The sequence below is a fragment of the Methyloprofundus sp. genome, from assembly GCF_965251085.1.
Taxonomy (GTDB): Bacteria; Pseudomonadota; Gammaproteobacteria; order Methylococcales; family Methylomonadaceae; genus Methyloprofundus.
The window spans coordinates 1,672,471-1,903,156 of record NZ_OZ252594.1 but is presented as its reverse complement, the minus strand read 5'-3'; the positions used below and the strand labels follow the sequence as shown (position 1 = coordinate 1,903,156).

Here is a 230,686-nt window from a genome sequence, read left to right as displayed (position 1 = left end):
GCAAGGGTGTTATTAAGTTGATTCACTCCCTGCTAAAGTTTGACCCGACGAAGATATTGCGTGCACTCAAAGTACGGCCGGCATTCAGTTGCAAATATTGTGGCGGGGCGATGGTTGTTGGGCGTCGGCAAATACCCAGGGTGGAAATAATGTTTCAGCCTTTGCCAACTTAACAATTGGAATCACTAGCGCTTATGTAAATTTAAACACTTCGACCCAGGCTATCAGCGGATTAAATGCTGAGGGAGTTGCTTGGGCTAAAATCGGAGATTAAGGCAGAATTTTGCTCCGATACTTGGACTTTGAGAGTTGACTGCAATGGACAACGCTCAAAGTTCAGTTAAACAGGTAAAAACAGAGGTTCGATTCATCAATCGGGCTGATCAACAAAAAGCTATTTTCATAGAGCGGATTTAACAGACTTTCTACTATCATTACCGGGCTTGTCCAACAAACGGTTCAGATTGTGGCTCGCTTCGCGATCACAATCTAACCTTGTTCGTTAGAATCTTAAATATACCACAATCTTAAAAACTGATACATTTCTTTTTTTTTAAATGATGACCTTTTTTATTTTAAAAATAAGGTCTTTGAATTTCCTTTTTTTTATGGAAATTAAGTTTCGGTTGATACAGAACTTGACAGAAACCACTGTGTTTATGCTTTAATCTTTATTGAACGCTTTTTTTCTACACGATTTCTCAGGCTTTAAAAAACGCTACCTTATATTGGTGAGAATTAAGTAGCGGTCATCGTAAAACTTAACAAAAACTACTGAACTTTTTTAAAATGTATAAAGGGGCAATTTTTGTTTTTTTCAACGCTCGAAAACAAGGTATTAATTTTTAATTTACGCCTCTATTTTTGTTCCATGAAATTCTAACGCTCAAATCACTTGCCATTTAAAGGGGCGTTTTTTTTGCGAATAGCAAAAAAAGTGACGCTTTAAATGGTCAAGTGGATTTTTTTGTTGGACGAAGCCGCTATCGCGGAGAAAAACAGCGCATCCCTTAAATTTAAAGTGTAACCTCATTGCCTGTTATATGCATAACAGGTAACTTGTAAGCTCATCCAACTAACAATAATGAGGTTACACTGTTATGACACCATCGATAGAGCTTAAATTCAACCATTATTATATCCAGCACTGTAAGCATTTAAAGCTTAAGGGACTGCAACCCAAAACCATTGACGCTTATTCACGCGCTATTCGCCGTATCGGGGAACACTTTCAGGGGCATCTGGATAACTTAACGCAAGATCAACTGGTGGATTATTTTCATGCTCTTTTAAGCCGCCTTTCCTGGAGTGCCGTGAAACTAGATCTCTATGGTCTCAAGTTTTTCTATACACATGTGCTACAAAAGCCGTGGGTTGATGTGCTAATGATTAAACCACCACGATGTACGCGTATACCCGATATTGTCACTGTGGTTGAAGCACAACAACTGTTTATGTCGACCCGTAATCTAAGCTATCGAGTTTTTTATTTTACGATTTACAGTCTAGGTTTACGTTTGGGCGAGGGCTTAAGCCTGAAAGTAGGTGATATTGATGCGACACGCATGCGGGTACATATTCGCAATGCCAAAGGCAATAAGGATCGGCTTGTGCCTTTGCCTGTGAATACCTTGAAGGTGTTGCGTAAGTTTTGGGCTGTGCATAAAAATCCAGTGCTGGTATTTCCCAACCGTGCCCGGGGTCTAAAAGGTGCACATCTTGCTGAATCCCCCCTTGATCGCGGTGGCATCCAGAAGACAATCCGTCTTGTGACGCAAGAAATGGGACTAAAAAAAAGATTTCCTGCCACTCGCTGCGCCACAGTTACGCCACTCACCTGTTAGAAGCCGGGGTTGATTTAGTTGAGTTGCAGAAGATTCTGGGCCATACCAGTTTAGTAACCACGGCTCGCTATACGCATTTGACCGATATTACCGATGAGAATGCAGAGCTGCACATTAATCAGTTAGTCAATGACTTTTCTATTCACTGGGGGCAGATTTCATGATAACCCTAGCTGCAGTGATTGATCAATTTCAGTCTGACTTTTTAAGCGAGTATCAATCTCGTTTACGCTCCAATCAGATCAGTGCATTACATGCCATGAAGAGCTGTCGGACACAGCTGAGTCCTGTGATGCAGGTTAACTGTGCAGACTGTGACTATCAAACCTTTGTGCCTCATTCCTGTGGCCAGCGTAACTGCCCGCATTGTCAACATCATGAGAGTCAACAATGGATTGAACGACAGGTACAAAAACAAGTCCCTGCTGATTATTTTATGAATACCTTTACCTTACCTGCGCAGTTAAGGTCGTTAGCCAGGCAGCATCCGCGGTTACTTTACAGTATGATGTTTGACTGTGCCTGGGCGACTTTACAGAGTTTTAGTAAAAATGATAAGCAGTTGCAAGGCGATGCCGGGGCGATTGCTGTCTTACATACACACTCACGCGAATTAAATTATCATCCGCATATTCATGTCATTATGCCTGCGGCAATCGTGGATAAAATCAAGAAGCTCTGGCGCACTAAGGAAGGCAAATACCTGTTTCATCATAAAGCACTAGCAAAAGTATTTCGTGCAAAGATGCTAGCGCGTATGAACGAAGAAAAGTTGCCATTTCCCACAGCTATTCCGGAAAAATGGGTGGTCGATTGTAAGTTTGTCGGTGCAGGCGATAAAGCATTGATATATCTGGGTCGATACCTGTATCGTGGTGTGATTCGTGAACAGGATATCTTATCCTGCCAAAATGGCAAAGTAACCTACCGTTATCAAGACAGCAAAACCAAACGCTATCAAACCAAAACGGTATCGGGGGCTAAATTTCTGTGGCTGGTGCTGCAACATGTTTTGCCTAAAGGCTTTCGTCGTGCGCGCAATTATGGCTTTTTACATCCGAATAGCAAGGGTGTTATTAAGTTGATTCACTCCCTGCTAAAGTTTGACCCGACGAAGATATTGCGTGCACTCAAAGTACGGCCGGCATTCAGTTGCAAATGTTGTGGCGGGGCGATGGTTGTTGGGCGTCGGCAAATACCCAGGGTGGAAATAATGTTTCAGCCTTTGCCAACTTAACAATTGGAATCACTAGCGCTTATGTAAATTTAAACACTTCGACCCAGGCTATCAGCGGATTAAATGCTGAGGGAGTTGCTTGGGCTAAAATCGGAGATTAAGGCAGAATTTTGCTCCGATACTTGGACTTTGAGAGTTGACTGCAATGGACAACGCTCAAAGTTCAGTTAAACAGGTAAAAACAGAGGTTCGATTCATCAGTCGGGCTGATCAACAAAAAGCTATTTTCATAGAGCGCATTAAATGAATTCCTACTATCGTGCCGGGCTTGTCCAACAAACGGTTCAGATTGTGGCTCGCTTCGCGATCACAATCTAACCTTATTCGTTATGTTTTTCTTACCTTCTCGTGTGTCGTTTAACTGCTACTAACGTTTGCCATATTAAGCTTGCAAAAATTATATAGAATACGAGACTAACAAACTCCATTCCAGCTTTAAGTATCTTACTAAAGGGAGAAATATTTTTAGACACGTTATTTACGAAGCTAGATATTTTTTCCAGAGCACCATTAATGCTTGGATGTATTTCATATAAAATATTATTTTCGTATCCTAATATCAAGAGATAGTAAATAATTGATGTTGCAATCATATAAAATATTGGCCAGATATAGCTTTGCCCATAATTTGATATTTTTTCATTCAAAAAAAGTATCAACTTTTCTTGAGTTTTATTTGTGCCTTTAAGTTCTTCTTTGTACTTTTTCATTTCATAAGCAAAATACTTATTAGCTTCGATATAGTTATGAATTTTATCAAATGAACTTTTTATAATCCTGAATGTTTCTCTATTAGAGTACTTTTCGTTAATATTAGCGTTCAAGAAGTTTGGTGATTCTTTTAAGTTTATATTTTCAATATCTAGCCCACTATAAAAATTTGTGTTCCTGAAATTGACAAAGCTAAGAAATGTAGCATATGTAAATTTAGCTATATATTCATTTTCAGAATCACCACTTTCACCAAAAGAGCATTTTTCAAATCCGACAAAATCATCGAATATACTTTTCTTTATATTGAACTTTCCAAACTTCGTTTCAAACATGTCAACAACTTTAAAATAATTTGTATTGAAAATTTCAAAATCTGAAACAGTAATTATTCAGACCCCTTAACAATTGGTAGCTTAGGAACCGCAACACCTACCCGCTGATTGTGAATAACGGCCGCTAAATATATCCATGGGGATTGCTGCCTTTTTCTACAGGTTTCGATGACACTAATCAAAATAGCAAACACACATGAACCTTCTTCAGTTCGTGTTCCATAGCTGATTCGCCTTAATATAACCCAGTGCCGTAAGGCACGTTCTGCTTCGTTATTGGTTAAGGGTAAATGAGGGAATTCGAGTACCCGAAAGATAGCCTCCCAATCATTGAGCATTTCTGTTGCTAGCGCATGGGTCTTTGTGTGTGTTGATGCTTTCATTTGTTCACACAGTTGCCGATAGGCTATCAATTGCGTTTGGTAAATTTCCGTCAGTGGCGAGTTTGGAGGGTGGTGCCGTGCTTCACGAATTGCTGTCATAAGCATGTTCATTAATTTGAGTGTTTGTTCTCCAAATAGCTGAGAGTCTTTATTTAAGCCCTCTTTTAAGCCTTTTGCCTTACGAATCAGGTGAGCCCAGCAACGAGCTCGATTAAGGTATTTTCGATAAACCTGGTAACCATCACTCATTAGCCAGCCGCAATATGCTTGACCCAGGATGTTTTCAATCAGTTCTGATGACCGAGTTGAAATCCAGTAGGCTGTGACGGTATCTGTACTAAAAACCCATAGCCATAAAAAAGTGGTGAGTTCCATCCAGGAAGTTTCATCAACATGAAGTAGATTACTTTCTACGACTTCCTTTACTAATTCAGCTTCTATAGGCATTGCTGCTGCGCCGCTTTCATGTAATGTATTGTTAATCGTGCCAACACTAATCTGTAACCCTAGCCAATCACATAAAAACTCTTGGACACGTTCTCGTGAAAGCCGCATGCGATAAGTAAGGCATATAATTAATGCTGCAAGCCCCGGACCTACCAATCTCCATTGGCTACAGTTTATATCCTGCAAGGTGCCATCGGAATTGGAACGATGCGGTTCTTTTATTGTAATATGTCCACAGTGACAGGTGACTTCATAATAGCTATGCTTGGTATTCGTTAGCCTCAGGCCTGGATTTTTCTCATCAGACCATACGATATCAATGGTTTCAAAAGCCGTGTATGCTTTTTTGAAATGGTCATTTAATGGTTGATGGCAGCATTCACATATTTCAGGAAAATGTTCCTGATAGTCTGTGATCACTATTTTTTGTTGTCGCCCAAAACCCTTGGCTCCAAGTTGCTTCCCTGGTTTTCGTTGTTCTTCTGTTTCATTTTTCGGGGACTGTCTGGATGTTTTATTGGGCTTTTCAGTAGGAGATGACTCTTTTTTATCTGAAGTCGCTTCTTGTTCCTCTTCGGAATCATTACTGGAATCTTTTTGAGTGTCCCTTTCCCATGGTGCTTCACTGCTTGGAGGCCGAGAACTATTATGGGAATTCTGGCTTAACCGTTCACGAGCTTCCTTTAAATCTGTAAGCAATCTTATTGAAAGACGACGTAACTCTTCTTCTGATAAATTTAGAAGCTCTTCTTCGTCAAGTTGGCTTAGATCCTGATTACTTAATTGCATGGCCTACATAATACTTCTTGGTATCATAAAGTTACAAGCCTTTTTTAAATTAGTTGTCAAGTTTGTCGGTAGGGGTCTGAATATTTACTCTGAAACAACGTTTTGCTTAAACTCAAATTTTGATTCAAAAACAGTATCTTCCAGAAAAAATAATTTAATATTGCACCGATTAAGAATAAATTTATCTTTTAATATACAATCTATCAAATGGAACGACTCAATATTTAAGTCTATATCATCAGTATTGTTGAAAATTGGAGACTTAAATTCAACATTTCCGAATTCTATGCTCTTTTTAAAATCACAGTCATTAAATAGCTGGCTATCTATTACATATTTCCCATCGTTTTCGGAATATGAGCTAACCTCTTTATGAAAAATACAGTTCTGGTACAGCACTCCATTAACATTCGTTAGAACCGGTGCATTAAAAACACTCCAACTCTCATGAAATATGCAATCTTGAAAAAAGAACTCAGGATCACTTGATTCAATGTAACTTGTAAAAAAATGGCAGTTATCAAAGTGTATTTGTTTTAATTTATTTAATATTTTTGCGTAATTTATTGTTGATTGTATATCTGGTTTTGGAAATGCAATTTCAGAGAAATGGCAAAAGTCGTTGCCATCTATAGAATTATTGGCAACATAGTCTTCTAACGAATTGTAAAAGTCGGTTCGTATATTAAAAAAGTCTAACCCATTTTTAGAGCAGTGAAGTATGCATTCATCATAGCCGTCATGAACATCTAGATTACACTCATTAATACTACAAATGCCCATTATAATCCTCAGTGGAGTTTATTTTCTTTTAAACATAACGAATAAGGTTAGATTGTGATCGCGAAGCGAGCCACAATCTGAACCGTTTGTTGGACAAGCCCGGCACGATAGTAGGAATTCATTTAATGCGCTCTATGAAAATAGCTTTTTGTTGATCAGCCCGACTGATGAATCGAACCTCTGTTTTTACCTGTTTAACTGAACTTTGAGCGTTGTCCATTGCAGTCAACTCTCAAAGTCCAAGTATCGGAGCAAAATTCTGCCTTAATCTCCGATTTTAGCCCAAGCAACTCCCTCAGCATTTAATCCGCTGATAGCCTGGGTCGAAGTGTTTAAATTTACATAAGCGCTAGTGATTCCAATTGTTAAGTTGGCAAAGGCTGAAACATTATTTCCACCCTGGGTATTTGCCGACGCCCAACAACCATCGCCCCGCCACAACATTTGCAACTGAATGCCGGCCGTACTTTGAGTGCACGCAATATCTTCGTCGGGTCAAACTTTAGCAGGGAGTGAATCAACTTAATAACACCCTTGCTATTCGGATGTAAAAAGCCATAATTGCGCGCACGACGAAAGCCTTTAGGCAAAACATGTTGCAGCACCAGCCACAGAAATTTAGCCCCCGATACCGTTTTGGTTTGATAGCGTTTGGTTTTGCTGTCTTGATAACGGTAGGTTACTTTGCCATTTTGGCAGGATAAGATATCCTGTTCACGAATCACACCACGATACAGGTATCGACCCAGATATATCAATGCTTTATCGCCTGCACCGACAAACTTACAATCGACCACCCATTTTTCCGGAATAGCTGTGGGAAATGGCAACTTTTCTTCGTTCATACGCGCTAGCATCTTTGCACGAAATACTTTTGCTAGTGCTTTATGATGAAACAGGTATTTGCCTTCCTTAGTGCGCCAGAGCTTCTTGATTTTATCCACGATTGCCGCAGGCATAATGACATGAATATGCGGATGATAATTTAATTCGCGTGAGTGTGTATGTAAGACAGCAATCGCCCCGGCATCGCCTTGCAACTGCTTATCATTTTTACTAAAACTCTGTAAAGTCGCCCAGGCACAGTCAAACATCATACTGTAAAGTAACCGCGGATGCTGCCTGGCTAACGACCTTAACTGCGCAGGTAAGGTAAAGGTATTCATAAAATAATCAGCAGGGACTTGTTTTTGTACCTGTCGTTCAATCCATTGTTGACTCTCATGATGTTGACAATGCGGGCAGTTACGCTGGCCACAGGAATGAGGCACAAAGGTTTGATAGTCACAGTCTGCACAGTTAACCTGCATCACAGGACTCAGCTGTGTCCGACAGCTCTTCATGGCATGTAATGCACTGATCTGATTGGAGCGTAAACGAGATTGATACTCGCTTAAAAAGTCAGACTGAAATTGATCAATCACTGCAGCTAGGGTTATCATGAAATCTGCCCCCAGTGAATAGAAAAGTCATTGACTAACTGATTAATGTGCAGCTCTGCATTCTCATCGGTAATATCGGTCAAATGCGTATAGCGAGCCGTGGTTACTAAACTGGTATGGCCCAGAATCTTCTGCAACTCAACTAAATCAACCCCGGCTTCTAACAGGTGAGTGGCGTAACTGTGGCGCAGCGAGTGGCAGGAAATCTTTTTTTTAGTCCCATTTCTTGCGTCACAAGACGGATTGTCTTCTGGATGCCACCGCGATCAAGGGGGGATTCAGCAAGATGTGCACCTTTTAGACCCCGGGCACGGTTGGGAAATACCAGCACTGGATTTTTATGCACAGCCCAAAACTTACGCAACACCTTCAAGGTATTCACAGGCAAAGGCACAAGCCGATCCTTATTGCCTTTGGCATTGCGAATATGTACCCGCATGCGTGTCGCATCAATATCACCTACTTTCAGGCTTAAGCCCTCGCCCAAACGTAAACCTAGACTGTAAATCGTAAAATAAAAAACTCGATAGCTTAGATTACGGGTCGACATAAACAGTTGTTGTGCTTCAACCACAGTGACAATATCGGGTATACGCGTACATCGTGGTGGTTTAATCATTAGCACATCAACCCACGGCTTTTGTAGCACATGTGTATAGAAAAACTTGAGACCATAGAGATCTAGTTTCACGGCACTCCAGGAAAGGCGGCTTAAAAGAGCATGAAAATAATCCACCAGTTGATCTTGCGTTAAGTTATCCAGATGCCCCTGAAAGTGTTCCCCGATACGGCGAATAGCGCGTGAATAAGCGTCAATGGTTTTGGGTTGCAGTCCCTTAAGCTTTAAATGCTTACAGTGCTGGATATAATAATGGTTGAATTTAAGCTCTATCGATGGTGTCATAACAGTGTAACCTCATTATTGTTAGTTGGATGAGCTTACAAGTTACCTGTTATGCATATAACAGGCAATGAGGTTACACTTTAAATTTAAGGGATGCGCTGTTTTTCTCCGCGATAGCGGCTTCGTCCAACGAATAAGGTTAGATTGTGATCGCGAAGCGAGCCACAATCTGAACCGTTTGTTGGACAAGCCCGGCACGATAGTAGGAATTCATTTAATGCGCTCTATGAAAATAGCTTTTTGTTGATCAGCCCGACTGATGAATCGAACCTCTGTTTTTACCTGTTTAACTGAACTTTGAGCGTTGTCCATTGCAGTCAACTCTCAAAGTCCAAGTATCGGAGCAAAATTCTGCCTTAATCTCCGATTTTAGCCCAAGCAACTCCCTCAGCATTTAATCCGCTGATAGCCTGGGTCGAAGTGTTTAAATTTACATAAGCGCTAGTGATTCCAATTGTTAAGTTGGCAAAGGCTGAAACATTATTTCCACCCTGGGTATTTGCCGACGCCCAACAACCATCGCCCCGCCACAACATTTGCAACTGAATGCCGGCCGTACTTTGAGTGCACGCAATATCTTCGTCGGGTCAAACTTTAGCAGGGAGTGAATCAACTTAATAACACCCTTGCTATTCGGATGTAAAAAGCCATAATTGCGCGCACGACGAAAGCCTTTAGGCAAAACATGTTGCAGCACCAGCCACAGAAATTTAGCCCCCGATACCGTTTTGGTTTGATAGCGTTTGGTTTTGCTGTCTTGATAACGGTAGGTTACTTTGCCATTTTGGCAGGATAAGATATCCTGTTCACGAATCACACCACGATACAGGTATCGACCCAGATATATCAATGCTTTATCGCCTGCACCGACAAACTTACAATCGACCACCCATTTTTCCGGAATAGCTGTGGGAAATGGCAACTTTTCTTCGTTCATACGCGCTAGCATCTTTGCACGAAATACTTTTGCTAGTGCTTTATGATGAAACAGGTATTTGCCTTCCTTAGTGCGCCAGAGCTTCTTGATTTTATCCACGATTGCCGCAGGCATAATGACATGAATATGCGGATGATAATTTAATTCGCGTGAGTGTGTATGTAAGACAGCAATCGCCCCGGCATCGCCTTGCAACTGCTTATCATTTTTACTAAAACTCTGTAAAGTCGCCCAGGCACAGTCAAACATCATACTGTAAAGTAACCGCGGATGCTGCCTGGCTAACGACCTTAACTGCGCAGGTAAGGTAAAGGTATTCATAAAATAATCAGCAGGGACTTGTTTTTGTACCTGTCGTTCAATCCATTGTTGACTCTCATGATGTTGACAATGCGGGCAGTTACGCTGGCCACAGGAATGAGGCACAAAGGTTTGATAGTCACAGTCTGCACAGTTAACCTGCATCACAGGACTCAGCTGTGTCCGACAGCTCTTCATGGCATGTAATGCACTGATCTGATTGGAGCGTAAACGAGATTGATACTCGCTTAAAAAGTCAGACTGAAATTGATCAATCACTGCAGCTAGGGTTATCATGAAATCTGCCCCCAGTGAATAGAAAAGTCATTGACTAACTGATTAATGTGCAGCTCTGCATTCTCATCGGTAATATCGGTCAAATGCGTATAGCGAGCCGTGGTTACTAAACTGGTATGGCCCAGAATCTTCTGCAACTCAACTAAATCAACCCCGGCTTCTAACAGGTGAGTGGCGTAACTGTGGCGCAGCGAGTGGCAGGAAATCTTTTTTTTAGTCCCATTTCTTGCGTCACAAGACGGATTGTCTTCTGGATGCCACCGCGATCAAGGGGGGATTCAGCAAGATGTGCACCTTTTAGACCCCGGGCACGGTTGGGAAATACCAGCACTGGATTTTTATGCACAGCCCAAAACTTACGCAACACCTTCAAGGTATTCACAGGCAAAGGCACAAGCCGATCCTTATTGCCTTTGGCATTGCGAATATGTACCCGCATGCGTGTCGCATCAATATCACCTACTTTCAGGCTTAAGCCCTCGCCCAAACGTAAACCTAGACTGTAAATCGTAAAATAAAAAACTCGATAGCTTAGATTACGGGTCGACATAAACAGTTGTTGTGCTTCAACCACAGTGACAATATCGGGTATACGCGTACATCGTGGTGGTTTAATCATTAGCACATCAACCCACGGCTTTTGTAGCACATGTGTATAGAAAAACTTGAGACCATAGAGATCTAGTTTCACGGCACTCCAGGAAAGGCGGCTTAAAAGAGCATGAAAATAATCCACCAGTTGATCTTGCGTTAAGTTATCCAGATGCCCCTGAAAGTGTTCCCCGATACGGCGAATAGCGCGTGAATAAGCGTCAATGGTTTTGGGTTGCAGTCCCTTAAGCTTTAAATGCTTACAGTGCTGGATATAATAATGGTTGAATTTAAGCTCTATCGATGGTGTCATAACAGTGTAACCTCATTATTGTTAGTTGGATGAGCTTACAAGTTACCTGTTATGCATATAACAGGCAATGAGGTTACACTTTAAATTTAAGGGATGCGCTGTTTTTCTCCGCGATAGCGGCTTCGTCCAACAAAAAAATCCAGCGGACAGTTTAAAGGGGCGCTGATTTAGGCGTTAAAGGTTCCAATTCATCATAGGTATCTCTTTTGTATGCTACTGATTATTGAAGTAATAAAAACTATTATAAGACAGTAGGTAAGAACAAGTGCTAAAAAATTATGAATGAATATAAACATGAGTTATTTGATGTGGAAAAAATCAACAGTCTTGAATTATTAAAAGATTGTGGAGCTTATTTACCTCTTAAGAGTTATATTGAAAAAAAAATTGGTTTTAAATTAGGTGTAAAAGGCTGGAAAGATTTATACGAAAAAATCAGATTAATAAAAAGTGTTTTTAATAAAAAAAAATATCTTATTGATAATGCTTTATCAAAAGAAGAGCTATCTTCTTCCAGGAGTGAACTTAAAAATATTTTAAATTTAAATATTTCTGCGAGAAACAAAGAAGACTTAAATAAAAAAATTGATTCATTAATGTCATTTTTCATAAAATCAAAGTTAAGTGCTTATGAAAAATATGAAAAAAATAAAAGAAATAATTTTATAAGTAGCTCTAAACTGGAAGGAATTCTCATTAACCCAGAATCAGGAAATAAGTCATTAGATCAAATTCTTAATAAATATAGAGAAAATATTGATGGATAAATATGATTCTGTAAATGATCGTTACTGCTATTTAGGAACTTCCGTATTAAAGAATAAATTAAATATCAAAGATGAAAATAAGCTTGAAAATGCTGAGCGTGAAATAACAAATTTAACAATAGATAATGTGAAATACCAATCACCACCATATGATTTAGGTTATTTGCAAAGCATACACTCTACATTGTTTTCAGATCTTTACGATTGGGCGGGATGCATAAGAGATGTAAACATATCAAAAGGAGGTACAACATTTTGTATATTTACGAGGATTGTTCCCGAAGTCGATAAATTGTTTTTACAATTAACTAGGGATAAATGGCTGATAGGACTTTCAAAATCTGAATTATGTAAAAAATTAGCTGAATACTATTGTGAATTTAACATGATACACCCTTTTAGAGAAGGAAATGGTCGTGTTCAGCGTGTGTTTTTTGAGCACTTAGCATTATCAACTGACTATGAATTAGAGTGGTCTGATGTAACTTTAAATGAGTGGATAGGAGCAAATATTGATGGAGTTAATGTTAACTATGAGCCCATGGAAGCTATATTCATTAGGATTCTAAGTTAGTTGCAAATACTTTTAATAAGCTTCATACTAATTGGGTGGGCGATCAAAGGTATGTCACGGTCAGAACCGGATCCGGGCAAACCGGCCGTCCGAGAGCGTAGGGGCTAATGGAAACGTGAGTGATAATCAGATTGTTTGAATGACACGAGTAGTAGCGTGCGACGAGTCGTACCCAAAAGACGATCTTCTTTTGTTTAGTGTAACAAGGCATTTCTATGGCTTATCTAGTTAGAATTGGCAACTCCCAGGGAATTAGAATTCCTAAGTCATTTATCGAGCAAGCTGATCTTGAAGGAAAAGAACTTAAATTTGAAGTGGTTAATGGAGGGCTTTTTATTGCTCCTGTAAATGAACCTAGAAAGGGGTGGGCAGAATCAATCAACAAAGTATTAGTAACTCATGGATAAGAAGAGCTTAATAGTGAATGGCTGAATTTTGAATTAGTCGATAATGATGAATTAAAATGGTAATTTTAAAAGGTCTCGGGGTCTTGCAGTATAGCAAAACTGCACTTATGGCAAGACTGCTCACTTGCGTTGGGTTGATGCAGTTCCAGCCCAACTTTTTCGCATAGATGTTGGGTTACGAAAAGATGCAACCCAAGCTATGGGTTAGCTTAAATTTCCGATGCTAATTTTTCCGCATAGCCGGTATAACTGCGTGGTGTTAACTTAATAAGGCTCTGTTTAGCTTCATCAGGAATATCCAGTTTTTCAATAAACGCCTGCATATCAGCTGCTGTAATTCGTTGCCCACGGGTGAGTTCTTTTAATTTCTCGTAGGGCTTTTCGATGCCATAGCGGCGCATCACTGTTTGTACCGGCTCAGCTAATACTTCCCAGTTAGCATCCAGATCAGCTTCGATGATATCGGTGTTAATTTCTAATTTGGATATACCTTTTAAAGTTGATTGTATTGCAATGCTGGTATGTGCAACGCCCACACCTATATTACGCAAGACAGTAGAATCAGTTAGATCACGTTGCCAGCGAGAGACAGGCAGCTTTTCTGCTAGATGATGAAACAATGCATTTGCCAAGCCGATATTACCCTCTGAATTTTCAAAATCAATCGGGTTTACTTTATGTGGCATAGTCGATGAACCGATTTCACCGGCAATAGTTTTTTGCTTAAAAAAGCCTTGAGAAATATAGCCCCAGATATCGCGATCAAAGTCTAATAGAATAGTATTAAAACGTGATAAGGATTGGAAAAATTCAGCTATATAATCATGCGGCTCAATCTGTATGGTGTAGGCATTCCAGAATAAACCCAGTGATTGGACAAAGTCTTTTGAGAATGCCTCCCAGTCTATTTCCGGGTAGGCTACGGCATGGGCATTATAATTCCCCACTGCGCCATTGATTTTGCCTAATATTTCTACCGCTTCAAACTGGTCTTTCTGGCGCAACATGCGTGCGACGACATTAGCAAATTCTTTACCTGCTGTTGTAGGGCTGGCCGATTGACCATGCGTACGTGACAGCATCGGCTGAGCAGCATTCTCATGAGCCAGGTTTCTCAGTGCCTCGATACAATCAGTAATTTGCGGCAGAATGGCGGCACGGCCTTCTTTTAGCATTAAGGCATAAGAAAGGTTATTAATATCCTCCGAAGTACAAGCAAAGTGAATAAACTCACTTACCGCATTTAATTCGCTATTATCCGCGATTTTTTCTTTTAAAAAATACTCAACTGCTTTGACATCATGATTGGTAGTGCTTTCAATATCTTTAACCCGCTGGGCATCTGCTTCAGAAAATTCGCTAACAATACGATTAAGTTCTAGATTTGCAGATTCACTAAAAACAGGTACTTCAGTGATTTGATCATGTTGAGCCAAGGCTTGTAACCAGCGAACTTCGACCTGAACACGTAAACGAATTAATCCATATTCGCTGAAAATAGGGCGTAATGCTTCGACTTTACTGGCATAGCGTCCATCGATTGGGGAAATAGCGGTAAGGGAGAAATTCGTCATGTGTTTTTATTAGCAAGTAGAGAGCAGAATAGTGTTGAACATTTTAACAAAAGATAGTTTATGCCGGTGCAAAAATACACTTATTTTTGTAACCATTATTAAAGTAGCAACCCGCAGGTTTTACTTATGCAGCATTTCATTTTTTAGTAAGACATGTAATTTACTGGAAATAATTTCATCTTCATGTAACTCTTTTAAGGTATCCGCCTGAGTAATATGTAACTGGGCTATAGCAGATTGTTCATTCATATCATCCACTAGGTCTCTATTAGATTGAATTTCATTTTCCATTTGCTGAACGGTGTTTTTCTTTAAGCTCTGATAAATGTTAATAACATTTTGTATGGCTTGTGCATCGTCAAAAATTTCGACCAGGGGAGAGTTTTCCATCACTTCTAATTCATCCAGTACCTTGTTGATCAATTTGTATTGGGTATGATAATAAAGATAAAGTTCATGGCTTTCATTTTTACTGGAAGGTATAAAGAAAATACGCCGTAGAAAACCCATCAGCTTAGATAGACTTTTATAAGAACTCAAGTAAGTATTGAGCGATTTTAATTTAGGGCGATCTTGTTGAACCTTCTCTGTTTGAGTGTCTAAAATTAGCAGATTCTTTTTATAGATACTTTCATTAATTTCATCGCGTCTGAATAGCTCTTTTAATTCACCTTTTTGTATCGCCAGGGTATAAATTCGCAACATGTTTTCACCGATATGGCTAAGGCCTTGGGTCTGATCCTCGCATTGCTGGCAAACTTTTTGATATAGGGCTTGATATTCCGTGTTTAGGGCATTGTATTGCGCTTCACTTATATCACGATTGTCGAACAGTTCTTTGCTTTTAGCGCATAAGGTCTGATAAATAAGCGCTTTGCTTTTAAAATAACTCATTTGTTCATGCGGCAACAAGGCATCAATTTTTAACCAGCGAATGACTTTGCCTATGGTGGTTGCTTTGAATAATAAGGTGAAATAAATACTACCTATGGTGATAGCAATAATAAATTCTTTGATCGAGTACTCATAATGCCAGTCAGGCAGAGTCAGTTCATCGGGTATTAAAAGAACCATAATGACCGCAATTGAGCCGCGCAAACTACCCCAGGAAAGTAAATGCTGCCAGTTTAAGGGGATACTTTCTTCTGAGGTAAGCTGGTTAGCAATGCCAATAGAAGTGTAGATAGAAAATGCTCTGGCGATGACCACCACAAAGATCATGGTGATGATAGGTAGAATGGCGATATCCAGAGAGATAGAAAGACTGGTAAATAATAAGCCCATCAACATAAATACCAGAGAGTTGGAAATAAAGGCGAAATAGCCCCAGAATTTTTCCATATATTGTTCTATGTCGGGAGACATTTTATAACGCCCGAAATTGCCCATTACTAGCGAAGAAACCAGGGTGGCAATAATTGAAGAAAAATGAATAGGGTGGCCGTAAATTACTAATTTTTCGGAAAGTAGCTCTGCGATTAGAAAGGTGAAGTGTGCGACTAATAATGTCAGTGTGATTTCCAGGTGTTCATTACCCTTAACCCATTCTATCAATTTGGAAAACAAGAGCCCCATAAACAAACCAAATAAGCCACCGCCCAGGATCATGGTGCTGAATGAGAACACGCCTTGTAACACTGTGGCACTGCCGTGATAACCGTGTAACATGATTTCCAGCATCACCAGAAAAATGGCAAAAGCCGTACCATCGTTAAACAGGCTCTCGCCTTCAAATATCAAGGTCAGGCGATGCGGTGCACCATACTCTTTAAATAAGGAAAGCACGGCAACGGGGTCGGTCGCAGAAATAATGGCACCAAATAACAAGGTGACTAATAGCGGTATTTCGAAGCCTAAAAGAGAAAATGCCCATTGCCCGACAAAGCCAATAAACAAGGTTGAAATTAGCAAGCCGAGGATAGCTAAAATGCTAATGGTATATTTATTTTCCTTTATATTGCGAATCTTGATGTTATAGGCAGACTCAAAAATCAGGATCGGCAGAAAAACAAAAAATAGTAGTTCCGGGGTTAACTGGAAACTGGTGATAAACGAAAAAAAATCGATTTTGGACAGGGGGACTAGCAGTGAACCGCCTATAACCAGAAGCACTGTATAAGGAAGACGTGTTTTCAGCGAAATGATATTAATACCCAGAGCAAATAGCATCAGGGTAAAAACTGATAAATAAACGTCGAGTGTCATGCCTGCTCCTTTAAGCTAAAAATCAGTTGCTCACGGTTTCTAGCGTAAGCGATTGATCCCACAATATTTCTATGAAATACCCTATTAAACATCGGTGAAGATAAGATTTTTGAAAGCACTCTGTAACCAATATCTTGCACTATAAATCAACGTTCAACCGATTTTTCCAGGTTTAAGTAACCGTGAATGATCCGAAACTATAAGTGGGTTTGTTACTATACCGCTAATTATACACTTAGCGAGGTAGGCAGAAGAGGAGTTTTACTTTGTATGGGATTCTTTTATAAAACAAACTGATAATACGCCCGGCGGTCATGCTGGAAGTCTGTCCGAGAATAGAAAGTCTACTGCGGAAAAGCTGATTTTGGCCAGATTTTCCTCGCTACTGCTGCTATTTCCGGATAGCACTCCTAGTGTTGTAATAGCATGCAGATCTATATGGCTCGTTTCTTAGTCCTGATTCTTGTCACCAGTAGTGTCTGACCAATCATGACGTATTTTTTTGAAATTTTTGCGCCAACCTTCAAGGTCGCCATAGTCAACAAACATAAGTGTGCGTTCATGGGCATCCAGACGACGTTGCGCATGTTTTATGGGACACCAGTATTGTTCAGTGCGGGCAATAACTTCGCGTGTATAGGCAATAAGACCATTACCATAGCCACAATAAACACAATTTAATGATTCAATTGCGTTTAGATAAGGTAGGCGATGGCGATCAATAACGATATGCTCGGATCGGTTTACCAGGGGAATACCGTAAATGCGAAAGCAAATATGTTGATAAATACTAATCCATATATCCAACAAAAATAGAGGACCAATTAGACTGTAGATGATAGGTGAGGAAAGTATATGCGCAATAGGTGCTTTACGCAGATAGCTCCATAAGCCAGTGCGTTGCTGGCGTTGCAAACGACGAACATTGCGTTCAAAAATCACTTTGCCACGGCGTAGACTATAATGAAAACGCTCACGCCTATCTTTTAACAGGCGTTCGATTTCGGTTTCAAGTTCTTGTTGGGTAACCCGCAGGCGTACTAGAATTTCGTCTAATGTGCTTCTAACCATAGCTTGCTCCAATAAATTAACGGGCATGATAGCGACAACAACTATGGATTACGGACATGTAGGCAGAATCAGAGAACCTAACAAATGGATGACTGAACTGTGGGTGTGTAACAGAGTCTGGCCAATTTTCGATAGCACTTTATTTAGCCTACGGTTCAATGTCAGCGGGTAGTTTGCTTGTCACTAAGAAATTCGCATTGACTTTCTTATTGACTTTCTTATTGACTTTCTTATTGACTTTCTTATTGACTTTCTTATTGACTTTCTTATTGACTTGATTTGCAAAAAGTCTGGAAACTTTGCAAATTCGACCATAGTTTTTGATAGCCATTAAACCACAAACAATAGTATCAGGGTATTTTTTACCTTACTTTAATTGACCATAAAAGAATTTTAAGAGCAAAGATTAAAATCTTTTTGGTTAAAAATAAACATAGCGTTTTTAAATCATATTTTTGACCAATGATTCTAAAATAAACTATGATGAATTTAATTTGCGATTAGTCTTAAATCTAGACAAATCAGTTGAGCGCGAATTTATAGTGCAAGATATTGAATTAATATAACTCTTTAAAAAATATTTAGCTTCACCCATAACTTAAGCGGATATTTTTTGGAAGTGCGGTGGAATCAATAACTTGTACTAGCAGCCGTGAGCAACTGATTTTTCTAGGATAAAACTTATTAACTCTCTCAAGCTAGAAATTACTTATGGCCAGACCTAAGGCATTTAACCGGGAAGAAGTTCTGGATAAGGCGGTAGCCGTGTTTTGGGCAACAGGTTACGAAGCGACCTCCATACAAGACCTTGTTAATGGTATGGGCATTCAGCGCGGTAGTCTATATGCCACTTTCGGTAGTAAGCAAAAGCTTTTTCTACAATCTCTTGACCGTTATGGCAAGGTGGTGGTCAAGCAGTTTCTGGATATACTGGAGAGCAAGGTTTCAGGCGTGGAAGCTATTGAATTGTTTTTCGCGCAATTAGTTGAACATCTATTAACTGCTGGGCCTTTGCGTAGCTGCTTAGTGACTAATTCAGCTATAGAGGGAGGTATAAGGGACGAAGAGACTAAGCAGAAAGTTTTACATTTACTGAATGCACTGGGAAATGGGTTTTATCAAGCCTTACAAAAAGCTCAAACGAATGGTGAAATATCCACTGAGTTGGATTTAAAACAGCTTGCCAGTTTTTTAACTAGCAGTATGCAAGGTTTGCTAGTGATGGGTAAAGTTTGTTCACAACGGTCTGTACTTGAAGATATTAATAAAGTGACCTTATCTATAATTAAATAATAAAATAACAAGTAATCATTGGAGCTCGCCCCGTGTTAAGCATTGTTTACGACGTTTTTTTAGACTACGCACTTAAGACGAGACACTCGAAGGGGAGTAGGCTTTAGCCTACATGTGTAGTGTAAGAATTATATAGGTAGGCTAAAGCCTACTCCCCTGTTATGTACTGTTTATAACAGGTTTTTTTTCCTAACAATGAACATTCGTTCTACTGGAGTTAATGAAAATGATTTATGCCGCACCAAATACAACAGATAGTAAAGTCGACTTTAAACCACGTTATGGTAATTTTATCGGCGGAGAATGGGTGGCTCCCGTTCAAGGTCAGTATTTTGAAAATAAAAGCCCGGTTAACGGCCAGGTGTTTTGTGAGATTCCGCGTTCTACAGCAGATGATATTGAACTGGCACTCGATGCGGCGCATCAGGCTAAAGATGCCTGGGGGAAAACATCAGTAACTGCAAGATCGAATATCTTATTGAAGATTGCAGATCGTATTGATGCCAATCTGGAAAAACTGGCAGTCGCTGACACCTGGGATAATGGTAAAGCGATAAGAGAAACTCTGGCAGCTGATGTTCCCTTATGTGCAGATCACTTTCGGTATTATGCGGGTTGTATGCGCGCCCAGGAAGGTTCTATTGGTGAAATCGATGAAAACACCGTGGCTTATCATTTTCATGAACCACTGGGCGTTGTTGGGCAAATTATTCCGTGGAACTTTCCTTTATTGATGGCTTGCTGGAAATTAGCACCTGCCCTGGTAACAGGAAACTGCATCGTGATGAAGCCGGCTGAACAAACACCTGCCTCTATTTTGATCTTAATGGAGGTCATTGGCGACTTACTACCTGCAGGCGTACTTAATATTGTTAATGGTTTTGGTGCTGAAGCAGGACAGGCTTTAGCAACTAGCAAACGTATTGCCAAAATTGCCTTTACCGGATCGACACCGGTAGGCGAGCATATTTTAAAATGTGCTGCGGAAAATATTATTCCGTCTACCGTTGAACTGGGTGGCAAATCACCGAATATCTTTTTCGCTGATGTATTAGACCAAGAGGATGAATTTGTCAGTAAATGCATAGAGGGCGCGGTACTCGCTTTTTTTAATCAGGGCGAAGTCTGTACTTGTCCATCAAGATTGTTAGTTCAGGAATCGATCTATGATGCCTTTATAGAAAAAGTGATCGCACGGGCAGAGAAAATTAAACGTGGTAGTCCACTCGATACTGAAACCATGGTTGGTGCGCAGGCATCTAAAGAACAGTTCGACAAGATATTACGTTATGTCGAGATTGGCAAACAGGAAGGCGCTAAACTGCTGATGGGTGGAAAGATGGCGACACTTGGAGGCGCGCTGGATGAAGGTTACTATATCCAACCGACGGTGATGCAAGGGCATAATAAGATGCGTATCTTTCAGGAAGAAATTTTTGGTCCCTTTATCTCAGTGACAACCTTTAAAGATGAAGCAGAAGCGCTGGCTATTGCTAATGATACCGAGTTTGGTTTAGGTGCCGGCCTATGGACGCGGGATATGAATCGTGCCTATCGTATGGGGCGTAGTATTCAGGCGGGGCGTGTATGGACAAATTGTTATCATCATTATCCGGCACATGCTGCATTTGGCGGCTATAAAAAATCAGGTATCGGTAGAGAAACACATAAGATGATGCTGGATCATTATCAGCAAACTAAGAATATGCTGGTCAGTTATGATATTAACCCTTTAGGTTTTTTCTAAGTTTATTCAGCTAAGGAACGTGCACGAAATTACTTAAAACTAGCTGGTCTTTTTATCCGTCTTCTGCGTTGTAGAAACTGTTACGTAGCAGGCTATGTGCCTGTTTCTACGTCCCCGTATCAAGCACGGGGCAGGCTTTAAATACGAATAAAAACTCTGTCCCAGATGCTCAACTTATTCCGTGCGCGTTCCAAAGGTGGCTTTTAAAGTCGCCTTTTTTGTGTTTAAAATATATTCTGTGTTCCATTGTATGGCGCAGAGCTTTATCGCATGTATTCCCTTGCGGAGCAGGGGGGACAAGGAATTACACCACGCAGACTGTGGAACAGAGGAATTATTAAATGTCCAATCATCAAACCTACGCCAGCGAAAGTTACCCTGTTAAAACTAATATCGCTAAAAATGCACATATTGATAATGACCAATACCTGGCTTTATATAAGCAATCAATTGAGCAACCTGAAGTCTTTTGGGCAGAGCAAGCGGAGCATTTTTTAGATTGGCATAAGCCCTGGGATAAGGTGATGGACTATGATTATCCGCAGGGAAAAATTAGCTGGTTCGAGGGAGGGCAACTGAATGTCAGTGTTAATTGTCTGGATAGACACCTGGCTACTCGCGGAGATCAGGTCGCTTTGATCTGGGAAGGTGATGATCCGGCAAATGATGCAAAGATGACTTACCGGGAATTGCATATGGAAGTGTGTCAGTTTGCCAATGTGTTAAAGGCGCAAGGTGTGAAAAAAGGAGATCGGGTGTGCATATATTTACCGATGTTGATTCAGGCCGCTGCAGTCATTTTAGCTTGTACCCGTATAGGTGCAGTGCATTCTATCGTTTTTGGTGGGTTTTCTGCGGAGGCACTTAAAGACCGGATTAACAACGCTGATTGTACGATTGTAATCTGCGCTGATGAAGGTTATCGCGGTGGTAAAATTACGCCTATTAAAGCAGTCGTGGATGCAGCACTTGAAGCTTGCCCGGGTGTGCATAGTGTGGTGGTCATTAAAAACACAGGTAATGCCGTTGCGTGGCAGGAAACGAGGGATATCTGGTATCATCAGGCTATGGCAGAAGCTGCTCCGGAATGCGAGCCGGAATGGATGGATGCAGAAGATCCTTTATTTATATTATATACCTCTGGTTCTACGGGTAAGCCCAAAGGTTTAGTGCATACCACAGGTGGTTACTTGTTATATGCTGCGATCACACATAAATACATCTTCGATTATCAGGAAGGTGAAATTTATTGGTGTACCGCTGATATCGGCTGGATCACCGGGCATACTTATATGATCTACGGGCCTTTATGCAATGGCGCGACGACTTTATTATTTGAAGGCGTACCGACTTATCCTGATGCTAGTCGATTCTGGCAAGTGGTGGATAAGCATCAGGTGAATATTTTCTATACGGCTCCTACCGCTTTAAGAGCTTTAATGGCAGTAGGTAATCAATATTTAGAGAATACGCAACGTAGTAGTTTGCGTATTTTGGGTTCAGTCGGCGAGCCTATTAACCCTGAGGCCTGGGAGTGGTATTACCAGCTTGTAGGTAAGGAAAACTGTCCGATAGTCGATACCTGGTGGCAGACCGAGACGGGAGGCATTTTGATTACCCCTTTACCAGGTGCTACTGAATTATTACCCAGTTCTGCAACGCGCCCATTTTTTGGAGTAAAGCCCGCTATTTTAAGTACTGAAGGGCAGGTAGTTGAGGATGGTTCTGAAGGTGTCTTGGTGTTAGAGCGCCCTTGGCCTGGGCAAGCACGTAGTATTTATGGCGATCACCAACGCTTTATCGATACCTATTTTAAAAATTATCCTGGCTACTACTTTACCGGTGATGGCGCACGATGCGATGAGCAGGGCTATTACTGGATAACCGGTCGGGTCGATGATGTGATTAATGTATCGGGCCATCGAATGGGAACAGCGGAAGTTGAAAGTGCGCTGGATGAACATCCCTTAGTTGCAGAGTCGGCTGTTGTAGGTTATCCGCATGATATTAAAGGGCAGGGCATTTATGCCTATGTCACACTACATGTTGGAATTGAAGGGACTGAAGAATTAAACAAAGAGTTAGTTAAATTGGTTCGTGCCTGCATTGGCCCTATTGCGACCCCAGATATTATCCAATGGTCTGCACAGTTACCTAAAACCCGCTCAGGAAAAATCATGCGGCGTATTTTACGCAAAGTCGCAGCTAACGAGATTGATACTTTAGGCGATACTTCGACTCTGGCAGACCCTAGTGTTGTAGAAAGTATCATTGAAAATCGTTTTAATCGATAGGCACCTGCAAATAGCTTACAAGCCTATGTGTAAATGATCAAAAACCTGCTCAAGGGCAATATAATATTATTGCTGGTTTATGTTATTGGCGGATTAATAACACTTAATTTATCCATCGCACCCAGTGGTGTATCGCCTATGTGGGTACCTGCAGGGATAGCTTCTGGAGCAGTATTAATCTGGGGGTATCGGTTACTGCCTGCGGTATTTGCGGGTAGTTTTCTGGTAGCGCAATACCTACTCGGGCTAAACGATAAAATTGCACTATTTATTTGTCTTGCTATCGGTTTGCAAGCCGTATTGCAATCATGGCTGGTCAGATTTTTATTAATCAAGTTTAAAATCTGGCCAACCCGTTTACTGCATGATAAGGATATTGTTTGTTTCTTTCTTGTCGCGGGTCTAGTTGCAACGTTTTTCCCGGCTGCTTTTATTGTTAGTGTTGACTTAGTTACGGGCGTGCTTAATCTGGCTAACTGGCTAGATTCTTTGATTATCTGGTGGGTAGGCAATGCTCTAGGCGTTATATTATTTACGCCTATTGTTTTAACTTTATTCGCACTTCCTTGAATTGCATGGCATCGACGCCAGGTAAGTGTAGGCTTACCTATGTTAGTCCTATTTCTATTATTCCTAGGCGCATTAAATATTACGAAAACGATAGAGCAGCAATATAAAAAGAGGGTGTTTTATTCAAATGTCAGTATGGGACATACTTTTGTTACAAGCGAGATAGACTTACATAGGACTTTATTAAAATCTACGCGAGCTTATTTTCAAAACAGTTATTATGTCACACCCACTGAGTTTACGGGTTATCTTAAAGATTTCACCAATAGTGGCTTTAATGATGTTTATTTTGTTAGCTGGATTGAGTACGTCAGTGATCAGGATCGCGATGTTTTTGAAACCCGTTATGCTAATCCAATCATTGATTTTGATATAGTAAATAAGCGTTTAATCACGGCTCCTCAGCGACCTTATTATTATGTTAGCAAGTATTTACATGCGCCTAATATTACGGATAAAAAAGTAATAGATACTCTAGGCATAGTAAAAGGAATTGATATTTGCTTTGCCAAACGGCATCAGAAATTATGTCTGTATATGCAAAATACCAGGCAGCCAGTGGTTATTCCTACTCTATCTAAAGAAGTAGTAACGAGTGTCAATGATCTTTTTTTGGTCTTATTGCCGGTGTTTTCAGAGACTAATCATATGATAGGTGTTGTAGCACATGCTTATAAGTTTAAGAATTTTTTTAATGTTTTATTAAGTTCGGAAACCAGGCATTGGCTGGAATTAGAGATTAGCGACATTACTGATAGTGGAGCACACCGTTTGCTCTTTACAACCCAGCCTAAGCCTAGCGGCCTAGAAATTGTAAAAAGTGAACAACTGTTCGAAAAAAAATGGGTCACCATAGGTGATAGGCAATGGCAATTCACTTACCGGCCTTCTGCCTACCTACAAGAACACTACACGCCTATGGTATTTTACTGGGTAATTATAGGTGCTTTCTTTATTCTCAGTGTCATCGGTGCTTTTTTACTCAGTATTAGTGGGCGGGAGCAATGTATTCGTCAGGAAGTTGATGACAAAACCCGAGAAATCAGTGAAAAAGCGCTATTATTAGAAAAAAGTGAAGCTAAATATAGGCAGTTAGTTGAAGGCGTGCAAGATGATTATTTGATTTATTCACGTAATGTAGATGGCCAATTAACCTATATAAGTCCCTCGGTTGAGACGGTATTGGGTTACAAACCTGAAGAATTTATCAGCAATTTTTCCAGTTACCTACCTAATAATGAACTTAATCTTTTAGCCAGAGAATATACAATTAAGTCTATTCAAGGTGAAACAGTCCCTCCATATGAGCTAGAAATCATCGATAAGAAAGGTGATTTACATACTTTTCGTATTACCAAATCAGCCACTATTGATCAACAAGGGAAAATTATAGGGATTGAAGGAATCGCTCAAGATATAACACAGTTGAAAGTATCGCATATGCAACTGGAGAAATTATCTTTGGCGGTTACTCATAGCTCAAATGCAGTTTTGATCAGTGATATTAATGGCACAATTGAATATGTGAATCCTAAATTTAGTGCTATTACCGGATTAGCTTTGCAGGATATAAAAGTCAAGTGGCCAGAAGTCGTCAGTTCACCAATGACTTTTGCTGAGACCTATCAGGAAATATGGAAAAGCTTAAGAGCGGGGCAGGAATGGCGCGGTGATTTACAGAACCGGAAAATGAATGGAGATTTGTACTGGGCGCGTGAACATATTTCTCCAATGCTTGATGCTGATGGTAGCATTTCTCACTTTGTGGTTATGCAGGAGGATATCACTGAATCCAGACGTTTACTCAAAGAAATCGAATACCAGGCCAGCCATGATATGTTAACTGGGCTTATTAATAGACGTGAGTTTGAAACTCGCTTAACCAGGTTGATTCATTCAGTGAGGAAGGATAAGGCTGAACATGCCTTGTGTTTCCTTGATCTGGACCAGTTTAAGGTTGTCAATGATACCTGTGGCCATGTCGCTGGTGATGAGCTGTTACGCCAGGTGAGTAGTGTCATGCAGGGGAATATCCACGCTGGGGAAACTTTAGCGCGTCTCGGGGGCGATGAGTTTGTTATTTTAATGCAGCATTGTGGCATAGAACAGGCACGAAACTCCGCCAATAAAATTATTCAGGCATTAGACAATTTTCGCTTTCAATGGGATGGAGGCGCTTTTAAAATTGGTGTGAGTATCGGGTTAATTCTAATAGATGAAAACTCCCCAGATAGGCATAAAGTATTACGCCAGGTAGATAGCGCCTGTTATGCAGCTAAAGATGCGGGACGTAATCGTGTTGAGGTGTATAGCGAGAACAGTGAAAGCCTGCAGCAACGTAAAGGTGAGATTAAATGGAGTAGTGAGGTCAGTATGGCTCTGGATAATGACAGGTTCCTACTCTTTGTACAGGCAATCGAGTCAACCCGAAATGCAGGGGAAATTTATACTTATGAAGTACTGGTGCGTATGCAACTTCTGGATGGTTCAATTATCCCACCCAATGAGTTTTTACCCGCAGCAGAACGTTATAATTCAGCGACTCGAATTGATCGCTGGGTCGTCAGTGCCACACTAAGCTGGTTTAGTCGGCATGTAAACAAATTACAGCATATACGTTCAATTGCGATCAATTTATCGGGACAGTCTTTGGGAGACGAGTATATGCTTAGGTATATTGTGCGCCAAATTGAAAAAAGTAAGTTTCCTACCCATAAAATCAAGTTTGAAATCACCGAAACGGCAGCTATTGCTAATTTGCACCAGGCCACTCTATTTATAGCGACTTTAAGCAAATTTGGTTGCCGGTTTGTACTTGATGATTTTGGTAGTGGCTTATCCTCATTTGCCTATCTTAAAAATTTACAATTTGATGAACTGAAGATAGATGGTATGTTTGTGAAAGATATTCTGCAAGATCCGCTAGACTTTGAAATGGTAAAATCAATCAATCAGATTGGTCATGTCATGGGTCTGAAAACCATAGCTGAATACGTAGAAAACCAGAAGACCCTAGATAAATTAAAAGAAATAGGGGTGGATTATGTGCAGGGTTACCATATTGGTAAACCTGAGCCGATAGCAAGCCTGCTGGACATTAAAACCTGACTTATTATGCACTATCACGGAATAACAAAAAAAATTGTCGAACGCCCGCTGCTAGGAAGAAATGCCGGAATTTCAGAAAAAAATGTGCTGCTCAAACGCATTTATCTAGCGCGTAATATAAAATCAGATACAGACCTGCAACGCGGGCTGGCACAACTGCCTTCACCCTGGTTATTAACCGGGATGGAAACAATGGTGCGGTACTTAATCCACGCTGTTGAACAACAAAAGAAAATTGTTATCGTTGCGGATTTTGACGCAGATGGCGCAACCAGTTGTACCGTAGCAATAAAGGGCTTGCAGTTATTAGGCGCGGCGCATGTTGATTTTATTGTGCCCAATCGCTTTGAGTATGGCTATGGACTCACGCCTGAAATTGTAGAGCTGGTCATAGCAAAGCAGGCGGATGTGCTGGTAACCGTAGACAATGGGATTTCTAGTTTGGCAGGAGTTGAGGTCGCCAAACAGGCTGGCATGCAAGTGCTGGTTACGGATCATCATTTGCCTGGAGAGCAGTTGCCGGATGCAGATGCAATTGTAAACCCCAACCTGCCGGATGATGAATTTCCTAGTCGTGCTTTGGCAGGGGTGGGGGTGATGTTTTATGTGTTGATGGCAATGCGCAGTCGTATGCGTGAGCAGGGCTGGTTTATTACACGTAGTATTGCGGAGCCTAATCTGGCACAGTTATTGGACCTGGTTGCTTTAGGTACTGTCGCTGACGTTGTGGCTTTAGATCAGGTGAACCGCATTCTGGTTCATCAAGGTTTATTGCGCATACGTTCTGGTAAAGGCCATGTGGGGATTAAAGCATTAGTTGAAATCTCAGGGCGAAACTTGCAGAGTTTAGGATCTACTGATTTAGGCTTTGCCATAGGCCCAAGGTTGAACGCAGCCGGGCGCATGGATGATATGAGCGTAGGTATTCAATGTCTATTAACGGATGACATGACGCTGGCCAAAAATCTTGCGCAGCAAATGGATGAATTAAACCTTGACCGGCGCGAAGTTGAAGGACAAATGAAGCAGGAGGCAATGCGCTTATTAAAGGATATGAATGCTTTGGACGAGCAGCATTTAACGGCAGGTGTTTGTCTGTACAATGAAGACTGGCATCAGGGAGTGATCGGCATTCTGGCATCGCGCATTAAAGATCGCTTAAATCGTCCAGTCATTGCTTTTGCCAATACTGGCGAGGGTGAAATAAAAGGCTCAGCCCGCTCTATTCCAGGTGTACATGTAAGAGATGTACTCAGTGATATTGCCGTTGCGCACCCTAAAATTTTACAAAAGTTTGGCGGACATGCGATGGCAGCAGGCTTAAGTATTAAACTGCATGACTACCCCGCTTTTATGCTGGCGTTTGATAAAGCAGTTCAACAGCGACTGGTCGATGTCGATTTAGATCAAAAAGTCTATACTGATGGGCAGCTTACAGAAGCCGAAATGAACATAGGCTTTTGTGAACTGTTAAAAGGCGCAGGCCCTTGGGGGCAGGAATTTCCCGAGCCCATATTTCATGGCATATTTGATGTGGTTCAATCGCGGATTGTAGGCCAGCAACATCTGAAACTAGTGCTACGTCAGCCGGGCAGTGAAGTATTAATTGATGCTATCGCCTTTTTTGTTGAACGCCCTGAATACTGGCTAGGCATACGTCAGGTCAATATTGCCTATAAATTAGACATCAATGAGTACAAAGGTCAGCGCAGTATTCAGTTTATTATTGACTATATCGAAAAGCTGGCTTAAAAATTAAGCTGTAAAACTACTCTATGCTGACAGTTAATATTACGTGTAAAACTGAGGAACCTCACACTGTATCTATTGCTGTTATCTTATCTGACCTCGTTTTCTGTAAGTGGCGTATGTAAAATAAACAAAAGTTGCTCAGTGAGCTGATTAGAACCCTACGTATTATCTATTCAAACTCCGTTAGCTTTAATTGAAAGTTTATTCAGTTAGAGTTTTTTAATTTCTAATTCTTTTACCGCTAAGCTAATAACATTTTATGTTGAAAGCTGAATAAGATTATTTCGATCGAGGCTGACCTTTTCCATTTCTCTAATTGTTTATATATGGGAATCTGAATGAAAAATCTAGCAGAATCACTCTTGGTAAGGTCAGTCAATACCAATGAGTGATTATTTGCTTTTTGCACCCAGGTTTCCCATCAACTACAAGCGCAACAGATTGTTCTAGGTTCAGCCAATTTCTTTCAAATACTGACTATCCCCTACGACTTACGACGGCGAGTAAAACTAAGACCTGCAAGGCCAAGTCCTAATAAAGACAAAGCCGCTGGTGCTGGAACCGTTGCATCCTTAACTGTCAGGGCATCAATGTAAAATTGATTTCCATCAGTCTGCGTTCTAAAGAAGAATGTATCGCTAACTAATTCGCTGTTTAGATCCAGAGCTCCCCAAATACTACCGTTATCAAGACTGATTTCGATATCAGGAAAATGAATGTCATGATCTGCGTCTCTGAAAGTAGTCTGTCCAAAATTAATTGCAACTGATTCAAGAAAAGTTATTTTAAGAATTTCACCTATTGTGACGTTATCATCATCGCCTGGGTCGCATTGGTTAGAGCCTTGTAGGCCTTGACTACAAACTCCTAAGCCAGCTCCTTTGCCACTACTCTTCGCATCAAGATAAGCCCACGCTGCCCCAGTAGTAGTAGCACCCATTGCCCTTAGCGTTATGCCATCTTTCGTCCAATCAAAATAGTCAAATGCACTCTCACTTGGATTTCCCATAGCAAAAGACGTACCATTAGCTAATTGGCCACTTATCTCACCAATTCCTGTATCCGTCAATTCTTCAAAATCGAAAATTGTCGCATTGGCTTGAAATGCCAATCCTAATGAAGCCATCAATGTGGCGTATTTAATAATTTGTTTCATCATTACCTTCCTCAATAAAAAATATCGCTTAACAAAGTTAAGAGGGTTTAAAAAGTGTATCAAGCATAATTAAATCAGCTCAAATAGCTATCTGCATAAATCATGCCATACTTAATTTATGCCCTAATATACTGTTATACAAGACGTTTTTTATAGCTCACCCTATTGTAAAATTATATTGTAAAACTTACTGACATATCAGCTGTACATGCATTATTCCTGAATATTAATTCGCTTATATAATTTACTAGAGTTTTGTGGGGAAAAAATTGAGAAAATAACTGATGAAATCCTTAGAAATGCGCTATATAAGATAAACATTTGACTTAGAACGATATTAAATAATTAAACGACTCAGGCGAAATATCTTTAATTATCTGGGGCTACACGAGCACTAATACATCGCGCACTATGAATGTAATTCGCTGTTTTATAATGTAATTTTATTGTCTCACCGATTGGTAATAATTAATGTGTAAAATTTACTGACACATCCGCTGTGCATGCACTATTCCAGAATGTTAATCCGCTCATATAATTTACTAGGGTTTTGTGGTGAAGAAATTTTGAGAAAATTACTGCTGAGGCCTTTAAAAATGCGCTATATAAGATAAATAATTGACTTAGAACGATATTAAATAGTAAAACGACTCAGGCGACATATTTTTAAATATCTGAGGCTACACAAGCACTAATACATCGCGTGCTATGAATGTAGTGTGACTGGCATGATAGTCAGCTAGTTGGTGAAAGTCCAGCCTTTGCCCTGTGAGAAGGGAAGAAGTAGGCGAAAGCAAGGGTGTCCAAAGAAACTCTCCATAGCTACCCAACAGGGAACCACGGTTATAGAGAGCCAATGCGGAATCTGAAGGAAGCTCTAGCCAAATCAATCACCTAAGCGAAAGTGAACCTTTGTAAGGCGGCAATCAGGGGGTAAGGTGTCTGCAACCACCAAAGCCCGACATTCTCACCGTAACGGGTTGTCGTATTGAAGGTAGGTAGATTGAGAAACGGGTGACTATCTTACCCAGTGAGGAGCCGTCGGATTTGGGTCGGAGTAACTGCGACTCTTTAAGCCCTAAGCGCTGCAGCAATGTAGTCGTTATGGACCGAGGGTTTTCAGATGAAGCCATAGTAATCGTAAAGTTCGGTGCCGATGAATTCATGGTGACATGGATGAGGGCAAAACATCGAATCAGCAACAGGGTGTTAGAGGTGAAGGGCGGAACACGTAAGCGGTCACGGCCGTTGATTATAGACTGGTGGTATGACATCTGCCTGAAAGGAGCAACTCACTATTCACAACGTATACTGTGAACGAATGGATTGTGCGAGATGCATGAAAGACCACTGCAAACGAAAGAGTAAAATGAACCAAAGAGACCTATTTGAAGAGGAACCAAGACTTTTCGAAAACCTATGCTCAACATTGTACTTGACTATAGGATTTGAACAGGTAAAGAAGAACAAAGGCAAGCCTGGAATAGACGGGATAAGCATAGTGGACTTTGAAGCCAGTTTAGACGAAGAGCTAAGCCAGCTGCAACAGGAACTGACAGACTGGACTTACAAACCCTCGCCCGTACGTCGAGTAGAAATACCTAAGCCGCAAGGCCAGGGAGTACGACTACTTGGCATACCGACGGTACGAGATCGAGTGGTACAAGCAACCATGAAACTACTACTAAACCCTATTTTTGAGCGGGATTTTTCACAGCATAGTTACGGCTTTATCTCAGGACGAAGTCAGCACCAAGCCGTGCAAATGGCTCAACATATAATAAAAAGTGGTAAGCCCTATGTGGTAGATATTGATTTATCGAAGTTTTTCGATCGAATCCACCACGACCGGTTAATAGCCCGAATGGGAGAGAAAGTATCGGATAAACGGATACTTCGTCTCGTAGGGATCATGTTGCGAAGCGGTGTCATGATAAAGGGTGTCGTTACCTCAAGCGAAGAAGGGGCGGTACAAGGAAGTCCACTAAGCCCTTTACTGAGCAACATAGTTCTGGATGAACTGGATCAGGAATTGGAAAAACGCGGACTTGAGTTTTGTCGATTCGCAGACGACTGTAACATCTTTGTCAAATCGCAAAAAGCGGCAGATAGAGTCATGGAAAAAGTCAGCCAATTTATCGAAAAGAAGCTAAAACTGAAAGTGAATCGGGATAAAAGCCAAGTGGCCAAATCCGAGAAGGTCAAGTTTTTGGGATTTACCGTGGTAGGCGGGATGATTGCGATTGCGCATAAAGCCCTGCAAGCCGCCATGGATAAAGTCAAAGAACTGACCCCAAGAGGCACTCATCAGACTCTGGAAACAACACTAGACGAGATCAATCAATGGTACGTGGGTTGGTCAAACTACTACAGTTTGACCTATTACCCCGCGCAACTAAAGAAAATTGAAGCGCATATAAGGCGACGATTACGATCAAGGATAGTGGATCAACAAAAGAGGAAAAAGCACCTGTATCGAAAACTGATCAAACGAGGAGTACCGCGAAAACAAGCAGGGAATGCCGTATTCTCAAACAACAAACGGTGGGTGTTATCAAATGCGCGAGCAGTGACGAAAGCCTATCCGAATAGTTGGTTTATAAAAGAGAAAGGGCAGGAAATACGATCTGACCGAAGGGTGAAGCATTGGTTTGAGGTTTCTCAATGGATAAGTCTTGCGTGAGGAGCCGTGTACGGACCCGTACGCACGGTGCTGTGGGCAGACGGAGGCTGCGGCCTCCTCTGACCCGATATTCGCTGTTTTATAATGTAATTTTATTGTCTCACCGATTGGTAATAATTAATTTGTAAAATTTACTGACACATTAGATGTGTATGCATTAATTCTGGATGTTAATGTGCTTTTAAAAGTAACTAGTTTCGGGAAGAAGTTTTGAGGAAATAACAGATGAGGCCCATAAAAATATGCAGTATAAAATTAACTATTGACTGAGAACGATATTACATTACAAGCCTATTCATGTGATATGTTTTTAAAAGTCTGAAGCTACATGAGCACTAATATATCGTGTATTTCTTTTTGACGAGGAAAAGCAGATAATAAACGGAAACAATACGCTTAGGCTCGATCGATAAGCCTTAAGATAGATTTTGTGGCTTTATGTCACAAGAATGATGGGTATTTCAACTCTTTGTATTGCCCGTGACCAAAAGAACTAAAACAAGGGCAGGGTAGGTAAATTCCCCTGCCGTTATTCAATTACATTTTTTTAGCGTACGCAACGTGAGCCAGAGTTAACCGCTGATTCGACAATCTTGCCAGGCTCGCTAGTATTTTCAGTTTGTACAAAACCATCACTAGTCGCCATAAACTGACAGGCTGGATTTATATAATTAAGTTGTACACCCATTTGATCGGCATGAATAATCATCTCTGACATTTCCTTGCTGGTGGGAGCACGCCAATCCGTGTAACCGGCAAATTCAAGCATCTCACAATGCTCAACAACATCACCAGTTGCAGTAGCGGCAGCATTTGCATTAATATGGCAGCCATGTGAGCCATTTACCCATGAGTAATTAGCGATATGATCCGTTAGTACTTCGTCCATGCCGATCATTTCAGAGCTAAAGCGTGATCTTGATTCCGCACCTAGTAAGGTGAAAGTGCTGCTATTAAGATCCAGTTGCATACGCACATTTTCAAATAAATTACCGCCAGAAACAACTCTAGGGACAGTTAACACACTATCAGTGAAATCAGCGTCATTTTCAGCGCTGACGACAAGAGTGGGCAGCGCGAGAGCTACGATAGATAGGGCAATTAGTTTTTTAGTAAGCATTTAGATTCCTTTAAATTTTTGTTTGTCATAACAGACTCGATATCGATGAACCTGATTAGTACAGGTGATGCTATTATTTCAAGGAAACTATAAGCTGTATGTAACATGAGTCACAATGGAACCTTACATAAGAAAACTATTTGATGTGATTAATTCTACTAGGATCGATTATTTCAATTTCCCCTCTACCCAGTTTAATTAATCCTTCACGCTCAAACTCTTTGAGTAAGCGGCTAATGACCTCGCGCGAACTAGCTAACTCTTCCGCAAGCACCTGGTGAGTGATGCGTATTTTGGAAGATTTGCTTGAATGCTCTATCAACCAGTTAGCCAATCGCACATCTAAATTACGAAAGGCGAGGGCATCAACAAGGCTAATAAGCTCAGACATGCGTTGTGAAAGCAGCGAAAAAATATATTGCTGCCAATCAGTTTCGCTTTTTAACCAGTCTATCATTTGCGCTGTAGGAATTGCCAGGCCCTGAACGTCTTGTTCAACTTCGGCAATGGCAGGAAAAGTTTGCGTATTTAGAATGCAGGCAGCTGTCAGAATACAGCTTTCTCCCTCACCTACATGATACAGCGTGATTGCACGCCCATCATCACCTGGGCGATAGACTCGCACTTGCCCTTTTTGAAGAATAATAAGGTGTTCGCATTGGTCGCCTAAGCCATAGATAATTGTACCCGCCGGTGCTGATACCTTAGTTACTTCAGATTGTTTAAGTACAAACTCAACGGGTGCTTGAGGGAAGTTTTTCATTTGTTATCCAGTAGGGGTCATTTTGCTTGACTTCAATGTCAGTGTAGCACCAGTATACTATTAGACGAATAACTCGGAATATAATACTAACAATGAGGCTATGGCTACTCCTTTGCATGCTCAAAAATCTGCTTTGCTTTGGTATCAGCTCCTGAATTGAGAGGGCTAGAATATGAGTGCATCCAACTTACTATATCTTGCCATACGGTCGCTGCCTGTAGGTCACGTAATAACAGATGATAACCCTGTTCATAAATTGCAATGGTGTATTGATTAGGCGTCGCTTTATTTAAATTATTTAGAAATTGATAGGTGGCCTGCTTGGGAATGACTTCATCTTTTTCACCATAAAGCAGAATAGTATTGACTGAAAGGGATTCTGCACTGTTATAGGCTTGATCCATTAAATTAACCAAACCATAAATAGTTTCCACACGGGTTTCTTTAATGACCAAAGGGTCGCGGGATAACTCCTTTAACACTTCGATATTATCTGACGGCATGATTCCCACGCTTTCACCGGTTAAAGTCATCCACGGAGTTGTATGCGAGACGGTTGATAAAAGCATATTTTGATACCAGGGCATGGTTTGCCTAGCCCAGACAGCAGGTGCGCATAAAATAATACCGTCTACAGCCTGATGATTAGCTTCTACCATGGCTGTAATCACGATAGCACCGCCCATACTGACACCTAAGACATAAACTGGAACACCTCCATGTTTTAGCTTTATCAGCTCTATAAAGTTATTTAAATCAGCGCTGTAAGTTTTAGTGCCCGCCCATAAACCACGATGGGAGCTGCCACCAAAGCCACGTTGATCGTATGCGTATGAGATAGTGTTATTGAGGCTGAAGTAGTTTCCAGCTTGTGCAAAAAAATGACTGTATTCATTGAAGCCGTGTAGGGCAATAATAACAGCATTGATTTCATCTTGAGCGGGTGGCTGCCAAATTTTTAAGGGTAATAGTGCACCATCGCGGGTGATATATAAATTATCGACTAATTGTGCCGCAGTGACAGCAGAGCCAGCTGGATAAAACTTGGGAGTACAGCCTAGTATATTTGCAAGCAATAGCACCAATACCAGTCGTTGAGGAATAAGAGTAGGTTTCACAGCGCAATTATGTCGTTTAATTCCTTACCAGATTTCCCATAACTCTCAGCTATAATTCGTCATTCCTGCATGCTTCTAGCAGGAATCTAGTGGGTGAAGCATAGATTCCCGATAAAAGACTTCGGGAATGACGAGTTTGTTAACATGCTGATTATTCATGTTTTATTTTACTATGGCTGAGAGTCATACGTAATCAAAAATCCTTATAAGCAAGCAAACTAAAAATAATCTACTAGTAAAGTTTTAAATGCAAGTTTTACTTCAAAACTGTTTCTTGGCAATACATACTTCCATGTCCACGAATTTATGGGCCGGTTTTAGCCGATAGCTGTGTTGCAGAAATCACTACTTGGCCAGCTAAGTACCTGCGTACATTTAACAATTCTGTAGGATGGGTAGATCGTAGCATCGGTTTTTTAGGTGCGCAGAGAAACCCATCAATCCCACGTAAAATGATGGGTTTCTCTTCGAGCTCTTACGAGTCGCAAAAAGACGCTCTACCCATCCTACGTAAAATCTTAACTCAAAAATGTTAAATAATGATGCCTCCATACTTATGTGCCAGCTTCAGCGCCCCCGTATCAAGTACGGGGCAGGCTTTGCTATAGACAAAAATCAGCTCACTAGACAACCACATCCGTGAGACCGTGCGAAGTATAACTGAAACAGCTTCAGATAACTGTTTCAGTACTTATTTATAGTCACAGAAAATAACGAGCAATCAATCTTATTTACACCAATACCCGTTCAATCCCACCTTTTGACGCTTGCTTAATATAGCTCTGCATCCAGTCTTCTCCTAAAATATTTTTAGCGATTTCTACCACAATATAATCTACTTCCAATTGATCCACTTCACCTTCAAAGCGTTGCAGGCCCTGTACGCAGGATGGGCATGACGTCAGCATTTTAATTGGGCCATCATTTCCAGCAGCACGAAGCGTAGCGGCATCATCTTGCAATTCTTCTGCTTTACGGTAGCGTACGCCGGTAGAAATATCGGGGCGGGCTACGGCTAAAGTACCCGATTCACCACAGCAGCGATCAGATTTATGTACGTCAGTACCCATTAATTCATTCACCGTTTTCATCGGATCTTGCTGTTTTAATGGGGTATGACAAGGATCATGATACATATACTGGTTACCACTGAGGCCTTCCAGTTTGACACCTTTTTCCAGTAGGTATTCATGAATGTCGAGCAGGCGGCAACCGGGGAAGATCTTGTCGAATTCATAATCCTCTAATTGATCCAGACAGGTTCCGCAACTGACTAAAACGGTCTTGATATCCAGGTAATTCAAAGTATTTGCCATACGATGAAACAAGATACGATTATCGGTGGTAATTTGATCTGCTTTCTCGAAATCGCCTCCAGCACGTTGCGGAAAACCACAACATAAGTAGCCGGGAGGCAGTACGGTTTGTACGCCTATTTCATATAGCATCGCCTGCGTGGCTAATCCAACTTGAGAGAACAAACGTTCAGAACCACAACCGGGAAAATAAAATACCGCTTCGGAATTAGTGCGGGTCTTTTGTGGATCGCGAATAATCGGCACGATGTCATTACTTTCAATACCTAATAATGCCCTTGCGGTTTTGTTCGGCAGCTTGCCTGGCATTTTACGATTGGTGAAATGTACGACATATTCTTTCATGTTTGGCTTACCAACCGATGCAGGCGGTTGTTTAATCTGTGATTTCCCCCAGGGCCGGATCAAGAAATTACCTATGCGCTGTCCTTTATATGCCCATTCGATCAGCACTTTGCGCATTAATTTAACGCTATTTGGATGACCCGTAGATAAGAAAGCTATGGCTGCCTTTTTTACCGGATTAAAGCTCTGCTTACCCATTTTACGTAATAAATTACGCATATTCATCGATACATCGCCAAAATCGATATCCACTGGGCACGGGCTTTCGCATTTGTGACAGACCGTGCAATGGTCAGCAACATCCTCAAATTCTTCCCAATGACTGATGGCAATGCCACGACGGGTTTGCTCTTCGTACAGAAATGCTTCTATCAGTAGCGAGGTTGCAAGAATTTTATTCCTCGGTGAATACAATAAATTAGCGCGGGGCACGTGCGTAGAGCATACTGGTTTACATTTACCACAACGCAGGCAGTCTTTAATTGAATCCGAAATAGCACCGATTTCACTCTGCTGCATAATCAGTGACTCATAGCCCATTAAACTAAAAGAAGTCGTGTAGGCGGCGCGAAGATCAGCACCTGGCATAAGTTTGCCTTTATTAAAACGACCCTCTGGGTCTACCTCTTGTTTATAGTTATGAAAATTGGCGAGTTCTTCTTTTGTGAGAAACTCATATTTGGTAATACCTATACCATGTTCACCAGAGATTACGCCGCCCAGAGAACGGGCAAGTACCATGATACGAGCAACTGCAGCATTGGCCTCCTGGAGCATTTCATAATGATCGGAATTAACGGGTAAATTAGTATGTACATTGCCATCGCCTGCATGCATATGCAAAGCGACAAACACACGACCGCGCAATATATCTTTATGGGTCATTTCCAGTCGGTCGATAATCAGCTTAAAATTATCGCCTTCAAATATCTCTTTTAACTCCAGCAATAATTCCTGCTTCCAGGAAACGCGTATTGAATGATCCTGAAGGCGATGAAATAACGTCGGTTGTTCGGCACGATTGGTGAATTCATCCGCTTTAATAGCATATTTTGCAAAGGCGTTTTCTGCTTCAGCTAATGGAGTATCCAGGTTATCATACAACCACTGCCAGCGTACGCGTACCTGTTCGACAGTCTGCAGCGCAAGTTCATGTCGATCGCCAATCAATTCGACCTTATTAGCCTCATCTTCATAGTGACGTAAGGGCAGTTCGCCTTGCAGAAATTCGCTAAGTGCAGTACATAAGCGTATTTTGTTACGCAATGATAATTCGATATTAATACGCTCGATACCATCACAGTAATCGCCCATGCGAGGGAGCGGAATAACGACATCTTCATTAATTTTGAAAGCATTGGTATGCTTTGCGATAGCAGCAGTACGCGAGCGATCCAGCCAGAAAGTCTTGCGCGCTTCGGGACTCACCGCAATAAAGCCTTCTGCACCCCGCGCATTACACAGGCGTACAACTTCGGAAACGGCTAAAGCGACCTGATTTTCATCATCGCCGACTATATCGCCAATTAAAATCATTTTCGGACGGCCTAGATGCTTGGCTTTACTGGCATAACCTACGGCTTTGATATATCGATCATCCAGATGCTCAAGCCCGGCTAACATCACTCTCGATTCACCTTTTTTGGGTAAGGCCATGAGGTAGTCACGAATTTCTACGATGGCAGGAATAGCTTCTCGAACCTGTCCATAAAACTCCAGGCAGATAGTCCGCGCATGTGCAGGCATTTTATGCAGAATCCAGCGCGCTGAGGTGATAATACCATCGCAGCCTTCTTTTTGTATGCCAGGTAAGCCGCCGAGAAATTTATCGGTAACATCTTTACCTAATTCACCTTTACGAAATTGAGAGCCGGGAATAATCAGTGGTTCTTCAGAAAGTAATTTTTTACCGCTGGCATCGAAACGCTTGAGTGTAAAATGCACCTGATCCTGGTCATGAATTTTTCCTAGGTTGTGCTTGAAACGTTCTACTTCTAGCCAGTTGCCATCAGGCGTTACCATGCGCCAGGAAACCAGGTTATCTAAAGCTGTTCCCCATAAAACTGCTTTTTTTCCACCCGCATTCATCGCAACATTTCCGCCTATGCAAGAAGCATCGGCAGAGGTAGGGTCACAGGCAAAAACTAGGCCTGCATTATCCGCAACATCCATAACTCGACGAGTGACGACGCCAGCACCGGTATAAACCGTAGCATAAGTTTGCTCTATGCCAGCTAATTCACTAGCGTGATCGACCTGACCGATTTGCATCAGTTTTTCAGTGTTAATCACTGCAGAAAATGGAGTTAAGGGCACTGCTCCACCAGTATAACCCGTACCGCCACCACGCGGAATAATGGTCAAACCTAGCTTGATACAATCTCTAACTAGTTGACCCACCTCATCTTCATTACGGGGATAAAGTACTACAAAAGGGTATTCAACACGCCAGTCAGTGGCATCGGTTACGTGCGAGACGCGGGCAAAACCATCGAAGCAGATATTATCTTTGCGCGTATGTTTAGATAACAGCGCCAGGGATTTGCTGCGCATTTTTTCTGTATCTTTGAAGTGAGCTTCAAAGGCATTGACCGCTTGATGCGCTGCGGCTATTAATTTTGCCACGCGTTTAGCCCTGTCTGCTCCTTCCGCCTCATACTCGGAATGGCGTTTTTCCATCTGTGACAGTCTATGGCGTAACGCTTCTAGTAAAGATTTGCGGCGCTTGCGGTTATCTAGAAGGTCGTCTTCAAGGTACGGATTACGTTGTACTGCCCATATATCGCCGAGTACTTCAAATAGCATTTGCGCGGAACGCCCAGTGACACGTTCACCACGCAGTGAATCCATCACCTGCCAGCCATCCTCGCCTAACAGACGAATGACAATTTCCCGGTCAGAAAAAGAGGTGTAGTTATAAGGGATTTCGCGTAATCTCACTGGCGATGGTGAGGTAGGTACTAGGGGGGATGATGTATCCACAGTCATGCTAAATAATGGGGTGCTTAAAAAAACTTATTTTAGCATTTTCAAGGTAAGCGCTCAATAGTCAGCGTACTTCACGGCAACTCAGATTAATGCCAAACTATCCCCATTGTTAAATACCACGGGGAATTTTAAATGGCAGCGTTAGAAAAAATACAGGCAAAGACTTTCTGGCCTATTCACATAGAGCACTGGCAGGCATCAGGCCAATCACAGGTAGCTTATTGTCGACAGCATGATTTATGTCCGCAAAAGTTAGGCTACTGGAAACGTAAATCGACTGTAAAGCCGACTACTTCCCCTACAGGGTTTACACGTATTCGGGTTGACGGGGATCGTTCATCTGCGCCAGTCCCAGGATTATCTTTGCAATTTAATGATGGTATTCGGTTGGAAGGTATTACGCAGGATACTATGCCGTGTATTCAACCACTGCTTGAGCTGTTGCGATGACGGTTGTTATGCGTCCCTCTCTGTCTTTGACAGAAGTGTATCTGTATCGGCAGCCCATTGATTTTCGTAAGTCACATCGGGGCTTATCGGCGATTGTTGAATGTGAGTTAGGGCATAATCCTTTTGAGGGGGCTCTCTATGCCTTTACGAATAAACGGCGGAATAAGATTAAATGCCTGTTTTGGGAAGATAATGGTTTTGTCCTTTATTACAAGTCATTGGTAGAAGAAACATTTAAGTGGCCTAAGGGTGAGGAAGAGACATTAACCTTAACAGGCCAGCCGTTAAACTGGCTGCTGGATGGCTTTGATATTAGCGCGATGAAAGGTCATAAAAAACTTCAATATGAGTCTGTTTTTTAGCTGTTTTTGTGTTCATTATTGCCACTATAAATGCTATAATAAAGCCATGATTTTAGCCGATATTTCAAGTATAAAACAACAAGATAAAGCCGGTTCTTTGCTGTCGGAGAGTGTTGCTTTGTTGCTTGAAAAAGAAGAGGCTATTGATGAACTGACGCGTGTGATTGAAGTTAAGTCTGGGGTGATTTCCGAACAGAAAAAACGCATCCTTATTCTGGAAGAGGTACTACGCTTATCTAAAATAAAACGCTTTGGATCATCCAGTGAACAATCTCATCAATCCTCTTTGTTTGATGAAGCAGAGAATGAAGCGGATAGCGATGAGGAGCTAGACCTGGAGGCTGATGAAGCACCTGAGGACGAAAAACAAACAAGTTCTACTGGCACCAAGAAAAAGCCGGGACGCAAACCCTTCTCAGATAAGTTACCTCGCGAGCAAATTTTTATTTATTTAACCGATGAAGAAAAAGAAGGTGCTATTGATACTTTCTTTACTAAAGTGAAAGAAGAGCTGGATATTATTCCTGCTAAAGTACGTGTTCTTGAATACATGCAGGAAAAAGCGGTCTTTATCAAACAGATTGAAGGCGAAAAACAACGCCAGGTTAAAGCCGCACAAATGCCCAGACACCCTATTGCCAGAGCAATGGGAAGCATCAGTTTAATGTGCTTTGTTATTATCGCCAAGTATGCTGACGGCTTACCTTTATATCGGCAAGAAGGCATCTTGTCTCGTTATGGGGGTGACATCTCCAGAGCGACATTAGCAAACTGGATGATCGCACTGGCTAAACAACTTCAGCCCCTGATTAACCTGATGCGAGAGCATCAACACACAGGGGCAGTCATACTCGCTGATGAAACGCGGGTTCAGGTATTAAAAGAACCGGGGCGGCCAGCGACCTCAGATAAATATATGTGGGTGACGCTTGGCGGGCCACCGGGTGAAAAAAGCATCCTGTTTGAATACGATCCCTCTCGTAGTGGAGACGTCCCCATGCGCCTGCTTGACGGCTTTAGTGGCTATCTGCAAACCGATGGCTATGCGGGGTACAATGCCGTGTGCCAAAAAAACAGCATCACCCAGCTGGGGTGCTGGGATCATGCGCGTCGTTATTTTAAAGATGCCCAGAATGCACAGCCTAAACGCAAAAAGGGACAAAATAACAAACCCTCAAAAGCAGGTAAAGCGCTGAGCCTGATCAATAAACTGTATGTCATTGAGCGAGAAATTAAAGACCTGTCAGTGGATGAAAAATATCAGCAGCGCCAGGAGAAGAGCATTCCTGTATTGAACCAGCTCAAAGCCTATCTGGAAGAAAACCAGCATAAAGTACCTAAAGATAGCCTGACAGGAAAGGCAATGACTTACCTGAGTAACCAGTGGGAAAAACTCAATGTGTATTGCACCCATGGTGAACTCAATATTAGCAACATCCTGGCAGAAAATGCGATTCGCCCGTTTGTGATAGGGCGCAAAGCCTGGTTATTTTCTGATACCCCTGCAGGTGCTCGTGCCAGTGCAATACATTACAGCCTGATAGAAACAGCTAAAGCAAATGGGCTGGAGCCTTATGCATATCTTAAGCAGGTTCTCACTGCTTTACCTTATGCTGATACGGTTGATAAAGTGGAGGCTTTGTTGCCCTGGAATATTAAAAAATCAGATACGCCTGAATAGGGCAAGTACGTGCTTCGTTGAGCGCTTACTTTTCAAGAGTCAGCCGTAAACATTCAATACCTTGAATTACGCTGGATAACAGCATTTTTTAGTTGCATTATAACAATAGTGTTTAAAGGGCTTTAATGCAAAGATTAGAATGCCAATGTTCAGGTTATTGATTTGTTATGTTTTTGAATTATTATTTTTCAATCAAATTTTTCATCGCCCGTGGGTTCAATATGTGAAGTTTGATTCATCTTCTGGCGAAATTTTGATAATTCAAAGTACATTCTTTGCCGTGCTCGGCTTTGGTTGCCTAAGGGTCTATGTTCAGCTAGGCAGTGCCACGGGTTCATTTTTAAGCGTTTAGTAAATTCTATTAAAGCCTTGGATTCAAACTGCTGTCGAGGAATATGTACTGTAGCTACGGGTATAAAGGGGGAGGTCCATCGTACTGAAGCATTTTCTATAGGCATTTTGTGAGCATCTGTTTGTAATTGAATCATCAGGTCAAACTCGACGTCTTTTTCGTTTAAGGTATTTACCATATTGTCTCTTAAATAATTGTAGGGAACATGACCAAATGGAAGCCCTGGAATTTTTTTATAGACTTCTGTTCTAGGTACAAATGAATACATCATTGCCTGCCCCTCACCTAACAAATAAGGCACACAACTCCAATAACGCTGGCCTAATGGGTTAGACATAAGTTCATTCCAAAGGCTTTGCATTGCTACATCAAGAAGGTGAGTATCTTTTGGGTTAAGAAAATAATAGAGTGACATGTCTAGCAGACTCCAATATTGTAGTTTTGCATTTTCACGGGTATTTGGAGTAACAAAGGTAGGCGTGGTGACGGTAATAAAATCCTGAGTATATTTTTCTTCTGGCATAAGTTTTTTTCCCGGTACTCCCATAAGCTTAACGGACATACTCATAAAGCCTACATCTTCAATATCTGCAGGAACATTGGGCCCAGGTCCAGCATAACGTACATAAGCTGGGTAAGTTTTAGCCTCGGCAAACACCCCAACGCGGCAATGTTCCGGGATATCATCTCTAATAGTTACCGTGGCATGTAAAACGCCATGCGTTTTACTATTTCCTCCTCGCTCGTAACCTCCAGGTTTGAACCGCCCGCGCATTTGATCGGCCATTTGGTCGATAATTTTATCGAGGCTTTCTTGTTCATCAGCGTCAATTTTTTCTTCAGCAATTTTCAAACCTTCATCTTTACGTTGAATATTGATTAATAACTGAATAACCCAGGCAACGGGTTCACGAAATAAGTAGTTCCAAGCGCTGCGAAACCAGGGTTCTAATCTGCGTTCAAAATGCATCAACTGCAGAAGAAAGCTGTGTAACCACATTAATATTTTATGCTTAATATTCATAACTGATCACTCCGGAACATCGGTTAAAGTGGTTAGGTATTGCAAAGCTCTCAAACCAGGCATAAAAAAATATCCGCCACCCCGCACAGTCACAAATTGTGGAAGTTGACAGGTTTTATGTTGCGGACCAGCGGCTTGAGGCTGGTGAAATTGATTGCTCGCTTCGCCATCAAGTAATTTATGTCGGTTTCCTAATATAGGGTCACTTTGTTGTTGCAAGCCAGAAAATTTACTATTGTCATTCCATGCGTTCTGAACAAATTCAAACTGCCTGGAAATGTTGCCGGCAAGGCAAATAAACTGTAAACCGCGATCTGCATTTTTTTCCTTAGAAACGATGGCTTGTTCAGGTGATAACATAGTTCCATACGCACGGCCACGCCTGAGTAATCGATGGTAACGTGTTGAAGTCACTAAATCGTCTTCGGGTTTTAGGCCAAAACCTAGTTTTCTTTTAAGTCGACTTATAAGCCCGGGTGGGCCAGCTGATAAATCACCCGTGCGCGGGTTTGAGCGACGAATATGTGCGCTAATGGGACATTGATTACCTACTGGGTCCTGATCATAGTTAAAATTGTTATCCTTGTTCTCAATACCAGGAATATTTTGACCAAGCTCAGTAATCAAAGGTGTGCCTTTATCATCTAATTGTCTACCCACCATGGCAGCAGCAAGTTGTTCCCGGTTATCACCCGCTTGTTCTTGCATAAAACGCCAAAAACCCTGAACATCCTGGCTTAGCTGGCGACAGATAAGGTAGGATCCATTGCGGCCCAAATCCTTTAAACCGGGCTTATCTTCAGCATCTGGTAAAATACAGGCCTGTGGATCTACGCCCACATTGATAAGGGGTCTGTCGGTGTAATAACCGTATTCATTTTTATAACCTAAAACGACTTCCCCTTTGGCAAGTAAATTTGAATACCGGTCACGAGTATGAATTTCTGTACTTTGTTGATTATCCCAGTCAATTTTAGGCTGGCTGATACCATCTGAAAATCCAAAAGGTTCTTTGTCTAAGATATTGGAGGTAGGTAATTCGCTTATTATCTGAAAAGCATTTGAAAAATGTTCGCCTTGTACTTCTTGTTTCCAGCTTGCAAAATTATTTCCCCTGCCATACATCATTAATATAATACCTAAATCCTGCAAGCATTATACATAATAATCCACAAAACTCCTTATTAAACAATGATATAATATCATTTTCCTGATTTCACTATCTCATTGTTTTAATGAAGCCCTCTAAAGTATCAAAATCCTCATCTCACGTAAGAAACCGTACCCGAACGGTAAAAATGACATCTACAGCACATGGATTGACAAGCCAGGCGGGACTGATTCCCGTCGTGAAATATTTAGACAGGATAGGTTTTGAAAAAACCGTAAAACAAAGCGTTCCACATCGGCGGGGTGAAAATGCAGACCATCACTTATCTGATGTGGTTCTATTGACGTTGGTTGGCATGATGGGGGGAGCAACATCAATGGCAAAGGTGACGACCGTATGGGCAGATAGCGTACTGCGCAAAGTAGCTGGCTGGATAAAGATTCCTGTTGAAACCACAATTTTACGGATCTTTAAAGAAGTAAGTGATAGGCAGATAAGCCAGTTTGAAACGCTCACGCATACTTTGCGTGGTCAACACTGGCGGCGATTGCTTCGTTCCGGAAAATCGAAAACTGGCATACAATCCGTCCAGTGGGTCGATGTCGATTCAACTGTGGACACCGTTTGTGGTCGACAAGAAGGAAGTGCCAAAGGCTTCAACCCCAAAAAGAAAGGTGCCCGTTCATACCATCCACAACTCGCTTTTCTAGCGGAAACAAAAGAAATTTTACAAGCCTGGTTCCGGACAGGCAATGCCTTTACAAGCAATGGTGTTGTAGAATTTACCAAACAGTTACTTGCACACTTGCCCAATCGGATGCGCATTATTTTTCGCGGTGACAGTGGTTATTTTGTCGGTGATTTGCTTGAATTTCTCGATACCAGAGGGCATGGGTATCTAATAAAGGTTAAACTTAAGAATTTGAACGCATTGCTGGCCAAACAGGCCTGGACAGCCATACAAGGCCGACCCGGTTGGGAGCAGAGCGAGTTTCAATATCGTTGTGGTGGCTGGTCTCGCTCTCGTCAGTTTGTCGCGGTCAGGATAAAGCAACCTAAACAAGTGACAGGACCTCAGTCCGAGCTTTGGGATACGGCAGAATATGACTATTTTTGTTATGTAACAACTGAACCTCTATCGCCTTGGCAAACACATAAGAAGTATGGTGAACGAGCGACGTGCGAAACATGGATTGAAGAAGCAAAATCACAAATGGGTTTAGGTAAAATCAGAACGAATCAATTTCTGGCTAATGCCGCATTATTTCATTGCGCCGTTCTTGCCTACAATACCGTGCGCTGGATGGCTCAATTGAGTGGCAACAAAACGTTGTGCCAATGGGAGCCGGATACACTTCGTACTTATCTGATTCGGGTGGCTGGAAAATTACTCACAGGCAATAATCAGCTGAGAGTCAGAACACCTGCAGATCCGCTCTATCCACAGGAATGGGATGATTGGGTTAAGGTGGGGTTACTCGCTTAACATTAACCGAAGTTAAGTCACTTTGATTAAAAGGTCATGGCACGTTGGCAGGGTGTTTATTGCCTTGGGCTCGGGGGATATCCATACGATACAAAAAATTTCCTCTATTTATGATTTAAATCTGGATATTTTGATCGGTTGGACAAAGAGGGCTGGCAAAGCGGCAGTAAAAACCTAATAACCACTTAGCTAGACAGGTTAATGAGAGTCAAAATATGGGCTTGCAGGATTTAGGTAATATGTGGTATTTTTTTAATATCTCCCCCCCAGTCCCATAGTTCTGGTGAATTATTAGCGATATCTCCTAGTCGGCGCGAGCGGCTTTCATCGCCAGACATTCCAGTAATAAACTCATCAGAAAAACCGTCTATATATAATTCATTTAACTCAAGGGTACGCAAACCTTCGACAGAAAAGGCTATTTGTAATGCGCATTCGTGTTGGTAACTGGTTGCATTCGTAAAGGGTGCTGATTGTATCCATAGTCTGGCGGCTTTGACTTCTGTTATATTCAGAAGCAAAAAGCAAGTTTCTTCTAATTCACCATGCCCACAACGGACTAAGCCTTGTAAATCGTCAAATTCAAAATCTTTTACTGATCTCATCGCTATTCTCCTACCTAAATCAGACTAAGCCATTTGCGTATTTCCGCATCACTAGACTGACGAATTTCCACTCCACGTCTAATGCGACTGTTCCGGGCTAAATCAGTAGCGGTTAAATCCGGATAAGCTTTATACCAGACTTCACTAGGAAGCTGATGTCGTCTTTGCGTGTATTTAAAGGGTTGCTCTCGTGCAGCTCCCTGATTAATAAGCCAGTTTGTATTGGGGTAGCCTACGCTATTGCTGAAACTTAGGTTTAATCCCCAGCCTACCTTGTTTATAAAATCATCCATATAGCTTTCATGACTACCGTCATAATTACTCGCAAAAAATATGCGCTGATCATTATCTAAAAAGACCCAGCGAGCAAAATGAATTGTTTTTATTCGGGCAAGAAATCCACGGTTAAAGATATGTCGTGTTAAATAACTCAGCAAAAATAGAATAAACTTAAAAGTAAGTAAACGAAACTTTCCAGGTTTGACATCACCAAGCACGTTAAATTGATTACTAATATAATGGTCTTCCTGGATTGATAGTCGCTTAATATGCTCCCGGCTCGGCCTGATAAAAAGTTCTGGGTCAGATCGTTCCAACATGCGTAATCGAATTAAATAAAAAGGTGCAAAAATAACAGCTACAGGAGTTAAAGCTATCAATAACAGTGGTATTGATAGCATATGTAAGTAATTCTTGATTTTCCATTGCAGGCTTGAAGGCTGTGCAGGTGTTAATACGAGTCTATCCGCATGCTTTTCAAATTCAATATGAGACAATAACTGCTGGCGTAATGCACGTGGGTTTTCACGGTCATTCTTATCAACAATTTGTTGCAGGTAATTCGCAAGGCATTTATGCAAATTTTCTTCTTCATGTATTTGCTTAACGGTCCTGCCTATCCAATTTATGTAATTAGCCGCAGGTTCTATATTATGCGACTTCATCCACTGCATCAGATCAGTTTGCTGATCATACTCTTCACAATGTGAAAAAATTTTACTTAAACCTTCACCTGCTTGTTTGATTAGCTCGGTGAAAAATTCTAGCCTATCCCCGTCAAAATCACCAATAAAAGCTAATTGAGGGTGCCACGGACGGGGTGTTACGCCGAATTCTTTAATATCGGCAATGGTATTTAATTCCAGAATGGTGAAGCGAGCAACATGTAATTGCTTAAATTGTGCGAAGGGAAGCAGACTATTATAAGGATCAGCATGTCCTGCAAATTGATTCATCTCTGCTAAAAGATCACGCAAGGGCAAGAGTTGATCATTACGAATGGGCGCAACAATCATAAATGTTGATTGAAGTATCATAATATTTGTCTGTTATCGGTTTAACGTTGCACTGGCTAGTAAAAAAACTTACAAAAATACATCACCCCTTTTCAGGTCGCTTGACTACGGTTAAATTAAAAAAAGTGCCATAACCGCTAGCGTCAAAGTAGCGTATCTTATTCTAAAGGTTGCTGAACCAATGCAAAGTCTAAAACGCGAGTGTTTTTCCACCATACTTTTCCAAGGTAAATACCTGGTTCTATTTCGCGTATTTCATCACGTATGACTTTTGCAAAAAATGAAGTTTTAGAATAATCAATGATGATGGTGTTTTTATCATCCATCCAGCTTTTATCATAATAAACCTTGGCAATAATAAAGGTCAGGCTGAAAGGGGTCACTTTATTGACCAGTACGCCAGCCTTACCATCTGCTGCAAACAGATCGAAAACTTTTCCTTGCCAGGCAAAGAGGCGGGCAAATAGGGCTAAGGCTTTGGAATATATGGAGCCAGCAAGAATTGCTGTGCCACGGGTATCCCCAGTGGGTATATTTCCAGCTTCTGCGTTGTTATAAATTTCGTCAAGCTCCTCACGAGACTTGCTTAACCAGGACTTTACCGTATCGTGCATAATATATTCTCCTTATTTTCTTAATTTAGCTGCATGGACATAAACTAGTTGCCGCACCGCGTTCATCCTACCTACTGGTTCATGTTCAGGTAGACTTTGCCATGGATTAAAATTACATCCTTCACATTCTGATAGTGCTTCAGCAGTATCAAAATTCTGCTTTTCTATAGTGATTGTTGCTACTACTTGAAAAGGGGAAATAGCTTCATCCCAAATAGTAGAAGCATCCTCAATAGGCATTTTTTGTGGGTCGGTTTGTACTTGCACTGCAAAATTAAAACGCGCAGAATCTTGTAGTAAATGAGCTTTAATAGCGGAACGTAGTTGGTTCTCACCTGGCTCTACAATTTGCGTGGTTTTATAGGTGGAGCAGGGTATGACAGAATATTTTACAATCTGATCGCCTAAACGAAATGGAACCGTACTCCAGTAACGTACGTCTAGCGGACTAAGGTGCTTTTTACGTGCTTTAATGACAATTCCCAATGATTTAAGGTGTGAATCAAAGGGGTTGATAAAAAAACCAATTTTTTTATCTTTTTGCCGTGCTTGTATAAACTTTAGGAAGTCTTCAGGAGTCGCGACAAAAAGGGCAGGGTAACTGTTTAAAATGAAATCCTGTAATCCGTTCTCTCCCCAAACTGCGCTCCCTTGTACCGATGATAATTGAATAGAGAGTCCTCGAATATCCTTTTTACTGTCATCCTGTTGAGTGGCGTTGGCAAATCTTAATTTAGCTGGGTAACTTGCAGCAGTGGCAAAGACTCCTTTTTTAAGTTCTTCTGGTATATCAGCATGAACCCTGAATTGCGCCTTTAAACAGCCTACAGTTTTTGCCTGATTAAATCTAGGAACAAAATTGTCTTTTGTTTCGGCGCTAGAGATTGCCTCGATAGCAGCATCCATATCTGCAATTAACTGGCTTATTGGTATTTCATGTTGCATGCATTTCTACCTTTATCCGTTAATCCTAGATAAATCAGTTGAGCGTGAATTTATAGTGCAAGATATTGAATTCATTTAATACTTTCAAAAAATATTGGCTTCACCTGTAGGTTAAGCGGGTATTTTTTTGGAAGTGCTGTGGAATCAATAGTTTGCGCTAGAAAACGTGAGCAACTGATTTTTCTAGGTAAATTGTTTATTCACTAAAACTTTCATCTGTGATGGCACTTGGTTTAGGTTTCCATTGCAATGAATAATATTCCCCTTTATCTCTAGCCCAGGGGTCAAACACATTCATTACCCCAGCTAATTGCTCAGAAAGTTCAGGCATGGTGCGTAGTAAAATTCTTTTTAATGGAGATACCTCTACCTCATGACCATTGTATAATTCAGCTTCCATTTGTTTGCCATCAGGGCCGTTATTCAATACCCAGTCGACACCTAGATAGGAATAAAATTCGGGGCGAAAACTAGAGGTAAAAAAACGGTCACTAAATAAACGTCGAGAAGCATTGAGAATAAAGACATGAAATTGTGTTTCAGAAATAGCAAAGCCGTGGGGCCGAGTATATTCAGATAACCATCCAACGAATAAGGTTAGATTGTGATCGCGAAGCGAGCCACAATCTGAACCGTTTGTTGGACAAGCCCGGCACGATAGTAGGAATTCATTTAATGCGCTCTATGAAAATAGCTTTTTGTTGATCAGCCCGACTGATGAATCGAACCTCTGTTTTTACCTGTTTAACTGAACTTTGAGCGTTGTCCATTGCAGTCAACTCTCAAAGTCCAAGTATCGGAGCAAAATTCTGCCTTAATCTCCGATTTTAGCCCAAGCAACTCCCTCAGCATTTAATCCGCTGATAGCCTGGGTCGAAGTGTTTAAATTTACATAAGCGCTAGTGATTCCAATTGTTAAGTTGGCAAAGGCTGAAACATTATTTCCACCCTGGGTATTTGCCGACGCCCAACAACCATCGCCCCGCCACAACATTTGCAACTGAATGCCGGCCGTACTTTGAGTGCACGCAATATCTTCGTCGGGTCAAACTTTAGCAGGGAGTGAATCAACTTAATAACACCCTTGCTATTCGGATGTAAAAAGCCATAATTGCGCGCACGACGAAAGCCTTTAGGCAAAACATGTTGCAGCACCAGCCACAGAAATTTAGCCCCCGATACCGTTTTGGTTTGATAGCGTTTGGTTTTGCTGTCTTGATAACGGTAGGTTACTTTGCCATTTTGGCAGGATAAGATATCCTGTTCACGAATCACACCACGATACAGGTATCGACCCAGATATATCAATGCTTTATCGCCTGCACCGACAAACTTACAATCGACCACCCATTTTTCCGGAATAGCTGTGGGAAATGGCAACTTTTCTTCGTTCATACGCGCTAGCATCTTTGCACGAAATACTTTTGCTAGTGCTTTATGATGAAACAGGTATTTGCCTTCCTTAGTGCGCCAGAGCTTCTTGATTTTATCCACGATTGCCGCAGGCATAATGACATGAATATGCGGATGATAATTTAATTCGCGTGAGTGTGTATGTAAGACAGCAATCGCCCCGGCATCGCCTTGCAACTGCTTATCATTTTTACTAAAACTCTGTAAAGTCGCCCAGGCACAGTCAAACATCATACTGTAAAGTAACCGCGGATGCTGCCTGGCTAACGACCTTAACTGCGCAGGTAAGGTAAAGGTATTCATAAAATAATCAGCAGGGACTTGTTTTTGTACCTGTCGTTCAATCCATTGTTGACTCTCATGATGTTGACAATGCGGGCAGTTACGCTGGCCACAGGAATGAGGCACAAAGGTTTGATAGTCACAGTCTGCACAGTTAACCTGCATCACAGGACTCAGCTGTGTCCGACAGCTCTTCATGGCATGTAATGCACTGATCTGATTGGAGCGTAAACGAGATTGATACTCGCTTAAAAAGTCAGACTGAAATTGATCAATCACTGCAGCTAGGGTTATCATGAAATCTGCCCCCAGTGAATAGAAAAGTCATTGACTAACTGATTAATGTGCAGCTCTGCATTCTCATCGGTAATATCGGTCAAATGCGTATAGCGAGCCGTGGTTACTAAACTGGTATGGCCCAGAATCTTCTGCAACTCAACTAAATCAACCCCGGCTTCTAACAGGTGAGTGGCGTAACTGTGGCGCAGCGAGTGGCAGGAAATCTTTTTTTTAGTCCCATTTCTTGCGTCACAAGACGGATTGTCTTCTGGATGCCACCGCGATCAAGGGGGGATTCAGCAAGATGTGCACCTTTTAGACCCCGGGCACGGTTGGGAAATACCAGCACTGGATTTTTATGCACAGCCCAAAACTTACGCAACACCTTCAAGGTATTCACAGGCAAAGGCACAAGCCGATCCTTATTGCCTTTGGCATTGCGAATATGTACCCGCATGCGTGTCGCATCAATATCACCTACTTTCAGGCTTAAGCCCTCGCCCAAACGTAAACCTAGACTGTAAATCGTAAAATAAAAAACTCGATAGCTTAGATTACGGGTCGACATAAACAGTTGTTGTGCTTCAACCACAGTGACAATATCGGGTATACGCGTACATCGTGGTGGTTTAATCATTAGCACATCAACCCACGGCTTTTGTAGCACATGTGTATAGAAAAACTTGAGACCATAGAGATCTAGTTTCACGGCACTCCAGGAAAGGCGGCTTAAAAGAGCATGAAAATAATCCACCAGTTGATCTTGCGTTAAGTTATCCAGATGCCCCTGAAAGTGTTCCCCGATACGGCGAATAGCGCGTGAATAAGCGTCAATGGTTTTGGGTTGCAGTCCCTTAAGCTTTAAATGCTTACAGTGCTGGATATAATAATGGTTGAATTTAAGCTCTATCGATGGTGTCATAACAGTGTAACCTCATTATTGTTAGTTGGATGAGCTTACAAGTTACCTGTTATGCATATAACAGGCAATGAGGTTACACTTTAAATTTAAGGGATGCGCTGTTTTTCTCCGCGATAGCGGCTTCGTCCAACAACAGTATCTACATCTTCAACATTGTCAACCATACTACCATCGGGGTGACCTAAGCAGTCATTTATTGCTGAGCCATCTGCATTTAATTGTGCACTGGTAATAACTTTACTCGCATCACAACGGTGTTGACCATACACCTCACGAAGTAGCTTAACCAAGCGTTGTTGCTCTTCTTGTTCAGCACTGTCCTGCGCTATGCGTTTATCCATGAAATCATCAAAACTTGTCAATTGTGTAAGACCATATTGGCGTCTAAACTCATTAAAACGTGGAACACCTCTCTCCCTGTCACGAATCAAATCTAGAGCGGCTATATCAATTTGGTCTGGAGCTCCTGGAATATGGGATAAATCCAGATTCTGGAAGAATTGTGCATGATTTTGTAAAGTTAATGCACCTAACCTTTGCCTACCCATACTTAGAGCCCAGTTACCCAATCCTCCCTCAGTCATTGCATCAGTTGCTTTAGCACGAAACGTACTAATAATAGGGATTTTAGTACTGATTTGATTAGGGTTTTTTAATTCACGAAAATCTAACAAATCGGGTAAAAGTGGATGTAATCGATAAACAGTCGTAAATTCTTCAGGGAAATTAAAAGGTGAACCAAAGTGGTTGACTCCACCATTGACATGCTCTGGATTCGATAAATCCCAAATATCTGTTTCATCGGGAAAATAGCCTAATATACCTGGGTGGTCTGCGTAACGCTTGCTACCTAAACCAAAAATACCTGCACCTGATGCAAATACCGAGTAAATTTGATTAGCTTTTTTAGTATCACCCGAACTTTCTAATTGGTTGACGACCACTTTTTGCAGAATATTACTGACCGGATCATCTTTTTCCAAAAGACCATTCCAATTAGCATTCATACCCAAAAACATAGGTTCATCATATAAAAGCTGGGTTGTCCATTCTATGGTATGTATTTTGGCCATTTCTGCTGTAATAACTAATCGGGCAATCTGAAATAGTTCTTCGTCCGTGACCTGATCATAGCGAATGATTTGTTTGGGTTTAACTGGGTTACGTAATCCTGAGTCAGCGGATGGGGTATCGGCTGTTATCGTTCTAAATTTATCGACAAACAGGTTATGCTCGCGAATAAATAAATTATGGTAAAAGCTTAAACCTATAGTCCAGGCATCTCCAAAAGCGGCTGCCTCCTGTCCTTCCCATGCTGGATTAATAGGATCATCACTGGTAAAAACGGGTAAATATCCAAATTTTTCCCCGGCTCCGGTATGATGACCACGAGGGCGCATTAATAACTTTGCTGTATCGTTGGGGTCACGTTTTACGCGTTGAATGGATAATTCATCAAAACCATAAATTTGTGATCCATCCCACCATGCAGTCACCGTATTTTCGGTAGTTCGATGTGCACGTGATTGGTATTTTTTATTCTGGTGATCAAACACAGGTGCGGGTTCACTTTGAGCAATAAACGCTTTACCTACTTTATCATTTGGCCTGCAACCTAGATCTGCAACCTGCTCAGCTGTTAATGCCTGTTCTTTGTTATTTACTTTTTGCGATGTACAGCCCACTGACATGCTGGTTCCGGAGTTATTTCCCTCACGTAGGTGATAAAACCAGTCATGGGTCATAAATTGAATCCAGTAAGCTGCGAGTACATTAAAAAAGGGGGCTTTCTTATAATCACAATGGGAATTTTTTTCATCATCTAGCAAGCCTTTACCCTGGTTGCAGGCACTTGGTTTACTCTGCTGTCGGGTGAACAATTTACGTGAAATAACTTGAGGGTCAGGTTTCAATAAACTTAACCTATCCCCATGGCGATTACGCGCTAGTTGGTTTAAACCTAAGTCAGGAAAAGTATCTTCAAATTTTATATTTCGTGCAAATAACTGATTTGTAGAGCCCATTGCAGGGTTATATATGTCATTACAAATCCCGGTTAAAGTACGGTGACGAATGAGTTCACCCTTACAAAGCTGTGATCCGGTAATACTCGTTACTTGTTGAAAGTCTGCGTGAGTTTCAGGCAATTGCATGGCATCCCATTGCTTAATGAGTGCGCCACTTTTGCCATTTTCACCTTTTACATAAAGTTCATAAGTACTATTGTCAAAAAGGTTAAACTTGATTAATTCCATACGCTGGTATTCCAAATCTAACAAGACTCCATCTACTCCGCGTCCATTTGGTTTTAAATGTTTACCCAGCTCTGTAATTGCTTTGTGGCCATCTGCTTTCGAACTAGCATCACCAGCCCCCCAATAGTTAGACCAATCAAGCCAGACACTGTCGCGGTTGTCCATTGCTTTTTGGCCACCACGACAATTTGCTACATCTTCAGTAACCTTACCTAAAAAACGTTCTGTCTGATTATCCGCAAGAGGAGGAAGTCCATGAGCAGAAACTCTGATACATGCGTGATCTGCTTTATCTAGTTCCTTTTGATTGTTTGAAAAAAGATTACATGATATTAAACCTGATACGATCAGAACAAGGCATGGCAGCTTGAAATAACCCTTCATTTTTTATTCTCCAAGAACTAATTCAGATAATTTGTTTTGAGCATACCTTTTAATAGGTAACTTGTCTTGACCCAAATGGGTCAAAATTATGCTGATTTTTATTTTTTTTCTGGTAATTATGTCTAACAAACAAACTATGCTTCACTTTAACAAGTGATAAGTAATTTTATTGATGTATTCACGAAATTAATAAATAGTATAAACTTTGCTGTAACTACTCAGACGTGCTGAGTAGTTACAGCAAAATAAACACAAGGATGGGCAACGGGCTTCATCCGTGCCCATCAACGAAAACATGATGGGCACGTCGTACCTCCTTTGCCCATCCTTGTTCTATCATGGTATTTTTTATCAAATACCTGCTTCTCTGGTGCCTGGCTGGAAATATACAATCTACTTTTGTAACGACTCAGATACGCTGAGTAGTTACACTTTGTTTCCAGGTGCCTAAGTTCTATGTATAAGTTAATATTAATTTCTAAACGCTAAGGAAACGCTCTAAAGGATATAAGCATGGCAAAAAAAAGAATTTTAATTGTGGGTGGTGTTGCAGGAGGTGCAACCTGTGGTGCCAGAATACGCAGGTTAAATGAAGACTGCGAGATCGTGATTTTTGAAATGGGCTCCTATGTGTCCTTCGCGAATTGTGGCTTACCTTATTTTATTGGTGATGTCATCGTCGAAGAAGAGAAGTTACTGGTTGCGACACCGGCCTTATTTGAAAACCGCTTTAATATTCGAGTTTGTACGGATACTCAGGTGATGTCGATAGACAGAGAAAATCAGAGCATTAGTGTCTGTGATTTAAAATCTGGCGAGCAACGTGTTGAACATTATGATGCATTGGTCCTATCTACCGGCTCACAATCGGTTTGGCCAGATATTCAAGGCCTGGATTTACCTGGTGTGCATGTGTTAAGAACCATCCCAGACAGTCGTCAGATTAAGGCCCAGTTAGAAAATATTCATCGTGCAGTAGTGATGGGGGCTGGGTATTTAGGCTTGGAGTTAGCTGAAAATCTGCATAAGAGAGATGTGCAAGTAACCGTTTTGCAATCTTCAGATCATGTTATGCCCAGTCTGGATAAGGAAATGGCAGCTTATGTAACGAATCATTTGCAAAAAAATGGTCTTAACATAAAATTAAATTGTAAAGCGACTGCCATTAAACAAAATGCTGATCATTCTTTGCAGGTTTCAATGGATTCGGGCGAGTCACTAAACGTTGATGCGGTGATGATCTCTATTGGTGTTAAGCCGCGTACTGAACTAGCAATACAGGCAGGTTTGGAGTTAGGTAAGCATGGCGGCATACGAGTGAATGAATACCTGCAAACCAATGATCCTAATATCTGGGCGGTAGGTGATGTCGTTGAAGTAAAGAATGTAATTACCAATGAATGGCAGTTATTCCCGTTGGCTGGGCCTGCCAACAAACAGGGACGGCTAGCAGCTACCGATATCGTTAGAAAAAAAATTCACACTATTCCATCCATTCCTTACCGTGGTGTTCAGGGAACTACTGTCTGCGGCCTGTTTGGTTTGACGGTTGCAACGACCGGTGTGAATGAGAAAACCCTGCAACAGTTCCCGGATATAGAGTATGAAAAAGTCTACCTACACCCTAGTAACCATGTGGGCTATTATCCTGGGGCCAAGCCTATTCATATTAAAATGCTCTATGATGCGCGCAACGGCAAGATTCTAGGCGCTCAGGCGCTGGGTGAATCTGGAGTGGCCAGGCGTATTGATGTGCTTGCTTCTTTTATCCAGATGGGCGGTACCGTGTATGACTTAGAAGAAGCTGAGTTATGTTATGCACCGCAATTCGGAGCAACTAAAGACCCGGTTAATCTCGCAGGAATGATTGCGGCAAATCATTTGCGCGGTAATCATCCGCTGGCTAAATGGGAAGATCTGGCCGATACCCATACGCAAGTCACCGATGATCAGGATGATGTAGATCAAATGCTCGCCTTTATTATGGATGATCCCTATTCACAGGCACAAATTGTCGATGTGCGCACGATTGCCGAATTTGAGCGTAAACATATTCCACATGCTGTCAATATTCCTCTGGATTCCTTACGAGACCGGCTGGATGAATTGTCACAGGAGCGTGAAATCTGGGTAGTTTGTGGTGTTGGGCAGCGAGCATATAACGCTACCCGTATTCTTCAGCAACATGGCTTTAGGGTACGTAATCTATCGGGTGGTATGCAAACTTATGCAAATTATGAAGAATAGCGGTACACTGTCATTAATCCTCGTATAAAGAGTAGGGAATATGCCTTCAGCTCAAGAATTTAGCCACTTTAAAGTTGTTCATCAGTTACGACGACGCATAAGAATTACGGTACCCTGTTTGTATCGGGATAAGGAGCGCGCGACTATTTTGCAGATTCTGCTGTTAAAAAGAGCTGCGATTGAAGAGGTACGTTGTGTCTGGCAAATTAATTCTCTGACTATTCACTTCGATCCTGAACAGTTTCCTCGTGAAAATCTGCTTAAACTTCTGGACTCTGTGTTAGCTAATTTTGCTAAAAAACCGCATGCCAGCATTAGCCAGTTCTCAACTCAACAACACCGAGATGGGCCTAAGCAAGATATTGTATTTGGTATAGGAGGGATGAGCTGTGCTTCTTGTGCCTTGTTTCTGGAAATGGTGCTTTGCAGAAATCTCAATATTCAACATGCCAGCATTAATTACATTTCCGAAACCGGGAATGTGAGTGGTTATTTGGCTAAAGAAGAAATATTTAAAATTGTTGAGGACAATGGTTATCAGGCGTATTCAATCGATACTCTAGCAGAACGTAGATTATTACTGGAGTTTGGTCATAATCATTTACTCATCACTAAAAAACGATTGAAAGTCATTGCTCTCCTGGAGCTACCGATTATGCTTGCCAGTCTGTTTTTTAAAACCAGTAAACGGATGCGCTTATTACAGGCATTGTTCAGTTTCCCCGTAGTCTTTTTAGGCGGAGGAGGCGAAATATTTAAGAAGGCATGGATTCAGGCAAAGCAGGGTACCTTGAATATGGATACTCTGGTTGCCATCGGTGCCGGCTCAGCCTATGTCGTGAGTATCCCCTCTTTATTTGATGTACGCAGGCATGCTTATTTTGAAGCGGCGACAGCGATTATTGCTTTCGTCCAGGTGGGGCGCTATCTGGAAGAGCTGGCTAAGAGCAAAATGGTGCATGATGTTGAAGAGCTGGTTAATTTACAGCCGCAAAATGCAACCTTATTAACAGGTAAAAATGAAAACATTATTAGTATAGACAAAATAGCTATTGATGATGTGCTGTTAATCCGCCCCGGAGAGCGAGTTCCGGTCGATGGTATTGTACTAAGCGGGCTTTCCAGTGTCGATGAGTCTATGGTTACTGGCTCCAATACGCCTTGCATTAAAGAACAAGGACATAAATTGTTTGATGGCAGTATTAATGGCAGTGGTGTCTTGCATTTGCAGGCGACAGCAATAGGTAAAGATACGGTGCTTGCAGGGCTGGTGCATATGATCGACCAGACACAAAGCTCGAAATTACAGATTCAGAAAACGGTGGATATTATGTCTTCGCGTTTAACCCCTGCCATTATGTTTTTATCGGTTGTTACCTTCGGTGGCTGGATAGCCAAAGGTGAAGTTATTGCTCATGCGTTTGCTAATGCTATTTCTGTACTGTTGATTTCCTGCCCGTGTGCTTTAGGTCTGGCGACGCCTGCTGCGACCAGTGTAAGTTCTGGTCAAGCGGCCAGGCGCAGAATTTATATCCGCAATGGTAATGCCCTGGAGCAGATGGCGGTGATAGATACAATTATTCTTGATAAAACCGGCACGCTGACTGAAGGCCATGCAAAAGTCTCAGACTATCTGAATATTTGTGATTTACAAGATGATTATGTATTGCAGTTAGCTGCATCTGTGGAATTTAATTCAGAGCATTTATTAGCCAAGGCAGTCGTTGAATATGCAAGAAGCAGAGATTTGTCATTGTTTCCTGCGACTAAATTTCATTCTATTCCGGATCAAGGCGTACGCGCGGAGGTCAATGGGCATAGTATTATGCTGGGTAATGCAAGCTGGTTGCAACAACAAGATATTGATATTACGGTTATGCAAGACACCGCTGTCAACTGGGCAGAACAGGGGAAAACTCTAGTTTATCTGGTTGTTGATAATAATATCGCAGCGCTTATTGCGTTGACGGATGAAATTAGAAAGGGAACCCGAGAGCTCATTAGGGATTTACATAACCGGGGCATAGAAACGCAAATGCTTACTGGGGATACTAAAGCGTCGGCACAAGTCATTGCGGATCTTGCAGGTATAGATACTGTTGTTGCCAATGCTAGTCCGGCTAGAAAAATTCAGTTAATTCGCGATTTGCAAACCCGGGGCAGGGTTGTTGCCATGGTGGGTGATGGGATTAATGATGCACCTGCACTGGCAGCTGCTAATGTCAGCCTGGTCGTGGGTAATGCTGTCGGAATAGCAATTGAAACCGCTGATTATATACTGGTAGATAGCGATATAAGTAAAGTAGCCGAGGTGCTGGATATCAGCCAGCAAACATTAAAAGTAGTTAAGCAAAATCTATTCTGGGCCTTTGGCTATAATGCAATCGCAATTCCAATCGCTATGGCGGGTAAATTAAATCCGATGATTTCATCCGCAGCAATGGCATTAAGCTCGGTATCGGTGATAGCTAATTCGCTGCGATTAAATAAATAACAATATTATAATAAACCAGACAATACAGGATAGCCGATAAACCAAAAACTGGTAATGAGGTCATTAGCATGATTATTAAAAGCCCTTCTCCTGCAATTGAAATTCCCAATATTTCCTGGCCGGAATATTTTCTTGCGCGTATTGAACCCTACCATAAGGAGATAGCATTAATAGACGGTGATAGTGGCAGACAGATTAACTACGATGAATTAAAGAAAAATATCCGCTCAGTGGCGGCTGCGTTACAGCAAAAAGGCTATAAAAAAGGCGATGTATTTGCGATTTATGCGCCAAATATAATCGAATATATTTATGTTTTCCAGTCGGTTATGCTGATAGGTGGCGTTATTACCACAGCAAATCCACTCTATACTGCAGGTGAATTAGAGCACCAGTTGCAGCATTCTAAAGCCATTTGTTTATTGACGACATCTGACTTGTTAGAGAAGGTCGGCCCAATGCTGAAAGCAACGTTAGTTAAGGATATTTTTGTTTTTAATCATGGCGATGCTGCGAACTCATTTGACCTTTTAATGCAGGATAATAACGCTACCGAGTTGCAGTCGGTTAGTATTGATCCACTTAATGATATTGCTATATTACCTTATTCCAGCGGTACGACAGGTTTACCTAAAGGGGTTATGCTAAGGGAGATGGAAAGAAATAATCATCCAAACGAAGTAAGCTTGTGTCTCAATAATTTATAATAATGAATTCTGAATTTATTCTCACACTAGGCAGATAAGCTTGTTGATATTAACAGATAGCATTATAGGTTGGATTATAAATACAGCCCATCGTTTAAAAGGCTCGGTACGTCGTATATTCATGGCTGAAACGGTGGAGCTACTAGGCTCAGGTGGTGCAAGTATTGCTGAAGAAAAACTAGGATGGAATAGAGGCACTATCCGAAAAGGACAATATGAACTTGAAACTCAGCCCATAGAAGATAATTTTTCAGCGAGAGGGCGTAATAAAAGTGAAGAGCATTTTCCTCATCTACTTGATGACATAAAAAAAATTGCTGAACCGGAGTGTCAAACGGATCCCTCTTTTAATTCCTGTCGATTATATACCCGGCTAACGGCTAAAGAAGTTAGAAAACGTTTACTGGAGATTGATTATTACGATGAAAAAACATTACCTTGCTCAAAAACTATCAATACAAAATTAAATGACCTGAGTTACCATCCAAAAAAGGTACAAAAAACAAAGCCTCATAAGAAAATCAAGGAAACGGATGCAATTTTTGAACAAGTTCATTCAGTCAATGGAATGGCAGATATCAACCCAAAAGAGATTCGTATATCAATTGATGCCAAAGCAAGAATGAATATAGGAAATTTTTCACGGGGAGGACGAAATCGGGTTTTAACAAAAGCAGAGGATCATGATTTAGATGTTAAGGAAAAGTTAACTCCTTTTGGTTTTTATCTGCCTGAACATGATGATTTTTTCCTTTTCTTTACAGCAGGCTATGCCAGCAGTGATTTCATCGTTGACCGATTGGAAGAAATTTGGCCAGAAATTCAAGAAAAATATGGAGTAGATATTCTGACAATTAACGCTGACAATGGTATGGAGAACAGTAGCTCCAGAACTCAGTTTATAAAAAGGCTTGTGGAGTTTGCTGAAAAAAGCAACATAAAGATAAAACTGGCCTACTACCCTCCTTATCATAGTAAATATAACCCAATTGAACGAGTATGGGGAGCCTATGAAAATCATATTAGTGGCGACATAATGGATACAGTTGAAACAACTTTAAAATTTGCCGAAAGTATGACCTACAATGGCAAAGCACCTCTTGTTAAATTAACAGAAAAAATATATGAAACAGGAGTAAAGGTAGGTAAAAAAGCAATGAAGACGTATTATCAGTTTGTTGACCGAATGCCATCGTTGGAGAAATGGTTTTTGACCATTTCTCCTGGTTGTTCTGGATGATTATTTCTTTCCATCTCCCTAAGTCACCGCAATCTGGTTGCACATAATATTCAGATTGAAGCACAGCAAGATGTCTCGTGTCCAGGTACTGAAGATGGCATCATCGCTGTGCTGCCTTTTTTCCATATTTTCGGCATAACCACCAACATGAATCTTGGGCTAAGTAATGGTGCTAGTTTGATTATAGTGGATGGTTTTAAGCCGGAACAATTCCTCGGATTAATTGAGCAGCACCAGATAACCACAGCGTTTCTGGTGCCTCCGATCATTCTTTTTCTAGCCGAACATCCTCTCGTCAGTAACTACGATTTAAGTTCACTGCAATATATAATGTCTGGAGCTGCACCGATAGGGGGTGCACAGCTTCAGGCTGTCACTAAACGTATCAAGTGTACTGTGCATCAAGGTTATGGATTAACAGAAACCAGCCCTGTAGTGATTAAAGAACCCGACTTATTAACAAGCACTAAACCGGGAACTGTCGGGGTGCTAATGCCTAACACTGAAGCCATGATTATAGATACAGAAACGGGCCAGCCCCTTGGATTTAACCAGACCGGTGAACTATTACTGCGAGGCCCGCAAGTGATGATGGGCTACTTGAATAACCCCGAAGCGACAGCTGCAGCCATTAATTCAGAGGGTTGGCTATATACTGGAGATATCGCCAGTGTAGATGAAGAGGGTTATTTTTATATTGTAGACCGCCTAAAAGAACTGATTAAATGTAAAAGCTACCAGGTTGCTCCTGCTGAACTGGAAGCTCTGTTATTAACTCATCCGGCGATTATTGATGTCGCAGTGGTACCCAAAGCAGATAAACAATCGGGTGAAGTTCCCAAGGCATTTATTGTGTTAAAACAAGAAATATCAGCAACTGAAATTATGGCCTGGGTGGCGGAAAAAGTGGCTGCATATAAGCAGATAAAAGAAATTGAATTTATAGATCAGATTCCTAAATCGCCGTCTGGTAAAATACTCAGGCGGGTTTTGCGAGATCGCTAGGTAAATATTCAGTGATACCTCGGTTGTAGGGCGTGGCTTTAGCCCGCAGATATCGCAAATAAGCAGGCTAAAGCCACGCTCTATACTTTCAATCGAGTCTGGTCGAGTAGACGGGTTCTTCCGACAAGCTAGTCAATGAGTCGATAATACTTTTATTGTACACTTCGCTGCACGCAGCTACTGTGTGATTTCTAACCATTGCTAATTCTCATCAGTTGTTACCACGCCCCTCTCAGAACCGTGCTGGCGCTATTTACGCACACGGCTCCTCGACAACACGCTTTACCTTGAAATAGATAATAAATTCACCGTAATTCGTGGATTCGGTAATGGGTACAATTTGAGAAGTTTAGTAAACTTTTCCCATGTGTAGCAACCCCGTTTTCCACGACGATTTAACCATTTATACAACGTTTTAGTGACCCAATAGGCAAAGCTTTGCAGACTTTTACTATTATCGGTCACACCGTAATAGGCAAAATGTCCGCGCAATTTTGCCGCCGTCGTTTTTATGATTTGTTTGGTAGGCAGCGTTCTGCTTGCCTTTAACCATTCTTTATATCCAACAATCTTGGCGGTAAATCGTTTGCTAACCGTTTTCCTTTTCATCCGATAACGCTTGCCATCACAACTACGTGAGTTGTAGTGCGTGAACCCTAGAAAATCAAACGTGGCGGGTCTTTCGCCACTGGCTTTTGCTTTTGATTGAGCAAATTTTCCAAATTTAAATAGTTTGGTTTTCTCGGGCGCAACTTCAAGGTTAAATTGCTTTAGCCGTGTTTCCATGGCTTCCTTGAAATGCTTGGCTTCGGCTTCTATTTGAAAACAGACAACGTAGTCATCCGCATAGCGAATGAGCCTTGCATAGCCTTTGCATTTACTCTTTATACACTATTCAAACCATAGGTCTAACGTGTAGTGTAGGTAAATGTTGGCTAGCAGTGGTGAAATGACCCCACCTTGCGGTGTGCCTGTTTCACTGGCTTTGTGTTGCCCATCTTCTTGTATCCCTGCTTTTAGAAACCGTTGGATGAGTCTAAGTATCCGTTTGTCCGCTATTCGATGACTGATAAAGCGTATCAGTTGCTCTTGGTCTACATTATCAAAGAAGCCTTTTATATCGGCTTCAACTATATAATGAACGGGCTGGCCTTCGACTGTTTGGCTTAATGCACGTAACGCGTCATGACAACTTCTTAGGGGTCTAAACCCATAGGAGTCGTTAACAAAATCTTGCTCATAGATTGCTTGCAGAATTTTGACTAAGCCAGCCTGTACCAATTTATCTTCTAGCGTCGGAATACCCAGCGGCCGTTTCCGTTGACTGCCTGCTTTGGGGATGTAAATCCTTAACCATCTTTCGATTTCAGTGACAACAACTTATTTAAAAACAATTAGATACGCACAATCTGGCCTTGGTGTTGGCACTACAGATTTTTTTATTTTGAATTAAAGCTAAATCAATGTTTTTTTAACACCTCCTGGCTGCGCTGAAATTTCCAGTGCTTTATAAATAACGGATTGTCGCGGCTCTGCATTCGTCGCTTTCCTTAGATGAATGGTTTTTCCATCTTCCCGCCGTAAAATAACGGTAATGCGTTGCTGGTTTTCCATTGTCCGCCGAATCGTCTGCCAGCTATCATTAATATGTTCAGCTTTGAGTTGATAACGAAGCGTCTGGACGAGATGATAGGCAATGAGAGTGATAAAGATATGCCCATTAACCCGTTCTTCTTTTCGATGGTAGATAGGGCGTAGCCCGAGTTCACTTTTCAGACTGCGAAAAACACTTTCTAGATCGGTTAGCATGGTGTAGGTGCGCCAGAGCGTTTCTTCATTCCAGTCGGTCAGGTTGGTGCGTAAGCAATAGACACCGGGGTGGGTTGCCTGCGAGTTGGCTTTTTCCACACGCTTCCAGCTGATTGAGTTGGCCTTGTCTCCTTCATCATCAGGTACGACCGTTACTTCATAGTGCTGTGCTGCACGCGCGTATTTTTCCTTTATGCGTCCCAGCCGTTCTAACACTTTTGTATAATTTTTTGTGGTTCCTTTTTTGCTCAATCCAGCATGCAGGCTGTTGAGTGCGGTTTCATATTTTTCTGAAAAACTATCCTGCATGGCTTGTTCTTTCTTTTCCCTGAGTTGCGAGTGACAGTACAGTTCAATTTCTCCGGTCTCTTCTACAGTCACTTTTTGAACTTTTACGCGTTGCCCCGGAATATCTTTGATCAGAGTTGCCTTTTCTTCATCGAAATCCCGCTTGCGTTTGCGTGAGACAACAATATCAGACATCTTGATTCGCTATCCTGAAAGAAATCCATTAAAACTTAAACTAGGCAATATAATTAAAGGGTTAGGGAATTATTGTCAAATGATTGATATTTTCAGCTAAAGAAATGAAAATGGTACTCATTTAGGTTAAACTAAGCCCTCATATCATACGAGGTATTCAATTAATGCAGCAACTCATGCTCCCAATAATTCCTCAGGGTACGACTATTATAAATGGTCAGGTCAGTGTTGATAACCGAAATGATGAGTGGTTTTATTTCCTCGGCGGTATCCCGATCTATTCTCACCAGGCTGACAATAAGAGATTATTTAGACTTCACACCTCTCAACTCATCAATACCGGTTCCTGTCGTTCAATCGATATTATTACAACCTTTGGTGTCTCTAAAAGTAGTGTTATGCGCTCATTAAGGCAACTACGAGAAAAAGGGGCTGATTCGTTTTTTGAACCTCGCCCGACTCGCAAGGGAGGACCACTCTTTACGCTTGAGGTTTTGCAGCAAGCTCAGGAATATCTGGATCAAGGTATGACGCCTAACGAATAAGGTTAGATTGTGATCGCGAAGCGAGCCACAATCTGAACCGTTTGTTGGACAAGCCCGGCACGATAGTAGGAATTCATTTAATGCGCTCTATGAAAATAGCTTTTTGTTGATCAGCCCGACTGATGAATCGAACCTCTGTTTTTACCTGTTTAACTGAACTTTGAGCGTTGTCCATTGCAGTCAACTCTCAAAGTCCAAGTATCGGAGCAAAATTCTGCCTTAATCTCCGATTTTAGCCCAAGCAACTCCCTCAGCATTTAATCCGCTGATAGCCTGGGTCGAAGTGTTTAAATTTACATAAGCGCTAGTGATTCCAATTGTTAAGTTGGCAAAGGCTGAAACATTATTTCCACCCTGGGTATTTGCCGACGCCCAACAACCATCGCCCCGCCACAACATTTGCAACTGAATGCCGGCCGTACTTTGAGTGCACGCAATATCTTCGTCGGGTCAAACTTTAGCAGGGAGTGAATCAACTTAATAACACCCTTGCTATTCGGATGTAAAAAGCCATAATTGCGCGCACGACGAAAGCCTTTAGGCAAAACATGTTGCAGCACCAGCCACAGAAATTTAGCCCCCGATACCGTTTTGGTTTGATAGCGTTTGGTTTTGCTGTCTTGATAACGGTAGGTTACTTTGCCATTTTGGCAGGATAAGATATCCTGTTCACGAATCACACCACGATACAGGTATCGACCCAGATATATCAATGCTTTATCGCCTGCACCGACAAACTTACAATCGACCACCCATTTTTCCGGAATAGCTGTGGGAAATGGCAACTTTTCTTCGTTCATACGCGCTAGCATCTTTGCACGAAATACTTTTGCTAGTGCTTTATGATGAAACAGGTATTTGCCTTCCTTAGTGCGCCAGAGCTTCTTGATTTTATCCACGATTGCCGCAGGCATAATGACATGAATATGCGGATGATAATTTAATTCGCGTGAGTGTGTATGTAAGACAGCAATCGCCCCGGCATCGCCTTGCAACTGCTTATCATTTTTACTAAAACTCTGTAAAGTCGCCCAGGCACAGTCAAACATCATACTGTAAAGTAACCGCGGATGCTGCCTGGCTAACGACCTTAACTGCGCAGGTAAGGTAAAGGTATTCATAAAATAATCAGCAGGGACTTGTTTTTGTACCTGTCGTTCAATCCATTGTTGACTCTCATGATGTTGACAATGCGGGCAGTTACGCTGGCCACAGGAATGAGGCACAAAGGTTTGATAGTCACAGTCTGCACAGTTAACCTGCATCACAGGACTCAGCTGTGTCCGACAGCTCTTCATGGCATGTAATGCACTGATCTGATTGGAGCGTAAACGAGATTGATACTCGCTTAAAAAGTCAGACTGAAATTGATCAATCACTGCAGCTAGGGTTATCATGAAATCTGCCCCCAGTGAATAGAAAAGTCATTGACTAACTGATTAATGTGCAGCTCTGCATTCTCATCGGTAATATCGGTCAAATGCGTATAGCGAGCCGTGGTTACTAAACTGGTATGGCCCAGAATCTTCTGCAACTCAACTAAATCAACCCCGGCTTCTAACAGGTGAGTGGCGTAACTGTGGCGCAGCGAGTGGCAGGAAATCTTTTTTTTAGTCCCATTTCTTGCGTCACAAGACGGATTGTCTTCTGGATGCCACCGCGATCAAGGGGGGATTCAGCAAGATGTGCACCTTTTAGACCCCGGGCACGGTTGGGAAATACCAGCACTGGATTTTTATGCACAGCCCAAAACTTACGCAACACCTTCAAGGTATTCACAGGCAAAGGCACAAGCCGATCCTTATTGCCTTTGGCATTGCGAATATGTACCCGCATGCGTGTCGCATCAATATCACCTACTTTCAGGCTTAAGCCCTCGCCCAAACGTAAACCTAGACTGTAAATCGTAAAATAAAAAACTCGATAGCTTAGATTACGGGTCGACATAAACAGTTGTTGTGCTTCAACCACAGTGACAATATCGGGTATACGCGTACATCGTGGTGGTTTAATCATTAGCACATCAACCCACGGCTTTTGTAGCACATGTGTATAGAAAAACTTGAGACCATAGAGATCTAGTTTCACGGCACTCCAGGAAAGGCGGCTTAAAAGAGCATGAAAATAATCCACCAGTTGATCTTGCGTTAAGTTATCCAGATGCCCCTGAAAGTGTTCCCCGATACGGCGAATAGCGCGTGAATAAGCGTCAATGGTTTTGGGTTGCAGTCCCTTAAGCTTTAAATGCTTACAGTGCTGGATATAATAATGGTTGAATTTAAGCTCTATCGATGGTGTCATAACAGTGTAACCTCATTATTGTTAGTTGGATGAGCTTACAAGTTACCTGTTATGCATATAACAGGCAATGAGGTTACACTTTAAATTTAAGGGATGCGCTGTTTTTCTCCGCGATAGCGGCTTCGTCCAACGAAGCCGCTAAAGAATTAGGCATCCGGGCAGATACCTTTCGCAAGGCGATCAGTGATGGACGTTTAAAAAAAAGTCTGCCGCATCAATAGACCCCAATGATGGCAGTACCAAATCAGCCCGTGATATTATAGATGCCAATGCAGCCGATGTGCTTGGTACGGCCTGCACTCGAGTAGAAGAGCGAATCCAGGCTGCTTTGGGTGAGCAGGAAAAGGGAGCCTCAATCGAATTCGAATCCTGTTTAGATGTTCCTAAAGGCGGTGTGTTATGTGCATTGCCCGCGTTACTTGGCAATGGCTTATTAAATGACATTGAGCGCCACCTGGGCAAACTGACAGGTTACTATCAAACCTTTCATATTCTATTGCTACTCGCCTTTATGGGGCTATGTCGCATCAAAAATGCCGAACAACTTCGCGAGCATGCACCGGGTGAATTCGGAAAACTACTTGGCCTGGATCGGGCTCCCGAAGTGCGTTGTTTAAGATCCAAAGTAAAAGGACTGGCTGAACCAAAATCAGTCGAAAGCTGGGCGGCCGACCTCAGTCGACAATGGATGGAAAATGAACCAGAGGCAGCAGGAACACTCTACATAGATGGTCATGTCCGTGTCTATCATGGACACTTGACTAAACTTCCCAAACGGCATGTTTCACGCGAAAAACTCTGCTTACGGGGTATCACCGACTACTGGGTTAATGATGGTACGGGGCGTCCCTTCTTTGTCGTTGAAAAAACGGTGGATCCGGGCTTACTAAAAACGCTGGAAGAAGATATCGTCCCCCGATTACTCAAAGACATTCCGAATCAACCGAGTGCACAAGCATTACAGCAAAACAAACAAGCCTGTCGTTTTATCCTGGTGTTTGATAGAGAAGGCTATAGCCCCGCATTCTTTAGAAAGATCAGACATCTTGATTCAGACGAAACTAATTTGAGACCATTTCCTAATTTTTTGCGGATGAAGTCAGCTCATAAATTAAGCGCAGATCGGTTCCTGGATAATTGAGTTCCGTTTGATTGAGTTGTTCAAATAACTTTTCTATTGCTTTATTACTTGCAGGTCGGGAAGTACTATGCACACGTATCCGAAGTTGTTTTTTTACTTCATCGGGTAATATATCTGCTTCTGTCACAAACAGCGTTTGTAATAGTTGCCTTGCCATCGGAAAATCGATTGTCGGTGAGGTTAGCAGAGCGGCCATTGCTGTTTCTGCCCGATAAGCGATCATGTTGACAGTATCTATCAGCCGCTTTTTCCCTGGCAGAAGCTGTTCGAACTTATCTTCGTCTCTCAACTCTTGCCAGGTAATGTGTTTGGGCGTTTGGCTTAGTTTTTCCTTGATGGTTTTTAGTTCATTTTCATAATGCTCTATTTCTTCGAGTAATTCTGCTCGTTTTCTTTCCCATTTCTTGTATTTCACATCTTCCGTTTCATCTTTTTTAATCACCGGATGAAGTTCCATCGCTGCAAATCGAGATAGACGGTAATTGAGTTTGGATTGTATCGAATTACGCTGTCCTTCCTGTTGGCGCCTATCAGGGTTGACCACCTTTTGGGTATCGGATAGTGGCTCTATTCCATACTCCTGTAGCATATCTAGCCCATAGTGGTGCTTCATATATCTAAAAAAGTTCTCTTGGCACCACCGGCTAAACATTCGCCCAGAAACAGCCGTCAACTCTAGTTCATAGGCTGTGGTAATAATACTGGTTTGGTGACCAGAATCAGTCAACTTGCGCACTTCTCTCATCCACATCGCCTGTTTTTTGGTTCCAACCAGACTGCCTCGTTCGGCGAGTTTCATGATGACTTTTTCACCACTCGGTAGGGTGATCTCCTGACTGGAAAAATTGTCCAGTGGCCAATTTTCGGTGGGAAATTTATGATAGGTCATGCAAGCGACACGATGCTTGTCCCACATCTTTCTAAAGAATGCGGGGCTATAGCCTTCTCTATCAAACACCAGGATAAAACGACAGGCTTGTTTGTTTTGCTGTAATGCTTGTGCACTCGGTTGATTCGGAATGTCTTTGAGTAATCGGGGGACGATATCTTCTTCCAGCGTTTTTAGTAAGCCCGGATCCACCGTTTTTTCAACGACAAAGAAGGGACGCCCCGTACCATCATTAACCCAGTAGTCGGTGATACCCCGTAAGCAGAGTTTTTCGCGTGAAACATGCCGTTTGGGAAGTTTAGTCAAGTGTCCATGATAGACACGGACATGACCATCTATGTAGAGTGTTCCTGCTGCCTCTGGTTCATTTTCCATCCATTGTCGACTGAGGTCGGCCGCCCAGCTTTCAACTGATTCTGGATCAGACAGTCCTTTTACTTTGGTTCTTAAACAGCGCACTTCGGGAACCCGATCCAGGCCAAGTAGTTTGCCGAATTCACCCGGTGCATGCTCGCGAAGTTGTTCGGCATTTTTGATGCGACATAGTCCCATAAAGGCGAGTAGCAATAGGATATGAAAGGTTTGATAATAACCTGTCAGTTTGCCAAGGTGGTGCTCAATGTCATTTAATAAGCCATTGCTAAGTAACGCGGGCAATGCACATAACACACCGCCTTTAGGAACATCTAAACAGGATTCGAATTCGATTGAGGCTCCCTTTTCCTGCTCACCCAAAGCCGCCTGGATTCGCTCTTCTACTCGAGTGCAGGCCGTACCGAGTGACTCGGCTGCACTGGCATCAATAATATCACGGGCTGATTTGGTACTGCCATCATTGGGGTCTATTGATACGGCAGACTTTTTTTTAAACGTCCATCACTGATCGCCTTGCGAAAGGTATCTGCCCGGATGCCTAATTCTTTAGCGGCTTCGTTAGGCGTCATACCTTGATCCAGATATTCCTGAGCTTGCTGCAAAACCTCAAGCGTAAAGAGTGGTCCTCCCTTGCGAGTCGGGCGAGGTTCAAAAAACGAATCAGCCCCTTTTTCTCGTAGTTGCCTTAATGAGCGCATAACACTACTTTTAGAGACACCAAAGGTTGTAATAATATCGATTGAACGACAGGAGCCGGTATTGATGAGTTGAGAGGTGTGAAGTCTAAATAATCTCTTATTGTCAGCCTGGTGAGAATAGATCGGGATACCGCCGAGGAAATAAAACCACTCATCATTTCGGTTATCAACACTGACCTGACCATTTATAATAGTCGTACCCTGAGGAATTATTGGGAGCATGAGTTGCTGCATTAATTGAATACCTCGTATGATATGAGGGCTTAGTTTAACCTAAATGAGTACCGTTTTCATTTCTTTAGCTGAAAATATCAATCATTTGACAATAATTCCCTAACCCTTTAATTATATTGCCTAGTTTAAGTTTTAATGGATTTCTTTCAGGATAGCGAATCAAGATGTCTGAAGATGTGGGACAAGCATCGTGTCGCTTGCATGACCTATCATAAATTTCCCACCGAAAATTGGCCACTGGACAATTTTTCCAGTCAGGAGATCACCCTACCGAGTGGTGAAAAAGTCATCATGAAACTCGCCGAACGAGGCAGTCTGGTTGGAACTGGAAAACAGGCGATGTGGATGAGAGAAGTGCGCAAGTTGACTGATTCTGGTCACCAAACCAGTATTATTACCACAGCCTATGAACTAGAATTGACGGCTGTTTCTGGGCGAATGTTTAGCCGGTGGTGCCAAGAGAACTTTTTTAGATATATGAAGCACCACTATGGGCTAGACATGCTACAGGAGTATGGAATAGAGCCACTATCCGATACCCAAAAGGTGGTCAACCCTGATAGGCGCCAACAGGAAGGACAGCGTAATTCGATACAATCCAAACTCAATTACCGTCTATCTCGATTTGCAGCGATGGAACTTCATCCGGTGATTAAAAAAGATGAAACGGAAGATGTGAAATACAAGAAATGGGAAAGAAAACGAGCAGAATTACTCGAAGAAATAGAGCATTATGAAAATGAACTAAAAACCATCAAGGAACAACTAAGCCAAACGCCCAAACACATTACCTGGCAAGAGTTGAGAGACGAAGATAAGTTCGAACAGCTTCTGCCAGGGAAAAAGCGGCTGATAGATACTGTCAACATGATCGCTTATCGGGCAGAAACAGCAATGGCCGCTCTGCTAACCTCACCGACAATCGACTTTCCGATGGCAAGGCAACTATTACAAACGCTGTTTGTGACAGAAGCAGATATATTACCCGATAAAGTAAAAAAACAACTTCGGATACGTGTGCATAGTACTTCCCGACCTGCAAGTAATAAAGCAATAGAAAAGTTATTTGAACAACTCAATCAAACGGAACTCAACTATCCAGGAACCGATCTGCGCTTAATTTATGAGCTGACTTCATCCGCAAAAAATTAGGAAATGGTCTCAAATTAGTTTCGTCTGAATCAAGATGTCTGAATATAGTGAAAGCCATGCTCAATGAGATACTGGATGTTTTCTTCACTGGCAATGCCTGCATCAAGTATCACAGTGGATCCTGTTCGCCCTTCCAGTCCTTCAAGTATGGTTTGCAGGGTTTGTGGTTCACTTGCATTACCTGGGAAGATCTGGCTTTTACGTGGAAAGCCACTGCCATCAAGCACCAGCCCTAATGTAACCAGGGGACAGTCACTGCGCTTTTCCTTGGAGCGGCCTCTTTGGGCGGCTGGGTTTGTTTTGGCTTCGCCTTCAAAGAAGGTATTTGTCAGATCATAAAGCGTGATAGTTTCACTGAAGCTGAACAGATCCCGTTCTTGCTGATATAAATGGGTTTCAATGGCTTCCCGGTGTTTCCATAATTGGTCGGATACCTGATACAGACGATCCAGCCCCATGTCTTCGAAGTCATAGTCGATTAACTCACCGAGGCCGCTGGTTGTCTGCAGCCAGCCGTGTGTGGCTAATTCACTTGCAGGACAGGCCATGCGAGCAATGATAGTACCGAGGGAGGCGGCAAGCTGGTGCTGGTTAAATCCCAGAGATTTCAATTTATCATCCAGGGTTAACTGCCTTACAGCGTGCAACGCTATTTGCTCGACTCCCACACGGCGCGGTCGTACAAGCTCTAAACTGCCGATATCAACGGTCTCAAAGTGAACGCTATCGTCAAGGGTTGTACTTCGGGATGTGATGATTTGAGTGGCGTAATATTGTGCCCGTGTTTCGAGTGATTCCTCTAGGTCAATAGTGAGCCAGTCAGTCTGTGCTGTCAGTAATTGATCAATACGACTTGATAATGACTTCCACTGGGACTTGGGCACATCGAAGAAACGACCCAGATTAAGCAGGGTACGTTGCTTGACCTTGCCATCAATTCGCTCGGACTCAACTAGCCGAAACGTTTTGTAGGTCTCGCCAGTTGCCTTGGTTCGGGTCGTTGTGCATCGGATATACATACTTGAATTTTTCCATAAAAATCAAGTGAATGCAACTATTTTTGTTATGTTATGGCACTACGCTTTGCTTGGAAATGCAAATGTTTGTAATGATTAGGTTTTTATTTTTTTATCCTATGAAAATAGACCTGTTGTGGTTTTTGAGCGAAAAACGACTGAACATGGGTTAAGACAGGCTGTGGTTTATACGCCATTTTATGTAGTCGCTCGACTAGATTGTCTAGGTTTGCGTCTAAATGAATAGCGTATTGATCTTTGGTGATATTATCTATGCCTGACGCGGCTTTTCCTTTGAGCTGCGTAAAGCATTCCAGCAGTAACTCTTTATTCATCAGGTGATATAAGCTGGTGAATTGACAGTCCTTGTCTGTGCTGGCTTTCTCAGGCTTCGTTGCAGTTTTGTTGGCACGCTTTCTACATTACTGTGCATGATACATGTGTCCCTGCTCCGCTGTTGTTGTCGTGATGGCCTTTTCTCCAGATGCATTACACACTTTCATCGGTACTATGCCACCATCCGACTTCCTGAACCGCTTCGGTTGTTCTTGTTTTATTATCACTTGTTCAACCTACTCTCTTCTTTGAAAGACGACTCAGGATCTCCCGAGTTGCCGATTATTCCCAATGTCCAACATGCCATGCTTTACAACCCCGAAGCAGTTCTATGATACTTGTCATGCGCGTCATAGAATAGGGACGTCCAGAAAGGGTACTCTGTCGTCCTGCTTACGTAAAACCATTTCGAGGCTAAATCACTTCAACTTGCGCTTACGGCCTGCTGGCTTGCGCCCATCGTGCTTGACGTTTGGAGTTACCTCCGCCTGCCCGATGTTTACTATCTGGTGGTTGACCTACCTTGCCAGAGCGGGACTTTCACCTGCTGGAATTATCGACCTTGCTCGGCCGCACACCCTTTTGGTTTTTTTCCTGTTTTTTAGACCCTGTAAACAGGTGCTATAATCAGCTCTTATTAGTCACTTATTCAAGGATCCACTCATGCAAATTAAGTTCTCTGAAGATGTTATCTCTCTTTCAGAACTCAAAGTTAACCCTGGAAAAATCGTGAATCGTGCGAAAAATTCTCATCGTCCCATTCTCCTTACTAGTAGAGGAAAAGGCATTGCCGTAGTACAAGGGCTTGATGAGTATGAGGCAAACGAAGAGAATCGTGAGTTTATGAAAGCCGTCACTCAGGGGTTAATCGAGATTAAGGAAGGCAACGAACTAGAGCTAGGTGAGGTTAAAAAAAAGCTGGGAATATACTGAGTGAAAATCTTCATTTCCGATTCTGCTTTCAGTGACATTGAAAGTATAAAAGAGTATTACAAGGAAGAAGGTGTTTCTTATATTGGTGAACAATATGTAGTTTCAATTATTGATCATATCCAGACTTTAAGCGATAACCCAGACATTGGAAGAAAAGTTCCAGAGTTTGACGAAATAAAAATAAAAGAACTTATTCATCCGCCATTTCGAATTATTTATTTGAGGGAGAAAAACTCAGTTCATATTATTAGAGTGTGGCGCAGTGAGAGATTACTTGTACTGCCAGAAGGAAAAATATAGTCATAGCATCCAGCGAAAATGTTGACCTTCTGTTTCACTCTTAATTCGCAATTCGGGACCCTATTTTTCGTTGAGTTTGTGGCGACACATATTTCAGGAAATAATTGGGTATATAATTATACCATCAACAATGATAGCCTTTCTGCAGATATCGAAGAGTTTTCTATCTTCTTTGATTATAATCTATATGAAAATCTTATAGTGGCTTTAACACCTACTAACTGGGATTCATTAGTTATCCAACCAGATTTAGGTTTACCTGATGATGGGCTCTATGATGTTCTAGCCCTGCCTATTACCCATAAATCATGACACACAATATCACCCGCCTTCCAGCAGCAAGAACCCTGCACACAAAAGCTGCAAAGCTGCGTACCCTCGCCACATGATTTGATGACCGGGCGGGGGATCTTTTTTCCGCCCCAGATGTCCTCCAATTCTTGCTACCAATTGTACAGCTTCACCTAGTAACAAAGGGGGTTTTAATCTTTTTTTTTGCGTAGGCGTGCAGGGTACGCAATTCAACATCAGAAAATAATATTTCAGCAGGAAGCTCAGGCGTTTCTCTACCCAGAAGCGTCATGAGCATGATCCGCCAGGCGATAACCAGATTGATACCAATCGCCCGACGCAACCGCTCAGCCGTTTCATGAGCAAGATCGTCAATTTTACAGCCTGATTTTAGCACACGATGCCAGTCTTCAATTCGCCAGCGCAACGTATACCAACGCAAACACTTTTCAATGTCCTTTGCGGATTCAATTTTAATCGTTGTCAGTAAAAACCACTCGACGGCCTTTGTGCCTTGAGGCGGGTTTTCTTCTAGCGCATGGATAAGCTGTATTTCAACCGGCTCTTTGTCATGATAATAGCTGGGAGCAGGGAGTTGTATGGCTAAGTGACGCAATGCCAGTTCTGCCCGCCTTCCTGGTCTTGCTGCTTTGGCTTTTTGCTTGCTTTTTTTAGGCCGGGCACTTTGCTGGGGAACATTGACGCTAACTCGACTTTGTACTCTGGTTTCACGAATGGCTGCGAACAGCTTGAAGGGGGATTCATTAATATTACGGTCGTGCTGAGCACGAATAAGCAGTTCAACACAGGGATTTTTTCTTTGTTCATCAAACAATTCAAAAAAATCAGCTTCCCGGTCACAGACATTAATCAGTTGTGTTTGCGGCATGGTGGCCGCTAATTCAACCAGGTCACGGTGGTGCTCTATCCAGACAAAGGTCTTTTTTTCTTCAATCGGTATTTTTGATGGTTTACGTTTGTCATCGGGCAATCGGGGGTGCGGAGCAATACACTGTGCTTTTAGGACGCCCAATGGCAATCCGTTTGGCGCAATGGCGAAGCTTGAGTGTAAAGTCAGTCCTTTGGTTTTTGCACCGGTCTGGTTGGCTTTCAACTCCCCTAAACCACTGCATTTATCCAGGTTTGTGTAGTTGAGTTCACTGCCATCTTGCAGGCATAGCACCGTTTTTTGCCCCATCATCCGTCGCGCTGTCCGTTCGCGGTGAGGTTGCAAGATATTTTCCAGATTAACGGCTGAGCCTTCTGGCTGGTCAATCATGCGATAGTAGGCCTTGGTGGCGGGCCAGTCACCTTCAACTGTCCCTGAGAAGGCACTGCCAGGGTTCTGGGCTTTTGCATGAGCGACGTTGACGAGTCTTTTGCTTAATCGTTTATCACCCAGTGGCGCACCGCCAAATTCATGTTCGGCCCATTGCGCAGCATCCAGTCCTTCACTGATAGTCAGTGCGCCCAGACCTGCATTGGCTGATAATCCCAATTGTTTCCTGAAAGAGGTGTCGAGTGGGTACATATAAATCGTTTTTTGACTTAATGTCGAGTCATTATGCCGGTCCTGGCGTCCCCGCCCTTTGGTTTTTCCGATGGCCAACCAGTTTGAAGCCTTATAGCAGGTGCCCGAATAGTGCTCGGTATCAACAAAGCTTTCAATGAGCAAGGGTGAGTATCCATACTGCCGGTTAAAATCTTTTGCTATCGTTGCCATGCTCATGCCTAGTACTTTCGATGCCAGGTTTTTGCAGTTGACACTGGGACGGATCAAAAAACGACTCATCCCGACGATCATATGGAGCTGTGCTTGATGCTCTTCTTGATTCCAGCCTATCCATTGATCGCGGGCGGATAATTGCAAAGCCGGCGCGGCATACCCAATCCCTCCTAACCAGCCATGCTCGGAACGAATCAGGTAGCGCATTTGCCTGCCCACCAATATTGCTGCTTTCAGGTAGTGTTCTGTAAGCATCAGTTCATTCCAGGTTCGCATCTGATCTGCCTCTTGTACTAGTACCAATTCAAGCGCTGCAATGTGCCTGACTTCATCGGGTACATCAACAGGATGTGGTACGGAGTCCGTTAAACGGCGGGGTGATTTTGTGCCCGTTTTGTGTTGCACCCTGGGTAGCTCAAAATGCCCCGATGATTCTAGATCACGGAGTGCTTTCAGGCAGCCACTGGTTTGCATTTCCCCACGTGCATCGTGAAATTCAAAGTGTGTACAGACTTGTTTGGCTAAATCGCTTCTATGTGCAACCCCCCCCTTGCCTTCCAGTAATTGTTTGATGTATTCTATATTGCTTGATAAGGAGAGTGTTCGTTTGATTTGGTTTTGTTTATTCATGCCTTATAGCATGCAATAATTATTCTTGATTGTCCAGCTGTAATTTATGGGTAATAGGCAGTTCTAGCCCTCAGTTCTGGTATTCCCCCAGGTAGCATATTAGCTGGTTTTTCAATTACATTTGATTATTTAGGAACAGGGACACCTGGAAGTCAAGTTTTTGATATTATTAACCCTGATACATTTGTAACTGTCGATAATGGTGTAACAAGAAATCAGGTTGTCATCCAACAGATTCCAACATTATCGCAATGGGCAATAATGCTCTTATCAAGTTTAATAGGGTTATTAGCAATAGCTAATAACCCTAAATTTAGTATAAATTTTTATAAACAACTATAAAACGAAAAAATAAAAATAGAGTTATAAATATGAATAGATTTGGGGCTGTCCTAGATAACTGAGAAAGGTTATCACTATGGGCATGAGAAAAAGTAGATTAAGCACATATAAATTAAGATTGATTGAACATTTTGTGTCTGGACCAACCGCGTGCGAAGCAGCAAAGCCAATTAATATGAACAAGACAACGGCTGTTTATTATTTCCATTGTTTACGCGAGATTATTGTACCCTATTGCGCTTGAGGCAGAAAACGATGCTATGACTTCCAGGGGAGTTTAAAGTCGATGAAAGCTATTTTGGTGGCTCCCATAAAGGCAAGCGCGGACGAGGTGCGGCAGATAAAGTTCCCGTATTCGGAATCCTCAAACGTGGAGGTAACGTTTACACACAGATTACTCCATATGCCAAGAGCAAGACACTAATGCCGATCTTACGATAAAATCAAGCATAATCATATCAACGGAATCGAGAACTTTTGTAACTCTTGAATAACAAATTTGTAAGCAACTGATTTTGTTATTCTCAGACATCTTGATTCGCTATCCTGAAAGAAATCCATTAAAACTTAAACTAGGCAATATAATTAAAGGGTTAGGGAATTATTGTCAAATGATTGATATTTTCAGCTAAAGAAATGAAAATGGTACTCATTTAGGTTAAACTAAGCCCTCATATCATACGAGGTATTCAATTAATGCAGCAACTCATGCTCCCAATAATTCCTCAGGGTACGACTATTATAAATGGTCAGGTCAGTGTTGATAACCGAAATGATGAGTGGTTTTATTTCCTCGGCGGTATCCCGATCTATTCTCACCAGGGACAATAAGAGATTATTTAGACTTCACACCTCTCAACTCACCAATACCGGTTCCTGTCGTTCAATCGATATTATTACAACCTTTGGTGTCTCTAAAAGTAGTGTTATGCGCTCATTAAGGCAACTACGAGAAAAAGGGGCTGATTCGTTTTTTGAACCTCGCCCGACTCGCAAGGGAGGACCACTCTTTACGCTTGAGGTTTTGCAGCAAGCTCAGGAATATCTGGATCAAGGTATGACGCCTAACGAAGCCGCTAAAGAATTAGGCATCCGGGCAGATACCTTTCGCAAGGCGATCAGTGATGGACGTTTAAAAAAAAGTCTGCCGCATCAATAGACCCCAATGATGGCAGTACCAAATCAGCCCGTGATATTATAGATGCCAATGCAGCCGATGTGCTTGGTACGGCCTGCACTCGAGTAGAAGAGCGAATCCAGGCTGCTTTGGGTGAGCAGGAAAAGGGAGCCTCAATCGAATTCGAATCCTGTTTAGATGTTCCTAAAGGCGGTGTGTTATGTGCATTGCCCGCGTTACTTGGCAATGGCTTATTAAATGACATTGAGCGCCACCTGGGCAAACTGACAGGTTATTATCAAACCTTTCATATCCTATTGCTACTCGCCTTTATGGGACTATGTCGCATCAAAAATGCCGAACAACTTCGCGAGCATGCACCGGGTGAATTCGGAAAACTACTTGGCCTGGATCGGGCTCCCGAAGTGCGTTGTTTAAGATCCAAAGTAAAAGGACTGGCTGAACCAAAATCAGTCGAAAGCTGGGCGGCCAACCTCTGTCGGCAATGGATGGAAAGTGAGCCAGAAGCTGCAGGAACACTCTACATAGATGGTCATGTCCGTGTCTACCATGGACACTTGACAAAACTTTCCAAACGACATGTTTCACGCGAAAAACTCTGCTTACGGGGTATCACCGACTACTGGGTTAATGATGGTACGGGGCGTCCCTTCTTTGTCGTTGAAAAAACGGTGGATCCGGGCTTACTAAAAACGCTGGAAGAAGATATCGTCCCCCGATTACTCAAAGACATTCCGAATCAACCGAGTGCACAAGCATTACAGCAAAACAAACAAGCCTGTCGTTTTATCCTGGTGTTTGATAGAGAAGGCTATAGCCCCGCATTCTTTAGAAAGATGTGGAACAAGCATCGTGTCGCTTGCATGACCTATCATAAATTTCCCACCGAAAATTGGCCACTGGACAATTTTTCCGGCCAGGAGATCACCCTACCGAGTGGTGAAAAAGTCATCATGAAACTCGCCGAACGAGGCAGTCTGGTTGGAACCAAAAAACAGGCGATGTGGATGAGAGAAGTGCGCAAGTTGACTGATTCTGGTCACCAAACCAGTATTATTACCACAGCCTATGAACTAGAATTGACGGCTGTTTCTGGGCGAATGTTTAGCCGGTGGTGCCAAGAGAACTTTTTTAGATATATGAAGCACCACTATCGGATAGACATGCTACAGGAGTATGGAATAGAGCCACTATCCGATACCCAAAAGGTGGTCAACCCTGATAGGCGCCAACAGGAAGGACAGCGTAATTCGATACAATCCAAACTCAATTACCGTCTATCTCGATTTGCAGCGATGGAACTTCATCCGGTGATTAAAAAAGATGAAACGGAAGATGTGAAATACAAGAAATGGGAAAGAAAACGAGCAGAATTACTCGAAGAAATAGAGCATTATGAAAATGAACTAAAAACCATCAAGGAAAAACTAAGCCAAACGCCCAAACACATTACCTGGCAAGAGTTGAGAGACGAAGATAAGTTCGAACAGCTTCTGCCAGGGAAAAAGCGGCTGATAGATACTGTCAACATGATCGCTTATCGGGCAGAAACAGCAATGGCCGCTCTGCTAACCTCACCGACAATCGACTTTCCGATGGCAAGGCAACTATTACAAACGCTGTTTGTGACAGAAGCAGATATATTACCCGATGAAGTAAAAAAACAACTTCGGATACGTGTGCATAGTACTTCCCGACCTGCAAGTAATAAAGCAATAGAAAAGTTATTTGAACAACTCAATCAAACGGAACTCAATTATCCAGGAACCGATCTGCGCTTAATTTATGAGCTGACTTCATCCGCAAAAAATTAGGAAATGGTCTCAAATTAGTTTCGTCTGAATCAAGATGTCTGATCCTAGTTTTTCTTCAGCAATACTTGCACCACCTGAGCCTAGTAGCTCCACCGTTTCAGCCATGAATATACGACGTACCGAGCCTTTTAAACGATGGGCTGTATTTATATATAACCTAAATCCTGCAAGCATTATACATAATAATCCACAAAACTCCTTATTAAACAATGATATAATATCATTTTCCTGATTTCACTATCTCATTGTTTTAATGAAGCCCTCTAAAGTATCAAAATCCTCATCTCACGTAAGAAACCGTACCCGAACGGTAAAAATGACATCTACAGCACATGGATTGACAAGCCAGGCGGGACTGATTCCCGTCGTGAAATATTTAGACAGGATAGGTTTTGAAAAAACCGTAAAACAAAGCGTTCCACATCGGCGGGGTGAAAATGCAGACCATCACTTATCTGATGTGGTTCTATTGACGTTGGTTGGCATGATGGGGGGAGCAACATCAATGGCAAAGGTGACGACCGTATGGGCAGATAGCGTACTGCGCAAAGTAGCTGGCTGGATAAAGATTCCTGTTGAAACCACAATTTTACGGATCTTTAAAGAAGTAAGTGATAGGCAGATAAGCCAGTTTGAAACGCTCACGCATACTTTGCGTGGTCAACACTGGCGGCGATTGCTTCGTTCCGGAAAATCGAAAACTGGCATACAATCCGTCCAGTGGGTCGATGTCGATTCAACTGTGGACACCGTTTGTGGTCGACAAGAAGGAAGTGCCAAAGGCTTCAACCCCAAAAAGAAAGGTGCCCGTTCATACCATCCACAACTCGCTTTTCTAGCGGAAACAAAAGAAATTTTACAAGCCTGGTTCCGGACAGGCAATGCCTTTACAAGCAATGGTGTTGTAGAATTTACCAAACAGTTACTTGCACACTTGCCCAATCGGATGCGCATTATTTTTCGCGGTGACAGTGGTTATTTTGTCGGTGATTTGCTTGAATTTCTCGATACCAGAGGGCATGGGTATCTAATAAAGGTTAAACTTAAGAATTTGAACGCATTGCTGGCCAAACAGGCCTGGACAGCCATACAAGGCCGACCCGGTTGGGAGCAGAGCGAGTTTCAATATCGTTGTGGTGGCTGGTCTCGCTCTCGTCAGTTTGTCGCGGTCAGGATAAAGCAACCTAAACAAGTGACAGGACCTCAGTCCGAGCTTTGGGATACGGCAGAATATGACTATTTTTGTTATGTAACAACTGAACCTCTATCGCCTTGGCAAACACATAAGAAGTATGGTGAACGAGCGACGTGCGAAACATGGATTGAAGAAGCAAAATCACAAATGGGTTTAGGTAAGGGAGATGGAAAGAAATAATCATCCAAACGAAGTAAGCTTGTGTCTCAATAATTTATAATAATGAATTCTGAATTTATTCTCACACTAGGCAGATAAGCTTGTTGATATTAACAGATAGCATTATAGGTTGGATTATAAATACAGCCCATCGTTTAAAAGGCTCGGTACGTCGTATATTCATGGCTGAAACGGTGGAGCTACTAGGCTCAGGTGGTGCAAGTATTGCTGAAGAAAAACTAGGATGGAATAGAGGCACTATCCGAAAAGGACAATATGAACTTGAAACTCAGCCCATAGAAGATAATTTTTCAGCGAGAGGGCGTAATAAAAGTGAAGAGCATTTTCCTCATCTACTTGATGACATAAAAAAAATTGCTGAACCGGAGTGTCAAACGGATCCCTCTTTTAATTCCTGTCGATTATATACCCGGCTAACGGCTAAAGAAGTTAGAAAACGTTTACTGGAGATTGATTATTACGATGAAAAAACATTACCTTGCTCAAAAACTATCAATACAAAATTAAATGACCTGAGTTACCATCCAAAAAAGGTACAAAAAACAAAGCCTCATAAGAAAATCAAGGAAACGGATGCAATTTTTGAACAAGTTCATTCAGTCAATGGAATGGCAGATATCAACCCAAAAGAGATTCGTATATCAATTGATGCCAAAGCAAGAATGAATATAGGAAATTTTTCACGGGGAGGACGAAATCGGGTTTTAACAAAAGCAGAGGATCATGATTTAGATGTTAAGGAAAAGTTAACTCCTTTTGGTTTTTATCTGCCTGAACATGATGATTTTTTCCTTTTCTTTACAGCAGGCTATGCCAGCAGTGATTTCATCGTTGACCGATTGGAAGAAATTTGGCCAGAAATTCAAGAAAAATATGGAGTAGATATTCTGACAATTAACGCTGACAATGGTATGGAGAACAGTAGCTCCAGAACTCAGTTTATAAAAAGGCTTGTGGAGTTTGCTGAAAAAAGCAACATAAAGATAAAACTGGCCTACTACCCTCCTTATCATAGTAAATATAACCCAATTGAACGAGTATGGGGAGCCTATGAAAATCATATTAGTGGCGACATAATGGATACAGTTGAAACAACTTTAAAATTTGCCAAAAGTATGACCTACAATGGCAAAGCACCTATTGTTAAATTAACAGAAAAAATATATGAAACAGGAGTAAAGGTAGGTAAAAAAGCAATGAAGACGTATTATCAGTTTGTTGACCGAATGCCATCGTTGGAGAAATGGTTTTTGACCATTTCTCCTGGTTGTTCTGGATGATTATTTCTTTCCATCTCCCTAAAATCAGAACGAATCAATTTCTGGCTAATGCCGCATTATTTCATTGCGCCGTTCTTGCCTACAATACCGTGCGCTGGATGGCTCAATTGAGTGGCAACAAAACGTTGTGCCAATGGGAGCCGGATACACTTCGTACTTATCTGATTCGGGTGGCTGGAAAATTACTCACAGGCAATAATCAGCTGAGAGTCAGAACACCTGCAGATCCGCTCTATCCACAGGAATGGGATGATTGGGTTAAGGTGGGGTTACTCGCTTAACATTAACCGAAGTTAAGTCACTTTGATTAAAAGGTCATGGCACGTTGGCAGGGTGTTTATTGCCTTGGGCTCGGGGGATATCCATACGATACAAAAAATTTCCTCTATTTATGATTTAAATCTGGATATTTTGATCGGTTGGACAAAGAGGGCTGGCAAAGCGGCAGTAAAAACCTAATAACCACTTAGCTAGACAGGTTAATGAGAGTCAAAATATGGGCTTGCAGGATTTAGGTATAATGCTATCTGTTAATATCAACAAGCTTATCTGCCTAGTGTGAGAATAAATTCAGAATTCAATATTATAAATTATTGAGACACAAGCTTACTTCGTTTGGATGATTATTTCTTTCCATCTCCCTTAAGCTTATGAGTTTTAATCACTTTATTATTTTTGTATTTAAGTGAATGACATTGCCCACAGCACCCAGCATGCGGGTCCGCACTGGGCGATTACCAAAAGTGCCGGACCGTAGTCAGACCAAATAATATTAACCAAACCCTTAATATTGATTGTGGATTACACTTATCCATCAACGCGCCTGTTAACTCTTAAGGCTGCCGGTCGGTCGCCCTTCCGCCCTTCCGCCCTTGCCCTCGGCTAGTACTTTTTAAAGTTGCCAATTATGGCAACTTCCCAGATAATGTACAGGGGACTTACACCCCATAAAATCATGCCCATGCTGGGCACACACACACACACAAAATCCAGCTGACCGTTGGCAGCGCAGCTCGTTTTCAAAGGTCATTTTTTGTCAAAGTTCAGTGAGTTGTCAGAGTTCATCAAAAATCTGCCAACGTCAGCTGATTTGGGCGTTAGTTGCGACACGAAGTTGCATAAATATATGTTGTAAATCACTTTTTTTTAAGTGAGGCGCAACCTGGAGTTCTGCCTCCAGTATCCTACCAGGCCATGCGACACGGATGTGGTGTGAAGCGTCTGGGACAATGAAACTCGTATAAGAGGAACCGTGAGGGGAATCGTAACTGCCAGTGCTAAGGCGGACGGGAGCTAGGATGGAATGATAGGGTGAATGTAATGTGAACTGTCGTCTTGAAGTCCCGTTAACAAAAGAGCAGCCAAAAGCACTGATAGGCTGTAACCAACAGGTGGGTAGTCAGTGGAACTGTTATAACGTCGGTTTCACGCAGATAATGCACTACTGGGATACAGGCAGCACCTAAGTCGTTCGTTAAGATATTTATGTGGAACGTGGCAATGTCGTATCGTCCTCCAGCAATGGAGAAAGCTGCCCGCAAGGGGTGCTGATGGCCATGCGTCGATGAGAGAATGGAAAAAGCGAAGGCGATTATGTAATGTAGTTGATACGGATTCAAGATTTGTCCGACACGAAAGTGTGCGCACGTCCATTTGGTGCTTCGTTGCGAGAGAGTTTAGAGAACCGGTTTTAAGAAGGAAACGCAAATGACGGCCTTTGGCTGGTGCACCTTCTGGCATAGCAATATGTATTATCGGCTGTAGATACGTATCGCAAAGGTTGGCTATTAAATTTGTTCAACAGACATTGTTTTTGGTAGTAAAGTTAGTGATGGAAAATACATCATTTTACACTAAATAAAATGAGTTTACTGTTGAATAATAAGGCAGCTGGGTCAGTTTATTCTGGCTTTTGAAGGGCTTGAGCCGTATGCTGGGAAACTCGCAAGTACGGTTCTTAGGGGGCAAAGGGTCGCGAGACCCTGAGCTACCCGGTGCAAGTGAAGTTTAGTGGTAATGATATAATGTGCCTTTAATTCAACTAAAGTTAATTTGACAAAATTATGCCCTCAATTTCAGCATTCTATGGAATCATAATTTATATGTATTTCATGGATAATAAGCAACACAATCTTCCACATATTCACGTTAAATATTCTGGAGATGAAGTTGTAGTGTCAATACCAGATGGAAATGTTCTTGATGGAAAAATCCCTTCTACGAAGATGAAGTTACTTCAAGCATGGATAGAAATACATAAAGAAGAGTTAATGGCTGATTGGGAATTAGCTGTATCAGGTGAACAACCTTATAAAATTGACCCCTTGAAATAGAAAAATGAACCCAAGAGTAAAGCAAGTATCAGCCTTAAATAACTATAAATTGTCCCTTGTATTTACCAATGGGGAAAGAGGTATTTATGATTGTTCCAGTTTATTAGAGTTTGGTGTATTTAAGGAGTTAAAAAACTCAAATTACTTTAGTCAGGTCAAAACCTTTGATGGAACAGTTGTGTGGCCACATGAACAGGATATTTGTCCTGATACATTATATTTAGAATCACTTAGAGAAAATGCCTAAGGAACGCGCATGAAATAACTTGAGCAAGTTCATGCGTAAATTTAATTATAAAATCATTGTAACGTTGGTTAAAAAAATAAGTTTTGTTTAAAATTAACGAATGATTATAGCTTATGCAAAAGAGATAGAAGAGCGGATGCAAGAATTTTACAGTCGTCTGCCAGAGAAAAATAGACGCTTATATGCAGGCATTGAAGCTTTAAAGCTTGCTTTTGGTGGGGTTACTTATATTGCTAAACTTTTTAATTGTTCACGCAATACTGTTCAATTTGGAATTGAAGCACTTCAGGTGGAAGAAACGATTGACCAAAATCGCAGTAGACGTAAGGGAGGCGGTCGAAAGGCAACCCTTGAAAAACAGCCTGATATTAATGAGGTTTTTCTACTTTTGCTTACAGAGCATACAGCAGGTAATCCAATGGATGAAATGCAAAAATGGACAAATTTAACGCGAGCTAATATTAGCGATTTATTAGCTAAAAAAGGTTTTAAAGCCAGTCGTAATATTGTTAGACAATTATTGAAAAAGAATGAGTATGTAAAACGGAAGCCTTTAAAAAATAAGGCTGGAGGAGGACATGTGGATCGTAATGCCCAATTTGAACGTATTACCGAATTAAAAGAAAAATATAGTGTTGCTGGGAATCCAGTGATTAGCGTAGACACTAAGAAAAAGGAACAAATAGGGAATTTATCTCGTGAAGGTAAGATTTATACCACTGAGACTGTTGAAGTTTTTGATCATGATTTCCCGTCATTGGCGGAGGGGGTTGCCGTACCGCATACCGTTTATGATCAAACACGCAATGAGGCATACGTCACTATAGGGACAAGTCGAGACACCAGTGAATTTGCTTGTGATTCGCTTCGCCATTGGTGGTACAACTATGGAATACATTACTACTCGCAGGCCACTTCTATTTTAATGTTGATGGATGGAGGTGGCAGTAATTCATCTCGACACTATATTTTTAAACAGGATTTACAAGTTTTGGCAGATGAAATTGGGATTAATATACGCGTTGCTCATTATCCTCCCTACACATCCAAATGGAATCCTGTTGAGCACAAAGCCTTTCCTCATATTACTCGGGCAATGCAAGGTGTTGTTTTAACAAGTCACCAGTTAACAAAAGAATTGATAGAAACGGCAACAACAAAGTCTGGTTTAAAAGTTTTTGCCTCAATTTTAAATAGAGTTTATGAAACGGGCAGAAAGGTTATGGCCGAGTTTAAAGATTCCATGAGAATTGTTTTTGATGAACATCTTAGGCTATGGAATTATGTTGCTGTTCCTGAAAAGCAATTTTAGAAGTTGCTCAAGTTATTTCGTGCACGTTCCTAACCCATCTTCGTGACTTATACAGTCAATTCCCCATTATTTCAATGAGTTAAATTTTTCAATCGGTCTCAGTTGGCACTACAGATTTCATATCAACGGTCGTTTTAATTTTTCCTATCGGGTCGGGGTTAATATTCAAAGCAGTATAGATTTGTTTTTGTCTGGTTTCTGCTTTGCTTGTGGTTCGCAAGTGAATGATTGTATCGTTATCAGTGGGTAAGGTAATGGTCAAACGTTGCTGGGTCGACATAATGTTGCGAATGCTTTCCCAGCTTAGGGAGATGGAAAGAAATAATCATCCAAACGAAGTAAGCTTGTGTCTCAATAATTTATAATAATGAATTCTGAATTTATTCTCACACTAGGCAGATAAGCTTGTTGATATTAACAGATAGCATTATAGGTTGGATTATAAATACAGCCCATCGTTTAAAAGGCTCGGTACGTCGTATATTCATGGCTGAAACGGTGGAGCTACTAGGCTCAGGTGGTGCAAGTATTGCTGAAGAAAAACTAGGATGGAATAGAGGCACTATCCGAAAAGGACAATATGAACTTGAAACTCAGCCCATAGAAGATAATTTTTCAGCGAGAGGGCGTAATAAAAGTGAAGAGCATTTTCCTCATCTACTTGATGACATAAAAAAAATTGCTGAACCGGAGTGTCAAACGGATCCCTCTTTTAATTCCTGTCGATTATATACCCGGCTAACGGCTAAAGAAGTTAGAAAACGTTTACTGGAGATTGATTATTACGATGAAAAAACATTACCTTGCTCAAAAACTATCAATACAAAATTAAATGACCTGAGTTACCATCCAAAAAAGGTACAAAAAACAAAGCCTCATAAGAAAATCAAGGAAACGGATGCAATTTTTGAACAAGTTCATTCAGTCAATGGAATGGCAGATATCAACCCAAAAGAGATTCGTATATCAATTGATGCCAAAGCAAGAATGAATATAGGAAATTTTTCACGGGGAGGACGAAATCGGGTTTTAACAAAAGCAGAGGATCATGATTTAGATGTTAAGGAAAAGTTAACTCCTTTTGGTTTTTATCTGCCTGAACATGATGATTTTTTCCTTTTCTTTACAGCAGGCTATGCCAGCAGTGATTTCATCGTTGACCGATTGGAAGAAATTTGGCCAGAAATTCAAGAAAAATATGGAGTAGATATTCTGACAATTAACGCTGACAATGGTATGGAGAACAGTAGCTCCAGAACTCAGTTTATAAAAAGGCTTGTGGAGTTTGCTGAAAAAAGCAACATAAAGATAAAACTGGCCTACTACCCTCCTTATCATAGTAAATATAACCCAATTGAACGAGTATGGGGAGCCTATGAAAATCATATTAGTGGCGACATAATGGATACAGTTGAAACAACTTTAAAATTTGCCAAAAGTATGACCTACAATGGCAAAGCACCTATTGTTAAATTAACAGAAAAAATATATGAAACAGGAGTAAAGGTAGGTAAAAAAGCAATGAAGACGTATTATCAGTTTGTTGACCGAATGCCATCGTTGGAGAAATGGTTTTTGACCATTTCTCCTGGTTGTTCTGGATGATTATTTCTTTCCATCTCCCTTAGATGAATGCCCTGCAGTTTAAGCTGATAACGCAGTGTATGTACCAAGTGGTAAGCTAATAATGTAATGAATAGCTGTCCGGTAACCCGGTCTTCTTTTTGGTGGTAGACAGGGCGCAAACCCAGTTCGGTTTTCAGGCTTCTAAAGGTCGCTTCAATCTCTGTGAGCATGGTATAGGTCGTCCATAACTGTTCTTCCGACCAGTCAGGGATATTTGTTCTTAGGCAGTACACACCACAGTGTTGATCTTTCTGGTCACTTTCAGGTTTACGTTTCCATTCGATACTGGTGGCTTTGTTTTTTTTGTCATCCGCCATGACGTTGATGGTGTAGTCAGCAGCAACGCGGCTATGTTTTTCACGTAGCCGGCCGATACGTTCCAGTATTTTGTCGTATTTTTTAAGGGTGCCTTTTTTGCTCAGGCCCGTGTGCAGTTTTTCCAGGGCTTCTTCCAGACGAACATGAAAGCGGTTACGGATACCTTGTTCTTTTTTTGCCTTTTGTTCTGAGTGACAATAGAGTCGGGTTTCCCTGGTTTCTGGATCAACTTCACGATACACAACGACATTACTGTCCGGGGTATCCCTGACTGTTACCGGGCTTTCCTGGTCTCTTGGGTTTTTTACGTGCTGTTCTCGACTGACGACGAGATAATGATAATCTTGTTCGATTAACCAGGCAACATTGTCGGCACTGGCAATGCCGGCATCCATGATAACCACCGGCTTTATTTGATGAAAGGGATCCTTGTCTCGCAGTCCCTCAAGCATGAGCTTCAGAGTCGCGGGCTCACTGGCATTGCCGGGAAAAACCTGACTACTCAATGGGAAACCGTCACCATCCAAAATCAGCCCCAGGGTCACTAGTGGACAGTCTGTGCGTTTCTCTTTGGAGCGACCGAATTGCGCTTTCGGGTTTTGGGTACATTGGCCTTCAAAATAAGTATTGGTCAGATCGTACAATACAATCTTGCGGTTTAAATTGAATAAAGTCTGCTCGCGGTTAGCCAGAAATGATTCAAGAGTTGCCTGGTGTTTGAGTAACTTGTCACTGACCGTATATAATCGTGTCAGGCTTGTATTGCCGTAGTCATGATCCAGCAGCTCACCCAGCCCCGTTCGATTTTGCAACCAATCATGTGTTTTCAATTCACTGCCGGGTGAAACTATACGTCCGATGATACTGCCCAGTGCTGTCACCGTATCGATTTTATTAAAGCCCAGTGCTGTGAGTTTCTCATCTAGCTGCAATTGCTGTGCAGCATGCAGTGCCAAGGTTTCCACGCCTATACTGCGGGCATTAATGGCTTCGACATGGTTAATATCAACAGAATGATAATCCCGTTCTGAGCTTTGTGAGTCTAGTGGTTGTGACAGTTTTGCAGTCATCAGTGCGCTATAGCGTTGAGCCGTTGCTTCCAGCAGTTGATTTAAATCATCAGCTAAATGGAATAGCTCTTCCTGATGGGGTTCCGAACCTTGTTGTAATTGTTCAATTCTGGCCGTTAGCAGGGGCCAATACTTTTTCTCGATAGTAAAGTCCGCACCTATATTGAGCAATGTGCGTTGCTTGACTTGTTTCCCTATACGAAAAGACTCAACAATGCGGTAAGTGAAATAAGCGGAGCCGTCTTCCAGACTCTTTGTTTTGGTTCTTCGAATATACATGCCACTAGCATCAAGGAAAAACCAGGAAAAATCAATAGGCAGAGCAAACTAAAATGGCACTACAGGAGCCTCAAAAAAAACACCTTTGATTTTAAAGGAGCTTTTTTGATGAAAATTTTATGCGAACGATAAATCAATAACTTGGAAAGATAAAAGTGACGAAGATGGGCTAAGAGGGATAGAAAGGGGTTTCTATCCCCTCCCTCCCACATCACCAATGTCATTCGTTTAAGAAACACTCCTATTCGTTTAAGAAGCAGGTAAGCCTCAACCCAACCCACATTCTTATGTTAAAAAATCACGCGCTATTTCTCCACATATTCCATTGCTGTGCAGGCTGTTTCGATTCTCTTGCGTAATGACGACCCTTTCTTTTCTTGTGATAGTAACGTGAAATTGAACAAACCAGATCAGTCATCACCTGATTGATGTAAAGACTGGGTGCATACAAAATCTCTTCAAGATGTCGCGCTACGGTGGTTAATGTATTTTTAAAGTTTACCTGAAGGGTTTGCTCTGTCTCTGATTCTTCGTCGACAGGAAGATTCAGCAAACTCGCCAGTAAATGCTCAGAGGCACTCGCGCAGAGTCGGCTCATAGTGATCAACACAAAGTGAGCGAATAGTTCTTGTTTGACTGTGCGCTCACTGCGCCCATGAAAATCTGAAATGGTTTAATAAAGCAGGACACTTCTAAAGACAGATTTATAATGTCCATTAGAGGTGAATATGAGTAAGCAAACTAAACCAAAAAGACCTAAATATAATCTTGAATTTAAACAAGATGCAGCCAAATTAGTTATTGACAAAGGGTATACCCACCAACAAGCTGCAGACAGCTTAGGCGTATCCTTAAGTGCGATTGGACGTTGGGTTAGAGCAGAACGAGGACCAACAATCGAAACAAAATCAACACCGAGCTTATCTGGTCAGTCCGAATTAGTCAGGTTACGTAGGGAAGTTGAGCAATTGCGTATGGAGCGCGAAATATTAAAAAAGGCAGCGGTCTTCTTTGCGAACGAAGTCGAGTAAAGTATGTTTTTATTCGAGAGCAACAGAAGACCTACTCTGTTACGGCGTTATGTCGAGTTATGAGGGTCAGTACCAATGTCATTAAGTTAGTAAATATTCGACCAACACATACTACCTAGAATCAGCGAGTTAGGTGGCTTCTAAACTGACGACACAGCGGATAAAGCCATAAGTCTTTGATGGGTACGCTTTGTTTACCAGCAGGTCCCAACTTGCCGCGCCCTTTGGTTTTACCTACGTAGATCCAGTTGGCGGCTTTGTAACAAGTCCCTGCAAATCGCTCGGTATCAACAAAAGTTTCCAGTAACACCGGACGGATGCCATAACGCTCTTCCCATTGTGTAGGAAGGCGACGAGCTATCATGGATAAAATAGTGGAAGCAAGATTTTTGGATTTCACCCAGGGCATAATCAGAAAACGGGCATTGTTCACGACTAACGGCAGGTTTTTTTGCCGCTGTTCGTGGCTCCAGCCAATAAACTGATCACGTGGTGCCGTTTGCCAGGCGGCCGCACTAAAACCGAGCGCTGCAATAATTTGCTCGTCGAGGATGACGAAGTAGCGAAGCTGTGCGCCGGGTAGCGGCTTGTGCCCCAGGTAGTTGGTAGCGATGTATGTACTCATTCCATAGTCGTGAATGATCACGGGTGATGACTGGACAAAGCTGGATGGCCGCAAGTTCATGAACAGGCCGGAGGATCGCTGGTTGCGGGTCCGTCTGTTCAGTAAAGTTGAGTTTCTGTCGCGGGGGTGGTTTGCGCCGTGGTGGCGGCAGAGCGATAAGTCCATCTTCTGCCATGCGCAGCATGGCAACACGGCATGACATATCCTTGAGCCCCCCATCAGGCTTGTACCAATCAAGCATCCTGCAGGTCAGGCGCGAAAGTTCGGCACGCGTGCGCCCAGCATCCTCGGCAATCAATTTCCGCATCTGTTCCAGTTCCTGCTCGCTAAAGTTTCGTCCACAATACCGTGTCATGGTGATTGGGGCTGTTCTGACTCGAGTGGAGTCGCAGTCAGTTCAGGCAAGGGTTTGCTCAACTGCTGTTTGCGCGACTCGCTCATCATCCAGGGAATAAACGGGCGGATGTCTGAGGGAGGCTGCCCACCATTATTCGCACAGGCATCTAGATAGTCGTGAAGCCAGTGATGTGGGTTCAATCCCCATAACAGGATTGTCTGAAACAGTGAAAACATCATGGCTGCCAGTCTGGCACTCCATTGACTCCCTGAACCATAATAGTTTTTACGCCCCATACCGGGATTACGCATACGCCGCTCGGCGATATTGTTGTCCATGGGCACCTGGGGATTAGCCACAAATACCATCAATCCTTTCCAGTGGTTATTCAGGCTGTTTAGGATCTTGCATTGAATGCGCTCTAGGTTTTTGTTCTCTTTCTCCGCTTCCAGTAAATGCGCGTAGCGCTCTTTCATCTTTTGGCTTGCCTGTGCAAGGGCTTGATGGTGTTGCTTGAAGTCTTGATTCTGGGTTTCCAGGCTTTTTGTTTCGTCCCACTCTTTCAGGCGTTGCTTGTTAAGATGATAGAGTTCGGCAATGAGTTCGACCCAATCAAGCATCCATGCTTCAAGTTTCGGATAGCTTCTGGCGGCATCCAGAAAGTCACGGCGGACATGTGCCCAGCAGAAAGCCAGTATGATCTGTGGAATTTCCCGTGCCAGCCGAATGTAACCTTTATAACGATCACAGACCACAATGACCTGTTCCAGGTGTTTATCCAGTCCGGAAAAATACTTGATGGGTATATCACCACTACGGCTAGGTGCCAGTATGTAATAGACTACCGAACGGGACTGAGTGACCCACAACCACCAGCGGTAGCCCGTTTTTCCCTCTATGATTTCAAACACTTTCCAGCCGGTTTCATCATTATGGAATAGATCTTCGGTGAGTTGTTTTTTAACCAGTTCATTGACGAGCGGTTCGAATAGCGGAGCTATCTTCTGTAATCCACCCGTGAGTGTGCCAGGGGCAATGCATAGACCTCGATGTGTGTAATCTGTACACAAATTATTGAGTGCTCGTGAGAACAGAAACTTGTTAAGCAGAACTTCTCTCCATACCGAGATGCCAATACCACTTTTGGGGATAAGACGTGGTGCAGGAGGAGCTGTAATCAATCCGGTGACTCCCTCGCATTGACAGCCCTGAACAGTCACCTTTCGTTTGACACGACGAATATAGCTGTTAACCTTTATTTCAACAATATTTGAATCCTCTGTCTGTGACAGAAGCTTGTAGGGTTTTGTACAAACTAGGCACAACGTGTTTTCAGCAGCAATGTCATGCTCTTCTTCAATAATCGGCAAATCAGGACGGGGAGTGCGCCCGTGTCCCTTGCTACCTTTTTGCTGGCCACGAGGCCGAGGTGTATCAGTATGATTATGTCTTCCAGAACTATTTCTCTTGGCAACGCCTTTTTCAGTTTTTTTGCCAAATAGGCGTTGTTTCAAGTCTCGAATGCGTGCCTGTGCAGATTCAAGCTCTAGCTTAAGATCTTCATTTTTCTGTTTGACCTGGTGATACTGTCCTTTCCAATAGTTTGCATCCCATTTAAGCTGTATATACTCTGCTTGTGTCAGTTCAATGACAATTTGAGCAAAGGGAGACTTTGTGATTTCTCCTGTCTCTATGCGTTGCGGACACGCTGCTGAATGTTGGGAGGCACTTTCCATGAACACCTTTATACAGGGTTTTGGATGATGTGTCCCGTACTCTTTTTATTTATTGCTGTATAGATGGGTTAGTCGAATATTTACTTAAGTTAAGCCGTAATTCATTGATTTACTTAGCTCTCTTATAGTTGCAAAAATGTAATTTGTTTTTCATTTTTGATTTCGATCTATTATAGCTCCTCCCTGGCCTGATAGGCTCAATAGTACAAGCCATATAATCAACAATAGCTTCCAATCTGCTTTTTAGATAATGGCCAGACATGAGGAGCAGCTCCAATACCGTATTCTTCATCTTGGAAACCGCTTGTGCGAAATTAACTTGGTAATTGAGTTTTCGATGAGCGGTTGTTTTATCTACCTGCGTTTGAGCCACATTAGCCGCCATGGATACTAGGTTGGTTGTCAGTACCTTCGCATAGAAATCTTGTTTCACTGATAACGCTGACTTCCCCGAAAAATTCTCTATCTCAACCCATTGTTTTAAACGTTTATAGTTTTCTTCAATGCCCCATCTTAAGTGATACAGCTGCTTAAATTCACTCGATGGATAAACCTGTTTGTCCATCAGGTTTGTTATTAACACTTCAATCTCGCCGGTATTCAGCTCTACTCGTATCAGGCGAAGTTTAAGCGGTGAAGTAGACAATCCTTTTTCTCGACATTGCTTGAGCGAGCGATCACCGGGTTCGAGCATGACGACAGCCTCTGCTTTTCGACTATCAGCGAAGGCTTTAAAGACAAGACTCTGCTTGACTTTGGCTCGCATACAAAAGGACAGTTTTTTTGTCTGATACAAACTATATAGCCAGAATGCATTGTAGCCTCTATCAAGCAGGGATAGATCGTGGGGCAAAGCGGATTCCAGATGGGCTGCTGCACAGTCTCGTTCTGAGGCATGAACAGGATTGATGCTGGAATCAATACTGATATGATTAAGGACATCGTAGTAGACCGAGGCGAGGGCTAATGAACAGTCCTTTTGACTTTCTCTGCCAGTATGAACACCAATCGTTTTAATAATATCTGGTTCATTAGGCAATCTAAGTTTTGAGCCATCAATAGCGCATAGCCGAAAGCCTTTCCAGGTTTCCCCCTATGTCAACATACCTGTCGCCTGTAAAAATTAATATTAGGAGACAGAAATGGCCATATATAGCCAAGAATTTAAAGTACAATCTGTAGAAAAAGCATTATCCAAACGTGACGAACAAACGCTTCACGATATTGCCGATAATTTACATATTGGTTATTCAACACTTCAAAGATGGATCCGATTAGCCAAGGAAAATAAACTAGAAAATCCTGAAACAAATATGTCAACTGAAAAAAGCCCACAGAGCTGGACTAAAGCACAACGTCTTGAGGCTGTAATGGACTGTCACGGCCTGAACGATGAGCATCTTAGCTCTTACTGCCGAGAAAATGGAATTTACCCGCATCATGTTCAGGAATGGAAATCAGATTTTTTATCAGAACATCAAGCATCTAATTCTACCTCCAGGCAGGAACAAAAAAAACTCAAACAAGAAAATAAACGACTACAGAAAGAGCTCAATCGTAAGGACAGAGCTCTCTCTGAAACGGCGGCTTTACTGGTGTTATCAAAAAAGTGCCAAGCGATCTGGGGGGAAACGGAGGTCGATTAATCTCCTACCCAGATCGCAAACAATACTGTGCACTCGTTAATGAGGCGGTACAAAATGGAGCAAGACAACAGCTGGCTTGCGAGCTTGTTGGCATTACTGCCCGTACTTATCAACGATGGAATCAGGGTGAGAAATTATCAGAAGACCAAAGAATTTATAATGATACCCCTGCACACAACAAGCTATCAGAGGCCGTTACGCAAGAAATATTAAAGGTCATTAACCTGCCAGAATATAGCACGTTAACCCCTTATCAAATAGTACCTACTTTATTAGATTCAGGTCACTATATTGCATCAGAATCAACATTTTACCGAGTAATGAAGGCGCATAATCTACTTAAACACAGAGGTAAAGGGACAGCAGCTCAGCGCAAGAAACCCCGGTCACTAAAAGCGACTGCAGCCAATGAAATCTATTCATGGGATATTACCTATTTATTAAGCCCGGTAAAGGGACAGTACTATTATTTGTATATGGTGATGGATATTTATAGCCGAAAAATAGTTGGCTGGCAGGCTCATGATTGTGAATCAAGTTCTCATGCTGCTGATTTAATAGAAGATATTGTCTACCGAGAAAAAATAGATAAAAACCAGTTGGTAATTCATTCCGACAATGGAAGCCCGATGAAAGGTGCAACGTTAAGAGCAAAAATGATAGATCTGGAAATCAGTCCATCGTACAGCAGGCCACGTGTTAGTAATGATAACCCCTATTCGGAGTCTCTATTTAAAACGGTCAAATACCATTACACCTTTCCAGAAGCCCCCTTTGTCAACCTACACGAAGCAAGGCACTGGGTGGAACAGTTTGTAGATTGGTATAACAATGAGCATCAACACAGTACGATTAAATATGTAACACCTAATCAACGCCATAAGGGCTTAGATAGTGCAATTCTAGAGAAGAGAAAGAGTGTTATCGAGCAAGCGAAGGAATGTCATCCTGAGCGCTGGAATGGGCGTAACACAAGGAATTTAGACCCTATAAAAACTGTTTTTCTGAATCCTGATAAGGATGAAATCAGCTCGGCAGAAAACGAATTACAGTTGAAAAATATCGCTTAAGTTAACAGTAAAGCAATCGGCGACATAAGCCGCCCATTACCCTTGACAGTCATCGGCTCCTCAGCCTGTACTGTAAGAATATTATATCATTACCCTTGCTTAAATACCTTGGGGGTTTGGGGGCAAAGCCCCCATGAACTTGCGTAGCAAGTTTTATATCACAAAAATGCGACAGGTTGGTTGACATATAGCGGTTTTGAGTGCTGGGTGGTCAGTATAATAGTCATTAACCACTTGGTGGTTTAAGTCAATGAATGCGGTATGAGATAAATTCTTTCGAGCTTGTGTCAGAGCTGATTTTGTAACGACTTGTGTTGGTGCAGGGTTTGAATGGATGACGGCAAAGAAATTATCAAGTTCTTGTTGATAAGAGCCTTTTGTTAGATTCAAAAAATACGTTAGAAGCACTGAAAATGGAAGCTTGCGCGTTCGGTTAAAACTATTTTCTGTCAGACGGTGTTTGGCTTTGAACAAGTCACAGGAAATAGTTTTGCTGATTAGTTTATAAGCATTCTCTAATAATGAGGTTTTGATTCATTTTATCGACTTATGTTTTTTTATTGAACTGGTGTATATTATAGCATATTCAATGACTTGCGCTTAACTTAATGACATTGGGGTCAGTACCAGTGCTTTTTATGCGTGGAATCGGCAACCTGAAATGACAGATAAAGCCAGGAAAAGAGAGGCGTTTGATATCAGAGTACGCGATATTTTTGAGGACAATAGAATTGTTATGGATCACGCCGCATCTCTAACGAATTGAAAAAATTAGGCATTAATGCGGGGCGTTATAAAGTCAGACAAGCAATGGCACGGCTAGGTCTGGAAGTACGTTACCCTAAGAAATTTAAAGTGACAACTGACAGTGATCATAATGATTCAATTTCTCCTAATACGCTGAATCGTGAATTTGAAGTAACTGAACCTAATAAAGTCTGAGCAACTGATATAACTTATGTATGGACACTTGATGGCTGGCTCTATGTCGCGGTTGTCATAGATTTATTTTCTCGGCAAGTTGTGGGGTGGGCGGTTGATGATCATATGCGTACATCATTATGTGTCAGAGCACTACAAATGGCTTTTTGGAGAAAAAAACCAGCACCCGGTGTACTCCATCACTCGGATAGAGGCAGTCAGTATGCAAGCTACGAGTATCGTCAACACCTGGATATCATGCACATGTAGCAGAGTATGAGTCGAAAAGGCAACTGTTGGGACAATGCACCAACAGAACGTTTTTTCCGCAGTCTTAAGCATGAGGCGTTAAATTACGAAAACTTTAGAACCAAAGAAGCAGCAAAGCTAAGTATCATTGATTATTTAGCTTTTTATAACGGCAAGCGGACACACTCTAAATTAGGCTATAAATTGCCTTTAGAATTTGAGCGTGAGTTCCACAAGAAACCGGTCTAAGAATGTGTTCTGTTTTACTTGACCATTACAATACTGGTGGTTGGTTAAACCTTATGAAACTAATAAAATAGCTTCTCCAGACAAGGACTTTCACCTTGCAAGAAATGACAAGCTTCGCTTGCCGCACCGGGAATGACGAGTTTTGTAACATGCTGATTATTTATGTTTTATTTACTATGGCTGAGAGTCATACGTACTCAGGTATTCTTTTCTACCATACGTATTAGCCCATATAAATTGAGTTTGTTCGTATATTACACAAACGAATGGATGCCGCTACACAGTTTACAACCTTATAAAGCCAAAACATCCCAAAATATCGGAGCCTTTGGTTTATGATTATGATTCCTTGCAAAGCAATATTTTAAAACCGTTAAACTGAATTATCACCATGCGCAAACGTATTAAAAAATACTTATTAATTTTTTTAGGGCTATTGTCTGTAGCACTTGGAATTATTGGCGCTGTGTTACCTATCTTGCCGACTACGCCGTTTTTACTTCTGGCTCTAGCCTGCTTTGCTAACAGTTCGCCACGCTTTCATCAGCAACTTTTGAATAATCGCTGGTTTGGCGCTTCCTTACAGCAATGGGAGCAAAGCCGAAGCATTACCCGTAGCGCCAAAATTAAGGCGATGCTTATGATTGTACTCACCTTTGCTATTTCAATCGGAGTTCTGCAAGGGAGGTTGCATCTGCAATTGGGTTTGTTAACGCTAGGCTGTATTTTGCTGGTTTTTATGTGGCGACTTAAAGAAGCGCAGTCTGTTGTCGTGCGTAGTAATGACTAAGCGTTATTTATAGGTTAAGGCTCTAACTCTGCAACAACTTTACACACCGCACCAATCAACATATTTAATGCTTCAGTTGAGATGATAAATGGCGGCATTAGGTAAATTAGTTTGTTAAACGGCCGTACCCAGACCCCGGCCTCTACAAATTTAGGCTGTAAGGTTTTTAAATCTACGGGCTGATGCAGTTCAATAACACCGATAGCACCCAGAACCCGCACATCTTTTACATGCGAGTATTGCTGGCAAACTTGCAGCTCAGTGGTTAACATTCTCTCTATATTGCTTACTGTTGCCTGCCAGGGTGAATCCAGTAATAGTTTTAAACTGGCTAAGGCTGTGGCACAGGCTAGCGGGTTGGCCATAAATGTCGGGCCATGCATAAATAACCCTGGTTCGCCATCGCGTATAGCATCAGCAATTTCCTGTGTTGCCAAGGTGGCCGCTAGAGTCATATAACCCCCGGTTAAGGCTTTACCTACGCAAAGTATGTCCGGAGCTATATTGGCATGCTCACAGGCAAATAGTTTGCCTGTACGGCCAAATCCGGTTGCAATTTCATCCAGAATTAACAGGACATTATATTTGCTACACAGTGCGCGTACTTGTTTTAGGTATTCGGGGGAGTAAAACCGCATGCCGCCTGCGCCTTGAACGATAGGTTCCAGAATAACGGCTGCAATCTGCGTATGATTTGCTTTTAACTGATTTTCTAGAGGTGCTATATCTTCAACTGTGCACGGCTGGTTAAAGGTACAGTTAGGTGCTTCGGCAAAAAGCTGCTTAGTCAGGGTATTGCTAAATAAGCTATGCATACCATTATCCGGATCGCTAACTGACATGGCACCGAAAGTATCGCCGTGATAGCCGTTACGTATGGTGAGTAGCTTCTGTTTGTTGGGCTGTTGTTTGGCATGCCAGTATTGGATTGCCATTTTCATGGCAACTTCAACGGCAACTGAACCGGAGTCGGCGAAAAAAACTGTTTGTAAAGGTTCTGGGGTGATTTTAACTAATTGCAGCGCCAGGTCTACTGCAGGCTGGTGTGTTAAGCCGCCAAACATAATATGTGCCATATCATGTAACTGCGCTGCAATGGCTTGATTTAATACGGGATGGTTATAACCATGTATAGCGCTCCACCATGAAGACATGCCATCAATCAAGACACGCCCATCCATTAGCGTGATATGCGCACCCTGTGCTGATTTTACCGGGTATATAGGGGTGTCGGCTTGTATTGCACTATAGGGATGCCAAACATGTCGCTGGTCTTGCTCTAAGAGGGTATTCTGTGATTGCACGGATTAAAGTTTTCAGCGGATAAAAGAGGCTAGAGTCTGAGAGCAACACCAACGGGTTTACTATACTTCGGGCGTTGATGGATGCAGGTTTTGTAACGCGTCGATTTTTGTTGAGAGCAGAGCCTGCCCCGTACTTGATACGGGGGGCGCTGAAACAGGCGCTTAGCTGGTTACGCAATTGTTTCAGTAACGCAGCTATCAGGAAAATCGGCCGCTAGAAAACCGCAACCGTGGCCGTGCGAAGTATATGTTGTGTGGGTTAAGTTATACACAGGTTTTAACTGCTTTGCTCTACCCACCGAGCAGATAATTTAACCCATTTGTTTTTCGCGGATTTCATCCAGAGTCTTACAATCGATACATTGATCAGCTGTCGGTCGTGCTTCTAAACGACGTACACCGATTTCGATACCACATGAATCGCAGTAGCCGTATTCATCTGCATCAATCATGGACAGCGCATCATTAATTTTTTTTAATAGTTTCCTTTCTCTATCCCGTGTCCTTAACTCCAGGCTGAACTCTGATTCTTGTGAAGCGCGATCATTGGGATCAGGATAGTTAGCAGCATCGTCGCGCATATGGTCTACGGTGCGATCCACTTCGCGCATTAATTCGCTTTTCCAGTTGTTTAAAACTGCTCTAAAATGCTCTTTTTGCGTTTCATTCATATATTCTTCGCCATCAGTTTCTTGGTATGGCGTAAAATTGAAAGGCGTACTTTCAGCTATCGTGCTGTTAGTCATCCACTAACTCCAGATTTATTTTAAAAACTGCGCATTTTTATCAGGATAATAGGAATTAAGCAAGATAAATTGCTATTATTTGTCGTCTATATTTATGTTGAATGAGGATTTTATGCAGGTAGCAAGCAGGATGGAGGCAATTACGCCTTTTTATGTCATGGAGTTATTAGCCAGAGCAAAGCAGCTAGAAGCACAAGGACGTAATATTGTGCATATGGAAATCGGTGAGCCTGACTTTGCTACACCTAAACCAATTGTTGATGCCGGCATCGCTTATATCAAGGCAGGTCATGTAAAGTACACGCCGGCTGCTGGTTTGCCCGAACTAAGACAGAAAATTGCAGATTATTATTGGCAACAATACCAGGTTAAAGTGCCGATTCAGCGTATTTTTATCACTCCAGGCGCATCAGGCGCATTCCTGCTTGCTCTGGGTGTTAGCATAAACCCGGGTGATGAGGTTTTATTAGCTGACCCTTGTTACCCCTGTAATCAGAACTTTATGCATTTATTTGCTGCAAAAGTTAAACATGTGCCTGTTTATGCCGATACGGCGTACCAATTATCAGCAGAATTATTGCAACAACATTGGCAGGAGCACACTCGGGGTACAATGATTGCCTCGCCGTCTAATCCTACGGGTACAATTATAGACGCGGCTGAATTAGAAAAATGTATAAACTACATCAATGCTCAAGAGGGTTTGCTTTTTTCTGATGAAATTTACCATGGTCTGGAATATGAACCGGGTACTGCCAGTGCCTTAGAATTTAGTGACCAGGTATTCGTGATAAATAGCTTTTCCAAATATTTTGGTATGACTGGTTGGCGGGCAGGGTGGTTGATTGTGCCGGAGGACTATATCCAGGCAACTGAAAAACTGGCACAAAATATTTTTATTTCCACCTCAAGTCATTCACAATATGCGGCTTTGGCAGCTTTTGATCCGCAAACACTTGAAGAGCTGGAAATGAGACGCCAGGACTTTGCTTTAAAAAGAGATTATTTGTATGCGCAATTATTGCGTCTGGGATTTAAAATTCCGGTAAAGCCCGCAGGTGCGTTTTATATTTATGCCGACTGCAGTAAGTTTAGCGGTGATAGCCAGTTATTTGCACAGCAACTATTAGAAACTGAAGGGCTGGCCGTTACTCCGGGTAAAGATTTTGGTTATAATGAAAGTGATAAGTACCTGCGCTTTGCATATACTGGTACCATGGCAAGCCTCGCAGAGGCTATGGTACGCCTTGAGCGCTTTATAACACACCAGTAAACAGGTTAATAATGGCAATTACACAAGTTTCCCCGAAAAACTTACAGCAGCAGTTACAGGAAGATCCCCAGGCATATTTTTTATTAGATGTACGCGAGCCTTTTGAATATCAGATAGCAAGCCTGGAGGATAGTGTACTCATTCCGATGAATCAGATTCCCGCACGCCTGGATGAACTGGATAAAGAGCAGGCAATTGTGGTGATTTGTCATCATGGCATGCGTAGTGAAAATGTTGCTTATTTTCTCGATCAGCAAGGGTATAACAAGGTTTTCAACCTAACCGGGGGTATTGATGCCTGGGCGCGATCATGTGACTCTGAGATGGCCTTGTATTAAGGAGCTCGCACGGAATAAGTTGAGCATCTGGCACAGAATTTTCCTTCGCATTAAAAGCCTGCCCCGTGCTTGATACGGGGATGTAGAAATAGGCGCATAGCCTGCTATGCTCCTATTGCTACAGCACGGATGGCTAACAAAAATACTGCCCAAATATTGGTCACTTATTTTTTCCAGGCGCCTAAGCGTACAAGTGCAAAGAAGCCTTATTTTTTCTATTGATGGTAATACAGCCTATAATACGCCAGCATAAATACTTAATGCAGCGTAACCATGTGCAAACAGAACAAGACCTAGTTAAAAAATGAATATTAAAGATTATATGACGGGCTTAGGCCAACAGGCCAAAGTGGCGGGTAGGGAGCTTAGCCGAGCTGATGCAGGTAAGAAAAATGCGGCATTAATCGCGATAGCTGAACAGCTTGCCAGTCAGACAGAAAATCTGACAGCAGAAAACGCCAACGATTTACTGGCAGGAAAAGAAAAAGGCCTGGATGCTGCGCTGTTAGATAGACTGGAATTAACCCCTGCTAGAATTCAGGCGATGATAGACGGTTTGCAGGAAGTTGCCGCATTGCCTGACCCGATAGGTGCCATCACAGATATGAATTATCGCCCTAGCGGCATTCAGGTGGGGCAAATGCGTGTGCCTCTCGGTGTGATTGGGATTATCTATGAGTCGCGCCCTAATGTGACGGTAGATGCCGCCGCATTATGTTTAAAGTCTGGTAATGCCTGTATTTTGCGCGGAGGCTCTGAATCGATTCACTCCAATAAGGCCATTGCAAAGTGTATTGCACAGGGGTTACAGACAGCGGGTTTGCCTGTTGCTGCAGTGCAGGTAGTAGAAACGACGGATAGAGCTGCGGTAGGTGAGTTGATTACTTTGTCTGAATATGTGGATGTGATTGTGCCACGCGGAGGAAAAAACCTAATTGCACGTATTTCTAATGAGGCCACAATCCCGGTTATCAAACATCTGGATGGTATCTGTCATGTGTATATCGACGCGCAGGCTGATTATGCAAAAGCAATTGATATCGCTGTGAATTCAAAAACGCATCGTTATGGCGTGTGTAATGCAATGGAAACCTTGCTGATAGCTGAACCGATTGCTACGCAGGTCTTACCTGAATTAGCCAAAAAATATAAAGCAGTTGGGGTTGAATTGCGAGGTTGTTTAAAAACCTGCTCTATCGTTCCGGATTGTATACGTGCAACTGAAGAAGACTGGGCAACAGAATATTTAGCGCCGGTATTATCGATTAAAATAGTTGCCGACATAGACGAGGCAATGGCGCATATCAATGATTTTAGTTCGAGGCATACTGAATCTATTATTACTGAGAACTATACCTTGGCGCGCCGTTTTTTGCGTGAGGTAGATTCTAGTTCGGTGATGGTCAATGCTTCGACACGTTTTGCCGATGGCTTTGAATACGGGCTGGGCGCAGAAATCGGGATCAGCACCGATAAGCTGCATGCAAGAGGGCCCGTAGGCTTAGAAGGATTAACCAGTTTGAAATATGTGGTGCTGGGAGATGGGCATATCCGCGAGTAAATGATCGGAATATATGGCGGTACTTTTAATCCTGTGCATTATGGGCATTTGCGTACGGCACTGGAAGTCGGCGAAATATTTGCACTGCAAGAGTTACGTTTTTTACCTTGCGCGCAACCTGTGCACCGAGCTAAACCAGAAGTTAGTGCTATAGATCGGTTGCAAATGCTGCAACTGGCTATTCAGGATTATCCTCAATTTAGTTGTGATACACGTGAGCTGGAGCGAGCTGGCCCGTCCTATATGGTTGATACACTGACTAGTATACGTGGCGAAATTGCCGATACAGCGTTGAGTTTATTTATCGGTACAGATGCATTTAATCACCTTACACGTTGGCATTGCTGGCAGGAATTGTTCGAGTATGCGCATATTATTGTTATGACTCGGCCCGGCCATAAGCCAGATACACTGATTGATTTTTACACAGATAGGCTAGTTGACGATAGACATTCGTTAAAATCCTGTCCTAGTGGTAAAATCTTTTTCCAGCAAGTGACGCAATTAGAAATTTCAGCCTCGTTTATACGTAAAAACTTTGCGGGGCAAACAAGCAATAGTTTTTTATTGCCCGAACCCGTCATTGAATATATACAGGCAAGGCGCTTATATAGCTGAAGAGAACTGATATGAATAGATTTACGCTGAGTAGATCTATATTGAATAGATTTGAACTGAATAGAGTTAACTAGGAAAAAATGAATGCAAGTAGATGAATTATTAGCCATTGTTACGAATGAGCTAGATGAAAGAAAAGCTGAGAATATCAGCACTATTGATGTAATAGGTAAAACCAGTTTTACGGATTATATGGTTATCGCAACCGGAACCTCTGAACGGCATATTAAAGCCTTATGTAACTATGTTGCAGTTGCGTTAAAAGCGAAAGGTGTAATTCCCAGAGGAACAGAAGGGGCGCAAGGCTCTGAATGGGTGCTAATGGATTTAGGTGATGTTATTTTGCATGTTATGACAGCACAAACACGCGAGTTTTATCAATTGGAAAAGCTCTGGAGTGTTGAGAACCTGCATGATGATGAGTTGAGTTATGATGAGTAAATATCTGCTAGCTCTACTATTGTCTCTCTTTGTGAGTCTAACTGTCTCAGCAACAGAGATGCCGGATATTCAAGAAGGCTTATGGGAAGTGAGTTCTGTGGCGAGCATCGTAGGTATGCCTATGCAAATGCCCGCAATGACTATAGAGCAATGCTTTACTAAAGCAAGCATGAACCCAGAAAATATATTGCAGCAAAACAATTGTAAGATGAATAAAATGGATGTTCAGAATAATCTAGCAAGTTGGAGTATGAGCTGTGAACAAGATGGCATGACCATGCAAGGTTCAGGCAATATTCAATACCAGAAAAAACAGTTTTCAGGCACCTTCGATATGGTCATGTCGGGTGCGCCAGAAGGTGTCATGAGTATGCAAACTAAATTAACGGGGCGTTATATAGGCGATTGTCCTTAATCAGCCGTTATTAAGGTTTGCAACGATAGTGTTTGGTTTTAGGTCCCTTAGGAACGCGCACGGAATAAGTTGAGCATCTGGCGCAGGATTTTTATTCGTATTCAAGACGTAGAAACAGGCGCATAGCCAGCTACGTAACAGTTTCTACAACGCAGAAGACGGATAAAAAGACCAGCCAGTTGCTTAAGTTATTTTGTGCGTGTTCCTTAGCCCGCTTTATTAGTTTTGGCGGGCTAAAGCCACGCCTACAAATTTTAAAATTTTTCGAGAGTTCTTATGATTCTAGGTAGTATCGTAGCGTTAGTCACCCCCATGTTTGATAACGGCGATGTGGACAATGATAGCCTAAAAAAGTTAGTAGAATTTCATATAGAGCAAGGTACAGATGCTATCGTGGCTATGGGCACCACGGGTGAATCCGCTACTTTAGATGAATCTGAACATATGGGTGTGGTCAAAGCCACCGTTGATTATGTCGGCGGGCGAATTCCGGTAATTGCCGGAACGGGTGCGAATTCAACCAGTGAAGCCATCGCTTTAACCAAAGCAGCAAAACAGCTGGGCGCAGATGCCTGTTTATTGGTAACGCCTTATTATAATAAACCGACTCAGGAAGGCTTATATCTGCATTTTAAAGCGATTGCCGAAGCGGTTGATATCCCACAGATTTTATATAATGTTCCGGGCAGAACAGCTTGTGATATGTTGCCTGAAACTATAGGCCGACTGGCAAAAATTGAGCGCATAATAGGCGTTAAAGAAGCAACAGGTGATATATCACGCGTGCCTGTCATTCGTGAATTATGCGGCGATGATTTTGCCTTGTATACCGGTGATGATGCAACGAGTTGTGAGTTTTGTTTGTTAGGAGGCAATGGCACCATCACTGTTTCCGGTAATGTTGCTCCGCGACTGGTGCATGAAATGATTACAGCAGCCATTAATGGCGATCGTGAAACGGCAACCAGCATTGATGCAAATTTAAGGGGTTTACACACACAATTGTTTATCCAGTCTAATCCTATTCCCGTTAAGTGGGCGATTGCAGAATTGGGCTTAATGCCTAAAGGCATACGCTTACCCTTAACCTGGCTGACTGAAGATTGTTTTGACAAAGTACGTTCGGCTATGAAACAAGCACAAGTCCTTTAATTCCGGTATAAAAATTCGCATGAAACCGATCAAACTTATTATATTATTTGCTTTTATTTCTGTCACTGCTTGTACCCAGTTTTTTCCTGATAAAGAAAAGGATTATGTACTCAGCACTGAAGTTCCACCACTGCAAATTCCACCGGGCATGGAGGCTGAAAAGCTGGAAGCAGCATCTGAAGAAGTTATCGTCCCACTGACTTTGAGTAAAACCATTGAATATATAGATCAGGGTGAAAATAATACTTATGTCCGTATTAACTCCCCTTATGCCCATGTGTGGCGTTTAGTAGGCAAAGCGCTTACCGAACGGGCAATTGAAATTACTGATAAAAATCGTTCTCTGGCTGTCTATTACGTGCAATATGATCCTGAAATACAGGTGGTTACTGATGGCACATTCTGGGATGAATTTGTTTTTTTCTTCGGTGGTGATGCTAATCAGGAAATCCCTTATCAGGTGTTTTTAACAGAAACAGAACTAGGCACCGATGTTTTTGTGCGTGATCAATTAGGCAACAAACTTTCTCAAGGCGATGGCATTAAACTATTAAATTTAATATTTGAAACCATTAAAGAGGATTTTGATAACTAATTCCCTACTACTTGTTTTAATATCAAAGTAGTAGCCAAATGGAAAAGGGTTGTGGGAAAAATAGATAAACTATTGCAAGTTGTTTTTGCTGGAACCTCGGACGCAAGTATTGCATTTAAGTCACTTTGTGCTCTTCTTAAGCGAATGGAATTCGAAGAAAGAATAAAAGGAGATCATCATATCTTCACAAGAAAAGATATTGAAGAGATTATCAATTTGCAGCCTGTCGGGTCAAAGGCAAAACCATATCAGGTAAAACAAATTAGACGGCTTTTTATTAAACACCAGCTAGGGACTAAAAATGTCAAATAAATATGAAATGATTATTTATTGGAGCGAAGAAGATAAGGCTTTCTTAGTGGAAATACCCGAATTATCAGGGTGTATGGCAGATGGGCTTACCTATCTAGAAGCAGTAGCTAATGCTGAAATAGTTATTCAGGAATGGATAAATACAGCAAAGGAATTAGGTCGTACTATTCCTGTTCCAAAAGGGCGATTAATGTACGCCTAGAACCCAGTTTGAAAAGTGACTTTCTGTTCTTGTTCTTATGTAGTTTCCTTAGTTTAGAGCACAGACTGTTTCACTGTTAATAATCCCAATACGAATTTATTACTTACCCTATCTTCTATGCTTACTATCCCTGGCAGTTCCGCATTATCAACCTTTAGAATCCAAAAATTATTGGCTGATTTACAAGCAATAGAGCCTGCTATCAATAATATTTCAGCGTCTTATGTGCATTTTGCCGATGTGGACAATGAACTCAGTGCCGAAGATGACAAAATTTTACGTCAGATACTAGCTTATGGTTCCACAGCAGAGAGCTCAGAGCAAAAAGGCAACCTGACTTACTGGATGGTGCCGCGATCTGGAACGATTTCCCCGTGGTCTAGTAAAGCAACAGAAATCGCTCAGCGTTGTGGGCTAAATATTAATCGCCTAGAACGTGGTACAGAATTCACACTGAATAGTAGTGCCAAGATTAATGCGGATAAGTTGCAAGCGATACATGCTTTATTACATGACCGGATGATGCAAACTGTGGTGGATTCTATTGCAGAACTTGATCTCTTTGCACATCATCAACCTCAGCCCATAAGCACTGTCGCAATTATAGAGCAAGGGCATGATGCTTTAGTGCAAGCAAATAGTGTCTTAGGACTGGCTTTGTCGGATGATGAAATTGATTATTTGGTTGATAGCTTTAAGGCCTTAGGGCGCAACCCCAGTGATGTAGAATTAATGATGTTTGCTCAGGCAAATTCAGAGCATTGTCGGCATAAGATCTTTAATGCCAGCTGGACTATTGATGGTACTGATCAGGCGAAATCATTATTTAGCATGATTCGTAATACCGCTGAGAAAAATCCCGAAGGTATTTTATCTGCTTATAGCGATAATGCTTCGGTAGCGGAGGGCTCGACCGCCGATGTTTTTATTCGCAACCCGCAGACGGGTGAATATTCATACACGCAAGAAGCAGCACACTTATTAATGAAGGTGGAAACCCACAACCACCCAACTGCCATTTCACCATACCCCGGTGCAGCAACTGGTTCAGGGGGTGAAATTCGTGATGAAGGTGCAACCGGCCGAGGCTCAGCAACCAAAGCAGGACTGACGGGATTTACTGTCTCGCATTTAAAAATTCCTGGCTTTGTTCAGCCGTGGGAAACTGATTATGGCAAGCCTGAGCGCATAGCGTCTGCACTGGATATTATGCTCAATGGGCCACTTGGCGGTGCAGCGTTTAATAATGAATTTGGCCGGCCCAATATTGCCGGTTATTTCCGTAGCTTTGAACAAGTGGTCGAAGGTAGCACAGGCGATAAATTGCGCGGTTATCATAAACCGATCATGATTGCTGGCGGCATGGGAAATATACGCCCTATGCTGGTAGATAAGCATAAGATTCCTGCGGGTTCGCTGATTATTATATTAGGCGGCCCGGCAATGTTAATCGGTTTGGGCGGTAGCGCGGCTTCATCACAAGCCTCAGGCGAAAGTGCGGCCGAGTTGGATTTTGCCTCTGTGCAACGCGAAAACCCAGAAATGGAACGTCGCTGTCAGGAAGTAATTAATCACTGTAATGCATTAGGTGAAGAGACTCCGGTCGTATCAATTCATGATATTGGTGCGGGTGGATTATCCAATGCAGTGCCTGAGATTATTCATGATTGTGAACAAGGTGGACGCTTTGAATTACGCAAAGTAAATAGCGACGATAAAGGCATGTCACCGATGCAAATCTGGTGTAATGAAGCGCAAGAACGTTATGTGGTTGCGATAAAACCTGAATCGTTAGACTTATTTGAATTCTTCTGCGCGCGCGAGCATTGTTTGTATTCGGTCATTGGCAAAGCCACCGATGCAGAGCATTTAACATTAACTGATGAGCTGTTTGGCAATAAGCCAGTTGATTTACCTATGTCTGTATTATTTGGTAAATCTCCAAAACTACATCGTGATGTGACGCATCTTGAAACAGAGCATAAAGCTCTCGATTTCAAAGGCCTGGATATCAAAGAGGCGGTAAAACGTGTGTTAAGTTTTCCTGCCGTTGCTGATAAAAGTTTTTTAATTCATATCGGTGATCGATCGGTAACTGGATTGGTAGCTCGCGATCAAATGGTAGGCCCCTGGCAAATACCCGTAGCAGATGTTGCAGTAACAGCGTCGGGTTTTCATGCGCTAACGGGTGAAGCAATGGCAATGGGTGAACGTACACCTCTTGCGGTTGTTAATGCGCCGGCATCGGGACGTATGGCCATTGCAGAGTCCTTGACGAATTTAGCGGCTGCGCAAATCGAATCTCTTAAGCATATCAAAATTTCTGCTAACTGGATGGCTGCGGCCGGGAGTCCCGGCGAAGATGCTGCGCTATATGACACTGTAAAAACCGTAGGTATGGAAATCTGCCCTGAACTAGGCATTGCCATCCCCGTGGGTAAAGATTCGCTATCCATGAAAACCGTGTGGAATGAAGCGGGGCGTGAGACGACCATGACCTCGCCACTATCGTTAATTATTACTGCTTTTGCACCGGTAACTGATATTACTAACACCCTAACGCCTGAATTAAAAAATGCAGATAGTGTGTTAGTGCTGATTGATTTAGGCCAAGGGAAAAATCGCCTGGGTGGATCGGTATTAGCTCAGGTAACGGGGCAAATGGGTAATGAAGTCACTGATCTGGATGACACTGATTTATTTAAAGCTTTCTTTAATAGCATTCAAACCCTGAATGCTGATGCTAAGCTATTAGCTTATCATGATCGTTCCGATGGTGGATTGCTTACAACCGTTGCAGAAATGATTTTTGCCGGACGTAAAGGCGCAGAGCTAGAACTAGATCGTTTGGGTGAAGATGTATTAGCGACCTTGTTTAATGAAGAACTGGGTGCTGTGGTTCAGGTTAAGCAAAGCGACTGTGATGCTGTATTAGATGTTTTTGAAGCGGCTGGTCTTTCTGAGTGCACGCATCTAATTGGCTGGGTAACAGAGGAGTCACAGCAACTTAATATCAGCTATGCGGGTGAGCTTGTCTATACTACCAGCCGCGCTGAATTGCAACAATGCTGGTCAGAAGTAAGTTATCGTATGCAAGCCCTGCGTGATAATCCTAGCTGCGCTAAGCAGCAATTTGATCGTATTAGTGATGATAAGGACCCGGGTTTAACAGCTCACTTAAGCTTTGATATTAATGACAATATCGCTATGCCATTTTCTTCGGTACGGCCGCGAGTAGCTATTTTAAGAGAGCAGGGCGTAAATGGTCATGTCGAAATGGCCGCCGCGTTTGATAAGGCAGGTTTTACCAGTATCGATGTACATATGACCGATATTATCAGCGGCAGAGTCAGCCTTAAAGACTTTGTTGGCCTGGTCGCTTGCGGTGGTTTTTCCTTTGGAGATGTGCTGGGTGCCGGTGGGGGTTGGGCTAAGTCTATCTTATTTAATGAACGCGCCAGAAATGAATTTTCCGCATTCTTCCAGCGTAGCGATACCTTCGGCTTAGGCGTTTGTAATGGCTGCCAGATGTTATCCGGTTTAAAAGAATTAATACCCGGCGCAGAACACTGGCCAAAATTTATGCGTAATCATTCAGAACAATTTGAAGCACGTGTGGCAATGGTCAAAGTTCAGGAGTCACCTTCTATATTGCTTAAAGGTATGGCAGGTTCAAGTATTCCCGTTGTGATTGCACACGGGGAAGGGCGAGCGGATTTTTCCGCGAATGATCAGCAGCAGGCTTTGGTAGCGCTGAATTATGTGGATAATTATGGCGAATATACTGAAGATTTCCCCATGAACCCCAACGGCTCACCCGAAGGCATAACAGGCTTAACCACAAAGGATGGCCGTTTTACCATTATGATGCCGCATCCAGAGCGTTGCTTTAGAGCTCTGCAGAATTCATGGCAGCCTAGTAACTGGAAAGAAGATGGGGCCTGGTTACGTATGTTTAGAAATGCACGTGTTTGGGTTGGATAAATCTATATTTTTAAATGAAAACTTTAACTCTTATGAGGCTTCTCAACTACCAAGGTTAATCGTATGATTAAGATACGGCTTGTGTTAAAATCGGATTTGGCATATAGCCGTTAGTACATAATTGTTATGTGTCTTTAATTATTATAACTACAACGAGGTCAACATTTATGAATACATTAAAAAGCACTATGATCGCCTTCTTAATAGCCTTTTCTTTAGGTTCTTTTTCATCAGTTGCATTTGCGCTGCAAAAAAATGACGCCGGGCTCCAGCAAATTAATACCAATATTGATGCTGCGATTCAGCAAATAGATGCTAATGATTATCCTGCTGCGATGGAATCTATTAAACAAGCGAAAAGAGGAAAAAAAATGTTGAATAGTGAGCAAAATGCTCCAAAAATAGGTAGACTTTCCGCTCACTTTACATCAGCTAAGAAACATTTAAAAAAGTCAGAACCAGAAGCGGCTAAGGCAGAATTAGAAAAAGCAAAACATGGGTATAACTCACTTAAGTTATAATTCTTAATACTTAGCATTATTAAGCACTCATGAGTTGATTAGCTTTGGGTGCTTGCTATTAATATTACCCATCACTTGCTTAAGTTTCGATTTTTTCCAAAAAAAACTACAATAAGTAATAGAAGCGGGATCTTTAGTCCCGCCATTTCCATGCGGGACTAAAGATCCCGCTTCCAGGTTGACTAAGTTATTTCATGCACATTCCTAAGTCCGCTTTAGGTTAAACGTGCACATAAATACTGTTAGACGTGTTTCATAGACCCCTTGTTTTATTAAAAAATGAAAAAAGATAAAGAACAAATTGTGCAGGCTAAATCAGCAAACGGTCAAATGGCAGGTGAGGAAATTGTACAAATAGTTCAAAATCAGATAAAAGATAACAATCCACCTGAAACCAGCGAAACATTAGAAAGATTAATTAAAAAGGGTGAAACAAGAGAAAATGCAATGAGGTATATTGCAAGTGTTTTATCTATAGAAATATTTGGGGCACTTAAACATCAAGAGCCATACAATAATAAAAGATATTTAAAAAACCTAAAAGCGCTCCCTGAATTGCCAGATGAGTTAATCTAATAAAAAAATTTAACAAGCTGATAAATCCAATCACAAAAAGCATGTCGGCTTATTGCGAACGTTAAGGTGATAAACACTATTGAAAATATGCTTAATTTTTGTTAGCTCAGTCAAAAATTCTAAGGATTTAATAGATGAAACTATTAAACTATAATTATTAGGCGAGAAACTCAAAGCGGACATGCATATCATGTGCTGGGATATCAAGGTTTAAATTGGGCAAAAGTTGGAATACCAGTCGATTCAGAATACTTAGAATTTCTCGTATATTTAAAGAGGAAAATTCAAGGTGCAGTTAGACTGTGTTCTGAAGATAAAAAGCTTAGAAGTCTCTTGAAGTCTCTTGAAGAGCATTAAAGAAGCAATACTGCGGCTAGCTGTTAATCAATGATTGATACAAAGTGAATATGGGTAAGTCGAAATTATATCTTGATGTATGTACACTGTGTCGTCCTTTTGATGATCAGTATAGAATGCGTGTTCGACTAGAAACTGATAGCTATTTTTTAATTATGCAGGCAATTCGAGATGGAAGTTATGAGTTGCATTATTCTAAAGTTCATGAAAAAGAAATAGCAGCAATTAATGATATACTGGAAAGAACTGAGATTATAGAGACAATTTACCAAAATGGTAAACGATGTAGTGGCAATTTTCAGGCTATCAGAAAACGTGCTGATGAATTAGTTAATGCTGGTTTAGGAGTAGCAGATGCGGCGCATGTGGCTTTTGCTGAAGAAAATGCCGATTATTTTATCAGTTGTGATGATCGACTTATTAAACGTTCAAAAAGAGAAAAAGTAGATGTTATGGTATTAACACCTGTTGAATTTTGTGCGCAGGAGAATTTGGAATGAATGAACATATTATGATGAATGAAGAGCAATTAATAGAAAAAGCTGTTCAGGTATTAATGCGGGAATTTGGTCCGGTTGAAGCAACTCGTTTTTTATCTATGCCGCAGCGTAAACGTAAAGATTCATTAAAGCGTCATCAGACTTGGCAAAATGGACTGGATAAAGAATCATTTTTTAATGATGTTTTTAGTGATTGATTTGATGATTGAAAAAAGACCCCAGATTAAAAATTTCAAGTGGAGTATATAATTTCCAAGCTCTAGTATGCTGATTGAATTAAATACTGGCACGCTGAATTATAAGTTTGAGATATAGCGATTCAACATAACTATAAAATTCATCCGATAAAGACAGGTGACTTTGGTGTTAAGGTGATAAACACTATTGAAAATATGCTTAAATTTTGATAGCTCAGTCAAATCTATCTTTCCCATGGCTACACATTAAAAGAAACCGGGTTGTCTCTACTTTTTCGAAAGCTCATTTTGGGCTCCCAAGCCCACAACGTGGCAGAAGCTTAACGGGACTGATTAAAATCAGCGATTCCCTGTTTCGCCCTGCGTTTGTCATAACAAATCCTGAACGGTTTTTTATATATTGAACACAATTTATTACTATAGCTGCTATATATATATAGCAAATAGTTTTTGAGACAAAGAAATGACTGAGGACACAAATAAATTCTATGACCAGGAAATAACGACAGATATTGAATACTTGTTTAGCAAGGCTTCCTCCCTTAATGACAAAATAAACTCATTAAAAAGTAATGATGATTCGCTTTGGAATATCATTGCTAAAAAGTTAAAAGTTGATTGGACTTATAATTCAAATAGCATGGAAGGAAGCACCCTTACTTTAGGCGAAACATTTTTTTTTATCAGTGAAGGTTTAACGGTTGAAGGGAAGCCATTTAAAGATTTTCTTGATGCTAAAAACCATGTTGAAGCGATTGATTATCTTTATGAACTCGTCAGTAATAAGCGGGATATTAATGAATATGTATTAAAAGAAATCAATGCTTTGTTACTATCAGGAGTTACCTATACCGTTGCACAAAATAGTCAAGGTGAGAAAGTCAAAAAAAGACTGACATCAGGTGAGTATAAACAGCAGTCCAATCACGTTTTACAGGCTGATGGAACAATCCATTGGTATGTTGACCCAATGAATGTAAAAGATCAGATGGAAGATCTTATTACTTGGATTAATGACAAAAAAAATACGTTACATCCTCTTTATATAGCCGCAGTAGCTCATTATAACCTAGTTCGTATTCACGCTTTTGATGATGGCAATGGCAGGGGAGCTAGAATATTGATGAACCTTATTTTATTAAAAAATGGCTTTTTCCCTGTTGTCGTTAGAAATGATAAGAAAAGGATGTATCTTGATGCCTTATCTAAAGCTGATAACGGCGATTTAATACCTTTCATTCGCTTTATTAGCACTGAGCTCATAGAGACTTATGAAAAGGTTATTAATGACTTAACATCAGAAAAATAAAGACTTTGAATTTATGATTCTTTTGCAACAGTGAGGGGGATTTGCTATTAATTACGAATTTGAATTCAAATTTATGCGAGCAGGCCGGGTAATTCTGATGAAGCCTGCTCTGTAGGTTAAGTCTTAAAGTTTGTATAAAACGCTGTTTTCTTTATCCCGGGGATCGCGCTTCTTTTTTATATTCTGTTGTTCACGTTCCCGGGCATATTTGGCAATCATATCGTCCCAGTTAGCATATTGCTGGTATTCTTTAAAACCTTCGGCCTTGCGTGTTTCAAAAACTTCTTTACCCACTTCAATTAATTCGTCGGGTGATTTACCGCCGACGATATCAAGAAATTCAGAATTATTTCTATAGGCAGTACGTAATGCCCAGAAAGATAGTTCAAAGGCAATTCTTTTTTCCTGAGGTAAGCGTCCTTTTATTCTTTTGACTGAATCCAGGGCTGTTTTAAAACTACGTCCGTTTATCTCTCCGCCACTACTACAACCGGTAGATAATAAAATGCTAAAAGAAATAAAGATAATTGAAAATATGCGCATACTAAAATGTCCTCGTTAAGTATTATTTATTTTTATTTTAAATATTTGACTATAATACATTGTCCGTCTGGATTTGCCTTGAAACTAAAAATGATTGCTCACTGTTTCTAACTCAAGTGCTTGACTTCATCGTCGCTGAAAATACGTGCTTAACTAAGGTTAAGCGCGAACTTTAAACGATTATGGAACCAAACTTGTGCTACAGGCCTCTTTTCAACTGATTTGCCTTAGTTGAATCGCTAGACTTTAACATAGTATTTAACTATGTAATTATATACATAAGCCAATATCAATGCTGGAATTTATTACAAATTTGAAACAGCGCTACCAGATTATTCAATCCGGGTTAGCTGAAGAAAGTACACAATGGACTACCTTTCAAACAAGTATTGAGCAATTAATTCTGGTTGAATCTTTTGTGCATAAAATTTACCTGGTAGAACAAGGGAGCTTACCCGTGAATATTGCGGTGATGGGGCCAACGCAATCGGGTAAAAGCACCGTTGTTAATTTACTGTTAAACCAGGATGCTGCAGGTGTTAGCCCATTAGCGGGTTATACCGTTCATCCACAGGGTTTTGCAGTGAATTTACAGGTCAGTGATCTGGACTATATTGAGCAATATTTTTCAACCTTCAGAGAAGTTCAGCAATCATCTCTGGATCCTGAGCAATATGCCAGTTATTCGCTAAACCCTATCGCAACCACTACCCTTCCCGACTGTATGCTTTGGGATACGCCTGATTTTGACTCAATTGATGCACAAAGGTATCGAGAGGGCGTTTTAAAGTCACTGGCGCTTGCTGATGTTTTAGTGCTGGTGGTGAGTAAAGAAAAGTACGCGGATCAGTTAGTTTGGGACACTCTGGCCTTGATTGAACCTTTGAATCAACCTCTAGTGGTGGTTATTAATAAGCTGGTAGCTGACTCTCAAACGCTGGTAGTCGATTCCTTTAAAGAGCGTTGGCAGCAGATTCGGCAAGACAAAATTCCCAGCATAATGCCTATCTTATTTAGCAAAGACGAAGTGCCGGAAGAGCGTCAAACTGAACTCATTAACTTATTGCAACGCACTATGCGTCAGGTGAAGCGAAAAAAAAATGAGGCGGCTGCGAATAATTATATTAAGCATTATTGGCAGTCCTGGTTAGCACCGGTCAGATCTGAGTTAGAAGCACAAACGACCTGGCAGATTCTGATTGATCAGGCTATTAAAGAAGCCATTATTGAATATCAACGAGATTACCTCGATCATCCGCAACATTACGATACCTTTCAAAATGCTTTGGCAAAACTGCTTACCTTGCTGGAAGTTCCCGGCTTGGCAAATGTTATCGCACAAAGTAGAAAAATATTAGCCTGGCCTTTGCGTAAGGTTTTTGCGTTAGGCAAGAAAAAATACGACCAGGTTTATCCAAAAACCCAGGAAACCGTTGTCTTGCAGCAAATTTCCGAGCATGTATTCTTGCAGTTGGGAGATAAGGTGTTAGATCAGATTGACCAGACTCAGGCTAATAACAAATGGTGGAAAGCAATAAATAGCCAGCTAAGACAGGAAAAAACTCCTATTTTGCATCATTTTGCAGAAAGCACAGAGACTTATCATCAAGGCTTTAAGCAGCAAATAGAAAATACCGCGCAGGGCTTATATCATCAACTAGAAGAGCATCCCGCACTATTAAATGGATTGCGCGCGACCCGCGTTACTGCAGATGCTGCAATGTTAGCATTAGCTGTACAGGCAGGAGGTATTGGTTTGCATGATTTGCTGATTGCCCCCGCTATGTTGTCAGTGACTTCCTATTTAGCCGAAAGTGCCATAGGTGGCTATCTGCAACGTGCCGAAACTGAATTGAAGCAGCAACAATTGAACGCGGTAAAGCATCAACTGTTTACTCTAGTATTACAACAGGAACTACAAGACTTGCCAGAAAAAATGATGCATAACACTTATTTTAATATTTCTTCTAGTCAGCTTGCTGAAGCAGAAACACAATTGGAACAAAAGCGGCATGGATTACGAATACTCTGATTTGGTCGTTCAGGCTAAGCACTGGGCACAAAAAGTTGTAGATAGCTCCTGGGCATCAACTACAGCATTAAACCCGGTACTGGAATATGATGCACGTACACCCGATAGCTTGTTTACTGATGCTAGCTCAAGGCCATTAATTGTTGCTTTTCTGGGCGGCACTGGCGTAGGGAAAAGCACCTTATTAAATCGTCTGGCGGGTAAGCAGGTCGCATTGACAGGCGTCGTTAGACCTACGTCCAGAGAAGTGACTTTATTTCATCATAGCAGTGTGAAGATTGCGCATTTACCTGATCGTTTACCGCTGGAAAAAATCAAGATTGCGCAGCACTCGGAAGAAAATAACAAGCATATTATCTGGGTAGATATGCCTGACTTTGACAGTACCGAACAAAGTAATCAGCAACTAGTCTTAGAGTGGCTACCGCATATCGATGTTCTAATCTATGTAGTCAGCCCTGAACGCTATCGTGATAGTAAAGCCTGGCAGATTCTAAAAGCCGAGGGCGGCAGACATGCCTGGATTTTTGTCTTGAATCAATCGGACCGGGGGCAGGCCGGACAATACGAAGACTTTGTTAAACAGTTGGGCACAGCTGGTTTTGATAATCCCCTGGTTTATCAAACCTGCTGTGCAATGGATGCAGCAACAACCCCGCTAGATGAATTTGTTGCCTTGGAGACAAGTTTACAGGATCTGGCAACTGAAAATACTATTCAACAACTGGAATTAAGAGGTCAACAGGTACGCAAGCAAGAATTAAGCAAAGTATTACAGTCTTCTGTAGAGCTTTTGGGTGCTGATAATGTTAGCGAGGAATTAATTGCCTTCTGGCATAAGCAGGGACGTGAGTTACAACGACTTTTAGTCGAAGCGACTGTTTTGCCTCAACAGCAGATGGCGGCTTATTATGCTCAACATAGTGGCGACCTGGCACATAAACAGGATGAACCCTACCTGCACCAGCGCTTATGGGATAAATGGGCGCAAACACGTTTTGATGATGCGCTAGATGCTTTAGTTTTACAGGCTGATCTACTTAAAATTCCGGTGATGCCACTCAAGCAACAGTTACTGCCTGTACGTGCTAATGCTGAAAAAGTAATAGAAGAAAAAACGCTGTTATCGGTACGTAAAGCACTGATAAAACCAGGCAATGTTTTACAGCGCTCGATAATAAAAATAGCGCAAATCGCAGAAGTAGTGTTACCTATTGCTGCGATGGGCTGGGTCGGTTATCAGGTTTTTATTGAGTTTTATGAAAGCAGTCTGGAAGAAGTCCCGCATTATGTAGGGACAGACTTTGCGATAAATAGCATTATGCTAATTGCTATCGCCTGGTTATTTCCGTATTTCCTGCAGAAAAAACTCCAGCCTTCCATAGAAAAAGCGGCTTTAAAAGGTTTGAATCGAGGCTTTATTAGCGCATTACAAACTCTGGAATTAGCTGTGTTGCAAGAGATTAAAGATAATGCTCAAAGTCAGCAAGCATTACGCCAGCAAGCTGAAGCAATCATCCAGCAGTGTCATCAAAGTAGCAGTCAAGTAATTGAGGTGCCAGAGAATAGTTCACTGGAAAGAATGTTGTTGTGATTTTTATCTGAGTTTTAAATTCAACTTACCAAGCAAGTTACAATAAGATAATATAGATGTCACTTTTTAATAATCAATAGAAATAGTCGCACACTACATGGGTATCCAGGATAATTTTGAACAAATCCCGCTAAAAGACTTTACCGAAAAGGCCTACCTGGATTATTCCATGTACGTTATTTTAGATCGTGCATTACCGCATATAGGCGATGGCCTCAAACCTGTGCAACGACGCATCGTATATGCCATGTCGGAGTTAGGACTGAGTGCGATATCTAAGCATAAAAAATCTGCGCGTACGGTCGGGGATGTCTTGGGGAAATATCACCCACACGGCGATTCTGCTTGTTATGAAGCCATGGTGTTAATGGCGCAACCTTTTTCATATCGTTATCCGCTGGTTGATGGACAAGGCAACTGGGGTTCACCTGATGATCCCAAATCCTTTGCCGCAATGCGCTATACCGAATCGCGCTTAACCGCTTATGCGCAAACTTTGCTCAGTGAATTAGGGCAGGGGACGGTGGATTGGCTGGATAATTTTGATGGCACTTTAAAAGAACCTGCAATTTTGCCGGATCGATTACCCAATATCCTGCTCAATGGCACGATGGGAATTGCTGTGGGGATGGCGACCGATATTCCACCGCACAATCTTCGCGAAGTGGCGAATGCCTGTGTGCATTTACTCGATGAACCCAAAGCGAGTCTGGAAGATTTGTTTAAATTTATTCAAGGCCCGGATTATCCCACCGATGCTGAAATCATCAGTAGCCGCGAAGATATTCAGAAAATATATATCTCTGGTAATGGCTCTGTTCGCATGCGTGCCAAGTATGAGCTGGAAGAGCATAATATTATTATTACCGCCTTGCCGCATCAGGTGTCTGGCGCTAAATTACTGGAGCAGATAGCTGCACAGATGCAGGCAAAGAAATTGCCGATGATCGAAGATTTACGCGATGAATCTGATCATGAAAATCCCACACGATTAGTAGTGATGCCTAAATCCAAACGTGCGGATGTCGAAGGCATTATGTCGCATTTATTTGCCACGACTGACCTGGAAAGAAGCTACCGTGTCAATCTGAATATGATTGGCTTAAATGGTAAGCCTAAAGTAAAAGGGCTGCATGAGATCCTAACGGAATGGTTAACCTTTCGCACCGAAACCGTGCGCAGACGATTGCAACATCGTCTGGATAAAGTTTTAGCCCGCCTGCATATTTTAGAGGGCTTATTAATAGCGTTTTTAAATATTGATGAAGTGATTGCGATTATCCGCAGTGAGGATAAACCCAAACCTGTGTTAATGGAACGCTTTCGCATTAGTGATACCCAGGCTGAAGCTATTCTGGAATTAAAATTACGCCATCTAGCCAAGCTGGAGGAAATGGCGATTATTGGTGAGCAGGCTGAGCTGGAAAAAGAGCGTGCTTATTTACAAAAAATTCTAGGTTCAGCACGTTTATTAAATCGTTTAATCAAAAAAGAAATCTTGCTGGATGCCGATAAATATGGTGATGAGCGACGCTCATTTATAGTCGAGAGAGGAGCAGCTCAGGCTTTAAACGCGACGGCATTAATTGCTAATGAGCCGGTGACTATTGTGTTATCACAAAAGGGCTGGATACGTGCAGCTAAAGGACATGATGTTGATGCGCATGCACTCAATTATCGTTCGGGCGATGCTTTTCTGGGCTCAGTGTTGGGCCGCACCACACAACCTGTATTTGTGCTAGATACATCCGGGCGCGTTTATACGACAACGACCCATGATTTGCCTTCCGCTCGTAGCCAGGGTGAGCCGTTAACCGGCCGCTTAAAACCTTCAGCCGGATCCTTGTTCACCCACCTCTGGGCTGGGCATGAGGATGACTGGATATTGATGGTAAGCGATATGGGGTACGGATTTCGCGTGCAATTAAAAGACTGGGTTTCAAAAAACAAGGCAGGTAAGGCCGTAGTTACCTTGGCATCAGGGGTTGCTTTGCTAACACCTGTTAAAATTCCGCAAAGTGATGACCTGATCGCGGTAGTGACTTTACAAGGCCGACTTTTAATTTTCCCTGCTGCAGCATTGCCTTCGCTTACAAAAGGAAAAGGGAATAAGTTGGTGCAAGTTAACCCTGCTGATTTCGCAACGGGTAGTGATAAAGTGGTTGCTGTCACTGTGATTGCTGAAAATGCTAATTTAAAACTAATTTCAGGCAAACGCACCCTAACCTTAAAACCTGCCGATCTGGAAAACTATCTAGGTGTCAGAGCAAAACGCGGGCATGGTTTACCCCGAGGTTTTCAGCGTGTCGATCAAATAATGAGTGCAGAATAGTCAATGGCTGAAAGAAAAAAACCTCAGAAACCTGCTAAGCCTAGAAAACCCAGACAGTCTGCAAAAACGGCAAAGAGGAAATCCAGAGCTAAACAAAAGCCAACGATGCGGCACAAAGTATGGCAATGGATAAAAATGCCCTTGCTTAAATTTTCTGCGTTTTTTGTTTTTGTGTTTATCTGCTATCTGGGATATCTGGATTATACCGTCAGGGAGCAATTCGAAGGCAAACGCTGGGCAATTCCTGCGCGTGTTTATGCTAGCCCGGTTGAGGTCTATTCGGGTTCAAAAATGAGTGCGCAACAATTATTAACCCTGCTAAAAAAGCTACACTACCGCTCTGATAGCAAGCTTTCTTCCCAGGCGACTTATTATAAAAAAGCACAAACTATCAGCCTAAAGACCCGTCAGTTTGTGTTCTGGGATAAAACTCAGGATGTGCAATATATACGCATCACGTTTGCTGCGGACGAAGTACGCTCGATCAAAGAGATGGAAACTGGCAATGAACTTGCCATTGTGCGCCTGGATCCTGTACAGATTGGGAGTTTCTATCCTGCGCATAAAGAAGATAGAGTGTTAGTTAAACTGGACGAGGTACCTAAATTCTTGATTCAAGGCCTACTGGCAACCGAAGACCGGGATTTTTATCAACATGGCGGTATTTCCTTTAAAGGTATTGCCCGCGCGATGTGGATGAACTTGCGCGCCGGAAAGTTGGTGCAGGGGGGAAGTACGATTACCCAGCAGTTAGTTAAAAACTTTTATTTAACGCCTGAGCGCAGTCTGGTGCGTAAAATTAATGAGGCTTTAATGGCGGTTATTCTGGAATATCGCTTTAGTAAAGGTGAGATTCTGGAAGCTTATTTAAATGAAGTCTACTTAGGCCAGGATGGCGCACATGCGATACACGGCTTTGGCCTGGCTAGTGAATTTTACTTTTCCAGACCCCTAAATAAACTCCCTTTAGATCAGGTAACTGCTTTAATTGCCCTGGTGCGCGGCCCCAGCTATTATGACCTGCGTAAAAAACCAGAACGTGCTTTAAAGCGCCGCAACCTGGTACTGGATGAAATGCTCGCGCATGGAGATATTACCGACAAGCAAGCGCAACAGGCCATGCAAAAGCCTATCAACGTTGTAGCCTATGCTCACCGACCGGCGAATCGTTACCCTTCCTTTATTGATCTGGTTAAACGCCAGTTAACCCAGGAATATAATGAACAGGATTTAACCTCAGAAGGCTTGAGTGTTTTTACCACGCTGGATAGCAAGGTACAGGATGCACTGGATTTCAGTATAGAGCATAAGCTCGTTGAAATTGAGCGGCGCAAGCAGTCAAACAAGCTAGAAGCCGCCGCCATTGTTACCCGTAGAGATACCGGGGAAATTGTCGCGTTGGCAGGTGGCAGAGATAGTCAGGGGGTGGGTTTCAACAGAGCCTTGAATGCCGTACGCCCGATTGGATCTTTGATTAAGCCGCTGGTGTATTTAACTGCGCTGGAATATCCCGACAAATACACCTTGATTACTCCGATAAGCGATACGCATATAGAAGTTAAGGCTGAAAAAGGTAAGCTATGGAAGCCTAAAAATTACGCTCGTAAAGAGCATGGTGAAGTCCCTTTGCATAGGGCTTTAGCGCAGTCATATAACCTGGCAACAGTGCGTTTAGGCATGGATATCGGGGTAGGGCGTATTGCTAAAACGCTGCGCGAAACCGGTGTTTCGCGCCCGATCAATTTATTTCCTTCTATGCTGCTGGGTTCATTAACATTGACTCCGTTTGAAGTGACGCAAATGTATCAAACTTTAGCGGGCGATGGATTTGCCATGCCGTTACGCTCCATTAGTGCGGTATTATCTCAGGATGGCACCGTACTCCAGCGTTACCCTTATGCACTGCGGCAGAAACTGGATCCAGCCGCAACGTATTTAACCAATACTGTGTTACAGGAAGTCATGCGTGAAGGAACGGGGAAATCAGCGTATAAAGTATTGCCTAAAAACCTAGTGCTTGCCGGTAAGACTGGGACGACAAACGACCTGAAAGATAGTTGGTTTGCAGGTTATAGTGGGGATTACCTGGCCGTATTCTGGGTCGGACGGGATGATAATAAATCCACTGGAGTCACCGGTGCGAGTGGTTCATTAAAGCTGTGGACCGAGTTAATGCGTCAAGTGGCAACACAATCAGTGATATTATCCAGGCCTGACTCGGTTATTTCGGTCTGGATAGACAAAAACTCAGGGCTTAAAGCCAATGAATTATGTCCTGATATTATTGCCTATCCCTTTATACGTGGCTCCGAGCCTAGTGAAAACGCTGAATGCATAGGTACATCAATGAATAAAGTAAAAACCTGGTTTAACGATTTTAAAGAGGAAAATTTTTAATGCGAAATATAATAGCTATCTCCCTACTGCTACTGTCAGCTTTTGTTAATGCTGATACAACTCCAGTAGAAAAACTGCAAGCCTTTATAGCTCGGGCAAAAAACCTGCAAGCGGATTTCACCCAGACATCCCTGGATGAAGCCGGCAAAGCTATGCAAACTAGCCAGGGAGAATTTTATTTGCAACAACCGGGTAAATTTCGCTGGAATTATATACAGCCCTATGCCCAGCAAATCGTTTCTAAAGATGGCAAAGTCTGGTTTTATGATGCAGACCTGGAACAGCTCATTATTAAGAAGATTGATGACTCGATTGGTGATACGCCTGCTTTATTACTGAGTGGCAGTGTGGATTTAAATGAAACATATACGATAAGCCTGGAAAGTGAAGAGGGCAATATCTTATGGTTAAAATTAACGCCTAAAAATACCGATAGTAGCTTTAAATATATTTTGGTCGGCTTAAAAGGCGATATGCTTTACGGAATGGAATTAAGTGATAATTTTGGCCAGCTAACACAAATTATTTTTTCCAATATCACTATACCTAAGTCATTAGCCCCTGATACATTTGAGTTTATTGCCCCTGAAGGTACGGATGTTTTTGAGGGTTAATTGGACTTCAATACATCGCCATGAAGTTGCTTTAGGTTTTATATATGGGTAGTGATTTAACAAAACCTTTAGCGGATCTAATGCGCCCGGATTCATTAGCTGATTTTGCGGGGCAAAAGCATCTTTTGCAGCCTGGTAAGCCATTATATGAAGCGATCAATTCAGGTCGCTTGCATTCGATGATTTTCTGGGGCCCACCTGGGACAGGTAAGACAACTCTGGCAAGGATGATAGCCAGACATTCTAATGCAGAGTTTATGCCGATTTCAGCAGTATTGGCCGGGGTTAAAGATATCCGCGCTGCAGTCGCCGCTGCAAAACAGATACAACAACTTGAGCAGCGGCAGACAATCCTGTTTGTCGATGAAGTTCACCGCTTTAACAAAGCACAGCAAGATGCATTTTTACCTCATGTAGAAGATGGTACGGTTTTCTTTTTAGGCGCAACCACTGAAAATCCCTCCTTTGCCTTGAATAACGCCTTGCTATCCAGAGCGCGAGTCTATGTCCTTAATGCACTGACTGATGAAGATTTACGCAGTGTTATTGATAAGGTGCTTAACGATAAAGACAAAGGCTATGCTGATTTAGGCATGAGTATGTCGGATAGCTTAAAACAGCAATTTTCCATTGCAGCTGATGGCGATGCGCGGCGTCTGTTAAATCTTATCGAGATTGCGGTTGAATTAGCTCAGGCTAGTCAGCTTAGCGAAATTACCGAGGATATTGCTAAAGAAGTGCTTGTTGGCGGAGTACGCCGTTTTGACAATCAAGGTGAAGAGTTTTATAACCAGATTTCAGCCCTTCATAAGTCAGTACGTGGCAGCTCGCCAGATGCGGCTTTATACTGGTTTTGTCGTATGCTGGATGGTGGTTGTGATCCCTTATATCTGGCTAGACGGATTGTGCGTATTGCCTCTGAAGATATCGGCAATGCTGATCCCAGAGCTTTGCAGATATGCATTAATGCCTGGGAAACGCAGCAAAGATTAGGCAGTCCCGAAGGTGAGCTGGCCTTAGCTCAGGCTTTGGTTTACATGGCCTGCGCACCTAAGAGCAATGCTGTTTATATGGCCTATAATAGTGCCATGCGCGCGGCTAAAGAGAGTGGTAGCTTGCCTGTGCCTAACCATTTGCGTAATGCACCGACTAAATTAATGAAAGATCTAGATTATGGTAAGGAATACCGATATGCCCATAATGAGCCGGAAGCCTATGCGGCAGGTGAGCATTATTTTCCGGATAACTTACAGGAAATGCAATTTTATCAACCAGTTTCTCGTGGTCTGGAAATTAAAATTGCAGAAAAATTAAAACATTTGCGAGAATTAGATAAAATAGCTAATAATAACTAAAGAAAGTGTGTAAATACTCTGCGCGGTCACGACTACGGATTTCTAGCGACTGAGTTTTGCCGATAGCTACGTTACTGAAACCGTTACGTAGCCAGCTATGCGCCAGTTTCAGCGCCTTGCTATCGACAAAAATCAGCTCACTATATTTTCCGCATCCGTGACCGGGCAGAGTATAACAGAACTTAAGCTCCTGTTATCAAAGCACTCTACTTATAAAAACTAAAAAAAACATCAGCCATGGATTTAAATTTTCTAGATTTCGAACAACCCATTGCAGAATTAGAAGCAAAAATTGCTGAACTGCGCCGTGTAGAAGCTGATAATGATATTGACATTTCCTCAGCGCTGGATGATCTGGAAGCAAAAAGCCAGACATTAACCGAAGAAATTTTCAAAGAATTAAGTGACTGGCAGATCTCGAAACTATCTAGGCACCCAGGTAGACCCTATACTCTGGATTATATTGAGCATATGTTTACTGATTTTCATGAATTACATGGTGATCGCACATACGCTGACGATAAGGCAATCATTTGTGGCCTAGCAAAATTAAACGGCTTGGCAGTCGTTGTTATCGGTCATCAAAAAGGCCGGGATACCAAAGAAAAAATTCTGCGCAACTTTGGTATGCCTCGCCCTGAGGGATATCGTAAAGCCCTGCGTGTAATGAAACTGGCAGAACGTTTTCATCTGCCTATTATCTGCCTTATTGATACACCAGGAGCTTACCCTGGAATTGGTGCTGAAGAACGCGGCCAAAGCGAAGCGATCGCACGTAATTTATTTGAAATGTCAAAGCTTGAAACGCCTATTATCTGCACAGTCATTGGTGAAGGTGGTTCCGGTGGCGCATTAGCGATTGGCGTTGGCGATCGCTTAATTATGTTGGAATACAGTACTTATTCTGTTATTTCTCCTGAAGGTTGTGCTTCAATTTTATGGAAAAGCGCGGATAAAGCAAAACTTGCCGCCGAAGCGATGGGAATTACTTCTGATAGGGTGAGAGAGCAGGGGCTATTAGATGAAGTGGTGAGAGAGCCGATAGGTGGAGCGCATAGAGACTTTGCAACCACTGCAGAAAATTTAAAAGAAACGCTGTTTCGTCATGTCAAAGACTTACGTCATGAGAAAATTGATAGCTTACTGGAAAAACGCTACCAGCGTATTATGGACTTTGGTACTTATATCGAAGATGTAAAATAACAAGCGAACACAGCTTCTTAGGTATGCCATGCAAGGCGTAAGTACCCAGGCATACTGTTTAACTATCTCTGGATGTGCAACTCACTGCTCAATTGATTAATTCTCAGCTTGCTCTCTATCACTCAGCCCATACTATTTTTATAGGTTATAGCGGAGGTATAGATTCTCATGTTTTATTACATTTACTCGCGAGTACCCCTGAGCTAAAACCAAAGCTTTGTGCCGTGTATATACATCATGGCATACAAGCTTCTGCAGACGACTGGGCGCTACATTGCCAGAAGATTGCCAGCACGCTCTCAGTAAAATTCCAGGTTGTTAAAGTAAATGCCCAGGCCTTCGCAGGGCAAAGCCCGGAAGAAGCCGCACGTAATGCACGTTATCAAGCGTTTAAAAATCTGCTAGCTAAAGACGATGTATTGCTATTTGCCCAGCATCGTCATGATCAATTAGAGACTGTATTATTGCAAATGTTTAGAGGGGCTGGATTAAAAGGTCTGTCTGGGATGCCTTTCGATACCAGCTTTGCCGCTGGAAGGTTACTCAGGCCCTTACTGGATATTAATCAGCAGGCAATTGAGCATTACGCGCAACAACATAAATTGCAGTGGATTGAAGACCCCAGCAATCAAGAGAGGCAGTTTGACCGAAATTACCTGCGGCATGAAATTATTCCCTTACTGGAAAAACGCTGGCCGAGTTTGGATAAAACCGTTGCGCGTGTAGCAGAACACTGCGCTGATGCGCAATCAGTATTATCTTCCAGTGCGCACGAAAAAATGCAGTTGTTATACGATGGACAAAAAAACAGCCTATCAATTTCAGGATTGCTAGAAAATAATCACTTAAATCAACAGTGGATAATACGCGAGTGGCTGCATCATCTCGGCGCGCGTATGCCAACGCAGAAAGTTTTGGTCGCCATTATGCAGGATATTTTACCAGCCCAGTCTGGAGCAAACCCTATTGTTGAGCATGATGGCTATACAATTCAGCGCTATCGGGACGCTTTATATCTAGTTGCTACGAATGAAAAACCAGATCTGGCGCAGGTGTTTACATGGCCGGCAAATGCGGATTCACTAGTGTTAACTAATAATGGGGTATTGCAGCTTAAAGAGGCTAAACAAGGTATCGCTAAACAGTTTTGGCAACACGCTGATATTCTAGTTAAATACCGTCAAGGGGGAGAGAAAATTAGCTTACCCCAGCGCACAGGACGACATAGTTTAAAAAAAATATATCAAGAAGCAGGGATTGCACCCTGGATGCGCGACTCAATTCCTCTGATTTATATTGCAGGTAAGCTTGCTGTTGTTGCTAACGTTTGTATTAGCGCTGATTTTTATGTGGAAAATACACGCTGCGTAACTCACATCTGGCAACAAGAAAATGACATTCCTATTGCGTATTAAGAATTAAATCATTAAAGGCAATGACGAAAAGCTTAATGTCGATTAAAATAGTGGGTTAATCCTAGAAAAATCAGTTGAGCGCGAATTTATAGTGCAAGATATTGAATTAATATAATACTTTCAAAAAATGTTAGCTTCACATAGGTCAAGCGGACATTTTTTGGAAGTGCGGTGCAATCAAGAGCTTGTGCTAGAAAACGTGAGCAACTGATTTTTCTAGGTTAATTGAACTAAAGGGTTTATTGCTTATACTCCGGCAGTGACGGTTGCGGATTTTATAACGAGTCGATTTTTGTTGAGAGCAGAAACGCAGTTATCGACAAAAAACGGCCGCTAGAAAACTGCAACCGTGGCCGTGCGAGGTATCATTGTATAGTTGGTTAAATCCGAACTAGGCAAGCTTGATTGCAATAAATCAAACTAGAGTCAATATCATTCAATCTTAATTTATTCGTTATTTACCATATCTATATTTAGTCGATGACAAAATTTATATTTATTACAGGTGGCGTAGTTTCTTCTCTTGGGAAAGGAATTGCAGCCTCTTCTTTAGCGGCTATTTTAGAATCGCGTGGTTTAAAAGTCACCATGACTAAACTAGATCCTTACATTAATGTGGATCCTGGGACTATGAGCCCGTTTCAACATGGTGAAGTCTTTGTCACTCAGGATGGTGCTGAAACTGACCTGGATTTAGGGCACTACGAACGTTTTTTAAAAACCCGTTTAACCAAGAAAAATAACTTCACTACAGGTCAGGTCTATGAAAGCGTTTTACGTAAAGAACGTAAAGGTGAATACTTAGGCGCGACCGTACAGGTTATCCCACATATCACTAATGAAATTAAACGCCGCATCTATGCTAGCGCTGAAGGGATGGAAGTCGCGATCATTGAAGTGGGCGGTACGGTGGGTGATATTGAATCCCTGCCATTTTTGGAAACTATTCGACAGATTGGTATCGAACTGGGACGTGACCGCGCGCTGTTTATTCACCTGACTTTAGTGCCTTATATTAAGACGGCCGGTGAAATCAAAACTAAGCCTACGCAGCACTCGGTGAAAGAGTTACGTACTATTGGTATACAGCCGGATATTTTAATTTGTCGTTCTGAAAGACGTATTCCTGCAGCCGAACGGCGAAAGATTGCTTTATTTACCAATGTGAATGAAAAAGCGGTTATTTCTGCCATTGATGCAGATACGATTTATCGCATACCCTTGTTATTAAATGAACAAGGTATGGATGATATTGTGGTGGACCAATTACGCCTGGATGTACCTGCTGCTGATCTTTCCGAGTGGAAGGCCGTCGTTGAGAGTGTGACTCATCCGCATGACACTGTCACCATAGCTATCGTAGGTAAATATGTAGGCCATAGTGATGCTTATAAGTCTTTAACTGAAGCCTTGACTCATGCCGGTATATCAACCCGTATGACGGTTAAAATCAAATACGTAGATTCGGAAATTATTGAACATGATGGGGTTGCACCCTTAAATGATGTAGACGCTATTTTAGTTCCTGGCGGTTTTGGTGAGCGGGGAGTTGAAGGAAAAGTCTCAACAGTTCGCTATGCCAGAGAAAATAAAATTCCTTATTTAGGTATTTGCCTGGGTATGCAGTCTGCTGTTATTGAGTTTGCGCGTAATGTTGTGGGTCTCGAAGGGGCGCATAGTACTGAATTTTTACCTAATAGTCCACACCCGGTTATCGGTTTAATTACTGAGTGGCAAGACCATGAAGGACAGACGGAAATCCGAGATGAAAATTCTGATCTGGGTGGCACTATGCGTTTAGGCGCACAAAAATGTCGACTACTACCTGATTCAAAAGTATTCGATATGTACCAAAAAGATGTGATTACCGAGCGTCACCGTCACCGCTATGAGTTTAATAATAATTATCTGGAAGCACTTGAAACGGCAGGATTGCGCTTTTCAGGTAAGTCTATGGATGGCCGCCTGGTTGAAGTTGTAGAAGTCGTTGATCATCCGTGGTTCATTGCCTGCCAATTTCACCCAGAATTTACCTCAACACCTAGAAAAGGCCATCCGTTATTTTCAGGGTTTGTTGAGGCAGCAGCAAAACATAAACAGGATAACAAACAATGAAATTATGTGATTTTGAAGTCGGATTAGATCAGCCTTTTTTTCTAATCGCCGGAACATGTGTTATTGAAAGTGAGCAAATGGCACTGGATACCGCTGGCACGCTAAAAGAAATCTGCGCTGAATTAAACATTCCCTTTGTTTATAAGTCCTCATTTGACAAAGCAAACCGTTCTTCGCATAAAACTTATCGTGGCCCAGGCGTAGAAAAGGGCTTAAAAGTGCTGCAAAAAGTCCAGCAGCAAATAGGCGTGCCGGTATTGACGGATGTGCATGAAGATACGCCATTAGCAGAAGTTGCAAGTGTGGTGGATATTATGCAGACACCCGCTTTCTTATGCCGGCAGACCAATTTTATTCAGGCAGTTGCGGAGCAGGGTAAACCCGTAAATATCAAAAAAGGCCAATTTTCTGCGCCTTGGGATATGATTCACGTGGTAGAGAAAGCAAAAACCACCGGAAATCAGCAAATTATGGTTTGCGAACGAGGCGCATCTTTTGGTTATAACAACCTGGTCTCTGATATGCGTGGACTTGCTGAAATGCGCAACACAGATTGTCCAATAGTCTATGATGCAACGCATTCAGTTCAGCTACCCGGTGGGCAGGGAACTTGTTCAGGCGGTCAACGTCAGCATGTATCTGTTTTAGCTAGAGCAGCCATGGCAGCAGGGATTTCTGGTTTATTTATGGAAACCCACCCGAACCCTGACGAAGCGCTAAGCGATGGACCTAACTCATGGCCGTTGCATCGCATGAAGGAATTGTTAACAACCTTAATTGCAATTGATCAGGCTGTTAAAGCTAATCCATTAATAGAAAATACCTTATAAGCAGCGGTTTTGTTTTGCTTGAATATTAATGACAGGCAATACTGAGACGGCGCAATCAGCATTATAACGCTACAAAAATCTTTAAATAAAGGGAAAAACAATGGCTAAAATAGTCGACATTAAAGCAAGAGAAATACTGGATTCACGTGGAAACCCGACGATCGAGGCAGATGTTACGTTAGCTTCGGGAGTCGTTGGAAGCGCAATGGTTCCCTCTGGCGCATCAACCGGAGAGCGTGAAGCAATTGAATTACGTGATGGTGATAAATCACGTTATCTAGGTAAAGGTGTTTTAAAAGCAGTTGAATTTGTTAATACCGAAATTCGTGCGGCAATTGTAGGCCTGGATGCAGCAGATCAATCTGCGCTAGATCAGGCAATGATAGACTTAGATGGTAGCAAGAATAAAGGTCGTATCGGTGCTAACGCTATATTAGGTGTTTCATTAGCAGCCGCCCATGCTTCTGCTTTAGACGCGGGTGTACCGTTATACCGCTACCTGAATAACAGTGGTGAATTCATTATGCCAGTACCGATGATGAATATCATCAATGGTGGTTCACATGCAGATAACAGTGTCGATTTACAGGAATTCATGATTTTACCTGTAGGCGCGCCTACTTTCCGTGAAGCAATCCGTTACGGCGCTGAAGTTTTCCATAATCTGGCTAAAGTATTAAAAGCTAAAGGCCTAGCGACGACAGTCGGTGATGAAGGGGGCTTTGCACCTAACCTATCGTCTAATGAAGAAGCGATTGAAGTGATTTTAGAGGCCATTGTTAATGCGGGTTATAAACCGGGCGTTGATATCTTTTTAGGAATGGATGCAGCTGCATCTGAGTTTTATAAAGATGGCAACTACGAACTAACGTCAGAAGGAAAAACACTATCAGCTGGCGAAATGACTGATCTGTTCGCTGATTGGGTAGAAAAATATCCGATTATTTCTATCGAAGATGGTCTATATGAAAATGACTGGGCAGGCTGGAAAGAACTTACTAACAGACTGGGTAGCAAAATTCAGTTAGTTGGTGATGATTTATTTGTAACCGACCCTGCCACTTTAAAAGACGGTATAGAGAAAGGTGTTGCTAACTCCATTTTAATTAAAGTAAACCAGATCGGTACTTTAACTGAAACTCTGGAAGCCATTAACACAGCTCATGCTGCGGGTTATACTGCTGTCGTTTCGCATCGTTCGGGTGAAACTGAAGATACTACGATTGCTGATTTATGTGTTGCCATGGGTACAGGGCAAATTAAAACAGGTTCATTAAGCCGTTCTGATCGTGTTGCAAAATATAACCGTTTAATGAAAATTGAAGAAGAACTAGGTGCAGAAGCAAAATATGCTGGACGTAGCGCTTTTAAAAAGTTGTCGTAAATAATTAGCATTTTCCAGAATGGGCAGGCTTTGCCCATTCTGGATTTGTTTTATCTGACAGGTGACTTATTAAACTTCTTATAGCCTTGCTGGTTATCTTGATTGCGCTACTACAATATCGCTTGTGGTATGGTGATGGCAGTTTTAAGCAAACTGAGAAATATCAGCAGCAACTGGATCAATTGCAATTTCAATTTGCCATCAAACAGCAACGTAATAAGGCGCTTGAAGCCGAAGTTCGGGATTTACGTAAGGGTAAAGAAGCGATAGAAGAAACAGCGCGTCATGATCTAGGTTTAATCAAACAAGATGAAACCTTTTTTCAAGTCATACAGTAGTCACGTAAGTTAAATAAGTTAGTATGAGCGAACCTAATAAATACTGGGCCATTGTGCCGGCTGCAGGCGTAGGTAAACGCATGCAGGCTGATCGCCCTAAACAGTACCTGGCATTAAATAATCAAACTGTTTTAGAACAAACACTATCGCGTTTATTAGCCGTACAGAAAATAACTGCTGTCGTGGTAGCCATTTCTAAAGAAGACCCTTTTTGGCCAGAGCTGGAAATTTCCAAAAATCCAAGAATTTTGACCGCAGCCGGTGGTAAAGAAAGGGCAGATTCAGTGTTATCTGCGTTAAATTCTATTGCTGACAAAGCTGACGATAATGACTGGGTACTGGTCCATGATGCGGCCCGTCCCTGTATTACCAAAGAGGATGTTGAAACATTAATCAGTGAACTGCGGGATCATGCGGTAGGTGGAATATTAGCATTGGCTACTCATGATACTTTAAAATCTGTTAATGAACAGTTGGCAATCACTGATACAGTAGATAGAAGCTTAATTTGGCGTGCCTTAACCCCGCAGATGTTTCGCTATAGTGCGCTTAAGCATGCATTGCAGGAAGCAGCAGATAAAGGCTGGATCATGACTGATGATGCCAGCGCCATGGAATTGCAGGGTCAACAGCCTAAAATTATCGCAGGACGTTCGGATAACTTAAAAATTACCCGTCCCGAAGATTTAGCATTAGCACAATTTTTTCTGGAGCAACAATGATACGAGTCGGACAAGGGTATGATGTACATCGGTTTGTCGATCAAGGCGATGTGATTTTAGGCGGTGTTAAAATAGCTTACGAGCAAGGGCTGGAAGCGCATTCCGATGGTGATGTAGTCTTGCATGCATTAAGTGATGCATTGCTGGGAGCTGCCGCTTTAGGCGATATAGGCAAACACTTCCCTGATACTGATCCTGAATTCAAAGGGGCTGATAGTCGAGTACTACTGCGTTTTGTTTATGATATTGTGCAAAAAAAGGGTTATAGCTTAGTCAATGCCGATATAACTATTATTGCCCAGGCTCCAAAAATGGCGCCGCATATCGTTGCCATGTGTACTAATATTGCGGACGATTTATCAGTTGCTATAGACTGCATTAATGTTAAAGCCACAACCACTGAGAAACTCGGCTTTGAAGGGCGCAAAGAAGGCATAGCCGTACAAGCGATTGTGCTAGTTTCCAAATAAAATTTCTCGTAGGGCGTGGCTTTAGCCCGCCTTTATTTGATAGGTATTATTCGCGGGCTAAAGCCACGCCCTACAGATAGCTAAAAACTAATTTTGAATGACACCAACTCCCTACCTGACTGGGCATACGCTTATGGCGGTGCTAAAGGTCAAGGTACTATTCGTAATACCCCCGACGATTTTATCGTCAATGAGATTCAATCTTTTGAACTTTCTGGTACAGGCGAACACGCGTTTGTCTGCATAGAAAAATGTTCTGAAAATACCGATTATGTTGCTAGATTACTGGCCCGATTTGCCGGAGTTCGGCAAAGAGATGTCAGTTATGCAGGTTTAAAAGACCGCCACGCTCGCACTCGCCAATGGTTTAGCGTCTGGCTACCCGGCAAACCTGATCCAGATTGGCAAGCCTTCAATTCAGAAACAATCAGGGTATTAAAGGCGGCACGCCATAGTAAGAAACTAAAACGTGGCTCATTGGCCGGCAACCAATTTATCATCCGTGTGCGCGACTGGACCGGCGACAAAGCTATTCTGGAACAGCAACTACAAGTGATTAAAACACAGGGCGTGCCCAATTATTTTGGTGAGCAGCGCTTTGGCCGTGAAGGTGCCAATATAGCAAAAGCCATCAGCTTATTTTCAGGCGAAAAAGTTTCCCGTAATCTGCGTAGCATATACTTGTCAGCTGCCCGCTCCTATTTATTCAATCATATACTCAGTAAAAGAGTGAGTCATGCTAGCTGGAACCAGGCGCTCACGGGTGATGTTTTGATGTTTGATAATTCAAACAGTATATTCAAAGCCGAAGTCCTCGACGAATCTATCCTGCAACGTATCGCCCAACTTGATGTCCACCCGACAGGTGTTTTATGGGGTAAGGGCACTAACCAAACGGAAGCACAAGCCGCTTTGTTTGAACAACAGATTGTTGATCAATTCGATGACATAGCGCAAGGATTGTGTGCCTTTGGAGTAGAACAGGGACGCAGAGCGTTGCGTAGCCATATTAAAGAATTAGAGTGGCAATTTATAGATAGTAGCTCTTTGGAACTAAGTTTTACCTTAAATCCAGGAAGTTATGCCACAGCATTGTTAAGAGAAATAGTTCTAGTAAATTAACAGCTGTCTATAAACTCAAACCACCTGAACTCTAAGATAATAACTTGATGCCACTGATTGATACGTAGGTTGGCGCTGAGCTTGCGAAGCCCAACAATCACTGTGCAATATCATGTTGGGCTTCGTATACTCAGTTTTGTAGATGGGCAAAGGAGGTACGACGTGCCCATCATGTTTTCGTTGATGGGCACGGATGAAGCCCTTTGCCCATCCTTGTGTTTATTTTGCTGCAACTACTTAGCTGTCTGAGTAGTTGCCAAGTATCAAACCTTATTTAAGATAAGTTCTAAAACAAGTTTACTGCCAAAGTAAGCCAATAATAGACAGATAAAACCATACAAAGTCCAGCGTATAGCTGTTTTTCCTCGCCAGCCGTAAAGTTGTCTGCCTATTAGCAAACTGCTAAAAATAACCCAGGCGACTATGGATAAAATAGTCTTATGGACCAAATGCTGAGCAAATAGGTCTTCTATAAAAATAAACCCACTGAGCAAAGAAACGCTTAAAAACAACAGCCCGGTACTGATCATTTGAAATAATAGCGATTCCATAGCCTGCAATGGAGGGAATGACAGCATTAAACGGCCCGGGTTATGACTTTTCAGTTGCTTGTTTTGTAGGGCTAGTATTAATGCCTGGAAGGCGGCAATGGTCAGTAAGCTAAAGGCAATGATTGAGCTAAGAATATGCATTTTCATCGCTAACGAGTAATGTTGACCTATTGTTGCAGTACTGGGAAAAATATAGTCCAGAGCCAGCATTAAAGCGGCGACAGGAAATAATGCGATACCCAGTTTTTCTACCGGTTTACCAAAAGAGGCAAATAATAGTATGAAAGCGATAATCAGGGAAATAATCGAAGCGGTATGAAAAAAACTAAAGTCCAGTCCCTGTTTTGACCAGGTGAGTAGGGAAATCGATGTTAGGTGAGCAAGCGAAGCAAGCCATGCAATAGACAGCGCTATTTTTTTATAGCGATTTTCTTTGATATCCTTAATTAACAGGATACTACTGGCAAAATATAAACAAAATGCCGTACCTTCAAGTAATAATAAGTTCATAGGGAATAATTTACACTTTAAGAGTAAAAGTTACGGGCCCATCATTAGTAAGCGAGACTTGCATATTTGCACCAAATTGTCCGATCTGAGTTTCAGGGTAATGCTCTAAAGCATAACTAACTAAATAATTAAATAACTGCTCACCTTTTTCGCGAGTGGCGGCGGGTGTGAAACTCGGGCGGTTACCTGAATTAGTATCTGCAGCCAGTGTAAATTGTGGCACTAGTAATAAACCACCCTGAATACTTTGTAGGCTCAGATTCATACGCTGCTCGGAATCAGGAAATATACGATAATTCATAACCCGTTCAAATAAGCGCTGTGCTGATTTTTCAGAATCAGCCTTTTCTATAGCGACTAAAGCCAAAATGCCGGTTTCTATTTTACCGACTAGCTGATTTTCAATACTCACTTGAGCCTGAGTAACGCGTTGAATAATTGTAATCATTTCATTGCATTTGGTAGGGCGTGGCTTTAGCCCGCCTATTAATGTCGGCGGGCTAAAGCCACGCCCTACAGGGCAGTTAACCCAGTAAATTTTCTAATGCCATCATAATAATAAAACCTATCATCAGGGCGAATGTCGCAAAGCGAGAGCGTCCATTGGAGTGAGTTTCAGGGATGATTTCTTCCGAGATAACAAATATCATTGCACCCGCTGCAAAGCCCATAGCAAAAGGCAGCAGCGGTGAGAAAATTGAAACCATGGTAATACCTAATAAACCACCGACGGGTTCCACCAGTCCTGTCAGCGTAGCAATGCCCACGGCTTTCAACTTATTATAACCCAAGGCTACCAAAGGCAGAGCGACAGCCAGTCCTTCTGGAATGTTTTGTAAGGCAATTGCAATGGCTAAAACAATACCATTATGCATATCACCGGTACCGAAACTAACGCCTACTGACATGCCTTCCGGAAAATTATGAATGGTAATAGCAAATATAAATAGCCAGATTTTTTGTAAAGATTCTGAGTGCTCATTCAGGTCATCTTTAAAATGTATATGCGGTAATTTTTTATCCGCAAAATGCAAAAAAAATGCACCGAATAGCATACCGGCGGCAACCACCCAAAGGCCTTTATCGGGCCACAATTCATTGCCATATTCAATGCCGGGAACCAGCAGTGAAAAGGCTGCCGCCGCAAGCATCACACCAGCAGCACCGCCAAGTAAGCCGTTATAGACACTATTGGGAACCTTTTTAAAAAGAGCTGCCGGTAAAGCACCTACTCCAGTGGCTAATCCTGCTAAAATGCTGGCTAAAAAGCCGATCACGGCAACTTTACCAAAGAACAGATAAAGGCTTCCAAAAATGATGATTTGTGAGGCTATAAAGAGTACTGCAAAAGCTATCCAGCGCTCATTTTTAGGGAGAGCTTGTAATTTTTGATAATACACAGATGAATTTAATTGAGACTGGCATTTATCAACGATAGAATTAAAATCTAAAGCGCTCATTATTTCCTCAGTGTGGTTGAATATTGACTTATAGAGTATAACATTATCAATACTATTCAAATCAATTAAACATGTGTCAATCACCTATTAAACAAAGCATCAGCAAATGTTAATAATAAGCAAGAACTGGCATTTATACCTTTTGTTATTGTTTAGCCAACTTGGTTTTGCAGGTGAAATTTACAAATGGACTGATATAAAAGGTCGGTTACATTATTCTGATACTAAACACGTTAATGCTACTGAACTCAAACTTATTCAGGACTTTAGCTTTTATCAAGTTAAAAAAGTCTATGATGGCGACACGGTTTTATTAAACGATGGGCGAAAAATACGCCTCTTAGGTATAAATACGCCTGAAGTAGAACATTCAAATCAAGCAGCACAGGCAGGGGGAGGAGTTGCCAGGCAAAGGTTGCAGCAGCAATTAGTGAATGCCCGGGTTAGACTGGAATTTGATCAGCAAAAACAAGACAAATATAAACGTCATCTAGCTCATGTGTTTACTGAGCAGGGAGTACATCTTAATCTTCAGTTAGTTCGCTTGGGTTATGCAGCCACAAGCACATACCCGCCTAATTTAAAATATCTGCCTGAACTACTTGCGGCACAACAAATAGCTGAAACTAAGCGACTTGGCATCTGGCAATATAGTGAATATGCGCCCAAACTTAGCAATGAATTAAACAAAAATAACAAGCAGGGTTGGCAACGCATAATCGGACGTGTGCTACGTATAAAAAAAACGCCTAAAAGTTGTTATTTAAAAATGACCGGTAACTTTGATGTGCGTATCAAAATTGAGCACAAGCAGTACTTTGCTGATTTAGTATCTTTAATCGGTAAAAAAATTGAAGTCAGAGGTTGGGTGAAAAAATATAAAAATGGGTATTCTATGTTAGTAAAACATCCCTCCGCGATGAAAATATTAGATTGAGTTGTAAGTACCCAGGCATAATTAATCTAACATTTTACTTGTCTTTTTTCTCATTTCCAGCGTTGCATAAAGAGTTGCGTAGCCAGCTATGCGCCTATTTATGCGCCTTGAAAATGAAAAAAAATCCTGCGTAAAATTTGTTAAATTAATTATGCCTGGGTACTTATACAGCCATCCAGTAAAGACGATATCAACAAATGATTAAAGAGCTACTCAGTGCCTGCACTATTGCTCTGACATTTATCGCGTTTTTTCCTTATATACGCTCAATCCGGCAAGGACAACCCGGCCGCATGCATTTTCCTGGGTGATATGGAGTTGCTGTACTTTTATTGTTTTTCTCGCCCAGCTTGATGATAAAGCAGGGGTAGGTGCATGGCCGATCGGTGTTTCCGGAATTATTACGGTTTATGTCGCACTATTGGCTTATGTGAAAAAGACAGATAATATGATTAGTAGTATTGACTGGCTGTTTTTTATATTGGCACTCAGTTCAATTCCCTTATGGTATGTCACCTCTGACCCAGTATTTTCTGTCATAATACTGACCGTAATAGATTTATTGGGTTTTGCGCCCACTTTTAGAAAAGCATATAGTCGACCCTTTGAGGAACAACTAACGTTTTTTGTGTTGATGGCTGTACGTAATCTTATTGCTATTGCAGCACTAGAGAACTATACCCTCACCACTGTTTTATTTCCTGCACTGAGCGCTTTTGCCTGTCTGATTTTTATTATGATGGTGAGTGTTAGACGGCGTGTCGTGAAAATTCAATAAGTGTTTTGATAATCTGTCTGTTAATTGAGCAACACATTCCCTTATTAGAAGAAATTTCAGGTCACTGGAAAGCAGATATTGCTCAAGACTACCAGGGCTATAAACATCATGTTTACCGCATGGTGCATTGCTGTTTTGCTTTACATCGGTGCAGTGAAGAAGAACGTGAAAAAATCATTATTGCCGGGTGCTTTCATGATCTTGGCTTATGGACAGAACATACGGTTGATTACCTTCCGCCCTCGGTACTTTTAGCTAGAGCATATTTAGAGGGAAACAATTTGCAACAGTGGACTACTGAAATTGGATTGATGATAGATATGCATCACAAAATTACCCAGTATAAGGATGACCAGTATCCATTGGTTGAGATATTCCGCAGGGCTGATCTTGCAGATTTTTCCCTCGGACTTATTAAAGGCGGAGTCTCAGGCGATACTATTAATGAAGTTAAAGCCGCGTTCCCCAATGCAGGTTTCCATAAATTGTTGCTTAAAGAACAAGGTAAGTGGTTAGTTAAGCACCCGTTAAATCCTTTTCCAATTTTGAAATTTTAGGGTAAGCAATTCATTTATCTTCAGGAGCAAGAGTCTATGTCAGAAAAACCTTTCGCATCGGGGCAGTGTTTATGTGGAAAAATCAGCTATACCATTTCTGCACCGCCACGGGTTATGAGTCAATGTCACTGCGATGACTGTCGTAAAGCCACCGGGACGGGCCATGCATCGAATGCATTTTTTAAACGCAACCAGGTACATATCAAGGGTGCACCAAGAAGTTATGCATCAACCGCTGATAGTGGGTCGCCAGTAACGCGTTACTTTTGTCCTGATTGCGGAACGCCTCTGTTTGGTGAACTTGGCAGTTTAAAAAATGTGCTAGCTGTCGCTGTGGGCTCTATGGATGATAGTTCATGGTTCAAACCGACGGCTATCGTTTATCACAAAAGTAAACCCGACTGGGATTTTATGGATAATAGCATTGCGGTTTACGAGGCAATGCCACCGACTGTTATAAAAAGTGAGAACTAAACAACCACCCGCTGAAAGACGGGTGGGTTTGAAAGCTTGGCGACTGAAAGTCGGGATACAGGGCGAATAGCCCTGTTATTTAGGCTCACCCTATTCTGTTTTAAAATTATCAAATGTAGCCTGTATGAAGCTTGGGTAATACAGCAATAGCAGTGCACTGACTTTCCCGTATTCCGCATGCTCCATACGGGCTACACAAAGTTTCGGGTATAATTATTGTTGATTCCTAAGGATAACATTTGAGATAAATCTGTTCGCCTGAAAGGCGAAGGTTTTAACCTTACGAATGGAAAATAAAGTTACCTCTACACATTGTTCTATTAATTAAAAACTTGAGTCAGAAATATGCAAGTGCTAGAAAACACCCTGAATGAAATCAGCTCCTATATCTGGGGGCCTGTGATGTTGACCTTATTACTAGGCATTGGAATTTACCTAACGATAGGCTTAAAATTTTTTACTTTTCGTAATCTGCTAACAGCTATGATGATACTCTGGCGCGGCAGAAAGTCTGATCAAGCAGGTGATATTACGCCATTTCAGGCATTAATGACGGCATTATCAGCAACCATAGGTACAGGTAATATTGCAGGGGTGGCAACTGCAATAGCTTTAGGTGGTCCCGGAGCTGTATTCTGGATGTGGCTAACGGCTTTATTCGGCATGGCTACTAAATACGCTGAAGCAGTGCTAGCTGTCAAGTATCGAGAGGTAGATGATCAGGGCCGGCATGTCGGCGGTCCGATGTATTATATTAAAAATGGCCTGAAAGGAAAATATAACTGGCTGGCGACTGCGTTTGCTTTTTTCGGTGCTCTTGCGGCATTTGGCATAGGTAATATGGTGCAGGCAAACTCAGTGGCAGATGCTGTCGAAACCTTGTTCCAGGTACCGACATTCTATACCGCTATTGTTTTAACATTGCTCAGTGCAGTAGTTATACTGGGCGGTATCCGCCGAATAGCTGAGGTTGCATCAGGGCTGGTTCCGATTATGGCCATTAGTTATATTACTGCTGCATTATGGGTCATTGTTACGCATTATGAACAAATCCCTCAAGCTCTGGGGTTAATTGTTAGCAGTGCCTTTACTGAAACTGCTGCAGTAGGTGGCTTTGCCGGCGCGGCAGTTTGGGCGGCAATACGATTTGGTGTGGCACGCGGGGTATTTTCTAATGAAGCGGGTCTTGGAAGTGCACCGATTGCACATGCCGCTGCTAAAACGAATGATCCCATACGGCAGGGTATGATTGCCATGTTAGGCACTTTTATTGACACCATTTTAATCTGTACCATGACGGCATTAGTTATTATTATGAGTGGAGCCTGGTCTAGCGGTGAAAATGGTGCGGCTCTCTCGACTCTCGCATTTGAAATCGGCTTACCTGGCATAGGCAGTTATGTTGTGGTTTTGGGGCTAGTGATCTTTGCCTTTACGACTATTTTAGGTTGGAGCTATTATGGTGAGCGTTGTGCTGAATTTTTATTTGGTACTAAAGTTATCTGGCCTTATCGTTTGTTATGGTTATGCGCGATTCCAGTCGGTGCCATGGGAAAACTGACGCTGGTCTGGCTATTTGCAGATATCTTAAATGGTATGATGGCTATTCCCAATCTAGTGGCTTTGGCCTTATTAAGCCCGGTCATATTTCGCATGACTCGCCAATATCTACGCCCACGTTAAAAGACTGCGTATTATTCCAAGCCCCCTCTCAAAGCTTGTTGTTTTTTAAAAAAATAGTAGGCTATACCATTATCTTTATAATGGGTAGGGAGAGTTAACGTGGGAGAAAAAATTACTTTTTGACTGACTCAAAACAGCCATGAGCAGGCATTCATCAAAATAAAATGAAACCGTATATCATCCAACTGGGGAGATATACGGTTAGTTTCTGATGAAATATGCCAGTTTTCTGCCTAGAATGCAGTTAACAAGGGTGATATACTGAAACCATATAACCACTTGTTGCGTCTGCGCCGCTCCACTTCACTTTGTTCCGTTACGCGGCACAGACGCAACGGCTCGCGGATAAAAATCCGCGAGCCGTTACCGGGCGCGCCGCAAGGCGCGAGGCGCGCCCGGTAACGCGAAGCTCAGTAGAACTGTCCAAAACTACCGATTATCGAAAATCCGATAACCAGAAGTTCCAGACAGATATTTTTGAGATGATAAAGCTATCTCAAAAATACTCCTGAGCTTCGCGTTAGGCTCTCAAGGAAACAATGCATAAAATATAAATACCAACTAGTATTGTAGAAAATTCCATAAATAGGGCGTTAGTGCAACCAGCCACTTCAAGAAGTAATTTTTTTCATGAAGTACGCTCTGCATTCAAAAAAAATATGGAAGAAATTTTTATAAATAGTGGGTTAATGGTGAATTCTACTGGGACGCTTGGCTATACAAATTATATAAAAAATGGAGTGCAACAACGATGGAATTCGGATGTGATTATAAAATACACAGGCTGGAATAACGATATAAAACAAGAGTTATATTTTGATTTTTGTGCTAAATATGGTCATGATGATTACAGCTTGAAAGCCATAAATTATATAGATAGAACATCTACATCTACACCAGCTCTATCTTCATTATCTGGTGTATTTTCAATTGGCAATATATTAATTCTAGTGGAAAATAAAGATTGTGAAGTTGAATTGTCACTAGAGGATGGCATTCACTCAACTGGTTATTCCTATCACATCACCAAAAGGAAAAAGAAGTCATATTTATGTTTGCTTGGTATTTGGTTTGAGCCAAAACTTATTAGTTCAATTATCAGCAGTAAACTATCCAAGCATCAAGAAACGCAAGATGAATTTGATGAAATCAGGCTTGGCAATATTTCTTATCCTATGTTACGGGCACCTCGGGGGTCGGGTCTTTGATTTATGGATTCTTAACAATACTGCCTGAGGCTTAGTCATAAACCAAAGACCCCTTGCGTTCCTTTTTACGTCAAGTGATGTAGGCGTTATATTTACTCAAAGTATTCGCAATAGGGAAAGGTAAAATAGGAAATTGACGTAATGTATATATTTTGATACATTTGGTTGTATGGAAAAAGAAAAGCCAATTTATTGGATCGGATCAAGCCTTAAAGATTTACTCACTTTACCTGATGAGGTAAAAAGAGAAGCTGGGTATCAACTTCACCGAGTTCAAAATGGACTTGAACCTGAAAATTGGAAGCCTTTTCAAGAAATCGGTTCTGGCGTTAAAGAAATTCGTATTTATGATCAGGATGGGGCTTTTAGAGTTATGTATGTAGCAAAATTTTCAGAGAAAATTTATGTTCTTCATGCTTTTCAACAGAAGAGTCAAAAAACGAATCAAAATGAAATTAATATTGCTAAAACTCGATACAAAGCAATACAGAATGAGACTAAATGATGAATAGTATTGATACCTCTATTGTCCATATTACCACTGAAAATGGGAATATCTTTAAAGACTTGGGCTTTGCCCCTGAAGAAGCGAGTAAGCTAAAAATTAAAGCTCAACTAATGTGTCAAATTAGTGAATGGATAAAAGAAAAACAACTTAAACAAGTAGACGCATCTAATATATTGCATGTTACACGCCCTAGAATATCCGATATTATGAGAGGGAAATCTGGAAAATTCAGTATTGATGCCCTAGTTGATATGTTAGAAAGAGCAGGAAAGCATGTTACTGTTCAAGTTAGTTAAATTTAAACAATCTAACAAAAAATGAACCTCGAACAGCGTTGTCCGGCACTATTAAAAGCAGATTGTACGGCATCTTGAATAGAAAGCGCACGCACGAATCTCGGGGTCACGAAATCTCAAATCTCGCAAACACAAATCTCGGGGTCTTTGATTTAGGCTATGTCACCGTTAAGTGTTGAAAATGTTTCTGATGCCGTTAGAAAGCTTCATTCTTTTGGCTTTGGGTAGCTTTTCATCACACTCATAGGTTATTGAAAAAGTATATCTTTTTAAAAATCCACACTTAACGGTGACATAGCCTTGATTTATGATTCTTAACAATATCACTGCCTGAGGCGTAGTCATAAACCAAAGACCCCTTGCGGTTGCGTTCTTGACCCCCCTGCGTTCTTCGGTAAATTCCTCAGTATTCATATTACTCTACTTTTTATCCAGACTCACTATGTTCATATACGACAGTTGGGCTACCAAATAAAGGCAATAAGTGTTTAGTTTAATAGAGGCAAAAAAGAGGGTTTTACCAGCAGCTTATAAAATTGATTAAATTAGCCTCTAAAGGCTCTCATTTTTTTATAGATACAGTATAATAGCCCACTGAGTTTTGCTTTTTTGAATAGTGATATGGAGAATGTTAATGTTAAAAAGATTAGCTGTTTTAGTGGGGTTGCTTATGTTAAGTCAAGTTGCCCTGGCAGAAATTAAAATAGGAGTGGTCAATATCCCTTTGTTAATGGCAAATGCCCCTCAAGCTGCTGATGCCAAAAAACGTCTGGAAAAAGAGTTTTCTCCTAAAGATAAGCAGTTAGTTGCTCAACAAAAGAAGATTAAAAGTCTGGAAGAAAGGTTAGCTAGAGATGGCATGACTATGACAGACACTAAAAAGAGAGATCTAGAGCGTGATATTATCGCCGTTCGCAGAGATGCACAACGCGCTCAGCAAGAATTTAAAGAAGACTTCAGTATTCGCCGCAATGAAGAGTTAGGTAAAATGCAAAATAGAATCATTGAAGCGGTTAAGGCACTAGCCGAAGAAGGTGACTACGATTTGCTGTTAACTGAAGGCGTGATTCATGCTAGTGATAAAGTCGATGTAACCGATAAGGTACAGGCTAAACTTGCAAAAATGCCTTAACCGGCTTAAATCTCATATTTAAAGAGTGCAAGCTGCCCGATTAAAAGCTTGCATTGTTTAGCGCAATAAAAACACGAAAACATAAATAATAGCTTCAAGTAATCGATAAAGCAAGAGTACATGATTGCCATCAATAATATATGTTTAGAGTCATAATTTAGTTAAGTTGAAAAGGTTGTTAAATTGGAAACAGTACTTGATATAAAACAGATACAAGAGTTTTTACCCCATAGGTATCCCTTTTTATTGATTGATAAAGTCGTTGAATGTGAGCCGGGTGTACGCATTTTAGGGGTTAAGAATGTCACCTATAATGAGCCTATTTTTCAGGGTCATTTCCCGCATATGGCGATTTTTCCTGGCGTATTAATTCTTGAAGCTTTGGCACAGGCTACTGGCTTGCTTGCTTCAGAAACCTCCCCTGATGAACTGGGTCATGGCATGACTTATTTCCTGACCGGAATTGATAAAGCAAGGTTCAAGCGCCCAGTGGTACCCGGCGATCAAATGATGTTAGAAGCTGTTTTTGAAAGAAGCAAACGTAATATCTGGTCGTTTAACTGTACGGCTTCGGTAGACGGCGAGTTTGTTGCCAGTGCTAATATCCGCTGTGCAGCAGTTGGTGATAAGCTTGATTGATGCAAAAGCAATAGTAGATCTCAAAGCTGAGATTGCAGATGATGTCCAGATAGGACCTTTTTCTGTTATTGGCGCTGAGGTTACTATTGATTCGGGGACTGTTATTGGTCCTCATGTGGTTATAAAAGGTCCGGTAAATATAGGTAAGGAAAACCATATCTATCAATTTACCTCGATCGCGGAAGATCCCCAGGATAAAAAATATGCGGACGAAAAAACCAGTTTAACGATTGGTGATAGAAATGTTATCCGCGAATTTGCGACCTTGCATAGAGGAACACTGCAAGATCATGCTGAAACGCGTATAGGTAATGACAACCTGTTTATGGCTTATACCCATGTTGCTCATGATTGTTTGATTGGTGATAATGTCATTATGGCAAATGGCGCATCGCTGGCTGGGCATGTACATGTATCTGATAACGCTATACTAGGTGGCTTTACCTTAGTACATCAATTTACCCAAATTGGTACTTTTAGCTTCTCGGCCATGGGTAGTGCTATTACTCAAGATGTTCCTCCGTACGTTATGGTTGGTGGTCGCCCGACCAGACCCCATGGAATTAACTCCGTGGGTATGGAACGTTCGGGCAGCAGCCCTGAAGCAACCCGATTGATACGTAAAGCTTATAAAATCCTGTATAAAAACAATCTTCGCCTGGAAGATGCGATTGAAGAAATGGAAGATCTGGCAGGTGAGTGTGATGAAATTTCTAATATGGTCAGCTTTTTGCGCAATGTAACTCGCGGTATTTTGCGCTGAGTCATACACCTTGAGCGCAACGCAGAATATTATTGCCGGTGTGGATGAAGTAGGGCGTGGCTGTATAGTTGGCCCGGTTATAGCCGCAGCTGTCATATTAGATCCAGCATGCGTTATCCCAGGACTGACCGATTCAAAAAAATTATCTGCCAAAAAACGCGAATGCCTGGCTGATAGTATAAAACAACACGCTATCGCCTGGTCTATCGGTAGGGCTGAACCCAGTGAAATTGACCAGATCAATATTCTGCAAGCTTCATTATTAGCCATGCAGCGTGCTGTTAAATCTTTATCTGTACAACCTGACTGGCTCAAAGTAGACGGTAATCAATACCCTGATATTGAATGCCCCGGTGAAACAATTATTCAGGGTGACCTTTTAGTTGCAGAAATATCTGCGGCATCTATTATTGCTAAAGTTTATCGAGACCAGGAAATGCTAGTATTAGATGCGCTTTATCCCGGTTATGAATTTGCCAGGCATAAAGGTTATCCGACAAAATTACATAAAGAAAAATTATCTATACTGGGTGTTACTCAGCAGCACCGCCGCTCATTTTCCCCTGTAAAGCAAATGCTAAGTACGGAGGCATAATTATTTTAACATTTTTGTGTTTACCTGGGAATGATGGGTTTCGCTACGCGCTCTTGCGAGTCACGGCAAACCTAGAAAACCGATGCTACTTTTTACTCATCGACAGAAATGTTAAATTAATTGTAACTACTTAGCGTATCTAAGTAGTTACAAAAATAGATTGTATATTTCCAGCCAGGCACCAGAGAAGCAGTTATTTGATAATAAATATCATGATAGAACAAGCGTTTTGTAGGATGGGCAAAGGAGGTACGACGTGCCCATCATGTTTTCGTTGATGGGCACGGATGAAGCCCTTTGCCCATCCTACAGTGTTTATTTTGCTGTAACTACTCAGGTTGTTTGAGTCGTTACAATTAATTTTACGTAGTTACTTATAGCCATTCCATTTATCCATTGAAGTATATATTATCAATACTCTCTTGTTAGTCTATGCAACCTGAATTTATCCATTTACGCTTACATTCTGAATATTCTTTAGTAGATGGTCTTGTCAAAATCAAACCACTGATTAATGAATTAGCTGATAGGGGCATGCCGGCGGTTGCCATAACCGACCAATCCAATCTGTTTTCCCTGGTTAAATTCTATCGTGCAGCACTAGCAAAGGGAATTAAACCTATTGTCGGTGCAGATGTTAATATCTTTAACCCTGATGCAGCATCACAACCTTTTCAGCTGACTTTGTTAGCTAAAAATAATGCAGGCTATCTGGCTTTGACTGAGTTAATTTCCAGAGCTTATCAGCATGGCCAGCATCTTGGTATTCCCATGCTGCAACGTGAATGGCTGGAACAAAACAATAATGGACTAATTGCATTGTCAGGCGGGATGGACGGCGATATAGGTCAGGCCTTATTAGCCGATGATCCGCAACAGGCAAAAAAACATGCTCTCTACTGGAGCCAGATTTTTGCTCAGAACTTTTACCTGGAATTACAACGTATTGGTAAAAGCAATGAAGAAAATTATCTAGCCAAAGCTGTTGCCTTAGCAACAGAACTAGACTTGCCGGTAGTCGCAACTAATAATGTGCGCTTTTTAAAAACCGAAAGTTTTGGCGCGCATGAAGTACGCGTGTGCATTAATCAGGGACGAGTCATTGATGATAACCGCCGCCCTAAAGATTACACCGAACAACAATATCTACGTAGTAGCGCAGAGATGCAGGAATTGTTTGCCGATATTCCTGAAGCATTAGCCAATACCGTTGCCATCGCTAAACGCTGTAATATTCAGTTAACGCTGGGTAAAAACTTTTTGCCGGATTTCCCCGTGCCTGAAGGCATGTCTCTGGATGAATTCTTTATTGATGAATCAAAGAAAGGTCTGGATGCACGCCTGGAAAAGTATCCGGCTGTGGGGCAGGGCACTGTTGAAGAAAACCGTAAGGCCTATGATGATCGCTTAAAAATGGAACTGGATATCATCGTACAGATGGGTTTTCCAGGCTATTTTATGATTGTTGCCGACTTTATTCAGTGGGCAAAAGATAATGCCATTCCTGTTGGACCTGGGCGTGGATCGGGGGCCGGATCGCTGGTTGCCTATGTGCTTAATATCACCGATTTAGACCCGATTGAGTTCGATTTGTTATTTGAGCGTTTCTTAAACCCGGAGCGCGTATCTATGCCCGATTTCGATGTTGATTTCTGTATGGATCGACGTGATGAAGTCATAGACTATGTCGCACGCAATTATGGACGGGATAAGGTTTCGCAAATTATCACCTACGGTTCGATGACTGCAAAAGCGGTTATTCGTGATGTTGGGCGTGTATTAGGCCATCCCTATGGCTTTGTCGATAGGCTCTCTAAATTAGTGCCGTTTGAAATTGGCATAACATTAAGCAAGGCGCTTGATGATGTTGCTGAGTTTAAAGAATTATATGATACCGATGATGAAGTAAAAAGTCTGATGGATATGGCTCTTTCATTGGAAGGTACTGCCAGAAATGCAGGGAAACATGCGGGTGGTGTGGTTATTGCACCCACAAAATTAACTGATTTTTCACCTTTGTATTGTGAGCAGGGCGGTGGAAATTTAGTCACGCAATTCGATAAAGATGATGTTGAAGCCGTTGGCTTAGTCAAATTTGACTTTTTGGGCTTACGTACCTTAACCATTATTGATTGGGCGCTGCAGACGATCAATAAGAAACGGGCAAAAGAAAATAAACCGCTCGTCGATATTACCCAGATTCCGCGTGACGACGCTGCCTCTTATGAATTGTTAAAGTGTGCAGCAACCACAGCGGTGTTTCAGCTTGAATCTCGTGGTATGAAGGAATTGATTAAAAAGCTTAAACCCGATTGTTTTGACGATATTATTGCGCTGGTTGCTCTGTTTCGCCCCGGGCCTTTAGAGTCAGGCATGGTTGATGATTATATTAATGTAAAGCATGGTGCAAAAGCTGAATATGCACATCCTATCCTGATACCTGTATTAGAGCCTACTAATGGGGTTATTCTGTATCAGGAACAGGTTATGCAAATTGCTCGGGAAATGGGGGGTTATACCTTGGGTGGAGCCGACTTATTGCGCCGCGCCATGGGTAAGAAAAAAGTCGAAGAAATGGCACAACAACGGGCTATTTTTACTCAAGGGGCTATTGCTAACGGCATCGATGAAGAAATAGCCACTTATGTATTCGATTTAATGGAGAAATTTGCCGGCTATGGTTTTAATAAATCACATTCGGCTGCTTATGCTCTGGTTGCCTATCAAACAGCCTGGTTAAAAGCTCATTATCCGGCTGCATTTATGGCCGCAGTATTATCTTCGGATATGGATAATACTGATAAAATCGTTATTCTAGTTGCTGAATGTCAGGACATGAAATTACCCGTCAGTCCGCCAAATATCAATATTTCTAACTATCGATTTACGGTAAATTCAGCAGGAGAGATTGTCTACGGAATAGGTGCAATTAAAGGCGTTGGTGAGGCAGCAATTGAGGATTTACTCAGTGAAAGAGAAGCTAACGGTCCCTTTGATGGCTTATATGATTTATGTAAACGCGTAGATTTGCGTAAGGTTAACCGCCGTGTTTTTGAAGCCCTTATCCGTGGCGGCGCGTTTGATACTTTTAATGATAATCGTGCTAGCCATATGGCAGAATTACCTACTGCAATAAAAGTCGCAGAGCGTCATGTCAAGATGGCTGAAGTGGGACAGAATGACTTGTTTGGCCTGGCAGTGAATGCAGAAAGCCAGGATGATGAGGTAAAGGACTATGCTGATAATGTCGCCGTGTGGTCTGAAAAAGAACGCCTTGCCTTTGAGAAATTAGCATTGGGTCTATTTTTAACAGGTCACCCGATAGATCAATACTGGCCGGAATTACAGAATATTGTGCATGGTAGCATAGCTAAAACCATGGCTACTGTAGAAAATAGCAGAGGCAAAATAGATGTGCGCTTGGCTGGCTTATTAATCGGCATGCGCACCCGATTAGATAGAAAAGGTCGTAATATGGGCTTCGCGACTCTGGATGATAAAAGTGCGCGTGTTGATGTGGCAATCTATAGTGAAACTTTCGAGTTATATAAAGACCTGCTATCAACGGATGAAGTACTCGTCGTCGAAGGTTCGGCACGTATTGATGGATATTCCGGGATGTTAAGTATTACCGCTGAAAAGTTATATAGTATGGATCAGGCAAGAGAAAGCTTTGCACGTTGTTTAATGCTGGATTGGGATAGCGATAAAACGGCTGAAATATCAGCTGACTTTTTACACCGTTTACAGGAAACTCTGCAGCCATTTTCAGGGGGACAGTGTATGTTAGTTATAAACTATCTATCCGCGCAGGCCAAAGTAAGCATACAATTAGGCGATGAATGGCGTGTACACCCAACAGATGAATTAATATTGCGGTTACAGAGAATGCTAAATCAGGACAATGCAACTTGCATCAAATATCGTTAAGTAAACAGCCCTGGCACCTCCATTTTTAAACATAACTGGAGCATTCTTGTTTACAATAAAACTAGTTAACCGGCAGGAGTACTTGACTAGTTTATAAATATTGATTGAATTTAAGCTTTCAATCTCTTATGCTCAGAAACAGCTCTATTCAACTTATAAAAATAAAATGAAGGGGACTGTAATGAAAATAGGTATACCGAAGGAAATTCACCCGGGTGAAAAGCGTGTCGCAACGACACCTGAAGTAGCAGAGAAAATTATTCAACTGGGTTTTCAAGTTAGTGTCGAAAGTGGTGCAGGTCAGCAAGCTAATATTTCAGATGAAGCTTATAAAGAAGTAGGCTGTAGCATCAGAAAAACAGCTAAAACCTTGTGGAAAAATGCTGATATCGTTATCAAGGTCCGCCCACCCGAAACACATCCTGAGTTAGGAATAGACGAAACAGAGTTATTATCCAAAGGAGGGCATTTAATCAGTTTTATCTGGCCCGCTCAAAATAAAGCCTTATTGCAAAAGCTGGTAGATAAACAGGCTACGGTACTGGCAATGGATTGTGTGCCCCGCTTATCCAGGTCGCAAAAAATGGATGCTTTAAGTTCTATGGCCAATATTGCAGGTTATCGGGCTGTGATTGAAGCCGCGCAACATTTTGATCGATTTTTTACCGGTCAAATTACCGCGGCAGGTAAGGTTCCGCCAGCTAAAATACTGGTTATAGGTGCGGGTGTAGCTGGATTAGCAGCTATCGGTGCAGCTAAAAGCATGGGAGCCATCGTACGAGCATTTGATACCCGCCCGGAAGTCAAAGAGCAAATAGAAAGTATGGAAGCCGAGTTCCTGATGCTGGATTTTGCAGAAGATGGCTCTGGTACCGGCGGATATGCAAAAACCATGTCTAAGGAATTTATCGATGCCGAAATGGCTTTATTTGCCAGACAGGCGATGGACGTCGATATTATCATTACTACTGCACTGATCCCTGGAAAGCCAGCACCCGAATTGATAACTGCAGGTATGGTTGAATCCATGAAGCCGGGTAGTGTTATTGTCGATCTAGCAGGAGAGCAGGGTGGAAATTGCGCTCTTACCGAAAAAGATAAAGTTGTCAGTAAATATGGTGTCACCATTATCGGTTATACCAATTTACCCAGTCGAATGGCGGCCCAATCCAGTCAACTTTATGCAACGAATATAAAACATTTATTAACAGAGTTATGTCCTGAAAATAATGGCAACTTGAATATTAATATGGATGATGAGGTGATTCGTGGTACTACGGTAATCAATCATGGGGAGTTAAGCTGGCCACCGCCTACCATCGCCATTCCCGCCACACCTGCACCGCAAACCGAGGCGCCTGCCGTTGCAGAACTTGTCGTTGCAGAAAAAAAATCAGTGCTACCTGAGTCGATTAAACAGTTATTGCCCATCGCCATTATTGCCAGTTTATTGTTTGCATTAGGCTCGGTTGCACCTGTTTCATTTATGTCCCATTTTACTGTGTTTGTCTTATCCTGTTTTATTGGCTATCAAGTGATCTGGAATGTCTCTGCCTCCTTACACACTCCGCTTATGAGTGTGACCAATGCCATTAGTGGAATCATCATCATTGGTGCAGTGATACAAATTTCTAGCCCCGGATTTATGATTTCCCTGTTGGCGGGTCTGGCGATTCTTATCGCTTCCATTAATATTGCCGGTGGCTTTTTAGTCACCCGACGCATGCTTGAAATGTTTAAAAAACAGGAGTAGACAGATGATATCACCAGGTTTAACGACAATGTCGTATGTAATTGCTTCTATACTATTTATTTTGAGCTTAAGCGGATTAAGTCATCAGGAAACCTCACGCCGAGGTAATTATTATGGTATGGCCGGGATGACGATTGCCCTTATAGCCACGATATTAAGTGATGCTGTACACGCCTATATCATTTTGATAATTGCTTTAGCTATTGGCGGCTTTATAGGTACTAAAGCTGCTTTAACAATTAAAATGACACAAATGCCTGAACTGGTCGCTATTATGCACAGTTTAGTGGGTATGGCTGCGGTACTTGTGGGCTATGCTAACTTTATTGATAGCTCTGCAAGCCTTGAAGGTATAGAAAAAACCATTCATGAGGTTGAAATTTATATCGGTATTTTTATCGGTGCGGTGACTTTTACCGGTTCGGTGATTGCCTTTGGCAAATTATGTGGAAAAATTGATGGCAAGCCTTATTTAATACCAGGAAGGCATTGGCTAAACTTAAGCTTATTAATAGCGACCATCTGGCTAGGTAAGCTGTTTTTATCGGCGGCAGAAACGGGAGGTGGAACTTTTCTACTGATTTTAATGACCTTGATAGCTTTTGCGTTTGGCGTGCATATGGTCATGGCCATAGGTGGTGCAGATATGCCGGTCGTTGTTTCCATGCTCAACAGTTATTCAGGCTGGGCAGCAGCGGCAACCGGATTTATGCTGAGTAATGATTTGTTAATCGTTACCGGGGCTTTAGTCGGAAGTAGTGGGGCTATTTTAAGCTATATCATGTGCCGTGCTATGAATAGGAACTTTCTAAGTGTTATCGCCGGAGGCTTTGGCTCTGCAAGCGGTGAAGCGGCAAAGGTTGAAGGCGAAGTGATTTCTATTGAAATTGAGGAAGCGACTCAGTTATTGAAAGATGCCCGCAATATAATGATTATTCCTGGCTATGGCATGGCGGTTGCGCATGCTCAGCATACGGTGAATGAAATCACTAAAGTGCTACGTGCTCAGGGTAAGCAAGTACGCTTTGGCATACACCCAGTTGCAGGGCGGATGCCAGGACATATGAATGTGCTATTGGCTGAAGCAAAAGTGCCTTACGATATAGTCTTTGAAATGGATGAAATCAATGCTGACTTTCCCGATATTGATGTCTCGATCGTTATCGGGGCAAATGATATTGTTAATCCATCTGCACTGGATGACCCTAACAGCCCCATAGCCGGAATGCCGGTGCTTGAGTGTTGGAAAGGTCGCACCAGCATTGTTTTAAAACGCAGTATGGCAACGGGTTATGCAGGCGTAGGCAATCCGTTATTTGTACACAAAAATACGCGTATGTTGTTTGGCGATGCAAATGAAACCATGCAAGCGGTATTGAAAGCAATGACCGCTTAACCTGTAAGGTAACGCGCAATAAATAACCCACCCATATTGAGTAGGATTATTGTTTGCCTTAACGCCGGAGAAATAAGCGCATAGGTGGCTATGTAACTATTCCTACAATGCAGAAGACGGGCAAAAGACTAGCAAGATGGCTGGGTTATTTATGCGAATTGCCTTAGTCTATTGCAGGGATATTTTCCTGATTAGCGAGAATGCTGGTAGTACAAATCTTAAAATGTTATAGTCTACATTAGGGAACCTGAATATGCATAAGCCATTTCATTTCCTTTTAAAGGTGCTTATCAGGCACCATCTTAAAAATTATTAATAAGGATTCACCATGAATAAAATAGTCAGGTCAATTGCCATTCTCGTATTATCAGCTGCTAGTCTTTCGGCTTTTGCAAAAGATAAGCCCATGAATATGCAACATGAAAAACCTCAGGGCAAGGGAATGGAAATGTCTGAACAAATGCTAGATAAAATGGCAAAGAAAAAGCAACAATATATTTTGAAGATAGACGAGCTTTCAGATCGCATTCAGGATGAAAAAGATGCTAAGAAAAAGCAGGCGTTAATGGATGAACAATTACAGTTAATTAAAGGTCATATGAAGAAAAAAAGAGATATGAAAAAGAAAATGATGAATAAACATCACCAGAAAATGATGAATAAAAAAGACGACATGAAAATGTAAAGTTATATTATCCAGTTAGGTAACGCGCAATGAATAACCCACTCATATTGCGTAGGATTTTTGTTTGTCTTCAAAGCTTGCCCCGTACTTGATACGGGGGCGTAGAAATAGGCGCATAGCTAGTTACGTAACTATTTCTACAACGCAGAAGACGGACAAAAAGACCAGCAAGGTGGGTGGGTTATTTATTGCGAGTTGCCTTAGTCTAAACGCTAATTGTAATATTCTCCAATCGGTGTGGGAAGGTCTACTTTTCCATACCGACAATGTAACCTAGAAAAATCAGTTGAGCGCGAAATTATGCTGCAACACATTGAATTAATGTCATACTTTCAAAAATATTAGATCCACCTATAGCTGTATGGGCTTTTTTGGGAAGTGCTGTGGGATCAATAGATTACTCTAGAAACCGTGAGCAACTGATTTTTCTAGGATTATTCCTTTTAGGACCAGCGGCGTGGTGATTGAGCCGACTTCTTGCGCAAAAAGTGTTAGGTCAGACCACCTGAACTCTAGGATAATAACTTGATACCAATGATTGACCTACGCACGTTCAGATAACCTGATCTCTCTGAAAACAATATGATACTTATTACGGTTCGTAGGATGCTGCTGAGGAACGAAGCGCATCATTCGCGATAGATGCGCTTCGTTCCTCAGCTGCATCCTACCTATTTTAGTCTCACCTTATTATCTTTGATGAATTGCTATGCTTTTGATTTTATTAGGTTGGGGTCAGGTTTTCTGTAGGTTTAGAGTTGCCATTGCAGTGATGTGTAGGGCCAAAGTAGCGGGACATTATTAAACCTTATATAGGTTGATCCCAATAGGGATTAACACCAAATCGTTGCACTAAAAAATCGATCAGTAGTCGCGCTCTTTGTGATAAATAACGGGTCTGCGGGTAGACTGCATAGACATTTAACTGAGGCGTACTGTAGTCGGGCAATAAAGGTACTAGCTCCCCCATTGCTAAAGCCTTCCAGGTAATAAAAGTGGGTATCATGGCGATTCCATGCCCAGCAATAGCCATATCTTTGAGGAAATCACCATTATTGGCATTAATTTTTCCAGCAAGAGTAATATGATGCTGAGTGCCTTGCTGATCTGTAAGTTGCCATCCTGATGAATTTGCCAAGTTGTATTGTAGCAATTGATGTTGCTTTAAATCTTCGTGTGATTCAGGCCTCCCTTGTTTTTTCAGGTAATCAGGGCTGGCACATAGCAGGGTTTTAACCGGGGATAGCTTACGTGCAATCAAGCTAGAATCTTTTAAATCAGCGATGCGTACGGCAAGATCCAGGCCTTCTTCGATTAAATTTTTGTGTCGATCGGAAAAATCAATATTTATAGTGAGTTCAGGATGTAACTTTATAAAAGCATCAATCGCCGGAGCCAGGTGTAATAGGCCAAATGACAAAGGGACCGCCAGGTTAATTGTCCCTGCTAAAGAACTATTGACATCATTTGTTAAGGCATTCAATTCAGCGATATCATCGATAATCTTTAGCGCACGTTCGTAAAAACCTCGCCCTGTTTCCGTTAAGTTTGAGGTACGGGTAGTGCGGTTTATCAAGCGCACTCCAAGGCGCGCTTCAAGTTCACTTAGCCTTCTGCTAACAGCTGACTTAGCTAGCCCCATCTGTTCTGCCGCACGACTTATTCCACCAGCCTCTACCACACGGGTAAAAACCTGCATATCTTCTAACTGACCCACTTTTGTTCTCCTAAAGTGAACAATGATTTGCAATTATTGATGTTTATTCTATTTAAGTCAACAGGTAAACTTAGGCCACAGTGACAATGAGTTAAGTGATTATGTACGTCACTTGACCAAAGTAAATAAAAGGCTAGACATTCCCGAAGTCTTATATTGGGAATCTGGTTTAAATCTACGAGATTCCTGCTAAACCATGCAGGAATGACGGAGTATAACCGAGGATTACGGATAATCAGGAAGAGTATTACATGATTGCGGGTAGGGGAGATTTCCACAATTTAGGAGCATTAACATGAAAGCTAAAATTCGTAAATTACAAAATATTATATCGGGTACTCCAACAACCGACGGTGATGGGGTAACAATGACTCGGTTGATCGGTTCACCTGAATTAAATATGCTAGATCCATTTTTATTATTAGATGCATTTGAAACGGATCAGGTGAATGACTATATAGGCGGTTTTCCAGATCATCCTCATCGTGGTTTTGAAACGGTAACTTACTTGATAGCGGGTCAGATGCGTCATAAAGATAATGCCGGTCATGAAGGTGTAATTGAAGCGGGAGGGGTGCAATGGATGACAGCGGGTAAAGGCATTATTCATTCTGAAATGCCTGAACAGCAAGCGGGATTATTGCAAGGGTTTCAATTGTGGATCAATCTCCCCGCCAGTGAAAAAATGTCAGCGCCCGCTTATCAGGAATTCCCCGCTGATAAGATTGCTGTGGATAGTTCTATTGAGGACTCTGTGATACGGATAATTGCAGGACAGACTGATAATGGCATTTCTGGCCCGGTAAAGAATAACTTTGTTAATCCGCTGTATATGGACATCTCTTTAGCAGCAGGGCAAGTTTTTAAGCAAAGCGTTGATGGAACTGATAATGCGTTTATTTATGTGCTTGAAGGTGAGTTATCTATAAACGATACACAGCAGAAAATAAGTAGCCGACAACTGGGTGTTTTAAGTGAAGGTACTGCAATTGTTGTTAAGGCAAAGGGTGATACACGATTTATACTTGCCGCGGCACGGCCTTTACATGAACCTGTAGCACGGGGTGGTCCGTTCGTCATGAATACTAAAGCAGAAATAATTCAGGCTTTTGAAGATTTTCAGAATAATAGATTTTAGGAGAGAAAAGTGGGCGTATTAATAAAGGGTCAATGGCAGGATGTCTGGTATCCAACAGCAGAGAATAAAGGCGAGTTTATCCGTGCAGCTACGAAGTTTCGCAACTGGATAACTGCTGATGGTTCGGCGGGTGTTAGTGGTAAAGCCGGTTTTAAAGCCGAGTCTGGACGATACCATTTATATGTATCTTATGCGTGCCCCTGGGCTAATCGTACTTTAATTATGCGTAAGCTCAAGGGTCTGGAAGCTATGATTTCCCTATCTGTAGTCAATTGGCATATGGCTGAAGACGGCTGGACTTTTTTGCCAGCAGAAGGTGTTGTGGCTGACCCAGTGATTAATGCTGATTATTTGCGTGAAATCTATGTTCAGGCAGATAATAATTATTCTGGGCGAGTTACAGTGCCTGTGTTGTGGGACAAACAAAACCACACGATAGTATCCAATGAATCTGCGGAAATTATCCGCATGTTTAATAGTGCGTTTGATGGTTTGGGTGCGACTAAGGGTGATTACTACCCTGACAACTTGCGTGCTGAAATTGATAGCTTAAATGATCAGATTTATAGCCGGGTTAATAATGGCGTTTATAAAGCAGGCTTTGCAACGACGCAACAAGCTTATGAAAATGCACTGATCCCGTTATTTTCCATGCTAGATACTCTGGAAAAAAGGCTGGAGACGCAGCGATATTTAATCGGAAATTCAGTCACCGAAGCAGATTGGCGTTTATTTACTACGCTGGTACGTTTCGATCCGGTTTACGTTGGACATTTTAAATGTAACCTAAATCCTGCAAGCATTATACATAATAATCCACAAAACTCCTTATTAAACAATGATATAATATCATTTTCCTGATTTCACTATCTCATTGTTTTAATGAAGCCCTCTAAAGTATCAAAATCCTCATCTCACGTAAGAAACCGTACCCGAACGGTAAAAATGACATCTACAGCACATGGATTGACAAGCCAGGCGGGACTGATTCCCGTCGTGAAATATTTAGACAGGATAGGTTTTGAAAAAACCGTAAAACAAAGCGTTCCACATCGGCGGGGTGAAAATGCAGACCATCACTTATCTGATGTGGTTCTATTGACGTTGGTTGGCATGATGGGGGGAGCAACATCAATGGCAAAGGTGACGACCGTATGGGCAGATAGCGTACTGCGCAAAGTAGCTGGCTGGATAAAGATTCCTGTTGAAACCACAATTTTACGGATCTTTAAAGAAGTAAGTGATAGGCAGATAAGCCAGTTTGAAACGCTCACGCATACTTTGCGTGGTCAACACTGGCGGCGATTGCTTCGTTCCGGAAAATCGAAAACTGGCATACAATCCGTCCAGTGGGTCGATGTCGATTCAACTGTGGACACCGTTTGTGGTCGACAAGAAGGAAGTGCCAAAGGCTTCAACCCCAAAAAGAAAGGTGCCCGTTCATACCATCCACAACTCGCTTTTCTAGCGGAAACAAAAGAAATTTTACAAGCCTGGTTCCGGACAGGCAATGCCTTTACAAGCAATGGTGTTGTAGAATTTACCAAACAGTTACTTGCACACTTGCCCAATCGGATGCGCATTATTTTTCGCGGTGACAGTGGTTATTTTGTCGGTGATTTGCTTGAATTTCTCGATACCAGAGGGCATGGGTATCTAATAAAGGTTAAACTTAAGAATTTGAACGCATTGCTGGCCAAACAGGCCTGGACAGCCATACAAGGCCGACCCGGTTGGGAGCAGAGCGAGTTTCAATATCGTTGTGGTGGCTGGTCTCGCTCTCGTCAGTTTGTCGCGGTCAGGATAAAGCAACCTAAACAAGTGACAGGACCTCAGTCCGAGCTTTGGGATACGGCAGAATATGACTATTTTTGTTATGTAACAACTGAACCTCTATCGCCTTGGCAAACACATAAGAAGTATGGTGAACGAGCGACGTGCGAAACATGGATTGAAGAAGCAAAATCACAAATGGGTTTAGGTAAAATCAGAACGAATCAATTTCTGGCTAATGCCGCATTATTTCATTGCGCCGTTCTTGCCTACAATACCGTGCGCTGGATGGCTCAATTGAGTGGCAACAAAACGTTGTGCCAATGGGAGCCGGATACACTTCGTACTTATCTGATTCGGGTGGCTGGAAAATTACTCACAGGCAATAATCAGCTGAGAGTCAGAACACCTGCAGATCCGCTCTATCCACAGGAATGGGATGATTGGGTTAAGGTGGGGTTACTCGCTTAACATTAACCGAAGTTAAGTCACTTTGATTAAAAGGTCATGGCACGTTGGCAGGGTGTTTATTGCCTTGGGCTCGGGGGATATCCATACGATACAAAAAATTTCCTCTATTTATGATTTAAATCTGGATATTTTGATCGGTTGGACAAAGAGGGCTGGCAAAGCGGCAGTAAAAACCTAATAACCACTTAGCTAGACAGGTTAATGAGAGTCAAAATATGGGCTTGCAGGATTTAGGTGTAATCTTAAGCGTTTAGTTGATTATCCTAATTTATGGGCATATACCCGCGACCTTTATCAACAACCGGGTATTGCTGAAACTATTAATATGCAGCATATTAAGCAACATTATTATGCCAGCCATCAGACAATAAATCCCAGCGGAGTTGTTCCCTTAGGTCCAGAGATAGACTATTTGCAGAAACATAGCAGAGATTTAGTACAATAATTATAAAAAAGCTCAACTAATACACCGGAGTATTCATGATGAACAACCCCATTATCGCCGACAACAAACCCAAAGCAGTCAATCTTAAGCAAGCTGAAAAATATTATTTTTGTACTTGCGGGCGTTCAAGTAATCAGCCCTTTTGCGATGGTTCGCATAAAGGCACTGGTTTCACGCCACAAGAATTTACCGCAGAAAAAGATGAAAAAGCCTATTTATGCGCTTGTAAGCATACGGGCAACGCACCTTTCTGTGATGGCACTCATAAACAATTTACTGCTGAGCAGATAGGTAAAGAAGGCCCAGGGGTGCAAGCCAGGAAATCAGCAGCACCGGTTGCAATACCGACAACCGAAGAACCCACCGTTGCCTTTATACACCAGCTAGCAAAAGAAGGGCTGAGCAATTTAGGCCACCATGGTCAAATGACATCTATGGGTGTGCCACGCCATAAATTACCCCATTGGGACGATTTACAGATTATGGCGGCGCAACTAGCCAACAAGCCTTTGATGGAAGATCAGGCGGTTAATACTCAACTGGTCATCGGTCCAGAAGCAAAAAAACCACTCATACTGGATATTCCTTTATTCGTCTCTGATATGAGTTTTGGTGCTCTATCTGAAGAGGCCAAAATAGCTTTAGCGACAGGGGCGCAACTGGCAAATACAGGAATATGCTCAGGCGAGGGTGGCATGTTACCTGAAGAGCAGCAAAGCAATTCTCGCTATTTTTATGAGTTGGCTAGTGCCCAGTTTGGTTTTAACGATGATGCCTTAACAAAAGTTCAAGCGTTTCATTTTAAAGGTGGGCAGGGTGCAAAAACGGGGACGGGCGGTCATTTGCCCGGCAATAAAAACATAGGAAAAATTTCACAGGTAAGAGGTATACCGGAAGGACAGCCTGCAATTTCACCACCCACCTTTAAAGATCTGAGCAGTGTCGATGATTTTAAGAAAATGGCTGAACATGTGCGTGATATATCCGGTGGTATACCTATAGGTTTTAAACTTAGCGCTAACCATTTAGAACAGGATATGCAATTTGCCCTTGATGCAGGGGCAGATTATATTATTCTTGATGGCAGAGGCGGCGGCACTGGTGCAGCTCCGGAAATGTTTAGAGACCATATTAGTGTACCGACCATTCCAGCTTTGGCACGTGCTCGACGTTTTCTGGATGAGCAGGGTGCAACGGGTCGAGTCACTTTAATTATCACCGGTGGTCTGCGCTTACCGATAGACTTTGTGAAAGCGCTTGCTTTGGGAGCGGATGGTATTGCCATATCAAATAGCGCAATCCAGGCCATTGGTTGCGTTGCAGCAAGAATGTGTCATACAAATAACTGTCCCACGGGCGTTGCAACACAAAAAGAAGAGCTAAGACAGCGTCTGGATATTGCTAAGTCATCACAGCAATTGTTTAATTTTTTCCAGGCTTCGGTTGAATTAATGCAAGTAATGGCAAGAGCCTGTGGGCACGCTAAACTGAGTGATTTTAATAATAACGATCTTGCAACCTGGCATTATGAAATGGCGCGATTATCAGGCGTCAGGTATTCTGGTTATGGAGAATAAGGCACCTGGAAATAAATAAGCATTCAATATTTGGGCAAGATTTTTGTTTGTTATTAGTACTGTAGAAGCAGGCGCATAGCTGGCTACGTAACTATTTCTACAGTGCTAATAATGGACAAAAAGACCAGCAAAGTTGGATGATTATTTGTTTCCAGCTGCCTAATGTGCTTTCGCAATAAGATGTATGCAATTCAACGTTGACGCGTCTGCAGCAAATAATCAAATAAAGGGTAAGATATGCACCAATTAGCTGTAGGGTTAACTGAGTGGTGTTGGTAATGCCAGGGTAGATATTTTTTTGCCCAGTTAATATCGATATGAGCTTTCCGGTGTAGCCAATAATAGACACACACCGAAATAGTTATACCCCAGGCATAGCCATTCAAAATCCAGAAAAAAGGTGCATTTATCATTAAGATACAGAAGAGAACGAGTAGTTCTTTTGCCTGGCTATTCCAGAAAACCGGACGTTTCAGATAGCCAGGATCTAACATGTTTAGTTGTGATGCGATCTGGTGGTGCTGGTAGATATGGTAAGCCCAGAAACTGTCAGGATTTTTCCCCAGACCATGCAGCAAGTAACGGTGAATGATCCATTCGCCCGCATTTGCGATGATTAAGCCCGAGATAAACTGTAAGCCCCAGAATAACATCATCACTTGTTTACCTTTGCATGAGGTTTCTATGCAACGAGAATTCAATAATACCCGAGCCTGACTTGTTCCTGCCTACGCAGGAATGACTTTTCTTTTGACTGTACAGAGCGCTAGAAAAACAGTGGCGTAGCTTGCTATGCGCATGGATTTCTAACACGCCTGTATTACCAAAATAATGCGTCATACTTTCGGGTGTTATTAAATCCTCGTCCCTAAGCATTGTATTTGCTTTCAATAATGCCTCCGCCTAAACAGACTTCTCCTGCATAAAATACGACTGATTGTCCGGGTGTAATCGCTCGTTGTTGTTGCTCAAAAACAACTTTCACTCTACTTTCTGACAAAGGAATAACCTTACAGGGTTGATCTGCTTGCCGATAGCGAGTTTTTGCAGCACACTGGATGACTTCAGTTAATGGCTGATTACTACACCAGTCTAGTTGATTGGCTTCTAAAGTATTATGTAGCATCAACGGATGATTATGTCCTTGTCCGACGATCAAGATATTGTTATCTAAATCTTTATCCAGTACATACCAGGGTTCATCCGGGGCATTTTTTACCCCTCCAATGCCTAAGCCCTGGCGTTGGCCAAAAGTGTAGTACATGAGTCCTGAGTGTTGCGCAATATACTGGCCTTCGGGCGTACGCATTGCGCCGGGTTGGGTCGGCAAGTAACGCTGTAAAAACTGTTTGAATTTACGCTCGCCAATAAAACAAATGCCGGTGCTGTCTTTTTTATGATGATTTGCGAAAGCATATTTTTCAGCCATTTTGCGAATTTCAGTTTTATGTAAATGACCAATGGGAAATAAGGTCTTGCATAAAGCCTGCTGGCCTAAAGTATATAAAAAGTAACTCTGTTCTTTACTGGGGTCTAAGCCTTTAAGCAAAAAATACTCGCCTTGCTTTTCTGCAACACGCGCATAATGACCCGTGGCGATGTAATCCGAGCCTAAGTCCTGCGTCGCATAGTCTAAAAATGCTTTAAATTTAACATGCTTATTGCATAATATATCCGGATTTGGCGTACGACCCAAGGCAAATTCCGCAAGAAAAACTTCAAAGACTTCATCCCAGTATTCGCTGGCAAAATTAACCGTTTTTAATTCGATACCCAGAGTATCACAGACTTGTTGCGCATCAGCCAGGTCTACTAAAGCGGTACATTCATCGGTACCATCATCTTCATCCCAGTTTTTCATAAACACACCGGTAACCTGATGGCCTTGTTCTAGTAATAAAGCGGCGGTAACTGAAGAATCGACACCGCCAGACATGCCGACGATTATATTTTTACTCATGGTTCTAAATCTAAAAATGTTTTTAATAAGGTGAGCGGATAATGTTCTCCGCTCAAATATTGATCTATAGTGGTTAACACTAAAGGACTACGTAATTGTGTTTTTCTTGCGATAATTTCATCGCGTGTTAACCAGTGAGTGGCTATAATGCCATCATCCAGTTTTTGTTCTGGTTGATGATCATGGCAAGTACCAACGAAACAGACTCGCAAAAAACTTGAGAAATCAGGATTTTTACGCCAAAGTTGTATGGAGGTAATGTATTCTGGGGTAAATTGCCAGGCAGTTTCTTCATTGACTTCACGAATGACTGCATTAAGTAGGCTTTCACCTGATTCTAAGTGGCCTGCAGGCTGATTAAATGCGATTCCATTGTCAGTTTCTTCTTCGACTAAAAGGAATCGCTGCTCGCGTTCGATAATGGCCGCGACTGTGACATGAGGTTTCCAAACCATGATTTTTCCTTTTGTTTAAAAAAAGGCTGTAGTCTTATTGTGTATAGACTATTATACTTTATAAAAGAATTGAAATTGAGGATTCCACCTCAATATTAAATGCAAAATTAAATTATTATTTAAGTGTAGAAAGCGATGAGTGATTTTAATCCATCCATAGACCATGATGATGTGCTGGCAGTACAAGAAGCGAAACCCAAATTACAAAAACCACCTTTGTTTAAGGTGATTTTATTAAATGATGACTTTACACCGATGGATTTTGTCATTGAGGTGTTAGTTGACTTTTTTTCTATGAGCGAAGATGCAGCAACGCAGGTGATGTTACATGTTCATACTCAGGGTATGGGGGTTTGTGGAGTTTTCTCAAAAGATGTAGCGGAAACCAAAGTTGAGATAGTGAATAATTATTCGCGTGAAAATCAACATCCTTTAATGTGTGCGATGGAAGAAGCCTAACCGGCTTAAGGAGCAGTATTATGCTAAGTAAAGATCTTGAAGTAACGTTAAACCTGGCTTTTGTTTCTGCACATGAAAAACGCCATGAATTTATTACCGTTGAGCATTTGCTACAGGCATTGCTGGATAATGATAGTGCCTTACAGGTACTCTCTATCTGTGCTTGTGATGTCCCTAGCTTGCGGGGTGAGTTAAGCCAGTTTATTGATGAAACTATCAGCTTATTATCCATAGAAGGTAAACGGGAAACTCAACCTACCCTAGGTTTTCAACGTGTTCTACAACGCGCTGTTTTTCATGCCCAGGCATCAGATAAAAAAGAAGTCGATGGCGCTAATCTATTAGTTGCATTGTTTAGCGAGCAAGATTCACATGCAGTATTTTTGCTCAATAAACAGGATATTCAACGCCTGGATGTGGTCAATTATTTATCCCATGGTATATCGAGAACAGAACAGGAAATACCCGAGCAAACAGGAAACCCCGAAAATGTCGAGCCGGATGCTGCTGAGAGCCCACTGGATAAATATACGACAAACCTTAATCAACAGGCAGTTGAAGGTAAGATTGATCCGCTGATCGGACGTGAGCTGGAACTTGAGCGCACAGTACAGGTTTTGTGTCGTCGACGCAAAAACAACCCTTTATTAGTCGGTGAAGCGGGTGTTGGTAAAACCGCAATTGCTGAAGGGCTAGCGAAGAAAATTGTTGAAGAAGATATCCCGGAAATTCTCCATGGATGCGTTATTTATTCGCTTGATTTGGGAGCTTTGGTTGCCGGCACTAAATATCGTGGTGACTTTGAAAAACGTCTTAAAGCATTGATGAATCAGCTGAAAGATGATGTTAATTCGATATTATTTATCGATGAAATTCATACCATTATCGGAGCAGGCTCTGCTTCTGGTGGAGTGATGGATGCATCTAATTTAATTAAGCCCGCATTGGCATCAGGTCAGTTACGTTGTATAGGTTCCACTACCTATCAAGAATATCGTGGCATTTTCGAAAAAGATCATGCCTTAGCGCGTCGTTTTCAGAAAATAGATGTCATTGAACCGACGGTTGATGAAACTTTTCAAATTCTTAAAGGATTGCAAAGTCGTTTTGAAGAACATCATGAGCTTAAATATAGCATAGAGAGCTTACGCGTAGCCGCTGAATTATCAGATCGGCATATTAGTGATCGTTTCTTACCCGATAAAGCCATTGATGTTATAGACGAGGCAGGCGCAAGTCAGCGCTTAGTGCCTAATGATCAGCGGAATAATTTAATTGATGTCCACGCGATAGAAGAGGTCGTTGCAAAAATTGCAAGAATTCCTCCAAAATCAGTTTCTAGCAATGATCAAGGTAAATTAAAAAATCTTGAAAAGAATTTAAAAATGCTGGTCTTTGGACAGGATGATGCAATTTCTGCGTTATCAACGGCTATTAAACTATCTAGAGCTGGCTTAAGGGAAGCAACTAAAACGATCGGTTCTTTTCTTTTTGCCGGGCCTACAGGCGTGGGTAAAACAGAAGTCACCAAGCAATTGGCGAACCTGATGGGAGTGGAATTAATTCGCTTTGATATGTCTGAGTATATGGAAAGTCATACTGTTTCTCGCCTGATTGGAGCGCCTCCGGGATATGTTGGCTATGATCAGGGCGGCTTGTTGACTGAGCAGGTTAATAAGCATCCACATGCGGTACTGTTGCTAGATGAATTAGAGAAAGCGCATCCTGATGTGTTTAATTTGCTCTTACAGGTTATGGATCATGGCACATTAACTGATAATAACGGGCGTAAAGCTGATTTTAGAAATATTATTCTGGTGATGACTACCAATGCAGGCGCAGAAGAGGGTAGCCGTGCTTCGATAGGGTTTACTCAACAAGAACACTCCAGCGATAGTATGCGTATTGTGGAAAAGTCTTTTTCACCTGAATTCAGAAATCGCCTGGATGCGATCATTCAGTTTAAACCGCTGGATATTACAATAGTTGGGAATGTTGTCGATAAGTTTATTTTTGAACTGGAAACATTATTACTAGAGAAAAATGTGACCTTTAGTCTTGATGCTGAAGCCAGGCTCTGGCTGGCAGAGCACGGTTGCGACCCTAAAATGGGCGCGCGGCCAATGGCAAGACTGATTCAGGAAAAAATAAAGAAACCTCTGGCAAACGATTTATTATTTGGCAAACTGGAGCAGGGTGGTCATGTACAAGTCACTGTACGTGATAAGGAATTAGCGTTTACCATAAAAGGTAAACAACTGAGTTTGCCGGAAAATAATTAAACTGATTGTATGCGTTAAGCCTAGGCTTAGCGCATACGGAATGTAATACGACCTTTAGTTAAATCATAAGGTGTCATCTCTACTTTAACTTTATCACCCGTCAGAATGCGGATGTAATGTTTACGCATTTTTCCAGAAATATGTGCCGTGATTACATGGCCATTTTCTAATTCAACTCTAAACATAGTGTTCGGGAGGGTTTCGGTAATCGTACCATCCATTTCAATCTGGTCTTCTTTTGCCATGTGTCTCTTGTGCTCTAAAGTAGTCTATAAATTTTATCAATAATAGCAGATAACATTCACTAAAGACAGCGATAAAACAAAAAAGGGCCTGCACAGACTTGTGGCTGTGCAGGCCCTTTTTTGTTTTATCGCGCTGCTTAGGGACGTGAGTGGAATAAGTTCGGCAACTAGCGTAGAATTTTTATTCGTCTTCAAGGCACAGAAACAGGCGCATAGCAAGCTACGCAACTATTTCTGCAATGCGGAAGACGGACAAAAAGGCAAGCTAGTTGTCGAAGTTAATACGGGTACGTTCCTTAGTCTTCTGTATTAGTTACAGGCTTATCAGTCTTTGGTTCTGGTTTAGCCTCAGCAATATTTTTTTGATAATTTGCTGCATAAGGGAGATGGAAAGAAATAATCATCCAGAACAACCAGGAGAAATGGTCAAAAACCATTTCTCCAACGATGGCATTCGGTCAACAAACTGATAATACGTCTTCATTGCTTTTTTACCTACCTTTACTCCTGTTTCATATATTTTTTCTGTTAATTTAACAAGAGGTGCTTTGCCATTGTAGGTCATACTTTTGGCAAATTTTAAAGTTGTTTCAACTGTATCCATTATGTCGCCACTAATATGATTTTCATAGGCTCCCCATACTCGTTCAATTGGGTTATATTTACTATGATAAGGAGGGTAGTAGGCCAGTTTTATCTTTATGTTGCTTTTTTCAGCAAACTCCACAAGCCTTTTTATAAACTGAGTTCTGGAGCTACTGTTCTCCATACCATTGTCAGCGTTAATTGTCAGAATATCTACTCCATATTTTTCTTGAATTTCTGGCCAAATTTCTTCCAATCGGTCAACGATGAAATCACTGCTGGCATAGCCTGCTGTAAAGAAAAGGAAAAAATCATCATGTTCAGGCAGATAAAAACCAAAAGGAGTTAACTTTTCCTTAACATCTAAATCATGATCCTCTGCTTTTGTTAAAACCCGATTTCGTCCTCCCCGTGAAAAATTTCCTATATTCATTCTTGCTTTGGCATCAATTGATATACGAATCTCTTTTGGGTTGATATCTGCCATTCCATTGACTGAATGAACTTGTTCAAAAATTGCATCCGTTTCCTTGATTTTCTTATGAGGCTTTGTTTTTTGTACCTTTTTTGGATGGTAACTCAGGTCATTTAATTTTGTATTGATAGTTTTTGAGCAAGGTAATGTTTTTTCATCGTAATAATCAATCTCCAGTAAACGTTTTCTAACTTCTTTAGCCGTTAGCCGGGTATATAATCGACAGGAATTAAAAGAGGGATCCGTTTGACACTCCGGTTCAGCAATTTTTTTTATGTCATCAAGTAGATGAGGAAAATGCTCTTCACTTTTATTACGCCCTCTCGCTGAAAAATTATCTTCTATGGGCTGAGTTTCAAGTTCATATTGTCCTTTTCGGATAGTGCCTCTATTCCATCCTAGTTTTTCTTCAGCAATACTTGCACCACCTGAGCCTAGTAGCTCCACCGTTTCAGCCATGAATATACGACGTACCGAGCCTTTTAAACGATGGGCTGTATTTATAATCCAACCTATAATGCTATCTGTTAATATCAACAAGCTTATCTGCCTAGTGTGAGAATAAATTCAGAATTCATTATTATAAATTATTGAGACACAAGCTTACTTCGTTTGGATGATTATTTCTTTCCATCTCCCTAAGACTGAGGTCCGTTATTTTTTTCCACATTCGCGGATGTTTCTTTTACTTCGCTCTGTTTTGCATTTGTGCCGTTATCTTTAGCAGCTGAAGTCGAGTCAGTGACTTTATTATCTTCCGTGCTTTGTCTTGCAGTTCTGGGCTTACGATTATAACCTCTACGATTGGGTTTTCGATTCTGATTTCTTGACTTAGGCTCCTCAGTAGACTCGGTATTGCCCTCAACCTTAGGCTCGTTATTTTTTACCGGGGCAACTTTTTGAACGCTTTCTTTGTTGTCGGCAGGTTTATTACCTTGAGAACTGTTACGATCGCGGTTGTTCGGATTTCTATTGCGATTTCTATTATTCGGATTTCTCCGATTATTAGAATTTTTACGATTGCCTTGTCCTTGCTGCTTGTCGCCTGAATTTCTGCTTGGTCTGGTGTTTTTTTCTGCTGTTACAGGAGCTTCTTCAACGGCTGAATCCGATGAGACACCAATAAGTTTAGTCCAGAAGCGACTAATCAAGCCAGCAGAGGTTTTTTTATTTTGAACTGGTGCAGGAGCATCAGGCAAGAACTCTTTAATTGCAGCTTGTTCTGCCTTAGGAGCTGCTTGTCGAGAAAATTCTGGTAAAGCGTTATCTTCTGCTTTAATCTGCGTATAACTGGCAGTGTCCTCTGTCCCTTCTTCGTCTTTTGATTTAATGCGTTCTATATCATATGCCGGTGTTTCTAGGTGTTTGCTTGGCAAGACTATGATACGCACTTTTAAGCGTGATTCAATTTGATCAATTGAAGGGCGTTTTTCATTCAGCAGGAAGGTGGCGCACTCTATTGGTAAATGCGCAATAACTTTATCTGTGCCACTTTTCATGGCTTCTTCTTCAAGAATACGCAAGACAGATAGAGCAACAGATTCAACATTACGAATTTCGCCCTGTCCATTACAGCGAGGACAGGTAAGTTGAGTTGTATCACCAAGAGAAGGGCGCAATCTTTGGCGCGACATCTCTAACAAACCAAAGCGTGAAATGCGGCTGGTTTGCACGCGTGCGCGGTCAATTTTTAAAGCATCTCTTAAGCGATTTTCGACTGCACGTTGATTTTTATTAGCTAGCATATCGATAAAATCGATAACAAACAAGCCACCTAAATCACGCAATCTTAACTGTCGAGCAATTTCATCTGCCGCTTCTAGATTGGTATTAAGTGCGGTATCTTCAATATCGCTACCTTTAGTCGAGCGTGCTGAGTTAATATCTACTGAAGTAAGCGCTTCGGTATGATCAATAACCAGTTCTCCACCCGAAGGAAGGGGGACTTCGCGGCTGTATGCAGTTTCAATCTGGCTTTCAATTTGATAGCGATTAAACAGCGGCACGTCGTCAGTATATAATTTGGCCTTTTTAAGGTAGTGCGGCATTACCTGTTTAAGGAAATTATGCACTAATTTAAAAGAGGATTCTTTATCAATCAGAATTTCATCAATGTCTGCACGTAAATGGTCGCGTAAGGCACGAATAATGACATTGCTTTCCTGAAAAATAAGAAACGGGTTGTTTTGCTCATTAGAAGAGCGGTCAATCGCTTCCCATAATTGTAGTAAATAATTCAGATCCCACTGCAATTCTTCAGTGCTTTTGCCGCAACCTGCAGTACGCACTATAAGCCCCATATGCTCAGGAACTTCCAGGCCATCCATTGCATCACGTAGTTCATTACGTGTTTCGCCCTCAATGCGCCTTGAAATGCCGCCAGCTTTGGGGTTATCAGGCATTAAAACCAGGTAGGTTCCTGCCAGACTGATATAAGTGGTTAATGCAGCGCCTTTATTGCCACGCTCTTCTTTTTCAATCTGGACAACAACTTCTTGCCCTTCTTTTAAAAGTTCTTTGATTTTTGCGCGACTTAAATTCGGATCATCTGAATTTACGGCTTTTGGTGAAACTTCTTTAAGCGGTAAAAAACCATGTTTATCAACGCCATAGTTAACAAAGGCAGCTTCAAGACTGGGTTCAATTCGAGTGACAATACCTTTATAGATATTAGATTTTTTTTGTTCTTGTGAAGGGTGTTCTATGTCAAAATCATAAAGCTTTTGACCATCTACCAATGCTACACGCAGTTCTTCAGGCTGCGACGCGTTGATAAGCATTCTTTTCATTAAATTATCCTTGCTTGATGCTGATGTTCCGTGCAGAAGATAAATAAGACTTTGTCTGGTATTCTGTTTTTGGCTATGATTTATAGTTAAACAGGTGCAATAGGCCTTCTATTAATTTCAGTTGTGAGCGTATGGCAATCGCCATAGGTTATTTCACAGTATAGAAGTTTATAGTAAAGACTCAAAGTTTGGTGTTTATCTCAGCATAATTTTACCGGTTGATATTGCATAATGGCAATACCGATAATTATGATGGCTTTCAATCTAATGATTGACTGTTCAATTGAAAACACATGTTCAGGAGCATGGCCAACATGTAGGTAGCGCTCTCTGGTGTTATATTTCAAAACTTCGTACAGTCTGGATTGATAGGCGAATTACACGGTCTTATTTTATCGTTCGGCCTTCATCAGGTCGACTATCGCTCGTCACGGGTCGAGCGAAAAAACCCAAAATCTGTTATATTTTGCTTTATTATTATTTCAGTGACTATTCAACCAACCTTGTGGCTCTTCTATTAAGAATTATTAATGAATAGCGACCCTATAAATACCAAGCCCTGACTATTGACTATATCAATACTATATAGTCAATAACTCACCAATTATAACCTGTTACTGGATCGATTGTAATAAACTTATAGAATGCCAGCGTAGATTACACTATTATGTGTGTATGAAATCAGAAGATAATAAAGTTATTCCCAAGGTTCAATTGATCGAAATTACCGATGCGCAGGAAGGACAGCGTTTAGATAATTTCTTGATGAAACTATTAAAAGGGGTCCCTAAGAGCCGTATTTACCGCATTATACGTAAAGGTGAAGTAAGAATTAATAAGGGGCGTTGTGATGCAAAACGTAAAGTACAACTGGGTGATATCGTTAGGATCCCACCCATTAGAGTTGCTGAAGAAAAGCAGTTGATATCGGCACCTGGCTACCTTATTGCTGCACTGAAGCGGGATATTTTATTTGAAGATGATGCTATTCTAGTTATTAATAAGCCATCAGGATTTGCCGTGCACGGTGGTTCAGGCATTAGTTCTGGTGTAATAGAAGCTTTACGTGAATTACGCCCGGACAGTCGCTTTCTGGAGTTAGTCCACCGACTTGATCGTGATACTTCAGGTTGTTTAATTATCGCCAAAAAACGCAGTGCATTGCGTACGCTACACGAATATTTTAGAGGCGATGGCGTCAAAAAAAACTATTTAGCCTTATTGCATGGCAGGTGGGAGAGACAAAAATTAATGGTTGATCAGCCTTTGTTAAAAAATATCAGCCAGGGAGGTGAGCGAATGGTGAAAGTCAGTGCTTCTGGAAAACCCTCCAAGACTTTATTTAGACGCATGGCCCTATATCATGATACTACACTGGTTGAAGCATCCCCTTTTACCGGTCGAACGCATCAGATTAGGGTACATGCAGGCTGGCTTGGGCATGCCATTATCGGAGATGACCGCTATGGTGAAAATGAGATTAATAAAGGCTTTAGACGGCGTGGCTATAAACGCTTATTCTTACACGCACATAAATTACAATTTGCCCATCCAGTTAATGGCGAAATAATGAAATTAGTTGCGCCATTACCTGACGATTTGCAAGCTTTGTTAGACAAAGAACAATAGTCTATCAGCAATACAAATGCAATTTGCTAACATCAATCATCAGCGCATATTACATTTCCTGACCAGCACACTTGAATATAGGCAATAACGCCCATACAACAATAACTCAGTATTGCGTTTTTTTCAGGGTTACAAAATCCTAGAAAAATCAGTTGCTCACGTTTTCTAGGTTCAATCAGGAAATGACGCTATGATTTATGCTAGGAGGCTGTCCGAGAATAGAAGCCGTAGCGAGGGAAAGCTATTTTGAGTCAGATTTTTCGATTATTAGAGGAGCATAGCAGGCTCTTTAACGAAAATAATCGGGGGATCTGGCCAAAATCAGCTTTTCCGCAGTAGACTTTCTATTCTCGAACAGCCTCCTAGGCAGCACACCACATAAGGAGACACAGACATGAGTACTAATCAATGGGACGAATCCCCCACGCCCAAAAAAGACATGCATGAAGGCTGGGAGCGCGAAGCTATAGAAAAACTTGCTTTTTCAGCTATCACCGAACAACGCCGTGCTAGACGCTGGGGTATTTTCTTTAAAAGTTTAATGTTTGTTTACCTGGCAGTGTTGTTAGGCATGGGTTTATATCCGTCGCTGAAACAAAGCCTGGGTGATGAAGGTGGAAAAGGACATACTGCTGTTATAAATATCACTGGTATTATTGCAGAGGGCAAAGAAGCGAATGCAGAGTCGATTATTAAATCCTTACGTAACGCTGTTAAAAATGAAGATACTAAAGGAATTATCCTGCATGTAAATAGTCCCGGGGGTAGCCCGGTTCAATCTTCATATATTTATAATGAAATTCGCCAGATTAAGGCTGACAACCCTGACTTGCCCATTTACGCAGTCGCTTCAGATGTCTGTGCATCAGGATGTTATTTTATTGTTTCAGCTGTCGATAAAATTTTTGTTAATCCTTCGTCACTGGTAGGTTCTATCGGCGTTCTTATGGATGGCTTTGGCTTTGTTGATAGCATGAAAAAACTAGGTATAGAACGACGATTAGTCACTGCAGGCTCTCATAAGGCTTTAATGGATCCTTTTTCTCCAGAGAAAGAAGGTGAAAAGAAGTATATGCAGGCTGTTCTGGAACAAGTACATCAGCAGTTTATTACTGCTGTAAAAGAGGGCCGTGGCGATCGTTTGCAGATTAATGAGGATACTTTTTCGGGTTTAGTCTGGACTGGCGAGGAAGGTATAAAATTTGGCTTAGTGGATGAGTATGGCACTGATGATAGCGTGGCGACTGATATTATCGGGGCTAAAAAACGGGTGGACTTTACAGTTCAGGAACGTTTAATTGATCGCCTTGCTAGTAAAATGGGTGCATCTTTTGCACAGTCTATTAGCAGTATTGGCCAGCAATGGATGATGAAGTAAATTATACAGGTGGAGCGGACTTTAGTCCGCTCTATAGCATTACCTGATTCCGTATGACTCTCAGCCATAGTAAAATTAAACATGAATAATCAGCATGTTAACAAACTCGTCATTCCCGAAGTCTTTTATCGGGAATCTATGCTTAACCAACTAGATTCCTGCTAGAAGCATGCAGGAATGACGAATTATAGCTGAGAGTTATGGGTAATCAGGTAGCATTACATAGCAAAGTCTTTAAAAATTAATAAGAGCCCCAGTGCAATTTTCAGCAAACAAAAAACGTTTATTACAGATATTAAGTGATGGGCTGTTTCATTCTGGGACTGAACTAGCGGAACAGTTAGGCCTGAGTCGTTCAGCTATCTGGAAACAAATTAATGGCCTGGAAGAGCTGGGCATAGAAGTAACTGCAGTTAATGGCAAAGGCTATCGCCTGCAAGCAGCAATTGAGCTACTGGATCATGCGTGTATATTCAGCCTTCTAAGTCCTGAAACCAGGCAAAGCCTGGTTGAACTAGAAATTCATGACCAAATAGACTCTACCAATCGTTATCTGCTCGCTTTAAGTCATTCTAATTCTGACACTTCAGCTGTTTGTTGTTTAGCTGAACAACAAACAGCGGGTAAAGGGCGGCGTGGTAAACAATGGGTTTCTCCCTTTGGTCATAATGTTTACGCGTCACTCGTCTGGAAATTCCAGCAAGGCCCCGCAAGTTTATCCGGCCTGAGTCTGGCTATTGGTGTAGCGGTGATTAATACACTCAAAATATGTGGCATTCATGATGCCGGATTAAAATGGCCAAATGATATCTATTGGCAGCAAAGAAAGCTGGGCGGCATACTCGTTGAAGTCTCCGGTGAGTCTGACGGCCCTTGCCATGCTGTTATTGGATTAGGACTCAATTTTTATCTGCCAGAGCAGGAAGGCGCTCAAATCTTGCAAGACTGGGTAGATATTCAGCAAATTCTAGGCAGCGCGCATCAACTTTCACGCAATCAATTCCTTGCAAGCTTAATTGAGCAGCTTATAGCCGTTACCAATAACTACACCTTGGCTTCTTTTGCTTTATATAGGGAACAGTGGCGACAGTTTGACTGTATGCTGGGCCAGCAGGTCAACTTATTTATAGGCACTACACAAATAGAGGGGACTGTGATGGGTATTGATGATAACGGCCTATTGTTATTACAGACCGAGACCGGGGAAACTCGCAGCTTTGCTTCCGGTGAAGTCAGCTTTCGGCGACCATGATACTTATAGATATTGGTAATACACGTATAAAGTGGGCTGTGCAACAAGCCGGTCAACTGGAAGAAATGCATGCCATGGTGCATATTGGTACGAATATCGAAATACAATTATTGGCAGCCTGGCAGCCGTTAAATACTCCAGGTCCTATTTATCTTGCCTGCGTCGGTGCAGAAAGTGTAAAACTGCAAGTCATACGCGTTGCCGAGCAATTATGGCCACATATTAGCCTGCAGGAAATCAGCACGCAGAAATATGCGCAAGGTGTGCATAATGCTTATCCAATTTATAGCAAATTGGGCGTGGATCGCTGGCTCGCAATACTAGGCGCTTTTCATGAATATACTGCCCCAGTCTGCATTGTTTCTAGTGGGTCTGCGATAACTCTGGATATAGTCGATGCGCAAGGCCAACATTTGGGAGGGATGATTATGCCCGGCCTGAACTTGCTGCAACAGGCTTTAGCCAAGGGGACAGCTAATTTAAAAATAGCTTCAGAGCAATACCCTCTAGGCCTTGCCAATGATACAGAAGCTGCTATTTATAATGGTAACCTTTGCGCAATTAAAGGTTTTATTCAGCAGGGCATCGCTGAGTTCAAGAAGCCCATACAATTAATATTAACCGGTGGTGATGCAAACTACTTGGCGGATAGTTTAAAATTAGACGCTATCATAGATGCTAGGCTGGTACTGAAAGGACTGGCATTAATCGCTAACGAGTCGATATAGAGTGAAACTTGTATTTTTTCTGTGCTTATTAATCAATATCACCTTTTTTTTGTGGGAATACCGCAAAGGAGCGCCTGGCATTTATTTACCCCCAGCTTTTGAATATTCAGAAAGTGATGCAAAAAAAATAATCGTCTTAGCAAACTCTCCCGAAATATCTGCACAGCCTATTAAGTACTTACGCAAAATTAATTTAACGAAAAAAGGTGTCATAATAAACAATTATTTTGCTGACTCTAAATGTTTGTGCTCTATATAAAACACCTACTCCCAGAAGAAATTACTGCTTTAAATGTGATGCATAAAAACCATCCACTTCATTTAAGTAGAAGTCGAGCTCATGCTATTTTATTAAGTTTCAAAGAGCATTCTGTTCCCATGATTTGTTCTATTTATAACGTATGCCGCCAAACTGTTTCCACTTGGTTTTCTAACTGGGAAAAGAATGGAATCGATGGATTGGTTGACTGTCAGGGAAGAGGACGGCGAGGTATTTTAACTGAAAAACAACAAATAAGCTTAGTCCAGAGAGTTGAAAAATCTCCTAGATCATTAAAATCAGTACTAGCAAAATTTGAAGAAGATCTAGGCATTTCAGTTAGCATTGATACTATAAAACGTATTTGTAAACAAGCTGATCTTGTTTGGAAACGAGTTAGAAAATCCTTAAGGATAAAGCGTAATCAAGATAAATTTGATTTGGCAACCGATGAAATAAAAGAATTAATACAACAACATAAAGAGAATGAACTTGATTTGTGCTACTTTGATGAGTCGGGGTTTACACTAGAACCCTGTGTTCCTTATGCTTGGCAACAGTCAGGTGAGACGATTGAAATACCAAGCTCAAACAGCAAGCGTCTTAATGTATTAGGTTTTGTTAACAGAGATTGCAGGTTTGATTCTTTTGTTTTTGAAGGGAGTGTAAACACTTCGGTTGTTGTGGCTTGTATTGATGAATTTGCTAAACAGATTAAAAAACCAACAACTCTTATTATTGATAATGCATCGACTCATACGAGTAATGAATTTAATGAAAACCTTGAAAGGTGGAAAGAAAAAAACCTATCCATTTACCGTATACCGCCATACTCACCCGAGTTAAATATTATCGAGATTATATGGCGTAAAATAAAATACGAATGGCTTCCTTTTTCAGCTTATGAATCCTATGCCTCTCTTCAGGAAGAATTATTTAAGGTGCTGTCTAATATTGGAAAGAATTACAAAGTAGAGTTTGCATAAAAGGTTAAATTAATTTTGCATGGGTACTTACCAACACGGTTGCGACTTCTAATCAAGCTGATTCAGGAACAGCAATACAAGAGCCAGAAAACGTAGTCGTCGCATTTGTCGGGCCAAGACAGTTAAAGTCAACCAGCCTAGATAAGCTATCAGATACCGAGGATACAATTGCAGAATCTAGTGATTTTATGGGGCCAGTCGTTGAGCAATTCCCCAAACCTCAGTTAGAACAACAAACGTCCTTAAATAAGAATGAGGAAACAAGTGCGATAGAGTTTGAGCGCATGGGTGATATTGAAACGATGAGTGCATGTTATCAATTAATAAAGACGGTCACCCAGGATGAATTTGTCAACCCCAGTAATCGTCAGGCTGAGAAAAACTATACTTTGACCTTTAACAGTCAGGAAGTTCCGTATATTCAGACATCTTGATTCAGACGAAACTAATTTGAGACCATTTCCTAATTTTTTGCGGATGAAGTCAGCTCATAAATTAAGCGCAGATCGGTTCCTGGATAGTTGAGTTCCGTTTGATTGAGTTGTTCAAATAACTTTTCTATTGCTTTATTACTTGCAGGTCGGGAAGTACTATGCACACGTATCCGAAGTTGTTTTTTTACTTTATCGGGTAATATATCTGCTTCTGTCACAAACAGCGTTTGTAATAGTTGCCTTGCCATCGGAAAGTCGATTGTCGGTGAGGTTAGCAGAGCGGCCATTGCTGTTTCTGCCCGATAAGCGATCATGTTGACAGTATCTATCAGCCGCTTTTTCCCTGGCAGAAGCTGTTCGAACTTATCTTCGTCTCTCAACTCTTGCCAGGTAATGTGTTTGGGCGTTTGGCTTAGTTTTTCCTTGATGGTTTTTAGTTCATTTTCATAATGCTCTATTTCTTCGAGTAATTCTGCTCGTTTTCTTTCCCATTTCTTGTATTTCACATCTTCCGTTTCATCTTTTTTAATCACCGGATGAAGTTCCATCGCTGCAAATCGAGATAGACGGTAATTGAGTTTGGATTGTATCGAATTACGCTGTCCTTCCTGTTGGCGCCTATCAGGGTTGACCACCTTTTGGGTATCGGATAGTGGCTCTATTCCATACTCCTGTAGCATGCCTAGCCCATAGTGGTGCTTCATATATCTAAAAAAGTTCTCTTGGCACCACCGGCTAAACATTCGCCCAGAAACAGCCGTCAATTCTAGTTCATAGGCTGTGGTAATAATACTGGTTTGGTGACCAGAATCAGTCAACTTGCGCACTTCTCTCATCCACATCGCCTGTTTTCCAGTTCCAACCAGACTGCCTCGTTCGGCGAGTTTCATGATGACTTTTTCACCACTCGGTAGGGTGATCTCCTGACTGGAAAAATTGTCCAGTGGCCAATTTTCGGTGGGAAATTTATGATAGGTCATGCAAGCGACACGATGCTTGTCCCACATCTTTCTAAAGAATGCGGGGCTATAGCCTTCTCTATCAAACACCAGGATAAAACGACAGGCTTGTTTGTTTTGCTGTAATGCTTGTGCACTCGGTTGATTCGGAATGTCTTTGAGTAATCGGGGGACGATATCTTCTTCCAGCGTTTTTAGTAAGCCCGGATCCACCGTTTTTTCAACGACAAAGAAGGGACGCCCCGTACCATCATTAACCCAGTAGTCGGTGATACCCCGTAAGCAGAGTTTTTCGCGTGAAACATGCCGTTTGGGAAGTTTAGTCAAGTGTCCATGATAGACACGGACATGACCATCTATGTAGAGTGTTCCTGCTGCCTCTGGTTCATTTTCCATCCATTGTCGACTGAGGTCGGCCGCCCAGCTTTCGACTGATTTTGGTTCAGCCAGTCCTTTTACTTTGGATCTTAAACAACGCACTTCGGGAGCCCGATCCAGGCCAAGTAGTTTTCCGAATTCACCCGGTGCATGCTCGCGAAGTTGTTCGGCATTTTTGATGCGACATAGCCCCATAAAGGCGAGTAGCAATAGAATATGAAAGGTTTGATAGTAACCTGTCAGTTTGCCCAGGTGGCGCTCAATGTCATTTAATAAGCCATTGCCAAGTAACGCGGGCAATGCACATAACACACCGCCTTTAGGAACATCTAAACAGGATTCGAATTCGATTGAGGCTCCCTTTTCCTGCTCACCCAAAGCAGCCTGGATTCGCTCTTCTACTCGAGTGCAGGCCGTACCAAGCACATCGGCTGCATTGGCATCTATAATATCACGGGCTGATTTGGTACTGCCATCATTGGGGTCTATTGATGCGGCAGACTTTTTTTTAAACGTCCATCACTGATCGCCTTGCGAAAGGTATCTGCCCGGATGCCTAATTCTTTAGCGGCTTCGTTAGGCGTCATACCTTGATCCAGATATTCCTGAGCTTGCTGCAAAACCTCAAGCGTAAAGAGTGGTCCTCCCTTGCGAGTCGGGCGAGGTTCAAAAAACGAATCAGCCCCTTTTTCTCGTAGTTGCCTTAATGAGCGCATAACACTACTTTTAGAGACACCAAAGGTTGTAATAATATCGATTGAACGACAGGAACCGGTATTGATGAGTTGAGAGGTGTGAAGTCTAAATAATCTCTTATTGTCAGCCTGGTGAGAATAGATCGGGATACCGCCGAGGAAATAAAACCACTCATCATTTCGGTTATCAACACTGACCTGACCATTTATAATAGTCGTACCCTGAGGAATTATTGGGAGCATGAGTTGCTGCATTAATTGAATACCTCGTATGATATGAGGGCTTAGTTTAACCTAAATGAGTACCATTTTCATTTCTTTAGCTGAAAATATCAATCATTTGACAATAATTCCCTAACCCTTTAATTATATTGCCTAGTTTAAGTTTTAATGGATTTCTTTCAGGATAGCGAATCAAGATGTCTGATATTAGTAGCTATCTAGTGTTGACATTACCTACTGATGATTTGCAACTTGCAAAAAACCGCCGGGATATACTAAAACAACAAGGTATTACCGATTTGTGGATGTTTAAAAAAGGGCAATTCAAATGGCGGATTTCACTCGGTTTATTTAGTTCATCCGATAAAGCCCTGTTTGCAAAACAGCAATATGCCCAGCAAACAACAGAAGAACTGGATGTAGTCCCTAGCTGGCAAACACATAATATTACTCAGGTAACTATAAGCGCACAGCAAAAACAGAAAATCTCTGACTTTGAACAGAGCTTTGCAAATTTTATAGATAAAGACGCTAATTGCTTATAAGTACCCAAGCATAATTAATTTAACAAATTTTACGCAGGATTTTTTTTCATTTTCAAGGCGCATAAATAGGCGCATAGCTGGCTACGCAACTCTTTATGCAACGCTGAAAATGAGAAAAAAGACAAGTAAAATGTTGAATTAATTATGCTTGGGTACTTAGCAGGCAAGCATAATATTTCAGGAAAATAGCATGAAAAAAATTGAGTTTAAACTATTTTTAATTTTCACCTTAAGCATTTTGTTAAACGCATGTAGCTTAAATATTTTTAATCAGCAATCCGAGATAGATCCCGCTCTGTTGCCAGTGCAAACAAAAAGACCTGCAACTTATGTCTATGAATGTCAAAATGGTTATGAAATTACAGTCAATATCGAAGGCAGAATGGCCTGGCTATTTCTTCGCGAAGGAACATTGGGTCTCCCTAAAATATCTTCCGCATCAGGTACTAAATACTCGGATGGTCAGAATATTTTCTGGAGCAAGGGAAATACTGCAATGCTCGAAACAGGCACTGCAGTTTACAAGAATTGTATTAATAACCCGGGTAAAGCAATCTGGGAGCATGCCAAGCTAAAAGGTGCAGATTTTCGAGCAGTAGGTAATGAGCCAGGCTGGCATTTAGAAATTATGCACGATAAGAAACTGATATTTACCCGTAATTATGGTGGAATCAGCCATACTTTTAGCACTACGCAGCAAACAACGGACCAAGCTACGCGAACGACGGTTTATACAGCCCAGGAAAAGGAACATACACTATCGGTGACTATTTTAGGCATAAGCTGTCAGGACACTATGAGTGACGATACTTATGAATCAACCGTTACCATCGTACTTAATGAAAAGTCATTCAAAGGATGTGGCAAGTCCTTACATTAAATTAATGATACCTAATTTGTAACTACTCAGCGTATCTGAGTAGTTACAAAAATAGATTGTATATTTCCAGCCAGGCACCAGAGAAGCAGGTATTTGATAATAAATATCATAATAGAACAAGCGTTTTGTAGGATGATCAAAGTAGGTACGACGTGCCCATCATGTTTTCGTTGATGGGCACGGATGAAGCCCTTTGCCCATCCTTGTGTTTATTTTGCTGTAACTACTCAGCATGTCTGAGTAGTTATCTTGATTTTAACTAATTGATACTACTAAATATTTACAACATAGACCTTGTTTAACCTATAATCCTTGCTCCTCAGTATTACTGAAGTTTATGGGGAATCTAAAACAAGATTTATTTATTATTAGCGACATAACATAAATAACATAAATAAATTTACTTTATTCATGAAAAAACAACCACCTACTGCTATAATCTAATTTAGATTATAGCAGTAGGAGGAGATATGCGCAAATTAAGTATTTTAGTTATTCTGACGATTTTAAGTATCTCGGTCGGCTTTGCAGCGCAAACTAAAATCAAGACATTACGTATTAGTTCTACCGGCGATAATACGCGCTTAGTCTTTGATGTGTCTGCAATTCCTAACCACAAGGTTTTTCGATTATCAAAGCCGGACAGATTAGTTATTGATTTCACTAATTCGTATTTAGAACAAAATCTCAGCCAGCCAGAAAAAAACCATCCATTATTGAGCGGGTTACGCACCGCACATCGCAACAAAACAGATCTGCGAGTGGTTATTGATTTGCAGGAATCGGTCACGCCTAAAAGCTTTGTCTTACGCGCCAATAAAAACAAAGGACCTAGAATCGTTATTGACTTACCTGTAAAAAATAAGCGTGTCGTCACTAAAACAAAAAGCTATAGAAAAAAACCATCCATTAATACTTATCGCAGTGGTGCTAAACCCTTTATAGTTGCTGTTGACGCGGGTCATGGCGGCAAGGACTCCGGTGCTAGAGGCAAACGTGGCACACTGGAAAAAAAGGTTGTCTTTCAAATAGCCAGTAAACTAGCTAGCTTAATTAATAAACAACCCGGAATGAAAGCAATTATGGTGCGCAAAGGGGACTATTATGTCAGTTTGCGCGATCGCATGAAAATCGCCAGAAAGGCGAATGCTGACCTATTTGTTTCTATCCATGCAGATGCTTTCAAAAATTCGAAAGTAACAGGAGCTTCGGTTTTCACTTTGTCTCGTAGAGGTGCGTCAAGTGAAGCAGCTCGCTGGTTGGCAAAACATGAGAATGCAGCAGATTTAATTGGTGGGGTTAGCCTGGATGATAAAGATGATATTCTTGCCTCGGTATTGCTCGACTTATCGCAGACCGCTTCACAGGATATTAGCCAGCTTGTAGCCAAAGAAGTATTAAAGAATTTTAGAAATATTGGTGATTTGCATTCACATAAAGTACAAAAAGCCGGGTTTATGGTATTGAAATCCCCAGATATTCCTTCAATTTTGGTGGAAACTGCGTTTATTTCCAACCCACAGGAAGAGCGCCGTTTAAACAGTAGTAAATATCAATTGAAAATGGCGCAAGCTATTAAAAAAGGTATCATGGCTTATGCCGGCAAGCATACTGTAGCCAGTAATATGGCAATAAATACTGACAACAGTGTCCATCAAATTTCTAAAGGTGAAACTTTATTAGGCATTGCCTTGCAATACGGACTGACTTTAGATCAACTAAAAAAAGCAAATACAATATCAAAAAACAATAATATTAGGGTAGGGCAGATGTTATCTATTCCAGTTGGAATTTAACACGTTTTAAGACTGAGGTTATAAGTGCTATCCCTACAAGCAAGCTACTCACTTAGTCTTTCTAAATGATATAGCCTAAAATTTAAAACTGTGACGCAATTTGCAGCTGAATTTTATCAGCCATGGCTTTGCTATTATCTGCATCACGAATCGGGCGACCAATCACGATATAGTCTGCACCATTCTGAAAAGCCTGTTCTACAGTTACCACCCGCTTTTGATCATCTTCTACACGATTATCGACCGGGCGTACTCCCGGGGTAATCACCAGTAATTTATGATCCAGGTTTTCGCGTAGCATGGGGACTTCCAGTCCTGAAGAAACAATGCCGTCACAGCCAATAGCTAATGCTCGTTTGGCGCGTGAAAGAACTAACTGTTGCACATCACACTCAAAACCCAGGTCATCAAGATCGCCTCGATCCAGACTGGTTAGAGCCGTAACAGCCAGAACTTTTAAATCACCTTTTTCCTGAGTTGCCGCCTGCATCATCGAATCATTGCCATGAATCGTTGCCATATCGACACCTTTGCTGCTAAGTGCTTTGATAGCTCGGCCGACAGTAGCGGGAATATCAAAAAACTTTAGATCGACAAATATTTTTTTATTTCTGGCTTTTAACCATTCAATAAAGGCGAAATAGTCTCCCGACATAAATATTTCCATGCCTACTTTGTAGAAAACCACTGAATCACCAAGTTCCTCAACTAAGGCCTGCGCCTCTGCAATACTGGGAAAATCCAGTGCCATAATGAGTCGTTCGTTTGTCGGGATAGGTTTAGTCGAAATATTGAGTTGAGTCATATGTATCGGGATTTTGTTTAAATATAGTAGGGGTTAACACTAAGGAATGTACGCAAAATTACTTAGTCCACTTGGCAGCGAGATCTTTAGAGACTGTGAAAGTATTCATCAATTATCTCCTTATCAAGGAGGAGCTAATTGACTTAAGAATAATCTCCTTCTCCAGAGGGAGAAGGTTGGGATGAGGGGATTATCAATGCATGATTTTATTCTCCTCACCCAACCCTCTCCAGCAAGAGAGGGCTTAAGTCAACAACATTGCCCCTCAATTGTCCTTCTCTAGGGAGGAGGCTAAAAGAACAATACTTTCACAGTCTGTTTAGTCGCGCATGCAAATGGCGGGACCAAAGATCCCGCGTCCATTACTTGTTGTAGATTTTATTTCGTGAACATTGTTTACTTTATTTTAACCTATGTAATCGGGTTAAGAGCATTAGTTGTGCTTATTTTCCAGCTTGATTTGTAATACTTTCTGGAATTAATGCAATGGCTTTATCCAGTTCTTCACTGGAATTATAAAAATGCGCTGAAAACCTAATCCCTTCGCCACGCATGGCACACACAACATGATTTTTCTGTAGATACTTATATAAAGTTTCTTTACTGATATGCTTGTGCTTAAAAACTACAATACCAGATTGCAGGGTGGACTTGGAATCAGTTAATAACTGTAAATACGGGCAGGATTGTATCGCTTGCATTAAATAGCGCGCATTATCCAGAACCTGCTTTTCTACAGATGCCATGCTTGTTTCCAGTAATAAAGATAAACTGGCAGATAGGGCATGAACACCTAATGTATTTGGACTACCACATTCAAAACGCTGCGCAGACGGATGAACCTTCCAGGGCTTATTTTCGTAATTATGCGTGTTTTCCATCATATGCCAACCATATTGGCTTAGCTTTAATGTTTCTCGTGCAGCAGGGCTCGTATAAAATACTCCCAAACCTTCAGGTCCCAGCATCCATTTATGTCCGTCGGCCATCACAAAATCGGCCTGACATTTTTGTACGTCAAATTGTACGGCGCCTATGCTTTGAATGGCATCTACACAGAACAAAATATTATTGTCTTTGCAAAACTGGCCGATTCTATCTATATCCAGACGTAAACCACTGGCAAACTGGATAGAGCTAATAGTCATTAAACGGGTACGTTCATCAACTAATGCAAATAACGCATCTTCAGGCGTTGCCGCACTTGAGAGTTCAGCTTCGCGAAATTCAACACCTTGATCATCTAAGGATTGCCAGACGATACGATTTGATGGAAACTCTTCATTGCTGGAAACGATATTATCCCCAGCTTGCCAAGCTAAACCATAGGCCACAAATGACAGAGCTTCCGAAGTATTTTTAACTAAAGCAATATCAGCTACACTGGACGCATTTATTAATTCCTTTAACTGTTTACGCAATTCAGCTTCTTTTTTTATCCAGTCTAAATAAAATAATGATCCGTACACAGTATTTTGTTGCGCGAATGCACAAACGGCATCACTGGTTCGTTTAGGCCAGGGAGCAACAGCTGCATGGTTAAGATAAATAAGTTCAGCGGATAAGGGAAATTCAGGATGTCTCATGGTTAATTGTATAACGATATTTACTGATGTTACGTTTTTAGAACGATGTTAATTTTACCACTGTGTAATATATGAGCATAAATTAATAATGTGAGTTTCATATCTATAGCTTATGAAAAGACACTTATGACTTCGCATAATGTATATTATGTTAAATTAAAGATATTGTTACTGCTTATAATAAACATATCGTAAATACTTTCAGTTACAGAATTATCTGTCCACCATAAAATATGTCTTCACTGAGTATAAGCTTTACTTGTTATTTTATTGACACAACTTCTATACTCCACTAATCTAAATTATTGGTTACGAATAAAGCCCATTGCATAATCGCAAGTTTGCTACTTTATAGTCTGGAGGCTCTCAGTGAAAAATAAATATTATTTATCATCCTGTTTAGTATTTTTATTTATGAACGGTGTTGTATATGCGCAAGCAAATTGCAGTAAAAACTTAAAGTCCAATAATCACTGTGAATTACAGGCTGACAGCTTGGTTAACGCTTTAAAGGCCAAACCAACCAATGCTAGCAATAAAGGTCACAAGCCTCATTCTGGCAATAAACATAAACATTTACCCCATGGTCAGTCGCCTTATACACCCACGCGTCAATTAGTTAAAAATCCTGCAGGGACAACCATAGATAAATCGATTGGTATAGCCAAAAGCAAAAAAAGCCATAGTTATAAGAACTTGCAATACCAACACGGCTGGCCTTTGATTATACGTCAGGACCTTGCCAAAGCGCAGTTTGGACGTAATAAACGCCGCCAATCCTTAATCAGCTTTGTACATTTTACTGATATGCATATATCTGATGCACAAAGCCCTGAGCGCAATCCCTTTGCGCGTAAATTCGGCATTGATTACCGCACAGATTTTAGAAATCAGGAGGCTCTGACATTACAGGTTGCCGATGCCATGATACAGCGTGTACAGAGCTTTACTGGCGGGCCTGCAACTGGAAAAAACTTTTCTTTTTTAATATCAACTGGCGATAATGGTGATGGTCGACAGATGAATGAGTTAAGAAACTATATCAACCTACTTGATGGCGGATTTATTACTGCAGATACATCAGGCGAAGGTTATATTGGTGTTCAGGATGATTTTTATCTGCCAGCATACCCTGAATTTATGATCAATATTACCACCCTAACCCACCACCACCGGGCGCTAAACCAGACCAATTCAAACGCGAATATGGTTTCCCTGAGTATCCTGGACTATTACAAGCGGCAACCAATAATTTTCAGGCAACAGGTTTAAATATGCCCTGGTACTCTACTCATGGTAATCATGATGGTACCGTAGTTGGCTATTTCCGTGCCTTAGCCCCACAGTTAGCCCTTTATTGGGATCAGATTGCCACAGGAAATGTTCCTGATTTTGGTTCGGTTATGTTTCTGGATTTACCAACGGGTATGAGCATAGATACTTTCGAAGATTGTCTCGGATTCCCTACCCCAACATGTGTAACCAGCATTTATGAAAACCGGGTTACCCGAGAAGTACCTGCTAATGAAGACCGGGCGCAATATCTGACTGCCAAATTCCTGGATATGCACTTCCAGTCACCTGCCCTGCCTGGTCCTGTTGGCCACGGTTTTACTGAACAAAATATTGCAGATAATACTTTGTACTATAGCTTCGATATGAGCGATGAAGTTGTTGGCATCGTACTCGACACAGTAAATATTAGTGGTGAAGATGGCGGATCTATAGGCACTAATCAACAAGCCTGGTTTGCAGAACAATTGCAGTTAAACAGTAGTAAATATCTCGATTCCAGTGGTAATGTAGTGACCACCGATAATCCGGATAAATTGATCGTTATTTTCAGTCATCATAACCTAATGACTATGGACAATAGCACTTCAATGCGCGGCGATCCAGATCCGGTAAAAGTTCTTGCTGCTGATATCGAGAAATTAGTTCTCAACTACCCCAATGTAATTTTATGGGTTAATGGGCATAGCCATGTTAACCGTATCTGGTCTCACCGTAGCTTTAATTCTACTGCATTGTTGATACCCGGATTTTGGGAAGTAAATACCGCCTCACATATAGACTATCCACAACAGGGTCGTTCAATTGAAATTGTCGATAATAAAGATGGAACCTTATCGATTTTTGGAATTATCTTCGATCATTTAGCGCCGCCTAAGCCAAATGCCGCTAATTTGAATATCTTAAATATGGCTTCTATTAGTCGGGAGTTAAGTGTAAACGACCCAGATTTCAACCTAGCTTTTCAGTTGGGAGAACCGGCTGATTTAAATGTGGAATTACTAATCAAAAAACCTTTTTAGGGCATAAATATTATTTAACAAATTAGATGCCACGGAAAGTTATTAGTTTATTTCATACATTTATTTTTCTAGGTTTAAAGAACCATTGATACCGCAAGCTCTTCTAGATGATGGCGGTCAAACTTTCCTGTGGCGTTGCGTGGAAGTTCCTCAAGAAACAGATAATGCGCTGGGGTTTTATACGCGGCTAATCTGGATTTCACATAAACATCTAATTCTGAAGAAGTCAGAGAAAGCGTATTATTTAATAAGGTGACAAAAGCAACAGGTACGTGTCCGTCCCGATTATCTGGATAGCTGACAACAACCGATGCGTGAACTAGTGGATGTTCATCGATAATATTTTCTACTTCAACTGGGGATATATTCGAACCTCGGCGCACTATCATCAGTTTTTTTCTACCTACAAACCATAAGTACCCCTGCTCGTCCTGATATGCTAAATCCCCGGTGTATAACCAGCCTTGATTAAATAATTGCTGGGTGCTTTCTTCATCTTGCCAGTATCCAATTGTGGATGAAGGTGACTTGACTATTATTTCACCTGTTTTTCCCTGGCTTACTGTTTCGCCTTGTTCATTAATAATAGATATTTGTGTATTAGGACAAGGCTTTCCCATTGAACCCCATTTACGCACTTCATAGCGTGGATTCATGGCATAATAACAACCGATTTCGGTCATTCCACAACCTTCAAGAAGTTCCCAATTGAAGATATCTTTAAACCGATGATGTAGATCAACTGGAACCGCATCACCCGATCCGATACCGTTTTTAAGGCTGGGTAAAGGACAAGGGTTTTGCTCAAGGTATTCTATAAAATCAAGAAGATCGCTGGCCAGCATGCCATATTCACTCACAGCAAATTGTTTGATCAAGGCTACCGCAGACGCTGGAGTAGGTTTCATACTAAGTATAACTTCTGCACCTACCAATAGTGCAGGCATTAACTGAGTTTGCAGTCCGCCAGCATGACTAATAGGTTTACCCACCAACACCACATCCTGATTGACTATATCCAGAGCCTGTTGAGAAATTTGTATCGCGTTAAAAGCACCTTTATGCGAATGAGTAACACCTTTAGGTTGCCCAGTACTGCCAGAAGTAAATAGTATAAAAGCCGGAGATAGCTCTTCTAATTCGACTTCCTTAATTAACTCGGGACAATCAAAAAGATCTTTTACTGAACGGTATCGTGAAGCTGTATCGGAATAACTTAACTGGTACCTAAATCCTGCAAGCCCATATTTTGACTCTCATTAACCTGTCTAGCTAAGTGGTTATTAGGTTTTTACTGCCGCTTTGCCAGCCCTCTTTGTCCAACCGATCAAAATATCCAGATTTAAATCATAAATAGAGGAAATTTTTTGTATCGTATGGATATCCCCCGAGCCCAAGGCAATAAACACCCTGCCAACGTGCCATGACCTTTTAATCAAAGTGACTTAACTTCGGTTAATGTTAAGCGAGTAACCCCACCTTAACCCAATCATCCCATTCCTGTGGATAGAGCGGATCTGCAGGTGTTCTGACTCTCAGCTGATTATTGCCTGTGAGTAATTTTCCAGCCACCCGAATCAGATAAGTACGAAGTGTATCCGGCTCCCATTGGCACAACGTTTTGTTGCCACTCAATTGAGCCATCCAGCGCACGGTATTGTAGGCAAGAACGGCGCAATGAAATAATGCGGCATTAGCCAGAAATTGATTCGTTCTGATTTTACCTAAACCCATTTGTGATTTTGCTTCTTCAATCCATGTTTCGCACGTCGCTCGTTCACCATACTTCTTATGTGTTTGCCAAGGCGATAGAGGTTCAGTTGTTACATAACAAAAATAGTCATATTCTGCCGTATCCCAAAGCTCGGACTGAGGTCCTGTCACTTGTTTAGGTTGCTTTATCCTGACCGCGACAAACTGACGAGAGCGAGACCAGCCACCACAACGATATTGAAACTCGCTCTGCTCCCAACCGGGTCGGCCTTGTATGGCTGTCCAGGCCTGTTTGGCCAGCAATGCGTTCAAATTCTTAAGTTTAACCTTTATTAGATACCCATGCCCTCTGGTATCGAGAAATTCAAGCAAATCACCGACAAAATAACCACTGTCACCGCGAAAAATAATGCGCATCCGATTGGGCAAGTGTGCAAGTAACTGTTTGGTAAATTCTACAACACCATTGCTTGTAAAGGCATTGCCTGTCCGGAACCAGGCTTGTAAAATTTCTTTTGTTTCCGCTAGAAAAGCGAGTTGTGGATGGTATGAACGGGCACCTTTCTTTTTGGGGTTGAAGCCTTTGGCACTTCCTTCTTGTCGACCACAAACGGTGTCCACAGTTGAATCGACATCGACCCACTGGACGGATTGTATGCCAGTTTTCGATTTTCCGGAACGAAGCAATCGCCGCCAGTGTTGACCACGCAAAGTATGCGTGAGCGTTTCAAACTGGCTTATCTGCCTATCACTTACTTCTTTAAAGATCCGTAAAATTGTGGTTTCAACAGGAATCTTTATCCAGCCAGCTACTTTGCGCAGTACGCTATCTGCCCATACGGTCGTCACCTTTGCCATTGATGTTGCTCCCCCCATCATGCCAACCAACGTCAATAGAACCACATCAGATAAGTGATGGTCTGCATTTTCACCCCGCCGATGTGGAACGCTTTGTTTTACGGTTTTTTCAAAACCTATCCTGTCTAAATATTTCACGACGGGAATCAGTCCCGCCTGGCTTGTCAATCCATGTGCTGTAGATGTCATTTTTACCGTTCGGGTACGGTTTCTTACGTGAGATGAGGATTTTGATACTTTAGAGGGCTTCATTAAAACAATGAGATAGTGAAATCAGGAAAATGATATTATATCATTGTTTAATAAGGAGTTTTGTGGATTATTATGTATAATGCTTGCAGGATTTAGGTGGTATATATTTTGTGAGGAAAACAAATCCTGCAGCTTATTTATGATTTCTTTTTTATCGCTGTGAAATACGATAATTTTTGCCCCAGTTCGCTCGATGACGTATCGTGCCTCTTCACTTAAGTATCTGTAGTTTAAAGGGACAGCTATAGCACCAAGCATATAACAAGCCAGAAACAACATAACCGCTTCTGGGCAATTGGGCAGGAAAATAGCAACTCTATCTCCCTTGTTAACGCCATTATTTTGTAAACCAGCGGCTAGTTTTTTTGATAAATGATGTAGCTCTAAATAGCTATAGGAATGTGTCTTAAAGTGAATCGCAGTCTTATCTGGACTATCGCTTATTGCATGATCTAGCAACGCTTGTAATTGAGTTTTTTTCATAGATATCAGGTTCTTCTCCGATCTTGTGAGTACATTTATGCTCTGATATACAAATATAGCAAGAAATTCTAAAAAAAAATATTAAGACCGGGTTGGTCTTTGTTTAAAATATACAGCATCCTGGTTTCTTCTCATATATAATTTATATTCAATAACGGATCTGCCTAACTAAAGGATATTTTTATGAAACTATTCTCCCCTTTGATAATACTTATCAGCTTATTTCTTGTCGGATGTGCAGCTACGAAACCAGGTCCGGTACCCCAATATACCGGATTTTTAGCCGATTATTCACTATTGCATAAAGGCAAAGAAGGTCAGGCCGAACGTGTCTATGACAACCCTGATGCTGACTGGAAAAAATATACTAAAGTTTTATTAGACCCGGTAACGCTTTGGCGTGGTCATGAATCCCAATTGAGTGGCGTTTCGCCTACTGACGCACAAAAAATGGCCGATTATTTTTATCACTTAATGTATAACAAGTTAGCACAAAATTACCAGATGGTTAGACAGCCTGAACCCAATACCCTACGCATCAGCGTAGCTATTGTTAAGCTGGAAGAAGGACGTGTGGCGCTAGAAACTATTTCAACCATAGTGCCGCAAATAAATGCTGCAACTAAACTAGCGAGTCTGGTTACCGGAAAATCGCCTTTAGTCGGCAAAGCTAGCGTTGAAGCAAAAATTACCGATGCGCAGACGGGTATATTATTAGCGGCAGGCGTTGATGAACGAATCGGAGGTAAAACTCTGGATAGTTTATCCTTATCATCCTGGGGTGACGTTGAAAATGTTATGCAGTTCTGGGTTAATCGCGGGAGTTATCATTTATGTATATCACGTGGTGGTAGTCATTGTGTAGCTCCGAAATTAAGTATTGGTGAAAAACTATAAACTTCAAAGCGTTTTTTTAAAGGTTTGACAACCAGGAGGCAAGGTCTTTAGCCCAGAATGTTAAGGTGAGGCTAAAGGCCTCGCTTCCTTACTGCATTCTGATCATGTTATAACTTCTTTAACTCTTCTCCGCATCCGTGAACGCGTGAAGTATATTTTCACCACTCTCAAGATCAACTGTCTATGCAAAAAATTGATTCCCTTGTAAGTAAAGTATTACTGTTACGCTATATTAGCTTAATCGCAATAGTCTTTTCCTTTGTAGGCTCGGGCTTTATGTTTTTTATGGGCGCCTCGAAAACCATCAAGGCAATTAATGTCTATTTAACGGGGCAGATTGAAACTGGCGTACATCAGCATCTTTCTAGTTCAAGCCTGGCTATCATCAATTTGATTGAATCTCTGGATGCTTTTCTATTTGCTTTGGTATTGCTGATTTTCAGCTATGGGATTTTTCAGATATTTATTTTAAGACGCCCGATTGGTTCATCCGAGCATCAACTCGAGTGGCTGAACATTCATAATATTAGCCAACTAAAAATGATGCTGATAGAAGTGATTATCGTCATTCTTTTCGTATTCTTTTTAAAGTACACCCTGCTCCATTTCGCAGAGGCAAGTTGGGAGATGTTAGTGCTGCCTATCTCTATCTTATTATTATCTATTAGCTTGTATATATTAAAAAAAGAATTGTAGGGCGTGGCTTTAGCCCAGTATTTTTCTTACCGCACCTTTTGAGTAAAATCTAGAATGGATGGATTAGAACAGAGAATTGAAAGAACCTTTAAAGATAAATATGCCCCTTCTGGAATTTGAATCATTTTTGGATAAGCATTCCGTGGAGAAAATCCATGGATGATACTAAGACGGTAACTATTACAGTTATTTACCGTAAAGTCTTTATCTAAATAAGTTTCTAGGTAGTTTCGAGTAGACATCATTTTAAAAAATAGTTTTTTATGATCAATTAAAAAATCATGATTTAATTTCTCTACATTGAGATCTAATTGTTTTAATTCAGTATTTAATAGCACAATTCTATTTTCAATTTTAAGCTCTTTGTTACGAGAAATTTCAATGATTCTGTTTAAACGAAGTGAAAAGTTTTCTTCTGTCTGTTTAAATTCTGATGCTTTAATTGAAAAGAATGGAAAGATGATTAAAATTAAGGTAACAAATAAGCGCACTTATTCCTCCTAAATGCATTTTCGGTTCATTGTTAATCTACGGCTACAGCCACTAGCTTGCGTTAGTTTTTTTTGGGGTTCGTACCTCACCCCAATCTACCGCGCTTTACCTTTAGCTATGAAAAAGGAGGGGAAATACAAAAGGCTTCTCTTCACTAAGCTGCCCCATTATTTCCACCGCAGCCCCCCTACTATCCATCCTGTCAATGGCTATTTCAAGCGGGACTGAGAAGGCAATAAACAAAACCTTCTGAAACTAGTTTGCCCTGGGGCTTATCTATCGTTACTGTATCCATAACAATATCCTTTAAGAATAACCGTACATTTATATTCACCGTTTCTTTCAATACACCGCGGTGAGCCACTGACACTAATCCGATCAGCTGAAGACCAGTTATTATCTCTACATTTTTTTGTAAGAATATTTTCAGCTTTTACAGCAGCATTTCCTGCGGACATGCGTTCTGAGGAGTAATAGAAACCAGATTCAGCTGAAACAGTGCTCTCATCTGAATCATACACTTTCTCTGCAAAAACAGATTGGCTTGTCACTACCAACATTCCCGTTATCAAGGTGGTTTTTAAACTTACTTTTTTCATGATTTTTTCCTGCATCCACTTTAAAGAAAGTATTAAGTGCTGGATGCTTAAAACACCTAATATTCATGTTTTTTTTGTTTATTGAGCCGCATCTTGCTAGAGTGTGCTCCTCAGCCCAGCCGCACTTTAGTATAACCCTAATTCATTTGCTCGATTAACGATTTTTTTAACTTGAATGTTCATTGAAGCACAATTTTTAGCTTTATCTCCAGCGCCCACATAGAATTCACAAAATGATTCTATATATTTTCTCAGTGGAATAAATTTATTTCGATAAAATCGTTCAAATGTATATGAATCCATTGCCTCTATCCAGCTTTTTTCTCCTAGACTACTTTTCAGTGCATCTAACTTTTCACTAAAAATTAAACATCTTTTAGTAATTCCTATGTATGTTCCTCCAGTACTGACGCATGCTCCTTTATTTTTATGAGCTGCATTATCTTCTGCCCCTCTGGCATTTGAAATATTTAAAAGTTGCATCTCATAATCAGTAGGGCCTGGTCCAAATAGCTCAGGATTACATCGAAATAAGTATTTACCTGAATTATAACCTCTACATGCTGATGATCCTCCATAACTTGAAAGACCGCGCTCTTCAACAAATTCATTAGCAGCATAAGGTAAAACACATTGATTAAAACCGGAATCACTCTTAATAACACTAGAAACCCAACCTGCCAGTAAACAATGGTTAATTGGCCAATTGGTTGCTTGTAATTCCTCCTCAATTGGTAAAGGGCTTTCAGGAATGGGAGCTAAAGTTACAGTATATTCAGTATCCTCTACTTTTAATTCTAGCCAATCCTTATATTGTTCATAGCCTGATTTTCTAACCTCAATATGGTATTTCCCTGGCTGAAGTTCAATACCATCATAATATTTAGGTACTATATTTAATATCCGTACTCTTGCGTTGGCTGGATCCGTTGTTATCGTTAAGTGACTGAGTATCCTTTTTTCTTGTGATGTTACTCCAGATGATGTGGATTGCATTATTGCTGAGCCATCCGTTGTTTCTTCTGAGGAAGAATCGTTGTACCAACTAGAAAATATGCCTCCAAAAATAATTACCCATGTTAGAGCAATTATTCCCCATATTATTGGCCACAAATACCGCCAAGACTTACCCCCCTCTTCTACAAGTGTTACGGTTAAAAATAAAGGCTATGTATGCATAAAGTGTTGGTAATGGCATAAGTGCCTGCGTTCACTGTCCTGTGACAAATTATAAAACCCATTAATCATTGAGGGTACAAGCCTCACCAACACCTAACGTATACATAGCCAAAATAAATCACCATGCTGACCTCCATTTTTTCCAGGGTATCCTTTTCCTAATAACGTAAAGTTATCTCCATCACTCGTATTTTTTGGAATTGAAAAAAACTCATAATCACCATCTGTAGTAGCAATTTCAATCTCACCACCCATCTTGGCTATTTCTGCTGAGATATTTTCAACTCGAAAAATATAATCTCCAGTTTTTGGTTTAGGCTTTTTTACTTTAACTTCTATATATAAATCACCATTTTCTCCACCATTTTTCCCCCGCTCTCCTTTGCCTGATAACTTTAGTTGTGTACCTGGTTTAGTACCATCAGGTACTGTTACATTATATTTTTTCCCTTGATAGCTTATTGAACGCTGGCATCCTTGATTCGCTTGAGATTCCTCTAGGGTTTCCTTAAGGTAAACATCATTCCCTCTTGTTGCTTTTACTTCATTAACTTCTTCTTGTTCACCCTGTATCAGTTGTTCCCACCATTCATCCAGGGTTTGGGGGCGATCTGTCGGACGTATAGCGAGTCCATTGTCTACTGCTTTCAAGAAATTCAAGCTACCTTGGTCTCTTGCTACTTCCACCAAGGGAATAAGCTGGTCATCCAGAACTCGATGTGTGGCATCAGATGGCTTTTCTCCTGTTAAACAGGTATAGGCAACCGCTGCAAGCGCATAGATATCTGTCCAGGGGCCTTGCACACTCGAGTTGTTGTATTGTTCAAGCGGTGAATAGCCTTCAGTCACTATCATGGAAAGGTTTTGGCTTTTGTTGCCCGCTGCTTCTCGAGCTGCACCAAAATCAATTAGTACAGGTGAACCATTTTCACGCAGCATAATATTGTCGGGCTTAAGATCCCGGTGATAAACGTTTGCACGATGCAGTTGTTTTAGTCCACTTATAATAGGCTGTAGCACAAAAAGCATTTCTTCTTCATTGAACATCCCCTGACCAGACTCATTATTGAACTCATCGATTTTTGACCCTAGCGTTTGACCTTCTATATATTCCATAACAATATAGGCCGTTCCATTCGCTTTAAAAAAACGGATAACTTTTACAATATTGGGATGCTCAAATTGTGCGAGTGTCCGTGCTTCTTGTAAAAAAGAGTCCAGCCCGTATTTGAAATCTTCTTTATGGTTGGTACGTGAATTTACGCTATTGCCTTCACTGCGATAACACCACGAGGCATAGAAATATTCCTTTATCGCAACATGCTTCTGAAAATGCTGATCAAAAGCCAGATAGGTAATACCAAAGCCACCTTCTCCCAGAATCCTTTCTATACTAAATTCTTCCAGTTGGCTACCGGGCTTTAAGGTTTGTTCATGGTCTGTCATTACATTTATCTCTGTGATTTTTGATGCTATTAGCTAGAGCCATCGCTGATTATAGCGATACAGGACTTGCTTTTCCATATCTCCCTTTTGGGGTGACATGCGTTGGAATTTAAATCGGCAATAACTCACTAATCATATAGTAAGTATTTGAATTAATCCTTATAGATTCGTCTGAGTTATCTGATACCAACGCCATTCAATTTCCTCCACTAAACGCCTTAACCAAAATTAATTAAACTTTTTTCTCAGCGCGCCTTTGGAGTAAAATCTAGTATGGACGGATTAGAACAGAGAATTGAAAGAACCCTTAAAGAAAAATAAGCACCTTCTGGAATTTGAGTCATTTTTGGATAAGCATTTTGAGGAGAAAACCCATGGATGATTCTAAGACGATCACTATCACAGTTATTAGTCGTAAAGTCTTGATCTAGATAAATTTCTAGGTAGTTTCGAGTATCAGCCATTTTAAAAAATAATTGCTTATGCTCAATTAAAAAATCGCGATTTAATTTTTCTACATTTCTATCTAATTGTTTTAATTCAGCATTTAACAGCACAATCCTATTTTCAATTTTAAGCTCTTTGTTGCTAGAAATTTCAATGATTCTGTTCAAACGAAGTGAGAAGTTTTCTTCAGTCTGTTTAAATTCTGATGCTTTAATTGAAGAGAGTGGAAAAATGATTAAAATTAGAGTAAAAAGTAAGTGCATTTATTCCTCCTAAATGCATTTTCGGTTCATTGTTAACCTACGGCTATAGTCACCAGCTTGCATTTGTGGCAATCGAGTTATGAGTCTATAGTAGTTGCGTTTATACACAAAACAGGCATCATTGAATCATGGTTTTTTGTTGTTTATTTGTTGGGGTTCGTGCCTCACCCCAACCTAAGTAATCGTGCAAAATTATTCTAACAAAAAGTAATATAAAGCAATATCAAATTAACCACAGAGGACACAGAGAGCACAGAGCTTTCACAACAAAAAACTCTGTGCTCTCTGTGTCCTCTGTGGTAAAAAAATGTTAGATTATTTTTACTCACTTACTTACCGGGCTAGACGGAAGCCAATGAAAGAGGCACCACCCATGCCACCACCCAAACTACTGTGGCGAATAGTAGAGCCCACACCCCCAACGTAACTGCTCAAGCTGCCACCTCGGAATACATGGATAGAGCCATTAGACGGTCCTTTAGGGTCATAAACTGGGCTCCGCGAATAATAATCACGACCGTACCAATCAGACACCCATTCCCAAGCATTACCTGTCATGTCATACACCCCCAGCCCATTCGCTTTCTTTTTACCGACATTTTGTATTTTATAGTCAGCATTTTCATAATACCAAGCGACACTACCTATATCATTACCGCCACAATAGCTTTGCTGTTTTCCTCCACTGCGACAAGCATACTCCCACTCGGCTTCGGTCGGTAGGCGATAGTTTTGACCACTTAGCCGATTCAGTTTACGAATAAAATCCTGGACTTCAACCCAGCCGACCCCGTCTACTGGTTTATTATTGCCTTTTAAGAATGATGGATTATCACTATCACCCATTACTTTTTTCCATTGTGCCTGGGTGACTTCATATTTGCCTAGTTCATAGCTTTTCGTTATACAAACCCGATGTACAGGCTTTTCATCACTCTCACCATTTTCACTTCCCATCAAAAAACAACCGGGAGTAATTCTGACCATAGCGATTCTGGGACTGTTCGCGCGTTTTTTTTCTGCTGCCGCTTGTTCGGCTTTTTTACGAGCCTGTGATTCCTGTTCCGCTTCGTAAGCTTGCTGTGCTGTTTTTAAGCCTTGCTCCGCTTTGGCTAACTGTGGGTCACCTGCATTGATAGTCGTTGCTTGTTGTAACTGCCTTGTTGCTTTGACGTAATCATTACGCTGCTGGGATAGTGCAGCCATTTTCAGGTATTTGTCGATAATGACTTTCAAGCCTTGCTGAGCTTGAACATTACCGGCCTCCAGTTGCAATACCTGCTGGTACTTCTCTACGGCATTATTGCCATTGGGACTACTAAGGTGCAGTTGTTTTATATTGGCCTCAGCACTTGCCAGTAGTGATTCAATGGCTTTCTGCTTTTCTGCCTGCTTTTGTTGCCTCGCTTCTTCTTGTTTATACCTATAATCTGTTACCCACTGCTCTAGGTTATCTTTCTGACTGATTCCTAGACCAATAATCATAAGAAGAATCAGGCTCCCTCCTAGTATTAGTTTTAAATCTGGTTTTTCTACGATAACTTCTATATATAAATCACCATTTTCTCCTCCATTTTCCCCTGGCCTTCCCATTCCTTTAAATTTGATCTGCGTACCTGACTTAAAATTAGCGGGCACTAATAGCCTAATTGTTTTTCCATTACAGGTAATTAACCTACGGCAACCTTGCTTTGCCTCCCTTTTCTTAATTCTCTCCTTAAGGTAAACATCATCCCCCCTTATTCCTTTTTCTCTCCCACCTGTGAGCTGTTCCCACCATTTTTCCAGGGTTTGAGGGCGGTCTGCCGGGCGTATAGCGAGTGCATTGTCTACTGCTTTCAAGAAATTCAAGCTACCCTGGTCTCTTGCTGCTTCCACCAAGGGAATAACCTCATCATCTATAACTCGATGTGTGGATTCATCAGGCTTTTCTCCTGTTAAACAGGTATAGGCGACTGCTGCTAGCGCATAGATGTCAGTCCAGGCTCCTAACTTGATTTTAGTACTATATTGCTCTATCGGTGAATACCCAGCGGCAACTATTGCGTCTATAGTTTGACTTTTTATTCCTATCGCTTCCTTAGAGGCTCCAAAGTCTATCAGAACAGGTGAACCCTTTTCACGCAGCATAATATTGTCGGGCTTAAGATCCCGGTGATAAACGTTTGCACGATGCAGTTGTTTTAGTCCACTTATAATAGGCTGTAGCACAAAAAGCATTTCTTTTTCATTAAACATCCCTTGACCAGACTCATTCTTGAACTCATCGATTTGTGACCCTAGCGTTTGACCTTCTATATATTCCATAACAATATAGGCCGTTCCATTCGCTTCAAAAAAACGGATAACCTTTACAATATTGGGATGTTCAAATTTCGCAATTGTACGTGCTTCTTGTAAAAAAGAGTCCAGCCCGTATCTGAAATCTTCTTTATGGTTGCTACGTGATTTGACGCTATTGCCTTCACTGCGAAAACACCACGGTGCATAAAAATATTCCTTTATCGCAACATGCTTCTGAAAATGCTGATCAAAAGCCAGATAGGTAATACCAAAGCCACCTTCGCCTAAAATCCTTTCTATGCGAAATTCTTCCAGTTGGCTACCGGGCTTTAAGGTTTGTTCGTGGTCTGTCATTGAGGTATCTCAGTCATTTGTGGTGCTATTGAATTTTTAGATTGAAGAGTGTCAGACTCTCGCTCTAAAAAACTTGCCTCCTCCTTTTCTGGCGATACAGGCAGTGACGTTGAAAGCACTCTTTCACTTCCTCCTTTCTTACCCTTAAACTGCATATTTATTGGGGGAATGAGTTTATTAATGACTAATCTATCGATTACCTTTGACTTCATATAGTTTGGCAAGCAAGAAAAGTCACTTATTAGCAGTAAAGTATTTGAGCCAATTGTTATGGAATCTCTAAACCTATCTGCTATTAGCTCTCTTTCACTCTCTACCTCAAGCCACTTATTAGGCAAAAATGCTTTAAACCTTACTGTTTTCTCTGCTGAGTTTTTATTTTCCTGCCTAAATACCGAGTTTGCTAATTCAGGCGTGTCTTTTATGGGTAATCTAAGATCAATAGTTCGGTTTGTGAGCTGACATTCTAATAACAATAAATTAAAACGGCTCGTTGTTGATGGTGGCTTATCTTCCCCTTTAAATAGATAACCCAATAGGAAAATTAAACTAATCAACAAAAGCCCTTTGCCCGGCTGAGTTGCTAAAAATCCGTGCTTTTTTTTTGCCCCATTATTTTTAGAATAAATTGATTCATCAGTAGCATTCTCTGCTTCAACTCTATAAAGAATCGCACTGGCATTATCTTGCTCAGGCTTTTCCTCAGCTTCAACAGCGATTAACAGGTTATCCAAAGCCTGTTCACAATTTGAGTATTTATCATTTAAGAGTATCTGTGCAATCTGCTCATCTGTCAGTGTTTCTATACCGTCACTAGCTAATAGAATTTGATCACCTACCAGAAGGCCAAATGCATCATCCGTCACATCAACCTCTTTTATTTTTCCACGACTGATTACTGAGCGTAATGCATGTCGTTTTGGATCACTGGCAGCCTCTTCTTCAGATAACTCGCCCATTTCAACCATTTTTGCAAAAACAGGTGCCATGGAATGATCCGCATTTAGCCTTTGTAATTGACCATTGCGCAACAACCATAACGGAGAATCACCCACACTAATCCAGTATAATTTTTGCTCCGTAATACACGCGACTATTAAAGTAGTCCCCATCTCACGATGTTCAGGATGATTTTCTGTATACTCAATAACTAATTGATGAGCTGTTTCTAAGGCGAACTGAAACCGATTATGCATTGCAAGTTCGGATGAAACAAAAGCCTCTCTGAAGCTCCTGCAGACTAGCTCACTTGCCTCTTCTCCCCCCGCTGCTCCCCCCATTCCATCACACAGTATCAGTAATATCCCTGTTTGTTCCTCTGGAAAAATAACGGAGGGGAGTATTTCGCATAAGTCTTCTTGGTATTCACGTTGCCCTTGAATTTGATTAAGTGCAAAACAATTTTCTTTGCTCATGCTATGCCTGTTTTAATTAAAGTTTTAGTAGACAATCTTTATCGAAATAAGGTTGGACGAATGTCTGCAGTACGCATATGGAAATTCAAATTCCGGATAGTTAAGTAACAAGCTATGACCTAGTTACGTACCTTGTTCTCAATAAAAAATAACTCGCTATTTGTCACCCTTACCAAACTTGGATACCAACCATAAAAGCAATATTCCAGTAACTATTGCGGCCACAAATTTACCTTCATATAAAGATGATGCTATGTGAAGTAATAAAAAAAGAGCAACCGAAATTATTAATAGAAGCACCCCCAGCATTACCATAAAAATAGGCACCAATATAAAATAATCAAATATACGCTTAATACTTAAAGCAAATATACCTTGCTCGTCCAATAAATCTCTTGGCCTTTCTCCATATTCATTGCTAAGATTTTTTCCTGCTTGAAACCCATTATGATCAAATATAACTAAAGACCCAAATATTGGCAGATAATAATGTCGAAGTATTAGTGTTGCGGGTAAACCAACATCATGACTTCGTTTCGTCTGCACAGCAATTGAAGGCCATAATAGCAATATATTACACACAGCCATATGATTTAAAGTACCTTGCAAATAAACATCATTGAATCCTATACTTTCTGAGACTGCAATTATCAGTCCTGGAAATAAAAAACCAAAGGCAGGCCATGGAATCAATAGGCCTGGCAAACCATAGTTAAGAATAATTTCATTTTCACCCATCATATTTAAATAGCTGTTAACCCAGCTTAACTGAAGACCAGAGTGGAGATATAGATAGGGGCCTAATTCAACCAACATAAAGAAAACCGTAAAAGCCCAAAAACCCTCTCGATTTAAACGCCCTTCAAATGAAAATAGTCGCCAAAATAAATCATCTACTGCATTATTCCATTCAGAAGTAACCTCTTCCACCTCTTCTTCAACATTTACTGTTAACAATAAATCACCAGGCCGACCTCCATTTTTTCCAGGTTTTCCTTTTCCTAAGAGCGTAAATTTATCTCCATCACTCGTATTTTTTGGAATTAAAAAAAAATCATAATCGCCCTCAGTTATAGCAAACTCAATCTTACCACCCGTCTTGGCTATTTCTGCTGAGATATTTTTAACTCGATAAATATCTGTTCCATTTTTTGGTTTGGGCTTTTTTACTTTAACTTCTATATATAAATCACCATCTTCTCCACCACTTTTCCCCTGCTCTCCTTTTCCAGCTAATTTTAATCGCGTACCTGATTTAGTCCCAGCAGGTACTGTTACATTAATTTTTTTCCCTTGATAGCTTATGAATCGCTGACATCCTTTATTTGCCTCCCATTCCTTAATACTTTCATTAAGATAAATATCATTCCCTCTTACAGCAGATTTTTCTATGATAACTTCTATAAATAAATCACCATTATCTCCCCCATTTTTTCCCTGTTCTCCCTTTCCCTTTAATTTGAGCTGAGTACCTGATTTTGATTTAGCGGGTATTTTTACATTAAACTTTTTCCCTTGATAGCTTATTACTCGCTGACACCCTGAATTAACTAGTGATTCCTCTGTGACTTCCTTAAGGTAAACATCTTTTCCTCTTGTTGCTTTTACTTCTTCACCCTGTTCGAGTTGTTCCCACCATTCCTCTAATGTCTGTGGCCGATCTGTTGGGCGTATAGCCAGTGCTTTGTCTACAGCTTTCAAGAAATTCAAGCTACCTTGGCCTCTTGCTGCTTCCACCAAGGGAATAAGCTCATCATTTAGAGATCGGTGTGTGGCATCAAATGGCCTTTCTCCTGTTAAACAGGTATAGGCTACCGCCGCAAGCGCATAGATATCTGTCCAAGGCCCCTGCTTAGTCTTGCTATTGTATTGTTCAAGTGGTGAATACCCTTCAGTCACTATCATGGAAAGGTTTTGACTTTTATTGCCCGTCGCTTCCCGAGCTGCACCAAAGTCTATCAGTACTGGCGAGCCCTTTTTACGTAACATTATATTGTCGGGTTTAAGATCCCGGTGATAAACGTTTGCACGATGCAGTTTCTTTAATCCATTTATAATAGGGTCTAGCACAAAAAGCATTTCTTTTTCATTAAACATCCCTTGGCCAGACTCATTCTTGAACTCATCGATTTTTGACCCTAGCGTTTGACCTTCTATATATTCCATAACAATATAGGCCGTTCCATTCGCTTTAAAAAAACGGATAACTTTTACAATATTGGGATGCTCAAATTTCGCAATGGTACGTGCCTCTTGTAAAAAAGAGTCTAGTCCATATTTGAAATCTTCTTTATGGTTACTACGAGAATTTACGCTATTGCCTTCACTGCGAAAACACCACGGCGCATAAAAATATTCCTTTATCGCAACATGCCTCTGAAAATTCGTATCAAAGGCAAGGTAGGTGATTCCAAAGCCTCCCTCTCCCAGAACCCCTTCTATGCGAAATTCTTCCAGTTGGCTACCGGATTTTAAGGTTTGTTCGTGGCCTGTCATTACATTTATCTCTGTGATTTTTGATGCTATTAGCTAGAGCTATCGCTGATTATAGCGATACAGGACTTGCTTTTCCATATCTCCATTTTGGGGTGACATGCGTTGGAATTTAAATCGGCAATAACTCACTAATCAATAGTAAAGTATTTGAATTTATCCTTATAGATTCGTCTGAGTTATCTGATACCAACGCTATTCAATTTTCTCCACTAAATACCTTAACCAAAATTAATTAAACTTTTTTCTTAGCCCATCTTCGTCACTTTTATCTTTCTAAGCTATTGATTCACCATTTAAGCGGTTTTTTTTAAAAAAAAAGCTTTAAAATCAATGGTGTTTTTTGCCAGTTTGTAGTGCCATTTTTATCGTTTTTTCAAATAAAATTATTGACTTTTGTAAGAGATTTCAGCATCATTCAAGTGTAATTTCAATATCGAAGAAAATATTTTCATAATTCAATGATTTGTACAAAAAAGCCAAATCTGTAGTGCCAACTAGCTGGTTTTTAATTTTTCTACATTGAAATCTAATTGCTTTAGTTCAGCATTTAACAGCACAATCCTATCTTCAATTTTGAGCTCTTTGTTGCTAGAAATTTCAATTATTCTGTTTAAACGAAGTGAGAAGTTTTCTTCAGTCTGAAGAAATTCTGATGCTTTTATTGAAAAGAATGGAAAGACTCATCAGTGTATCCATATTCTCACCTACCCAGGAACTAATCGAGCCACGAGAGCCTGCATAAGATCAACCAGAGGTTTTCCAGTCACTATCGCACTTTGAACGGCTCGAATGGTAGATGAGCTGATACGCGCGATTCTTTTCAGAAATAATAATGGGTTAACAAAGCCGCCATTTTTCTTGGCTTTTTCCTGTCTTTTTTCAAGTGATTTGGTATATTTCTTATCCGAAGGATGAACCAACTTCGGATCTTGTATTTTTGAAATTTCTTCACAAACGCGCATCAAATTATAAGTCATAGTGGTGAGACGCATTTGATTATTAAGTGACTTAACCGAACAAGACCATGCCTTTTTCTCTTTCAGGTCACTTTTGCTGTTATTGTAGGCCTTTTCAATAGTCCAGCGTTTGTAGTATAGGATGGCAATAGTCCCTGGGTTTATTGATATCGGTAACGTCGATACAAAGCGGTGCAGTTTTTGTGTTTCGGGGTCACGGTAATGGACGACATTAAACTTCACCCCTTGGTTTTCATAAATGCTGTAATCTTCAATGCCCGTGTTGGTTGGGTTATTGACATCAAAGGCAATGGATTCAATCCATGTGGCCACTGAATTTTCTTTTAGAACGGATATCATGTGATTTTGGTGGGCTTTCTGCTTTGCCCACCAAGGAAAGTCTGTGACCGCCTTATCATACACATAAAGGGTCTTTTCTAGCGGGCGACACTGACATTTTCGTGCTCAATATGATTGCGTAAAATAGGGAGTTCATGATGTCGTTTTGTCCCATTAGTGATACAGCAAACGGGTCTAAGCAATCCATTTCTGAGGTTCATGGCATAAATAAACCCGGCTGCGTAGACTTTTCCGTTATTTCCTTTGGGCGTATGGCAGGCATGATCAATAAAATGTCCGTCTGCGGCTTCTACCGTATATTCATCAAGTTCAGGAAATGATTTAAGGTAATCAATTCCTGAGCTGGCCAAATACTTACAGTGAGTTTTATAGCTTTGGCGTTCGATGGCTTCAAGCATGCTCGTGCGTCTTGAAGACTTCAATGCTTTAAAGTAGGTTGAGTGGGGCAGGAGTTCGCCGTGAAGCTCTTCGGTTGTTTGTATAAAGTGCCGACCACTATCAACTGCGCTGATACAGCGCATTAGCCCGAGACGAATGAAGTCGATATCATTCATTTCAGGGCATGACCTTTGCCAGACAGGGTGGCGTTCTGCTGCGAGTGCTTTTTCCATACTTTCATTGCAATGAGTCAGGAGCAAATCATTCAAGGAGAGGTTATTGATCATGCGGATTTCCATTTTAGGGTAAAAAATGTAAAATCTCGAAAATTTTATTTACAATTGCAAGTCTTTTTTTATTTATTTTTCATGTTTTTAAACCACCACATCTTCTATCACTAGCAGCCTATTTTGTAAAATACGAAGAAAAGCTTCTTGGTGAGCTTTAGAGCGCTGGTTTGTGGGATGATTCCTTGCTATCTTATGCCTTAAGGGGAACACTCATGGAAAGACTATTAAAATAATAGTAAAATATATCCGCACTTTCCCTCCTAAAAAACACATTTTAGATTCATTATAAACTATCGAAGCTTCTGACATTCGAGGTATTGTCAGAAATAGTTAATAAGAGCCATGTATATAAATAAAATTATTTAACATATTATGATCCGCTTAATTATTATTATTGCTGCAGCAATTGGAATTTGGAATGGTGCAGATGGTCTTTGGGTAAACATAACATCAGGAAGCCTAACAACGTTTGATATTAGGACCGTTGAAAAACATGGTATAGGGAATAACAGGTATATTAAAATTACCGGGGGAACATGGGGAAGTAGTTATACTTACCAAGTAAATGAAAAAAGTGATGATGTACATTATATTATATATTCACTACAGAGCCCCGAAACCTATTCGAACATTATAGATGGAAAAAATGCAACAGTACACGTACTTGTTAAAAAACCAGCCTATATACCAGCTAATAATCTAGACAAATGGACTACTGCGAATGGTTCTGATGATGATGAAGTCGAAGCTCAAGGTGTCACACTTGTTGGACTAGATTCCATTAGTAGCGGACATATAGATTTGATCGAATCAATGAATATTACTGTCAGTGATTCCGTTATTTTTCTGGAGGAAGGAACAGAGCCGAGATCAATCATCACTAACTTACTGATGCTTATTATATCGTCTTTAATCATTTATCTATTGATGAGGTCATGGTTTTCTGAGGACTACGAATAGGATGTGACCATAGTTTTTAACCAAACGAAAAGCACAGGTTTCGTTACATAACATAATAATAAATTCACCTCGTGACTAACGGTGTCCGTTATTAATCACAGGTAAGCCGTCAAAGCAGGGCGTAGCTTGCATTCAAAGAGCTGCTGAGAGCTTTGCTTAAGAAAATTGTTCTTTAAGAAGCGCCAAGCCTGTTTGGTAATTTTAGAGAGCTTTTTAAAAAATGCGCGATTATAGATACCCTCCCAGTTAATACAGTATGCTGTTTCTTTTTGTTCGTGACGTTTCTGTTGCGTTTGGTGATCTTCATCCAAACCCAGTTCTTGCCCTTTTTTATGTAAAAATAATCGCATGAGTACGTGAGTGGCTAACCCTAATAAAGCTTGCTGCTCAATGGCAATAGGTGACTTTGCCCACGCTTTAGAATTTGCCATATGCGTTTTGTAATTATCAAAATATTTTTCTTCATCCCAGCTTCGATGATAGAGAAAGGTAATCATTCCCGGTGATAATGTAAAATCATTAGTGAGGTACTCATATGTTTTGCCATCGGGCGAAATAAACTGTATTAACCACCACTCTTGTTTTGAGCTGTTTAGCTGGATCCTTTTATCCCAAAGTACACCCTCGTTAACGGGATCAGAAATGACAATAATATCATCAAGAACCTGATATTTGAACACCGTCTTCATTCGGGTAATGACAGTGGCACTGTATTTTGTTTTACGCAAGTCCCAGTAACGAGCTTCAATAAAAGCCCGGTCAATCACGTAAAGCGCATTTTTCTGGCAAGTCCAGTGTGGGGCTATCCAGCCTTCTTTGATAAAACGCATTTCGTCAATGGATGTCGTTTCAGTATTACTATCACTATCAACAGCAATACCAGCACGCATATCATAAGTTGTCATGGCCATATGGCCTTTTTTATTGTCTGAGCCACCCTCGCCAGGGTATACAGGCAGAACTGACAGCTTATGAGTGTGGCTGTATGTGCAGAGCACTCTATCTATTGAGTATCCTACTTTCTTCGCCTCAGCGGATTTTTCCATATTTATTTTCACCCGATTTTCCAGTAACAAACAGATTATAGATAAATGGTTTTATAGTCCCGATAAATGGAGGCCAAAAATGTAGAGTAATTTTTTTTCCTGAAAACCCTATATCATGAAATCGCTTGACCTGCACTGCAAATATTGGCCATACTAGCAATATATTACATAACCCTATATGAGCTCTTATTTCTAAATTTTTACACACAACAACAGGCCATAGACCAAGTGCTGGCCATGGAATCGGGGCTCCAAATTGAAACAAATCGACATTATCATAAGTCCACTCCAAATACCTATCAATAAACTCAATTTGAAATCCTGTATATGAATACATTAATGGCCACAACTCTATTAATATAAAGAAAATCATAAACCCCCAAAAACCTTCTCGGCTCAGCCGCCCCTGAAATGAAAATAGCATCCACAAGAGTGAATTCTCCACACTTGCTTCCCCATTATTTTCAGGGTCAATGTATTCCCCCCCTTTATTAACTCTTATTGTCAGCAATAAATCACCAGCCAGACCTCCATTTTCACCTGATTTTCCTTTTCCTGAGAGTGTAAATTTATCTCCACTACTTGTATTTTGTGGAATTGAGTAGTATTTATAAGGTTCATTGTCATCATCAAAAATTTCAATCCCCCCCCCTGTCCGGGCTATTTCTGCAGATACACTTTCAACCCGGTAAATATCAGAGCCATCAACTGGTTGGGGCTTTTTTACAGTAATTTCTACATATAAATCACCATTTTCTCCTCCATTTTTTCCCTGTTCTCCCTTTCCCTTTAATTTGAGCTGAGTGCCTGATTTGGATTTAGCGGGTATTTTTACACTAAACTTTTTCTCTTGATATGTTATTACTCGCTGACACCCTAAATTAGCTAGTGATTCCTCTATGATTTCCTTAAGGTAAACATCTTTTCCTCTTGTTACTTTTACTTCATTAACTTCTTCTTGTTCACCCTGTTTGAGTTGTTCCCACCATTCTTCCAAGGTTTGAGGGCGATCTTCCGGGCGTATAGCGAGTGCATTGTCTACAGCTTTCAAGAAATTCAAGCTACCCTGGTCTTTTGCTGCTTCCACCAAGGGTTTAACCTTATCCACTAGAACTCGATGCGTGGCATCATCCGGCTTTTCTCCTGTTAAACAGGTATAGGCAACCGCCGCAAGTGCATAGATATCCGTCCAGGGACCCTGCAGACTCGTGCTATTGTATTGCTCAAGCGGTGAATACCCTTCAGTCACTATCATGGAAAGGTTTTGACTTTTATTGCCCGTCGCTTCCCGAGCTGCACCAAAGTCTATCAGTACTGGCGAGCCCTTTTTACGTAACATTATATTGTCGGGTTTAAGATCCCGGTGATAAACGTTTGCACCATGCAGTTTCTTTAGTCCATTTATAATAGGGTCTAGCACAAAAAGCATTTCTTTTTCATTAAACATCCCTAGGCCAGACTCATTCTTGAACTCATCGATTTTTGACCCTAGCGTTTGACCTTCTATATATTCCATAACAATATAGGCCGTTCCATTCGCTTCAAAAAAACGGATAACTTTTACAATATTGGGATGCTTAAATTTCCAAATTGTACGTGCCTCTTGTAAAAAAGAGTCTAGTCCATATTTGAAATCTTCTTTATGGTTACTACGTGAATTTATGCTATTGCCTTCACTGCGAAAACACCACGGCGCATAAAAATATTCCTTTATCGCAACATGCCTTTGAAAATGCGTATCCAAGGCAAGGTAGGTGATTCCAAAGCCACCCTCTCCCAGAACCCCTTCTATGCGAAATTCTTCCAGTTGGCTACCGGGCTTTAGGGTTTGTTCGTGGTCTGTCATTACATGCTCGTTTATTTCTTATTTGTTGAATTCAGGAAACTTGTAGGGGTGGAATCAAGGATTACTTTTAGCTATTGCAGGGAAATCATCAACCTTGTTTTACCAAGAGTGATATTGACTGCTTGATCAAAGTCAGTTTTAACCTTTTCATTTTTCTCTATATCATGTCCATCTACAGCCATACCATTACTCGATTGACACAATATATAGAGTTCTCGAGTGGCTGCTTTATACCACACTTGACAATGTTCACGTCCCATATAATCATCTTCTGAGAAAATTTCTTTTAATCTAGTCGGTAAATTCAATAGGTTTCCTCTGCCCAATATAATAGGGTGATCATCCATTTCAAGAGTAAAGCACTGCCCCTGTATATTTAATACTGCAGCAACTGATTGGCTTATTGGTAATGGCTTATTGTCTCTAATAATATGGGTTGGTATTTTTCCTTGGGAAGGGTACTGTTCCACGTTACTCTTTTTTACAGGAGGAGAAGAATCTTTAAACGCTTGTGATGGCTCTATTTCAGTTGCATTACTCTGTTGAGGTTGTAATATTAACTGGTGCCGACGACTCCTACTTAGCACCCATGCAGCAAACATCATCACAAAGATAAAACCAGCAAAAATTAGCAATATAGTAGAGGGGCTCAACCTTAGCGTATTTTTATCTAACGTAGGTACAGGAAGCTCCTGTTCTTGTTGTTCTTGTTGTTCTTGTTGTTCTTGTTGTTCGGGTTGTTGGACGAAGCCGCTATCGCGGAGAAAAACAGCGCATCCCTTAAATTTAAAGTGTAACCTCATTGCCTGTTATATGCATAACAGGTAACTTGTAAGCTCATCCAACTAACAATAATGAGGTTACACTGTTATGACACCATCGATAGAGCTTAAATTCAACCATTATTATATCCAGCACTGTAAGCATTTAAAGCTTAAGGGACTGCAACCCAAAACCATTGACGCTTATTCACGCGCTATTCGCCGTATCGGGGAACACTTTCAGGGGCATCTGGATAACTTAACGCAAGATCAACTGGTGGATTATTTTCATGCTCTTTTAAGCCGCCTTTCCTGGAGTGCCGTGAAACTAGATCTCTATGGTCTCAAGTTTTTCTATACACATGTGCTACAAAAGCCGTGGGTTGATGTGCTAATGATTAAACCACCACGATGTACGCGTATACCCGATATTGTCACTGTGGTTGAAGCACAACAACTGTTTATGTCGACCCGTAATCTAAGCTATCGAGTTTTTTATTTTACGATTTACAGTCTAGGTTTACGTTTGGGCGAGGGCTTAAGCCTGAAAGTAGGTGATATTGATGCGACACGCATGCGGGTACATATTCGCAATGCCAAAGGCAATAAGGATCGGCTTGTGCCTTTGCCTGTGAATACCTTGAAGGTGTTGCGTAAGTTTTGGGCTGTGCATAAAAATCCAGTGCTGGTATTTCCCAACCGTGCCCGGGGTCTAAAAGGTGCACATCTTGCTGAATCCCCCCTTGATCGCGGTGGCATCCAGAAGACAATCCGTCTTGTGACGCAAGAAATGGGACTAAAAAAAAGATTTCCTGCCACTCGCTGCGCCACAGTTACGCCACTCACCTGTTAGAAGCCGGGGTTGATTTAGTTGAGTTGCAGAAGATTCTGGGCCATACCAGTTTAGTAACCACGGCTCGCTATACGCATTTGACCGATATTACCGATGAGAATGCAGAGCTGCACATTAATCAGTTAGTCAATGACTTTTCTATTCACTGGGGGCAGATTTCATGATAACCCTAGCTGCAGTGATTGATCAATTTCAGTCTGACTTTTTAAGCGAGTATCAATCTCGTTTACGCTCCAATCAGATCAGTGCATTACATGCCATGAAGAGCTGTCGGACACAGCTGAGTCCTGTGATGCAGGTTAACTGTGCAGACTGTGACTATCAAACCTTTGTGCCTCATTCCTGTGGCCAGCGTAACTGCCCGCATTGTCAACATCATGAGAGTCAACAATGGATTGAACGACAGGTACAAAAACAAGTCCCTGCTGATTATTTTATGAATACCTTTACCTTACCTGCGCAGTTAAGGTCGTTAGCCAGGCAGCATCCGCGGTTACTTTACAGTATGATGTTTGACTGTGCCTGGGCGACTTTACAGAGTTTTAGTAAAAATGATAAGCAGTTGCAAGGCGATGCCGGGGCGATTGCTGTCTTACATACACACTCACGCGAATTAAATTATCATCCGCATATTCATGTCATTATGCCTGCGGCAATCGTGGATAAAATCAAGAAGCTCTGGCGCACTAAGGAAGGCAAATACCTGTTTCATCATAAAGCACTAGCAAAAGTATTTCGTGCAAAGATGCTAGCGCGTATGAACGAAGAAAAGTTGCCATTTCCCACAGCTATTCCGGAAAAATGGGTGGTCGATTGTAAGTTTGTCGGTGCAGGCGATAAAGCATTGATATATCTGGGTCGATACCTGTATCGTGGTGTGATTCGTGAACAGGATATCTTATCCTGCCAAAATGGCAAAGTAACCTACCGTTATCAAGACAGCAAAACCAAACGCTATCAAACCAAAACGGTATCGGGGGCTAAATTTCTGTGGCTGGTGCTGCAACATGTTTTGCCTAAAGGCTTTCGTCGTGCGCGCAATTATGGCTTTTTACATCCGAATAGCAAGGGTGTTATTAAGTTGATTCACTCCCTGCTAAAGTTTGACCCGACGAAGATATTGCGTGCACTCAAAGTACGGCCGGCATTCAGTTGCAAATGTTGTGGCGGGGCGATGGTTGTTGGGCGTCGGCAAATACCCAGGGTGGAAATAATGTTTCAGCCTTTGCCAACTTAACAATTGGAATCACTAGCGCTTATGTAAATTTAAACACTTCGACCCAGGCTATCAGCGGATTAAATGCTGAGGGAGTTGCTTGGGCTAAAATCGGAGATTAAGGCAGAATTTTGCTCCGATACTTGGACTTTGAGAGTTGACTGCAATGGACAACGCTCAAAGTTCAGTTAAACAGGTAAAAACAGAGGTTCGATTCATCAGTCGGGCTGATCAACAAAAAGCTATTTTCATAGAGCGCATTAAATGAATTCCTACTATCGTGCCGGGCTTGTCCAACAAACGGTTCAGATTGTGGCTCGCTTCGCGATCACAATCTAACCTTATTCGTTATAAGCCCCTTTTGCCTTTCCATCTAAATGCTGCTTATTATGCACAACAAATCTATTGATCCAATTTGGTACTGCTGAATTTGTATGGTCTCTAGGAAGCTCTAGTAAAACATCTAAAACACTGTCAATTAGAATACATTTCTTATTAAAATCAATAACATCAACTACAGTGGCAGTGGCAGGTCTTACTGGCAAAGAAACCAGTAATAAAGCCATAATAATAAAATACATTACTGCTTTCATTGCATGATAGCCTCTGTACGAATTAATATTTCTGGTACATTTGCATCAACAATAAATATCTCTGCATTAGAACTTGGGTTAGTTAATGTTGCTTGCATTAACCAGCATAATTTTGCCCCCCGATTATTCGGAAAGACAATCAACTCAGCATTACCAAACTCTTTTACGACCCGATTAACAGGCACCCCAATTACATCTAGAGCTTTTCGCAGTGCTGTTTTTGCATCAAATGTTGGCTGTATATCCAGGTTAATATTTTTTACCCAGCTCCCTGATATAACAATAGCTTTGCCTTGTTCCACTTCAAGTACTGATGCTGCACCATAGACTGGGGTTCCTTTATAATACTGACCAATATGATAATAAGTATTACCGTATTCATCGCTGGAATTACTAGCAATAGTTAATTCTGAGTTTTCACCTAAGCCCAATTCAGTATTTTTTTTAGTGACAACGGCCTGGGCTTCAGCTGTATTATCAACTGGCGTAGCTTCAGCAATACTTTCATCTCTAACTGCTGGTAATTGTAAGGTTGGCACGTTATTTACTTGCTTACCACTATCAACTGTATTACCGGTGGTGGATTTTCCTGATGGGAATGCGCCTGAGTACCATTCATTAACTTTATCCATTCCTCCTATACTAAATAGCCACCCTATCCCCACCATACTAGTTGATAGCAATAAAATACCTAGCAATATTTTAGTTGTAAGCTTCATCTTTTGCATATGCCTATTCAATTATCTTTCAAATCAATCAAGTCACTTAATAAATACATATTTCCAGCCAAATCAAGTGTCACGAATCGTTCATCTACGAACCATTCATCTTTTGACAGAAAATACTTACCATCAATTTCATGGCGTTCTATTTTATCTATAAAATCAGTTACACCTCCCTGGCCACAACCATGGTTTTTAATCACTGTAATCCCATTTATTGAACAATCAATCAGCCATACCCCATCATCATACAAGTGAATTTCCAAATGAACCCTAGAGACAGTATCGGAGCAGTTTGGTAGCAGTATATCAACCTGTTCTGGGTCACGACCTACTCGCCAGATTTTCAAAGGAGTTAAGCTCTCATCATCCTGCTCCAGCGCTAATAGCCATTCATCGGCTGATTGAAACCTGGCTTTGCTAGACAATAAAAAAGCCCGTTGCAAACTTTCTAAAAAATAAGCAGGCCAAATATCAGCAAATAACATGAAACCCTTTTCGGGCTTGCCTAAAAGGCGGTCATTACTGTCAGGAGGCGCTTCACCAAAGAGTAAAAAATAAAAGCTTGCAGCCAGAGCGTATAAATCAGATGGTTGACTTTGCTCTAGTGTTTCACTTGTTTGTTCAGGGCTACTATACCCAGAGCCAATACGCCTATAAAAATTATAGCTAACGCCACCCACCTCAAAACGCACACCACCAAAATCAATAATTACGGGATTATTATCTATTGCCCGTATTATTATATTATCGGGCTTGATATCGCGATGTAAAAGCCCACTATGATGTATCGCTCTTAAAGTAAGTAATAAGTCTTTCAATAATTGAATAGTCGTACCGATCTTAAGAGGCTCACTCTCTAAACCTAACCGATAATCATATAAGCTAATACCCTCAATATATTCCTGAACAAGATAATAGGTATTATTAGCAACAAACACATCCAGGAACTTGGGAATATTATTTATATTTAGTAACTGTAAGGCACGCACTTCATAGGTGAAATTTTCAACTGATGCGTTCCATATTTCATCAGCACGCGCATCATTATCCTTTAGTATTTCAAAATAAGGACCTCGTCGCCTTACTATATCCATTGGATATAGCTCTTTTAAAACACATAATTGCTGTAAACCATGCTGATTAATCATTTCACACAGGTAGGTATTAGCAAACCCACCGCTAGCTAAAAAGCGAATAACCCGTAAACCTGCTATCTCATAGCCTGGTGGCAATCCCCCGGGTTCATTATGACTCATCTATCTATCTCATTTTAATAAAGCAACTCTTGAATAACAAAAATTTAAGTGATTGATTTTGTTACTCTATGATTGATGGTGCGAAGCAGTCTGATTCGCTTGATACTATAAATCCATACTGAGACCTGTATAAAAACCAATAACGATGGCACTGGTATTATCCTGATACTTGTTATCTTGTGCTGACACTCCCGCAAATAATTGCTGGCGTATGGAATGAATATTATGAAAAGCTATATCTAAAGTATAATTCTTATCCAGGTTATCTAAGCCTTCCTTTAAAATTTGCTGAATATCCGCTGGTGAAAGCACCTCCAATCCATCAGAAGCAACAATAATGACATCATTGGGCTGAATGGCAAGTGTTGCCATATCAACCTCTGTCAGATCTGTACCATCAACTGCACTGTATAAAGCATCTCCATTTTCGGCTGCTTCCTGCTCATCAATAAGATCACCTAGCAAGCGTTTTTCATGATATACATTTCGCCAAATATGCTTAGTATTTAGCTCTTGCCATTGCCCATCGCGCATAACCCCTAATAATGAATCTCCAACACTTACCCACTGCACAGTCGCCAATTGGCTATCCCATAGCAAGGCAATCAGCGTACACCCCATGCCTTTAAGTTCCTTTTTTTCCTCAACTAAAGCAGTAATAGCCTGGCTCGCTGAGAGCAGTGATTTATGTAAAATATCAACAAGGTCTAATGATAACTGCTGATTTTTCAGAAAGGAGTCTATAAAAACATTAATAACAGTTGATGCAGCAAGATCACCATGTCCCATCCCTCCCATACCATCTGCTAATAAATATAAAGATTGATGCGCTGCTAATAGGCCTGGTTCGATCTCCTTTTTTTCACCCATTGAGAAAACACTGTCATTTTCAATAACAGCAAAATAATCTTCTTGATAATCACGCCCTCCTTGAATTTGAGAAGCACTCCATATTGCTTGCATAAAGAATTACCCTTTTGAAACTCTTAACTTAACCCAGTTTAAATTCAACTTAATCCTTCCAGTCAAAGTCTTCACCACAAAAGGGAACAAAACGTAAGTCAGTATCACCGAGAGTTATTTTATCTCCCATTTGAATTTCCTTATCCTCCGATCCGACCCGCCCATCATTTAAATAAACAAGATTTTCACCTTTCATTAAATAGTACTTACGTAATTTTGGATCAAACTCTATTGAAGCATGATTTTCTCTGGAGATTTTCTCATCTCCAAAGGCTAAAGCAATATCTTGCCCACTATCACGCCCAATTTTGTGTCGCAGATAAGAAAAGGAAAATGAATGACCTTTACCCTTACCCGAAATAATAACTAACCATCCAACAATTGGTTTTTCAGCTGTATCGGAACTAACAGAAGATCGGTTAATAAAAATAGTTTTATTCCCTGCTTTTTGTGTGACGGAGGAGTTTTCAACTGACGGCTCATTCAGGTTTGCACCTCCCATAGCTCCGCTTTCATCTCTAAAGTTCTCTAGATGATTGCCTTTAGGATTACCTGCTACCGATTGGTTTTTATCTAATTTTATAGTTTCAGCTGCACTATCTGTTGAACTATTCCCTGTGTTTTCTTGGGAAAGCCTATTACCTGAGGGAGAAAGCTTCTTAGTCTTTTTACTACTTAGCACGGTTGGATCGGTATCAAACTTACTCATAAATTTTCCTTCTAAAAAATAAAAAAATGATTATTCAGATCTTGGTCTTAACTTAGCCACAATATTATCAATACAAAACGAACTCGCAGAATTAATTACCCGCTCATCGTTTGCCTGTATCAGTTGAAGTAACACCATTATTATGGCAGATAAAATGAGTGCCAATAAGGTGGTATAGAATGCCGTTGCCAATAGTGGAATAACTTTTGCCAACATTTGAGGGTCTCCTGGGGGAAGTGCTCCAGCCTTATCTAGAGCAACTGCTATACCTATCACCGTACCAATAAAACCCAGTGTGGGAATTAACCATGCCAGATATTTAATAACCGTATAGCGTAAATCGACATCATGTAATTTTAAGTCAATTGCAGAATTCAGGATGGTATAAACGTCCCCAACATCGTTAGTGCTCTGAAACTGAAAGTTAATCTTTTTGAATAAACTTCCAATCAATGAATTTGCGGGGACAATTTTTCTTTTTGCATAATAAATTGCCGCTAATAATTCAGGTTTTAGTGCTTCATTTTCATCTAAATGTATTTGAGTTTCACCTTGCTCCGTATATACCATCACATGACTTGGGTTCTGATAAAGAGTAAACAGAGATAACTGTATTTTTTCTTCTGTTAAATGCAGCCATTGAATTGCCAATTCGGCCAGGCAATAAAAAAAAGCTATCCACATTAAAATCTGAACATTTGCCGGGTACATAGGATCTTCAGTTGCAATAAGAAAATCATGCCACTTAAAGCTACCTTGAGAAGAAACCTCAACAGGCAATGTAAAACTCAATAAAACAATCCATAATAAAGCAACAACAAGACCGATAATGCGAATAAGTATTGCATTTGAAATATTCATTTAGGTTTTCCTCGCATGTTGACCGTCCTCCATAATGATAAAACGGCTAATTTCTTTTTTTGCTTGAGTTGCTTTGTTTGGGTAATCACTTTCCTGGGATGCATTCGGATTTTTATTAGTAAACAAATTTAATAAACCTGCAACGGTTGTTTCATAGCCACCCAGTAAAATTCTGTCAGATAAATTAACACTTTGTTTATTACTTATTTTCACTTTGCCCACATGGCGTAATATAAAACTACCATTCATTGTGCCTAAATCTTGCAAATAAACTTGGTTAGAACTATCTACTTCAATAGCTAAATGACGACGAGAAACACTCTCATCTGGTATAAACACATCAACATTTGAATCATCTCGACCTACTATAAATCTCATCATTATATTTTACTCTCCAAATTTAATCGGGAAATCACCTAGCACAATATCATCACCAATCTCTAATTTCTGCTGTACAACTTCTTCCCCATTTACATAAGTACCGTTAGATGAATTTAAGTCAATAAGTACTACCGCACCATTGCGCTCAAACTTTATCTGCGCATGAACAGCAGAAACAGTATTGTCACTAAAAATAACATCGTTCTCTTGGCTACGACCCATTGTGCTAGAAACCTTCGTTAGAGCAATTCGGCGAGAACCCTCTCCCTCAGAGACAGGAACAATCAAATATCCATAAATAGTTTTTTCCTGCTCAATTCCTGGCTCTAGAGGAACCTCTTTTTTCTTTTTGTTTTTTATCATCAATAGAATCAATAAAAGTAAAAGTAAAGCTAGAACCACGACACTGATGATTACTTTAGTTAAACCTTGTTCATTATTAGTTTCAGTCTTGATAGTTGCATCAGTTGACGTTCCATCACTCCCCACCTGCGAGTCGGAGTGAGTCTCTCCATTTGCACTACGCCCTTCATCTTCGGACGTTGTAGAAGACTCATCTGTAGAGCTCGTCGTTGTCTCTTCTGAGGCCTCAGAATTTGTTTGTTGCTCAGTACCAGCTTCTCTTTGTCCTTCGCCTCCAGAACTAGCTGAGTGGCATACGGGGTATGCCATAGTGACTGTGGTGTTATCCTCGGAACCTGAAAAGTGAGTGCTAAATTTAAGCGCCTTATTTCCACATAAATTCTGTGTATTAATAGAAAGGGAGGTGCCATTATTACTATAATTAGCTAATTTTGCTATTGAAGTAACCCAGCTACCATGTTGCTGACTAGAATAAAGTCCTGATACCGTATTACTAAGTTGATTTAATGCGGGGAAACTATTTACCAAAAGTTCAGATAAAGCTAACTGCATAATAACTAAGCGTACTTTATTTTGAGTCATTTTTAGTTTAATTTGAGCAATCTGAGCAGTTGTTAAAGGTACTCCGACTGTGATCCAGTAAATTACTTTTCGACTTTCAGTACTGCCGCCTAAAGTTTCAATGACTCCAAGCAAATCATTGACAGGATTCCTAATCCTTTCAGAAAGCGCTACATTTGAAATAGCTAATTTTAATTGCTCTTTTCCCACGCCTACTGGCGCAAGAATTTGCAATCCCTCACCTGAGCCATACAAAGCAAACTTCTGAAAGTCGCGCTTATTCTCTATTAATTTATTCAGACCTTTTTTAATTTCCAGCAACTGAGACTGTGATACTCCCTTTAAATGTAATAAAACTGCATTGACAGACGGTGATTTAGTCTGAAGAAAGCTTTGTTGCTCAATGGCTAACAAGTTACCATTTGATTTAACCTTAATTTGGTCAAACTTCTGTTGCTGATTAAACCAGATAGTACATTTAGTATCACTATTATGTACTCGACATTCACGTTGCCATTGCCAGGCACTACTTGCTGTAGCTTGAAAACTAGTAATAAATAATATTAAAACTATTGAAAAACGCATATTTTTCCCTTGTAATTTTAAGAAATCTCACTTTATCATTTGAAGTTAGTCCAAAGAAACTTGTGTGTAAGTGTAATCAGCTGAAATTTTAAACTTCAGTGGACATACTGTTTGCCCTGTTCTCATTTTTCTTGCCCGAATAATTACGGGTCCAGTCGGCTTATCAAGACGGCCACCCACAGAAATTTCTCCATCGCCTTTCTTCCAATAATTAAAACAAACTTTATACATCCCCTGACTAGGTTTAAATGCTTTCCAAACTTCTATGGCTGGTTTTTCATCATCTCTGCCATACAAATGGTCTACCGTAAACCTGCCAGGCTTACCCGAGATATATTCATTATTATAATAATACTTTCCATCAGGAGTAGTAACATATAAATCGACATCTCCCTTTTCATACCAACTCATCTCAATTACTAATAAATTGTCAGCAAACTTAACCGAGGGTTCGGGTATAGGAGGGCACTTTTTAACTGAGCGTGGAGTCGGGCACTCGGGGCAAGCTGGTGCGGGTTCTGGACATATTTTAGGCGCTGGTGGTACTGTCGAATTTTCTTTTTTATAATAGGGCAATAAAATTAACACAATTAATATAAAAGCCCCCAGAGCCGAGGCAAACAAATCCAATGCTGACATGGAAAATATATTTAATTCAGTCGATTTACGCCTCATAATTTACGAACCACTCGAAAACCCACTTGTTGCAAATGTTCATCCGGCATTAAAGCTTCTCTATTGCTTACTCTTGCACTTATTGCCGGTGTTAAAAAACTTCCACCACGAATAACTCGCTTCTCACACTGAGCACTACCGGAAGTATCAGCATAAGTGGCATAACAATCAGCTACCCATTCCCATAAATTACCATGCATATCATAGAGCCCAAATGTATTTGCACTATATGACCCAACCTGCTTAGTATGTACCGCACCATCATCACACTGGGTAATTTGCGTCGCGATTCCTGCGTTATAGGCTTTCTGGTCGGCAATATTTCCAATCGAACAAACCGCATCCTGCTGATTGCCTGACTGGTAACTACTGTACTTTCCTGCTCTAGCTGCATATTCCCACTCTGCTTCTGATGGCAAGCGCCACTTTTGTCCTGTATTTAGTGACAGCCATTGAGTATAGGCACGAGCGTCTTCCCAGCTGACATTTATTACTGGTAACTGATTTCGCCCCCACCCCCTGTCATCGACTAGAGTTCGACCTGTTGCATCGCTAAACTCATCAAACTGTTTAAAACTTATTTCATATTTACTTATTGCAAATGATGCTATTTCAACTTGTTGAACAGGACGCTCATCTTTATCTCCTATGCCACTTTGATCTCCCATATAAAATTTACCTGCTGGCAATTCAACAGTTTCTGGTACATTAATTACATTATGCCTGGGGAGGGTAGGTTGTGGCGGCAATAGAGTTTGTGTACTACAAGCTGATAAAAACATTCCAACCATCAAAATGAATAAAGTAAACCTGTTACCAAACTCTAAATTTATTGGTTTTTTCATTTTTTTATTATAATTAAGTATTACTAAATACATTAAATCAAGGAAACTTATTCACCTAAACTAAGCTGCTTTACAACAATACTCTGCTGACTGATTGAATAAGTAATCAACAGTTTATTGTCCAAAGCAATCAAACTGGGATAAGCTATTGGTTAACCATCATTATATAACTCAAACACACATTTTACACCCCCCTCCCATGGAATATAGATTATCCAGAGATGACTTCTACTTGTCTTTGATGAGTTCATGACCAGATAATACCCTTGCTCAACCGAGACCGTGGTAATTGCAGAGTCCAGATTAGGCCAGTCTGTGGCGAGCAAAGGAGACCAGCTACAGCCTTGATCAATGCAATGACACCATAAATACCGTCGGTTATATGGGGCACGATGAATTTAGCGTTGTAGAATTAACCTTGGTAAGGCGATTCCCTATCTACCTGAAGGGTGATACCAACGCTGCACCAAGCGGTGGAACTCGGCAGCTCCAATATAAACTCGTTGCTGGTGAAGCAGGCTGGATCTTGAAACTAGAGCGAGTGGTTAAGTATTAACCCGGGTGAGGTGAGGCCCGGGTCTAATGCTGTTGACTTAAGATAAGCTCCTTCTCCAGAGGGAGATGAGAGTCAGTACCAGTGCTTTTATACGTGGAGCCAGCAATCTGAAGTGACAGATAAAGCCAGGAAAAAATAGGCGTTTGATATCAAAGTACGCGATATTTTTGAGGAGAACAAAAAATTTATGGGTCACGCCGCCTATCTAAAGCATTGAAAGAATTAGGTATAGATGCGGGACGTTATAAAACGAGGCAAGCAGATGAAAAAAGCTCTAATGGATATCTTAAAGGTTTTGCTATTTCCCAGAATAAAAAAGACATAAAGCTTGCTTTTGACTATGTAAAAAACAAGACTGAAAAACAGACTGATTTTAAAAAACTAGGTAAATTACCCTTTAATTTGTTTAAGGGCTAATTTATGTATCAAAAATAAATTTACATAATTAAATTATTACGATCACCTCTTTGGTCCCAAAGTCTAAGAATTTCTATTCTATCTTTTTTGACACGATATATAAAAGAAAATGGTGTTTTATTAATAGCTAATTCTTTTATATTTTTTGTACTATCATAAACCTCACCTATATTTGGATGTTCACTAATAAGTTTTTCTGATGCTTTAATATGGCTCGTTGCTTGCTTTTTTCCTGATGGAAAAATATTTTTATAATAAAATCTCACCCACTCAAGATCATTAAGACTACTTTCCAAGTAAACAATATACATACACTAATTTTTTAAAAAAATATCTGCTTTTGGTTTATCTAGCTCATTTTCTGTATCCCAGGAATCCATCCATTGATGAACTGCTTTTTGTGAAACGAAGGTTCCTTTATCTGCTTCTACAATAGCTTTTTCTATAGCCTGTTTTTTTTCTGTCCTTATCTCCAGCATTGTTTTAATCGCTTGAGATGCTAAATAAGAGGAAGAGCGTTCTTCAGCTTGAGCTTCAAGGTCTAAACTATTTTTTAAATCTTTTTCAATACGAAATGTAAAAGGCACAGTAGACATAGTGTTCATACCCCAATTGTTAATTTATAAGATGTTGTCTTACAGTGTATACATATTAGATTTAATGTCAAAATTATGAGTTTATTTATCTATTTTTTCAAATAAATCATCCATTTTTTTTAGAGGAAAATCCCTCTTTTAGGGGGTTGAAGTCCAACAGTACGAAAATTAACGCTAACCTCTAAGTTGATTCTTTTTTCAATCTAAATTTACTTCATCTTCCAAAATATTTGTCCGAAAGAGGATCGTTTAGCGTACAGTATTGATATTGGAATATTGGTCGGCTATCACCTTACAGCACTCTCATATTATCGTTTTAGATTGCCTTAACTAATCTTATTGAAGAGAGTAAATGTTTGATACTCTGGCTGATCACATAAGCATCCCTACAGACTATATCGAGTATAGATAGACAGGTGAACTTTCCGGTTTCATTGTTGAGTAAATAATGCTTGTTGAGATTTGTCTTCAATTTTCAATATTGAACTCCTGAAATGATGCATAGAATCTGCGGTTAGGAATGGTTTTATCCGTTGATCATGTGATTCTAACGGCCAAAGCCACGCCCTACGGTAAACCGCCCTACTCTATATTTTGCCATTGCACTATTTTAAGATCTAGCACAAACACTGAATAGTAAACAGGGACTAATAGTAATGTCACAAATGTCGCAAAGGTGAGTCCACCAATTTGTGCATAACACAGTGGTTGCCAAAGTGGCCCACCATGAATCGCCAACGGAATAAGCGCCATAATAGTTGCACCCACAGTAATTAATACCGGTCTCAGTCGCACTATTCCAGCATCCAGCAATGAATCCTGTAGTGATTCGCCGCGCTCGCGTGCGTCTTCTACAAAGTCAAATAACACGATGATATGGCTGACGATTACGCCTACCAGAGCAATGATGCCAAGAAAAGCCATAAAGCCGAAAGTACTGTTCATCACTGCTAGAGCAAAAAACGCACCACAGACTCCATAGGGAACAGCAACAAAAACCAGCAGCGGTTTAACCGCATCTTTGAACTGCACAACTAAAGTAATGTAAATCAAACCAATACAAATTAATAACACGCCCATTAACTGACTATTACCATTGCTTGCATTCGCTTCTGACCCCGTTATTTCCATTTTATAGCCCGGCGGCAGGTTTTTCTCAAATGACTTAAGATCATCGCGAATCTGCTGCATAATCTGTGACGGGTAATGGCCTGGAACGGGGTAAGCGAAAACACTAATCGCGCGAAATTCACCCGTACGAATTATTTTACTGGTGCGCATCTTGTAGGCAATATCCGTGACAGCAGCTAAAGGTACTTTATTATCATTCTCACTCGCGTAGACATAGAGATTATTTAAGTCCGACAGCTGTGCCCGTTCCCTATGGCGCAAGGTAGTAACAACTGGAATTTGCTTGTCACCTACGCGTAAAGCCGACATATTTACGCCATTAAAGGCCAGCGCAGATGAATAGGCGATATCGTAATTAGTCACTCCGGCTAGATTTGCCAAGTCAGGCAATACATTTAAGGTAACGGTAAAATCCTGATCACCCCAGTCATCATTGATGCGCTCTGCAATATCTACATCGCGTAGTATTATTTTTACCTGTTCAGCCAGCTTGCGTAAGGTCCGGGTATTATCGGGTGCCTGTGCACCGTCAATAGTCGCTCGACTAGATAGACGTATAGCAACAGGATATTCAACGGGTTGCGTTTGTAATTGCTTAACATTAATTGCAGCACCTGGAACCTGTGTCGATAATGCCTGTTGCCAAAGTGAAATGAGTTCTGGTGTGACATCTTTGTCATTAACTCTAATAACCAGTTGCGCATAATTAAGTTGCTGAATCTGACTAATCACTGAGAACCAGAATTTAGGCCCACTGCCCCCCAGATTGATACTCACCGACTGCAGATATTGGGCAGGATTACCGTTTTTATCAGGGTGTTGTTTGCCATACTCTTGCGCAACCTGCTGGATAACCTGCACCGCTTTATTCGCAGTTTTTTGGGTATCTTGCAAGCTGGCATTATTGCGTAACCAGACATCGGCATATGAGAGATACTGGACATCATAAGGAAAAAATGAAGTCACCAGGTGAGACTTAATAACCCCACCAGACACGAGAATTAAGAGTGAAGCAATCAAGACTTTTTTACGATGATTGATTGCCGCTTTACCGATACGAAAATACCAGCCGGTAAACCCCTGACTACGCCTCTGTTGTATACTCGCTTCGGCAATAGAATTCTGCTGCAAAAGGTAATAGCCCAATAAGGGAATAAAAGTCATCGAGACGATGCGTGATGCGACTAATGCGCAAGTCATCACGATCGGCAAGCTATACAGAAAATGTCCTATATCTCCTGTCAGTAATAGCAAAGGTAAATAAGCTGCAACATTGGTCAACGTGGCAAACATAATGGCGTTCGCCAGTTTGGTAGGTCCCAGCCAGGCTGAAATCAACGCGACATGTCCTCGTTCCAGCTCACGTTTAATGGCATCACAGGCAACGACCGGATCATCTACAAGCAATCCCAGCGCAATAATTAAAGCGACAATTGAAACCTGTTGGACATCAATACCCAACGCTGAAATCATGCCAAAAGTCATTGCCATGGTGAGTGGAATAGCAATCAGCATCACCAGTGCCGAACGCCACTCCCTAAATCCCACTAAAGCAATAAGTGCCACCATAACGATGGCTTCAATCAATGCAGTGGTAAATAATTCGGTACTTTCTACTACTTGTTCTGGCTGGTCTGAAACACGAACTATCATTAAATCATCAGGTAATTGCGTCTCCAGTTTTTCTAGAATAGCATCTACACTAATTGCAAAATTGCCCAGCTGATCGCCTTCGCGCATAAATAATGCAATAGAAACGGCCCTGCTCCGTTGCCACTGCCCAGTCTGTTTATCTTGCCAGCTATAATAATTAAGCAACCTGGGCGGAAATTGATACCCCCTGTGAATCTCGGCAATATCGCGTAAATAGACCAGTAAGCCATCACTGTTCCGAGCGATAACCACATCTGCTATTTCATCTACCGCATCAAACTGACCACTAGGTTCGATATTCAGTCCCATACCATTCACCTGAATTGAACCACCGGTATAGGGAGTATTGCGCGCATTTAAGGCATTTTCAATTTGCTGGGGTTGTAATGCGTAGGAAGCTAGTTGTACCTGCGAATACGCCAGAGTAATCTGCTCGGGTAAAACTCCGGATCGGTTAACTTTGGAAACTTCTGCCGCCATACTCAGGTTGCGTGCAATTAGATCAGAAAAATCATCTAATTCTCGATAACTGTATTTATCACCCCCGGCTTTACTCAACTGTTCCTGAGTGGATGCCGTTTGTCGAATAACAACCGGATTCCAGACATCAGGGTGAAACTGATATAAGCCAAGACGTTGATTGAGAAAATTATTACTTAAGGCAATGATACCGGCATCATCTACCCCTTTAGGTGCAGGAAAGTCGACTCCCACAAAGCCCGGTCCCTTTAATGGCTGAATATTCCAGCCCGGGTGTAAGTCGTGGAGGTCCTGAATAAAAGCACCTAATACCGGCGTAACAGCCTGAGTATTAACTTTGCGCGGTAAAACAAAGACCAGTGAAACTCGCGAAACACCAGGATCGGCAGTCTTACGTGCCAATATAATAGCTTTGCTAATATCCCGGGCACGTAAAGATAATTCGACCTCACTTTCTTTTGGACTAACCACTTCTAATAATAGTGAAGCAGTATCTGAAAAACCACTGTTAAACTTGATCGGCCCGGCACCTGGGGGAAGACTTTCGCTGATGGCTTGCAGCTTTAAATTAATATCATTGAACTGTTGTAATTTATCCTTACCTGATACGGCATCGGAAAGCCTGATTTGTACAATCGAAACATTGGGAAGGCTAATGGACTTCAAGCCCCATTCACGTGTAGATAAGGCGCGTATGGTCTTATTTTCGGCTATCGCCCGTTCAACCGGATAGGTAATCAGTTGCTCAACTTCCAACGCCGTTTTACCGGGCCAGGGGGTGATGACCGAAGCAACATTTATAGGGATATTGGGGTCTTTGCGTTTGGGCATATCGCCATAGCCATAAAAGCCCCATAAAAACACAGCAACCAGAAACACCCAGGAAATAGCTCTGTTTTCAGTACAAAACCGGGCGAGGTTCTGCGTTTGCTGAATCGCTAGCTGATCATCAATATGTGTCATAGTAATACTTAATCTATTATGCGGACTTCAGCGCCATCCCAGACGGTATTAACGCCCGAAACAATGACCTGAACATCCGCTTTTAATCCGGAAAGCACACTGATGTTATTGCCCTCTACCTTCCCTAGCTGAACGTTGGTTAGGATTGCAAAGCGCTTATTTACATTTTCCTTAATGGTATAAACAGCATATCCCTTAGGCTGGTCTTTGCTACGTACCACCGCATTAATCGGCAGAAATACCAAACGACTATCCTGCTGGGATAACTCCGGTATCTGTAGTGCCGCAATCATGCCGTCCTTTAATAAGCCCTGAGCATTATCAATGGCAATTTCAATTTCAAACACACGCGTCTGTTGGTCCGCTGAGGGAGAGATATTACTCACCACACCACTAAAAACCTGATCCGCCAATGCACGGGTAGTTACCTTAAGCGGGTCGCCCAGGCTGATAATTTTAAGCATAGTATCCGGCACAGCGAACACGACCTTTACCTTACTCATATCAGCCAAGACAAAAGCTGCACTTGCGGGTTTAACCAGAGTTCCTACGGCTATGTTTTTATTTAAGAGCACGCCATTCATAGGCGCTACCAGAGCACAATAAGCCAGATTTTGCTGTGCATCTGCTAATTGCGCACGGGCCGCTGCAACATTAGCCTGAGCAGTTGAATATTCCTGTAATGCAGAATCATAATCGGGCGCGGTCAGGCTTTTTTCTTTATACAGGATCTTGGCACGTTTATAGTCTGCTTGCGCTTTTACCCAGGCTGCGTTTGCGCTAGCCAGGCTCGCTTTAGCTTCTTTGACTTTATCCTGATATTGATTGTCTTTAATTCGTGCTAATACTTTGCCCTTACTCACCAGATTACCCCGATCAATCTGCTGTTGTGTACCATCCGTCGCTGTCACCTCAAGGATTGATTCTATATAACCATTGACTTTAAAGGCCAGATTAACCTGAGTATTGGGAATAATATTGGCTGTATAGCGGCTACCATGTGCGCCGGTATGTTGTTGCAGAGATAACACCCGTACCGGAATATAACTAGCTGAGGGGGTAGCATTTTTTTCGCTGCAGCCAGTTAAGGCAATACTTAGTAGCATCATTGATAATAGTTTTAATCTAAAAGTCATTTATTCAATCCCCATCGCTTTGTCTAGTGCGGCTCTGGCACTCCAGGCAGAGAGTAATGCCTGGTGGTACTGATTGTTAGCATCCGCTAAATCAGCTTCAGCACGCAGTACATCATCCAGTAATACAACTTGTTGTCGATATTGACTCATCAAAACCCGTAATTTTTCCTGTGCGGCAGCCTGAGTCAGTTCAGATACCTGTTGCATATCATTAGCATCCTGTAATTGTCGATAACGTTCGTTCACTTCTATAACAATGCGTGCTTTGGTTTCGCGAATCTGGTTGCGTGACTGCTGAATAGCATAGTTTTTCTTGCTCAGTTCTTGCGACTTTTGTCCCCAGTCATAAATATCCCACTTAAGTTTTAGCGCCAGCACGGCTTCTTCATCCGGGATAAATTCAGTACCAAATAAACGGCTATAGCGTACTTCAAAATCAATATCAGGTATATATTCTGCCTGTTTTATCTGGTAGCCATATTTGTCATATTCCAGCTTCAGTTGTGTTTCTCTTACTTCTGGTCGCATCGACAGCGAAATAGATTCGATCTCATCCAGACCCGGCACAGGCAATAGCGAATCATTTATTGAAGTCACGGAAAATTGCTTATTTATATCACGCCCTAATAACACATTAAGTCGTTCCTGCTGGGTCAACAAGTCATTTTTATCTCTAAATGCTTCATGCCTGGAGCGAGCAAGCTTGGCCTGAACTTCCATAGTCTGGTATTGCAGAACCGTTTTCTCTTGGTAATAACGATCAACTAGTTGGTTTAACTCTCGCAAAAAAATCG

General features: G+C 41.3%; 197 protein-coding genes and 11 pseudogenes (2 of these 208 running past the window's edge). 116 read left to right on the top strand and 92 right to left on the bottom strand.

The window, feature by feature from the left end; all coding sequences use genetic code 11:
- The 3 genes and pseudogenes from ACQY3F_RS08690 to ACQY3F_RS08680 form a co-directional block, all read left to right on the top strand.
- Positions 1-173 carry the end of an IS91 family transposase gene (locus ACQY3F_RS08690; RefSeq protein WP_428354445.1) on the top strand. It extends 904 nt beyond the left edge of the window, so only the last 173 of its 1,077 coding nucleotides appear in the window; the start codon falls outside the window, past its left edge; the stop codon is at positions 171-173.
- Positions 174-1,100: 927 nt separating this feature from the next.
- Positions 1,101-2,008 (top strand): annotated as a pseudogene (locus tag ACQY3F_RS08685) (tyrosine-type recombinase/integrase).
- Positions 2,005-3,081, top strand: coding sequence for an IS91 family transposase (locus ACQY3F_RS08680; protein ID WP_428352924.1), 1,077 nt, complete (start codon positions 2,005-2,007; stop codon positions 3,079-3,081). Before ACQY3F_RS08685 ends, ACQY3F_RS08680 begins: the two are co-directional and overlap by 4 nt.
- Positions 3,082-3,419: 338 nt before the next feature.
- On the opposite strand, the gene ACQY3F_RS08675 is transcribed toward ACQY3F_RS08680, so the two are convergent.
- The 7 genes and pseudogenes from ACQY3F_RS08675 to ACQY3F_RS08645 all read right to left on the bottom strand — a co-directional run bounded on the left by ACQY3F_RS08675 (position 3,420) and on the right by ACQY3F_RS08645 (position 11,313).
- Complete coding sequence (locus ACQY3F_RS08675; protein WP_428354444.1) at positions 3,420-4,127, bottom strand: hypothetical protein; 708 nt, start codon at positions 4,125-4,127, stop codon at positions 3,420-3,422.
- Positions 4,128-4,180: 53 nt separating this feature from the next.
- Positions 4,181-5,746: an IS66 family transposase gene (gene tnpC / locus ACQY3F_RS08670; RefSeq protein WP_428353782.1), complete on the bottom strand. Its 1,566-nt coding sequence runs from the start codon at positions 5,744-5,746 to the stop codon at positions 4,181-4,183.
- 84 nt (positions 5,747-5,830) lie between these two features.
- Entirely contained in the window at positions 5,831-6,529 is a 699-nt protein-coding gene (locus ACQY3F_RS08665; RefSeq protein WP_428354443.1) for a hypothetical protein, read from the bottom strand.
- Positions 6,530-6,894: 365 nt separating this feature from the next.
- Positions 6,895-7,971: an IS91 family transposase gene (locus tag ACQY3F_RS08660; protein WP_428352924.1), complete on the bottom strand. Its 1,077-nt coding sequence runs from the start codon at positions 7,969-7,971 to the stop codon at positions 6,895-6,897.
- Positions 7,968-8,875, bottom strand: a pseudogene (locus ACQY3F_RS08655) (tyrosine-type recombinase/integrase). The gene ACQY3F_RS08660 and the pseudogene ACQY3F_RS08655 overlap by 4 nt, the downstream one beginning before the upstream one ends.
- Before the next feature lie 457 nt (positions 8,876-9,332).
- Positions 9,333-10,409: an IS91 family transposase gene (locus tag ACQY3F_RS08650; RefSeq protein ID WP_428352924.1), complete on the bottom strand. Its 1,077-nt coding sequence runs from the start codon at positions 10,407-10,409 to the stop codon at positions 9,333-9,335.
- A pseudogene (locus ACQY3F_RS08645) lies at positions 10,406-11,313 on the bottom strand (tyrosine-type recombinase/integrase). Before ACQY3F_RS08645 ends, ACQY3F_RS08650 begins: the two are co-directional and overlap by 4 nt.
- Positions 11,314-11,591: 278 nt before the next feature.
- Here ACQY3F_RS08645 and ACQY3F_RS08640 point away from each other — a divergent pair.
- The 3 genes from ACQY3F_RS08640 (at position 11,592) to ACQY3F_RS08630 (ending at position 13,061) form a co-directional block, all read left to right on the top strand.
- Complete coding sequence (locus tag ACQY3F_RS08640) at positions 11,592-12,080, top strand: YhfG family protein (RefSeq protein ID WP_428354442.1); 489 nt, start codon at positions 11,592-11,594, stop codon at positions 12,078-12,080.
- Positions 12,073-12,654 (top strand): putative adenosine monophosphate-protein transferase Fic, encoded by a 582-nt coding sequence (locus ACQY3F_RS08635; RefSeq protein WP_428354441.1) that lies wholly within the window; start codon positions 12,073-12,075, stop codon positions 12,652-12,654. Before ACQY3F_RS08640 ends, ACQY3F_RS08635 begins: the two co-directional genes overlap by 8 nt.
- Positions 12,655-12,869: 215 nt before the next feature.
- A complete protein-coding gene (locus tag ACQY3F_RS08630; protein ID WP_428354440.1) occupies positions 12,870-13,061 on the top strand; it encodes an AbrB/MazE/SpoVT family DNA-binding domain-containing protein in 192 nt (63 codons plus the stop codon).
- A 209-nt stretch (positions 13,062-13,270) separates the two neighbouring features.
- Here the strand turns inward: ACQY3F_RS08630 and purB are convergent, their stop codons facing one another.
- From purB to ACQY3F_RS08610, 4 genes are all read right to left on the bottom strand, one after another.
- Positions 13,271-14,635, bottom strand: coding sequence for an adenylosuccinate lyase (purB, locus tag ACQY3F_RS08625; RefSeq protein ID WP_428354439.1), 1,365 nt, complete (start codon positions 14,633-14,635; stop codon positions 13,271-13,273).
- 120 nt (positions 14,636-14,755) lie between these two features.
- A complete protein-coding gene (locus ACQY3F_RS08620; protein WP_428354438.1) occupies positions 14,756-16,840 on the bottom strand; it encodes a cation:proton antiporter in 2,085 nt (694 codons plus the stop codon).
- Positions 16,841-17,290: 450 nt separating this feature from the next.
- Positions 17,291-17,923, bottom strand: coding sequence for a hypothetical protein (locus ACQY3F_RS08615; RefSeq protein WP_428354437.1), 633 nt, complete (start codon positions 17,921-17,923; stop codon positions 17,291-17,293).
- Between the two features lie 136 nt (positions 17,924-18,059).
- The gene (locus ACQY3F_RS08610; protein ID WP_428354436.1) at positions 18,060-18,242 is read right to left on the bottom strand and encodes a hypothetical protein; all 183 of its coding nucleotides are present in this window, start codon (positions 18,240-18,242) and stop codon (positions 18,060-18,062) included.
- Positions 18,243-18,622: 380 nt separating this feature from the next.
- Between ACQY3F_RS08610 and ACQY3F_RS08605 the strand changes: the two genes are divergently transcribed.
- The 6 genes from ACQY3F_RS08605 (at position 18,623) to recJ (ending at position 28,675) form a co-directional block, all read left to right on the top strand.
- The gene (locus ACQY3F_RS08605) at positions 18,623-19,204 is read left to right on the top strand and encodes a TetR/AcrR family transcriptional regulator (RefSeq protein ID WP_428354435.1); all 582 of its coding nucleotides are present in this window, start codon (positions 18,623-18,625) and stop codon (positions 19,202-19,204) included.
- A 226-nt stretch (positions 19,205-19,430) separates the two neighbouring features.
- On the top strand, positions 19,431-20,951 hold the full coding sequence (gene exaC, locus ACQY3F_RS08600; protein ID WP_428354434.1) for an acetaldehyde dehydrogenase ExaC: 1,521 nt from the start codon (positions 19,431-19,433) through the stop codon (positions 20,949-20,951).
- 341 nt (positions 20,952-21,292) lie between these two features.
- On the top strand, positions 21,293-23,245 hold the full coding sequence (gene acs / locus ACQY3F_RS08595) for an acetate--CoA ligase (RefSeq protein ID WP_428354433.1): 1,953 nt from the start codon (positions 21,293-21,295) through the stop codon (positions 23,243-23,245).
- A 33-nt stretch (positions 23,246-23,278) separates the two neighbouring features.
- Positions 23,279-23,815, top strand: a complete 537-nt coding sequence (locus ACQY3F_RS08590; protein ID WP_428354432.1) for an MASE1 domain-containing protein — start codon at positions 23,279-23,281, stop codon at positions 23,813-23,815.
- A 39-nt stretch (positions 23,816-23,854) separates the two neighbouring features.
- Positions 23,855-26,923, top strand: coding sequence for an EAL domain-containing protein (locus ACQY3F_RS08585; protein ID WP_428354431.1), 3,069 nt, complete (start codon positions 23,855-23,857; stop codon positions 26,921-26,923).
- Positions 26,924-26,929: 6 nt separating this feature from the next.
- Positions 26,930-28,675 carry a single-stranded-DNA-specific exonuclease RecJ gene (gene recJ / locus ACQY3F_RS08580; RefSeq protein WP_428354430.1) on the top strand — a complete coding sequence of 582 codons (1,746 nt, stop codon included), beginning with the start codon at positions 26,930-26,932 and terminating at the stop codon, positions 28,673-28,675.
- 484 nt (positions 28,676-29,159) lie between these two features.
- On the opposite strand, the gene ACQY3F_RS08575 is transcribed toward recJ, so the two are convergent.
- Entirely contained in the window at positions 29,160-29,834 is a 675-nt protein-coding gene (locus ACQY3F_RS08575; protein ID WP_428354429.1) for a PEP-CTERM sorting domain-containing protein, read from the bottom strand.
- A 1,366-nt stretch (positions 29,835-31,200) separates the two neighbouring features.
- On the opposite strand from ACQY3F_RS08575, the gene ltrA reads away from it, so the two are divergent.
- Positions 31,201-32,514: a group II intron reverse transcriptase/maturase gene (gene ltrA, locus ACQY3F_RS08570; protein ID WP_428354428.1), complete on the top strand. Its 1,314-nt coding sequence runs from the start codon at positions 31,201-31,203 to the stop codon at positions 32,512-32,514.
- Between the two features lie 547 nt (positions 32,515-33,061).
- Here ltrA and ACQY3F_RS08565 read toward each other — a convergent pair.
- From ACQY3F_RS08565 to ACQY3F_RS08550, 4 genes are all read right to left on the bottom strand, one after another.
- A complete protein-coding gene (locus ACQY3F_RS08565; RefSeq protein ID WP_428354427.1) occupies positions 33,062-33,634 on the bottom strand; it encodes a hypothetical protein in 573 nt (190 codons plus the stop codon).
- A gap of 136 nt (positions 33,635-33,770) precedes the next feature.
- On the bottom strand, positions 33,771-34,397 hold the full coding sequence (locus ACQY3F_RS08560) for a Crp/Fnr family transcriptional regulator (RefSeq protein WP_428354426.1): 627 nt from the start codon (positions 34,395-34,397) through the stop codon (positions 33,771-33,773).
- Positions 34,398-34,501: 104 nt separating this feature from the next.
- Entirely contained in the window at positions 34,502-35,515 is a 1,014-nt protein-coding gene (locus tag ACQY3F_RS08555; protein ID WP_428354425.1) for an alpha/beta hydrolase, read from the bottom strand.
- Between the two features lie 731 nt (positions 35,516-36,246).
- Positions 36,247-40,164, bottom strand: a complete 3,918-nt coding sequence (locus tag ACQY3F_RS08550; RefSeq protein ID WP_428354424.1) for a DUF3683 domain-containing protein — start codon at positions 40,162-40,164, stop codon at positions 36,247-36,249.
- 132 nt (positions 40,165-40,296) lie between these two features.
- On the opposite strand from ACQY3F_RS08550, the gene tnpA reads away from it, so the two are divergent.
- The 3 genes from tnpA to tnpC (ACQY3F_RS08535) are packed head-to-tail and all read left to right on the top strand — an operon-like array spanning position 40,297 to position 42,657.
- Positions 40,297-40,614, top strand: a complete 318-nt coding sequence (gene tnpA, locus ACQY3F_RS08545; protein WP_428352923.1) for an IS66 family insertion sequence element accessory protein TnpA — start codon at positions 40,297-40,299, stop codon at positions 40,612-40,614.
- Complete coding sequence (gene tnpB, locus ACQY3F_RS08540; RefSeq protein ID WP_428353150.1) at positions 40,611-40,976, top strand: IS66 family insertion sequence element accessory protein TnpB; 366 nt, start codon at positions 40,611-40,613, stop codon at positions 40,974-40,976. Before tnpA ends, tnpB begins: the two co-directional genes overlap by 4 nt.
- 46 nt (positions 40,977-41,022) lie before the next feature.
- Positions 41,023-42,657 (top strand): IS66 family transposase, encoded by a 1,635-nt coding sequence (tnpC, locus tag ACQY3F_RS08535; RefSeq protein WP_428354423.1) that lies wholly within the window; start codon positions 41,023-41,025, stop codon positions 42,655-42,657.
- Between the two features lie 188 nt (positions 42,658-42,845).
- Here the strand turns inward: tnpC (ACQY3F_RS08535) and ACQY3F_RS08530 are convergent, their stop codons facing one another.
- Positions 42,846-44,033: a catalase family protein gene (locus ACQY3F_RS08530; RefSeq protein WP_428354422.1), complete on the bottom strand. Its 1,188-nt coding sequence runs from the start codon at positions 44,031-44,033 to the stop codon at positions 42,846-42,848.
- Between the two features lie 6 nt (positions 44,034-44,039).
- Positions 44,040-45,161, bottom strand: coding sequence for a Dyp-type peroxidase (locus tag ACQY3F_RS08525; protein ID WP_428354421.1), 1,122 nt, complete (start codon positions 45,159-45,161; stop codon positions 44,040-44,042).
- A 107-nt stretch (positions 45,162-45,268) separates the two neighbouring features.
- Here ACQY3F_RS08525 and ACQY3F_RS08520 point away from each other — a divergent pair, with 107 nt between their 5' ends.
- Positions 45,269-46,630 (top strand): IS1380 family transposase, encoded by a 1,362-nt coding sequence (locus tag ACQY3F_RS08520; RefSeq protein WP_428352972.1) that lies wholly within the window; start codon positions 45,269-45,271, stop codon positions 46,628-46,630.
- Positions 46,631-46,860: 230 nt separating this feature from the next.
- Here ACQY3F_RS08520 and ACQY3F_RS08515 read toward each other — a convergent pair whose 3' ends face one another.
- The 8 genes and pseudogenes from ACQY3F_RS08515 to ACQY3F_RS08480 form a co-directional block, all read right to left on the bottom strand.
- Positions 46,861-47,235: a hypothetical protein gene (locus ACQY3F_RS08515; protein WP_428354420.1), complete on the bottom strand. Its 375-nt coding sequence runs from the start codon at positions 47,233-47,235 to the stop codon at positions 46,861-46,863.
- A 14-nt stretch (positions 47,236-47,249) separates the two neighbouring features.
- Positions 47,250-48,551, bottom strand: coding sequence for a hypothetical protein (locus tag ACQY3F_RS08510; protein WP_428354419.1), 1,302 nt, complete (start codon positions 48,549-48,551; stop codon positions 47,250-47,252).
- A 137-nt stretch (positions 48,552-48,688) separates the two neighbouring features.
- Complete coding sequence (locus ACQY3F_RS08505) at positions 48,689-49,144, bottom strand: hypothetical protein (RefSeq protein ID WP_428354418.1); 456 nt, start codon at positions 49,142-49,144, stop codon at positions 48,689-48,691.
- A gap of 12 nt (positions 49,145-49,156) precedes the next feature.
- Positions 49,157-50,089 carry a hypothetical protein gene (locus tag ACQY3F_RS08500; RefSeq protein ID WP_428354417.1) on the bottom strand — a complete coding sequence of 311 codons (933 nt, stop codon included), beginning with the start codon at positions 50,087-50,089 and terminating at the stop codon, positions 49,157-49,159.
- A gap of 196 nt (positions 50,090-50,285) precedes the next feature.
- Positions 50,286-50,516 carry a hypothetical protein gene (locus tag ACQY3F_RS08495; protein WP_428354416.1) on the bottom strand — a complete coding sequence of 77 codons (231 nt, stop codon included), beginning with the start codon at positions 50,514-50,516 and terminating at the stop codon, positions 50,286-50,288.
- 488 nt (positions 50,517-51,004) lie between these two features.
- Positions 51,005-52,081, bottom strand: coding sequence for an IS91 family transposase (locus ACQY3F_RS08490; protein WP_428352924.1), 1,077 nt, complete (start codon positions 52,079-52,081; stop codon positions 51,005-51,007).
- A pseudogene (locus ACQY3F_RS08485) lies at positions 52,078-52,985 on the bottom strand (tyrosine-type recombinase/integrase). Before ACQY3F_RS08485 ends, ACQY3F_RS08490 begins: the two are co-directional and overlap by 4 nt.
- A gap of 86 nt (positions 52,986-53,071) precedes the next feature.
- On the bottom strand, positions 53,072-55,624 hold the full coding sequence (locus ACQY3F_RS08480) for a peroxidase family protein (protein ID WP_428354415.1): 2,553 nt from the start codon (positions 55,622-55,624) through the stop codon (positions 53,072-53,074).
- 513 nt (positions 55,625-56,137) lie between these two features.
- Here ACQY3F_RS08480 and ACQY3F_RS08475 point away from each other — a divergent pair.
- The 5 genes from ACQY3F_RS08475 to ACQY3F_RS08455 all read left to right on the top strand — a co-directional run bounded on the left by ACQY3F_RS08475 (position 56,138) and on the right by ACQY3F_RS08455 (position 63,317).
- Positions 56,138-57,871: an FAD-dependent oxidoreductase gene (locus ACQY3F_RS08475; protein ID WP_428354414.1), complete on the top strand. Its 1,734-nt coding sequence runs from the start codon at positions 56,138-56,140 to the stop codon at positions 57,869-57,871.
- 148 nt (positions 57,872-58,019) lie between these two features.
- On the top strand, positions 58,020-60,365 hold the full coding sequence (locus ACQY3F_RS08470; RefSeq protein ID WP_428354413.1) for a heavy metal translocating P-type ATPase: 2,346 nt from the start codon (positions 58,020-58,022) through the stop codon (positions 60,363-60,365).
- Positions 60,366-60,433: 68 nt separating this feature from the next.
- Positions 60,434-61,072 carry an AMP-binding protein gene (locus ACQY3F_RS08465; RefSeq protein WP_428354412.1) on the top strand — a complete coding sequence of 213 codons (639 nt, stop codon included), beginning with the start codon at positions 60,434-60,436 and terminating at the stop codon, positions 61,070-61,072.
- Between the two features lie 43 nt (positions 61,073-61,115).
- Positions 61,116-62,312, top strand: coding sequence for an ISAzo13 family transposase (locus ACQY3F_RS08460; RefSeq protein ID WP_428354411.1), 1,197 nt, complete (start codon positions 61,116-61,118; stop codon positions 62,310-62,312).
- 12 nt (positions 62,313-62,324) lie between these two features.
- A complete protein-coding gene (locus tag ACQY3F_RS08455) occupies positions 62,325-63,317 on the top strand; it encodes an AMP-binding protein (RefSeq protein ID WP_428357643.1) in 993 nt (330 codons plus the stop codon).
- Positions 63,318-63,599: 282 nt separating this feature from the next.
- Here ACQY3F_RS08455 and ACQY3F_RS08450 read toward each other — a convergent pair whose 3' ends face one another.
- From ACQY3F_RS08450 to ACQY3F_RS08440, 3 genes and pseudogenes are all read right to left on the bottom strand, one after another.
- On the bottom strand, positions 63,600-63,926 hold the full coding sequence (locus ACQY3F_RS08450; protein ID WP_428357642.1) for a group II intron maturase-specific domain-containing protein: 327 nt from the start codon (positions 63,924-63,926) through the stop codon (positions 63,600-63,602).
- A gap of 51 nt (positions 63,927-63,977) precedes the next feature.
- Positions 63,978-64,658 (bottom strand): annotated as a pseudogene (locus tag ACQY3F_RS08445) (reverse transcriptase domain-containing protein); the annotation flags it as partial.
- Positions 64,659-64,772: 114 nt separating this feature from the next.
- Positions 64,773-65,609 (bottom strand): IS1634 family transposase, encoded by an 837-nt coding sequence (locus ACQY3F_RS08440; protein WP_428354410.1) that lies wholly within the window; start codon positions 65,607-65,609, stop codon positions 64,773-64,775.
- Between the two features lie 164 nt (positions 65,610-65,773).
- Between ACQY3F_RS08440 and ACQY3F_RS08435 the strand changes: the two genes are divergently transcribed.
- Positions 65,774-66,154, top strand: coding sequence for a hypothetical protein (locus ACQY3F_RS08435; RefSeq protein WP_428354409.1), 381 nt, complete (start codon positions 65,774-65,776; stop codon positions 66,152-66,154).
- A 320-nt stretch (positions 66,155-66,474) separates the two neighbouring features.
- On the opposite strand, the gene ACQY3F_RS08430 is transcribed toward ACQY3F_RS08435, so the two are convergent.
- Positions 66,475-67,551, bottom strand: a complete 1,077-nt coding sequence (locus ACQY3F_RS08430) for an IS91 family transposase (protein WP_428352924.1) — start codon at positions 67,549-67,551, stop codon at positions 66,475-66,477.
- A pseudogene (locus ACQY3F_RS08425) lies at positions 67,548-68,455 on the bottom strand (tyrosine-type recombinase/integrase). Before ACQY3F_RS08425 ends, ACQY3F_RS08430 begins: the two are co-directional and overlap by 4 nt.
- Positions 68,456-68,735: 280 nt before the next feature.
- On the opposite strand from ACQY3F_RS08425, the gene ACQY3F_RS08420 reads away from it, so the two are divergent.
- On the top strand, positions 68,736-69,596 hold the full coding sequence (locus ACQY3F_RS08420) for a putative transposase (RefSeq protein ID WP_428354408.1): 861 nt from the start codon (positions 68,736-68,738) through the stop codon (positions 69,594-69,596).
- On the opposite strand, the gene ACQY3F_RS08415 is transcribed toward ACQY3F_RS08420, so the two are convergent.
- Complete coding sequence (locus ACQY3F_RS08415) at positions 69,535-71,220, bottom strand: putative transposase (protein WP_428354407.1); 1,686 nt, start codon at positions 71,218-71,220, stop codon at positions 69,535-69,537. The two genes, ACQY3F_RS08420 and ACQY3F_RS08415, sit on opposite strands and share 62 nt — an antisense overlap.
- A 107-nt stretch (positions 71,221-71,327) precedes the next feature.
- The gene (locus ACQY3F_RS08410; protein WP_428353676.1) at positions 71,328-71,792 is read right to left on the bottom strand and encodes a hypothetical protein; all 465 of its coding nucleotides are present in this window, start codon (positions 71,790-71,792) and stop codon (positions 71,328-71,330) included.
- Positions 71,793-71,927: 135 nt separating this feature from the next.
- On the opposite strand from ACQY3F_RS08410, the gene ACQY3F_RS08405 reads away from it, so the two are divergent.
- Positions 71,928-72,944 carry a putative transposase gene (locus ACQY3F_RS08405; protein WP_428354406.1) on the top strand — a complete coding sequence of 339 codons (1,017 nt, stop codon included), beginning with the start codon at positions 71,928-71,930 and terminating at the stop codon, positions 72,942-72,944.
- Positions 72,945-72,973: 29 nt separating this feature from the next.
- Here the strand turns inward: ACQY3F_RS08405 and ACQY3F_RS08400 are convergent, their stop codons facing one another.
- Together ACQY3F_RS08400 and ACQY3F_RS08395 are read right to left on the bottom strand one after the other, a co-directional pair.
- A complete protein-coding gene (locus ACQY3F_RS08400) occupies positions 72,974-73,963 on the bottom strand; it encodes an IS1634 family transposase (RefSeq protein WP_428354405.1) in 990 nt (329 codons plus the stop codon).
- Between the two features lie 101 nt (positions 73,964-74,064).
- Positions 74,065-74,295: a hypothetical protein gene (locus ACQY3F_RS08395; protein WP_428354404.1), complete on the bottom strand. Its 231-nt coding sequence runs from the start codon at positions 74,293-74,295 to the stop codon at positions 74,065-74,067.
- Between the two features lie 664 nt (positions 74,296-74,959).
- Here ACQY3F_RS08395 and ACQY3F_RS08390 point away from each other — a divergent pair.
- From ACQY3F_RS08390 to ACQY3F_RS08380, 3 genes are read left to right on the top strand one after another with little or no spacing between them, the layout of a single operon-like run.
- Positions 74,960-75,229: a type II toxin-antitoxin system Phd/YefM family antitoxin gene (locus ACQY3F_RS08390; RefSeq protein ID WP_428354403.1), complete on the top strand. Its 270-nt coding sequence runs from the start codon at positions 74,960-74,962 to the stop codon at positions 75,227-75,229.
- Positions 75,230-75,529, top strand: a complete 300-nt coding sequence (locus ACQY3F_RS08385) for a type II toxin-antitoxin system RelE/ParE family toxin (protein ID WP_428354402.1) — start codon at positions 75,230-75,232, stop codon at positions 75,527-75,529.
- Positions 75,530-75,547: 18 nt separating this feature from the next.
- Positions 75,548-75,841 carry a hypothetical protein gene (locus ACQY3F_RS08380; RefSeq protein WP_428354401.1) on the top strand — a complete coding sequence of 98 codons (294 nt, stop codon included), beginning with the start codon at positions 75,548-75,550 and terminating at the stop codon, positions 75,839-75,841.
- A 148-nt stretch (positions 75,842-75,989) separates the two neighbouring features.
- Here ACQY3F_RS08380 and ACQY3F_RS08375 read toward each other — a convergent pair whose 3' ends face one another.
- The gene (locus tag ACQY3F_RS08375) at positions 75,990-78,176 is read right to left on the bottom strand and encodes an IS4 family transposase (protein ID WP_428354400.1); all 2,187 of its coding nucleotides are present in this window, start codon (positions 78,174-78,176) and stop codon (positions 75,990-75,992) included.
- Positions 78,177-78,257: 81 nt separating this feature from the next.
- Between ACQY3F_RS08375 and ACQY3F_RS08370 the strand changes: the two genes are divergently transcribed.
- The 5 genes and pseudogenes from ACQY3F_RS08370 (at position 78,258) to ACQY3F_RS08350 (ending at position 81,470) form a co-directional block, all read left to right on the top strand.
- Positions 78,258-78,518: an IPTL-CTERM sorting domain-containing protein gene (locus ACQY3F_RS08370; RefSeq protein ID WP_428357640.1), complete on the top strand. Its 261-nt coding sequence runs from the start codon at positions 78,258-78,260 to the stop codon at positions 78,516-78,518.
- An 82-nt stretch (positions 78,519-78,600) separates the two neighbouring features.
- Positions 78,601-78,996, top strand: a pseudogene (locus tag ACQY3F_RS08365) (transposase); the annotation flags it as partial.
- Between the two features lie 218 nt (positions 78,997-79,214).
- A complete protein-coding gene (locus ACQY3F_RS08360; RefSeq protein WP_428354266.1) occupies positions 79,215-79,349 on the top strand; it encodes a hypothetical protein in 135 nt (44 codons plus the stop codon).
- Entirely contained in the window at positions 79,294-79,677 is a 384-nt protein-coding gene (locus ACQY3F_RS08355) for a hypothetical protein (protein WP_428354267.1), read from the top strand. Before ACQY3F_RS08360 ends, ACQY3F_RS08355 begins: the two co-directional genes overlap by 56 nt.
- A gap of 59 nt (positions 79,678-79,736) precedes the next feature.
- Positions 79,737-81,470 carry a putative transposase gene (locus ACQY3F_RS08350; protein ID WP_428354399.1) on the top strand — a complete coding sequence of 578 codons (1,734 nt, stop codon included), beginning with the start codon at positions 79,737-79,739 and terminating at the stop codon, positions 81,468-81,470.
- A gap of 9 nt (positions 81,471-81,479) precedes the next feature.
- On the opposite strand, the gene ACQY3F_RS08345 is transcribed toward ACQY3F_RS08350, so the two are convergent.
- The gene (locus ACQY3F_RS08345) at positions 81,480-81,644 is read right to left on the bottom strand and encodes a hypothetical protein (RefSeq protein ID WP_428354398.1); all 165 of its coding nucleotides are present in this window, start codon (positions 81,642-81,644) and stop codon (positions 81,480-81,482) included.
- Between the two features lie 79 nt (positions 81,645-81,723).
- On the opposite strand from ACQY3F_RS08345, the gene ACQY3F_RS08340 reads away from it, so the two are divergent.
- From ACQY3F_RS08340 to ACQY3F_RS08315, 6 genes and pseudogenes are all read left to right on the top strand, one after another.
- The gene (locus ACQY3F_RS08340) at positions 81,724-82,845 is read left to right on the top strand and encodes an IS1380 family transposase (RefSeq protein ID WP_428354397.1); all 1,122 of its coding nucleotides are present in this window, start codon (positions 81,724-81,726) and stop codon (positions 82,843-82,845) included.
- An 83-nt stretch (positions 82,846-82,928) separates the two neighbouring features.
- Positions 82,929-84,125 carry an ISAzo13 family transposase gene (locus ACQY3F_RS08335; RefSeq protein WP_428352931.1) on the top strand — a complete coding sequence of 399 codons (1,197 nt, stop codon included), beginning with the start codon at positions 82,929-82,931 and terminating at the stop codon, positions 84,123-84,125.
- A gap of 20 nt (positions 84,126-84,145) precedes the next feature.
- Positions 84,146-84,406, top strand: a pseudogene (locus ACQY3F_RS08330) (IS1380 family transposase); the annotation flags it as partial.
- Between the two features lie 1,782 nt (positions 84,407-86,188).
- Entirely contained in the window at positions 86,189-86,458 is a 270-nt protein-coding gene (gene dhiT / locus ACQY3F_RS08325; protein WP_428354396.1) for a type II toxin-antitoxin system toxin DhiT, read from the top strand.
- Between the two features lie 4 nt (positions 86,459-86,462).
- A complete protein-coding gene (locus ACQY3F_RS08320) occupies positions 86,463-86,705 on the top strand; it encodes a DUF2442 domain-containing protein (RefSeq protein WP_428354395.1) in 243 nt (80 codons plus the stop codon).
- 100 nt (positions 86,706-86,805) lie between these two features.
- Positions 86,806-88,017, top strand: coding sequence for an ISAzo13 family transposase (locus ACQY3F_RS08315; protein ID WP_428354394.1), 1,212 nt, complete (start codon positions 86,806-86,808; stop codon positions 88,015-88,017).
- 88 nt (positions 88,018-88,105) lie between these two features.
- On the opposite strand, the gene ACQY3F_RS08310 is transcribed toward ACQY3F_RS08315, so the two are convergent.
- Positions 88,106-88,297: a hypothetical protein gene (locus ACQY3F_RS08310; protein ID WP_428354393.1), complete on the bottom strand. Its 192-nt coding sequence runs from the start codon at positions 88,295-88,297 to the stop codon at positions 88,106-88,108.
- A 128-nt stretch (positions 88,298-88,425) separates the two neighbouring features.
- Here ACQY3F_RS08310 and ACQY3F_RS08305 point away from each other — a divergent pair, with 128 nt between their 5' ends.
- Positions 88,426-89,622: an ISAzo13 family transposase gene (locus tag ACQY3F_RS08305; protein ID WP_428352931.1), complete on the top strand. Its 1,197-nt coding sequence runs from the start codon at positions 88,426-88,428 to the stop codon at positions 89,620-89,622.
- Here ACQY3F_RS08305 and ACQY3F_RS08300 read toward each other — a convergent pair.
- Positions 89,553-91,310 carry an IS1634 family transposase gene (locus tag ACQY3F_RS08300; RefSeq protein WP_428354392.1) on the bottom strand — a complete coding sequence of 586 codons (1,758 nt, stop codon included), beginning with the start codon at positions 91,308-91,310 and terminating at the stop codon, positions 89,553-89,555. The genes ACQY3F_RS08305 and ACQY3F_RS08300 overlap by 70 nt on opposite strands.
- Positions 91,311-91,608: 298 nt before the next feature.
- Complete coding sequence (locus ACQY3F_RS08295) at positions 91,609-91,908, bottom strand: hypothetical protein (protein ID WP_428354391.1); 300 nt, start codon at positions 91,906-91,908, stop codon at positions 91,609-91,611.
- Positions 91,909-92,038: 130 nt separating this feature from the next.
- On the opposite strand from ACQY3F_RS08295, the gene ACQY3F_RS08290 reads away from it, so the two are divergent.
- Positions 92,039-92,341 (top strand): transposase, encoded by a 303-nt coding sequence (locus tag ACQY3F_RS08290; protein ID WP_428354390.1) that lies wholly within the window; start codon positions 92,039-92,041, stop codon positions 92,339-92,341.
- 121 nt (positions 92,342-92,462) lie between these two features.
- Here the strand turns inward: ACQY3F_RS08290 and ACQY3F_RS08285 are convergent, their stop codons facing one another.
- The 4 genes and pseudogenes from ACQY3F_RS08285 to ACQY3F_RS08270 all read right to left on the bottom strand — a co-directional run.
- Entirely contained in the window at positions 92,463-92,966 is a 504-nt protein-coding gene (locus ACQY3F_RS08285) for a Druantia anti-phage system protein DruA (RefSeq protein WP_428354064.1), read from the bottom strand.
- Positions 92,857-93,321, bottom strand: coding sequence for a hypothetical protein (locus ACQY3F_RS08280; RefSeq protein ID WP_428354063.1), 465 nt, complete (start codon positions 93,319-93,321; stop codon positions 92,857-92,859). Before ACQY3F_RS08280 ends, ACQY3F_RS08285 begins: the two co-directional genes overlap by 110 nt.
- Positions 93,318-95,039, bottom strand: a complete 1,722-nt coding sequence (gene tnpC / locus ACQY3F_RS08275) for an IS66 family transposase (RefSeq protein WP_428354062.1) — start codon at positions 95,037-95,039, stop codon at positions 93,318-93,320. The genes ACQY3F_RS08280 and tnpC (ACQY3F_RS08275) overlap by 4 nt, the downstream gene beginning before the upstream one ends.
- Before the next feature lie 109 nt (positions 95,040-95,148).
- A pseudogene (locus ACQY3F_RS08270) lies at positions 95,149-96,117 on the bottom strand (IS4 family transposase); the annotation flags it as partial.
- Positions 96,118-96,181: 64 nt separating this feature from the next.
- On the opposite strand from ACQY3F_RS08270, the gene ACQY3F_RS08265 reads away from it, so the two are divergent.
- The 5 genes and pseudogenes from ACQY3F_RS08265 (at position 96,182) to ACQY3F_RS08245 (ending at position 99,964) form a co-directional block, all read left to right on the top strand.
- Positions 96,182-97,755, top strand: a protein-coding gene (locus ACQY3F_RS08265; RefSeq protein ID WP_428354389.1) for an IS3 family transposase whose coding sequence is annotated in 2 segments (ribosomal slippage) — positions 96,182-96,656 and positions 96,656-97,755 — 1,575 coding nt in all. Because the reading frame shifts where the segments join, the coding sequence is not laid out codon by codon here.
- 744 nt (positions 97,756-98,499) lie between these two features.
- Positions 98,500-98,697, top strand: a pseudogene (locus ACQY3F_RS08260) (IS3 family transposase); the annotation flags it as partial.
- Between the two features lie 9 nt (positions 98,698-98,706).
- Positions 98,707-98,946 carry a DDE-type integrase/transposase/recombinase gene (locus ACQY3F_RS08255; protein ID WP_428357639.1) on the top strand — a complete coding sequence of 80 codons (240 nt, stop codon included), beginning with the start codon at positions 98,707-98,709 and terminating at the stop codon, positions 98,944-98,946.
- A 6-nt stretch (positions 98,947-98,952) separates the two neighbouring features.
- The gene (locus ACQY3F_RS08250) at positions 98,953-99,174 is read left to right on the top strand and encodes an integrase core domain-containing protein (protein WP_428354388.1); all 222 of its coding nucleotides are present in this window, start codon (positions 98,953-98,955) and stop codon (positions 99,172-99,174) included.
- Between the two features lie 391 nt (positions 99,175-99,565).
- Positions 99,566-99,964, top strand: a complete 399-nt coding sequence (locus ACQY3F_RS08245; protein WP_428354387.1) for a YbaN family protein — start codon at positions 99,566-99,568, stop codon at positions 99,962-99,964.
- Between the two features lie 14 nt (positions 99,965-99,978).
- On the opposite strand, the gene bioA is transcribed toward ACQY3F_RS08245, so the two are convergent.
- Both bioA and dksA read right to left on the bottom strand, forming a co-directional pair.
- Positions 99,979-101,268: an adenosylmethionine--8-amino-7-oxononanoate transaminase gene (bioA, locus tag ACQY3F_RS08240; RefSeq protein WP_428354386.1), complete on the bottom strand. Its 1,290-nt coding sequence runs from the start codon at positions 101,266-101,268 to the stop codon at positions 99,979-99,981.
- A 311-nt stretch (positions 101,269-101,579) separates the two neighbouring features.
- On the bottom strand, positions 101,580-102,014 hold the full coding sequence (gene dksA, locus ACQY3F_RS08235; protein ID WP_428354385.1) for an RNA polymerase-binding protein DksA: 435 nt from the start codon (positions 102,012-102,014) through the stop codon (positions 101,580-101,582).
- Between the two features lie 94 nt (positions 102,015-102,108).
- On the opposite strand from dksA, the gene ACQY3F_RS08230 reads away from it, so the two are divergent.
- The 16 genes from ACQY3F_RS08230 to ACQY3F_RS08155 all read left to right on the top strand — a co-directional run bounded on the left by ACQY3F_RS08230 (position 102,109) and on the right by ACQY3F_RS08155 (position 116,365).
- Positions 102,109-103,287: a pyridoxal phosphate-dependent aminotransferase gene (locus ACQY3F_RS08230; protein ID WP_428354384.1), complete on the top strand. Its 1,179-nt coding sequence runs from the start codon at positions 102,109-102,111 to the stop codon at positions 103,285-103,287.
- Positions 103,288-103,298: 11 nt separating this feature from the next.
- Positions 103,299-103,625, top strand: a complete 327-nt coding sequence (locus ACQY3F_RS08225) for a rhodanese-like domain-containing protein (protein ID WP_428354383.1) — start codon at positions 103,299-103,301, stop codon at positions 103,623-103,625.
- Positions 103,626-103,929: 304 nt separating this feature from the next.
- Positions 103,930-105,186 carry a glutamate-5-semialdehyde dehydrogenase gene (locus ACQY3F_RS08220; protein ID WP_428354382.1) on the top strand — a complete coding sequence of 419 codons (1,257 nt, stop codon included), beginning with the start codon at positions 103,930-103,932 and terminating at the stop codon, positions 105,184-105,186.
- Positions 105,187-105,804 carry a nicotinate-nucleotide adenylyltransferase gene (gene nadD, locus ACQY3F_RS08215; RefSeq protein WP_428354381.1) on the top strand — a complete coding sequence of 206 codons (618 nt, stop codon included), beginning with the start codon at positions 105,187-105,189 and terminating at the stop codon, positions 105,802-105,804. It begins immediately after the preceding gene.
- A gap of 84 nt (positions 105,805-105,888) precedes the next feature.
- A complete protein-coding gene (rsfS, locus tag ACQY3F_RS08210; protein WP_428354380.1) occupies positions 105,889-106,245 on the top strand; it encodes a ribosome silencing factor in 357 nt (118 codons plus the stop codon).
- 58 nt (positions 106,246-106,303) lie between these two features.
- Positions 106,304-106,660 (top strand): DUF3617 domain-containing protein, encoded by a 357-nt coding sequence (locus tag ACQY3F_RS08205; RefSeq protein WP_428354379.1) that lies wholly within the window; start codon positions 106,304-106,306, stop codon positions 106,658-106,660.
- A gap of 276 nt (positions 106,661-106,936) precedes the next feature.
- Positions 106,937-107,812, top strand: a complete 876-nt coding sequence (gene dapA, locus ACQY3F_RS08200) for a 4-hydroxy-tetrahydrodipicolinate synthase (protein ID WP_428354378.1) — start codon at positions 106,937-106,939, stop codon at positions 107,810-107,812.
- 19 nt (positions 107,813-107,831) lie between these two features.
- Positions 107,832-108,407, top strand: a complete 576-nt coding sequence (gene bamC / locus ACQY3F_RS08195) for an outer membrane protein assembly factor BamC (RefSeq protein ID WP_428354377.1) — start codon at positions 107,832-107,834, stop codon at positions 108,405-108,407.
- 51 nt (positions 108,408-108,458) lie between these two features.
- Entirely contained in the window at positions 108,459-108,719 is a 261-nt protein-coding gene (locus tag ACQY3F_RS08190) for a type II toxin-antitoxin system HicA family toxin (RefSeq protein WP_428354376.1), read from the top strand.
- Positions 108,709-108,921 (top strand): type II toxin-antitoxin system HicB family antitoxin, encoded by a 213-nt coding sequence (locus ACQY3F_RS08185; RefSeq protein ID WP_428354375.1) that lies wholly within the window; start codon positions 108,709-108,711, stop codon positions 108,919-108,921. Before ACQY3F_RS08190 ends, ACQY3F_RS08185 begins: the two co-directional genes overlap by 11 nt.
- Positions 108,922-109,038: 117 nt before the next feature.
- The gene (gene purL / locus ACQY3F_RS08180) at positions 109,039-112,905 is read left to right on the top strand and encodes a phosphoribosylformylglycinamidine synthase (RefSeq protein ID WP_428354374.1); all 3,867 of its coding nucleotides are present in this window, start codon (positions 109,039-109,041) and stop codon (positions 112,903-112,905) included.
- A 167-nt stretch (positions 112,906-113,072) separates the two neighbouring features.
- Positions 113,073-113,426 (top strand): hypothetical protein, encoded by a 354-nt coding sequence (locus tag ACQY3F_RS08175; RefSeq protein ID WP_428354373.1) that lies wholly within the window; start codon positions 113,073-113,075, stop codon positions 113,424-113,426.
- A gap of 279 nt (positions 113,427-113,705) precedes the next feature.
- Positions 113,706-114,002 carry a hypothetical protein gene (locus ACQY3F_RS08170; protein WP_428354372.1) on the top strand — a complete coding sequence of 99 codons (297 nt, stop codon included), beginning with the start codon at positions 113,706-113,708 and terminating at the stop codon, positions 114,000-114,002.
- 407 nt (positions 114,003-114,409) lie between these two features.
- Complete coding sequence (locus ACQY3F_RS08165) at positions 114,410-114,859, top strand: hypothetical protein (RefSeq protein ID WP_428354371.1); 450 nt, start codon at positions 114,410-114,412, stop codon at positions 114,857-114,859.
- The gene (locus ACQY3F_RS08160; RefSeq protein WP_428354370.1) at positions 114,856-115,056 is read left to right on the top strand and encodes a hypothetical protein; all 201 of its coding nucleotides are present in this window, start codon (positions 114,856-114,858) and stop codon (positions 115,054-115,056) included. Before ACQY3F_RS08165 ends, ACQY3F_RS08160 begins: the two co-directional genes overlap by 4 nt.
- A 463-nt stretch (positions 115,057-115,519) precedes the next feature.
- The gene (locus ACQY3F_RS08155) at positions 115,520-116,365 is read left to right on the top strand and encodes a Fic family protein (RefSeq protein WP_428354369.1); all 846 of its coding nucleotides are present in this window, start codon (positions 115,520-115,522) and stop codon (positions 116,363-116,365) included.
- 123 nt (positions 116,366-116,488) lie between these two features.
- Here ACQY3F_RS08155 and ACQY3F_RS08150 read toward each other — a convergent pair whose 3' ends face one another.
- Complete coding sequence (locus tag ACQY3F_RS08150) at positions 116,489-116,908, bottom strand: hypothetical protein (protein WP_428354368.1); 420 nt, start codon at positions 116,906-116,908, stop codon at positions 116,489-116,491.
- Between the two features lie 313 nt (positions 116,909-117,221).
- On the opposite strand from ACQY3F_RS08150, the gene ACQY3F_RS08145 reads away from it, so the two are divergent.
- The 15 genes from ACQY3F_RS08145 (at position 117,222) to truD (ending at position 136,831) form a co-directional block, all read left to right on the top strand.
- Positions 117,222-118,940 carry a GTPase gene (locus ACQY3F_RS08145; protein ID WP_428354367.1) on the top strand — a complete coding sequence of 573 codons (1,719 nt, stop codon included), beginning with the start codon at positions 117,222-117,224 and terminating at the stop codon, positions 118,938-118,940.
- The gene (locus ACQY3F_RS08140; RefSeq protein ID WP_428354366.1) at positions 118,921-120,534 is read left to right on the top strand and encodes a GTPase; all 1,614 of its coding nucleotides are present in this window, start codon (positions 118,921-118,923) and stop codon (positions 120,532-120,534) included. The genes ACQY3F_RS08145 and ACQY3F_RS08140 overlap by 20 nt, the downstream gene beginning before the upstream one ends.
- Before the next feature lie 97 nt (positions 120,535-120,631).
- Positions 120,632-122,866: a DNA topoisomerase IV subunit A gene (gene parC, locus ACQY3F_RS08135; RefSeq protein WP_428354365.1), complete on the top strand. Its 2,235-nt coding sequence runs from the start codon at positions 120,632-120,634 to the stop codon at positions 122,864-122,866.
- 3 nt (positions 122,867-122,869) lie between these two features.
- Entirely contained in the window at positions 122,870-125,263 is a 2,394-nt protein-coding gene (gene mrcB, locus ACQY3F_RS08130; protein ID WP_428354364.1) for a penicillin-binding protein 1B, read from the top strand.
- Positions 125,263-125,877 (top strand): outer membrane lipoprotein chaperone LolA, encoded by a 615-nt coding sequence (gene lolA, locus ACQY3F_RS08125; RefSeq protein WP_428354363.1) that lies wholly within the window; start codon positions 125,263-125,265, stop codon positions 125,875-125,877. Before mrcB ends, lolA begins: the two co-directional genes overlap by 1 nt.
- Before the next feature lie 44 nt (positions 125,878-125,921).
- Positions 125,922-127,232 (top strand): replication-associated recombination protein A, encoded by a 1,311-nt coding sequence (locus ACQY3F_RS08120; protein ID WP_428354362.1) that lies wholly within the window; start codon positions 125,922-125,924, stop codon positions 127,230-127,232.
- A gap of 237 nt (positions 127,233-127,469) precedes the next feature.
- Positions 127,470-128,435 (top strand): acetyl-CoA carboxylase carboxyl transferase subunit alpha, encoded by a 966-nt coding sequence (gene accA, locus ACQY3F_RS08115; RefSeq protein ID WP_428354361.1) that lies wholly within the window; start codon positions 127,470-127,472, stop codon positions 128,433-128,435.
- A 92-nt stretch (positions 128,436-128,527) separates the two neighbouring features.
- A complete protein-coding gene (gene tilS / locus ACQY3F_RS08110; RefSeq protein ID WP_428354360.1) occupies positions 128,528-129,850 on the top strand; it encodes a tRNA lysidine(34) synthetase TilS in 1,323 nt (440 codons plus the stop codon).
- A 480-nt stretch (positions 129,851-130,330) separates the two neighbouring features.
- Positions 130,331-131,965 carry a CTP synthase gene (locus tag ACQY3F_RS08105; protein ID WP_428354359.1) on the top strand — a complete coding sequence of 545 codons (1,635 nt, stop codon included), beginning with the start codon at positions 130,331-130,333 and terminating at the stop codon, positions 131,963-131,965.
- On the top strand, positions 131,962-132,795 hold the full coding sequence (gene kdsA / locus ACQY3F_RS08100) for a 3-deoxy-8-phosphooctulonate synthase (protein ID WP_428354358.1): 834 nt from the start codon (positions 131,962-131,964) through the stop codon (positions 132,793-132,795). Before ACQY3F_RS08105 ends, kdsA begins: the two co-directional genes overlap by 4 nt.
- Before the next feature lie 100 nt (positions 132,796-132,895).
- The gene (eno, locus tag ACQY3F_RS08095; protein WP_428354357.1) at positions 132,896-134,179 is read left to right on the top strand and encodes a phosphopyruvate hydratase; all 1,284 of its coding nucleotides are present in this window, start codon (positions 132,896-132,898) and stop codon (positions 134,177-134,179) included.
- A gap of 98 nt (positions 134,180-134,277) precedes the next feature.
- Positions 134,278-134,517, top strand: a complete 240-nt coding sequence (locus tag ACQY3F_RS08090) for a septum formation initiator family protein (protein ID WP_428354356.1) — start codon at positions 134,278-134,280, stop codon at positions 134,515-134,517.
- 23 nt (positions 134,518-134,540) lie between these two features.
- Entirely contained in the window at positions 134,541-135,239 is a 699-nt protein-coding gene (gene ispD / locus ACQY3F_RS08085; RefSeq protein ID WP_428354355.1) for a 2-C-methyl-D-erythritol 4-phosphate cytidylyltransferase, read from the top strand.
- Entirely contained in the window at positions 135,236-135,709 is a 474-nt protein-coding gene (gene ispF, locus ACQY3F_RS08080; protein ID WP_428354354.1) for a 2-C-methyl-D-erythritol 2,4-cyclodiphosphate synthase, read from the top strand. The genes ispD and ispF overlap by 4 nt, the downstream gene beginning before the upstream one ends.
- A gap of 93 nt (positions 135,710-135,802) precedes the next feature.
- Positions 135,803-136,831 carry a tRNA pseudouridine(13) synthase TruD gene (gene truD, locus ACQY3F_RS08075; protein ID WP_428354353.1) on the top strand — a complete coding sequence of 343 codons (1,029 nt, stop codon included), beginning with the start codon at positions 135,803-135,805 and terminating at the stop codon, positions 136,829-136,831.
- 263 nt (positions 136,832-137,094) lie between these two features.
- Here the strand turns inward: truD and ACQY3F_RS08070 are convergent, their stop codons facing one another.
- The 3 genes from ACQY3F_RS08070 to ACQY3F_RS08060 all read right to left on the bottom strand — a co-directional run bounded on the left by ACQY3F_RS08070 (position 137,095) and on the right by ACQY3F_RS08060 (position 139,352).
- The gene (locus ACQY3F_RS08070) at positions 137,095-137,892 is read right to left on the bottom strand and encodes a cytochrome C assembly family protein (protein ID WP_428354352.1); all 798 of its coding nucleotides are present in this window, start codon (positions 137,890-137,892) and stop codon (positions 137,095-137,097) included.
- A gap of 10 nt (positions 137,893-137,902) precedes the next feature.
- On the bottom strand, positions 137,903-138,340 hold the full coding sequence (gene dtd, locus ACQY3F_RS08065; protein WP_428354351.1) for a D-aminoacyl-tRNA deacylase: 438 nt from the start codon (positions 138,338-138,340) through the stop codon (positions 137,903-137,905).
- Positions 138,341-138,416: 76 nt separating this feature from the next.
- On the bottom strand, positions 138,417-139,352 hold the full coding sequence (locus ACQY3F_RS08060; protein WP_428354350.1) for a ZIP family metal transporter: 936 nt from the start codon (positions 139,350-139,352) through the stop codon (positions 138,417-138,419).
- Between the two features lie 106 nt (positions 139,353-139,458).
- Here ACQY3F_RS08060 and ACQY3F_RS08055 point away from each other — a divergent pair, with 106 nt between their 5' ends.
- The 16 genes from ACQY3F_RS08055 to ACQY3F_RS07980 all read left to right on the top strand — a co-directional run bounded on the left by ACQY3F_RS08055 (position 139,459) and on the right by ACQY3F_RS07980 (position 156,686).
- Entirely contained in the window at positions 139,459-140,289 is an 831-nt protein-coding gene (locus ACQY3F_RS08055; RefSeq protein WP_428354349.1) for a thermonuclease family protein, read from the top strand.
- Positions 140,290-140,596: 307 nt separating this feature from the next.
- The gene (locus tag ACQY3F_RS08050) at positions 140,597-141,067 is read left to right on the top strand and encodes a hypothetical protein (protein WP_428354348.1); all 471 of its coding nucleotides are present in this window, start codon (positions 140,597-140,599) and stop codon (positions 141,065-141,067) included.
- A 5-nt stretch (positions 141,068-141,072) separates the two neighbouring features.
- Positions 141,073-141,624, top strand: a complete 552-nt coding sequence (locus tag ACQY3F_RS08045) for a hypothetical protein (protein WP_428354347.1) — start codon at positions 141,073-141,075, stop codon at positions 141,622-141,624.
- A gap of 36 nt (positions 141,625-141,660) precedes the next feature.
- The gene (locus ACQY3F_RS08040) at positions 141,661-142,098 is read left to right on the top strand and encodes a GFA family protein (protein WP_428354346.1); all 438 of its coding nucleotides are present in this window, start codon (positions 141,661-141,663) and stop codon (positions 142,096-142,098) included.
- Between the two features lie 345 nt (positions 142,099-142,443).
- Positions 142,444-143,781 (top strand): alanine/glycine:cation symporter family protein, encoded by a 1,338-nt coding sequence (locus tag ACQY3F_RS08035; RefSeq protein WP_428354345.1) that lies wholly within the window; start codon positions 142,444-142,446, stop codon positions 143,779-143,781.
- A gap of 596 nt (positions 143,782-144,377) precedes the next feature.
- Positions 144,378-144,989, top strand: coding sequence for a hypothetical protein (locus ACQY3F_RS08030; RefSeq protein ID WP_428354344.1), 612 nt, complete (start codon positions 144,378-144,380; stop codon positions 144,987-144,989).
- Positions 144,990-145,158: 169 nt separating this feature from the next.
- Positions 145,159-145,494 carry a type II toxin-antitoxin system RelE/ParE family toxin gene (locus tag ACQY3F_RS08025; protein WP_428354343.1) on the top strand — a complete coding sequence of 112 codons (336 nt, stop codon included), beginning with the start codon at positions 145,159-145,161 and terminating at the stop codon, positions 145,492-145,494.
- Positions 145,491-145,793 (top strand): helix-turn-helix domain-containing protein, encoded by a 303-nt coding sequence (locus tag ACQY3F_RS08020; RefSeq protein WP_428354342.1) that lies wholly within the window; start codon positions 145,491-145,493, stop codon positions 145,791-145,793. The genes ACQY3F_RS08025 and ACQY3F_RS08020 overlap by 4 nt, the downstream gene beginning before the upstream one ends.
- Positions 145,794-146,427: 634 nt before the next feature.
- Positions 146,428-146,925: an OmpH family outer membrane protein gene (locus tag ACQY3F_RS08015; protein ID WP_428354341.1), complete on the top strand. Its 498-nt coding sequence runs from the start codon at positions 146,428-146,430 to the stop codon at positions 146,923-146,925.
- A gap of 183 nt (positions 146,926-147,108) precedes the next feature.
- Positions 147,109-147,564 (top strand): 3-hydroxyacyl-ACP dehydratase FabZ, encoded by a 456-nt coding sequence (gene fabZ, locus ACQY3F_RS08010; protein ID WP_428354340.1) that lies wholly within the window; start codon positions 147,109-147,111, stop codon positions 147,562-147,564.
- Complete coding sequence (lpxA, locus tag ACQY3F_RS08005) at positions 147,557-148,327, top strand: acyl-ACP--UDP-N-acetylglucosamine O-acyltransferase (protein ID WP_428357638.1); 771 nt, start codon at positions 147,557-147,559, stop codon at positions 148,325-148,327. Before fabZ ends, lpxA begins: the two co-directional genes overlap by 8 nt.
- A 10-nt stretch (positions 148,328-148,337) precedes the next feature.
- Positions 148,338-148,922: a ribonuclease HII gene (rnhB, locus tag ACQY3F_RS08000; RefSeq protein WP_428354339.1), complete on the top strand. Its 585-nt coding sequence runs from the start codon at positions 148,338-148,340 to the stop codon at positions 148,920-148,922.
- A 432-nt stretch (positions 148,923-149,354) separates the two neighbouring features.
- Positions 149,355-152,852, top strand: a complete 3,498-nt coding sequence (gene dnaE / locus ACQY3F_RS07995; RefSeq protein ID WP_428354338.1) for a DNA polymerase III subunit alpha — start codon at positions 149,355-149,357, stop codon at positions 152,850-152,852.
- A gap of 181 nt (positions 152,853-153,033) precedes the next feature.
- Entirely contained in the window at positions 153,034-154,605 is a 1,572-nt protein-coding gene (locus tag ACQY3F_RS07990) for a Re/Si-specific NAD(P)(+) transhydrogenase subunit alpha (RefSeq protein WP_428354337.1), read from the top strand.
- A 7-nt stretch (positions 154,606-154,612) separates the two neighbouring features.
- Entirely contained in the window at positions 154,613-156,001 is a 1,389-nt protein-coding gene (gene pntB, locus ACQY3F_RS07985) for a Re/Si-specific NAD(P)(+) transhydrogenase subunit beta (RefSeq protein ID WP_428357637.1), read from the top strand.
- 328 nt (positions 156,002-156,329) lie between these two features.
- On the top strand, positions 156,330-156,686 hold the full coding sequence (locus ACQY3F_RS07980; protein WP_428354336.1) for a hypothetical protein: 357 nt from the start codon (positions 156,330-156,332) through the stop codon (positions 156,684-156,686).
- Between the two features lie 808 nt (positions 156,687-157,494).
- On the opposite strand, the gene ACQY3F_RS07975 is transcribed toward ACQY3F_RS07980, so the two are convergent.
- Positions 157,495-158,403, bottom strand: coding sequence for a LysR family transcriptional regulator (locus ACQY3F_RS07975; RefSeq protein ID WP_428354335.1), 909 nt, complete (start codon positions 158,401-158,403; stop codon positions 157,495-157,497).
- Positions 158,404-158,698: 295 nt separating this feature from the next.
- Here ACQY3F_RS07975 and ACQY3F_RS07970 point away from each other — a divergent pair, with 295 nt between their 5' ends.
- The 4 genes from ACQY3F_RS07970 to ACQY3F_RS07955 all read left to right on the top strand — a co-directional run bounded on the left by ACQY3F_RS07970 (position 158,699) and on the right by ACQY3F_RS07955 (position 163,807).
- A complete protein-coding gene (locus ACQY3F_RS07970) occupies positions 158,699-159,541 on the top strand; it encodes a pirin family protein (RefSeq protein WP_428354334.1) in 843 nt (280 codons plus the stop codon).
- Positions 159,542-159,550: 9 nt separating this feature from the next.
- A complete protein-coding gene (locus tag ACQY3F_RS07965; protein ID WP_428354333.1) occupies positions 159,551-160,402 on the top strand; it encodes a glutathione S-transferase family protein in 852 nt (283 codons plus the stop codon).
- A 21-nt stretch (positions 160,403-160,423) separates the two neighbouring features.
- Positions 160,424-161,785 (top strand): IS1380 family transposase, encoded by a 1,362-nt coding sequence (locus ACQY3F_RS07960; RefSeq protein ID WP_428352972.1) that lies wholly within the window; start codon positions 160,424-160,426, stop codon positions 161,783-161,785.
- 480 nt (positions 161,786-162,265) lie between these two features.
- The gene (locus ACQY3F_RS07955; protein WP_428354332.1) at positions 162,266-163,807 is read left to right on the top strand and encodes a glutamate synthase-related protein; all 1,542 of its coding nucleotides are present in this window, start codon (positions 162,266-162,268) and stop codon (positions 163,805-163,807) included.
- 191 nt (positions 163,808-163,998) lie between these two features.
- Here the strand turns inward: ACQY3F_RS07955 and ACQY3F_RS07950 are convergent, their stop codons facing one another.
- The 3 genes from ACQY3F_RS07950 to ACQY3F_RS07940 form a co-directional block, all read right to left on the bottom strand.
- Positions 163,999-164,463: a sterol desaturase family protein gene (locus tag ACQY3F_RS07950; protein WP_428357635.1), complete on the bottom strand. Its 465-nt coding sequence runs from the start codon at positions 164,461-164,463 to the stop codon at positions 163,999-164,001.
- A 212-nt stretch (positions 164,464-164,675) separates the two neighbouring features.
- Entirely contained in the window at positions 164,676-165,767 is a 1,092-nt protein-coding gene (gene mnmA, locus ACQY3F_RS07945) for a tRNA 2-thiouridine(34) synthase MnmA (RefSeq protein ID WP_428354331.1), read from the bottom strand.
- Complete coding sequence (locus ACQY3F_RS07940; RefSeq protein WP_428354330.1) at positions 165,764-166,222, bottom strand: NUDIX hydrolase; 459 nt, start codon at positions 166,220-166,222, stop codon at positions 165,764-165,766. The genes mnmA and ACQY3F_RS07940 overlap by 4 nt, the downstream gene beginning before the upstream one ends.
- A 135-nt stretch (positions 166,223-166,357) precedes the next feature.
- On the opposite strand from ACQY3F_RS07940, the gene clpS reads away from it, so the two are divergent.
- Together clpS and clpA are read left to right on the top strand one after the other, a co-directional pair.
- Positions 166,358-166,681 (top strand): ATP-dependent Clp protease adapter ClpS, encoded by a 324-nt coding sequence (gene clpS, locus ACQY3F_RS07935; protein ID WP_428354329.1) that lies wholly within the window; start codon positions 166,358-166,360, stop codon positions 166,679-166,681.
- A 20-nt stretch (positions 166,682-166,701) separates the two neighbouring features.
- Positions 166,702-168,963, top strand: a complete 2,262-nt coding sequence (gene clpA, locus ACQY3F_RS07930) for an ATP-dependent Clp protease ATP-binding subunit ClpA (RefSeq protein WP_428354328.1) — start codon at positions 166,702-166,704, stop codon at positions 168,961-168,963.
- 26 nt (positions 168,964-168,989) lie between these two features.
- On the opposite strand, the gene infA is transcribed toward clpA, so the two are convergent.
- From infA to ACQY3F_RS07915, 3 genes are all read right to left on the bottom strand, one after another.
- Positions 168,990-169,208, bottom strand: a complete 219-nt coding sequence (gene infA / locus ACQY3F_RS07925) for a translation initiation factor IF-1 (RefSeq protein WP_221896218.1) — start codon at positions 169,206-169,208, stop codon at positions 168,990-168,992.
- Between the two features lie 400 nt (positions 169,209-169,608).
- Positions 169,609-170,805 (bottom strand): ISAzo13 family transposase, encoded by a 1,197-nt coding sequence (locus tag ACQY3F_RS07920; protein WP_428353685.1) that lies wholly within the window; start codon positions 170,803-170,805, stop codon positions 169,609-169,611.
- A 101-nt stretch (positions 170,806-170,906) separates the two neighbouring features.
- Positions 170,907-173,057: an Rne/Rng family ribonuclease gene (locus tag ACQY3F_RS07915; RefSeq protein WP_428354327.1), complete on the bottom strand. Its 2,151-nt coding sequence runs from the start codon at positions 173,055-173,057 to the stop codon at positions 170,907-170,909.
- A 675-nt stretch (positions 173,058-173,732) separates the two neighbouring features.
- On the opposite strand from ACQY3F_RS07915, the gene rluC reads away from it, so the two are divergent.
- From rluC to ACQY3F_RS07885, 6 genes are all read left to right on the top strand, one after another.
- Complete coding sequence (gene rluC / locus ACQY3F_RS07910) at positions 173,733-174,686, top strand: 23S rRNA pseudouridine(955/2504/2580) synthase RluC (RefSeq protein ID WP_428354326.1); 954 nt, start codon at positions 173,733-173,735, stop codon at positions 174,684-174,686.
- 394 nt (positions 174,687-175,080) lie between these two features.
- Complete coding sequence (locus ACQY3F_RS07905; protein WP_428354325.1) at positions 175,081-176,064, top strand: S49 family peptidase; 984 nt, start codon at positions 175,081-175,083, stop codon at positions 176,062-176,064.
- Positions 176,065-176,320: 256 nt separating this feature from the next.
- Complete coding sequence (birA, locus tag ACQY3F_RS07900) at positions 176,321-177,316, top strand: bifunctional biotin--[acetyl-CoA-carboxylase] ligase/biotin operon repressor BirA (RefSeq protein ID WP_428354324.1); 996 nt, start codon at positions 176,321-176,323, stop codon at positions 177,314-177,316.
- Positions 177,313-178,044 carry a type III pantothenate kinase gene (locus ACQY3F_RS07895; protein WP_428354323.1) on the top strand — a complete coding sequence of 244 codons (732 nt, stop codon included), beginning with the start codon at positions 177,313-177,315 and terminating at the stop codon, positions 178,042-178,044. The genes birA and ACQY3F_RS07895 overlap by 4 nt, the downstream gene beginning before the upstream one ends.
- Positions 178,045-178,284: 240 nt before the next feature.
- Complete coding sequence (locus ACQY3F_RS07890; protein WP_428353111.1) at positions 178,285-179,289, top strand: IS630 family transposase; 1,005 nt, start codon at positions 178,285-178,287, stop codon at positions 179,287-179,289.
- 188 nt (positions 179,290-179,477) lie between these two features.
- Positions 179,478-179,723, top strand: coding sequence for a hypothetical protein (locus tag ACQY3F_RS07885; RefSeq protein ID WP_428354322.1), 246 nt, complete (start codon positions 179,478-179,480; stop codon positions 179,721-179,723).
- A gap of 29 nt (positions 179,724-179,752) precedes the next feature.
- Here ACQY3F_RS07885 and ACQY3F_RS07880 read toward each other — a convergent pair whose 3' ends face one another.
- Together ACQY3F_RS07880 and ACQY3F_RS07875 are read right to left on the bottom strand one after the other, a co-directional pair.
- Positions 179,753-181,486 (bottom strand): putative transposase, encoded by a 1,734-nt coding sequence (locus ACQY3F_RS07880; protein WP_428354321.1) that lies wholly within the window; start codon positions 181,484-181,486, stop codon positions 179,753-179,755.
- Positions 181,487-181,545: 59 nt separating this feature from the next.
- Positions 181,546-182,010 (bottom strand): hypothetical protein, encoded by a 465-nt coding sequence (locus ACQY3F_RS07875; RefSeq protein WP_428353027.1) that lies wholly within the window; start codon positions 182,008-182,010, stop codon positions 181,546-181,548.
- A gap of 164 nt (positions 182,011-182,174) precedes the next feature.
- On the opposite strand from ACQY3F_RS07875, the gene ACQY3F_RS07870 reads away from it, so the two are divergent.
- From ACQY3F_RS07870 to ACQY3F_RS07860, 3 genes are all read left to right on the top strand, one after another.
- Positions 182,175-182,522 (top strand): hypothetical protein, encoded by a 348-nt coding sequence (locus ACQY3F_RS07870; RefSeq protein ID WP_428354320.1) that lies wholly within the window; start codon positions 182,175-182,177, stop codon positions 182,520-182,522.
- A 190-nt stretch (positions 182,523-182,712) separates the two neighbouring features.
- Positions 182,713-183,402 (top strand): MliC family protein, encoded by a 690-nt coding sequence (locus tag ACQY3F_RS07865; protein ID WP_428354319.1) that lies wholly within the window; start codon positions 182,713-182,715, stop codon positions 183,400-183,402.
- Between the two features lie 470 nt (positions 183,403-183,872).
- Positions 183,873-185,198, top strand: coding sequence for an N-acetylmuramoyl-L-alanine amidase (locus ACQY3F_RS07860; protein WP_428354318.1), 1,326 nt, complete (start codon positions 183,873-183,875; stop codon positions 185,196-185,198).
- An 82-nt stretch (positions 185,199-185,280) separates the two neighbouring features.
- On the opposite strand, the gene pyrF is transcribed toward ACQY3F_RS07860, so the two are convergent.
- Positions 185,281-186,003 carry an orotidine-5'-phosphate decarboxylase gene (gene pyrF / locus ACQY3F_RS07855; RefSeq protein WP_428354317.1) on the bottom strand — a complete coding sequence of 241 codons (723 nt, stop codon included), beginning with the start codon at positions 186,001-186,003 and terminating at the stop codon, positions 185,281-185,283.
- 443 nt (positions 186,004-186,446) lie between these two features.
- Positions 186,447-187,589: an aminotransferase class V-fold PLP-dependent enzyme gene (locus tag ACQY3F_RS07850; RefSeq protein ID WP_428354316.1), complete on the bottom strand. Its 1,143-nt coding sequence runs from the start codon at positions 187,587-187,589 to the stop codon at positions 186,447-186,449.
- Positions 187,590-187,958: 369 nt separating this feature from the next.
- Here ACQY3F_RS07850 and ACQY3F_RS07845 point away from each other — a divergent pair, with 369 nt between their 5' ends.
- Both ACQY3F_RS07845 and ACQY3F_RS07840 read left to right on the top strand, forming a co-directional pair.
- Positions 187,959-188,861, top strand: a complete 903-nt coding sequence (locus ACQY3F_RS07845) for a hypothetical protein (protein WP_428354315.1) — start codon at positions 187,959-187,961, stop codon at positions 188,859-188,861.
- Between the two features lie 2 nt (positions 188,862-188,863).
- Positions 188,864-189,904, top strand: a complete 1,041-nt coding sequence (locus ACQY3F_RS07840) for a hypothetical protein (protein ID WP_428354314.1) — start codon at positions 188,864-188,866, stop codon at positions 189,902-189,904.
- A 74-nt stretch (positions 189,905-189,978) separates the two neighbouring features.
- Here the strand turns inward: ACQY3F_RS07840 and ACQY3F_RS07835 are convergent, their stop codons facing one another.
- From ACQY3F_RS07835 to ACQY3F_RS07825, 3 genes are all read right to left on the bottom strand, one after another.
- Entirely contained in the window at positions 189,979-191,058 is a 1,080-nt protein-coding gene (locus ACQY3F_RS07835; protein ID WP_428357634.1) for a class I adenylate-forming enzyme family protein, read from the bottom strand.
- 307 nt (positions 191,059-191,365) lie between these two features.
- Positions 191,366-192,727 (bottom strand): IS1380 family transposase, encoded by a 1,362-nt coding sequence (locus tag ACQY3F_RS07830; RefSeq protein ID WP_428352972.1) that lies wholly within the window; start codon positions 192,725-192,727, stop codon positions 191,366-191,368.
- A 21-nt stretch (positions 192,728-192,748) separates the two neighbouring features.
- Positions 192,749-193,210 (bottom strand): AMP-binding protein, encoded by a 462-nt coding sequence (locus ACQY3F_RS07825; RefSeq protein ID WP_428354313.1) that lies wholly within the window; start codon positions 193,208-193,210, stop codon positions 192,749-192,751.
- Between the two features lie 183 nt (positions 193,211-193,393).
- Between ACQY3F_RS07825 and ACQY3F_RS07820 the strand changes: the two genes are divergently transcribed.
- Positions 193,394-194,107 carry a DUF3313 domain-containing protein gene (locus ACQY3F_RS07820; RefSeq protein ID WP_428354312.1) on the top strand — a complete coding sequence of 238 codons (714 nt, stop codon included), beginning with the start codon at positions 193,394-193,396 and terminating at the stop codon, positions 194,105-194,107.
- A gap of 183 nt (positions 194,108-194,290) precedes the next feature.
- Positions 194,291-194,803 (top strand): YqhA family protein, encoded by a 513-nt coding sequence (locus tag ACQY3F_RS07815; protein ID WP_428354311.1) that lies wholly within the window; start codon positions 194,291-194,293, stop codon positions 194,801-194,803.
- A gap of 26 nt (positions 194,804-194,829) precedes the next feature.
- Here the strand turns inward: ACQY3F_RS07815 and ACQY3F_RS07810 are convergent, their stop codons facing one another.
- The 10 genes from ACQY3F_RS07810 to ACQY3F_RS07765 form a co-directional block, all read right to left on the bottom strand.
- Positions 194,830-195,294 (bottom strand): hypothetical protein, encoded by a 465-nt coding sequence (locus tag ACQY3F_RS07810; RefSeq protein WP_428354310.1) that lies wholly within the window; start codon positions 195,292-195,294, stop codon positions 194,830-194,832.
- A 273-nt stretch (positions 195,295-195,567) separates the two neighbouring features.
- The gene (locus ACQY3F_RS07805) at positions 195,568-195,894 is read right to left on the bottom strand and encodes a hypothetical protein (RefSeq protein WP_428354309.1); all 327 of its coding nucleotides are present in this window, start codon (positions 195,892-195,894) and stop codon (positions 195,568-195,570) included.
- A gap of 126 nt (positions 195,895-196,020) precedes the next feature.
- Positions 196,021-197,007 carry a hypothetical protein gene (locus tag ACQY3F_RS07800; protein ID WP_428354308.1) on the bottom strand — a complete coding sequence of 329 codons (987 nt, stop codon included), beginning with the start codon at positions 197,005-197,007 and terminating at the stop codon, positions 196,021-196,023.
- Positions 197,008-197,166: 159 nt separating this feature from the next.
- Positions 197,167-198,519: a protein kinase domain-containing protein gene (locus tag ACQY3F_RS07795; protein WP_428354307.1), complete on the bottom strand. Its 1,353-nt coding sequence runs from the start codon at positions 198,517-198,519 to the stop codon at positions 197,167-197,169.
- A 245-nt stretch (positions 198,520-198,764) separates the two neighbouring features.
- Positions 198,765-199,229, bottom strand: a complete 465-nt coding sequence (locus ACQY3F_RS07790; protein ID WP_428354306.1) for a hypothetical protein — start codon at positions 199,227-199,229, stop codon at positions 198,765-198,767.
- A 333-nt stretch (positions 199,230-199,562) separates the two neighbouring features.
- A complete protein-coding gene (locus ACQY3F_RS07785) occupies positions 199,563-201,866 on the bottom strand; it encodes an SUMF1/EgtB/PvdO family nonheme iron enzyme (protein ID WP_428354305.1) in 2,304 nt (767 codons plus the stop codon).
- Positions 201,863-203,281 carry a PP2C family protein-serine/threonine phosphatase gene (locus ACQY3F_RS07780; RefSeq protein ID WP_428354304.1) on the bottom strand — a complete coding sequence of 473 codons (1,419 nt, stop codon included), beginning with the start codon at positions 203,279-203,281 and terminating at the stop codon, positions 201,863-201,865. Before ACQY3F_RS07780 ends, ACQY3F_RS07785 begins: the two co-directional genes overlap by 4 nt.
- 156 nt (positions 203,282-203,437) lie before the next feature.
- On the bottom strand, positions 203,438-205,777 hold the full coding sequence (locus ACQY3F_RS07775; protein ID WP_428354303.1) for a protein kinase domain-containing protein: 2,340 nt from the start codon (positions 205,775-205,777) through the stop codon (positions 203,438-203,440).
- A gap of 704 nt (positions 205,778-206,481) precedes the next feature.
- Positions 206,482-207,093 (bottom strand): hypothetical protein, encoded by a 612-nt coding sequence (locus ACQY3F_RS07770; protein ID WP_428354302.1) that lies wholly within the window; start codon positions 207,091-207,093, stop codon positions 206,482-206,484.
- Between the two features lie 77 nt (positions 207,094-207,170).
- Complete coding sequence (locus ACQY3F_RS07765; RefSeq protein WP_428354301.1) at positions 207,171-207,758, bottom strand: hypothetical protein; 588 nt, start codon at positions 207,756-207,758, stop codon at positions 207,171-207,173.
- Between the two features lie 375 nt (positions 207,759-208,133).
- Between ACQY3F_RS07765 and ACQY3F_RS07760 the strand changes: the two genes are divergently transcribed.
- Positions 208,134-208,721 (top strand): hypothetical protein, encoded by a 588-nt coding sequence (locus ACQY3F_RS07760; protein ID WP_428354300.1) that lies wholly within the window; start codon positions 208,134-208,136, stop codon positions 208,719-208,721.
- Positions 208,722-208,816: 95 nt separating this feature from the next.
- On the opposite strand, the gene ACQY3F_RS07755 is transcribed toward ACQY3F_RS07760, so the two are convergent.
- The 3 genes from ACQY3F_RS07755 to ACQY3F_RS07745 all read right to left on the bottom strand — a co-directional run bounded on the left by ACQY3F_RS07755 (position 208,817) and on the right by ACQY3F_RS07745 (position 212,416).
- On the bottom strand, positions 208,817-209,767 hold the full coding sequence (locus ACQY3F_RS07755; protein ID WP_428354299.1) for a hypothetical protein: 951 nt from the start codon (positions 209,765-209,767) through the stop codon (positions 208,817-208,819).
- A complete protein-coding gene (locus tag ACQY3F_RS07750; RefSeq protein WP_428354298.1) occupies positions 209,751-211,613 on the bottom strand; it encodes a protein kinase domain-containing protein in 1,863 nt (620 codons plus the stop codon). Before ACQY3F_RS07750 ends, ACQY3F_RS07755 begins: the two co-directional genes overlap by 17 nt.
- Positions 211,614-211,684: 71 nt before the next feature.
- Positions 211,685-212,416 carry a hypothetical protein gene (locus ACQY3F_RS07745; RefSeq protein WP_428354297.1) on the bottom strand — a complete coding sequence of 244 codons (732 nt, stop codon included), beginning with the start codon at positions 212,414-212,416 and terminating at the stop codon, positions 211,685-211,687.
- A 67-nt stretch (positions 212,417-212,483) separates the two neighbouring features.
- On the opposite strand from ACQY3F_RS07745, the pseudogene ACQY3F_RS07740 reads away from it, so the two are divergent.
- Positions 212,484-213,391: pseudogene (locus tag ACQY3F_RS07740) on the top strand (tyrosine-type recombinase/integrase).
- The gene (locus ACQY3F_RS07735; protein ID WP_428352924.1) at positions 213,388-214,464 is read left to right on the top strand and encodes an IS91 family transposase; all 1,077 of its coding nucleotides are present in this window, start codon (positions 213,388-213,390) and stop codon (positions 214,462-214,464) included. Before ACQY3F_RS07740 ends, ACQY3F_RS07735 begins: the two are co-directional and overlap by 4 nt.
- A 320-nt stretch (positions 214,465-214,784) precedes the next feature.
- Here the strand turns inward: ACQY3F_RS07735 and ACQY3F_RS07730 are convergent, their stop codons facing one another.
- The 10 genes from ACQY3F_RS07730 to ACQY3F_RS07685 all read right to left on the bottom strand — a co-directional run bounded on the left by ACQY3F_RS07730 (position 214,785) and on the right by ACQY3F_RS07685 (position 222,993).
- Positions 214,785-215,036 (bottom strand): hypothetical protein, encoded by a 252-nt coding sequence (locus ACQY3F_RS07730; protein ID WP_428354296.1) that lies wholly within the window; start codon positions 215,034-215,036, stop codon positions 214,785-214,787.
- Positions 215,033-215,755 (bottom strand): hypothetical protein, encoded by a 723-nt coding sequence (locus tag ACQY3F_RS07725; RefSeq protein ID WP_428354295.1) that lies wholly within the window; start codon positions 215,753-215,755, stop codon positions 215,033-215,035. Before ACQY3F_RS07725 ends, ACQY3F_RS07730 begins: the two co-directional genes overlap by 4 nt.
- Positions 215,756-215,772: 17 nt before the next feature.
- The gene (locus ACQY3F_RS07720; RefSeq protein WP_428354294.1) at positions 215,773-217,017 is read right to left on the bottom strand and encodes a protein kinase domain-containing protein; all 1,245 of its coding nucleotides are present in this window, start codon (positions 217,015-217,017) and stop codon (positions 215,773-215,775) included.
- A gap of 105 nt (positions 217,018-217,122) precedes the next feature.
- Entirely contained in the window at positions 217,123-217,980 is an 858-nt protein-coding gene (locus ACQY3F_RS07715; protein WP_428354293.1) for a PP2C family protein-serine/threonine phosphatase, read from the bottom strand.
- A gap of 49 nt (positions 217,981-218,029) precedes the next feature.
- On the bottom strand, positions 218,030-218,689 hold the full coding sequence (locus ACQY3F_RS07710) for an FHA domain-containing protein (RefSeq protein WP_428354292.1): 660 nt from the start codon (positions 218,687-218,689) through the stop codon (positions 218,030-218,032).
- A gap of 30 nt (positions 218,690-218,719) precedes the next feature.
- Positions 218,720-219,550, bottom strand: coding sequence for a MotA/TolQ/ExbB proton channel family protein (locus ACQY3F_RS07705; RefSeq protein WP_428354291.1), 831 nt, complete (start codon positions 219,548-219,550; stop codon positions 218,720-218,722).
- Positions 219,551-219,931, bottom strand: coding sequence for an FHA domain-containing protein (locus ACQY3F_RS07700; RefSeq protein ID WP_428354290.1), 381 nt, complete (start codon positions 219,929-219,931; stop codon positions 219,551-219,553). It abuts the gene before it with no gap.
- A gap of 6 nt (positions 219,932-219,937) precedes the next feature.
- On the bottom strand, positions 219,938-221,440 hold the full coding sequence (locus ACQY3F_RS07695; protein WP_428354289.1) for an FHA domain-containing protein: 1,503 nt from the start codon (positions 221,438-221,440) through the stop codon (positions 219,938-219,940).
- A gap of 45 nt (positions 221,441-221,485) precedes the next feature.
- On the bottom strand, positions 221,486-222,079 hold the full coding sequence (locus ACQY3F_RS07690; protein ID WP_428354288.1) for a hypothetical protein: 594 nt from the start codon (positions 222,077-222,079) through the stop codon (positions 221,486-221,488).
- Between the two features lie 32 nt (positions 222,080-222,111).
- A complete protein-coding gene (locus tag ACQY3F_RS07685) occupies positions 222,112-222,993 on the bottom strand; it encodes a formylglycine-generating enzyme family protein (protein ID WP_428354287.1) in 882 nt (293 codons plus the stop codon).
- 736 nt (positions 222,994-223,729) lie between these two features.
- Between ACQY3F_RS07685 and ACQY3F_RS07680 the strand changes: the two genes are divergently transcribed.
- Positions 223,730-223,933, top strand: coding sequence for a hypothetical protein (locus tag ACQY3F_RS07680; RefSeq protein WP_428354286.1), 204 nt, complete (start codon positions 223,730-223,732; stop codon positions 223,931-223,933).
- A 20-nt stretch (positions 223,934-223,953) separates the two neighbouring features.
- On the opposite strand, the gene ACQY3F_RS07675 is transcribed toward ACQY3F_RS07680, so the two are convergent.
- The 5 genes from ACQY3F_RS07675 to ACQY3F_RS07655 all read right to left on the bottom strand — a co-directional run.
- The gene (locus tag ACQY3F_RS07675; protein WP_428354285.1) at positions 223,954-224,244 is read right to left on the bottom strand and encodes a type II toxin-antitoxin system RelE/ParE family toxin; all 291 of its coding nucleotides are present in this window, start codon (positions 224,242-224,244) and stop codon (positions 223,954-223,956) included.
- Between the two features lie 3 nt (positions 224,245-224,247).
- The gene (locus ACQY3F_RS07670) at positions 224,248-224,529 is read right to left on the bottom strand and encodes a CopG family ribbon-helix-helix protein (protein WP_428354284.1); all 282 of its coding nucleotides are present in this window, start codon (positions 224,527-224,529) and stop codon (positions 224,248-224,250) included.
- Between the two features lie 582 nt (positions 224,530-225,111).
- Positions 225,112-228,756 (bottom strand): efflux RND transporter permease subunit, encoded by a 3,645-nt coding sequence (locus ACQY3F_RS07665; RefSeq protein WP_428354283.1) that lies wholly within the window; start codon positions 228,754-228,756, stop codon positions 225,112-225,114.
- An 8-nt stretch (positions 228,757-228,764) separates the two neighbouring features.
- Positions 228,765-229,892 (bottom strand): efflux RND transporter periplasmic adaptor subunit, encoded by a 1,128-nt coding sequence (locus ACQY3F_RS07660; protein ID WP_428354282.1) that lies wholly within the window; start codon positions 229,890-229,892, stop codon positions 228,765-228,767.
- Positions 229,893-230,686 carry the 3' portion of a TolC family protein gene (locus ACQY3F_RS07655; RefSeq protein ID WP_428354281.1) on the bottom strand. It continues 538 nt past the right edge of the window, so the window shows 794 of its 1,332 coding nt (coding positions 539-1,332); its start codon lies beyond the right edge, outside the window; its stop codon occupies positions 229,893-229,895. It abuts the gene before it with no gap.

Bases quoted from the DNA above. Each gene is read 5' to 3' on its own strand.
- purB (WP_428354439.1), bottom strand. From the start codon at position 14,635: ATGACGAATTTCTCCCTTACCGCTATTTCCCCAATCGATGGACGCTAT.
- ACQY3F_RS07940 (WP_428354330.1), bottom strand. From the start codon at position 166,222: ATGGTTTGGAAACCTCATGTCACAGTCGCGGCCATTATCGAACGCGAG.
- ACQY3F_RS08410 (WP_428353676.1), bottom strand. From the start codon at position 71,792: ATGCAGCAACTCATGCTCCCAATAATTCCTCAGGGTACGACTATTATA.
- dnaE (WP_428354338.1), top strand. From the start codon at position 149,355: ATGCAACCTGAATTTATCCATTTACGCTTACATTCTGAATATTCTTTA.
- ACQY3F_RS08220 (WP_428354382.1), top strand. From the start codon at position 103,930: ATGAATATTAAAGATTATATGACGGGCTTAGGCCAACAGGCCAAAGTG.
- clpS (WP_428354329.1), top strand. From the start codon at position 166,358: ATGAGTGATTTTAATCCATCCATAGACCATGATGATGTGCTGGCAGTA.
- parC (WP_428354365.1), top strand. From the start codon at position 120,632: ATGGGTATCCAGGATAATTTTGAACAAATCCCGCTAAAAGACTTTACC.
- tnpC (WP_428354423.1), top strand. From the start codon at position 41,023: ATGATTTTAGCCGATATTTCAAGTATAAAACAACAAGATAAAGCCGGT.
- ACQY3F_RS08665 (WP_428354443.1), bottom strand. From the start codon at position 6,529: ATGGGCATTTGTAGTATTAATGAGTGTAATCTAGATGTTCATGACGGC.
- bamC (WP_428354377.1), top strand. From the start codon at position 107,832: ATGAAACCGATCAAACTTATTATATTATTTGCTTTTATTTCTGTCACT.
- ACQY3F_RS07695 (WP_428354289.1), bottom strand. From the start codon at position 221,440: ATGCGTTTTTCAATAGTTTTAATATTATTTATTACTAGTTTTCAAGCT.
- ltrA (WP_428354428.1), top strand. From the start codon at position 31,201: ATGAACCAAAGAGACCTATTTGAAGAGGAACCAAGACTTTTCGAAAAC.
- ACQY3F_RS08560 (WP_428354426.1), bottom strand. From the start codon at position 34,397: ATGAAAAACTTCCCTCAAGCACCCGTTGAGTTTGTACTTAAACAATCT.
- ACQY3F_RS07745 (WP_428354297.1), bottom strand. From the start codon at position 212,416: ATGAGGTTACACTTTAAATTTAAGGGATGCGCTGTTTTTCTCCGCGAT.
- ACQY3F_RS08355 (WP_428354267.1), top strand. From the start codon at position 79,294: ATGAGTGGTTTTATTTCCTCGGCGGTATCCCGATCTATTCTCACCAGG.
- ACQY3F_RS08435 (WP_428354409.1), top strand. From the start codon at position 65,774: ATGCAGCAACTCATGCTCCCAATAATTCCTCAGGGTACGACTATTATA.
- ACQY3F_RS08510 (WP_428354419.1), bottom strand. From the start codon at position 48,551: ATGATACTTCAATCAACATTTATGATTGTTGCGCCCATTCGTAATGAT.
- ACQY3F_RS08280 (WP_428354063.1), bottom strand. From the start codon at position 93,321: ATGACACGGTATTGTGGACGAAACTTTAGCGAGCAGGAACTGGAACAG.
- ACQY3F_RS07775 (WP_428354303.1), bottom strand. From the start codon at position 205,777: ATGACAGGCCACGAACAAACCTTAAAATCCGGTAGCCAACTGGAAGAA.
- ACQY3F_RS07895 (WP_428354323.1), top strand. From the start codon at position 177,313: ATGATACTTATAGATATTGGTAATACACGTATAAAGTGGGCTGTGCAA.
- ACQY3F_RS08650 (WP_428352924.1), bottom strand. From the start codon at position 10,409: ATGATAACCCTAGCTGCAGTGATTGATCAATTTCAGTCTGACTTTTTA.
- ACQY3F_RS08165 (WP_428354371.1), top strand. From the start codon at position 114,410: ATGGGTAAGTCGAAATTATATCTTGATGTATGTACACTGTGTCGTCCT.
- ACQY3F_RS08550 (WP_428354424.1), bottom strand. From the start codon at position 40,164: ATGACTGTGGATACATCATCCCCCCTAGTACCTACCTCACCATCGCCA.
- ACQY3F_RS07955 (WP_428354332.1), top strand. From the start codon at position 162,266: ATGATGAACAACCCCATTATCGCCGACAACAAACCCAAAGCAGTCAAT.
- ACQY3F_RS08185 (WP_428354375.1), top strand. From the start codon at position 108,709: ATGTCAAATAAATATGAAATGATTATTTATTGGAGCGAAGAAGATAAG.
- ACQY3F_RS07795 (WP_428354307.1), bottom strand. From the start codon at position 198,519: ATGACAGACCATGAACAAACCTTAAAGCCCGGTAGCCAACTGGAAGAA.
- ACQY3F_RS07700 (WP_428354290.1), bottom strand. From the start codon at position 219,931: ATGATGAGATTTATAGTAGGTCGAGATGATTCAAATGTTGATGTGTTT.
- ACQY3F_RS08525 (WP_428354421.1), bottom strand. From the start codon at position 45,161: ATGATGTATGGCAGGGGAAATAATTTTGCAAGCTGGAAACAAGAAGTA.
- rluC (WP_428354326.1), top strand. From the start codon at position 173,733: ATGAAATCAGAAGATAATAAAGTTATTCCCAAGGTTCAATTGATCGAA.
- ACQY3F_RS07710 (WP_428354292.1), bottom strand. From the start codon at position 218,689: ATGAGTAAGTTTGATACCGATCCAACCGTGCTAAGTAGTAAAAAGACT.
- ACQY3F_RS08315 (WP_428354394.1), top strand. From the start codon at position 86,806: ATGATTATAGCTTATGCAAAAGAGATAGAAGAGCGGATGCAAGAATTT.
- ACQY3F_RS08520 (WP_428352972.1), top strand. From the start codon at position 45,269: ATGAAGCCCTCTAAAGTATCAAAATCCTCATCTCACGTAAGAAACCGT.
- ACQY3F_RS08020 (WP_428354342.1), top strand. From the start codon at position 145,491: ATGATGAATAGTATTGATACCTCTATTGTCCATATTACCACTGAAAAT.
- ACQY3F_RS08055 (WP_428354349.1), top strand. From the start codon at position 139,459: ATGTTAATAATAAGCAAGAACTGGCATTTATACCTTTTGTTATTGTTT.
- ACQY3F_RS08610 (WP_428354436.1), bottom strand. From the start codon at position 18,242: ATGGCTATCAAAAACTATGGTCGAATTTGCAAAGTTTCCAGACTTTTT.
- dapA (WP_428354378.1), top strand. From the start codon at position 106,937: ATGATTCTAGGTAGTATCGTAGCGTTAGTCACCCCCATGTTTGATAAC.
- dtd (WP_428354351.1), bottom strand. From the start codon at position 138,340: ATGATTACAATTATTCAACGCGTTACTCAGGCTCAAGTGAGTATTGAA.
- rsfS (WP_428354380.1), top strand. From the start codon at position 105,889: ATGCAAGTAGATGAATTATTAGCCATTGTTACGAATGAGCTAGATGAA.
- ACQY3F_RS08640 (WP_428354442.1), top strand. From the start codon at position 11,592: ATGAATGAATATAAACATGAGTTATTTGATGTGGAAAAAATCAACAGT.
- ACQY3F_RS07885 (WP_428354322.1), top strand. From the start codon at position 179,478: ATGGGGCCAGTCGTTGAGCAATTCCCCAAACCTCAGTTAGAACAACAA.
- ACQY3F_RS07830 (WP_428352972.1), bottom strand. From the start codon at position 192,727: ATGAAGCCCTCTAAAGTATCAAAATCCTCATCTCACGTAAGAAACCGT.
- ACQY3F_RS07820 (WP_428354312.1), top strand. From the start codon at position 193,394: ATGAAACTATTCTCCCCTTTGATAATACTTATCAGCTTATTTCTTGTC.
- ACQY3F_RS08025 (WP_428354343.1), top strand. From the start codon at position 145,159: ATGGAAAAAGAAAAGCCAATTTATTGGATCGGATCAAGCCTTAAAGAT.
- dksA (WP_428354385.1), bottom strand. From the start codon at position 102,014: ATGACTAACAGCACGATAGCTGAAAGTACGCCTTTCAATTTTACGCCA.
- ACQY3F_RS07770 (WP_428354302.1), bottom strand. From the start codon at position 207,093: ATGATATCCGTTCTAAAAGAAAATTCAGTGGCCACATGGATTGAATCC.
- ACQY3F_RS08295 (WP_428354391.1), bottom strand. From the start codon at position 91,908: ATGAGCCGACTCTGCGCGAGTGCCTCTGAGCATTTACTGGCGAGTTTG.
- ACQY3F_RS07760 (WP_428354300.1), top strand. From the start codon at position 208,134: ATGATCCGCTTAATTATTATTATTGCTGCAGCAATTGGAATTTGGAAT.
- ACQY3F_RS08450 (WP_428357642.1), bottom strand. From the start codon at position 63,926: ATGAAAAGGAAAACGGTTAGCAAACGATTTACCGCCAAGATTGTTGGA.
- ACQY3F_RS07950 (WP_428357635.1), bottom strand. From the start codon at position 164,463: ATGATGTTATTCTGGGGCTTACAGTTTATCTCGGGCTTAATCATCGCA.
- ispD (WP_428354355.1), top strand. From the start codon at position 134,541: ATGAGCGAACCTAATAAATACTGGGCCATTGTGCCGGCTGCAGGCGTA.
- ACQY3F_RS08475 (WP_428354414.1), top strand. From the start codon at position 56,138: ATGGCAAAAAAAAGAATTTTAATTGTGGGTGGTGTTGCAGGAGGTGCA.
- pyrF (WP_428354317.1), bottom strand. From the start codon at position 186,003: ATGACTCAACTCAATATTTCGACTAAACCTATCCCGACAAACGAACGA.
- ACQY3F_RS07755 (WP_428354299.1), bottom strand. From the start codon at position 209,767: ATGGAAAAATCCGCTGAGGCGAAGAAAGTAGGATACTCAATAGATAGA.
- ACQY3F_RS07970 (WP_428354334.1), top strand. From the start codon at position 158,699: ATGAAAGCTAAAATTCGTAAATTACAAAATATTATATCGGGTACTCCA.
- ACQY3F_RS08530 (WP_428354422.1), bottom strand. From the start codon at position 44,033: ATGAATATTAAGCATAAAATATTAATGTGGTTACACAGCTTTCTTCTG.
- ACQY3F_RS07805 (WP_428354309.1), bottom strand. From the start codon at position 195,894: ATGAAAAAAGTAAGTTTAAAAACCACCTTGATAACGGGAATGTTGGTA.
- ACQY3F_RS08585 (WP_428354431.1), top strand. From the start codon at position 23,855: ATGTTAGTCCTATTTCTATTATTCCTAGGCGCATTAAATATTACGAAA.
- ACQY3F_RS08040 (WP_428354346.1), top strand. From the start codon at position 141,661: ATGTCAGAAAAACCTTTCGCATCGGGGCAGTGTTTATGTGGAAAAATC.
- ACQY3F_RS08490 (WP_428352924.1), bottom strand. From the start codon at position 52,081: ATGATAACCCTAGCTGCAGTGATTGATCAATTTCAGTCTGACTTTTTA.
- ACQY3F_RS07720 (WP_428354294.1), bottom strand. From the start codon at position 217,017: ATGAGTCATAATGAACCCGGGGGATTGCCACCAGGCTATGAGATAGCA.
- ACQY3F_RS07705 (WP_428354291.1), bottom strand. From the start codon at position 219,550: ATGAATATTTCAAATGCAATACTTATTCGCATTATCGGTCTTGTTGTT.
- ACQY3F_RS08120 (WP_428354362.1), top strand. From the start codon at position 125,922: ATGGGTAGTGATTTAACAAAACCTTTAGCGGATCTAATGCGCCCGGAT.
- ACQY3F_RS07980 (WP_428354336.1), top strand. From the start codon at position 156,330: ATGAATAAAATAGTCAGGTCAATTGCCATTCTCGTATTATCAGCTGCT.
- ACQY3F_RS07840 (WP_428354314.1), top strand. From the start codon at position 188,864: ATGCCCTGGTACTCTACTCATGGTAATCATGATGGTACCGTAGTTGGC.
- ACQY3F_RS08245 (WP_428354387.1), top strand. From the start codon at position 99,566: ATGCGCAAACGTATTAAAAAATACTTATTAATTTTTTTAGGGCTATTG.
- ACQY3F_RS07670 (WP_428354284.1), bottom strand. From the start codon at position 224,529: ATGTCTACTGTGCCTTTTACATTTCGTATTGAAAAAGATTTAAAAAAT.
- kdsA (WP_428354358.1), top strand. From the start codon at position 131,962: ATGAAATTATGTGATTTTGAAGTCGGATTAGATCAGCCTTTTTTTCTA.
- ACQY3F_RS08395 (WP_428354404.1), bottom strand. From the start codon at position 74,295: ATGAATAAAGAGTTACTGCTGGAATGCTTTACGCAGCTCAAAGGAAAA.
- purL (WP_428354374.1), top strand. From the start codon at position 109,039: ATGCTTACTATCCCTGGCAGTTCCGCATTATCAACCTTTAGAATCCAA.
- ACQY3F_RS07660 (WP_428354282.1), bottom strand. From the start codon at position 229,892: ATGACTTTTAGATTAAAACTATTATCAATGATGCTACTAAGTATTGCC.
- recJ (WP_428354430.1), top strand. From the start codon at position 26,930: ATGCACTATCACGGAATAACAAAAAAAATTGTCGAACGCCCGCTGCTA.
- ACQY3F_RS07875 (WP_428353027.1), bottom strand. From the start codon at position 182,010: ATGCAGCAACTCATGCTCCCAATAATTCCTCAGGGTACGACTATTATA.
- ACQY3F_RS08590 (WP_428354432.1), top strand. From the start codon at position 23,279: ATGATCAAAAACCTGCTCAAGGGCAATATAATATTATTGCTGGTTTAT.
- ACQY3F_RS08430 (WP_428352924.1), bottom strand. From the start codon at position 67,551: ATGATAACCCTAGCTGCAGTGATTGATCAATTTCAGTCTGACTTTTTA.
- ACQY3F_RS08060 (WP_428354350.1), bottom strand. From the start codon at position 139,352: ATGAGCGCTTTAGATTTTAATTCTATCGTTGATAAATGCCAGTCTCAA.
- infA (WP_221896218.1), bottom strand. From the start codon at position 169,208: ATGGCAAAAGAAGACCAGATTGAAATGGATGGTACGATTACCGAAACC.
- dhiT (WP_428354396.1), top strand. From the start codon at position 86,189: ATGCCCTCAATTTCAGCATTCTATGGAATCATAATTTATATGTATTTC.
- accA (WP_428354361.1), top strand. From the start codon at position 127,470: ATGGATTTAAATTTTCTAGATTTCGAACAACCCATTGCAGAATTAGAA.
- ACQY3F_RS08340 (WP_428354397.1), top strand. From the start codon at position 81,724: ATGAAGCCCTCTAAAGTATCAAAATCCTCATCTCACGTAAGAAACCGT.
- ACQY3F_RS08480 (WP_428354415.1), bottom strand. From the start codon at position 55,624: ATGAAGGGTTATTTCAAGCTGCCATGCCTTGTTCTGATCGTATCAGGT.
- ACQY3F_RS07735 (WP_428352924.1), top strand. From the start codon at position 213,388: ATGATAACCCTAGCTGCAGTGATTGATCAATTTCAGTCTGACTTTTTA.
- ACQY3F_RS08630 (WP_428354440.1), top strand. From the start codon at position 12,870: ATGGCTTATCTAGTTAGAATTGGCAACTCCCAGGGAATTAGAATTCCT.
- ACQY3F_RS08660 (WP_428352924.1), bottom strand. From the start codon at position 7,971: ATGATAACCCTAGCTGCAGTGATTGATCAATTTCAGTCTGACTTTTTA.
- ACQY3F_RS07780 (WP_428354304.1), bottom strand. From the start codon at position 203,281: ATGAGCAAAGAAAATTGTTTTGCACTTAATCAAATTCAAGGGCAACGT.
- ACQY3F_RS07765 (WP_428354301.1), bottom strand. From the start codon at position 207,758: ATGATCAATAACCTCTCCTTGAATGATTTGCTCCTGACTCATTGCAAT.
- ACQY3F_RS08230 (WP_428354384.1), top strand. From the start codon at position 102,109: ATGTTGAATGAGGATTTTATGCAGGTAGCAAGCAGGATGGAGGCAATT.
- ACQY3F_RS07730 (WP_428354296.1), bottom strand. From the start codon at position 215,036: ATGAAAGCAGTAATGTATTTTATTATTATGGCTTTATTACTGGTTTCT.
- ACQY3F_RS07865 (WP_428354319.1), top strand. From the start codon at position 182,713: ATGAAAAAAATTGAGTTTAAACTATTTTTAATTTTCACCTTAAGCATT.
- ACQY3F_RS08300 (WP_428354392.1), bottom strand. From the start codon at position 91,310: ATGTATATTCGAAGAACCAAAACAAAGAGTCTGGAAGACGGCTCCGCT.
- ACQY3F_RS07890 (WP_428353111.1), top strand. From the start codon at position 178,285: ATGTTTGTGCTCTATATAAAACACCTACTCCCAGAAGAAATTACTGCT.
- clpA (WP_428354328.1), top strand. From the start codon at position 166,702: ATGCTAAGTAAAGATCTTGAAGTAACGTTAAACCTGGCTTTTGTTTCT.
- ACQY3F_RS07860 (WP_428354318.1), top strand. From the start codon at position 183,873: ATGCGCAAATTAAGTATTTTAGTTATTCTGACGATTTTAAGTATCTCG.
- ACQY3F_RS07815 (WP_428354311.1), top strand. From the start codon at position 194,291: ATGCAAAAAATTGATTCCCTTGTAAGTAAAGTATTACTGTTACGCTAT.
- ACQY3F_RS07990 (WP_428354337.1), top strand. From the start codon at position 153,034: ATGAAAATAGGTATACCGAAGGAAATTCACCCGGGTGAAAAGCGTGTC.
- ACQY3F_RS08565 (WP_428354427.1), bottom strand. From the start codon at position 33,634: ATGCTTACTAAAAAACTAATTGCCCTATCTATCGTAGCTCTCGCGCTG.
- ACQY3F_RS08320 (WP_428354395.1), top strand. From the start codon at position 86,463: ATGAACCCAAGAGTAAAGCAAGTATCAGCCTTAAATAACTATAAATTG.
- ACQY3F_RS08635 (WP_428354441.1), top strand. From the start codon at position 12,073: ATGGATAAATATGATTCTGTAAATGATCGTTACTGCTATTTAGGAACT.
- ACQY3F_RS08155 (WP_428354369.1), top strand. From the start codon at position 115,520: ATGACTGAGGACACAAATAAATTCTATGACCAGGAAATAACGACAGAT.
- ACQY3F_RS08575 (WP_428354429.1), bottom strand. From the start codon at position 29,834: ATGATGAAACAAATTATTAAATACGCCACATTGATGGCTTCATTAGGA.
- ACQY3F_RS07665 (WP_428354283.1), bottom strand. From the start codon at position 228,756: ATGACACATATTGATGATCAGCTAGCGATTCAGCAAACGCAGAACCTC.
- ACQY3F_RS07850 (WP_428354316.1), bottom strand. From the start codon at position 187,589: ATGAGACATCCTGAATTTCCCTTATCCGCTGAACTTATTTATCTTAAC.
- ACQY3F_RS08505 (WP_428354418.1), bottom strand. From the start codon at position 49,144: ATGCACGATACGGTAAAGTCCTGGTTAAGCAAGTCTCGTGAGGAGCTT.
- ACQY3F_RS07905 (WP_428354325.1), top strand. From the start codon at position 175,081: ATGAGTACTAATCAATGGGACGAATCCCCCACGCCCAAAAAAGACATG.
- ACQY3F_RS08675 (WP_428354444.1), bottom strand. From the start codon at position 4,127: ATGTTTGAAACGAAGTTTGGAAAGTTCAATATAAAGAAAAGTATATTC.
- ACQY3F_RS07960 (WP_428352972.1), top strand. From the start codon at position 160,424: ATGAAGCCCTCTAAAGTATCAAAATCCTCATCTCACGTAAGAAACCGT.
- ACQY3F_RS08205 (WP_428354379.1), top strand. From the start codon at position 106,304: ATGCCGGATATTCAAGAAGGCTTATGGGAAGTGAGTTCTGTGGCGAGC.
- ACQY3F_RS08605 (WP_428354435.1), top strand. From the start codon at position 18,623: ATGGCCAGACCTAAGGCATTTAACCGGGAAGAAGTTCTGGATAAGGCG.
- ACQY3F_RS08310 (WP_428354393.1), bottom strand. From the start codon at position 88,297: ATGTCGACCCAGCAACGTTTGACCATTACCTTACCCACTGATAACGAT.
- ACQY3F_RS08285 (WP_428354064.1), bottom strand. From the start codon at position 92,966: ATGAGTACATACATCGCTACCAACTACCTGGGGCACAAGCCGCTACCC.
- ACQY3F_RS08465 (WP_428354412.1), top strand. From the start codon at position 60,434: ATGATTATTAAAAGCCCTTCTCCTGCAATTGAAATTCCCAATATTTCC.
- tnpA (WP_428352923.1), top strand. From the start codon at position 40,297: ATGGCAGCGTTAGAAAAAATACAGGCAAAGACTTTCTGGCCTATTCAC.
- ACQY3F_RS08515 (WP_428354420.1), bottom strand. From the start codon at position 47,235: ATGAGATCAGTAAAAGATTTTGAATTTGACGATTTACAAGGCTTAGTC.
- nadD (WP_428354381.1), top strand. From the start codon at position 105,187: ATGATCGGAATATATGGCGGTACTTTTAATCCTGTGCATTATGGGCAT.
- ACQY3F_RS08105 (WP_428354359.1), top strand. From the start codon at position 130,331: ATGACAAAATTTATATTTATTACAGGTGGCGTAGTTTCTTCTCTTGGG.
- ACQY3F_RS07715 (WP_428354293.1), bottom strand. From the start codon at position 217,980: ATGCAAGCAATATGGAGTGCTTCTCAAATTCAAGGAGGGCGTGATTAT.
- ACQY3F_RS08400 (WP_428354405.1), bottom strand. From the start codon at position 73,963: ATGTATATCCGATGCACAACGACCCGAACCAAGGCAACTGGCGAGACC.
- ACQY3F_RS08360 (WP_428354266.1), top strand. From the start codon at position 79,215: ATGCAGCAACTCATGCTCCCAATAATTCCTCAGGGTACGACTATTATA.
- ACQY3F_RS08070 (WP_428354352.1), bottom strand. From the start codon at position 137,892: ATGAACTTATTATTACTTGAAGGTACGGCATTTTGTTTATATTTTGCC.
- ACQY3F_RS08290 (WP_428354390.1), top strand. From the start codon at position 92,039: ATGAGTAAGCAAACTAAACCAAAAAGACCTAAATATAATCTTGAATTT.
- mnmA (WP_428354331.1), bottom strand. From the start codon at position 165,767: ATGAGTAAAAATATAATCGTCGGCATGTCTGGCGGTGTCGATTCTTCA.
- ACQY3F_RS08170 (WP_428354372.1), top strand. From the start codon at position 113,706: ATGAAAAAAGATAAAGAACAAATTGTGCAGGCTAAATCAGCAAACGGT.
- ACQY3F_RS08345 (WP_428354398.1), bottom strand. From the start codon at position 81,644: ATGCTTGCAGGATTTAGGTTATATATAAATACAGCCCATCGTTTAAAA.
- ACQY3F_RS08620 (WP_428354438.1), bottom strand. From the start codon at position 16,840: ATGACACTCGACGTTTATTTATCAGTTTTTACCCTGATGCTATTTGCT.
- tnpC (WP_428353782.1), bottom strand. From the start codon at position 5,746: ATGCAATTAAGTAATCAGGATCTAAGCCAACTTGACGAAGAAGAGCTT.
- ACQY3F_RS07725 (WP_428354295.1), bottom strand. From the start codon at position 215,755: ATGAAGCTTACAACTAAAATATTGCTAGGTATTTTATTGCTATCAACT.
- acs (WP_428354433.1), top strand. From the start codon at position 21,293: ATGTCCAATCATCAAACCTACGCCAGCGAAAGTTACCCTGTTAAAACT.
- ACQY3F_RS08140 (WP_428354366.1), top strand. From the start codon at position 118,921: ATGGATTACGAATACTCTGATTTGGTCGTTCAGGCTAAGCACTGGGCA.
- ACQY3F_RS08160 (WP_428354370.1), top strand. From the start codon at position 114,856: ATGAATGAACATATTATGATGAATGAAGAGCAATTAATAGAAAAAGCT.
- exaC (WP_428354434.1), top strand. From the start codon at position 19,431: ATGATTTATGCCGCACCAAATACAACAGATAGTAAAGTCGACTTTAAA.
- ACQY3F_RS08375 (WP_428354400.1), bottom strand. From the start codon at position 78,176: ATGAATAAACAAAACCAAATCAAACGAACACTCTCCTTATCAAGCAAT.
- ACQY3F_RS08015 (WP_428354341.1), top strand. From the start codon at position 146,428: ATGTTAAAAAGATTAGCTGTTTTAGTGGGGTTGCTTATGTTAAGTCAA.
- ACQY3F_RS08390 (WP_428354403.1), top strand. From the start codon at position 74,960: ATGCAAATTAAGTTCTCTGAAGATGTTATCTCTCTTTCAGAACTCAAA.
- ACQY3F_RS07685 (WP_428354287.1), bottom strand. From the start codon at position 222,993: ATGTATTTAGTAATACTTAATTATAATAAAAAAATGAAAAAACCAATA.
- ACQY3F_RS08225 (WP_428354383.1), top strand. From the start codon at position 103,299: ATGGCAATTACACAAGTTTCCCCGAAAAACTTACAGCAGCAGTTACAG.
- ACQY3F_RS08380 (WP_428354401.1), top strand. From the start codon at position 75,548: ATGTTGACCTTCTGTTTCACTCTTAATTCGCAATTCGGGACCCTATTT.
- ACQY3F_RS08035 (WP_428354345.1), top strand. From the start codon at position 142,444: ATGCAAGTGCTAGAAAACACCCTGAATGAAATCAGCTCCTATATCTGG.
- ACQY3F_RS07825 (WP_428354313.1), bottom strand. From the start codon at position 193,210: ATGAAAAAAACTCAATTACAAGCGTTGCTAGATCATGCAATAAGCGAT.
- ACQY3F_RS08250 (WP_428354388.1), top strand. From the start codon at position 98,953: ATGAGTCGAAAAGGCAACTGTTGGGACAATGCACCAACAGAACGTTTT.
- ACQY3F_RS08500 (WP_428354417.1), bottom strand. From the start codon at position 50,089: ATGCAACATGAAATACCAATAAGCCAGTTAATTGCAGATATGGATGCT.
- ACQY3F_RS07690 (WP_428354288.1), bottom strand. From the start codon at position 222,079: ATGTCAGCATTGGATTTGTTTGCCTCGGCTCTGGGGGCTTTTATATTA.
- ACQY3F_RS07675 (WP_428354285.1), bottom strand. From the start codon at position 224,244: ATGTATATTGTTTACTTGGAAAGTAGTCTTAATGATCTTGAGTGGGTG.
- mrcB (WP_428354364.1), top strand. From the start codon at position 122,870: ATGGCTGAAAGAAAAAAACCTCAGAAACCTGCTAAGCCTAGAAAACCC.
- tnpB (WP_428353150.1), top strand. From the start codon at position 40,611: ATGACGGTTGTTATGCGTCCCTCTCTGTCTTTGACAGAAGTGTATCTG.
- ispF (WP_428354354.1), top strand. From the start codon at position 135,236: ATGATACGAGTCGGACAAGGGTATGATGTACATCGGTTTGTCGATCAA.
- ACQY3F_RS08440 (WP_428354410.1), bottom strand. From the start codon at position 65,609: ATGTCTGATATTGTTGTCTCACGCAAACGCAAGCGGGATTTCGATGAA.
- ACQY3F_RS07785 (WP_428354305.1), bottom strand. From the start codon at position 201,866: ATGACAGACCACGAACAAACCTTAAAGCCCGGTAGCCAACTGGAAGAA.
- ACQY3F_RS08150 (WP_428354368.1), bottom strand. From the start codon at position 116,908: ATGCGCATATTTTCAATTATCTTTATTTCTTTTAGCATTTTATTATCT.
- ACQY3F_RS08405 (WP_428354406.1), top strand. From the start codon at position 71,928: ATGGATTTCTTTCAGGATAGCGAATCAAGATGTCTGAAGATGTGGGAC.
- ACQY3F_RS07915 (WP_428354327.1), bottom strand. From the start codon at position 173,057: ATGAAAAGAATGCTTATCAACGCGTCGCAGCCTGAAGAACTGCGTGTA.
- ACQY3F_RS07870 (WP_428354320.1), top strand. From the start codon at position 182,175: ATGTCTGATATTAGTAGCTATCTAGTGTTGACATTACCTACTGATGAT.
- tnpC (WP_428354062.1), bottom strand. From the start codon at position 95,039: ATGGAAAGTGCCTCCCAACATTCAGCAGCGTGTCCGCAACGCATAGAG.
- lolA (WP_428354363.1), top strand. From the start codon at position 125,263: ATGCGAAATATAATAGCTATCTCCCTACTGCTACTGTCAGCTTTTGTT.
- ACQY3F_RS08680 (WP_428352924.1), top strand. From the start codon at position 2,005: ATGATAACCCTAGCTGCAGTGATTGATCAATTTCAGTCTGACTTTTTA.
- ACQY3F_RS07790 (WP_428354306.1), bottom strand. From the start codon at position 199,229: ATGCACTTACTTTTTACTCTAATTTTAATCATTTTTCCACTCTCTTCA.
- ACQY3F_RS07750 (WP_428354298.1), bottom strand. From the start codon at position 211,613: ATGACAGACCACGAACAAACCCTAAAGCCCGGTAGCCAACTGGAAGAA.
- eno (WP_428354357.1), top strand. From the start codon at position 132,896: ATGGCTAAAATAGTCGACATTAAAGCAAGAGAAATACTGGATTCACGT.
- ACQY3F_RS08175 (WP_428354373.1), top strand. From the start codon at position 113,073: ATGAATACATTAAAAAGCACTATGATCGCCTTCTTAATAGCCTTTTCT.